Origin of the sequence: Streptomyces sp. NBC_01525 (genome assembly GCF_045040405.1) — a bacterium.
GTDB lineage: Bacteria > Actinomycetota > Actinomycetes > Streptomycetales > Streptomycetaceae > Streptomyces > Streptomyces benahoarensis.
In genome coordinates this window covers 775,202-1,003,004 of the sequence record NZ_CP109397.1, presented here as the reverse complement: position 1 = coordinate 1,003,004, position 227,803 = coordinate 775,202, and the positions used below count along the sequence as shown (strand labels likewise).

Here is a 227,803-nt window from a genome sequence, read left to right as displayed (position 1 = left end):
CCGTGCTCACTCGCGCAGTCGATGACGAGCGCTTCGACTCCGGTGAGTTCCGCGTGGCCGAGGATCGCGACATGGCCGTCCCCGCGGTACTCGCGCAGCATGGTCGCGGCGTGCCACAGCGCGATATGAGGTTCCTCGGGCCGGTCGAGAGCGGCATTGGCCGCGTGGAGAGGGCGTCCGGGAAGCGGGCATCCCGCGGCGGCCACGCCGGCGAGTTCCGCCGCTTCCGCCATCGCGGCCGACCGGATGACATCGGTGCCGAGAAGCCGTTCCAGCGCCGCTCCGGCAGCTGCCTCACGTGCGGCAATGGCGTGTTCGGGCGATACGTGCCGCCAGATCGCGGGTACGCGTTCCGCGACGAAGCCGGGGGCGAACGCGTGGAAGAGCGCGGTCACCACCGGGGCGTCGACGGCGCCGAGCGGCGACGCGCGCCCGGCCATGTAGACGCTGGACTGATCGGTGACACCGAACGGGGCCAGCCGGTCCGCGAGATCGGTCGTGAAGTAGGGAAGGGAGTGCAGTGCGTTGACGGCTTGTGCGCAGCGACGCGCAGCGGAACGAGCGCTGGGTGGCGTGGCGTTCATGGCACCCCTAAAACATGTCGGGGAGAGGAATCGGGCCAAGGCGGAGCACAGTGCCGGACCTTCATGGTCGGGCAGGGAAGTGGGGAAAATGCTGCTCACGTGGGGGCGCGCGAAATGCTGCGGTGAATTCGGTGAGAGCGTTTGCGTTCCCGGCATGCATCACGGGAGCGAATAACCTGTGATGGGCCGCAGGAGAGAGGGCGGCCGCCGCGAGCTTCTGCCACGAAGGGGAGCAGCTCCTGGAAACTGGCATGCGTATGCCGCCAGAGAAGTGTGACAGTGCGCTCGCCCGCTGTCAACGTTTGTTCTTTCCCCAGGTCAGCAACGTTACGTGGGGTTGGGCCCAGTCAAGATATGTGACTGCCGGGTCGGTTTTCGCTCACTCCTCGACCGAGTGCTTCCATGAGGGGTTGGCCGCAGGGCGGTCTGGGTAGTGCCACCTCGCGAATCTCGGCAAACATCACCAAGCCGTGACTCAGGTCACCTGGCCCGCTGTTGACGGGCTGCGTCGTCGTTTCACAGGATGTGATTGCAAATTCTGCCTGGTGATACTGGCGCATCCCGGACTTGCGTCGGCGAATTCTTCAAGGTAAAGCGTCAGTGAAATATGGGGGATAACGTTGGGCGCGACAGGGCGGCTAGATTTCAATTCTCATTGAATTCTCGTTGGGCTTGGTGCTTGGCTTCTCGCGAGCGACCCGGTGAAGGCGTGTGGTCACGCGTACACACCAAGCGATCTCCTCTCCACGTGAAATGGAATGAAAGGGATTGTTGTGTCTCAACTCAAACAACGCCCTTCGGCGCTCGACAGCCACGGCATTGATCTGGGCCGCATGCGCGTCGCGCGGAAGTGCACATCTCCTCAGTGCGTCAAGTCGCGAAGGGCCGGCGGCGCACAGGGCGGGGGAAGGGGGCCTTCGCGGCTGTGCTGCCCCTGCTACGACCGCCTCCGCGCCGATCTGTGCGATGTCGTGGAGGCGTATCGGGAAAGCGACGAGGAACTGACGCGGCCCAAGGGCTGGTTACGGGAGCGGGTCAGCGGCAGCAGGGCGGTCGGTATCGCCCTCGACGACTCCGTGCTGACGCTACGGTCGGAGATCATCGAGCTGCTGGCCTCCTGGGCGCGCCTGGTCGTCGAGGAACGACACCTCCCCGCCCCCGGGGACTGCAGCGTCATGGGGCTGGCCGGTTTCCTCGACAGTCATGTTCCCTGGCTGGCGGAACATCCGGCAGCCCCCGATTTCGACTACGAGATCGCCGCGCTGCTCGATGCCTGCCGCTCGCTGCACGGGCTCGCGCCGGTGGCGCGCAGGATGCCGCTGGGTGGCTGTTCCCACCCCCACTGCACCGGACAGCTGTACGCGGTGATCACGGACGCGGGCCCCGGCGCGGCGCCTTCGGAGGTGGTGTGCGACAGCGGCCATGCCCCGCCTCCTGAGGACTGGCTGCTACTGGCCCTCCGCCGGCGCCCGGCGGTTTCGGGGAAGCAGGGATGAGCGCCGCCGGCGGGGGGCGGCGCACGGTGCCGACCGAACTGGCCGCTCTGGCCTTGGGGGTCTCCCCGGCGACCATCCGCAAATGGGCGAGCCGGGGGAAGATCACCCGCTACGGCAGCCCGCAGCGCGCCGCATACGACCTGGACGAGCTCTACGATCTGGCCGCCATGGCAGTGCGGGCTCGGCGCACGACCGGGCCCTGAACCGTGGACTCCCTCAACGTCGGCGTCGCCGCGGCCGTCGCTTTCCACGCCGTCACGAGGGGCCGCCCCACCGCCTGAAAAAACCGTCGGCCGTACGCCCGGAGCCTGGCCCCGGGCGTACGGCGGTGGTTCAGCGGGGCGCGGCTCAGCTCTCCACACCGCCGGCCGGCCGGCCGGCATCGCCGCCGTCGGCGGACTGCCCCTGCGGTGCCTCCAAGGCGCTGTGCCCGGCCGGTACGGACCGTTCACCGCCCAGCCCGCGGGTCGGCCCCTGGCAGCCCTGCGCCGCCGCGATACCCAGTGCCACCAGCAGCGTCACCGTGACGAACACCAGGATCCGCTGCCGCATCAGCCGCCGGTCGGGCCCCGGCCGACGGCCGCCCGAGGTCGGACGCTGCGAGGTACGCGGGGTCTTGCGGCCCCCGCCGGGACGGGCGGCGGGAATCCGCCCCGCGGGCCGCCCACCGGTCTGCCGACGGCCCGGCGACGAGGCGGGCCCGGCGCCGCGCGTCCCCGCCTCGCGTTGTCGGGCGCGGCGCGGGCGTCCCGGTCGTGCCCCGCTCGGTGCGTTGACGCGCGTAGGCGTCGGCGCGCCGCCCGGTGGGCCGCTCGCCGGGTCGCCGGTCGGCCCGGACGGGACCGGCCGCCGCGCCGCCGAGCGCACCGTCCTGCGGGGCGCCCGACAGGCCGTGCGCCTCACGGGCGGCGATCTCTTTCAGCCGCAGCGACAGCGACAGCGTGCTGGGCCGGTCGGCCGGATCCTTCGCCAGACAGGCCGCGAGCAGTGGCGCCAGCGCGTCCGGCACCCCGGCGAGCTGCGCCTCCTCGTGCACCACGCGGTAGAGCATCACCTCCGAACTACCCTGCCCGAAGGGGGAGTCGGCGGTGCAGGCGTACGCGAGGGTGGCGCCCAGCGCGAAGATGTCCGTCGCCGGGGCCACCGCGGCGCCCCGCACCTGCTCGGGCGCGAGGAAACCGGGGGAGCCGACGGCGGTCCCGACATGCGTGAGGGTGCTGGCGCCGGTCGCCCAGGCGATGCCGAAGTCGATGATCCGCGGTCCCTTGGGGGACAGCAGGATGTTGGACGGCTTGAGGTCGCGGTGGACCACTCCCGCGTCGTGGACGGCCAGCAGCCCCTCGGACAGCGCCGCCCCGATCGAGGCGACCTGCGCGGGATCGAGCGGCCCCTCCTCGTTCACCTTGTCGTGCAGCGACGGGCCCGGTACGTACTGGGTGGCGAACCACGGGCGGTCCGCGTCGAGATCGGCGGCGACCAGCCGCGCCGTGCAGCCCCCGCGGATCCGCCGGGCCGCCGACACCTCCCGCGCGAACCGCGAACGGAACTCCTGGTCCTCCGCGAGATCCGGGCGGATCACCTTCAGCGCCACCCGCTGCCCGCGCTTGTCCGAGCCGAGGTAGACGACGCCCATCCCGCCCGCACCGAGCCGCCGGTGCAGCCGGAACGTCCCGACGACACGCGGGTCCTCGCGCCGGAGCCGCATCATCGCCATGTCCGTCCCCTACCTGCGGTGGGCAAGACCCACTCCGCTGCCAACCGTCTGACGTGGCACAGCTTACGGATTGACGGCCCGGCGCGCTGAGAGGCCGCGCAGGAGCCCGCAGCGGGCACCGCGCGTGGCCGATAACGGGCCCTCCCCCCGGGGCGATTTCCGGCCAGCCGTCCGCCCTTGCCCGCTCCTGGGGCCCAATCCCCCTCACCAGCAGGCACATTGACCCGCCACGGCACCTCCGCACGGTGGTCCGAGCGTATGGCCGTGAGCGGCGCCCCCACGGCCAAGTCGTGGCGGACCGGGCGGAATCGGGGCCGCACCCGGGCCCCGCCGGGCGGCACGCACCGCTCGGGGAGTGAGAGAAGTCACCCGTTGGGGTATCTGTCCGCACACGACCGGGATGCACTCGGCCGCCCCGGCCCGGACAACTCGCCCTCCCCGCCGCCCCGCAGCGGCCTACGTCTCAGGGCCCCCGGGCCCGTTCTGCAACCAGCGGAGTACGCGCCCCGGCCCGCCCTCCTCCTCCTGGAGGCCGTGCACCGGTACGACGGGCTGACGCCCGGATCCGGCCGGATGCCTAGTGTGGAGCCCGAGCGGCGGGCGCCGTACTCGTCCCCCGAGGTTTCACGCCCGCCGCCACCACACGACAGGAGCCGGGATGACGGACCCGCAAGGGCGCACGGCGCTCCGGGCGCGGTGGCGCGAACGCGTCGTTGCGCCCGGCGTCCGCCGCCCTTCGGGCACCCGCCATCCGCTGGTCGCGGTCGCCATGGCGCTGCCGCTCGCGGCCCTGCTCGGTGTGGTCTTCGGCGGCTGGGAAGCCGTCATGACTCAGGCGTCGTCCGTGGCCGTGCTGCTGGGGCGCTGAACGGCGCCCCGGTCCCGGGAGAGCGGCCCGGGACGGGGGAGGCGTGGCCCAGCCCCGTGGGGACGGGGGTGTCACGGACGGCACGCGTGGCCGGGCATCTGGGGAGATGCCCGGCCACCGGGTTTCTCCCGCACGACCGCACCCTCCACGGAACCCATCCGCCAACTCCCCGCCCTCGTACGGCGGATGAACGGACCCCGAAGTGCCCCAAAACGCCGAAGGGCCGGAGCAACCTTCGCTGCTCCGGCCCTTCGGCCTGCGATGTGGACGATACTGGGATTGAACCAGTGACCTCTTCCGTGTCAGGGAAGCGCTCTCCCGCTGAGCTAATCGTCCTCGGGACCACGGGGAACCTGAGCCCTCCATGGGTACTGCGTGCGCGATACTGGGATTGAACCAGTGACCTCTTCCGTGTCAGGGAAGCGCTCTCCCGCTGAGCTAATCGCGCGGGGCCCGTAAATCTTACCGGGCAGTGGACGATACTGGGATTGAACCAGTGACCTCTTCCGTGTCAGGGAAGCGCTCTCCCGCTGAGCTAATCGTCCTTGGAGGTGGAGACGGGATTTGAACCCGTGTAGACGGCTTTGCAGGCCGTTGCCTCGCCTCTCGGCCACTCCACCTGGAGCGTAGGGGTTCGGGATGATCCCCCACATCGAGCGGACGACGAGACTCGAACTCGCGACATCCACCTTGGCAAGGTGGTGCTCTACCAACTGAGCTACGTCCGCAGGTGACTCTCCTGGACCATGTCCGGGAAGTTACCGGGCCTCCGGGGCGCTGTGCTTCCCGGCGACGTGTTGAACTCTAGCGGATTCCTGGGCCAGTACAAAAACGCGTTTGTGCAGGTGCTGCGCTTCTGGCTCGCCCACGGCGCCGGACGGGCCCGAGATCTAGACTCGCTGACGTGCACGACCTCCCTCCTGTGGCCCGCTTCGGCGGCCTCATCGCCACCGATCTTCGCGACGTCACCACCGACCCCGCAGCCCTGGACTCCACAGGCTGGTGGGCGGTGGTGGCCGGATTCGAGGGGGAGGTGATCTGCGCCCGCTTCGCCGACGTCCGGCCCGCCACCCCGGCCGACGCCCCCGACCCCCGCGCCTGGCACGGCCCCGCCCCCGGCGACTGGCGCAGCTCCCTGGACCGCGCCGCGTACATGGATGGGGTGCGCCGCATACGCGCGTACATAGGGACGGGGGACGTCTATCAGGTGAACCTCTGCCGGGTGCTGAGCGCGCCGCTGCCCGACCCGGACCGCAGCGACATCGACGCGCTCACCGCCGTACTGGCCCTCGGCAACCCCGCGCCGTACGCGGGCACGATCCGGCTCCCGGCGCACGGCGTCGAGGTCGCCACCGCCTCGCCCGAGCTGTATCTGCGCCGTGACGGGCGCACCGTCGACTCCGGCCCCATCAAGGGGACCGGGCGCATCGCCGCCGATCTGACGGACAAGGACCGCGCGGAGAACGTGATGATCGTCGACCTGGTCCGCAACGACCTCGGCCGGGTCTGCGCCACCGGCAGCGTCACCGTCCCCGCGCTCTGCGCCGTCGAGGAACACCCCGGCCTCGTCCACCTCGTCTCCACCGTCCGCGGCGAGATCGCCCAGCCCCACGCCAAGAGCGCCTGGGCCGATCTCCTCACCGCCACCTTCCCGCCCGGTTCGGTCACCGGCGCCCCCAAGGGGAGCGCGCTGCGGATCATCGACGAGCTGGAGACGGCGCCCCGCGGGCCGTACTGCGGCGGCATCGGCTGGGTCGACGCCGACCGCGGCACCGGTGAGCTGGCCGTCGGCATCCGTACCTTCTGGATCGACCGCGCCGCGGCGGACGGGCCTGACCTGCGGTTCGGCGCGGGCGCGGGGATCATCTGGGACTCCGATCCGGAGCGCGAGTGGGCGGAGACCGAGCTGAAGGCGCGCCGACTGCTCGCGGTAGCGTCGGGCGAGCACGACGTGAACGGAAGGACTGGGCGATGAGGATCTGGCTGAACGGGGAACTGCGGGAGGCCGGCACCGCCCGGGTGTCCGTCTTCGACCACGGCCTGACGGTCGGCGACGGCGTCTTCGAGACCGTCAAGGCCGAGGGCGGCCGCGCCTTCGCCCTCACCCGCCATCTGGAGCGGCTGGCCCACTCCGCGCGCGGTCTCGGGCTGCCCGAACCGGACCTGGACGAGGTACGCCGCGGCTGCACCGCCGTCCTCGACGCCCACCCGATGCCGCTCGGACGGCTGCGGATCACCTACACCGGCGGCGAATCGCCCCTCGGCTCCGACCGCGGCGACGCCCCCGCGACCCTGGTCATCGCTCTCGGCGAGGCGACCCGCCGCCCCGACACCACCGCCGCGGTCACCGTCCCCTGGGCCCGGAACGAGCGCGGCGCGCTCACCGGGCTGAAGACCACCTCGTACGGCGAGAACGTCGTCGCACTCGCCCGCGCCCGGGAACGCGGCGCCTCCGAGGCGCTGTTCGGCAACACCGTCGGCGCGCTGTGCGAGGGCACCGGCTCCAACGTCTTCGTCGTCCTCGACGGCGAACTGCACACCCCGCCGCCGGCCTCCGGCTGCCTGGCCGGGATCACCCGCGCCCTCACCGTCGCCTGGGCCGGTGCCAAGGAGACCGATCTGCCGCTGGACGTCCTGGAGAGCGCCGAGGAGATCTTCCTGACGTCCACGCTCCGCGACGTCCAGGCGGTGACGCGGATCGACGACCGTGAACTCGGCGACGTGCCGGGCCCGGTGACGCGCGCCGCGATGTGCGCCTTCGACGCGGGCGCCGCCGCCGACTCCGACCCGCGGTGAGGTGAAGGGCCGCGGCGGCGGGTAGAAGGCCCCCGTGACCACCACGCTGCGTCCCGCGGGACCGGAGGACCGAGACGGCGAGGGCCACCGCGCCCGCCGCTACGACATCTGCGTCAACAGCCGCCGGGTGGGCGGCGTCCGGCTCACCACCGACCCGCTCACCGGGCCCGCCACCGGCCGGATCGAGGAGCTGACGGTCGACGCCGCCGACCGCCGCCGTGGCCGGGCCACCGTCGCCGCCCTGGCCGCCGAGGAAATCCTGCGCGGCTGGGGCTGCCGCCGCATCGCGCTGACCGTCCCCGTCGGCGGGGAGGCGGCGCTGCGCCTCGCGGCGGCCCTGGGGTACACCGAACGCGCCCGCGGTCTCGCCAAGGTGATCGTCGGGGCCCCGCCGCTGCCGCCCGGCGCCGAGGACCGTCCGCTGACCGACGCCGGGTACCCGGCCTGGCGCGCCACCGCCCTCGCGGACCGCGCCCGCCTCCTCGCCGCACCTGGCCTGACCTCGCAGGAAGCCGCTCGGGCGGCGGAGGCCGAACACCGCGCACTGCTCCCGGGCGGCGCCGGTACCCCGCACCACGCGGTGCGGCTCCTCGCCGTCCGCGGCACCGGTGTCGGCCATGTCTGGGTCGATCGGCGACCGCCGGACCTGCCCGGCGGCCGTGTCCTTGACGTCCTCGTCGCCCCGGAGCATCGCGGCCACGGCCACGGCCGGGCCCTGCTGGGCATTGCGGAGCGGGAGTGCCTGGCCGCCGGGGCGCCTCTCCTCGGCCTGACCGTCCGCACGGACGATGCCGCCGCACGCGGTCTCTGCGCGGCCCTGGGCTACCGCCCCACCACGCTTCTGCTGGCCAAGCCGATCCTGTGACGCGGCTCAGCCCTCGGGGGCGTCCATGAAGTCCCGTCGTCCGCCCGGAGGGCGTCGCAAGCCGGGCGGGACTTTGCGGACCCGTCCTAGTGTTCTGAGTCGGGAATTCTGTTCAGATATGAGGCGAGGTGTTCGAGGATCTCGTCCGCGGTCTTGGTCCAGACGTAGGGCTTGGGGTCGGTGTTCCAAGCGGCGATCCAGGTCCGGATGTCGTTCTCCAGGGCTTGGACGGTCTTGTGGACGCCTCGCCGTATCTGTTTGTTCGTCAGCTCGGCGAACCACCGCTCCACGAGGTTGGGCCAGGACATGCGCAGTCGAGCCGAGCCGAACCGCCACATCCTTATTCGACATCCCCTCCGCGCAGGCCAGGATGATGCGGCAGCGCAGAGCCCACGCCTGCGGCGTGGAACGGCGCCGCACCCACCCCTCCAGCGCAGCCCGTTCCTCATCCGACAGGATCAACTCGGCCTTCGGCCGCCCAGTACGCACCACAGACCAAGCCTATACATCTGAACAGAATTCCCGACTCAGAACGCTAGGTGAGCAGCCGGTCCGCGATCTCCTCGATCCGGGCGCGCAGCCCCTCCTGGTTCGCGCTGCCGTCCAGCAGTTCCCCGCCGATGACGTACGTGGGGGTGCCACGCACGCCGATCGCCTTGCCCTCGGCCTGGTCGGCGTCGACGATCAGCAGATGGCGGCCGTCGATCAGCGCGGTGTCCAGCTCGTCGGAGTCCAGCCCCACGGCGTCCGCGACCTCCAGCAGCAGCCGTTCACCGGAGCGGCCCAGCTCCTCGGTGCGGGCCAGCACCGCCTCGATGAATTCCTGGCCCTTGCCTTGCTCGGCGGCCTCCTCGGCCGCCTGCGCCGCCGCGTAGGCGTACTTGTGCTTCTCCAGCGGGAAGTGCCGCAGCCGGATGTCCAGCCGGTCACCGTAGCGCTCGCGCAGGGCACGCAGATCGTCCTGGGCGGTGTGGCAGTCAGGGCACTGCAGCTCACACCAGACGTCCAGGACGACAGGCTCGGGGGAAGGGGTGCCGGCGGCGGGGGAGTCGTTCATGGGGCCAGTCTTCCAGCCCGCCGGGCGGCAGGGGCACCTGGACCTCGGGAGAAGTCGACCCGGAGATCTCCCTGACCACCGCGGCCGGGCATGGCCGCAAAGACGCCGGGCAGGGCAGGATGGAGGAAGGGGACGCAGGGTGCGCTCCCTCCCACCTAGGGCAGGAGGACCCGATGCTGACGTCGACCGTATGCGCCGCGGTGTCGGCGGCGGGCCTGGCCGTCGCCGCACTGACGGCCTACCGCAAGCGTTTCCTCGCCGCGACGCGCATCGCGGCGTTCGCCCTCATCCCGATCGGCCTGGCGATGACCGGCATCATCGACTGGATCACCGGGCTCGTCCTCAAGCCGACGGTCTGGGCCGGGTTCGGCCTGCTGGCGCTCTCGGCCGTGCTGTTCGTGATCGGCCGCGCCGTGGAGCGACGCCGGGGCGGGATCGGCGGCCGCAAGGAGCGCCGGGCCGCCGCGGCCGCCCGTGGTGACGCGGTGGCCCCGGGTGCCTCCGCGCCGTCCCTCGGATCGGGGCGTACGGCCTCCGGTCCCGCGGCCGTGGCCAAGGGCGGAGCGGCCGCCCCCAAGGATGACTTCTCGGACATCGAAGCGATCCTCAAAAAACACGGGATCTGATGAACTCCCGCCACTGAGGGGCTAATTGGGCATTCGCGACCGATCGGCTGCGCCATGATCGTCGCGAAATGAACGATGAGTGCGCCCTGGCCCGGGATGAAGCCCCGGCCCCCGAACCGCGCGGATGTCTTTTCGCGCTGTCCCAGCCGCCCCTGATGCTCTTCCTCGCCTTCATCGGCTTGCTGCTGCTGCTGGGCGCCGTCCACGACCTGTACCTCCAGTGAGGGCCGGGACGTGGCCGGTGCGGCTCAGTCCGCGGCCTCCCGCTGCCGTGCCCGGTAGGCGGCGACATGCAGCCGGTTACCGCAGGTCCGGCTGGAGCAGTAGCGCCGGGAGCGGTTCCGGGAGAGATCGACGAACGTGTGGCGGCAGCCCGGCGCCTCGCAGCGCCGCAGCCGCTCCCGCTCACCCGCCACGACCAGGAACGCCAGCGCCATGCCGCAGTCGGCCGCCAGATGGTGGGCGACCGAGGCGCCCGGCGCGAAGTAGTGGACGTGCCAGTCGTAGCCGTCGTGGTCCGTCAGCTGCGGGGTGGTGCCCGCGGAGGCGATCAGCGTGTTCAGCAGCTCGGCGGCGTTGCGGTCGTCGGGGGCGGCGAAAACCTCCGCGAAGCGGGTGCGCAGGGCGCGTACGGCGGCCAGATCGGCGTCGTCGAGGGCGCCGACCCCGCTGATGGCGTGCCGCGCGGTGAACTCCCGCAGCGCGGCCGGATCGGTCAGGGCGTCCGGACTGCCGGGGGCCTCCCCCTCCGGGGCGGTGTTCAGCAGGTCGACGACCGCGTCCAGGGCGCACCGGGTGTCATGCGTGATCATCACGGTTTCGCTCCCAGGCCGGTTGGGGCGGCCCGTTCGCCGCCCCCGAGTCCTTGCGGAATGGTCGCCGACTCTAGCGCGTCGCCCACGCCACGGCGCCGTCGCCGCGGTGGGTCCGCGGCGACGGCGCCGGAGTGTGCCATATGAACTTGTCGGTCCCGCGGCGTCTCCCCGAGTCGGACGCCGCGGACGTGTGCGGGTTGGTTGCGGTGGGTGGCTGTGGTGCGTCTCAGCTCTCCGCGAGGATGTGGGAGAGCTCCGTGTCGAGGTCGAAGTGCCGATGCTCGGTACCGGGAGGTACCGCGGCGTCGGTCCTTTTGAGGAACGATTCGAGGGCCCGTGCGGGGGCCTCCAGGAGGGCCTCGCCTTCCGGGGAACTCAGGGCGATGCAGACCACGCCCTGTCCGTGGCTCCGGGACGGCCAGACGCGGACGTCGCCGGTGCCGGTGGGCCGGTGGAGGCCCTCGGCGAGGAGATCGCGGGCGAAAACCCACTCGACGGTCTCCTCGGCTCCGGTGTGGAAGGTGGCATGCACGGCGTAAGGATCGGCCGTGTCATACCGCAGGCCCGCCGGTACAGGCAGTGAGGACTCGCTCGACACAACGAGGCGCAGGTGCAGCTCGCAGCTGACCGTGGTGTTCATAAGCGCCAGGGCCTTTCGCTCAGTGTGCGCTCGGGGATTCGCACGTCGGCGAAATCGACATGCCACCTACGGTGCCGTTGTAAACCCCTCTGAGCGTTTTGGGTGGCTTCAGGTACCTCTGACGGCGGATTGAAAGATCGTCCCCCACGGTTATTCCGGGAGAGCGGGACAGTCCGGCATGTTGATGGCATGAATACGGAGAGTGAGGGGGGCGTCGGCGGAGTGGCGCGACGTCCGTCGGAGTCCGGCTCGGCTCGCGGGCGCCGTGCCGCGTCCGCCGCTCCCGCCCTCCCTGTGCCGGAGCCGGCAGGCCGTCGGGTCTTCGTCGCCGGCCTCGCGATGTCGCGGTGCTGCGTCCGATGAGGCGGGGGCGGCGGCGGTGACCTGCGCCGGTGGCCGCCCGGCTGGTCACGGAGCCCCTTCGGCGTGGGGTACTGTGTGCCGTGCGCCGGGCGATTAGCTCAGTGGGAGAGCGCTTCGTTCACACCGAAGAGGTCACTGGTTCGAACCCAGTATCGCCCACCCCGGCCGAAGGTCCGGAGGCTTCAAGCCTCCGGACCTTCGCGGTTGTTGGGCTCCGCCGTCCCCGGGGCGGCACACTGAACCCATGCCCTCCTGGTCGCGCGCACTCCACCGCTACCGCTTCCGCAGCGTGTGGCTGCTGCCCGACACCCCGCCCGCGGTCGTCTACGCCGTCCTCGAACGCGTCGAGAGCTATCCGCTGTGGTGGCCCCAGGTGCGCGCCGTCGACCGCGCCGGCGAGTCCGGCGGGACCGCGCGCTTCCGCTCGTTCCTCCCGTACGACCTGGACGTCGTCGCCGGTGAAGCGGCGCGGGACCCGCGCGCCGGGGTGCTGGAGGTGACGCTCCGCGGCGATCTGGAGGGGTGGGTGCGCTGGACGGTCGCGGCGCGCGGCGGCGGGACACGCGTCCTCTTCGAGCAGGAGGTGGAGGTGCGCAAGCCGCTGCTGCGACGGCTGGCGCTGCCCGGGCGGCCACTGTTCGTGCTCAACCACGCGCTGATGATGCGCTCCGGGCGGCGCGGTCTGGCGGTCTGGCTGGCCCGCTGACGGCGCCCGGCGGTCGCGCCCCGTGACCGGCGCGGGGGGTGCCGTACGGGCCGCCGGGAGGAATTTGATGGAAAGCCGCGGCGGACTGTATTGTTCAGGTCGTTCGCGAGGGAAACCCCGCCGACACCCGGGCGATTAGCTCAGTGGGAGAGCGCTTCGTTCACACCGAAGAGGTCACTGGTTCGAACCCAGTATCGCCCACCGGGATCGAGGTCCGGGCCGTCAATTGACGGCCCGGACCTTTTCGTTGTGGCGGCAATTCCCGAACTGCCCGCGCATTTCCGGACGGTGCGGAATCCACCTCACCTTTCCGGGGCCGTGGGCCGCATCGGCCACTGCCCGTCGGCCGCGCCGCCGCGCGGGAACCACGTTTGCCGGTCGTGTACCTGGGCCTCGTACCACCTCGTCTGGAGGGTGTGGAGTTCGTCCGGCCGCAGCCGGGCGAGGCGGGCGGCGAAGCGTCGGCCCAGTGCGCGGACCAGCTCCAGGACGGTGAGCACGTCGTCGGCGGTGCGCCCGGTGCCGTGCCCGCTGTCGGACGGCTTGACGTCGTAGTGCGCGCAGAGGTCGGGGAGGGTGCGGGCGCCCTTGCGGTAGCGGTCCAGGTGGGTGTCGAGGACCAGCGGGTCGAGGACGTGCAGCGGGTGGCTGCCGAGATAGCCGGTCAGGGAGGTGGCGCGGTGGCGCGTCGCCTCGTGGTTCAGGAGCGTCAGGGTGAACGGGGCGTCCAGCACGGCCACCGGGCGGCCGGACGCCGCCTGTGAGCTCAGGGCCCGCGCGATCTCGTCGACCGCGGGCGCCGGCCAGCGGCCGCGGCGCGCGAGATGCCCGGCGGTCAGGCCGTGCGCCGCCGTCGCCGCCTCGGGCATTTCCACACCGGGGCTGATCAGCCAGCGGGTGAGCGCCGGGGAGGCGCCCGGGGTCTCCTGGACCGCCAGCGCCGCCGCGACGATGCGGTCGGTCTCGGAATCGTCTCCGGTCGTCCCGACGCCGAACGCCGCCAACGGACCGTCGTACCAGCACGGCACCATCGCCACTCCTCGCACTCCGACATCACGGCGCGGGCGCCCCGGCGCCGACCGGCCGCTCCCGGCCGACGAGTCGCCGGGAACGACGGGGCGGCCCACGGCCCGAGCAGGTGATACCCGCCTCGTGGTGTCGCCGAACCGCTTTTGTTTGCGGTCCTCTTGACGGGGAGACAAACCAAGAGGACGGGGTGTGGTGCACGTCCGGCCGCGGACTCCCGTCGTACCGAAGCACTCCCGCGAGACCCGCCGGCACCCGGCACGGCCGCGCCCGGCCCGGGGCCGCCGTCCCCGCGCACCGCACCCGCCCCGCCGCTCACCCCGGCGGACCGGCTGCCCCGTACCGCTGCCACTGGACGACCCGGCCGGCCCCCGGTCACCGGCCGCGGCTCTTCGACCACCGCGCCCTGTGTTCCGGCGCGGACCGGGCCGGGAGGGAGACCGTGATGCACCGGCAGACCGACGACCCCGCCGCGCCGGGCCCGCAGCTGCCGGGCGCCGGTATCCCGTTGCCCGACCCGGCGGCCATCGACCCCGCGATCCTCGGCGCGCTGCTGGCCCGGCACGGCTGGCACCGGACGGGCGGCCCGGGCGGGCGGTACGCGCGCTGGACCCCGCCGGGCGGCGGCGCCGGGCTGCTGGTGCCGCAGGATCAGCGCTTCCCCGAGTGCGCCGATCTGCTCGCCGAGGCGCTGGCCACCCTCAGCGTCAGCCCGGCACCGTACGCCCGGGAGGTGCTGCTGGGGATGGCGGCGCTCAGCGACGAGGTGCGCTGGGAGCGGCTGGCGCCGGGGAGCGGGTCGGTGGTGGCGCGCTGGGTGGCGCAGGAGCAGCTGCGCGGTGCGGCGCGCGCGATGCTGTCCGCCGCGGCGCTGGGCAGCTGCGGCCGCGCCGGGTACTACGGGTCCCGCTACCGCGGCCACACGGAACGCTTCCTGGGGGAGGCGCTGCTCGGGCCGGCGCCGGAGGGCCGTCGGCTCGCCGCGTTCCTCCCGGTGTCGGTCGGCCGGGGCCCGGTGATCACCCTGCACCGGGCGCTGCGCGCCGCCCGCGACGCCACCGATCACCGGCGCGACACCGGGGGCGTCGAGGCGTTCGACGCGGCGGTGGCGTTCGGCGTCTGCCATGAGCTGGTGCAGGCGCTGATCGCGCTGGTCCACGAGGGCGGCGGCATCCGGATCACGGTGGACTGGTCGCCCGGCGCGGGCCCGCCGCCCGGCTGCCCAGTCCGCCCCGGGCCCGTGGAGTTCACCCCGGGCGACCTCCCGGCGCTGGCGGACGCCGCCCAGCGCTACGTACGCGGCGAACCGTCGCTCCCGGTACGGGTGACCGGCGCGGTGGTGCGGCTGCACCGGGAGCGGCCCGGCGGGGGAGTGGTGCGGCTGCGGGTGATCTCCGGGGCGGACGTCGAGCAGGTACGGATCGCGCTCGGCGACGACGACTACCGTGTCGCGGGCCAGGCCCATCTGATGAACCTGCCGGTCCGGATCAGCGGCCGCCTGGAGAGCCGCGGCGGCTTCCGGCGCCTCACCGGGGCGCGGGGCGTCGTACCGCTGCCTACGGGGGAGGCGGAGGCGGAGGAGCCGTCGTGAATCCGTCGCCCCAGGGGCGCTCGGCGGAACCGCCGGGTCACAGGGCGCCCCGGGGAATCGTCGTCCCCAAGGGCGCTCGGGCGAACCACCGGGCCGTAGGGCGCCCGGAGGAACCGTCGCCCCTGGGGTACCCCGGAGAACAGTCGCCCCCAAGGCGGCCCGCCGGGCCCGCCCGCCCCGGGGAAGCCGGGCCCCGGTAAACCGTTTCGCGGTCCGGTCCGCGGGATCGGTACGATTTCCCTGCGCAGCAATCGCTGACGCGCAGCAGACATGACAGGAGAGACCGGTGTCAGACGTCCGTGTGACCGTCCAACGCGATTCCGAGCGGGAAGAACGCGTGGTGACCACGGGCACTACGGCCGCCGACCTCTTCCAGGGCGAGCGCGCCGTCGTCGCCGCGCGGGTGGCCGGGGAGCTGAAGGACCTGGCGTACGAGGTGGCCGACGGCGAGACCGTCGAGCCCGTCGAGATCACCTCCGAGGACGGCCTGAACATCCTGCGGCACTCCACCGCACACGTCATGGCCCAGGCCGTGCAGGAGCTGTTCCCGCAGGCCAAGCTCGGCATCGGCCCGCCCATCAAGGACGGCTTCTACTACGACTTCGACGTCGAGACCCCGTTCCATCCGGACGACCTCAAGCGCATCGAGAAGAAGATGCAGGAGATCCAGAAGCGTGGGCAGAAGTTCGCGCGCCGGGTCACCACCGACGAGGACGCCCGCGTCGAGCTGGCCGACGAGCCGTACAAGCTGGAGCTGATCGGCCTCAAGGGCAACGCCGCCGAGGCCGCCGAGGGCGCCGACGCCGAGGTGGGCGGCGGCGAGCTGACCATCTACGACAACCTCGACGCCAAGACCGGCGAGCTGTGCTGGAAGGACCTCTGCCGCGGCCCGCACCTGCCCAGCACCCGCGTCATCCCGGCCTTCAAGCTGATGCGCTCGGCCGCCGCCTACTGGCGCGGCAGCGAGAAGAACAAGCAGCTCCAGCGGATCTACGGCACCGCCTGGCCGACCAAGGACGAGCTCAAGGCCCACCTGGAGTTCCTGGCCGAGGCCGAGAAGCGCGACCACCGCAAGCTCGGCGCCGAGCTGGACCTCTTCTCCTTCCCGGAGGAGCTGGGCCCGGGCCTCGCGGTGTTCCATCCCAAGGGCGGCGTCATCCGCAAGGAGATGGAGACCTACTCCCGCAAGCGCCACGAGGTCTCCGGCTACGAGTTCGTGAACACCCCGCACCTCTCGAAGGAGAAGCTCTTCGAGATCTCGGGGCACCTGCCGCACTACGCGGAGGGCATGTTCCCGGCCATCGAGTTCGACGAGCAGAACTACCGCCTCAAGGCGATGAACTGCCCGATGCACAACCTGATCTTCAAGTCGCGCGGCCGTTCCTACCGTGAACTGCCCCTGCGCCTCTTCGAGTTCGGCACGGTGTACCGCTACGAGAAGTCGGGCGTCGTGCACGGCCTGACCCGCTCCCGCGGCTTCACCCAGGACGACTCGCACATCTACTGCACCAAGGACCAGATGCCCGAGGAGCTGGACACGCTCCTGACCTTCGTGTTGGACCTGCTGCGCGACTACGGCCTGACCGAGTTCGAGCTGGAGCTGTCCACCCGCGACGACTCCGACAAGTTCATCGGCACCGACGAGGACTGGGCCGAGGCCACCGAGGCGCTGCGCCTGGCCGCCGAGAAGCAGGGCCTGCCGCTCGTTCCCGACCCGGGCGGCGCCGCGTACTACGGCCCGAAGATCTCCGTGCAGGCGAAGGACGCCATCGGCCGGTCCTGGCAGATGTCGACGATCCAGGTGGACTTCAACCAGCCCAAGCGGTTCCACCTGGAGTACACCGCGGCGGACGGTTCCAAGCAGCAGCCCGTCATGATCCACCGCGCGCTGTTCGGTTCGATCGAGCGGTTCTTCGGCGTGCTTCTGGAGCACTACGCGGGCGCCTTCCCCGTGTGGCTCGCCCCCGTCCAGGCCACCGGCATCCCGATCGGCGACAGCCACGTCCCGTACCTCCAGGAGTTCGCCGCCGAGGCGCGCGCCCAGGGGCTGCGGATCGACGTCGACGCGTCGTCGGACCGGATGCAGAAGAAGATCCGCAACGCCCAGAAGAGCAAGGTGCCCTTCATGGTCATCGCCGGTGACGAGGACGTCGCCAACGGCGCGGTCTCCTTCCGCTACCGCGACGGCTCGCAGAAGAACGGCATCCCGCGCGCCCAGGCGATCGCCGAGATCGTGGACGCGGTGGAGCGCCGGATCCAGGTGTGAGTCAGCGCTGACCCGTCGCCGGGCCCCGGTGAGCGACCGCTCGCCGGGGCCCGGCCGTTTCCCGTACGCCCCGGGCCCGGCCCCGCCTCATTCCTCGCCCTCCTGCCGGAAGCGCCGCCGGACGGTCGTTCCGGTCCATCGGCCCGGCATCGGGGAGCGCGCGGTGCGGTGCGCCCCGGCGACACGCCGCGGACGGCGGACGCCATATGCTGGCCGGTATGACGAGCGAGCCGGAGCAGCAGATCGGAGTCGGGACACAGGACGCCTTCCAGCGCCTGTGGACGCCCCACCGGATGGCGTACATCCAGGGGGAGAACAAGCCGAGCGGCCCGGGGGCCGACGACGGCTGTCCGTTCTGCGCGATCCCCGCCAAGTCCGACGAGGACGGTCTGGTGATCGCCCGCGGTGAGCACGTCTACGCGGTGCTGAACCTCTACCCGTACAACGGCGGGCATCTGATGGTGGTGCCGTTCCGGCACGTCGCGGACTACACCGAGCTGGACGGCGCGGAGACCGCGGAGCTGGCGGAGCTGACCAAGCACGCGATGACCGCGCTGCGCACCGCGTCCGGGGCGCACGGCTTCAACATCGGCATGAACCAGGGCACGGTGGCCGGTGCGGGCATCGCCGCCCACCTCCACCAGCACGTCGTCCCGCGCTGGGGCGGCGACACCAACTTCATGCCGGTGGTCGGCCACACCAAGGTCCTGCCGCAGCTGCTCGCCGACACCCGGCGGATGCTCGCGGACGCCTGGCCCGCATAGCGACACCGCCGCCCCGGGGGCCCGTGCGCGTCCCCGGGGTCCGTGCGCGCCCCCGGGGCGCGCGCCGCTCCTCCGAAGGGCCGAACAAAAGACCGCCATCCGGTCCGTGCCGCTCTGTAATGGAGTGGTGACTTCACCGGACCGCCGTTCCGTGCTACGCGCTGCCGCCGCGATCGCCGCCGGGGCGGCCGCCACCGCCTGCACCCGGAGCGGCGCGGCCCCCGCGGCCGCCCGCGCCACCGCCCCGGCCACCCCGCGCCCGGCCTCGCCCCGCCCGGCGCACGCCGCCCGGCCGCCCACCCGCGCGCCGGGCCTGCCCGCGCAGATCGCGCACGGCCCCCGGCGGGGCGACGCGGTCGCGCTGACCTTCCACGGCCAGGGCGACCCGAAGACCGCCACCGCGCTGCTCCGTGAGGCCGAGCGGGCCGGTGCCCGCGTCACCGTGCTGGCGGTCGGCACCTGGCTCGACGAACAGCCCGCGATGGCCCGCCGCGTCCTCGACGGCGGCCACGAACTGGGCAACCACACCCTCCACCACCGCACCATCTGCGCCCTGCCCGAGGACGAGGCGTACGCCGAGATCACCGGCTGCGCCGACCGGCTGCGGGCCCTCACCGGCACCATCGGCAGCTGGTTCCGCCCCTCGCGGACGCAGTACGCCACCGACCAGGTGATCCGCCTGGCCCGTCGGGCCGGATACCCGCACGTCCTCTCGTACGACCTCGACTCCCTCGACGCCGACGACCCCGGCGCGCCCGCCGTCCAGCGCACGGTGCTGGACGGTGCCCGGCCCGGCTCGGTCGTCAGCCTCCACCTGGGGCACCCCGGCACCGTTGCCGCGCTGCCCCCGATCCTCGACGGCCTGCACCGGCGCGGTCTGCGCGCGGTGACGACTACGGAGCTGGTGACCTGATGGCTGACCGGACCCCCGCACTCCGCCGCACCCCGGGGAAGGCGGCCCTGCTGGCCGCCGCGTGCGCGCTGCTCGCCGCCGGATGTGGCGCGGACGACACCGCCGCCCGCGCCGGGCACACCCCGCGCCCCGCGAGCCCGTCCCCGGCGGCGGCCGCCCGCCCCGGTCTGCCCGGGATGCCGCCGCTGGTCGACCCGCACGACATCTACGCCGCGGACCGGCCGGGCAAGCTCGTCCCGCAGGTCAAGGACTATCCGTCGATGGTGTACGTCCCCAACACCATCTCCAACACGGTCAGCGTCATCGATCCGCGGACCTACAAGGTCGTGCGGACCATGCCGGTGGGCGTGCAGCCGCAGCACGTCGTACCGTCCTGGGACCTGAAGACGCTGTGGGTCAACAACGACCGCGGCAACAGCCTCACACCGGTCGACCCGCGCACCGGCAAGGCGGGCAGGACCGTCGCGGTGCACGACCCGTACAACCTCTACTTCACGCCCGACGGCAAGTACGCGATCGTGATGGCGTCGATGGACAGACAGCTGGTCTTCCGCGACCCGCACACCATGGAGGTCCGCAAGACCGTGCCGGTGACCTGCGCCGGGGTCAACCACGCCGACTTCTCCGCCGACGGCCGGTACTTCATCGTCTCCTGCGAGTTCTCCGGCGAACTGCTCAAGGTCGACACCGCGAAGATGGCGGTGACCGGCCAGCAGAAGTTGCCGCAGCACGGCGCGATGCCGCAGGACGTCAAGCTCTCCCCGGACGGGAAGACCTGGTACATCGCCGATATGACGTCCGACGGGGTGTGGGTCCTCGACGGCGACCACTTCACCCGGCCGAAGCTGCTCCGCACCGGCAAGGGAGCCCACGGCCTTTACGTCAGCCGCGACTCGAAGCAGATGTACATCTCCAACCGCGGCGAGGGCACCATCTCGCTGCTGGACTTCGCCACCGGCCGTCTCACCGGCAAGTGGCACATCCGTGGCGGCGGCAGCCCCGACATGGGCGGCGTCTCCGCCGACGGCAAGGTCCTTTGGCTCTCCGGCCGCTACAACTCCGAGGTCTACGCACTCGACACCCGTACGGGGAAGACCCTGGCGAAGATCCCCGTCGGGCACGGCCCGCACGGCCTCGCGGTCTATCCGCAGCCCGGCCGCTACTCCCTGGGCCACACCGGCATCTTCCGCTGAGCCCGCACAACGGCCGACTCCCGTACGGGCGGGCCCGTACGGGAGTCGGAAGCGGGGGAGCGGACGGCCGCCGCGGGTCAGGCGCTGTACTCGTCGGCCTTCCGCGGCTCGACGCCTTGGACCAGACCGCTGAGCACCATCGAACGGCCCTCGAAGCGCTCGGTGTCCACGCCGTTCCCCTTGAGCACGCCCACCGCCGCCGTATGGACCGCCCGCAGCACGGGCGTCGCCGCACGCAGCGCGTCATCGGCCATGAAGCGGTGCCGCCAGGGCTTGTCCGCCCAGACGTGCCGCAGCCCGAACGGCTCGGGCAGCGCCAGCTTGCCGCCGAGGAAGTCCAGCAGCGGCGGGAACCATGTCAGCGGGGCGCGGGCGGCGAGGCGGACGACCTCGGACGTGTCGATCAGCGGCAGCGTCTGCTTGCGCGTCTCCCAGAACTTGATGACCTTGGCGACCTCTTTGGTCTTGGGGGACGGCTTGCCGGTGAACAGGGAGTTGACCGGGCCGAGGGCGTGACCGGTGACCTCGATGCGCAGCGTCTCGTGCAGCACCGTGACGGTGATCAGCAGCGTCAGCACCAACTGGCCGTCCCAGAGCACGAACTGCACGCCCAGGTAGTGGCGGTTGCCGCTGCCGAACTGCTGCTCGTTGCAGATCCGCTCGACCTCGTGGCCGCGGATCTGGAAGGCGTCGGTGTCCGTGCCGTCCGGGCGGCTGACCTCCTTGGCCTTCTCCCCGACCGGCGAGACGATCCAGTGGTTGACCTGCGGCGCCTGCTGGAATCCGCCGGTGTGCAGCGAGCTGCGCTCCAGCATCCGCAGCCGGTCGTGGATCGCCCGGATCACGTCCCAGCTGCGGAACGGATGGATCTCCGTGCCCTCCTTCGCCGGCTTCAGCTCCTCGGCCAGATGCCAGCTGCCCCAGCGCGTCCCCATGCCGAGTATCCCGCGCGGACCGGCGTAGAAGACGACGTTGCTGCGCTGCTCGGCGGAGAGTTTGGCGAGATTGTGCCGCAGGGTTTCGGCCGCTATCTCACCGGGATCGCCCGGCACCGCCTCGGGGATCTTCGCGCCGACCCCGCCGCCGTCCAGCAGCCCCTGCCACGCCTCACGCAGCAGTACGGCCGTCCGCTCACAGATCTGCTTGGCGAACCACCAGCCGATCACCGGGACGATGACCATGGCGCGTGCGTACAGCGGCCAGAAGTCCGTCGTCGGCAGCTTGATCAGGAGGACCACCCCGGCCAGCGCGAGCAGGGCGAGGAGGGCCGAGCCGCCGACGGACGTCTTGCCGTCCTTGGCGAGGTACTTCTTCGCCTGGAAGCCGCCCAGCCACAGCAGCACACCGGGCAGGAACGCCACCCCGCACAGCAGCATGATGACCGTCAGCTTGGCGTCCCGTTGCTTGCGGATACGGGTGGCCGCCAGGCAGTGCTCGACGATGACCTGCGGCTCGGTGCCGAAGGACTGGATGAGCGCCTTGCGGCCGCCGCCGAGCATCCGCGTCTGGATCGCCCGGGAGAACGCCTCGCCGAGATTGGGCTCGAACAGCGAGAGCTTGGGCTTCTTGATCTCGGAGGCGCCGGAGTCCGAATCGGCCTTGGAGATATCGGCCAGTGGACTGTCCCGATAGGCGGCGGAGGCCAACGCCTGGGTCGCCGCGGTCTGTCCCGCGCCTCCCAGGAGCGGCACCTGCGCCCCGGGACTGAAGTCGAAGCCGTCTGCTGCCACTGCCCGCCCCCAACGCCGCACCATCACTGCCGCGGCTCTTTACTCGTCCACCGCTCCTGGCACACCTGCGGAGCCGTTCGCTCAGCGTACAGGCGGTGCCGGACCCAAGGGAGTTGACCGGTCAGGCGGTCGGTCAATCGTTGACTATGCGCCGATTTCCGGGCCCCGCCGCACTGCCGCCGCCAGCTGTTGCGGCATCGGTTCGTGCCGCAGATAGGTCCGGGTGAAGCGGCCCGTGCCGTGCGCGAGCGACCGCAGATCGACGGCGTACCGGGCGATCTCCGCCTCCGGCACCTCGGCCCGTACCCAGGTGCGGTCGCCCACCTCCTCCTGCTCGGTGCCGACCACCCGGCCGCGCCGCCCGGACAGATCGCTCATCACCGGCCCGACGAACTCGTCCGGAATCAACACCGCGACCTCCGCGACCGGTTCGAGCAGCTCGATCCGCACCTGTCCGGCCGCGTCCCGCAGCGCCAGCGCCCCGGCCGCCTGGAACGCCGCGTCCGACGAGTCCACCGTGTGCGCCTTGCCGTCCCGCAGCGTGACCCGGACGTCGACGAGCGGATACCCGGCCGCCACCCCCTGCGCCGCCTGGGCGCGTACCCCCTTCTCCACCGACGTGATGAACTGCCGGGGCACCGCGCCGCCCACCACCGTGTCCACGAACTCGACGCCGGAGCCCGCGGGCAGCGGCTCCACCTCGATCTCGCAGATCGCGAACTGGCCGTGCCCGCCGGACTGTTTGACCTGCCGCCCCCGCCCGGCCGCCGCACCGCCGAACGTCTCCCGCAGCGGTACGCGGTACGGAACGGTGTCGACCCGGACGCCGTAACGGGTGCGCAGCCGCTCCAGCGCGACCTCCGTGTGCGCCTCGCCCAGGCACCACAACACCACCTGGCCGGTGTGCGGATGCTGCTCCAGACGCATCGTCGGATCCTCCGCGACCAGCCGCGCCAGCCCGTGCGAGAGCTTGTCCTCGTCCGCCTTGCCGTGCGCCTCGATCGCGACCGGCAGCTGCGGATCGGGCATCGTCCACGGCGCCATCAGCAACGGGTCCCCGCACGACGAGAGCGTGTCGCCGGTCTCCGCGCGGCCGAGCTTCGCCACGCACGCCAACTCCCCGGCCACCGCCTGCGCCAGCGGCCGCTGCTGCTTCCCGGACGGCACGGACAGCGCCCCGACCCGCTCCTGCACATCGTGGTCGGCGTGGCCGCGGTCCTCCAGACCGTGCCCCGAGACGTGCACCGCCTCGTCCGGCCGCAGCGTGCCGGAGAACACCCGCACCAGCGACAGCCGCCCGACGTACGGATCGGAGGTGGTCTTGACGACCTCCGCCGCCAGCGGCCCGGCCGGATCGCAGACCAGCGGGGAGCGGGGCGCGCCGTCGGGTGCGGTGACCTCCGGGGCCGTCCGCTCGCCCGGCGCCGGGAAGCCCCGTACGAGGAGGTCCAGCAGCTCCACGGTGCCCAGGCCCTGCCGGGCGGAGCCGGTGGTGGGGGCCGCGGCGAGCACCGGGTGGAAGGTGCCGCGGGCGACCGCCGTCTCCAGGTCGGTGACGAGCGACGCGACGTCCAGATCCTCACCGCCGAGATAGCGGTCCATCAGCGTCTCGTCCTCGCTCTCCGCGATGATCCCCTCGATCAGGCGGCCGCGCGCCTCGTCCAGCAGCGGCAGTTCCGTGGCGTCCGGGTCCCGCTCGGTGCGTTCGCCCGATGCGTATTCCGCCACCCGCCGCGTCAACAGTCCGAGCAGGCCCGTCACCGGTGCGTGGCCGTCCGCGCCCGCCGCGCCGTACAGCGGGAGATACAGGGGGAGTACGGCGTCCGGGTCACCGTCGCCGAGGGCTTCGCCGCAGCCGCGCAGGACGGTGGTGACATCGGCGCGGGCGGCGTCGAGGTGGGTGAGGACCAGCGCCCGCGGCATGCCGACCGCCGCGCACTCCTCCCACACCGTGCGGGTCGCCCCGGCCACGTCCTCCGCGGCGGAGACGACGAAGAGGGCCGCGTCCGCCGCCCGCAGCCCGGCCCGCAGTTCCCCGACGAAGTCGGCGTACCCGGGGGTGTCCAGCAGATTGATCCGGCAGCCGCGCCACTCCAGGGGGACCAGTGACAGCTGGACCGAGCGCTGTCTGCGCTGCTCGATCGGGTCCTGGTCGGAGAGGGTGTCGCCGTCCTCGACCCGCCCGGCGCGGCCGGTGGCCCCGGCGGCCAGGGCCAGCGTCTCCACGAGGGTGGTCTTGCCCGCGCCGCTGTGGCCGACCAGCGCCACATTGCGGACGGCGGCGGGACCGTCGGCCGCCCCGGCACCCGGCTTCTCGTTCATGCCCTCGCCTCCAGGTCATCACCTTTGCGGTGATTCGAGCTTTCCACCGCGGTGGGGGCCCGTCCACAGGGGGCGGCGGGGGAGTGGCGGTCCCCGCAGGTCGCCGGTCGTCTCCGGGCGGCGCGGTGGGTGCGCGGTGCCCGGGGAGCGCCTGGCTACGATGGGCCAGCCGGTGGCCCCTTGACCGCACGGCCCGTATCGACCTCCGGGAAGGCCATGCTGAACAAGTACGCGCGTGCGTTCTTCACGCGTGTTCTCACGCCGTTCGCCGCCCTGCTCATCCGCCTCGGCGTCAGCCCGGACGCGGTCACCCTCGTCGGTACGGGGGGCGTGGTCGCCGGTGCTCTGGTCTTCTACCCCCGCGGTGAATTCTTCTGGGGCACCGTCGTCATCACCCTCTTCGTCTTCTCCGACCTGGTCGACGGCAACATGGCGCGGCAGCTGGGACGCTCCAGCCGCTGGGGCGCCTTCCTGGACTCCACCCTCGACCGGGTCGCCGACTCCGCGATCTTCGGCGGCCTCGCCCTCTGGTACGCCGGCGGCGGCGACAGCCTGATGCTCTGCGCGATGGCGATCTTCTGCCTCGCCAGCGGCCAGGTCGTCTCGTACACCAAGGCGCGCGGCGAGGCCATCGGGCTGCCGGTGAACGTCAACGGTCTGGTCGAACGCGCCGAGCGGCTGGTCATCACCCTCGTCGCCTGCGGCCTGTCCGGGCTGCACGCCTTCGGGGTGCCCGGTGTGCAGGTCCTGCTGCCGATCGCCCTGTGGATCGTCGGCATCGGCAGCGCCGTCACCCTCGCCCAGCGGGTGGTGACGGTCCGCCGGGAATCCGCCGAGGCGGATGCCGTCGTGCACGGGGGGAACGGCGTATGAGCCGCATCGACACCGACAAGCTCGCCGACGCCCTGTACGGGCTGGGCTGGAGCACCGTCAAGAAGCTGCCGGAAGGCGCGGCGGTGCGCCTCGGCCGCACGATCGCCGACGCCGCCTGGCGCCGCCGCGGCAAGGGCGTGCTGCGCCTGGAGGCCAACCTCGCCCGCGTCGTCCCGGACGCCACCCCGCAGCGGCTGACCGAGCTGTCCCGCGCCGGGATGCGCTCGTACATGCGCTACTGGATGGAGTCCTTCCGGCTGCCCGCCTGGAGTACCGACCGCATAACGGCGGGCTTCGCCGCGCAGGACATCCAGCGCCTCAGGGACGGCCTGGCGAGCGACCGCGGCGTCGTCCTCGCCCTGCCGCACATGGGCAACTACGACCTGGCGGGCGTCTGGGTCACCACCGCGCTCGGCGTCCCCTTCACCACCGTCGCCGAACGCCTCAAGCCCGAATCCCTCTACGACCGCTTCGTCGCCTACCGCGAGGGCCTGGGCATGGAGGTGTTGCCGCACACCGGTGGCGCCGCCTTCGGCACCCTCGCCCGGCGGCTGCGCGACGGTGGCCTGGTCTGTCTCGTCGCCGACCGCGACCTCTCCAGCTCCGGCATCGAGGTCGACTTCTTCGGTCACGCCGCGAAGATGCCCGCCGGGCCCGCGCTGCTCGCCGCCCGCACCGGCGCGATGCTGCTGCCCGTCACCCTCTGGTACGACCGCACGCCGGTCATGCGCGGCCGGATCCACTCCGAGATCGAGGTCCCCGCGGAGGGCACCCGCGCCGAGAAGGCCACCGTCATGACCCAGGCGCTCGCCGATGCCTTCGCCTCCGGCATCGCCGACCACCCCGAGGACTGGCACATGCTGCAACGCCTCTGGCTCGACGACCTGGAGCCGCGCGACGCGGCCCGCGGAACGGAGACGCCGTGAGAATCGGCATCGTCTGCCCCTACGCCTGGGACGTCCCCGGCGGCGTCCAGTTCCACATCCGCGACCTCGCCGAACACCTCCTCTCCCGCGGCCACCACGTCTCCGTGCTCGCCCCCGCCGACGACGGGACGCCGCTGCCGCCGTACGTCGTCTCCGCGGGCCGCGCCGTGCCGGTGCCGTACAACGGCTCGGTCGCCCGGCTGAACTTCGGCTTCCTCTCCGCCGCCCGCGTCCGCCGCTGGCTCCAGCACGGCGCCTTCGACGTCATCCACATCCACGAACCGGCCTCGCCCTCCCTCGGCCTGCTCTCCTGCTGGGCGGCGCGGGGCCCGATCGTGGCGACGTTCCACACCTCCAACCCGCGCTCCCGGGCGATGATCGCCGCGTACCCGATCCTGCAGCCCGCGCTGGAGAAGATCAGCGCGCGCATCGCGGTCAGCGAGTACGCCCGCCGCACCCTCGTCGAGCACCTCGGCGGCGACGCGGTGGTCATCCCCAACGGCGTGGACGTCGACTTCTTCGCCCGCGCCGAGCCCAAGGCCGCCTGGCAGTCGCAGGCGGAGGGCGCCGGGGACGAGGGCGGCGCGCGGCCCGGCGCCACCATCGGCTTCATCGGCCGGATCGACGAACCCCGCAAGGGCCTGCCCGTCCTGATGCGCGCGCTGCCCGCGATCCTCGCGGAGGTCCCCGACGCCCGGCTGCTGGTCGCCGGGCGCGGCGACGAGGAGGAGGCGGTCGCCGCGCTGGCGCCCGAGCTCCGCCGCCACGTCGAATTCCTCGGCATGGTCAGCGACGAGGACAAGGCCCGGCTGCTGCGCAGCGTCGACCTGTACGTCGCCCCGAACACCGGCGGCGAGTCCTTCGGCATCATCCTCGTCGAGGCGATGTCGGCCGGGGCGGCCGTCCTCGCCAGCGATCTCGACGCGTTCGCCCAGGTCCTCGACCAGGGCGAGGCCGGGGAGCTCTTCGCCAACGAGGACGCGGACGCCCTCGCCGCCGCCGCAGTCCGCCTGCTGCGCGACCCCGCGCGCCTGGCCGAACTCCGCGAACGCGGCTCCCGGCACGTCCGGCGGTTCGACTGGTCCACGGTCGGCGCCGACATCCTCGCGGTGTACGAGACGGTCACCGAGGGCGCGGAGCCCGGCCGGTCCGTCGCCGCCGACGAACCCGCCGGGCGGACCGCCCAGGATTACGGCGGGTGACCCCCGGGGCCGCCGGTGCCCCCCGGGGCACGCCGTCCGGGCCGGTAGGGTGACGCCGCGTGACCACCTTCATCTGGATCGCGGCTGTCGTCGTCCTCATCGGCATCTACCTGAGCTGGACCGCGGGCCGCCTCGACCGGCTGCACGCCCGTATCGACGCGGCGCGCGCCGCCCTCGACGCGCAACTGCTGCGGCGTGCCTCGGTCGCCCAGGAGATCGGCACCTCCGGTGTCCTCGACCCCGCCGCCTCGATCGTCCTCTACCAGGCGGCGCACGCCGCCCGGCAGGCACCGGAGGACGGCCGCGAGGTCGCCGAGAGCGAGCTGACGCAGGCGCTCCGCGCCACCCTCGGCGAGCGCGAGCAGGTGGACGCGGTCGGCGCGGCGCCCGGCGGCGAACAGACCCTCGCGGAGCTGACCGCCGCCGTCCGCCGCGTCCCCATGGCCCGCCGCTTCCACAACGACGCGGTACGGGCCGCCCGCGCGGTGCGCCGCCACCGGCTCGTGCGGTACTTCCGCCTCGCCGGGCATGCGCCGTTCCCCCTCGCCTTCGAGATGGACGACGAGCCGCCCGCCGTCCTCGGGGCCCCGCACACGGCCGCCTGACGCGCGGCGGTTGCCCGGGGCGGCACGAGCCACCGGCCACCAATTGGCCCTTTTCGTGGCCCCCTCACCAACGGTTGTGTGGGTGAAGAAGCGCAACCACCCGCACTGAGTGAGGTCAACCGTGTCCAGCACGCCCACCACGCCCCAGCACCCCGAGACCGGAACCGCCCGCGTCAAGCGCGGCATGGCCGAGCAGCTCAAGGGCGGCGTGATCATGGACGTCGTCACGCCCGAAGAGGCGAAGATCGCCGAGGACGCCGGCGCCGTCGCCGTCATGGCGCTGGAGCGGGTGCCCGCCGACATCCGCAAGGACGGCGGCGTCGCCCGGATGTCCGACCCGGACATGATCGACGGCATCATCGACGCCGTCTCCATCCCCGTCATGGCCAAGTCCCGCATCGGCCACTTCGTCGAGGCCCAGGTCCTCCAGGCCCTCGGCGTCGACTACATCGACGAGTCCGAGGTCCTCACCCCCGCCGACGAGGTCAACCACTCCGACAAGTGGGCCTTCACCACCCCCTTCGTCTGCGGCGCCACCAACCTCGGCGAGGCCCTGCGCCGCATCGCCGAGGGTGCGGCCATGATCCGTTCCAAGGGCGAGGCCGGCACCGGCAACGTCGTCGAGGCGGTCCGTCACCTCCGCCAGATCAAGGGCGAGATCGCCAAGCTGCGCGGCTGCGACAACAACGAGCTGTACGCCGCCGCCAAGGAGCTGCGCGCCCCGTTCGAGCTGGTCAAGGAGGTCGCCGAGCTGGGCAAGCTGCCCGTCGTGCTGTTCTCCGCCGGTGGCGTCGCCACCCCCGCCGACGCCGCGCTGATGCGCCAGCTCGGCGCCGAGGGCGTCTTCGTCGGCTCCGGCATCTTCAAGTCCGGCGACCCCGCCAAGCGCGCCGCCGCGATCGTGAAGGCCACCACCTTCTACGACGACCCGAAGGTCGTCGCGGACGTCTCCCGCAACCTGGGCGAGGCCATGGTCGGCATCAACTGCGACACCCTCCCCGAGGCCGAGCGGTACGCCAACCGCGGCTGGTGAGCACGTACATGACCACCCCCACCATCGGAGTCCTGGCCCTCCAGGGCGACGTCCGCGAGCACCTGGTGGCGCTCGCCGCGGCGGACGCCCTGGCCCGGCCGGTGCGCCGCCCCGAGGAGCTGGACGACCTCGACGGGCTCGTCATCCCGGGCGGCGAGTCCACCACGATGTCCAAGCTCGCCGTCGTCTTCGGGATGCTGGAGCCGCTGCGCGACTTCGTCCGCTCCGGCCGCCCGGTCTACGGCACCTGCGCCGGAATGATCATGGTCGCCGACAAGCTCCTGGACGCCCGCGCGGACCAGGAGACGCTCGGCGGCGTCGACATGATCGTGCGCCGTAACGCCTTCGGACGGCAGAACGAGTCCTTCGAGGCGGCCGTCGACATGACGGGCATCCCCGGCGGGCCGGTCCACGGCATCTTCATCCGCGCGCCCTGGGTCGAGTCCACCGGCGCCGCCGCCGAGGTCCTCGCGAGGTACGACGGGCACACGGTGGCCGTCCGGCAAGGTAACGTCCTCGCCACGTCGTTCCACCCGGAGCTGACCGGCGACCACCGTGTGCACGCCTTTTTCGTCGACATGGTGCGTACGGCGGCTTGAGGCGCTCCCGGTAGGATCGCACGCGTTGGTTTCTCAATGGGTTACGCGAAGGAGACAGGCGGATGTCCGGCCACTCTAAATGGGCTACGACGAAGCACAAGAAGGCCGTGATCGATGCCAAGCGCGGCAAGCTCTTCGCGAAGCTGATCAAGAACATCGAGGTTGCGGCCCGGACCGGCGGCGCCGACCCGGAAGGTAACCCGACGCTCTTCGACGCCATCCAGAAGGCGAAGAAGCAGTCGGTTCCCAACAAGAACATCGACTCCGCGCTCAAGCGCGGCGCGGGTCTCGAAGCCGGTGGCGCCGACTACGAGACGATCATGTACGAGGGTTACGGCCCGAACGGTGTCGCGGTGCTCATCGAGTGCCTCACCGACAACCGCAACCGCGCCGCCTCCGACGTCCGCGTCGCGATGACCCGCAACGGCGGCTCGATGGCCGACCCGGGCTCGGTGTCGTACCTCTTCAACCGCAAGGGCGTCGTGATCGTCCCCAAGGGCGAACTGACCGAGGACGACGTCCTGGGCGCGGTCCTGGACGCGGGCGCCGAGGAGGTCAACGACCTCGGTGAGTCCTTCGAGGTCCTCAGCGAGGCGACCGACCTGGTGGCGGTCCGCACCGCCCTCCAGGAGGCCGGTATCGACTACGACTCGGCCGACGCCAACTTCGTCCCGACCATGCAGGTCGAACTGGACGAGGAGGGCGCGCGCAAGATCTTCAAGCTGGTCGACGCGCTGGAGGACAGCGACGACGTGCAGAACGTCTTCGCCAACTTCGACGTCTCCGACGAGACGATGGCCAAGATCGACGCCTGACGGGGAGTTCCTCCCGTACGACCGACAGCGGCCCGCCGGTACGAACCGGCGGGCCGCTTCGGCTGCCCGGCACCGGGCGGGCCCGCGCGCGGCGGCGCCGCGGCCCTGACCCGACGCGTTGTCAGTGGCAGCCGATAGCCTGCACGAACAGGCCGGCGCTCTCGCGCCCGGCCTGACCGGCCGACCGAGGAGAGGGCATCGTGCGCGTACTGGGCGTGGACCCCGGGCTCACCAGGTGCGGCGTCGGCGTCGTGGACGGCGCCGTCGGCCGCCCGCTGACCATGGCGGGCGTCGGCGTGATCCGCACCCCGGCCGACGCCGACATCGCCGACCGCCTCGTCCTCGTCGAGCGCGGCATCGAGCAGTGGCTGGACGAACACCGCCCCCAATACGTCGCCGTGGAGCGGGTGTTCAGCCAGCACAACGTCCGTACGGTCATGGGCACCGCCCAGGCCAGCGCGGTCGCCATGCTCTGCGCCGCCCGCCGTGGACTCCCGGTCGCCCTGCACACCCCCAGCGAGGTCAAGGCCGCGGTCACCGGCTCGGGCCGGGCCGGGAAGGAGCAGGTCGGCGCCATGGTGACGCGGCTGCTGCGGCTCGACGCCCCGCCCAAACCGGCCGACGCCGCCGACGCCCTCGCGCTGGCCATATGCCACATCTGGCGCGCCCCCGCGGCGGGCCGCCTCCAGCAGGCGCACGCCGCGGCCCGCCGCGCCGCGCCTTCCGTCCGTACCCCCGGCGTCCGCCGGGCGGCTCCCCAGAAGGGCATCCGATGATCGCCTTCGTCTCCGGGCCGGTCGCGGCCCTCGGACCGGACACCGCCGTCGTCGAGGTCGGCGGCGTCGGCATGGCCGTCCAGTGCACCCCGGACACCCTCTCCGGCCTGCGCATCGGCAAGCCCGCCCGGCTCGCCACCTCCCTCGTCGTCCGCGAGGACTCCCTGACCCTCTACGGCTTCGCCGACGACGACGAGCGGGCCACCTTCGAGCTGCTGCAGACCGCCAGCGGCGTCGGCCCGCGCCTCGCCCAGGCCATGCTCGCCGTGCATTCCCCCGACGCCCTGCGCCGCGCGGTGGCCACCGGCGACGAGAAGGCGCTCACCGCCGTGCCCGGCATCGGCAAGAAGGGCGCCCAGAAGCTGCTGCTGGAGCTGAAGGACCGCCTCGGCGCGCCGCTCGGCACCGGCGGCGCCCCCGCCCCGGTCACCGCGGGCTGGAGCGATCAGCTGCACGCCGCCCTGATCGGCCTCGGCTACGCCACCCGCGAGGCCGACGAGGCGGTCGCCGCCGTCACCCCGCAGGCCGAGGCCGCCGTCGCCGGGGGCGGCTCCCCGCAGATCCCGCAGCTCCTCAAGGCGGCGCTGCAGACCCTCAACCGCACCCGCTGAGGCGCCCGGCCCGGCGCCCGCCGGACCGCACGCCCGACCCCACGCACCCCCGGCGGCCCCGCCGCCCCGACCCCGCGAGGCAATCCGCAGTGAACTGGGACGACACCGCACCGTCCGCCGCAACCGACCCGGCCCTGGCCGCCGACCGGTTGGTCGGTGCCGCCGCCGACGGCGAGGACACCGCGGTCGAGGCCGCGCTGCGCCCCAAGGACCTCGGGGAGTTCGTCGGCCAGGAGCGGGTGCGCGAACAGCTCGACCTGGTGCTGCGCGCCGCCCGCGCCCGCGGCGCCACCGCCGACCACGTCCTGCTCTCCGGCGCCCCCGGCCTCGGCAAGACCACCCTCTCGATGATCATCGCCGCCGAGATGGGCGCCCCGATCCGCATCACCTCCGGCCCCGCCATCCAGCACGCCGGTGACCTCGCGGCGATCCTCTCCTCCCTCCAGGAGGGCGAGGTCCTCTTCCTCGACGAGATCCACCGGATGTCGCGCCCCGCCGAGGAGATGCTCTACATGGCGATGGAGGACTTCCGCGTCGACGTCATCGTCGGCAAGGGCCCCGGAGCCACCGCCATCCCCCTCGAACTCCCGCCGTTCACCCTGGTCGGCGCCACCACCCGGGCCGGTCTGCTGCCGCCCCCGCTCCGCGACCGCTTCGGCTTCACCGGCCACATGGAGTTCTACGCCCCGTTGGAGCTGGAGCGCGTCATCCACCGCTCCGCCGGGCTCCTCGACGTCGAGATCGACGCCGAGGGCGCCGCCGAGATCGCCGGCCGCTCCCGCGGCACGCCCCGTATCGCCAACCGCCTGCTGCGCCGCGTCCGCGACTACGCCCAGGTCAAGGCGGACGGCGTGATCACCCGCGACACCGCCTCGCGCGCCCTCGACGTCTACGAGGTCGACGCCCGCGGCCTGGACCGCCTCGACCGCGCTGTGCTCACCGCCCTGCTGAAGCTCTTCGGTGGCGGCCCGGTCGGCCTGTCCACCCTCGCGGTCGCGGTGGGGGAGGAGCGCGAGACCGTCGAGGAGGTCGCCGAACCGTTCCTGGTCCGCGAGGGCCTGCTGGCCCGTACGCCCCGTGGCCGGATCGCGACCCCCGCGGCCTGGGCCCACCTCGGCCTGGTCCCGCCCCAGCAGCAACCGGGCGCAACGGGACAGCAGGGCCTGTTCGGGGCGTGACGGCGCGGAGAATCGCCGGGTCAGGAACTGCGGTGCGATGCTGGGCGTTGTTCCACTGGTGCGGACTGACTTAGACTCCGCCGATGCCGTCCCGGTAGGGGCCGGCGTTTCCCACCCCCGCTATACGAGACCGCGGCTCAGCGGTCGTGCGAAGGATTTCTGTCCCGTGAGTACCGTGACTCTCCTCCCCTTCATCGTCCTCATCGGGGCCATGTTCCTGATGACCCGGTCCGCCAAGAAGAAGCAGCAGGCGGCCGCGCAGATGCGCAACGAAATGCAGCCGGGCACCGGTGTCCGGACGATCGGGGGCATGTACGCGACCGTCAAGGAGATCCACGACGAGACGGTCCTCCTTGAGGTCGCCCCCGGCGTGCACGCCGTGTTCGCGAAGAACGCCATCGGCGCGGTCCTTGCCGACGAGGAGTACAACCGCATCATCGACGGCGCCGACCCGGTCGTGCCCGACGACATCTCCTCGCTGACCGGCGATGACGCCACCACCGGTTCGGGTGAGAAGTCCGACAAGATCGACCTGGGCAAGGGTGACGCCGCGGCCGCCGACGAGCCCGAGGCCGACGAGAAGCCCGCCGACGAGGCCCCGGCCGCCACGTCCGAGAAGGACGCGTCCGCCGAGGAGAAGAAGTCCGGTGACGCCGAAGCGAAGAAGTCCGGCGACGCCGACGCGAAGTAGCCCCGTCCCACGGAACCGCGACGCGCCCCGCTGCGGGCGCCGCGGTTCCGTGACCGTCTAGGCTCCGGCGGGGGCACGTCCCCACAACACTTCGTGGCCGCTCGGCAGACACCCCCAGCCGAGCGGTTGGACAGGGAGAAACGAGAAGGTGGCAGCACCGAAGAAGGGCCGCAGGACGCCGGCCGGCCAGGGCAAGCCGGGGCGCACCCTGGTCCTCATCCTGATCGCCATGGTGGCGCTGGTCGGAGGCATGTTCTACTCCGGCACGCTGACGCCCCGGCTGGGAATCGACCTGGCGGGCGGCACCAGCTTCACGCTCCAGGCCCAGAACCAGCCGGGCAAGCCCAACGCGATCAACGAGACCAACATGAAGACCGCCGCGGGCATCATGGAGCGGCGCGTCAACGGTCTGGGCGTGACCGAGTCCGAGGTCCAGACCCAGGGCACCGACCACATCATCGTGAACATCCCCAAGGGGTCGGACGCGAAGCAGTCCCGCCAGCAGGTCGGCACCACCGCCCAGCTCGGCTTCCGCCCGGTGCTCACCACCACCGCGGGCGGCAGGACCCCCGAGCAGCCGTCCGGCACCCCCTCCGCGGGCGGCAAGACGGGTGGCAAGGACACCAGCGGCAAGGACGCGACCCCCGGCGGCAAGGCCACGGACGGCAAGCAGGGCGACGCTCCCAAGCCCACCGCGAGCGCCACCACCCAGGGCCGCGCCGTCACGGACGCCCTGAAGAAGGACCCCACGCCCGGCGGCTCCGCCACGCAGAAGCCCCAGACGCCCGCGACGCCGCCCGCCCAGGGCGAGGCGGGCATCCCGGCGGCGCTCCAGAAGCAGCTCGCCGCCCTGGACTGCTCCACCAAGCAGAGCCGCGCACTCGCCGGTGAGAAGGCGGCCGGCGCCAAGCCCGGCGACCCCATCGTGGCCTGCAAGGACGACGGCTCGCAGAAGTACGTGCTCGGCCCGGTCGGCGTCGAGGGCACCGACGTCAAGGACGCCAAGGCCGTCTTCGACAGCCAGACCGGCCAGGGCTGGATCGTCCAGATGGACTTCACCTCCGATGGCGGCAAGAAGTTCGCGGACATCACCGGCCGGCTGGCCGCCAAGGCCCAGCCGCAGAACCAGTTCGCGATCGTCCTGGACGGCGCGGTCGTCTCCGACCCGCGCGTCAGCCAGCGGCTCAACGGCGGCAGCGCCACCATCTCGGGCGGCTTCACCCAGCAGACGGCCGAGGACCTCGGCAACATGCTGTCGTACGGCGCCCTGCCGCTCTCCTTCAAGATCGCTGACGAGACGACGGTCACCGCGGCGCTCGGCGGTGAGCAGCTGCACGCCGGTCTGATCGCCGGTGCGATCGGGCTCGCCCTGGTCATCGTCTACCTCGTCGCCTACTACCGCGGCCTGGCGCTGGTCGCCCTGGCCAGCCTCGCGGTCTCGGCGGTCCTGACGTACACGATCATGACGCTGCTCGGCCCCACCATCGGGTTCGCGCTGAACCTCCCGGCGGTCTGCGGCGCCATCGTCGCCATCGGTATCACCGCCGACTCGTTCATCGTCTACTTCGAACGCATCCGGGACGAGATCCGTGAGGGCCGTTCCCTGCGACCGGCCGTCGAACGCGGCTGGCCGCGCGCCCGCCGTACGATCCTGGTCTCCGACTTCGTGTCGTTCCTGGCCGCCGCGGTGCTCTTCATCGTCACCGTCGGCAAGGTCCAGGGCTTCGCGTTCACCCTCGGTCTGACCACGCTCCTCGACGTGGTCGTGGTGTTCTTCTTCACCAAGCCGCTGATGACGCTGCTGGCCCGCCGCAAGTTCTTCGCCAACGGCCACCCCTGGTCCGGCCTCGACCCGCAGCGTCTGGGCGCCAGGCCCCCGCTGCGCCGCCGTAGCACCGCCGCCCCCACCCAGACGAAGGAGGCGTGAGATGTCCAAGCTCGGCAACCTCGGCGCCCGGCTCTACCGCGGTGAGGTCGGCTACGACTTCATCGGTAAGCGGAAGATCTGGTACGGCATCTCGATCCTCATCACCATCACGGCCCTCGTCGGCCTGGCGGTGCGCGGCCTGAACATGGGCATCGAGTTCTCCGGCGGCGCGGTCCTCACCACGCCGAAGACCGCCGTCTCCTCCTCCGAGGCCCAGCACCTGGCCGAATCCGCCTCCGGCGGCCACCAAGCCGTGGTGCAGAAGCTCGGCGGCGGCGCTCTGCGCATCCAGATCAGCGGTCTGGACACCAAGCAGGCCGTCCCGGTCCAGGAGAAGCTGGCCCAGGACCTGAAGGTCCCGGTCAAGGAGATCAACACCCAGCTCGTCGGCCCGAGCTGGGGCGAGGAGATCGCCAACAAGGCATGGCTGGGCCTGGGGATCTTCATGGTCCTCGTGGTCATCTATCTCGCCATTGCCTTCGAGTGGCGGATGGCGCTCGCCGCCCTGATCGCGCTGATCCACGACCTGACGATCACCGTCGGCGTCTACGCCCTGGTCGGCTTCGAGGTCACCCCGGGCACGGTGATCGGTCTGCTCACGATCCTCGGATACTCCCTCTACGACACGGTCGTCGTCTTCGACAGCCTCAAGGAAGCGTCCAAGGACATCACCAAGCAGACCCGCTTCACCTACAGCGAGGTCGCCAACCGCTCCATCAACGGCACGCTGGTCCGCTCCATCAACACCACGGTTGTCGCGCTGCTGCCGGTCGCCGGTCTGCTCTTCGTCGGAGGCGGTGTGCTGGGGGCCGGGATGCTCAACGACATCTCGCTGGCCCTCTTCGTCGGCCTCGCCGCCGGTGCGTACTCCTCGATCTTCATCGCGACCCCGCTGGTCGCCGACCTGAAGAACAGCGAGCCGCAGATGAAGGCGCTGGCCAAGCGGGTCAAGGCCAAGCGTGCCGCGGCCGCCGCCAAGGAGGCGGAGCACCCGGACGCCCAGGACGGCGGCGCCTCGGCCGACCCCGGGCGGGACGGCGACGAGACGGCCGCGGCCGGTCTCGTCGCCCCCCGTACACAGCCCGCCGCCCGTAACCGCGGTCGCGGTCGCCCGTCGGGCAAGCGCCGATGACCGCCCCGGCGGCCCTGCGTGAGCTGCTGCTCAGCCGGATCACGGATGTGCCCGACTATCCGCAGCCGGGCGTGGTGTTCAAGGACATCACCCCGCTGCTGGCGGACGCGGCCGCGTTCGGGGCGCTGACCGACGCCCTCGCCGAGCTGTGCGTACGCCACCGCGCGGACAAGATCGCCGGTCTGGAGGCGCGCGGCTTCATACTGGCCGCCCCCGCCGCCATCCGCGCCGGTGTCGGCTTCGTCCCGGTCCGCAAGGCCGGGAAGCTGCCCGGCGCCACCCTCGGCCAGACGTACGACCTGGAGTACGGCAGGGCCGAGATCGAGATCCACGCCGATGCACTGGAGCCGGGCGACCGGGTCCTGGTCATCGACGACGTGCTCGCCACCGGCGGCACCGCCGACGCGTCGCTCCAGCTGGTGCGGCGCGCGGGTGCCGAGGTCGCGGGCCTGGCGGTCCTGCTGGAGCTGGGTTTCCTGGAGGGCCGCAAACGGCTGGAGTCCGGGTTGAAGGGCGCTCCGCTGGAGGCCCTGGTCACGGTCTGAGTCCGGTCCGGCACCACCACGGCGCCGGGGCGTTCGGGGAGCACATCCCCGGGTGCCCCGGCGCCGCTGTCATGCCCGCGGTCACGGTCGCAGGAGAGGACCGGCGGTGAGGCCGATACGATGGCATCCCGGCCCGGTCGTGGCGCGATCGTGGCCTTGTGGTCCGGAACCGCTTGAGGAGTGCTCTTGCCAGACGAGGCCCAGCCGCTCTCCCCCCGGCCGCGTCCGGCGGGATCCCCCGACGCGCCGGGGAACGAGCCGAAGCCGCGGGCCGCGGGCCCCGCGGGCGCGCAGCCCGAACGCGGGGACGCCCCCCGCGACGCAGCCGCGCCCCGGCCCGGTACGTCCCCCGCCGGTGGCGGAGCACGGCCGGACGCCCCCGGGCCGCAGCCGTCCGACGGGTCCGCCGCCCGGCCGCAAGGCCCCGAACCGGCCACGCCGAAGCCCCCGGCCGTCCGGCCCGACCGGCCGTCGCCGACCTCGGTCGCCAAACCGGCGCCGCCCGCGGCCGCCGGACGCTCCGGCTCCTCCAGCCGCGTCCGCGCCCGCCTCGCCCGGCTCGGCGTGCAGCGCTCCAGCCCGTACAACCCGGTCCTGGAGCCGCTGCTGCGGGTCGTACGGAGCAACGACCCCAAGATCGAGGCGGCCACGCTCCGGCAGATCGAGCGGGCCTACCAGGTCGCCGAGCGCTGGCACCGAGGCCAGAAGCGCAAGAGCGGCGACCCGTACATCACCCACCCGCTCGCGGTGACCACGATCCTCGCCGAGCTGGGCATGGATCCGGCCACCCTCATGGCCGGGCTGCTGCACGACACCGTCGAGGACACCGAGTACGGCCTCGACACCCTGCGCCGCGACTTCGGCGACCAGGTCGCGCTGCTCGTCGACGGCGTCACCAAGCTCGACCGCGTGAAGTTCGGCGAGGCGGCGCAGGCCGAGACCGTCCGCAAGATGGTCGTCGCGATGGCCAAGGACCCGCGCGTCCTCGTCATCAAGCTCGCCGACCGCCTGCACAACATGCGCACCATGCGCTACCTCAAGCGGGAGAAGCAGGAGAAGAAGGCCCGCGAGACGCTGGAGATCTACGCCCCGCTGGCGCACCGGCTGGGCATGAACACCATCAAGTGGGAGCTGGAGGACCTCGCCTTCGCGATCCTCTACCCCAAGATGTACGACGAGATCGTCCGCCTCGTCGCCGAGCGGGCCCCCAAGCGCGACGAATACCTGGCCATAGTGACCGACGAGGTCCAGGCGGATCTGCGCGCCGCCCGCATCAAGGCCACCGTCACCGGCCGCCCCAAGCACTACTACAGCGTCTACCAGAAGATGATCGTCCGCGGCCGGGACTTCGCGGAGATCTACGACCTGGTGGGCATCCGCGTCCTCGTGGACACCGTCCGCGACTGCTACGCGGCGCTCGGCACCGTCCACGCGCGATGGAATCCGGTCCCCGGCCGGTTCAAGGACTACATCGCGATGCCGAAGTTCAACATGTACCAGTCGCTGCACACGACGGTCATCGGCCCGGCGGGCAAGCCCGTCGAGCTCCAGATCCGCACCTTCGACATGCACCGCCGCGCCGAGTACGGCATCGCCGCGCACTGGAAGTACAAGCAGGAGGCCGTCGCCGGTGCCTCCAAGGTGCGCACCGACGTCCCCAAGGGCGCGGGGGGCAAGGGCGACACCGTCAACGACATGGCCTGGCTGCGGCAGCTGCTCGACTGGCAGAAGGAGACCGAGGACCCGGGCGAGTTCCTGGAATCGCTCCGCTTCGACCTCTCCCGCAACGAGGTCTTCGTCTTCACCCCGAAGGGCGACGTGATAGCGCTGCCTGCCGGTGCCACACCCGTCGACTTCGCGTACGCCGTCCACACCGAGGTCGGCCACCGCACGATAGGGGCCCGCGTCAACGGGCGGCTCGTGCCGCTCGAGTCGACGCTGGACAACGGCGATCTGGTGGAGGTCTTCACCTCCAAGGCAACCGGTGCGGGGCCGTCGCGGGACTGGCTGGGCTTCGTCAAGTCACCGCGCGCCCGCAACAAGATCCGCGCGTGGTTCTCCAAGGAGCGCCGTGACGAGGCGATCGAGCAGGGCAAGGACGCCATCGCCCGCGCCATGCGCAAGCAGAACCTCCCGATCCAGCGCATCCTGACCGGCGACTCCCTGGTCACCCTTGCGCACGAGATGCGCTACCCGGACATCTCGTCGCTGTACGCGGCGATCGGCGAAGGCCATGTCGCCGCCCAGGGCGTCGTCCAGAAGCTGGTGCAGGCGCTCGGCGGGCAGGACGAGGCGACCGAGGACATCGCCGAGTCCACCCCGATCCGGCGCTCCAAGCGGCGTTCCAGCGCTGACCCCGGTGTGGTGGTCAAGGGCGTCGACGACGTCTGGGTGAAGCTGGCGCGCTGCTGTACCCCGGTGCCGGGCGACCCGATCATCGGGTTCGTCACGCGCGGCAGTGGCGTATCGGTTCACCGCGCCGACTGCGTCAACGTCGACTCCCTCTCCCGCGAGCCGGAACGGATCCTGGAGGTCGAGTGGGCGCCCACCCAGTCCTCCGTCTTCCTCGTCGCCATCCAGGTGGAGGCGCTGGACCGCTCCCGGCTGCTGTCGGACGTCACTCGGGTCCTGTCCGACCAGCACGTCAACATCCTCTCCGCGGCCGTGCAGACCTCCCGCGACCGCGTCGCCACCTCCCGCTTCACCTTCGAGATGGGCGACCCCAAGCATCTGGGCCACGTCCTGAAGGCGGTCCGCGGCGTGGAGGGCGTCTACGACGTGTACCGGGTGACGTCGGCGCGACGGCCCTGAGCGATGCATCGGGCCGCGCCTCACGGGGCGCGGCCCGGCCCTGACACGTCAAACCCCCGCCCGGTCCCGAAGGTCCGAGCGGGGGTTTTCCGTGGTCGGGGCTCAGCCGCCGAACTCCTCCAGGCCCTTCAGTGCCTGGTCGAGCAGCGCCTTGCGGCCCGCCAGCTCCCGGCCGAGCTTGTCGGCCTTGGCGGTGTTACCGGCCGCGCGCGCGGTCTCGATCTGCTTCTCCAGCTTGTCGACGGCGTCCTGCAGCTGACCGGTCAGGCCCGCGGCCCGGGCCCGCGCCTCCGGGTTCGTCCGCCGCCACTCGGCCTCCTCGGCGCCCTGGATGGCGCGTTCGACGGCGTGCATCCGGCCTTCGATCTTCGGGCGGGCGTCCCGGGGGACGTGCCCGATGGCCTCCCACCGCTCGTTGACCGAGCGGAACGCGGCCCGCGCCGCTTTGAGGTCGGTGACCGGCAGCAGCTTCTCCGCCTCGGCGGCCAGCTCCTCCTTGCGGGTCAGGTTCTCCTGCTGCTCGGCGTCCCGCTCGGCGAACACCTCACCGCGCGCCTGGAAGAAGACGTCCTGCGCCCCGCGGAAGCGGTTCCACAGCTCGTCCTCGTGCTCGCGCTGGGCGCGGCCCGCGGCCTTCCAGTCCGTCATCAGCTCGCGGTACCGGGCGGCGGTCGCCCCCCAGTCCGTCGAGTTCGACAGCGCCTGCGCCTCGGCGACCAGCTTCTCCTTGACCTTGCGGGCCTCCTCGCGCTGCGCGTCCAGCGACGCGAAGTGCGCCTTGCGCCGCTTGGAGAACGCCGAGCGGGCATGCGAGAAGCGGTGCCACAGCTCGTCGTCCGTCTTGCGGTCCAGGCGCGGCAGGCCCTTCCAGGTGTCCACCAGGGCGCGCAGCCGCTCGCCCGCCGCCCGCCACTGCTCGCTGACGGCCAGCTCCTCGGCCTCGGCGACCAGCTTCTCCTTCGCCTGGCGAGCCTCGTCGCTCTGCTTCGCCTTCTGTGCCTTGCGCTCCTCGCGCCGCGCGTCGACGGTGGCGACCAGCGCGTCGAGCCGCTTCCTCAGCGTTTCCAGGTCACCCACCGCGTGGTGCTCGTCGACCTGCTGGCGCAGATGGTCGATCGCGGCCGTCGCGTCCTTCGCCGACAGGTCGGTGGTCTTGACCCGGCGCTCCAGGAGGCCGATCTCGACGACCAGGCCCTCGTACTTGCGCTCGAAGTAGGCGAGAGCCTCCTCGGGGGTTCCCGCCTGCCACGATCCGACGACCTGCTCGCCATCGGCGGTACGCACGTACACGGTCCCCGTCTCATCGACGCGGCCCCATGGGTCGCTGCTCACAGCGCCTCCTCCACATGACACCGACGAGGGCGTGCGGCCCCCCGGCATCGTCCACAGTTTCTGTCCGCCGGGGCTGCGCCCCGGCCGGTCCGACGGGCTGTCTTGCGGGAGAGGGGCCGGCCGTCGGGGCAGGCACCCTCCACATACGCCAATCTAGGCGACCCGGCGGCCGGCTGTCCGCATCCAGCACGACCGAATTCCCTCGGCCCGCAGCTCTTCTAGGAGGTGGTGACCGTCGCCCGGTTGATGACGACGGTGGCGTTGGGCGCGGTGTCGCCGCTCTCCGGATCGGGCGAGGAACCGGCGTCGGTGATCTTCTTCAGCACGTCGGTGCCGCCGGTGATCCGCCCGAACGGTGTGTAGTTGGGCGGCAGTTTGCTGTCCTGGTAGACGAGGAAGAACTGGCTGCCGCCGGTGTTGCGGGTCTTGTCGTTCTTGCCGTCGTAGCGGTTGGCCATCGCGACCGTGCCCGCCGGGTAGACGTCGCCCTTCAGCCGCGGGTCCTTCAGATTCTCGTCCGGGATCGTGTAGCCGGGGGTGCCGCGGCCGGTGCCCGTCGGGTCGCCGCACTGCAGGACGTAGATGCCGGAGTCCACGAGCCGGTGGCAGCGGCTGTGGTCGAAGTAGCCCTGCTTCGCGAGGAAGGCGAAGGAGTTCACCGTGTGCGGCGCCTTCGCGGCGTCCAGCCGCAGATCGATCTCGCCGCAGGTGGTCCGCAGTTTCGCGGTGTACGTCGCGGAGGTGTCCACGGACATCTCCGGCTCCTTCTTCCACGTCTTCCTCGACGGCGCGCCCTTCTCGGGGCGGGCGCACGGGTCGGCCGGCTTCGTGGGGGCGGCGGCCGCCGCGTCGTCGTGGCCGCCGCCGGCCAGCCCGGCGGTGGCGTACGCGGCGGCGCCTGCGGCGACGACCACGGCCAGTACGCCCGCGATGATGACGTTGCGGCGTTTGGCCTTGTGCCGGGCCTCGGCGCGGCGCTGCTGCTGGCGCGCGTACTTCTCCCTGGCGAGCTGCCGCCGTCGCTGATCGCTGCTGACCACCGGTCGTCTCCTGTCCTGCACTACGTGCCGCGCTCGGTCGCTCGGGTGACCAAGGGCTGTCCCGCCAGGGATGACGGGACAGCCCTCAGCTGGGGGCGAAGGTCTCGGAGCCCCAGGTCGTGGGCCGTGGCCGTACCGTATACGGGTTCGCCGCCGCCACAGGTGCGCCGGTAGGCTCTGGAGCTGCCGAGTTGTTCCGGGAGCGGCCGCCTGCGCGAGGCGCCCGACCCCACGACCTTTAAGGACGAACGTGCTGATTGCCGGGTTCCCCGCCGGGGCCTGGGGGACCAACTGCTATCTGGTCGCCCCCGCCGCCGGCGAGGAGTGCGTGATCATCGACCCGGGCCACCGCGCCGCACAGGGCGTCGAGGAGGCGGTCGCCAAGCACCGCCTCAAGCCCGTCGCGGTCGTCCTCACCCACGGTCACATCGACCACGTCGCCTCGGTCGTCCCGGTGTGCGGTGCGCACGACGTACCCGCCTGGATCCACCCCGAGGACCGCTACATGATGAGCGACCCGGAGAAGGCCCTCGGCCGCGCCATCGGTGCCCCGCTCATGGGCGAGCTGACGGTGGGGGAGCCGGACGACGTCAAGGAGCTGACGGACGGCGGCACCCTTCAGCTGGCCGGGATGGAGTTCTCCGTCGCGCACGCACCGGGCCATACCAAGGGGTCGGTGACCTTCCGGATGCCCGAGCAGGCCGACATCCCGCCGGTCTTCTTCTCGGGCGACCTGCTGTTCGCCGGCTCCATCGGACGCACCGATCTGCCGGGCGGCGACCACGCCGAGATCCTGCGGTCGCTGGCACGCGTGTGCCTGCCGCTGGAGGACTCGACCGTCGTCCTGTCCGGCCACGGCCCCCAGACCACCATCGGCCGCGAGCGCGCCGGCAACCCCTATCTGCGGGAGCTGGCCGCCGGCCTCGGAGAGGGCACCACCGCCCCTCCGCGACGAGGAATGTGACGAGACCTTCCGTGAGCACCTTTCAGGCCCCCAAGGGCACGTACGACCTGCTTCCCCCCCATTCCGCGACCTATCTCACGGTCCGTGAGGCGATCTCCGCGCCGCTGCGCAACTCCGGCTACGGCTACATCGAGACGCCCGGCTTCGAGAACGTCGAGCTGTTCGCCCGCGGCGTCGGTGAGTCCACCGACATCGTGACCAAGGAGATGTACGCCTTCGAGACCAAGGGTGGCGACCGGCTGGCGCTGCGCCCCGAGGGCACCGCCTCCGTGCTGCGCGCGGCCCTGGAGGCCAACCTCCACAAGGGCGGCAACCTCCCCGTCAAGCTCTGGTACTCCGGTTCGTACTACCGCTACGAGCGTCCGCAGAAGGGCCGCTACCGTCACTTCTCGCAGGTCGGCGCGGAGGCCATCGGCGCGGAGGACCCGGCGCTCGACGCCGAGCTGATCATCCTCGCCGACCAGGCGTACCGCTCGCTGGGGCTGCGGAACTTCCGCATCCTGCTCAACTCGCTCGGCGACAAGGAGTGCCGCCCGGTCTACCGCGCCGCCCTCCAGGACTTCCTGCGCGGCCTCGACCTGGACGACGACACCCGGCGCCGCGTCGACATCAACCCGCTGCGGGTCCTCGACGACAAGCGGGAGTCCGTCCGCAAGCAGCTGACCGGCGCCCCGGCGCTCGGCGACTACCTCTGCGAGGCGTGCAAGGCGTACCACGAGCAGGTCCGCGAGCTGCTGACCGCGGCGGGCGTCGCCTTCGAGAACGACGCCAACCTGGTGCGCGGGCTGGACTACTACACCCGCACCACCTTCGAGTTCGTCCACGACGGCCTCGGCTCGCAGTCCGCGGTGGGCGGCGGCGGCCGGTACGACGGCCTGTCCGAGATGATCGGCGGCCCGGCGCTGCCGTCCGTCGGCTGGGCGCTCGGCGTCGACCGTACGGTGCTGGCCCTGGAGGCGGAGGGCGTCACGCTCGACATCCCGGCGGCCACCGCGGTCTACGCCGTCCCGCTTGGCGAGGAGGCCCGCCGGGTGCTGTTCGCCCAGGTCACCGTGTTGCGCAAGGCCGGGATCGCGACCGACTTCGCGTTCGGCGGCAAGGGCCTGAAGAACGCCATGAAGTCGGCCAACCGCTCCGGCGCCCGGCTCGCGCTGGTCGCCGGCGAGCGTGATCTGGCCGAGGGCGTCGTCCAGCTGAAGAACCTGGAGAGCGGCGAGCAGACCGCCGTACCGCTGGACGCGGTGGTCGACGAGGTCCGGCGCACACTGGGCTGACCACCCGGGACGAGACGGCCGACGGGGGCCGGGGCGGGCGCCTTCGGGCGGCTCGTTCCCGGCCCCCGTCCTGCTCCCTGGGACGGGCGCCCGCGTCAAGGCGGCGCCCGGCCGTTCACCCTCCCGGTTGGTTCGTGCGGCGCCCGCGGAGGGAAGGCGCGGCGCGGAAAGCGGCGACGGCGCTGTTCACGGCGGTGGTGCGGGCGGTGCCGGGGCCCGCACGGACCGGTCGGCCCGGCACCGGAGACGTTCCTCTTTATGTCCTTCGAACGGTGGCACGCACGGCGGGTGGGGCAGAATGTGGGCGCGGCCGCTGCCCGCGGGCCCGCTTGTCCACCCCACCCCACAAGGGATCGACGGAACCGCGATATGACGACGACAGCGCTTGACGACGTGTCCACCGAGGACGACCGCGACGGTGACCGCGGCACCATCGGCGCGGGCCGCGGATTCTCCTGGCTGCTGGTGATCACCGGTGCGCTGGGCATCCTGGCCTCGTGGGTCATCACGATCGACAAGATCGAGCTGCTGAAGGATCCCAACTTCAAGCCCGCGTGCAGCTTCAACCCGATCATCTCCTGCGGCAGCGTGATGCAGAGCGGTCAGGCCGAGGTCTTCGGATTCCCGAACCCGATGGCCGGGATGATCGCCTTCCCCGTGGTCGTCGCGATCGGCGTCGGCCTCCTGGCGGGCGCCCGCTACCGCCGCTTCTACTGGATCGGCCTCAACATCGGCACCCTGCTGGGCACGGTGTTCTGCATGTGGCTGATGACGCAGTCGCTGTACGAGATCAACGCCCTGTGCCTGTGGTGCACGCTCACCTGGTGCGCCACGCTCCTGATGTTCTGGTACACCACCGTCCACAACATCAAGCACCGCATCATCCCGGCGCCCGCCGGACTGCGCGACGCGGTGCTGGAGTTCCACTGGGTCGTCCCGGTGCTCTGGTACGGCTCCATCGCGCTGCTGATCCTCACCCGCTGGTGGTCGTACTGGTCGTCGCTGCTCTGACGCCCCCGCGCCCGGGTCCGCCCGGCCGTCGGCCTCGCACGGGCCGGCGGCCGGGCGGCGTTGTCAGTGGGGTGACATAAGGTCGTGAGCGTGGAGCCCGACCTGTTCACCGCCGCCGCCGAAGACCGTCAGGAGAAGGACCCCGCCGGGTCCCCGCTCGCCGTACGGATGCGTCCGCGCACCCTCGACGAGGTCGTGGGGCAGCAGCATCTGCTCAAGCCGGGGTCACCGCTGCGGCGGCTGGTGGGAGAGGGCAGCGGCGGCCCGGCCGGACCCTCGTCGGTCTTCCTGTGGGGCCCGCCCGGCATCGGCAAGACCACCCTTGCGTACGTCGTCAGTCAGGCGACCCACAAGCGTTTCGTGGAGCTGTCGGCGATCACCGCGGGCGTCAAGGAAGTGCGGGCGGTCATCGACGGCGCGCGCCGCGCCTCGGGCGGCTTCGGCAAGGAGACCGTCCTCTTCCTCGATGAGATCCACCGCTTCAGCAAGGCCCAGCAGGACTCCCTGCTGCCCGCGGTGGAGAACCGCTGGGTCACCCTGATCGCCGCCACCACCGAGAACCCGTACTTCTCGGTGATCTCCCCGTTGCTCTCCCGCTCATTGCTGCTCACCCTGGAGCCGCTCACCGACGACGACCTGCGGGGGCTGCTGCGCCGGGCGCTCACCGCGGAGCGTGGTCTGGACGGTGCGGTGACGCTGCCCGAGGACACCGAGGCGCATCTGCTGCGGATCGCCGGTGGGGACGCCCGGCGCGCGCTGACGGCGCTGGAGGCGGGCGCGGGCTCGGCGCTGGCCAAGGGCGAGCAGGAGATCAGCCTGCAGACCCTGGAGGAGTCCGTCGACCGCGCCGCGGTGAAGTACGACCGGGACGGCGATCAGCACTACGACGTCGCCAGTGCGCTGATCAAGTCCATCCGGGGCTCCGACGTCGACGCCGCGCTGCACTATCTGGCGCGCATGATCGAGGCGGGGGAGGACCCCCGGTTCATCGCGCGGCGGCTGATGATCTCGGCGAGTGAGGACATCGGGCTGGCCGATCCTTCCGCGCTGCAGACCGCGGTCGCCGCGGCCCAGGCCGTCGCCATGATCGGCTTCCCGGAGGCCCGGATCACGCTGAGCCAGGCCACCATCGCGCTCGCCCTGGCCCCCAAGTCCAACGCCGCGTACATGGCGATAGATGCGGCGCTCGCCGACGTCCGCGCGGGCCAGGCCGGACCCGTCCCGCCGTATTTGCGCGACAGCCACTACAAGGGCGCCGAGAAGCTGGGCCACGGCCAGGGCTATCAGTACCCGCATGATCTGCCCGGCGGGATCGCGGCCCAGCAGTACGCCCCGGACGCGGTGCACGGCAAGCGGTACTACACCCCGACCCGGCACGGCGCCGAGGCCCGTTACGCCGACGTCGCCGACCGGGTCCGGGCGCGGCTGCGGGGCGGCGGGACGGACGGCTGAGGCCGGGCGCGAGCCGTCCGTCGGGCCCGTACGCCGGTACGCGAAGGACGCGCGGGCCCGGTGGGCGAGGCCCGCGCGGGCCTCGTACAGCTGGTGGTGCCGCGACGAGCCCCGGTACCCGGAGCCCCCGCCGTCACCCCTCCGCGGCCTCGAAGAGCGCATGCATCGCGCGCCGCAGTTCGGCCACGTCGCGGACGGGCTCGGGGAAGTCGAAGCGCGCATCGAACGGCGGCCGTCCGTCGCCGGTGAAGCGCACCCGCAGCCCGAAGCGGTCCAGAGCGACCGGCGTGGCCTCGTCGCGGGCGCCGCACACGGTGGCGCTCCGGTCCCCGAGCAGCCCGCACAACCCGCGGACCTGCGGGCCGTGGGCGGAGTGCAGATGCTGGAGCAGCTCGGCCTCGTGGGCGACGAGCGGATCGGGCGCGGCGGCGGCGAACTCCTCGGGCTCGGCGGTCTCGGCGCCCCACAGGTCGTCCACCGCGCATTCGCCGACCTCCAGGCGGAGCATCAGCCAGGCGGCCCGCCCGGGGATACCGGGCGCGGGCTGCGGCTGGACGGCCTCGCCGATCCCGAGGAGTCCGCCGACGGGGTGCCGCTCGGCGAGCAGCGCCGCGCAGTGGGCCCGGTCGTCGTTGCGTACGGGGGTGAGCCAGCCCGCCACCCAGGCGCGGCCGCGGACGCGATGGGGCACGGAAACGGGCGCGACATCGGTGATCTCCATCACGGCTGCCAGGTCGTCGTCCTGGGCGTATGCGGCGGCCCGGGCGGCCGCGGAGTCGCGGGGAGCCAGCAACAGCACGTCTCCCTGGGGTGTCACGGTCCGGCAGACCGGTGCCGAGAGCCCGCTCGGGTCGGGGTCCTCGACTCCGGGAATGCTCAGCGACCCCATAGCATTGGACTCGACGAGGGTGCGTACGCGCTCGGCGGCCGACGGGCGCCGGGCGTCTTCCACGGGACGCGGCTGACCCGCCTCGGTGCCCTGAGTGGCATCGGGCAGGGGGATCCCAGGTCGAAACATGCGTTCTCCTCGCGCTAAGGTAAGCCTCACCTAATTTACACGGAGGTCCGTTCCACGTGAACCAGTCGCGTCCCAAGGTCAAGAAGTCCCGCGCGCTCGGCATCGCCCTGACGCCGAAGGCCGTCAAGTACTTCGAGGCCCGCCCCTACCCGCCCGGCGAGCACGGCCGTGGCCGCAAGCAGAGCAGTGACTACAAGGTCCGGCTGCTCGAGAAGCAGCGTCTGCGTGCGCAGTACGACATCAGCGAGCGCCAGATGGCGCGTGCCTACGACCGCGCTCGGAAGGTCGAAGGCAAGACGGGCGAAGCCCTCATCATCGAGCTTGAGCGCCGTCTGGACGCGCTCGTCCTGCGTTCGGGCATCGCCCGCACGATCTACCAGGCGCGCCAGATGGTCGTCCACGGCCACATCGCCGTGAACGACCGCAAGGTCGACAAGCCCTCCTTCCGCGTCCGTCCCGGCGACGTCGTGATGGTCCGCGAGCGCAGCCGCGAGAAGCACCCCTTCCAGGTGGCGCGCGAGGGCGGCTACGCCCCCGACGGCGAGATCCCCCGCTACCTGGAGGTCAACCTCCAGGCGCTGGCGTTCCGCCTCGACCGGGACCCCAACCGCAAGGAGATCCCGGTGATCTGCGACGAGCAGCTCGTCGTCGAGTACTACGCCCGCTGATCCAGGCGTAGCCACCGGCACCTTCCGGCCCGCCGCCCCTCCCCGCCGCTCGCGGGGACGGTGCGGCGGGCCGCTGCCGTTCCCGGAGACGGGGGCCGGTGCGCCGCCGCCCGGACCGCGCGCGGGGCGGGCGCCGCCCGACCGTACAATCGGCCGGCCGCCTTCCCTCCGGCCCTGCCCGCCGACCGTAAATCCGGTCGGACGCGCCGTCACGGCGCGATAGGGTCAAGGGTGCCGTTCGAGCAGGACGGGACCGGAGCGGGACAGCGCGGATGCCCCGTCGGAGAGTGTCGGAGAGTGGTGCCAGCGTGACCGGTGGAGAGGTGGCGGGGATCCTGGTCGCCGTCTTCTGGGCGATCCTCGTGTCGTTCCTCGCCCTCGTACTGGTGAGGCTCGCGCAGACGCTCAAGGCGACGACGAAGATGGTGGCCGAGGTCTCGGACCAGGCCGTTCCGCTGCTCGCCGACGCGTCCGCGACGGTCCGCTCGGCGCACACCCAGCTCGCCCGCGTCGACGCCATCGCCTCCGACGTGCAGGAGGTCACCGCCAACGCCTCCGCGCTCTCCTCGACCGTCTCCTCCGCCTTCGGCGGACCGCTGGTCAAGGTCGCCGCCTTCGGCTACGGCGTACGCCGCGCGATCGGGAAGAAGGGCGCACCGGAGCCCGAGCGCACCGTCGTCGTCGGCCGTACCCTTCCCGGCGCCCGCCGCGGCGGGCGCCGCAACCGTCGCTCCAAGGACTGATCACCGCGATGTTCCGCCGCGCATTCTGGTTCACCACCGGCGCCGCCGCCGGCGTCTGGGCCACCACCAAGGTCCACCGCAAGCTGCGGCGGCTGCAGCCCGACAGCCTCGCCGCGCAGGCCGCGGACAAGGCCGTCGAGACCGGCCACCGGCTGCGCCGCTTCGCGCTGGACGTCCGCACGGGAATGGCGGACCGTGAGGAACAGTTGCACGAAGCGCTGGGTCTGACCGCGCCCGGTGACGTCCGCGAACTGCCCGCATCGCGCACCCGCGCGGTGCTCGATACGCCCCACCCCACCACGAGGGCGACCGGACCGTCCGGGATCGCCGGACCGACTGGAAATGAGGACCACTGATGGAGTCGGCTGAAATCCGCCGCCGCTGGCTGCGCTTCTTCGAGGAGCGCGGGCACACCGCCGTGCCGTCGGCGTCGCTCATCGCGGACGACCCGACGCTGCTGCTGGTCCCCGCGGGCATGGTGCCCTTCAAGCCGTACTTCCTCGGCGAGGTCAAGCCGCCGTGGCCGCGCGCCACCAGCGTGCAGAAGTGTGTGCGCACGCCCGACATCGAAGAGGTCGGCAAGACCACCCGGCACGGCACGTTCTTCCAGATGTGCGGCAACTTCTCCTTCGGCGACTACTTCAAGGAAGGCGCCATCAAGCACGCCTGGGAGCTGCTGACCGGCTCCCAGGAGGACGGCGGCTACGGTCTCGACCCGGAGAAGCTCTGGATCACCGTCTACCTCGACGACGACGAGGCCGAGCGCATCTGGCACGAGGTCGTCGGCGTGCCCAAGGAGCGCATCCAGCGCCTGGGCAAGAAGGAGAACTACTGGTCCATGGGCGTCCCCGGCCCCTGTGGACCGTGCTCCGAGATCAACTACGACCGCGGCCCGGAGTTCGGCGTCGAGGGCGGCCCGGCCGTCAACGACGAGCGGTACGTCGAGATCTGGAACCTCGTCTTCATGCAGTACGAGCGGGGCGCGGGCATCGGCAAGGAGGACTTCGAGATCCTCGGCGAGCTGCCCAGCAAGAACATCGACACCGGCCTCGGCCTGGAACGCCTGGCGATGATCCTCCAGGGCGTCCGCAACATGTACGAGACCGACACCCTGCGCGTCGTCATCGACAAGGCCACCGAGCTGACCGGCGTCCGCTACGGCGCCACCACCGACACCGATGTCTCGCTCCGCGTCGTCGCCGACCACATGCGCACCTCCACGATGCTCATCGGCGACGGCGTCACCCCGGGCAACGAGGGCCGCGGCTACGTGCTGCGCCGCATCATGCGCCGCGCCATCCGCAACATGCGGCTGCTCGGCGCCACCGGCCCGGTCGTCGCCGAGCTGCTGGACACCGTCATCAAGACGATGGGCCAGCAGTACCCGGAGCTGCTGGAGGACCGCCGCCGCATCGAGACCGTCGCCCTCGCCGAGGAGGCCGCCTTCCTCAAGACGCTGAAGGCCGGCACCAACATCCTTGACACCGCCGTCACCGACACCAAGGCCACCGGTGGCACGGTCCTCCCCGGCGACAAGGCGTTCCTGCTCCACGACACCTGGGGCTTCCCGATCGACCTCACCCTGGAAATGGCCGCCGAGCAGGGCCTTTCCGTGGACGAGGACGGCTTCCGCCGCCTGATGAAGGAGCAGCGGGAGCGCGCCAAGGCCGACGCCCAGGCCAAGAAGCACGGCCACGCCGACCTCTCCGCCTACCGCGCCGTCGCCGACGCCTCCGGCGCCACCGAGTTCACCGGCTACCGCGCCACCGAGGGTGAGTCCACCGTCGTCGGTCTCCTGGTCAACGGCGTCTCGGCGCCCGCCGCCCACGAGGGTGACGAGGTCGAGATCGTCCTGGACCGCACCCCCTTCTACGCCGAGGGCGGCGGTCAGCTCGCCGACACCGGCCGGATCAAGCTGGACTCCGGCGCCGTCGTCGAGGTCCGCGACGTCCAGAAGCCGGTCCCCGGCGTCACCGTCCACAAGGGCGTCGTCCAGGTCGGCGAGGTCGTGGTCGGCTCCGCTGCGTACGTCGCGATCGATGTGACCCGCCGCCGGGCCATCGCCCGCGCCCACAGCGCCACCCACCTCACCCACCAGGCGCTGCGCGACGCGCTCGGCCCGACCGCCGCCCAGGCCGGTTCGGAGAACTCCCCGGGCCGCTTCCGCTTCGACTTCGGGTCCCCGGCCGCGGTGCCCGGCGCCGTCCTCACCGACGTCGAGCAGAAGATCAACGAAGTGCTCTCGCGTGAGCTGGACGTGCACGCCGAGGTCATGAGCATGGAGGACGCCAAGAAGCAGGGCGCCATCGCGGAGTTCGGCGAGAAGTACGGCGACCGCGTGCGCGTCGTCACCATCGGCGACTTCTCCAAGGAGCTGTGCGGCGGTACGCACGTCCACAACACCGCCCAGCTGGGCCTGGTGAAGCTGCTGGGCGAGTCGTCGATCGGCTCCGGCGTCCGCCGGGTCGAGGCCCTCGTCGGCGTCGACGCCTACAAGTTCCTCGCCCGGGAGCACACGGTCGTCTCGCAGCTGACGGAGCTGGTCAAGGGCCGTCCCGACGAGCTGCCCGACAAGATCTCCGGCGTTCTCGCCAAGCTGAAGGACGCCGAGAAGGAGATCGAGAAGTACCGCGCGGAGAAGGTCCTCCAGGCCGCCGCCGGTCTCGCCGCGGACACCAAGGACGTCCGTGGGGTGGCGCTCGCCGCCGCCCAGGTCCCCGACGGCACCTCCGCCGACGATCTGCGCAAGCTCGTCCTGGACGTCCGGGGCCGGATCCCCGGCGACCGCGCCGCCGTCGTGGCGCTGTTCTCGGTCGCCAACGGCCGCCCGGTCACGGTCATCGCCACCAACGAGGCCGCCCGCGAGCGCGGCGTCAAGGCCGGTGACCTGGTCCGTACGGCCGCCAAGACCCTCGGTGGCGGCGGTGGCGGCAAGCCGGACATCGCCCAGGGCGGTGGCCAGAACGCCGCGGCCGTGCCCGAGGCGCTGGAAGCCGTCGAGCGGCTCGTTGCCGAGGTGGCCTGAGCAGGTGAGTGAGATTCGACGCGGTCGGCGCATCGCCGTGGACGTCGGGGACGCCCGCATCGGGGTCGCCTCGTGCGACCCCGACGGGGTCCTCGCCACCCCGGTCGAGACGGTCCCCGGACGGGACGTCCCGGCGGCGCACCGCCGTCTCAAGGCGATCGTCGAGGAGTACGAGCCGCTGGAGGTCGTCGTCGGGCTCCCGCGTTCCCTGAATGGGGGAGAGGGGCCCGCCGCGGCCAAGGTCCGGGCGTTCGCCCAGGTACTGGCCGGAAACATCGCCCCGATCGAGGTACGGCTGGTAGACGAGCGGATGTCGACGGTGACCGCCGCACAAGGGCTGCGGGCCTCCGGGGTGCGCAGCAAGAAGGGCCGCTCGGTCGTCGATCAGGCGGCCGCGGTGGTGATCCTGCAGAGCGCGCTGGAGACGGAACGGACCTCGGGCCGGGCTCCGGGAGAATGCATCCGAGTGGTCATCTGATGGCAGTACGGTAACGTTCCGCGATGCGAAGCGGTTTCGACAAGCCGCGCAGGTAGAGGCGGGTCGGTACAGCATCCGCGCGCCGGACAGGAGCGCGCCCGCCTCTCGGCTCAAGGGGATCGATGACCGAGTATGGCCGGGGCTACCGCTCCGAACCGTGGCATCCCGAGGACCCGCTCTATGGAGATCAGGGGTCCTACGGGGGGCACGCGCAGCACTCCCCGTGGGGCGGCCGGGGCGCCGCCCCGGCCCCTCCGCGGTACGACGGCGGCTGGGACGGCGCCGCACCCGGCGGTGCGCCGTACGACCCGTACGGCACCCAGCAGCCGCACGACCCGCTGACCGGCCCCTATGTCGATCCGTACGCCGCCCCCGCCGGCTACCCGTCTCCGCAGGCGCCGCAGGGGTACGTCCAGAACCCGGGTCAGCCGTACGACCAGGGGTCGTACGAGCAGCAGTACCCCCATGACCAGCGGTATCCGCAGGATCGGGGGTACCCGCAGGACCAGGGGTACGCCGGGCAGCCGGGGTACCCGCAGGAGCAGCAGTACCCGTACGACCCGCAGTACCCGCACGACCCGGCGTACGGTGAGCGGCCGCAGCAGCCGTATCCGCCGCACGACCAGGGCCCGGTCCCGCAGGCGGCGCCCCGTACGGACGAGCCGGAGGACGACTGGCGGCCGGACGGCGGGCGGGAGCCCGACCCCGACCACGCGTTCTTCGCCGACGATCCGGCGGACGACCGGCCGGACGCGGACGACGAGGACGAGCGCGCGGCCGACGTCCGCTCCGGCCACGAGGGCCGCGGCAAGAAGACCAAGCGCCGGGGCGGCTGCGCCCGCTTTCTCATCGCCGTGGTGATCGCCGCCGGTGTCGGCGGGGCCGGATACGTCGGCTACCGGTTCTACGAAAGCCATATCGCCAGCCCCCCGGACTTCGCGGGCGAGGGCTCCGGCGCGCTCCAGGTCGAGATTCCGGACGGCGCACCGATCCAGCAAATGGGGCAGATCCTCAAAAAGGAAGGCGTCGTCAAGAGCGTCGACGCCTTCACTGCCGCGGCGAAGGAGAACCCGAAGGGTTCGGGGCTCCAGCCCGGCAGTTATTCGATGCGCCTCCACATGTCGGCGGCGTCCGCCGTGGACCTGATGATGGACCCGAAGAGCCGTAACGGCCTGACGGTTCAGGAGGGGCTGCGGGCCGGTGCGGTGTACGACCTCATAGACAAGAAACTCCGGGTGAAGTCCGGCACCACGAAGGCTGCGGCCGAGAAGAATCTCAAAACCCTCGGACTGCCGGCCTGGGCCAAGGGCTCCACGGAGATCAAGGATCCGCTGGAAGGATTCCTCTACCCCTCGACGTACAACGTGGGCGGCCAGGCCACCCCCACCGACGTGCTGAAACAAATGGTGGCACGGGCCGATCAGGAGTACGCGCGCTACGACCTGGCGGCGAATGCGAAGAAGTACCACCTCGATTCCCCGCTCCAGTTGCTGAGCGTCGCCAGCCTGACGCAGGCGGAGGGCATAACCCACGAGGACTTCCGCAAGATGGCCGCGGTCATCTACAACCGGCTCGATCCGGGTAACGTGGCCACCAACCACAAGATCGAATTCGACTCGACGTACAACTACGTGAAGAACCAGAGCAAGATCAATATTGGGATCGACGAGATCAGGCGTTACGACGATCCCTACAACACCTACGTCTACCAAGGTCTCCCGCCGGGACCGATCGGTAATCCGGGCGCCGATGCGCTGAAGGCGGCGGTCGATCCGGACAACTCCCAGAAGTGGCTCTTCTTCATCTCCGTCGACGGAAAGAAGACCGACTTCACCACGAATCTCACGGACCACAACAAGCTCGTGCAGCAGTTCAACGAGCGGCAACAGGCACAGAAGCAGAATGGCTGAGGGCAGGGCAGTGTCGGACAGCAAGCAGGCGGCGGTTCTGGGATCGCCGATCGCCCACTCCCTCTCGCCGGTCCTGCACCGCGCCGCCTACCGCGAACTGGGCCTGGACGACTGGGAGTACGGCCGCTTCGACATCGACGAGGCGTCGCTGCCCGTCTTCATGGAGAAGCTGGACGCGAGCTGGGCCGGGCTCTCGCTGACCATGCCGCTCAAGCGCGCGGTCATCCCGCTGCTGGACGAGATCAGCGCCACCGCCGCTTGCGTCGAGGCCGTCAACACGGTCGTCCTCACCGACGACGGGCGCCGCACCGGCGACAACACCGACATCCCCGGCATGGTCGCGGCGCTGCGCGAACGCGGGGTGACCCGGGTCGAGCGGGCCGCCGTCCTCGGCGCCGGCGCCACCGCCTCCTCGGCGCTCGCCGCGCTCGCGCAGATCTGCACCGGCGAGGTCACCGCGTACGTCCGCAGCGCCCCGCGCGCCGCCGAGATGCGCGGCTGGGGCGAACGCCTGGGCGTCGCGGTCGCCACCGCGCCCTGGGATGCCGCCGCCGAGGCGTTCCACGCGCCGCTGGTCGTCGCCACCACCCCGGCAGGCACCACCGACGCCCTCGCCACCGCCGTCCCCGAGGCGCCCGGCACCCTCTTCGACGTGCTGTACGAGCCCTGGCCCACCGCGCTGGCGGCCGCCTGGTCGGCCCGCGGCGGCGCGGTCGTCGGCGGCCTCGATCTGCTGGTGCACCAGGCGGTCCTCCAGGTCGAGTCGATGACCGGGCGGGCCCCCGCTCCGCTGGCCGCGATGCGCGCGGCGGGCGAGCGGGCCCTCGCCGCCCGCTGACCGGCCGCGCCCGCCCGGTCCGCTCCCTGGACGCGGCGCGGTCCGCCCGCCGCGACGTGGGAGGATCGGGGGAGTAGACGTAGGCGCAGGAGCAGGACAAAAGGAGCACCGTTGAGCAGGTTGCGCTGGCTGACGGCGGGGGAGTCGCACGGCCCCGCACTGGTGGCGACGTTGGAGGGCCTCCCGGCCGGCGTCCCGATCACCACCGATCTGGTGGCGGACGCGCTGGCCAGGCGTCGGCTCGGCTATGGCCGCGGTGCCCGGATGAAGTTCGAACGGGACGAGGTCACCTTCCTCGGCGGCGTCCGCCACGGCCTCTCGCTCGGCTCGCCCGTCGCCGTCATGGTCGGCAACACCGAGTGGCCCAAGTGGGAGCAGGTCATGGCCGCCGACCCGGTGGACGAGGCGGAGCTGGCCGAGCTGGCCCGCAACGCCCCGCTGACCCGGCCGCGCCCCGGCCACGCCGACCTTGCCGGGATGCAGAAGTACGGCTTCGACGAGGCCCGCCCGATCCTGGAGCGCGCTTCGGCGCGGGAGACCGCCGCCCGGGTCGCGCTCGGCGCGGTGGCCCGCTCCTTCCTCAAGGAGGCCGCCGGGATCGAGATCGTCTCGCACGTCGTCGAACTGGCCGCCGCGAAGGCCCCGTACGGCACCGTCCCCACCCCCGCCGACGTCGAGAAGCTGGACGCGGACCCGGTGCGCTGCCTGGACGCGGACGCGAGCAAGGCGATGGTCGCGGAGATCGACCAGGCCCACAAGGACGGCGACACCCTCGGTGGCGTCGTCGAGGTCCTGGCGTACGGCGTGCCCGTCGGCCTCGGCTCGCACGTCCACTGGGACCGGCGGCTGGACGCCCGGCTGGCCGGGGCGCTCATGGGCATCCAGGCGATCAAGGGCGTCGAGGTCGGCGACGGCTTCGACCTGGCGCGGGTGCCGGGCTCCAAGGCGCACGACGAGATCGTCGCCACCCCGGACGGCATCCGCCGCTCCTCCGGCCGCTCCGGCGGCACCGAGGGCGGTCTGACCACCGGCGAACTGCTGCGGGTGCGGGCCGCGATGAAGCCCATCGCGACGGTCCCGCGGGCGCTGGCGACGGTCGATGTCACCACCGGCGAGGCCACCAAGGCGCACCACCAGCGCTCGGACGTCTGCGCCGTCCCGGCCGCCGGTATCGTCGCCGAGGCGATGGTGGCGCTGGTCCTGGCAGACGCGGTGGTCGAGAAGTTCGGCGGCGACAGCGTGCCGGAGACCCGCCGCAACGTCCGCGGTTACCTCGACAACCTGGCGATCAAGTGACGCCGCGCGCCGTCCTCGTCGGCCCGCCCGGCGCGGGCAAGTCGACCGTGGGCGCGCTCCTCGCCGAACGGCTCGGGGTCGGCTACCGCGACACCGACGCCGACATCGTCAAGGTGGCCGGGAAGCCGATCGCGGAGATCTTCATCGACGAGGGCGAACCGCACTTCCGCGAGCTGGAGCGGCAGGCGGTCCGCGCCGCCGTCGCCGAGCACGCCGGGGTGCTCTCCCTCGGCGGCGGCGCGATCATGGACGATTCGACGCGTGCGCTGCTGCGTGGGCTGCCGGTCGTCTTCCTGGACGTCGCGCTGGCCGACGCGGTCAAGCGGGTCGGCCTGGACGCCCCGCGGCCGCTGCTCGCGGTCAACCCGCGGCAGCGCTGGCGCGAGCTGATGGCGGCCCGCCGCCCCCTGTACACCGAGGTCGCGTCCGCCGTGGTCAGCACCGGCGGCCGCACCCCCGAGGACGTCGCCGAGGCGGTCCTCGACGCACTGGAGCCGGGGCGGGCCGCGGGCGAGGACCCGCGCGCCGCCCGCAGGAAGGAAGAGGCATGACGGAGCAGGCCACCCGTATCCACGTCGGCGGTACGGCGGGCAGCGATCCGTATGACGTGCTCGTCGGGCGGCAGCTGCTTGAGGAGCTGCCCGGTCTGATCGGCGCCGGGGTCAAGCGCGTCGCCGTGCTGCACCCGGAGGCGCTGGCCGCCACCGGTGAGGCGCTGCGCGAGGACCTGGCGGGCCAGGGCTTCGAGGCCATCGCGATCCAGCTGCCGAACGCCGAGGAGTCCAAGACCGTCGAGGTCGCCGCGTACTGCTGGAAGGCGCTCGGCCAGACCGGCTTCACCCGCAGCGACGTCATCGTCGGCGTCGGCGGCGGCGCCACCACGGACCTGGCGGGCTTCGTCGCGGCCACCTGGCTGCGCGGGGTGCGCTGGATCGCCGTGCCGACCACCGTCCTGGGCATGGTCGACGCGGCGGTCGGCGGCAAGACCGGCATCAACACCGCCGAGGGCAAGAACCTCGTCGGCGCGTTCCACCCGCCGGCCGGGGTGCTCTGCGACCTCGCGGCGCTCGACTCGCTGCCGGTGCACGACTACGTCTCCGGGCTCGCCGAGGTCATCAAGGCCGGGTTCATCGCGGACCCGGGCATCCTCGACCTGATCGAGGCCGACCCGGAGGCCGCCAAGCGTCCCGACGGGCCGCACACCCAGGAGCTGATCGAGCGGGCGATCCGGGTCAAGGCCGAGGTGGTCTCCGCGGACCTCAAGGAGTCCGGGCTGCGGGAGATCCTCAACTACGGTCACACCCTGGCGCACGCCATCGAGAAGAACGAGCGGTACAACTGGCGCCACGGCGCGGCCGTCTCCGTCGGCATGGTCTTCGCCGCCGAACTCGGCCGGATCGCCGGGCGGTTGGACGACGCGACCGCCGACCGGCACCGCGCGGTCCTCGGCGCCGTCGGCCTGCCGCTGACCTACCGCGGCGACCAGTGGCCCAAGCTGCTGGAGACCATGAAGGTCGACAAGAAGTCCCGCGGCGACCGGCTGCGCTTCATCGTCCTGGACGGTCTGGCCCGCCCCACCGTCCTGGAGGGCCCGGACCCGGCCATGCTGCTCGCCGCGCACGCGGAGATCGCCGAGTGAACGAGCGAAGCGAGAGAACCATCAAGAGGTGCGCCCCTGGCGAATGCCAGGCCGAGCGAAGCGAGGGATGGGCATGAGCCGCCGGGTGCTGGTCCTCAACGGTCCCAACCTCGGCCGCCTGGGCTCCCGCGAGCCGGACGTCTACGGTGCCACCTCCTACGCGGGCCTGGTCGAGGAGTGCGCCCGGCTCGGCAAGGAGCTGGGGCTGGACGCCGAGGTGCGGGAGACCAACGACGAGGGCGAGATGGTCCGCTGGCTGCACGAGGCCGCGGACGGCGCGATCCCGGTGGTCATCAACCCCGGCGCGTTCACGCACTACTCGTACGCCCTGCGGGACGCGGCGGCGCAGCGCACCGCTCCGCTGGTCGAGGTGCACATCTCGAACCCGTACGCCCGCGAGGAGTTCCGCCACAACTCGGTCATCGCGGCGGTGGCCAGCGGTACGGTCGCCGGTTTCGGCATCGGCTCCTACCGCCTGGCGCTGCGCGCGGTGGCCGAGGAACTGGCCGACTGACCGCCGCCCGGGCCGGGTCCACGCCGTCGCGGACCCGGCCCGGGACCAGGGCGTGTCCGGAAAATCCCGCCTGGCGAGATTTTCCGGACACGCCCTGGCGAGGCGCCTTCCGCCGCCCCCGGCCGTTCACACCGTGAGCGCCGGGGGCGGTACCGTTCGTCAGCAGTACCGCACGGACCCGCGGCCTCGGCGCCGCACCGGCCCGCCCGGCGGGCGCCCGGTGTGCCGGACGGCCGCCCGGCATCCGCGCACCGCACCCAGTCGATCCCACGAGACGGAGACCACCGGATGCAGTACGCAGTGGGGGCTCCGCTGCCGCCCCGCCACCAGACGCAGGAGCAGGGGGCGACCCTGAGCTGGACCCCCGGCCCCGGTCACCCCGTGCCGCCGGGCCCGCCGCCGTCGCCGTCCGTGCCGCCGGGCCCGCCGCCGTCCCCGTCCGTGCCGCCGAGCGGCCCGCATCCGGGCGCCGTACCTCCCGGGGCCGGACATCCGGGCGCCGGGCATCCGGGCGCCGCGCCCCCCGGGGCCGGGCAGCCGGGCGCCGCACAGCCGGGGTGGAGCGCCCCGGCGCCGCAGTCCGCGCCGCCCGTCGTGGACACCACGGGCACCGCCGGGTCCACCGGCCACATCCAGCTGCCGCCCGGCGCCCCCGTCGCGCTGCCCAGCCCCCCGGCCGGGACCGCCGCCCCCGACGCCGCGCACACCGCCGTCGCCGTGCTGCTCATAGGCCCGGCCGGGGCGGGCAAGACGAGCGTGGCCCGCCACTGGGCCGACTGCCGCCGGGTGCCCACCGCGCACATCAGCCTCGACGACGTCCGCGAATGGGTGCGCTCCGGCTTCGCCGACCCGCAGCAGGGGTGGAACGACCACTCCGAGGCGCAGTATCGTCTCGCCCGCCGCACCTGCGGCTTCGCCGCCCGCAACTTCCTCGCCAACGGCGTCTCCTGCATCCTCGACGACGCCGTCTTCCCCGACCGCCCGGTCGTCGGCCTCGGCGGCTGGAAGCGCCATGTGGGCCCGGGGCTGCTGCCGATCGTGCTGCTGCCCGGCCTGGAGATCGTTCTGGAGCGCAACGCCCGCCGCAGCGGCAACCGTCGCCTCTCCGACGAGGAAGTGGCCCGGATACACGGCCGGATGGCGGGCTGGTACGGCTCCGGCCTGCCGATCATCGACAACTCCCAGCACGACGTCGCGACCACCGCGCGGATGCTCGACGACGTCCTCGCCCGCAGCCTCGCCTCGCCGCCCAGCTGGTGACCGGCCGGTGGGCGGAGGTGGCGGGTCCGGGCCGGGTACCCCGCCCGGCCGCTCTCGACCGGCCCGCGGGGTGATTCGCCCGTAAGCTCGGGATATGTCCGAGCTGTACGCGGCCCGGCGCACGCGGCTGCGGGACCGCTGCGCGGCGACCGGAAGCACCGCCGCCCTGATCTCGCGCCCCGCCAACGTCCGCTATCTCACCGGTTCCGCGCCCGCCGGCGCCGCACTCCTGCTGGGCCCGGCCGCGGACGTGCTGCTCTGCGGCGCCCCGCTGACCGGCGACCCGTCCGAGGGGCGCCCCGCCGACGACATCCGCGTCACCGTGCTGCCCGCCCGCGACGGCGATCCCGTGGTGGCCGGCGCCGATCTGGCGGCGCAGGCCGGGGCCACCACCCTCGCCGTCGAGGAACACCATCTGACCGTCGCCCGGCACCGGGCGCTCGGCCGGGTCGTGCCGCGGCTGCGCCTGGCCGATGTGGCCTGTGCCGTCGAGGCGCAGCGGCTGATCAAGGACGACGACGAGATCTCCTGTCTGCGCATCGCCGCGGAGATCACCGATCAGGCGCTCGGCGAACTCCTGGAGTCGATCCTGGTCGGCCGCACCGAGCGGCATCTCGCCCTGGAGCTGGAGCGCCGCCTCGTCGACCACGGCGCGGACGGCCCGGCGTTCGCGACCTCGGTGGCGACCGGCCCGCACTCCGGCCGTCCGGGGCATCTGCCCACCGACCGCCGGGTCGAGGAAGGGGACTTCCTCAGCGTCGGCCTCGGCGCGAACTACCGCGGCTACCGCTGCGAGATCGGCCGGACCTTCGTCATCGGCACCACCCCCGCGGACTGGCAGATCGAGCTGTACGACCTGGTTTTCGCAGCCCAGCGGGCCGGTCGGGAGGCCCTGGCGCCGGGTGTGGAGTGCCGTGAAGTGGACCGGGTGACCCGTCATCTGCTGGAATCCGCCGGGCACGGGGAACGGCTCGGACCGTGGACCGGACACGGCGTGGGGCTCGAAATCGATGAGGACCCTCAGCTGTCGCCTGCGGCCATGGGTAAACTGGACGCTTGCGTGCCGGTCACCGTCGAGCCAGGGGTCCACATCCCGGGCCGTGGGGGTGTCCGGATCGACGACACCCTCGTCGTCCGCCCCGAGGCGGACGGCGGACCCGAGCTACTCACGATCACTACCAAGGAGCTGCTCGCCCTGTGAGCCACCGGGCTCGCTACGGGCGGTTTCTCGGTACCCACCACCTGCAGTCCAGGAGATTCCGCAACCGTGGCTTCCACGAACGACCTCAAGAACGGCCTGGTGCTCAAGCTCGAAGGGGGCCAGCTCTGGTCCGTCGTCGAGTTCCAGCACGTCAAGCCCGGTAAGGGCCCGGCCTTCGTCCGCACCAAGCTCAAGAACGTGCTCTCCGGCAAGGTCGTGGACAAGACCTTCAACGCCGGCGTCAAGGTCGAGACGGCCACCGTCGACAAGCGCGGCATGCAGTTCTCGTACATGGACGGCGAGTACTTCGTCTTCATGGACATGGACACCTACGACCAGCTCATGGTCGACCGCAAGGCCGTCGGTGACGCCGCGAACTTCCTCCTTGAGGGCTTCGAGGCCGTCGTCGCGCAGCACGAGGGCTCGGTGCTCTACGTCGAGCTGCCGGCCGCCGTCGAGCTGGTCATCCAGCACACCGAGCCCGGCGTCCAGGGCGACCGCTCCACCGGCGGCTCCAAGCCCGCCACCCTGGAGACCGGCTACGAGATCCAGGTCCCGCTCTTCATCACCGAGGGCGAGAAGATCAAGGTCGACACCCGCTCCGGTGAGTACCTCGGCCGGGTGAACAGCTAACCGTGGCCGCCCGTAACAAGGCCCGTAAGCGCGCCTTCCAGATCCTCTTCGAGGCCGATCAGCGCGGGGCCGACGTGCAGTCCGTGCTCGCGGACTGGATGCGGCACGCCCGGACCGACCCGAGGCAGCCGCCGGTCAACGAGTTCACCCTGGAGCTTGTCGAGGGGTATGCGGACCACATCGCCCGCATCGACGAACTGCTCGACACCTACTCCGTCGACTGGCCGCTGGACCGGATGCCGGTCGTCGACCGCAACATCCTCCGGCTCGCCGCGTACGAGCTGATCTGGGTGGACGCGACGCCCGACGCGGTGGCGATCGACGAAGCGGTGCAGCTGGCCAAGGAGTTCTCCACGGACGACTCCCCGGCCTTCGTCAACGGGCTGCTGGCCCGGCTGAAGGACCTGAAGCCGACCCTGCGGCGCGAGACGCGATAGCAGCACACCCGGGGCTCACCCGGTGGCACCCGTGAAAGGGCCCGGAGCGCGCAGCACAGGCGCTCCGGGCCCTTCGCGCTGCCGGGGGACGGTGAGAGCCCGTGAGGGGCCGGCCCTGGCCGCCTGGTCACGCTCTCGCCCGTACGAACGACGAACCGCCGCCCCGGTACTCCGGGACGGCGGGTTCGTCGGTTTACTGCTGCGGGACGGCTCAGAGGTCGTCGTGGGCGACCGCGCGGCGCGCGTCGGCGTCCAGCACACCCCAGCTGATCAGCTGCTCGGTCAGCACCGAGGGGGACTGGTCGTAGATCACCGCGAGGGTGCGCAGGTCGTCCTGGCGGATCGAGAGGACCTTGCCGTTGTAGTCGCCGCGCTGGCTCTGGATCGTGGCGGCGTAGCGCTGCAGCGGACCGGCCTTCTCCTGCGGGACGTGGGCGAGGCGCTCCAGGTCCAGCACCAGCTTCGGCGGGGGCTCGGCGGCGCCGCCGGGCGTGGTGCCGGGCAGCAGCTCCTGCACCGGCACGCCGTAGAAGTCCGCCAGCTCGGCGAGGCGCTGCACCGTCACGGCACGGTCACCGCGCTCGTACGAGCCGACGACCACGGCCTTCCAGCGGCCCTGCGACTTCTCCTCGACACCGTGGAGCGAGAGGCCCTGCTGGGTGCGGATGGCGCGGAGCTTGGCCCCGAGCTGTTTGGCGTATTCGCTGGACATAAAGCTCCCCAGACACCTGAATCGAATCGATATGCGGCACGGCCGCGCGGCTGGTAACTCACTGTGAGGTTACGCAGCGTAATCCTCGTTCGTCAAGCCGGGGGAGTCCGCGGGGGCCTCCTGGGGTCGCACGGGCGTTCCTGCGCGGCCCTGCTAGCCTGTACGGCGGTACATCCGACGTCCTTTAAGGTCCGTCCCGTGAGGCGGAGAAGGAGGTCCGTTTCACATGGACGCAAGCAGTTCCGACGTACGCGTATCCGACCACGCATCCGACGTCGACCCGCAGGTGCCCGCGCGCCCGGTGCTCGAAGGCCCGGACGTCGCGCGGATGCTGACCCGTATCGCCCACGAGATCGTCGAGCGCGCCAAGGGCGCCGACGACGTGGTGCTCCTGGGCATCCCGACCCGCGGTGTCTTCCTCGCCCGGCGGCTCGCCGCCAAGCTGGAGGAGATCACCGGCCGCACCATCCCGGTCGGCTCGCTCGACATCACCATGTACCGCGACGACCTGCGCCTGGGCCCCGCCCGTGCGCTCGCCCGCACCGAGATCCCCGGTGACGGCATCGAGGGCCGCGTCGTCCTCCTCGTCGACGACGTGCTCTTCTCCGGCCGCACCATCCGCGCCGCCCTGGACGCCCTGAACGACATCGGCCGGCCCCGCGCCGTCCAGCTCGCCGTTCTCGTCGACCGCGGCCACCGCGAGCTGCCGATCCGCGCCGACTACGTCGGCAAGAACCTCCCCACGTCGCTGCGGGAGACCGTCAAGGTCCAGCTCACCGAGGAGGACGGCCGCGACGCCGTGCTGCTCGGCACGCGGCCCGCCGACGACGCCGCGGCGACCGGGCGGCCCACCCGGACCGGCGAGCGCTAGCGCAGCCGCCCCACGGACCCGGCATGCCCGGGGCCGTACCGCTGCCTGCCCTCCCGACGGACATACCCGTACGCCTTTCTCACCCACGGAGAAACCGGATGAAGCGTGACCTCATCTCGGCCGCCGACCTCACGCGCGACGACGCCGTCCTGATCCTCGACACCGCCGAGGAGATGGCCCGGGTCGCCGACCGGCCGATCAAGAAACTTCCCACCCTGCGCGGCCGCACCGTCGTCAACCTCTTCTTCGAGGACTCGACCCGGACGCGGATCTCCTTCGAAGCCGCGGCCAAGCGCCTCTCCGCGGACGTCATCAACTTCTCCGCCAAGGGCTCGTCGGTCTCCAAGGGCGAATCCCTCAAGGACACCGCCCTCACCCTGGAGGCGATGGGCGCCGACGCCGTCGTCATCCGCCACCACGACTCCGGCGCCCCGCACCGCCTGGCCACCTCCGGCTGGATCGGCGGCTCCGTCGTCAACGCCGGTGACGGCACCCACGAGCACCCCACCCAGGCGCTGCTGGACGCGTTCACCATGCGCCGCCGCCTCGTCGGCGTGGACGCCGGGCTCGGCAAGGACCTCGCCGGCTGCCGCATCACGATCGTCGGCGACATCCTGCACAGCCGCGTCGCCCGCTCCAACGTCCATCTGCTCACCACGCTCGGCGCCGAGGTCACCCTCGTCGCGCCGCCCACCCTGGTGCCGATCGGCGTGGAAAGCTGGCCCTGCGAGGTCTCGTACGACCTCGACGCCGTCCTCGCGACCTCCGACGCCGTGATGATGCTCCGTGTGCAGCGCGAGCGGATGAACGCCGCCTTCTTCCCGACCGAGCGCGAGTACGCCCGCCGCTACGGGCTGGACGGCGAGCGCATGGCCCGGATGCCGCAGGACGCCATCGTGATGCACCCCGGCCCGATGAACCGCGGCATGGAGATCACCGCAGAGGTCGCCGACTCGCCGCGCTGCACCGCCGTGGAGCAGGTCACCAACGGTGTCAGCATCCGGATGGCCGTCCTCTACCTGCTCCTGGGCGGCAACGAACCCGCCCTCACCACCCCCGCCCGCACCGAGGAGAGCAAGTAACCATGAGCAAGACCCTGATCCGCGGGGCGAAGGTCCTCGGTGGCGAGCCGCAGGACGTGCTGATCGACGGCGAGACCATCGCCGAGGTCGGCACGGACCTCAGCGTCGAGGGCGCCCGCGTCATCGAGGCCGACGGCCAGATCCTGCTGCCGGGCCTCGTCGACCTCCACACCCATCTGCGCGAGCCGGGCCGCGAGGACTCCGAGACCGTGCTGACCGGCACCAAGGCGGCCGCCGCCGGTGGCTTCACCGCCGTCCACGCCATGGCCAACACCTTCCCCGTCGCCGACACCGCGGGCGTCGTCGAGCAGGTCTGGCGCCTCGGCCAGGAGTCCGGCTACTGCGACGTCCAGCCGGTCGGCGCCGTCACCGTCGGCCTGGAGGGCAAGAAGCTCGCCGAGCTGGGCGCGATGCACGAGTCCCGCGCCGGGGTGCGGGTCTTCTCCGACGACGGCAAGTGCGTCGACGACGCGGTCATCATGCGCCGTGCCCTGGAGTACGTGAAGGCGTTCGACGGTGTCGTCGCCCAGCACGCCCAGGAGCCCCGGCTCACCGAGGGCGCCCAGATGAACGAGGGCCGGGTCTCCGCCGAGCTGGGCCTGGGTGGCTGGCCGGCCGTCGCAGAGGAGTCGATCATCGCCCGCGATGTGCTGCTCGCCGCGCACGTCGGCTCCCGCGTCCACATCTGCCACCTCTCCACCGCCGGTTCCGTCGAGATCGTCCGCTGGGCCAAGTCCAAGGGCTGGAACGTCACCGCCGAGGTCACCCCGCACCACCTCCTCCTCACCGACGAGCTGGTCCGCAGCTACGACCCGGTCTACAAGGTCAACCCGCCGCTGCGCACCGAGGCCGATGTGCTGGCGCTGCGCGAGGCGCTGGCCGACGGCACCATCGACTGCGTCGCCACCGACCACGCCCCGCACCCGCACGAGGACAAGGACTGCGAGTGGTCCGCGGCCGCCATGGGCATGGTCGGCCTGGAGACCGCGCTCTCCGTCGTCCAGCACACGATGGTCGACAACGGGCTGCTGGACTGGGCGGGCGTCGCCGACCGGATGTCGTTCCGCCCGGCGCGCATCGGCCGCCTGGAGAGCCACGGCCGCCCCGTCTCGGCCGGCGAGCCCGCCAACCTCACGCTGCACGATTCCGCTTACCGTGGAGTGGTGGACCCCGCGGGCTTCGCCTCCCGCAGCCGCAACACCCCCTACGAGGGCCGTGAGCTGCCGGGGCGCGTCACCCACACCTTCCTGCGGGGCCGGGCAACGGTCGTCGACGGGAAGCTGGCGTGACTCCTTACCTCCTCACCTCCGCAGCGGCACAGAAGTCCGCCGAGGTCACCGACTGGGCCGCGCGGATCGGCTGGGTCGTCGGACTCCTGCTGTTCATCGCGCTCCTCTACTGGCTGATGCGCCAGGGCTGGAAGTGGCGCGGCACGCTCCAGAATGGCCTGCCTACACTTCCGACCAGCCCCGATGAGCTGGGCGAGGCCCTCCTCACGGCCACCGGTCGCTACCACGGCTCGACCACCGCCGGGCAGTGGCTCGACCGGATCGTCGCGCGGGACCTCGGCACCCGCAGCCGGGTCGAGCTGACCTTGACCGACCGGGGGCTGGACGTCGTCCGGCCCGGCGCCACCGACTTCTTCGTCCCGGCGGACGCCCTGCGCGGCGCCCGCCTCGACAAGGGCATCGCCGGGAAGGTCCTCCCCGAGGGCGGTCTGCTGATCGTCACCTGGACGCACGGCGGCACGGAGATCGATTCCGGTTTCCGCTCCGACCGGGCCGCCGACCACCCCGCCTGGGTCGAAGCGGTCAACCGCCTCAGCCCCCCACACACCACCAGCACCACCGAGCACACCGAAACGGAAGGCGCACGATGACGACCTCCACCAGGGGGACCAAAATCCCCGCCGTTCTCGTCCTGGAGGACGGCCGCAGCTTCCGTGGGCGCGCCTACGGGGCCGTGGGGGAGACCTTCGGCGAAGCGGTGTTCTCCACCGGCATGACCGGCTACCAGGAGACGCTGACCGATCCCTCGTACCACCGCCAGGTCGTCGTCATGACCGCCCCGCACGTCGGCAACACCGGCGTGAATGACGAGGACGACGAGTCGCAGCGCATCTGGGTGGCGGGCTACGTCGTCCGCGACCCCGCCCGTACCCCGTCCAACTGGCGCGCCAAGCGCTCCCTGGACGAGCAGCTGGTCGCGCAGGGCGTTGTCGGCATCAGCGGCATCGACACCCGCGCTCTCACCCGTCACCTGCGTGAACGCGGTGCGATGCGGGTCGGCATCTTCTCCGGCGACGCGCTGCCCTACGAGGGCACCATGCTCGCCAAGGTCCGTCAGGTCCCCGAGATGGCGGGCGCCGACCTCAGCGCCCAGGTCGCCACCAAGGAGACGTACGTCGTCCCGGCGATAGGGGAGAAGCGCTTCACGGTCGCCGCCGTCGACCTCGGCATCAAGGGCATGACCCCGCAGCGGATGGCCGAGCGCGGCATCGAGGTGCACGTCCTGCCCGCCACCGCCACCGCCGAGGACGTCTACGCCGTAGGCCCCGACGGCGTGTTCTTCTCCAACGGCCCGGGCGACCCGGCCACCGCCGACGGCCCCGTCGCGGTCATGCAGGAGGTCCTGCAGCGGAAGACGCCGCTGTTCGGCATCTGCTTCGGCAACCAGATCCTCGGCCGCGCCCTCGGCTTCGGCACCTTCAAGCTGAAGTACGGCCACCGTGGCATCAACCAGCCCGTCCAGGACCGTACGACGGGCAAGGTCGAGGTCACCGCGCACAACCACGGCTTCGCCGTCGACGCGCCGCTCGACAAGGTCTCCGACACGCCCTACGGACGCGCCGAGGTCACCCACGTCTGCCTGAACGACAACGTCGTGGAGGGCCTGCACCTCCTCGACCAGCCGGCGTTCTCCGTCCAGTACCACCCCGAAGCCGCCGCGGGCCCGCACGACGCGGCGTACCTGTTCGACCGCTTCGTCCAGCTCATGGAGGGCCAGCGTGCCTAAGCGCACCGATATCCAGTCCGTCCTGGTCATCGGCTCCGGCCCGATCGTGATCGGTCAGGCCGCCGAGTTCGACTACTCCGGCACCCAGGCGTGCCGGGTCCTCAAGTCCGAGGGCCTGCGCGTCATCCTCGTCAACTCCAACCCCGCCACGATCATGACGGACCCGGAGATCGCCGACGCCACCTACGTCGAGCCGATCACCCCGGATTTCGTCGAGAAGATCATCGCGAAGGAGCGCCCGGACGCGCTGCTGCCGACCCTCGGCGGCCAGACGGCCCTCAACACGGCGATCTCCCTCCACGAGGCCGGGACGCTCGACAGGTACGACGTCGAGCTGATCGGCGCCAACGTCGAGGCGATCAACAAGGGCGAGGACCGCGACCTCTTCAAGGGCGTCGTCGAGGCCGTCAACCGCAAGATCGGTCACGGCGAGTCGGCCCGCTCGTACATCTGCCACTCCATGGACGACGTCCTCAAGGGCGTCGACGAGCTGGGCGGCTACCCCGTCGTCGTCCGTCCCTCCTTCACCATGGGCGGCGCCGGCTCCGGCTTCGCGCACAACGAGGAGGAGCTGCGCCGCATCGCCGGTCAGGGCCTCACGCTCTCCCCGACCACCGAGGTGCTCCTGGAGGAGTCCATCCTCGGCTGGAAGGAGTACGAGCTGGAGCTGATGCGCGACCGGAACGACAATGTCGTGGTCGTCTGCTCCATCGAGAACTTCGACCCGATGGGCGTGCACACCGGCGACTCGATCACCGTCGCCCCGGCGATGACGCTGACCGACCGCGAGTACCAGATCCTGCGGGACATCGGCATCGCCGTGATCCGCGAGGTCGGCGTGGACACCGGCGGCTGCAACATCCAGTTCGCGGTCAACCCCGAGGACGGCCGGGTCATCGTCATCGAGATGAACCCGCGCGTCTCGCGCTCCTCGGCCCTGGCCTCGAAGGCCACCGGCTTCCCCATCGCGAAGATCGCCGCGCGGCTGGCCGTCGGCTACACGCTGGACGAGATCCCCAACGACATCACCGAGGAGACCCCGGCGTCCTTCGAGCCCACGCTCGACTACGTCGTCGTCAAGGTCCCCCGCTTCGCGTTCGAGAAGTTCCCCGCCGCGGACGCCACCCTCACCACCACCATGAAGTCGGTGGGCGAGGCGATGGCGCTGGGCCGCAACTTCACCGAGGCGCTGCAGAAGGCGCTGCGGTCGCTGGAGAAGAAGGGCAGCCAGTTCACCTTCACCGGTGAGCCCGGTGACAAGGGCGAGCTGCTGGTCAAGGCGCAGGTCCCCACCGACGGCCGGATCAACACCGTCATGCAGGCGATCCGCGCGGGCGCCACGCCGCAGGAGGTCTTCGACGCCACGAAGATCGACCCGTGGTTCGTCGACCAGCTCTTCCTCCTCAAGGAGGTCGCGGACGAGATCGCCGAAGCCGACCAGCTGGACGCCGGAATACTGGCCGAGGCGAAGCGGCACGGCTTCTCCGACGCCCAGATCGCCGGGATCCGCGATCTGCGCGAGGACGTCGTCCGCGAGGTCCGCCACGCCCTCGGCATCCGCCCGGTCTACAAGACGGTCGACACCTGCGCCGCCGAGTTCGCCGCGAAGACGCCGTACTTCTACTCCTCCTACGACGAGGAGAGCGAGGTCGCCCCGCGCGAGAAGCCCGCGGTGATCATCCTGGGCTCCGGCCCCAACCGCATCGGCCAGGGCATCGAGTTCGACTACTCCTGCGTCCATGCCTCCTTCGCGCTCAGCGACGCGGGCTACGAGACCGTGATGGTCAACTGCAACCCGGAGACCGTCTCCACCGACTACGACACCTCCGACCGGCTCTACTTCGAGCCGCTGACGCTGGAGGACGTGCTGGAGATCGTCCACGCCGAGCAGCAGGCCGGACCGGTCGCCGGTGTCATCGTGCAGCTCGGCGGCCAGACGCCGCTGGGCCTGGCGCAGGCGCTCAAGGACAACGGCGTACCGATCGTCGGCACCTCCCCGGAGGCCATCGACCTGGCGGAGGAGCGCGGCGCGTTCGGCCGGGTCCTCTCCGAGGCGGGGCTGCCCGCCCCCAAGTACGGCACCGCGTTCTCCTTCGACGAGGCCAAGGCCATCGCCACGGAGATCGGCTATCCGGTCATGGTCCGCCCCTCCTACGTGCTGGGCGGCCGCGGCATGGAGATCGTCTACGACGAGCCGTCGCTGGGCGAGTACCTGACCCGCCACGCCGGTCTCATCGACCGGCACCCGGTTCTCATCGACCGGTTCCTGGACGACGCCATCGAGATCGACGTCGACGCCCTCTACGACGGCACCGAGCTGTACCTCGGCGGCGTCATGGAGCACATCGAGGAGGCCGGTATCCACTCCGGCGACTCCGCCTGCGCCCTGCCGCCCATCACCCTCGGCGGCCATGACATCAAGCGGCTGCGCGCCTCCACCGAGGCCATCGCCAAGGGCGTCGGGGTGCGCGGACTGATCAACATCCAGTTCGCGATGGCCGGGGACATCCTCTACGTCCTGGAGGCCAACCCCCGTGCCTCCCGCACCGTGCCGTTCACCTCGAAGGCCACCGCGGTGCCGCTGGCGAAGGCCGCCGCCCGGATCTCCCTCGGCGCCACCGTCGCCGAGCTGCGGGCCGAGGGCATGCTGCCGAAGACCGGCGACGGCGGCACGCTGCCGCTCGACTCGCCGATCTCCGTCAAGGAAGCCGTCATGCCCTGGTCCCGCTTCCGGGACGCCTCCGGGCGCGGCGTGGACACCATCCTCGGCCCGGAGATGCGCTCCACCGGCGAGGTCATGGGCATCGACTCGGTCTTCGGCACCGCCTACGCCAAGTCCCAGTCCGGTGCGTACGGCGCGCTGCCCACCAAGGGCCGGGCGTTCGTCTCCGTCGCCAACCGGGACAAGCGGTCGATGATCTTCCCCGCCCGGGAGCTCGTCGCCCACGGCTTCGAACTGCTTGCCACCTCCGGCACCGCCGAGGTGCTGCGCCGCAACGGCATCAGCGCCACCGTGGTCCGCAAGCACTCCGAGGGCGAGGGCCCGAACGGTGAGAAGACGATCGTCCAGCTGATCCACGACGGCGGCGTCGACCTCATCGTCAACACCCCCTACGGGACCGGCGGCCGTCTCGACGGCTACGACATCCGCACCGCGGCGGTCTCCCGGGGCGTCCCCTGCCTGACCACCGTCCAGGCGCTCGCCGCCGCCGTCCAGGGCATCGAGGCGATGTCCCGCGGCGACGTCGGGGTCCGCTCCCTCCAGGAGCACGCGGAGCATCTGACCGCCGCCCGCGACTGACGACAGGCCCACGAGGGGGACACCGCGCGCGGTGTCCCCCTCGTCATGAGTACCGCCGCTCCGGAGCCCCACGAGGACACCACCATGTACAAGACGTTCTTCCACCTGATCTTCCAGCGGATGGACCCCGAGAAGGCCCACCACCTGGCCTTCGGCTGGATTCGGCTGGCCGCCCGCACACCCGTCCTGCGGACCTTCGTCGCGGCGGCGCTCGCGCCCCGCTTCAAGGAGCTGCGCACCGAGGCGCTCGGCCGCCGGATGCACGGGCCGTTCGGCCTCGCCGCCGGTTTCGACAAGAACGCCACCGCCATCGACGGCATGGCGATGCTCGGCTTCGACCATGTCGAGATCGGCACCGTCACCGCCCAGCCGCAGCCCGGCAACCCCAAGAAGCGCCTCTTCCGGCTCGTCCCGGACCGTGCGCTGATCAACCGCATGGGCTTCAACAACGACGGTTCCGCCGCCGTCGCGGACCGCCTCGCCGCCCGCACCCCGGTGTTCCGCACCACCCTCGGCGTCAACATCGGCAAGACCAAGGTGGTCCCCGAGGAGGAGGCGGTCGGCGACTACGTCACCTCCACCGAACGCCTCGCCGCCCACGCCGACTACCTCGTCGTCAACGTCTCGTCCCCGAACACCCCGGGACTGCGCAACCTCCAGGCGGTCGACCACCTCCGCCCGCTGCTGACCGCCGTCCGCGAGGCCGCCGACCGTACGGTCACCGACCGCCGCGTCCCGCTGCTGGTCAAGATCGCCCCGGACCTCACCGACGCGGACATCGACGCCGTCGCCGACCTCGCCCTCGAACTCGGCCTGGACGGCATCATCGCCACCAACACCACCATCGCCCGTGACCTGGGCCTGACGTCCGACCCGGCGCTGATCAACGAGGCCGGCGGGCTGTCCGGCGAGCCCGTCAAGGACCGCTCCCTGGAGGTGCTGCGCCGCCTCTACGCCCGCGTCGGCGACCGGATCACCCTCGTCGGCGTCGGCGGCATCACCACCGCCGAGGACGCCTGGCAGCGCATCCTCGCCGGTGCCACCCTGATCCAGGGCTACAGCGCCTTCATCTATGAGGGTCCCTTCTGGTGCCGCGCGCTCCACAAGGGCCTCGCCGCCCGGCTGCGCAACAGCCCGTACGCCACCCTCGCCGACGCGGTCGGCGCCGAGCACCAGCAGGTGACCGCATGATGATCCAGGAAACCGCCCCGGCACCCTTCGGCGCGCGCCTGCGCCGCGCCATGGACGAGCGCGGCCCGCTCTGCGTCGGCATCGACCCGCACGCCTCCCTCCTCGCCGACTGGGGCCTGAACGACGACGTCGCCGGGCTGGCGCGGTTCACCCGTACCGTCGTCGAGGCGCTCGCCGACCGGGTCGCCGTCCTCAAGCCGCAGTCCGCGTTCTTCGAGCGCTTCGGCTCCCGCGGCCTCGCCGTCCTGGAGACCGCCGTCGTCGAGGCGCGCGAACGCGGCGCGCTCGTCCTGATGGACGCCAAGCGCGGCGACATCGGTTCCACCATGGCCGCCTACGCCGCCACCTACCTCGACCCGGCCTCGCCGCTCTTCTCGGACGCGGTCACGGTCAGCCCGTACCTCGGCTACGGCTCGCTGCGCCCGGCCCTGGACCTGGCCGCCGCCCAGGGCTGCGGCGTCTTCGCGCTGGCGCTGACCTCCAACCCGGAGGGCGCGGAGTTCCAGCGGGCGATGCGCGAGGACGGCCGGACCGTCGCGGCCACCGTGCTGGGCCACCTCGCCGCGGAGAACGCCGCGGCCGAGGGGCTGGGCTCGTACGGCGCGGTGGTCGGCGCGACCCTCGGCGATCTCTCCGCCTTCGATCTGGCGATCAACGGCCCGCTGCTGGCCCCCGGCATCGGCGCCCAGGGTGCGACCCCCGCCGACCTGCCCACCGTCTTCGGGGACGCGGTCCGCAACGTGCTGCCGAGCGTCAGCCGGGGGGTGCTGCGGCACGGTCCGGACACCGGTGCGCTGCGGGACGCGGCGGCCCGGTGTGCCGACGAGGTGCGGGCGGCAATCGATCAGCAGGAGGCCCGGCAGTAGGTTTAGTCCCGATTTGTCCTGGTCAGCAGAGTCTGACCAGGACTTTTCGTCTGTTCTCGCTGACTCGGGCGCCGTCGGCCGCTAGTCTCCGACGAGAGCACCGCACGTAAGAGCGTTGCTCGTTGCTCCGCCCGTGCGGGGCGACTAGGTTCCACACCGGTCCGTATCCGACAGTTCTACATCCGAGGTGACGTAGGCGTGGCTCTTCCGCCCCTTACCCCTGAACAGCGCGCAGCTGCGCTTGAGAAGGCCGCCGCGGCTCGCCGGGAGCGCGCAGAGGTCAAGAATCGGCTCAAAAACTCCGGCGTCACCCTCCACGAGGTCATCGAGGCGGGCCAGGGCAACGAGGTCATCGGCAAGATGAAGGTCTCCGCGCTCCTCGAGTCGCTGCCCGGCGTGGGCAAGGTCCGCGCCAAGCAGCTCATGGAGCGCCTGGGCATCTCCGAGAGTCGCCGGGTGCGCGGTCTGGGATCCAACCAGATCGCCGCCCTGGAGCGGGAGTTCAGCAGCTCGGCTTCCTGAGTTTTCCGGCACAGCCCGGAAGCTGGAATAATCGCTGCATGGCTGCAACATCCCGGGGGACGACCCCCGTGCCCCCGGACGCTCGTCCGCGACTGACCGTGCTCTCCGGCCCCTCGGGGGTCGGCAAGAGCACGGTCGTCGCCCATCTGCGCAAGGTGCACCCCGAGGTCTGGCTCTCGGTTTCGGCGACGACCCGTAAGCCCCGTCCCGGAGAACAGCACGGCGTTCAGTACTTCTTCGTCGACGACGAGGAATTCGACAAGATGATCGCCAACGGTGAACTCCTGGAATGGGCGGAATTCGCGGGTAATCGCTACGGCACCCCGCGCCGCGCGGTGCTCGACCGGCTGGAGTCGGGCGAGCCCGTCCTGCTGGAAATCGATCTCCAGGGCGCCCGCCAGGTGCGCGAATCGATGGCGGAGGCACAGCTCGTCTTCCTCGCCCCGCCGAGCTGGGACGAGCTGGTCCGCCGCCTCACCGGCCGCGGCACCGAGGCTCCCGACGTGATCGAACGCCGCCTGGAGGCCGCGCGTATCGAGCTCGCCGCGGAGAAGGAATTCGATAAGACGCTCGTCAACACCTCCGTCGAGGGCGTCAGCCGTGAGCTGCTAGCCTTGATGCTGCGGCGTAATGGGGACGGAAAGACCGCAGGCTGACACCGCGGATCTCCCCGGCCCCCGCCAGAGTTTTTGCTTCACCACCGGCTTCACACCCCTTCGGAAGGCAGAGAGTGTCCTCTTCCATCACCGCGCCCGAGGGCATCATCAACCCGCCGATTGATGAGCTCCTTGAGGCCACCGACTCGAAGTACAGCCTCGTGATCTACGCGGCGAAGCGTGCGCGCCAGATCAACGCGTACTACTCGCAGCTCGGCGAGGGCCTGCTCGAATACGTCGGCCCGCTCGTCGACACCCACGTCCACGAGAAGCCCCTGTCGATCGCGCTCCGCGAGATCAACGCGGGCCTGCTGACCTCCGAGGCCATCGAGGGCCCCGCGCAGTAAGCACCGCATCACCACCGAGGGCCCGGCAGCGCGACTGCCGGGCCCTTGGTGTGTCATAGGGGCACACCCGCCGCGGGCGTACGGCATCCGGCCGCCGCCACGGGGCGATCCGGAACTGGCTCGGGGAGCAGCGAAGCGATGGACAAGCAGGAGCGTGTGACGACGCCCAAGGTCGTGCTGGGGGTCAGCGGTGGCATCGCCGCGTACAAAGCCTGTGAGCTGCTGCGGCGGCTGACCGAGTCGGGGCACGACGTCCGGGTCGTGCCGACCGCCGCCAGCCTGCACTTCGTCGGCGAGGCCACCTGGTCGGCGCTGTCCGGCAACCCGGCCACCACCGAGGTCTGGGAGTCCGTCCACGAGGTTCCGCACGTCCGTATCGGGCAGGAGGCCGACCTCGTCGTGGTGGCGCCCGCCACCGCCGACATGCTGGCCAAGGCGGCCCACGGCATCGCCGACGACCTGCTGACCAACACCCTGCTCACCGCGCGCTGCCCGGTGGTCTTCGCGCCCGCGATGCACACCGAGATGTGGGAGAACCCCGCGACCCGGGAGAACGTCGCCACGCTGCGCCGCCGCGGCGCGCTCGTCATCGAGCCGGCGGTCGGCCGCCTCACCGGCGTCGACACCGGCAAGGGCCGCTTCCCCGACCCCGTCGAGATCTTCGAGCTGTGCCGCCGGGTGCTGGCCCGCGGCCCGCGCGCCCTCACCGCGGATCTGGCCGGGCGGCATGTCGTCGTCACCGCGGGCGGCACCCGCGAGCCGCTGGACCCGGTCCGCTATCTGGGCAACCGCTCCTCGGGGCGGCAGGGCTACGCGCTCGCGGCGACGGCTGCCGCGCGTGGTGCGCGGGTCACCCTCGTCGCGGGCAACACCGAGCTGCCGGACCCGGCGGGCGTGGACGTCGTCCGTGTCGGCACCGCCGTGCAGCTCCGGGAGGCGGCGCTGGCGGCGGCGGAGGACGCCGATGCGGTGGTAATGGCCGCGGCAGTGGCCGATTTCCGGCCAGCCGCCTACGCCACCGGCAAGATCAAGAAGGAGGACGGGCAGGAGCCGGAACCGGTCACGCTGGTCCGCAATCCGGACATCCTCGCCGAGCTGTCCGCCGACCGGCCGAAGCCCGGGCAGATCGTTGTCGGGTTCGCCGCCGAGACCGACGACGTCCTCGCCAACGGCCGCGCCAAACTCGCCCGCAAGGGCTGTGACCTGCTGGTTGTCAACGAGGTGGGGGAGCACAAGACCTTCGGTTCGGCGGAGAACGAAGCCGTGATCCTCGCCACGGACGGTTCCGAGACACCGGTGCCGCACGGACCGAAGGAAGCGCTGGCCGACATGGTGTGGGACCTCGTCGCGGGCCGGTTCGCGGGCGCCCCCGACGGCTCCTGAGACGGCCGCCGCACCCGCCCCGGGGGCCCGCGCCACAGCGGCGGGTCCCCTTGACCAGCGGGGCCGCACGGCTGATCGTCCCTCTGTGGGCCGTGGTGTGCCAGGCCGCGACGGATCCATAAATCGAGACTGAGTGTCCGAACCTCGCACATGACCGATAAACTGGCCAGCGGATCGGGCCGAGCGCAGCTCTCGAGCCCCTCCAACAAATGATCAGCCAGCAGCCGCTGCAACCCCAGGGAGCGATGTGTCCCGCCGCCTCTTCACCTCGGAGTCCGTCACCGAGGGCCACCCCGACAAGATCGCTGACCAGATCAGCGACACGATCCTCGACGCCCTCCTCAAGGAGGACCCCACCTCCCGGGTCGCCGTCGAGACGTTGATCACCACCGGCCTGGTTCATGTGGCCGGCGAGGTGACGACGAAGGCGTACGCCGACATCCCCAGCCTTGTGCGTAACAAGATCCTCGACATCGGCTACGACTCGTCGAAGAAGGGCTTCGACGGCGCCTCCTGCGGCGTCTCGGTCTCCATCGGCGCGCAGTCCCCGGACATCGCGCAGGGTGTCGACACGGCGTACGAGAACCGTGTCGAGGGCGATGAGGACGAGCTGGACAAGCAGGGCGCGGGCGACCAGGGCCTGATGTTCGGCTACGCGTGCGACGAGACGCCGGAGCTGCTGCCGCTGCCGATCTTCCTCGCGCACCGGCTCTCCCGGCGCCTGTCCGAGGTCCGCAAGAACGGCACCATCCCCTACCTCCGCCCCGACGGGAAGACCCAGGTCACCATCGAGTACGACGGTCACAAGGCCGTCCGCCTCGACACCGTCGTGGTCTCCTCGCAGCACGCCAGCGACATCGACCTCGACTCGCTGCTCGCGCCCGACATCCGCGAGTTCGTCGTCGAGCACGTCCTCAAGGAGCTGGTCGAGGACGGCATCAAGCTGGACACCGACGGCTACCGCCTGCTGGTGAACCCGACCGGCCGCTTCGAGATCGGCGGCCCGATGGGCGACGCCGGTCTGACCGGCCGCAAGATCATCATCGACACCTACGGCGGCATGGCCCGGCACGGTGGCGGCGCGTTCTCCGGCAAGGACCCGTCGAAGGTCGACCGCTCCGCCGCGTACGCCATGCGCTGGGTCGCCAAGAACGTCGTCGCGGCCGGTCTCGCGGCCCGCTGCGAGGTCCAGGTGGCGTACGCCATCGGCAAGGCCGAGCCGGTCGGTCTCTTCGTCGAGACCTTCGGCACCGCCACCGTCGACCCCGACAAGATCGAGCAGGCCATCGGCGAGGTCTTCGACCTCCGCCCGGCCGCGATCATCCGGGACCTCGACCTGCTCCGCCCGATCTACGCGGAGACCGCCGCGTACGGCCACTTCGGCCGCGGGGACGCCGACTTCACCTGGGAGCGCACCGACCGCGTCGACGCGCTCCGCAAGGCGGCGGGTCTCTAGGACCTCTCGTCCGGGGGCGTCGCGGACGCCCCCGGACGCCGAACGGCCCCGCACCGGATGTTCCCGGTGCGGGGCCGTTCGGCGACTGCGCCGCCTCTCAGGTCGCGGCGGCGACCAGCTCGTGTGCGATCAGCTCCGCCCGGACGTTGATCATGTACATGGAGCCGGCGTAGAAGAGGTCGCCGGAGGTGAGGTCGCCGAGCGCGTACAGCCGTCCCGGGGCCTGTCCCCGGTCCGGGCGCAGCGCGTTCGTCGCCGGGTCGATCAGCAGCCCGCCGTGCGGATTGCCGACCACCAGACCCGCGTCCGCCAAGGAGCGCAGCAGCGGCGCGGACCGCGGGCCGGTGGTGGCCAGCCCGGTGCGGGTGGCGTCCACCACGACGTCGGCGCGTCCGGCCCGCCCCTCGTGCACCACCTCGAAGCCGCCGCCCGCCCGGGCCCGGACCCCGGCCGTTCCGGCGCGTACCGTCAGCTGGCCGCTGTCCATCGCCGCCAGCAGCCGCCGGGCGGTCGGCGGCGGCATCGGGTTGTACAGCGGTTTGGCGAGCGGGTGGAAGCGCCGCAGGAACACCCGCTTCTCGTGGTCACCCCACGCCGTCCACACGCTCTCGCGGACGTCGCGCAGCGCCGTCGTGGCGATCGTCTGGTACGGGTTGCCGTCCAGCCGGGCCAGTTCGGAGCGGAGCCGGTCGTGCGCCGGGCGGGGCGCGGTCTCGTCGGCGAGGTCCGTGCCCGCCGCGGCCAGTTCGGCCCCGAGCAGCGCGAAGGTGTCGCGCAGCCCGAGGGAGCCGGAGCGTTCCAGATGACGGGCTATCGCCTCCGGCGTCAGATGCGTGAGGGTGAACGGGCGGTGCCGGGCGCGGACACCGGGCAGCAGACCGTGCCGCGACGTCATCGTGATCCGGCCGCGGTGCCCCCGGTGCAGCAACCCCAGCGCGACGTCCACCCCGGACAGCCCGGTGCCGAGGACCATGACGTGCGCGTCCTCGGCGATCCGGGGCAGTACCGCGGTGAGCGGATACGGGTCGGGGTGGAAGCCGGGGGCACCGGCCAGCCCGTAGGGGTCGGCCGGTGGCCCGCTGCCCGGGCAGAGCACCACCCGGTCGGCGTGGGTGAGGGAGGCGGCGCCGCGGATCATGACCTCCCCGGCGGACGCCTTGGCGACGGTGGCGAACTCCGGGACCACCGTCACCGTCCAGCCCCGCCGCCGGGCGCCCTGCAGACACGCCTCCCAGTGGTCCACCAGATACTCGCCGTAGACCCGCCGCGGAACGTACGCGTCGGGCGGCAGGGTCGCCAACGGCGTTGCCGTGTACCGGGGTTGGCGGTGCAGCCAGCGCAGGAAGTGATCGCGCTCGGCGCTCCGCACCGACATGAATCCGGCCTCGCGGTTGACCAGTGCGCAGTCCAGGTCGGGGCGGTAGGCGCGGCCGGTGGCCAGCTGCCGCGCCCCTTCGTGGACCGTGATGTCGAACGCGGCGTCGTTCCCGGCGTGGCGCAGCATGCTGTCGAGCAGGCTGACCGCCGCGGCGCCGCCGCCTATGACCGCCAGGCGCATGAGCGGGCTCCTCCTGGGGCCGTGCTATCCGGCCGTGTCGGGTGCGATGACGGGCAGGCCCAGCGTGGTGTCGAGCCGCCGGGTGAGCGCGGTGGGGTACGCGGTGACGAACACCTCCAGGGCCGGGTGGGCGACGGCCTGTTGGAGGTGGCCGCCGACCGTCGTGCCGTCGCGGCGGCCCAGCACGACATGGGCGTGGACGTGCGGCCTCCCGTCCTTGAGCGCGATGTTGCCGGTCAGGCCCAGCACCTCGGTGTGTTCGGTCACCGGGATCGGGACATGGGCCTTGGCGACCGGGTCGAAGAGGGACAGCGCGGCGGAGCCGAAGGCGCCGATTCCGGTGAGGGAGCCCGCGGTCACCTGCTGTTCGGCGGCGAACTTCTCCAGTGCGGGCACCACCTCGTCGCCCGCTTCCAGAACGACGGCGAACTGGCGGGGCGCCATGGCGTCGTCGTGCAGCAGCCGGATGTGCATCGGTGTCAACTCGCTTTCGTGGCATCGGCGGGCTTCTCGCCGCCGGGGACTTCGCTCGGCACGGGCCCGGGGTGCCGCAGGGCCCACCGGGCGCGCACCTTGCCGATCACATCGAACTGGTTGAGGACCAGCCCGAGGATCACCAGTGTGATGGCCGTGGCCTTCATGACACCCAGGGGCTCACCGAGGAGCAGCATCGACGACGCCATGCCGAAGATCGGCACCAGCAGCGTCAGCGGCGCGACCCGGGAGGTGCGGTAGGTGCGCAGCAGATGGCCCCAGAGCGCGAAGCCGAAGAGGATCGTCGGGTAGACCATGTAGAGCAGCGAGCCGAGGCCGGTCCAGCCCATGGTGGTGAAGGAGTGCTCGACGGTGCCCCAGCCGCCGAGGCCCAGCGACAGCAGGAACATCGGGACCGGCGGCACCAGGCTCGCCCAGACCGTGAACGCCAGCGCGTTCTCCGGCTGGGCCTTCTTGATGATCAGGTTGGCGACGGCCCAGGACAGCGACGCACCGACGACCATGACCGTACCGGCCGCGGTGACCGAACCGTCGGTGACCGCGGCGACCAGACCCATGCCGACGCCCGCCACCACGAACCCCACCAGGAAGCGGGGGCTGACGCGTTCGCCCATCAGCCCCGCCGCCAGGCCGATCGTCCAGAACGCCTGGAGCTGCATGACGACCGAGGCCAGGCCCGCCGAGAAGCCCAGGTCCATCCCGGCGAAGAGCAGCCCGAACTGGCCGATGCCGAAGAACAGCCCGTACAGCAGGAGATAACGCCACGGTACGTTCGGCCGCTTGAAGAAGAAGACCGCGGGGACGGCCGCGAGCAGGAAGCGGAGCGACGCCAGGAGGTAGGGGTCGAACGAGCGCAGCCCGATGTCGATGATGGCGAAGTTCACTCCCCAGATGACCATCACCAGGACGGCACCCAGGAATTTGGACAGTGGCAAGAACGCTCCTCTTTCAGGGGTGTGAGGGGGCCGCGGGGGCGGCCGCGTCGGTCCGGATGACCTGGAACGCCTCGGCGAGGCGGCCGGGGGCGAGCCCGCCGAGGGCCGCCTGCCCGGCCAGCTTGGCGCGCACGTCCTCGCGGAGCCGGTCGCGGTGGGCGGTCTGCGAGACATGGGCGCGCAGCGCGGTGAGCTTCTGCTCGAACGTCTCCGACACATCGACCCGGGTGTCCGGGCGCGGCCCGGTCGTCACCCAGATCTCCGGGACGCTCCAGGGGGCCAGGCCCTCCTCCAGCAGCAGCTCGGGGAAGGCCCGCGGATTGCGCGCGTCCGGGTAGAGCGCCGCCAGCGACGCCTCCCCGGCCGCGCGGTGATCGGGGTGGAGATCGGGCAGGAACGCCCAGTTGATCTCCGGGCTCTGGATCACCGCGCGGTGCGGCCGGGTCTGCCGGATCACCCGGACGATCTGCCGCCGCAGCGCCACATCGGGCCGCAGCATCCCGTCCTGGTGGCCGAGGAACCGTACGTCCTTGACCCCGAGGACGGCGGCGGCGTCGCGCTGCTCCCGCTCCCGCCGCGCCGCGAGATCGGCGCGCGGCACGGTCGGGTCCTCGCCGCCACCCGAACCGTCCGTCAGGACCAGATACGTCACCTCGGCGCCCGCGCCCGTCCAGGACGCGATGGTGCCGCCGGCGGTGAAGTCCGTGTCGTCGGGGTGGGCGGCGACGGCCAGCACCCGCAGCGCGCCGTCCGGGGAATCCGTACCGCTCACGCCGCGAGCACCTCGGCGGTGAAGAGGAACGACCGGGGCACGCCGGTCATGGTGCGGGGCGGCACCGGGTGCGGCCAGCGCCCGAAGTCGGCGCCGTCCTCGCCCGGTTGCTTGAGGTCCGTCACGGACCAGCCGCAGTCGGGCAGGAACTCCTCGGGGGAGTCGGTGCCGAAGAGCCAGGGGTTGCCGTCCTCGGCCAGGATCTTGAGGAAGCCGCGGGCGAGCGGGTTGGTGAGGGTGGTGCGGCTCGTCATGTCGCCGAGGAGCACGGAGCCGGGCGCGGACAGCTCCCGCAGCGTGCCCAGCAGCCGCCGTACGACGTCCTCGGGGAGGAAGAAGAACAGCCCCTCGGCCACCCACAGGGTGGGCTGCTCCGGGTCGAACCCGGCGGCGTGCAGATCGTCCTGCCACTGCTCGGCGAGGTCGACCGCGACGGCGTGGCGGCGCGGCCCGCCGACGGTGTCGACGCGGTGCCGGGCGAGAAGTTCGGCCTTGGCGTCGAGCAGCGCCGGGCGGTCGAGTTCGTAGAGCGTGACGCCGTCGGGCCAGGTCAGCCGGGCGGCGCGCATGTCCATCCCGGCGGCGACGGAGACCACCTGACGCAGCCCGCGGTCGCGGACGGCGCGGACGAGGGCGTCGTCGAGGTAGCGGGTGCGGACCAGGACGAAGGGGGCGACGGCGGAGCCGCGGTACCGCTCCAGCAGCGCGAAGCCGGTGTCCCCGGCGACGGCGCGGGCCAGCGGGTCGTCGAAGATACGGTCCGGGCGCTCGGACTCCAGGGCGCGCGCGGCGGCCGTCCACTGTGCCGTCCGGGACACCGGCTCCATCTGCATTTCCGCGCTCGTCATGAGCGGTTACTCCTCTCGGGGCGACGGCTGACCGGCGCGGGGTGTCCGCCGGTGCCGGAGGTCCGGTTCATGTGTCCTGCCCGGCGGGTCTGCGGCGGAAGATGCTGTGCAGCACCATGCTGAAGACCACCGTGCCCTCCTCGTCGAGGAGTTCGCACCGCGGGCGCAGTATTCCGGATTGCTTGCTGTGCAGTACGGGAGCCACGCCCAGCACCGTCAGGCGCGCCCGCAGCACATCGCCGGGGCGCACCGGCCGGTGGAAGCGCATCTCGTCCACGCCCGGTGAGCCGTCACCGGCCGAGTCGGCGAGGATCTCCTCGACGTAGCGGCGCATGAAGAGCGAGGCGGTCAGCCAGCCGCTGGCGACGAGACCGCCGAAGTGCGACTCGCGGGCGCGCTCGGGGTCGGTGTGGAACACCTGCGGGTCATAGGCGCGCCCGAAGGACAGCACCTCTTCCTGTGTCACCTTCACCTCGCCGAGGTCGTAGACCTCACCGACGGGAAAGTCCTCCAAGTACCGGATGCTCACGGCCGCCTCACCATTCCGCGCTGACGAGTTCTTCGGGCGTGGCGCCGGACAGCTGGTAGCGGTCCGGAGCCACCGGGCGCCCGGTGTAGAGCCGCAGCACGTCCGGGACGTCCGCGGTCAGCCGGGCCGTGGGCCGTCCGGGCAGGGCGGAGCCCAGGGTGAGCCGCCGGGTGGGCAGCTGGATCTCCACCAGGGGGGTGCGCACCACGCGTTCACAGCGGCTGAGCAGCGTGAGGGCCGCCTGGTGGCCACGGCTGTGGTACGGATCGTCCAGGCCGATCGCCTCGCGGACGTCGCCGCCGTGGATCCAGGTGCCGAGCGCCGCCAGGTCCTTGGCGCCGCCCGCCGCCCGGATCGCCGGGCCCGCGTCCGCGAGGCCCTGGTCGAACTCGTCGATGACCTGCTTGAGCGGCCAGGAGCGGCGCTCCTCGACGTCCCGTTGGTTCTGCTCGTGGCTGGCGCGGTACGCGGGGCCCGCGGCGAGGCCGGTGAGTGCGGCGCCGCAGTGCGCGACGATGTCGCGGACCGTCCAGGCGGAGCAGACCGTGGGCCGCTTCAGATCGGCCTCGGGCAGGGTGCGCAACCGCGGCACGAGGGTGTCGCGTTCGGCGCGGAGCACCACATCGGTGGCGGCGGGTATCTGCGGGCCCGTCATCGCACCCCCGCCCCGAAGTAGCGCGCCTCGATGCGGCGCAGGGTGCGGAAGTCGTCGATGTCGATGCTCTCCATGTCGATGTCCTCACCGCTGAGGCGGGAGACCAGCACCATGAACTCGACGAACGCGAGGGAGTCGATCAGACGGCTCTCCAGCAGGTCGAAGTCCGGCTCGATGTCGCTGACTTCGGCGTGCCGGTCGAGGATCCACTGTTTGATCTGGTCGGTGGCGGACTGCATGGCGGACTCCTTCGAGAGGGTGGGGCGGGGAGGTACGGGCAGACGCGGCGGGCGGCTGCCCGCGCGGCGGATCAGGCCACGGCGGCCTTGTCGAGGGCCGTGGCGACGGCCGCCCAGTCGCCGTGCCGCTCGTGCAGCACGGCGAGCCAGCGCTCCAGGCCGAAGGCGACACAGCTGGTGAACACCGGGCGGCCGGTGCCGGCGATGCGGATGTCGCAGCGCTCGCCGAAGAAGTTGCGGTGCTTGTTCACGGACCCGATGGCGAGGTCGCCGACGAGGAACTCGTACTTCACCGGCGACAGCATCTGGAGCTTGGCGCGCGGACCCTCGCCGTCGAAGAACGGGTCGGACGCGGGCTCCTTGCGCATCTCCAGGCCCAGCGCCTCGGCGAACGCGAGGATGCGCTGCGAGGAGCGTTCCAGATGGTCCTCGACGAACTCCTGGCTGCCCAGCGCGACGATCTCGCGCATATGGAAGCCGAGCAGGCGGCGCAGCCCCTTGTAGTGCTCCTCGCGGCGGAAGCACCGTCCGACGAGGGTGACCAGGGTGTCCCGCTCCAGCGCCGTGCCCTCCAGGCCGAGGTAGACGGCGTAGCAGGTGGCGGGCGGCGGGGCGACCTCGGCGCCTTGGAGCTGGTCGGGCGGGAAGGCGGTGGTCGCCGTCGCCGCCTCGCCCTGCGGGCGCCGCTCCAGGTCCAGGCCGCTGACGGTCAGCGCCTGGTGCGGGAAGTTCTGGTAGTAGTCGAGCTTGGCCAGACCGGCGACGGGGAGCAGGGCCGGTCCGACGACGGGCTCGGCGCCGCGGGCGGTGCCCCATTCGGCGAAGGTGCGGTCCAGGCGGTGGAGCGCGGCGGCTTCGTCGGCGCGCAGGAACAGCAGACCGTTGGGTTCCACGAATCGGCCTCCCGCCCGCTCAGATGCCGGGCAGGACGTCGTCGGCGAAGATGCCGGTCCGGCACATGAATGCCAGCGGCTTGCGCACGGCGCGGCGCTCGGCCTCCCGGCGCGAGGGCTCGGCGAGCAGCCGTTCCCGGAATCCGAGCGGGTCGGGAATTCCGGCGTCGCGGTAGATCTGCGGGTTGTAGAAGGCCCGCAGGCTGAAGGCGATGTACCGCTTGAGGTACTGCTCGATCTCCTCGCGCTGCCCGGGGGTGAGGTCCCCGACGAGGTCGGCGTGGAGCAGCGAGACCAGCTCCCGGCCGAAGGCGATGTGCCGGGACTCGTCCTCGTGGTGCACGCGGTTGACCTGGCGGATGGTGTCGTGGAGCGAGGCGTCGCCCGCCATGCGCATGTTGTAGTGGTCGACGATTTCCTCGAAGAGGAGCACCCGGCAGAACACCAGAAGGTTCTCGACCCGGGGGTCCTCATGGGCGATGGAGTTCAGTTTCGGCCCGGAGTAAATCTTCCCGCCGTAGCGCAGGCAGAATTCGGCGAAGAACCACATGTGTTCGTTCTCTTCGCCGACGAAGTGGTGGAAGAAGTCCGACGGAATCTCAAACCCGCGGGTGTGGATGCGGCGCACCACCTCCACTAGGAGTTCCCGAATGCCTTCGACGTTCAGGCTGTAGAAATTGATGCTCTCCCAGCGCGAGAGTTGCTGCCGCTGCGCCTCGGTGAGTTCTTTCACGATTTCCGTGCCGTACGTGGAGGTGAGATCCTCACTCATCCACATCATCTCGGACGGCAGCGTCTCGGGCCAGTCGAACTCGCGGTACGGGTTGTAGTAGTCGTCAACCGACTTGTCGACGAGCCGCTGGAGTATCTCGACGAAACGCTGTTCCCGCTCCGGTCTGGGCGTGGTGGTCGACAGCATTCATTTCCCTTTCGGCGATCGGTGAAAGCGGGACCGCGGCGGACAGGGGACCGCGCGGTGTGATCGGTCGGCGTCATGCCGGTACGGGGAAGTGGGGGTGGGAATGCGTACGGGAAAACGGGGGCGGTCGGGCGGTGGTGAGTCAGTGGCGTCGAATGCCCGCCGGTGACTTTAGCGCTCCGCCTCGCTATTGGGCCAGATCTCCCGGTGAAAAGAAGGGGAAGAGAGTCTTCCGTTTGTGTCGGTGGTGCTGAGGGAGTTACCTCCTTACAAGCCGGGCCGACTATTGCAGCAGTATTTCGGCAGTATGAAGCGGCTGTCTGTGCGGTAAGACCCCCCGCGGGTGCGTTGCGTCGTTTCCGGCCGACTTCGCGGAGGTGCCGCACGCTCCCGGCCTGGTCATTTCGGCGCGCGGGGGGTGGCCAGCTCGCGTTTCCGGCGCCGGGGGAACGACTCGAATTCGCTCCTGTGTGTGAACCGGTGTCGCGCCCGCCCGGGCGGGGGCCCGCGCGCGAGGCCGCGGCAGGGGCGCGGAACCGGCGGCGCCCCGGCCCGCCGCCCGGCCCCGGGGTGCGGGGCTCGCGCACCCGCCGTTGTCGGTGCCGTCTGCTAAGACTGGATGCCGTGAGCAGGGACGACGGGCGCCAGGAGGCCGGGGCGGATGCGGGCGAGCAGTTGGCCCTCATCCGGGCGAGCGTGCGGGAAACCAAGGCGACCCGCGCCAAGCCGCGGACCTGGCGCGGCGCCGAGCCCGCCGCCGAGCTGCCCGTCGCCCGCGTCCTTGTGGACAAGGGCCTCGTCCACCTCGACCGCTACTTCGACTACGTCGTCCCCGCCGCCATGGACGCAGAGGCCCGCCCCGGCGTGCGGGTGCGCGTCCGCTTCGGGGCGGGCGAGAAGGGCGGGCGACGCGAGGGCGGCAAGCTGGTCAGCGGCTTCATCGTCGACCGCGTCGCGGAGAGCGACTTCCGCGGCGTCCTCGCCCCGCTCGCCCAGGTCCTCTCCCCGGAGCCGGTGCTCACCCCCGGGCTGCTCGCCCTGTGCCGCGCCGTCGCCGACCGCTACGCAGGCAGCCTCGCCGACGTCGTCCAGCTCGCCGTCCCGCCCCGCCGCGCCCGCGCCGAGGCCAAGGAGTCCCCGCCCCCGCTGCCGCCCAACGCCTCGCCCGAGCCCGGTGGTTGGCAGCGGTACGGGGCCGGGCCCGGCTTCCTCGCCGCGCTGGCGCGGGGGGACGCGCCGCGCGCGGTGTGGACGGCGCTGCCCGGCGCCACCTGGCCCGACGAGCTGGCCCGCGCCGCCGGCGCCGCGCTCGCCTCGGGCCGCGGTGCGCTGATCGTGGTGCCCGACGGCCGGGCCGCCGCCCGGGTCGACGCCGCGCTCACCGCCCTCGTCGGCTCCGGCCGTCACGTCCTGCTGACCGCCGATGCCGGGCCGGAGGAGCGCTACCGCCGCTGGCTCGCGGTCAGCCGCGGCTCCGTGCGCGCCGTGATCGGCACCCGCGCCGCGATGTTCGCGCCGGTCGACCGCCTCGGCCTGGTCGCCCTGTGGGACGACGGCGACGCCGCGCTCAGCGACCCGCACGCCCCGCAGCCGCACGCCCGCGAGGTGCTGATCCAGCGCGCGGTGGGGGAGCGGGCCGGGTTCCTGCTCGGCGGGGTGAGCTGCACGGTCGAGGCGGCGCAGCTCGTCGAGACGGGCTGGGCGCGCCCGCTGGCCGCCGACCGTGAGCGGGTGCGCGCCGCCGCCCCCCGCATCCGTACGGTCGGCGACGGCGACGAGGCGCGCGACGAGGCGGCCCGCGCGGCCCGGCTGCCGACGATGGCCTGGCAGGTGGTCCGCGAGGGGCTCAAGCACGGCCCGGTCCTCGTCCAGGTCCCCCGGCGCGGCTACGCCCCCCGGCTGGCCTGCGCCCGCTGCCGGACCCCGGCCCGGTGCCGCGCCTGCGCGGGCCCGCTGGAGTCCCCGCGCGCCGACGACCTGGTGTGCGCCTGGTGCGCACGGGCGGAGGCGGACTGGCACTGCGCGGAGTGCGGCGGCGCCCGGCTGCGCGCCCAGGTGGTGGGGGCCCGGCGGACGGCCGAGGAGCTGGGCCGGGCGTTCCCCGCCGTACCGGTGCGCACCTCGGGCCGCGACCATGTGCTGGCGACGGTGCCGGACGCCCCCGCGCTGGTGGTGTCCACCCCGGGTGCCGAGCCGGTCGCGGAGGGCCCCGGGTACGCCGCCGGGCTGCTGCTGGACGGCTGGGCGCTGCTCGGCCGCCCCGATCTGCGGGCCGGGGAGGAGGCGCTGCGCCGCTGGCTGACGGCGGCCTCGCTGGTCCGCGGCCAGGAGGCGGGCGGCACGGTCGCGGTGATCGCGGAGCCGACGCTGCGGCCGGTCCAGGCGCTGGTGCGCTGGGATCCGGTGGGCCACGCCGTCCGCGAGCTGGCGGAGCGGGCCGAGCTGGGCTTCCCGCCGGTCTCCCGGATGGCGGCGGTCGCCGGCCGCTCCGATGACGTCGCCGCGCTGCTGGGGTCCGCCGAACTCCCGCCGGGCGCCGAGGTGTTGGGCCCGGTGCCGCTCCCGGTCGCCGACCCCGGGCGGCCGCGCCGTCCCGGTGATCCGCCGCCGGGCGAGAGCTGGGAGCGGGCGCTGGTCCGCGTCCGGCCCGGTCAGGGCGCGGCGCTGGCGGCGGCCCTGAAGGCGGCCCACGCGGCCCGTTTGGTCAAGAGGGAGGGGGAGGCGGTCCGGGTCCGGATCGACCCGCCCGACCTGGGGTGACCGCGGCCCGGCGGCCCGGCCCCGGTCGTCGTTCCCGGTCCGCCGCGGCCCCGGCCCGCGGGCGCGTGGCGCTCCGGAGCCGCACCCGGCGCCCGTCGGCCGGAAGAGCGCGGCGTCAGCCGTTGCGCGGTGCGGGGAACGCGCCGGTCCGGGGCTCCTCGCGGGGGCCGGGGGCGGGCTGCGCCGGCATCTGGCGGGCCGCGGGCACCGACGGCGTACCGGACGGGCCCGCCGCGACGGCCACCGCGCGGGAGGTGGTCGCCTCGGGGGAGTGGTGTGTGGCGTCGGCGCCCTCGGCGGTGTGCTGGGCGGCCCGGCGGCCGCCGTAACGGCGGTGCACCGCCTGCTTGGTGACGCCGAGTGCGGAGCCCACCGCGTCCCAGGAGAAGCCCAGCGAACGGTCGAAGTCGACGGCGGCCGTGACGAGCGTTTCGACGCTGTCGCGCAGCTCCTGGGCGAGGCGGACCGTGGGGGCAGGCGCGCGCCCGTAGACGACGAATCCGGCGGAGGGGCCGGTGCGGCGCGGCCGGTAGACGTTGCCGAGCTGGGCGGTCAGGGTGCGCAACGCGTCCACCTGTCGGCGTACCCGCTCGATGTCGCGTACCAGGAGATGCAGGCTGGCGCGCGCCTGGGCGTCGTGGGTTGCGTGGTCGGCCATGTGAAAGCCTCTCGAACCGGCGTGGAAAGGGAAAATGACGACGGTGGGCCGCACCTGCGACCCGGGGGATGGTCAATGCTGTTTGACCAACGCGGCAGCGGCGCCTCTGGTCACGGTGTGGGGGCGTAACGGCTCGTCAGCCCGGCCGGGGGCGTGCCCCGCACGCCCCCGGCCGGACGCGCGCGGCACCGGTTCGCCGCCGGGCGACGCGGGTACGGGGACGCCCGGCGCCGGTCCGGGCCCCGCGCACCCGGCGGACGGGGCGCCCGGCCGTAGACTGGTGCGCCGTTCCGCAGCGTGTGAGAGGTAGTGCGCCACCCATGAGGCTCGTCTTCGCCGGTACCCCCGAGGTCGCCGTACCTGCACTGGATGCCCTGATCGCCTCGGACCAGCATGAGGTGGTGGCCGTGGTGACCCGGCCGGACGCCCCGGCCGGCCGGGGCCGGCGGCTGGTCGCGAGCCCGGTCGCCGAGCGGGCCGAGGAGGCGGGCATCGAGGTGCTCAAGCCCGCGAAGCCCGGCGACGCCGAGTTCCTCGCCCGGCTGCGGGAGATCGCCCCCGACTGCTGCCCGGTCGTCGCCTACGGCGCGCTGCTGCCGCAGTCGGCGCTCGACGTCCCCGCCAAGGGCTGGGTCAACCTCCACTTCTCGCTGCTCCCGGCCTGGCGGGGCGCCGCTCCCGTGCAGCATGCGGTGCTCGCCGGGGACGAGGTCACCGGCGCCTCCACCTTCCAGATCGAGCGAGGTCTGGACTCCGGCCCGGTCTTCGGGGTGCTCACCGAGGAGATCCGCCCCACGGACACCGCCGGTGACCTGCTGACCCGGCTCGCCTTCGCCGGTTCCGGGCTGCTCGCCGCGACGATGGACGGCATCCAGGACGGCACCCTGCACGCGGTCCCGCAGCCCGCCGAGGGCGTCTCGCTCGCCCCGAAGATCGAGGTCGAGGACGCCAGGGTGGACTGGTCGGCGCCCGCGCTGCGGGTGGAGCGGGTGGTGCGCGGCTGTGCGCCGTCCCCCGGCGCCTGGACGCTGTTCCGGGGCGAGCGCCTGAAGCTGATGGCCACCGTGTCCGCCGGCCCGGACGCCGGTCTGCACCTCGCCCCCGGCGAACTCGCCGTCACCAAGAAGGCCGTGTACGTCGGCACCGGCAGCCACGCCGTCGAGCTGCTGTGGGTCCAGCCGCAGGGCAAGAAGCCGATGAAGGGCGCCGACTGGGCGCGCGGCGTCCGCATCGAGGCGGGCGAAGTGATCGGGGAGTAGCACGGCCCAGGGGGCGGCGGCCGGTGGCCCGCCGCCGGCCGCCGGCCGCCGCCGCCCGGGCTCCCCACACCGCGCGTACGCTGGTCACACACCCTTTTCCGCTCGCCTCTTCCTTCCCGTATCCGGAGCACCTTTCGTGAGCCAGCAGCCGCGTCGCCGTCCCAGCAAGCCCTACCGCCGTCCGCAGAAGGACCCGGTCCGGATCCTCGCGTTCGAGGCGCTGCGGGCCGTCGACGAGCGGGACGCCTACGCCAACCTCGTTCTGCCGCCGCTGCTGCGCAAGGCGCGCGAGACGCCGGACTTCGACAGCCGGGACGCGGCGCTCGCCACGGAGCTGGTCTACGGCACGCTGCGCCGCCAGGGCACCTACGACGCGATCGTCGCGCAGTGCGTGGACCGCCCGCTGCGCGAGGTCGACCCGCCGGTCCTTGACGTCCTCACCCTCGGCGCCCACCAGCTGCTCGGCACCCGTATCCCCACGCACGCGGCGGTCAGCGCCAGCGTCGAACTGGCCCGGGTGGTGCTCGGCGACGGCCGCGCGAAGTTCGTCAACGCGGTGCTGCGCAAGGTCGCGGCGCACGACATGGACACCTGGCTGGAGCGGATCGCCCCCGCCTACGACGAGAACGCCGAGGAACACCTCGGTCTGGTCCACGCCCACCCCCGCTGGATCGTCTCCGCCCTGTGGGACGCGCTCGGCGGCGGCCGCGCGGGCATCGAGGACCTGCTGGAGGCCGACAACGAACGGCCCGAGGTGACGCTGGTCGCCCGCCCCGGCCGGTCCACCGCCGAGGAGCTGCTGACCGCCGTGGGCGAGGACCGTGGGCTGCCCGGCCGCTGGTCGCCGTACGCGGTCCGGCTGGCCGAGGGCGGCGAGCCGGGGGCGCTGGACGCGGTGCGCGAGGGCCGCGCCGGGGTGCAGGACGAGGGCAGTCAGTTGGTCGCGCTGGCCCTGGCCAACGCGCCCGTCGAGGGCGATGACCGGCGCTGGCTGGACGGCTGCGCGGGCCCCGGCGGCAAGGCCGCGCTGCTGGCGGCGCTGGCGGCGGAGCGCGGGGCGGCGTTGCTCGCCTCCGAGAAGCAGCCGCACCGCGCCGGTCTGGTGGCCCGCGCCCTGGACGGCAACCCGGGCCCGTACGCGGTGATCGCCGCCGACGGCACCCGCCCCGCGTGGCGGCCCGGCTCCTTCGACCGGGTGCTGGTCGACGTGCCGTGCACCGGTCTGGGTGCGCTGCGCCGCCGCCCCGAGGCCCGCTGGCGCCGCCGCCCGGAGGACCTGGACGGCTTCGCGCCGCTCCAGCGGGAACTGCTCCGTCAGGCGCTGGCCGCCGTCCGGATCGGCGGCGTCGTCGGCTACGCGACCTGCTCCCCGCACCTCGCCGAGACCCGCGCCGTCGTCGACGACGTCCTCAAGGGCCGCGGCGGCGTCCCCGCCGACGCCGAGTGGATCGACGCCCGCCCGCTGATGTCCGGGGTCCCGGCGCTGGGCGAGGGCCCCGACGTCCAGCTGTGGCCGCATCTGCACGGCACGGACGCGATGTACCTGGCGCTGCTGCGGCGTACCGCCTGAGCGGGGCGCCGCCCGGAAAACGCCCGCGGCCGGCGGCTGCCGTGGGCGGTACCCGGACCCCTACGGGTTCGGGTACCGCCCACGGCAGCCGCCGGCCGCTTCGCCGTTCGCGGGTGCCGCGTGCTCAGACCGCCGGGGCCGGGTACGTCGGGTACTCCACGCCGGAGACGTACTGCACGACGCGGATGACCTGGCAGGAGTAGCCGAACTCGTTGTCGTACCAGAGGTAGAGGATCGCGTTGTCACCCTCGACCTTGGTGGCACCGGCGTCGACGATCGAGGCGTGGCGCGAGCCGATGAAGTCGTTGGAGACGGCGTCGGGGGCGCTGGTGAAGTCGATCTGACGCTTCAGCGGGGAGGTCAGCGACACCTCGCGGAGGTGGTCGAGGACCTCCTCGCGGGTGGTCTCGCGGGCCAACTGGAGGTTGAGGATCGCGATGGAGACGTCCGGCACGGGCACCCGGATCGAGCTGCCGGTGATCTTCGCCTTCAGGTCGGGCAGCGCCTTGGCGACGGCGGAGGCGGCGCCCGTCTCCGTGATCACCATGTTGAGCGGCGCCGAACGGCCGCGCCGCTCCGACTTGTGGTAGTTGTCCAGCAGGTTCTGGTCGTTGGTGAACGAGTGGACGGTCTCGACGTGGCCGCGCACGACGCCGTACTCGTCCTCCATCGCCTTCAGCGGCGGGACGATCGCGTTGGTGGTGCAGGAGGCGCAGGACAGGATCTGCTCGTCCGGCTTGATCATGTCGTGGTTGACGCCGTGGACGATGTTCGGGACGTCGCCCTTGCCCGGGGCGGTCAGGACGACCTTGTCGACACCGGGGCGCAGGTGGTTCGACAGCCCCTCGCGGTCGCGCCACTTGCCGGTGTTGTCGATGAGGATGGCGTCCTTGATGCCGTACGCGGTGTAGTCGATCTCGGACGGGTCGTTCGCGTAGATCACCTTGATCTCGTTGCCGTTGGCGACGATGGTGCTGTTCGCCTCGTCAACGGTGATCGTGCCCTGGAACTGACCGTGGATGGAGTCGCGCCGCAGCAGCGAGGCGCGCTTGACCAGGTCGTCGGCGCCGCCGCCGCGCACGACGATGGCGCGCAGCCGCAGACCGTTGCCGGAACCGGCCTTCTCGATGAGCAGCCGGGCGACGAGGCGGCCGATGCGGCCGAAGCCGTACAGGACGACGTCCCGGCCCTGGCGGCACTCGATCTTGTTGGCGCCGGTGGCGCCGGCGACGGCCTCGGCGGTGAACTCCTCGACGCTCAGGCCGCGTTCGTCGGCCTTGTACGTCGCGGCGAGCATGCCGAGGTCGATCTGCGAGGGGCCGAGGTCGAGCGTGGTGAGCGCCTGGAGGAACGGCAGGGTGTCGGTGACCGACAGCTCCTCACCGGCGATCTGCCGGGCGAAGCGGTGGGTCTTGAGGATGCTGACCACCGACTTGTTCACCAAGGAGCGGCTGTGCAGCAGGACGGTCACGTCCCGCTCACGGTGCAGCTTCCCGATGATCGGGATCATCGACTCCGCGATCTCCTCGCGGTTCTTCCAGTTGGTGAACGAGTCGTCGTTGACAGTCACAGGCTTATCTCTCGATCGAGCTAGGCGGTGCTCATATGCTAACCCGACGCAATGTCGATACTCCGGCCGGTGTCCGCGGGGGAGAGCGGGAAGCGGGCTCGGCTTCCGGGGGCGCGCCCCACGCCCGCGGCCCTTCCCGGGCGGCCCCCGGGGCCACCCCGCGAACGCCCCGGGACGGGCACGCCATACTGGTCACATGGCCTTGATCAACCCCAGCATCCTGTCCGCGGACTTCTCCCGGCTCGCCGAGGAGGCGCGTGCCGTCGAGGGCGCCGACTGGCTCCATGTCGACGTGATGGACAACCACTTCGTGCCCAATCTCACGCTCGGAGTGCCGGTCGTCGAGTCGCTGAGCAAGGCGACGGACACCCCGCTCGACCTCCATCTGATGATCGAGGACCCGGACCGGTGGGCACCGCAGTACGTCGAGGCGGGCGCGGGCTCGGTGACGTTCCACGCGGAGGCGGCGGCGGCCCCTGTACGGCTGGCGCGGGAGATCCGGGCGCAGGGCGCGCGGGCGTCCATGGCCCTCAAGCCGGCCACGCCGATCGAGCCGTACGAGGACCTGCTGCCCGAGCTGGACATGGTGCTGATCATGACCGTGGAGCCCGGCTTCGGCGGGCAGGCGTTCCTCGACATCATGCTGCCGAAGATCCGCCGCACCCGTGAGCTGATCTCCCGGCACGGGCTCCAGATGTGGCTCCAGGTGGACGGCGGGGTGTCGGCGTCCACCATCGAACGGTGCGCCGAGGCCGGCGCCGACGTCTTCGTCGCCGGATCGGCCGTCTACGGTGCCGACGACCCTGCCAAGGCCGTCCGTGAGCTGCGGGAGCAGGCCGCGGCCGCGACCCCGGCGGGCTGGGGCTGCGCCCACTGATCCCGGGCGGCGGGGCGAACTCCGGCCTGCCGCCGCTCCTTTCACCCTCGCCCCGCCCCCGGTTGTCCGCGCCGCCATCGGCCGTTCACGGCCCCGGGGTGGTGGCGGTCCCCGTCCGCCCCGGGTTTCTGCAAGGATGAGCAGAGACTCGATCAGATGCGCACAGGGGAGATTTTCGTGGTAGCCAGCCGCCCGCAGTCCGGTATGGGCCCCGCCGAGCTGGTGCAGGCCGCGGCCATGGCCCGCCGTTTCTATCTGGAGAGCAAGTCCAAAATCCAGATCGCCGAGGAGTTCGGCGTCAGCCGCTTCAAGGTCGCCCGGGTGCTGGAGACGGCGCTGGAACGTGATCTCGTACGGATCGAGATCCGGGTGCCGTCCGAGCTGGACGCCGAACGCTCCGACGCGCTGCGCGCCCGCTACGGCCTGCGGCACGCCGTCGTCGTCGAGTCCCCGGCCGACGCCTCCGAGGAGGCCGCCGACCCGGAGAACCTCGGCGAGGTCGCCGCCGACCTCCTCGGCGAGCTGGTCACCGAGGGCGATGTACTCGGCCTCGCCTGGGGCCGCTCCACCATCCACATGGCGGCGGCGCTGCACCGCCTCCCGCCGTGCACCGTCGTCCAGCTCACCGGGGTCTACGACGCGGGGACCGCCGACCGCGGCTCCGTCGAGGCCGTCCGCCGGGCCGCCGACGTCTCCGGCGGCGAGGCGCACCCGATCTACGCGCCGATGCTGCTGCCGGACCCGGCGACCGCCGCCGCGCTGCGCGGCCAGACCGGCATCGCCCGCGCCTTCGACTACTTCGACAAGGTCACCGTCGCCTGCGTCTCCATCGGCTCCTGGGAGCCCGGCGTCTCCACCGTCTACGACATGCTGAGCGACGACGAGCGCGCGCACTACGCCTCGCTGGGCGCCGCCGCCGAGATGTCCGCGCACCTCTTCGACGCCGAGGGCCGCCGCATCGGCCGGGATCTGGGCGAGCGGTGCATCACCGTCGAGGCGGACCGGCTGCGCCGCATCCCCGAGGTCGTCGCCATCGCGGGCGGCCGCCGCAAGGCCGCCGCGATCGGCGCGGTCCTCCGCTCCGGCCTGGTCACCAGTCTGGTCACGGACACCGCCGCCGCCGACCACCTGCTGCTGGAGACGGGCCCGGGCCCGCGCCCGGCGCTGGAGCGCACGGATCCGGACGGGGCCTGAGGGCCGCGCGGGGCCGCGGTAGCGGGCCCCGCACCGTGCCGGGGGCCGGGCCCGGTCGGGTCCCGCGCACCGGGCCGTAGCCGCGCGGCCCGGCGGCCTTGCGCACCGGGCCGGGCCTGGACCGGCGCGCACCGGCGCGCACTCGCCCGGACCACCCGTCCCGCCGCACCCCGCACCGCAGCGGCGGAACCGGCACGGCGGCCCGGCGCCCGCTGTGACAGCATCGGCGCCATGAAGATCCGCTTCTCTCTCCGCCCGGCCGCCACCGCCCTCGCGGCGCTGCTCTCCGGGCTGCTGCTGGTCCTCACCGGATGCGGTCCGGGCCACGGCTCCGCCGCCTCCCCGGGCCCGTCCGCCACCCGCACCGCCGCCTCCGCCTCCCGTCCGGCCGGTGCGCCCGGCTGGGCGCACGGGATGGCGACGGTTTCGGAGCGGGAGCTGCCGCGGGAGGCGCGCGAGACGCTGCGGCTGATCGATGCCGGAGGCCCGTACCCGTACCGCAAGGACGGGACCGTCTTCGGCAACTACGAGAAGCGGCTGCCGGGGCAGGCCCGCGGCTACTACCACGAGTTCACCGTCCCCACCCCGGGTGTCCGGGACCGCGGTGCCCGCCGTCTGATCCACGGTGACCACCACGAGACCTACTACACCGCCGACCACTACCGGACCTTCCGGGCGGTGCTGCGATGACCACCCCCGTGCCCCGGCCGCTGGCGGCGGTCCTCGGCGGGAGCACACCGCCCGGCGTGCTGTCCTGGCCCGCCGGGCGCCCGGCGGCCGATGCGCTCGCCGCGGCCACCGCCGCCGGTTGGCAGGGCGCCGACCTCGATCTTTCCGCCGTCCGGGACAAGGCGGCCTTCCTCGACCGCTGCGCCCGTGCGCTGAGCTTTCCCGACTGGTTCGGGCACAACTGGGACGCGCTCGCCGACTGCCTGACCGATCTGTCGTGGTGCCCGGCCGCCCGCGGACGGCTGCTGGTGATCACCGGCTGGCAGCAGTTCGCCGCGGCCGCGCCCGAGGACTGGCATGTCGTCGAGAACGTCATCGCCGACGCGGTGGCCTACTGGCGCGACACCGACACCGGCCTCGCCGTGATCCTCGCGCGGGGCCCGGCCCGGCCCGCCGCCGACTGACCCGGGCCGCCGTTCGTCGCTTCGCACAGCCCGGCCCGGCGACTCGTCGGATGATCGCATCACCGCAGGTGGCGGCCCGTATCCTGGCGGTATGCGATTCCTGAACCCGAAGAACGGCGCCCTCGAAGAGTGTTCTTCGGTGCCGTACGACCTGACGTACGACGATGTGTTCATGGTGCCCGGCCGGTCGGCCGTCGGCTCCCGGCAGGGCGTGGACCTCGCCTCGCCGGACGGCAGCGGCACCACGATCCCGCTGGTGGTCGCCAACATGACCGCCATCGCCGGCCGCCGGATGGCCGAGACCGTGGCCCGCCGCGGCGGCCTCGTCGTCATCCCGCAGGACATCCCGATCGAGGTCGTCACCGACGTCGTCACCTGGATAAAGCGCCGCCACCTCGTCCTGGACACCCCGATCGTGCTGTCGCCCGTCGCGACCGTCGCCGACGCGCTGGCGCTGCTGCCCAAGCGGGCACACGGCGCGGGCATCGTCGTCGAGGGCGGCCGCCCGCTCGGCGTGGTGACCGAGCACGACCTCGCCGGGGTCGACCGCTTCACGCAGGTCGCCGAGGTCATGTCGAGGGATCTGCTGGTCCTGGACGCCGACATCGACCCGCGCGAGGCGTTCAACCGCCTGGACGCCGCCAACCGCAAGCTGGCGCCCGCGGTCGACGAGGACGGCATGGTGGTCGGCATCCTCACCCGCAAGGGCGCGCTCCGCGCCACCCTCTACACCCCCGCCACCGACGACGAGGGGCGGCTGCGGATCGCCGCCGCCGTCGGCATCAACGGCGATGTGGCCGGTAAGGCGAAGGCGCTGCTCGACGCCGGGGTGGACACCCTCGTCGTGGACACCGCGCACGGCCACCAGGAGTCCATGATCAGCGCGGTCAAGGCGGTCCGGGCGCTGGACCCCCAGGTCCCGATCGTGGCGGGGAACATCGTCGCCGCCGCGGGCGTCCGCGATCTGGTCGAGGCCGGGGCGGACATCATCAAGGTCGGCGTCGGACCGGGCGCGATGTGCACCACCCGGATGATGACCGGCGTGGGCCGCCCGCAGTTCTCCGCGGTGCTGGAGTGCGCCGCCGAGGCGAAGAAGTACGGCAAGCACGTCTGGGCCGACGGCGGTGTGCGCCACCCGCGCGATGTGGCGATGGCGCTGGCCGCCGGTGCCTCCAACGTCATGGTCGGCTCGTGGTTCGCCGGGACCCTGGAGTCGCCCGGCGACCTCCAGCACACCGCCGACGGCCGTCCGTACAAGGAGAGCTTCGGCATGGCCTCGGCCCGCGCGGTGCGCAACCGCACCAGCGAGGAGTCGGCGTACGACCGGGCCCGTAAGGCGCTCTTCGAGGAGGGCATCTCCACCTCGCGGATGTTCGTCGACCCGGCGCGCCCCGGCGTCGAGGACCTCATCGACTCGATCATCGCGGGCGTCCGTAGTTCCTGCACCTACGCGGGCGCCGCCTCGCTCGCCGAGTTCGCCGAGAAGGCCGTGGTCGGTGTGCAGAGCGCCGCCGGTTACGCCGAGGGCAAGCCGCTCCACGACAGCTGGAGCTGATCCCGTACGACCCGCAGGGGCCGCCCGCCGAAACGCTTCGGTGCGCGGCCCCTGCGGCGTTCCCGCAGCTCCCGCCGGAGCGCGGGGCGGTGTGGGGCACCCGTACGATCGGGTGGTGGGCGCGCAACGAACCACCGGGGCCCGCCACGGCGCGCAACGTTCCGCCGTGGTTGCGCAAGGAACCTGCATTACGGCAGGTCAGGGCCGGGCCGTAAGGTCAAGCGCTGTACGTGGAGTGGCGGGGACCGCCTGCTCGGCGGTCTCCTGCTGCGGGTGCGTTCCGCCTGCCCGCACACCGACCGCCGCCGGTCACCGTCCCCCGTTCCCCGACCGGCAGCGATGAAGGAGCCACCCCAGTGTTGGAGCACGGCGCAGCCCCGCCCCCCGGGGGCAGCGGCCCCCGGCCCCCGTTCGCGGGGGGCCTCGGCACCCGGTTGATGCGGCGCAAGCCCGTCGAACGGCTCATCGCCGAGGGCGGCCGGGGCGAGGGCGGCTCCCTGCGCCGCTCGATGGGCATGTGGCAGCTGACGATGATCAGCATCGGTGCCACCCTCGGCACCGGCATCTTCGTCGTCCTCGGCGAGGCGGTGCCCGACGCCGGACCGGCCGTGATCCTCTCCTTCGTCATCGCGGGCATCACCGCTCTCTTCTCGGCGCTCTCCTACGCGGAGCTGGCCGGGACCATCCCGGTCTCCGGCTCGTCCTACTCGTACGCCTACGCCACCCTCGGCGAGCTGGTCGCCTGGGTCTGCGGCTGGTGTCTGATCCTGGAGTACGGCGTCTCCGTCGCGGCGGTCGCGGTGGGCTGGGGGCAGTACCTCAACGAGCTGCTGTCCGGGACGATCGGCGTCACCATCCCCGCCGCGCTCTCCCAGCCGCCCGGCAGCGGCGGCATCTTCAACCTCCCGGCGCTGCTCGTCGTGATGCTCGCCATGGTCTTCCTGCTGGGCGGCGCCAAGGAGAGCGCCCGCGCCAACACGATCATGGTCTCCGTCAAGATCGTCGCGCTGCTGCTCTTCTGCGGGGTCGCGCTCCAGGGCGTGAAGTCCGGCAACTACCAGAACTTCATGCCGATGGGCATGGCGGGAGTCAGCGCCGCCGGAGCCACCCTCTTCTTCTCCTACATCGGCTTCGATGCCGCCTCCACCGCAGGTGAGGAGGCCCGCAACCCGCAGCGCGACCTGCCGCGCGCGATCATGCTGTCGCTGCTCATCGTCACCACGCTGTACTGCCTGGTCGCCGCCGTCGCGGTGGGCGCACTGCCCTGGCAGCGGTTCAAGGGGTCGGAGGCGGCGCTCGCCGGGATCCTCAAGGAGGTCACCGGCCAGGACATCTGGGCCGTGCTGCTGGCCGCTGGCGCCGTCGTCGCCATCGCCAGCGTCGTGCTGACCGTGCTCTACGGCCAGACCCGCATCCTCTTCGCGATGTCCCGCGACGGGCTGATGCCCCGGGTGTTCTCCAAGGTGCACCCGAAGTCCGGCGCGCCGCGCGCCAACACCGTCATCGTCGCGCTGTTCTGCGGGGTGCTCGCCGCCGCCGTGCCGCTCGGCCAGCTCGCGGACGCCACCAGCATCGGTACGCTCTTCGCCTTCGCCCTCGTCAACATCGCGGTGATCGTGCTGCGCCGGACCCGCCCCGATATGCACCGCTCGTTCCGCACCCCCCTCTCGCCGCTCTTCCCGGCGATCGGCTTCGTCCTGTGCGTCTACATGATGGGCAGCCTGTCCCCGGTGACCTGGGCGGTTTTCGGAATCTGGATGGCCGTCGGCCTTGTGGTCTACTTCGGGTACGGCATGCGCCGCTCCCGGCTGGCCCCGTCAGAGAAGTGATCCACCCGCAGTGCGACTGAACGACCTCGACGAACGCATCGTCCACGCCCTCGCCGAGGACGCCCGGCGCAGCTACGCCGACATCGGCCAGCAGGTCGGGCTCTCCGCCCCGGCCGTCAAACGCCGGGTGGACCGGCTGCGCGCCGAGGGGGCCATCACCGGCTTCACGGTGCGCGTCGACCCGGCGGCGCTGGGCTGGGAGACCGAGGGCTACATCGAGCTGTACTGCAGCCGCAACACCTCGCCCGAGGCGATCCACCGCGGCCTGTCGCGCTACCCGGAAGTGGCGTCCGCCTCCACCGTCACCGGTGAGGCGGACGCCCTCGTCCAGGTCTTCGCCGCCGATATGCGCCACTTCGAACGGGTTCTGGAACGCATCGCGGGCGAACCGTTCGTGGAACGCACCAAGTCCGTCCTCGTCCTCTCGCCGCTGCTGCGACGCTTCAGTTCGGGGTCACCGGGCTGAGCAGGCGGCCCGGCGCGCACCGGCCTGGGGGTGCCGCCCGGCGCGCCGCGCGGATCCGGGGTACGCCGCCCGGGGAGCGCCACTTCGGCCCGGCCGCCGGGCCCGGCACGTGACGTCCTTCCGCGTGGCCCGGCGCCCCTCAAGCGGCCCGGGTCCCCGGCGGCGCCCGTCGCGGAAGGCCCGGCGCCCGCCATCCCTCCGCGCGCCCCTCCCCGCAGTCCCCGCCGGGCCCCGCGAACCCCCTGAAACCGTCCCCGCAACGAATCGCCGCCACGCCCCCGATACGCGCAACAAATCGCTCGCCGGGACGCAACGGAGGCGCCTTGTCGCAGGTCAGCGCGGGCCCGTACGGTCATTGCGTCCCACCACGAACCGTCCGCCGAGGGGTCCCATGTCGTCGCTGCGCACCGCCCTGTTCCAGAGTTCGGGCAGGCCCGGCGACCCGGCGCACAACCTGGCGCTCCTCGATGCGGCCGCCCGTGACGCGGCCGCCTCCGGCGCCGGACTGCTGGTCACCTCCGAGCTGTTCCTCACCGGCTACGCCATCGGCGACGACGTCCGCCGCCTCGCCGAGACCGCCGACGGGCCCGCCGCCCGCCGGGTCTGCGAGATCGCCGCGGAACACCGCATCGCCCTCGCGCACGGCTACCCGGAGCGCGCCCCCGAGGGCCCCGAGGTCTACAACTCCGTGCAGCTCACCGGCCCCGACGGCACCCGGCTCGCCACCTACCGCAAGACCCACCTCTTCGGCGACTTCGAGCGTGCGCACTTCACGCCGGGCACCGAACCGGTCGTCCAGGCGGAGCTGGACGGCCTCCGGATCGGCCTGCTGATCTGCTACGACGTGGAGTTCCCGGAAAACGTCCGGGGACACGCGCTGGCCGGTACCGATCTGCTGCTGGTGCCCACCGCCCAGATGCACCCCTTCCAGTTCGTCGCCGAATCCGTCATCCCGGTGCGCGCCTTCGAGAGCCAGCTGTATGTCGCGTACGTCAACCGCACCGGCCCCGAGGGCGCGTTCGAGTTCGTCGGTCTGAGCGCTCTGGCCGGGCCCGACGGCATCGTCCGTGCCCGCGCCGGACGCGGTGAACAGCTGGTCACCGCCGAGGTGGACCCCGCCTTCCTGCGGGCGTCCCGGGACGGCAACCCCTACCTCGCCGACCGGCGCCCCGGGCTCTACGGCGCCCTCGGCTGACGCCGCCCCACCCTCACCGGGCGCCCGCGCCCGTCCCTCCGCACCCCGTTCCGCCCCGCCCTGCAAGGAGCCGTACCCGATGACGTCCACGGTGCCCACCGCCGCCCACCACGCGGACGCCCAGCCGCCGATCACCATGTTCGGCCCGGACTTCCCGTACGCGTACGACGACTTCCTCGCGCACCCGGCGGGCCTCGGCCAGGTCCCGGCGACCGAGCACGGCAAGGAGGTCGCCGTCATCGGCGGCGGTCTCTCCGGCATCGTCACCGCCTACGAGCTGATGAAGATGGGCCTCAAGCCCGTCGTCTACGAGGCGGACGAGATCGGCGGACGGCTGCGGACCGTCGGCTTCGAGGGCTGCGACTCCTCGCTGACCGCCGAGATGGGCGCGATGCGCTTCCCGCCGTCGTCCACCGCGCTCCAGCACTACATCGACCTGGCGGGCCTGACGACCACGCCGTTCCCCAACCCGCTGGCGCCGGACACCCCCTCCACCGTCGTCGACCTCAAGGGCGAGTCGCACTACGCCCGTACCGTCGAGGACCTGCCCGAGGTCTACCACCGGGTCATGGATGCCTGGAACGCCTGCCTGGAGGAGGGCGCCGACTTCTCCGGCATGAACCGCGCCCTCCGCGAGCGGGACGTGCCGCGGATCCGGGAGATCTGGTCCCGCCTCGTCGAGAAGCTCGACAACCAGACGTTCTACGGCTTCCTCTGCGACTCCGAGGCGTTCCGGTCCTTCCGCCACCGGGAGATCTTCGGCCAGGTCGGCTTCGGCACCGGCGGCTGGGACACCGACTTTCCCAACTCCATCCTGGAGATCCTGCGGGTCGTCTACACCGAGGCCGACGACCACCACCGCGGCATCGTCGGCGGCAGCCAGCAGCTCCCGCTGCGCCTGTGGGAGCGCGAGCCGGGCAAGATCCTCCACTGGGCGCCGGGCACCTCCCTCGCCTCGCTGCACGGCGGCGCGCCCCGCCCGGCCGTGACCCGGCTGCACCGCACCGCCGGGAACCGCATCACCGTCACCGACGCCACCGGCGACATCCGCACGTACGAGGCGGCGGTCTTCACCGCGCAGTCCTGGATGCTGCTGTCGAAGATCGACTGCGACGACGCGCTGCTGCCCATAGACCACTGGACGGCGGTGGAGCGCACCCACTACATGGAGTCGTCCAAGCTGTTCGTCCCCGTGGACCGGCCGTTCTGGCGGGACAAGGACGAGGAGACGGGCCGGGACGTCATGTCGATGACGCTCACCGACCGGATGACCCGCGGCACCTACCTCCTCGACAACGGCCCGGACGAGCCCGCCGTCATCTGCCTCTCGTACACCTGGTGCGACGACAGCCTGAAGTGGCTGCCGCTGGACGCCCACGAGCGGATGGAGGTCATGCTGAAGTCGCTGGCCGAGATCTATCCGAAGGTCGACATCCGCAAGCACATCATCGGCAACCCGGTCACCGTCTCCTGGGAGAACGAGCCCTACTTCATGGGCGCGTTCAAGGCCAACCTGCCCGGCCACTACCGCTACCAGCGGCGCCTGTTCACCCACTTCATGCAGGACCGCCTGCCCGAGGACAAGCGGGGACTCTTCCTCGCGGGCGACGACATCTCCTGGACGGCGGGCTGGGCCGAGGGCGCCGTGCAGACCGCGCTGAACGCGGTGTGGGGCGTCATGCACCACTTCGGCGGTGCCACCGACGCCACCAACCCCGGCCCCGGCGACGTCTACGACGCCATCGCGCCGGTGGAACTCCCGGAGGACTGACGACCTCGCCCGCGAGTGTCAGCGGCGTCGTCACACTCTCAGGAACCCACCCTGATCCGCCCCGCCCGGACCGTCTGCCCAGCGGTCCCGGCGGTGGCGTCAGCAGACAGCGGCCCACCAGACCGGTGCCCGCGTCCAGCCGCTCGGCGCATTCCCGCGCGAACTCCGGCGCCCGCCGCGCGCCCCACAGCATCCGCGCCGCGGCCCACGCCCCCTCCCGTGCCCGCTCCAGACTCCACACCCCGGCCAGATGCGCCAGCGGATCGGTGACGTCCAGCGTCTCGGGACCGGGCGCGAGATGCTCGCGGATGTGCTCCTCCAGACCGGTCAGTGCCGCGCCCAGCCGGTCGAAGTCGCTCTCCAGCCGGGCCGGTTCGCACCCCAGCGCCTGGCAGGCGTCGACCACCGCGAGCACCAGATCGTGCCCGACCTGCGCATTGAGCCCGGCCAGCGCGAACTGCAGCGGCCGCACGCCCGGATGGTGCCGTAGCTGGAACAGCGGCCGCCAGCAGGCCGGTACCGGCAGCCCGACGGCCGCCGCGTCCACCGCCGCCGCGTACCGCCGCGCCAGCCGCAGCTCCAACTCGCCCGCGCCCGCCACCCCCGGGAACAGCCCCGCGTGGCCCGCCGCGTCCGTCTGTCGCGTCGCCGCAAGGCAGGCGCGGGTGAAGACGGCCACGCCGTCACCGTCCGGCAGTGCGCCCGCCGCGGCCCGCAGCCGGGACCGGACGGCCGCCGGACCGCGGGTCCCGCGCGCGGACGGGACGGCCGTGGCGCGTTGCTGAGTGGTCGTCATCGGCTCAGCGTGGCACCGTCCGGGGGAACTATGTGCAATCCTGTGTGGCTTTGACCGGAACGGGGTAATTACCGGCGCGCCCTCTTGTGACCGCAGCCGCTGCGGCGGGGAGGGTAACGGCCCTTGAGAACCGCATACTTCCGGCGCGCGTGGCTGCATCCCGCGCCAACGCGGCGCCGGACACCGGAGGTTGGCATGTTCCGACGGCGCACCGCCGCCCTGACCGCCCCGCTTCTGGCCCTGTCCGCGACGCTCGTCGCGGCGGCCCCCGCACAGGCCGTACCGGCCGACAAACCGCAGGTACTGACGCGCTGGACGCAGACCGGACCGACGAGCTACACACAGTGGGCGACCGCCCGCGTGCACCGGGCGAAGTGGTCCGCGTACGGCTTCGACTGGTCCACCGACTACTGCTCCTCCTCGCCCGACAACCCGTTCGGCTTCCCGTTCCGGATGTCCTGCGCCCACCACGACTTCGGCTACCGCAACCACAAGGCGGCCGGAACCTTCGCCGCGAACAAGCCCCGGCTCGACACCATGCTCCACGCGGACCTCCGCCGGGTGTGCACGCGCTACACCGGTGCCAAGAAGAAGTCCTGCTCCGCGCTGGCGTGGACGTACTACGAGGCCGTGAAGCGGTTCGGTCACTGATCCGCCACGAGCGGTCCGGGAGCGTTCCGGGCCGTCCGCGGCGCGCCGTACCGGCCGGGGGACACCCGGGCTCTTCCTGCGGTCAGTTTGTCCAGAAGCGATCGTTCGACTATGAATCACCTCGGCTCTGTGACGTGCAGGGCGGCGCAGATGTGGAGAGTGATCATGGCTGGTTTCGGGTGGAAGCTGCACGGAGACGGGCGTCACCTGGAGCCGGGGGAGGTGGTCAAACCCGGGGAGCGCCTCACCTGGGGGCGGACGATCGGGCTCGGCGCGCAGCACGTCGTGTCGATGATCGGGGCGTGCTTCGTCGCGCCGGTGCTCATGGGGCTGGACCCGGGTCTCGCCCTCATGGCGTCCGGCGTGGCCACCATGCTCTTCATGCTCATGACGCGCGGCCGGATCCCCAGCTACCTCGGCTCCTCCCTCTCCTTCGTCGGCGTCTCCGCGGTCATCGCGGGCCAGGGCGGTGACGCGGGCACCCTCACCGGCGCGATGCTGGTGGTCGGCGCGTGCCTGGCCGGGTGCGGTATCGCCATCCACATCCTGGGCGCCCGCGTCATCCACGCGGTGCTGCCGCCGCCGGTGACCGGCGCGGTCGTCATGCTCATCGGCTTCAACCTCGCGCCCGTCACCGCCTCGACGTACTGGCCGCAGGACCAGTGGACGGCGCTAGCGACGATGCTCTTCACCGGTCTCGCGCTGGTCGTGCTCCGCGGGTTCTGGTCGCGGATCGCGATCTTCCTCGGGCTGCTCTTCGGCTATGCGCTGTCCTGGGTCCTGGACCGCACCGCCGGGCAGATTCACTCCGCCGGCGGCTCCGGCAAGATCACCGACCACTGGCGCATCGACTTCTCCGGCGTCGCCAAGGCCGACTGGATCGGCCTGCCGACCTTCCACGCCCCGAACTTCTCCGCGTCCGCGATCCTCGTCGCGCTGCCCGTCCTGGTGGCGCTGGTCGCCGAGAATGCCGGGCACGTCAAGGCGGTCGGGGAGATGACCGGCGATTCGCTGGACGACAAGATGGGCATGGCGATCGTCGCCGACGGCACGGCCACCGTCCTCTCCACGGCGGTCGGCGGCCCGGCCACCACCACCTACGCGGAGAACATCGGCGTGATGGCCGCGACCCGCGTCTACTCGACCGCCGCGTACACGGCGGCGGCGGTGTTCGCCCTGCTCTTCGGCCTGTGCCCGAAGTTCGGCGCCGTGGTCGCGGCGATCCCCGGCGGCGTCCTCGGCGGTATCACCGTCATCCTCTACGGCATGATCGGCCTGCTCGGCGCGCAGATCTGGATCCGTAACAAGGTCGACTTCACGGTGCCGCTGAACCTCATCCCGGCGGCGGCGGGCATCGTCATCGCCATCGGCGGCGTCTCCCTGAAGATCAGCGACAACTTCGAGCTGGGCGGCATCGCCCTGGGCACGCTCATCGTCCTCACCGGCTACCACAGTCTGCGCTGGCTCTCCCGCACGGCGGGCCGGCGCGGCGCGCCGCTCCTCGACGCGGGGACCACGGAGTACGACGGGTCGACGGGGAAGGACGACTGAGGCGGCGGCGCCACCCGACGGGCGGGGCGGGCACGGGCGGGAGCCCGGTGTCCGCCCCGCCCGCATGTGCGTCCGGGCCCGCGGCTTTCCCGTCCGGGCCCGCGTCCCGCCTCGCCCGGTCCCGTCCCGGCCTGCGTCCCGCCCCGCGCGAGCCCGCCCGCGCCGTACAGCCGGAGCCCCACATCCAGAACCGTTCAGATGTTTACGCCGCCCTAACCCGCACCGCACCGGGCCCTGGCCCGCCGCTCCGTAGCATCGGCAGCGTCAAGGGATTCCGGACCGGGTCCGGGGCCCCGGGCCCGGTGGGCGGGTCCGCGGGCGGGGCCCGGTGTGCCCGGAAGTCGTCTCCGAGGAAAAGGGAACCTCATGTCGGTGTCCACCGCGCACGGCGCCTCTTCCGCGACGGGCACACCGCACCGCATCCCGGCACGGACCGGGGGAACCGCACCACCGGACGCCGGCGGCCCGGCACCGCCCGACGCCGGCGGACCGGCCGACTTCTTCGCCCTCTCCTGCGACCGCGACCCCTCGCACCTCGCCGTCGAATGCGGCGCCGACAGCCTGACCTACCGCGAACTCGACCGGCGCGCCAACCGCCTCGCCCACCTGCTGCGCGACCGCGGCGCCGGACCCGGCCGCCGCGTCGGCATCCTGCTGGAACGCTCCCCGGCCACCTACGTCACGCTGCTCGCCGTCCTCAAGAGCGGCGCCTCCTACGTCCCGCTCGATGTGTCGTTCCCCGCCGACCGCCTGGCCTTCATCGCCACCGACTGCGGACTGCACGACCTGGTCACCACCGCGTCGCTGGACGACCGCACCCGGGAGCTGCCCTGCCCCGTGCTGGCACTGGACCGCGCCGCCGACACCCTCGCCCGCGCCCCGGACACCCGGCCCGAGACCCCCGAGGACCCGTCCGACGAGTGCTACGTCATCTACACCTCCGGCACCACCGGCCGCCCCAAGGGCGTCGCCGTCTCCCGGGCGAACATCGTCGCCTTCCTGCGCGCCGCCGCCCCGCTCTACGGCGTCACCGACCACGACCGCGTCCACCAGGGCCTCTCCCTCGCCTTCGACTTCGCGCTGGAGGAGATCTGGCCCGCCTGGATGGCCGGGGCCACCCTCGTCGCCGGACCGGAGGAGGCCCGCCGCGCCGGACCGGAACTCACTGCCTTCCTCACCGAGCGCGCGATCACCGTGCTCTGCTGCGTCCCCACGCTGCTCACCACCCTCGACCCGCAGCTCCCGGCGCTGCGCACCCTCCTCGTCAGCGGGGAAGCCTGCCCGCCCGGACTCGTCCGCAGCTGGTCGCGGCCCGGCCGCCGCATCCTCAACGCGTACGGCCCCACGGAGACGACGGTGACGGCCACCTGCGCCGAACTCACCCCGGACCGGCCGGTCACCATCGGCACCCCGTTGCCCGGCTACCGCGTCTACCTCCTCGACGAGGCGCTGCGGCCCGTCGCGCGCGGCGAGAGCGGTGAGATCTGCATCGGCGGGCCGGGCGTCGCCCTCGGCTACGTCCGCCGCGCCGACCTCACCGCGGACCGCTTCCGGACCAACCCGGTGACCCGCGACCGCGCCGAGGCACCGCGCATCTACCGCACCGGCGACCGCGGCCGCGTCACCCCGTCCGGGGAGATCGCGTACCTGGGCCGGATCGACAACCAGGTCAAGATCCGCGGCTACCGCGTCGAACTGGGCGAGATCGAGGAGGTGCTGCGGGAGGACGCCGCCGTCGAGAACGCCGTGGTCGTCCCGCGCGCCCGCGACGGCACCGCCCAGGACCTGACGGGTTATGTCACCCGGAGGCCCCCGGCGGGCACCGAGGACGACGACGCGCTGCGCGAGCGGCTGCACGGGGCGCTCCGCCGCAAGCTGCCCGCGTACATGATCCCCACCTTCGTCGAGGTGCTGTCCGCGTTCCCGCTGCTCACCGCCGACAAGGTCGACCGCGCCGCCCTCCCGCCGCCCGTCTCCCCGCCGCTGGGCCGCCGCGCCCGGCCGCCCACCGCGCCCCGCACACCCCTGGAACGCCGGATGGCCGCGCTCTGGCAGGACGCCCTGGGCGGCGGCGCGATCTCCACCGACGACGACTTCTTCGGCGATCTGGGCGGCCACTCCATGACCGCCGCCCGACTGATCTCCCGGATGCGGCAGGACCCGGACCTGCGCGGCCTCGCCATGGGCGACCTCTACGCCCACCCCACCGTGCGCGACCTCGCGGCGTACGCCACCGCGACGGCCACCGCACCCGAGGAACCCCAGGCACCGGGCGCCCCGCCGCCCCCCGCCCCGCTGCGCCACTCCACCCTCCGGGTGCTGGCCTGCGGCCTCGCGCAGGCGGCCGGGCTCTACGTCTGGCTGCTGCTGCCCGCGCTCGCCGCGCTCGTCGCGCTGTACCGGCTCTGCGACATCTGGGACCTGCCGGTCCGCGCGCCCCTGGCGGGCAGCGCCCTGGACACCGTCGCGGGGCTGCCGCTGGACACCCTGATCGCCATGGAAGCCGGGTGGCTGGTGCTGAGCCTGCTGGTGGTGCCGATGGCCCTCAGTCGTCTGCTGATGGCGGGCGTCCGGCCGGGCCGGTATCCGCTGTGGGGCGTGGTCTATCTACGGTTCTGGCTGGCCCACAAGCTGCTCGTCCTCTCGCCGCTGATCCTGCTGACCGGGTCGCCGCTGCTGCCGCCGATGCTGCGGCTGCTCGGCGCCCGCATCGGCCGCCACTGCCATCTGGGGACCGTCATCGCGCCGCCGTCGCTGGTGACGATCGGCGCGGGCACCACCCTCGGCTACGGCGCCCGTGTCGAGGTGCACACCGTCGAGGGCGGGTGGCTGCGGCTCGCCCCCGTCCGGATCGGCGCCGGATGCGGCATCGGCACCAACAGCGTGGTGCTGCCCGGCGCGGTCCTCGGCGACGGCGCCACGGTGGGGGAGCAGTCCCTCGTGCCCGAGGACACCGAGATCCCGGCCGGGGAACACCGGTCGGGTTCCCCGGCCACCCGCCAGGCCGCCCCGCCGCCCCTGCTGGCGGACCTCGGCGCCCGCCCGGACGACCGCCGCTGGCCCCTCCCGGTGGTGGCCGGGTTCGCGCTCGGCGCGGTGTTCCTGCTGTTCCTGCCGCTGCTGATCATCGAGTGCGGCGGCTGGTTCGTCATCGCCACGGCCCATGGCGACGGCGTCGGTTGGGGCTGCCTCGCCGCCGCGGGGGCCGCGCCGCTGATGGTCCTCACCAGCTGCGCCGCCGTCCTCGCCGTCAAGCGGGCCGTCATGCCCGTCGCCCGCCCCGGCGTCCACCCCGAGCGCAGCGGCTTCGGGCTCCGTAAGTGGCTGGGCGACGGCATGATGATGATGAGCCTGACCTTCACCCAGGCGCTGTACTCCACCCTCTACGTCATCCCGTTCCTGCGCGGTCTCGGGGCCCGCACCGGGCACCGGGCGGAGGTCGCCACGGTCACCTTCGTCGACCCCGACATGCTCCGGGTCGGTCCGGAGAGCTTCGTCGCCGACGTCAGCGTGGTGGGCCCGGCCGTCTTCCACCGCGGGCACCTCGCGCTGGCCCCCGCGCGGGTGGGCCGCCGCAGTTTCGTCGGCAACGGCGCCCTGCTGCCCGGCTCGGGCCGGATGGGCGACAACAGCCTCCTCGGCGTCCACTCCGTGGCCCCCGCCGAACCGATCGCCCCCGAGACGACCTGGCTGGGCTCGCCCGCGATCTTCCTGCCGCGCCGCGAGGCCAGCCCCGGCTTCCCCGAGCGGCTGACCTACGCCCCGACCCGCGGCCGGGTGCTCGCCCGCCTCGCCGTCGAGTACTTCCGGGTGACGCTGCCGCCGGCCCTCGGCCTCCTCTCCGTCCTCGGCGGGTACTACGTCTCCCTCGCCCTCGCCGCGGCCCTCCCGCCGGTGGTGCTCTTCCTCGTCATGCCCGTGGTGCTGATGGCCACCTCGCTGTCCGGCGTCCTCGCCGCGGTGGCCGTCAAATGGCTGGTCGTCGGCGGGTACCGGCCTCGCGTCGAGCCGCTGTGGAGCATGTGGGTACGCCGCACCGAACTGGTCACCGGCCTCTACGAGAACCTGGTCGTGCCGACCGCGGTGAACTTCCTGCTCGGCACGCCCTGGGCGCCGCTGCTGCTGCGCCTCTTCGGCGCCCGGATGGGCCGCCGGGTGTGGCTGTCCACCACCTTCCTCACCGAATTCGACCTGGTGAATGTGGCGGACGACGCGTCCGTCGGCCAGTTCACCTCCCTGCAGACCCACCTCTTCGAGGACCGGGTGATGAAGATGTCCCGGGTCACCGTCGACCGCGGCGCGTCCGTGGGCATCCGCTCCGTCGTCCTCTACGACGCCTGCGTCGCCCGGGGCGCGTCCCTGGACGCCCTGTCGCTGGTGATGAAGGGCGAGGCGCTGCCCGAGGAGACCCGGTGGCGGGGCATCCCGGCCACCCTCCGCCCCGGCGTCCGGCCCGCCGATCCGCCCCGCACTCCCCGTGGAGCACGTCCATGAGCACCCTCGCCACGCCCCCCTTGATCACGTTCTCGCCGTCCGGCGCGGTGACCGGCCCGCACGTCGCCGGTGACCTCCCCGGCCCGCGCTCCGCCGAACTCCTCGCCCGCCAGGAGCGCTGGGAGTCCGCGGCCCGCGTCTACCCGCGCCATCTGCCGATCGCGCTCGCCGACGGCGACGGCCCCTACGTACGGGACGTCGACGGCAACGTCTTCATCGACTTCCTCGACGGCGCCGGGGTGCTCCCGCTCGGCCACAACCACCCCGAACTCCTGCGCGCCGCCGCCCGGCAACTCGGCGTCCTCACCCACGGCCTGGACTTCCCCACGCCCGTCAAGGACGCCTTCACCCAGGCCCAGCTGTCCATGCTGGCGCCCGGGCTGCGCCACCGTACGAAGCTGCACTTCTGCGGTCCGACCGGCGCCAACGCCGTCGAGGCGGCCGTCAAACTCTGCCAGATCGCCACCGGCCGGTCCGACGTCGTCGCCTTCCAGGGCGCCTTCCACGGCACCACCTACGCCACGACGGCACTCAGCGGCCCGGTGGCCCGGAAGGACGCCGTGCGCGGGGGCATGTCCGGCGTCCACTTCTTCCCGTACTGCGGCCCCGGCCGCTGCCCGGAGGGCCCGGGCCCCGACGGCTGCTCCCGGCGCTGCGCCGACCAGCTGGAGCGCGCCCTGACCGACAGCACCAGCGGCGTTCCGCTGCCCGCGGCTGTCCTGATCGAACTGGTCCAGGGCGAGGGCGGCAGCGTCCCGGCCCGCACCGCGTTCGTCCGCCGGGTACGGGAGCTGACCCGCGCCCTGGGGATCCCGCTGATCGCCGACGAGGTGCAGACCGGCTGCGGCCGTACCGGCACCTGGTTCGCGTTCGAGCAGTACGGCATCGAACCCGACGTCATCGTGGCGTCGAAGGCCCTCAGCGGCGTCGGCCTGCCGGTCGCCCTGATCCTCTATGACGCCGCGCTCGACGTCTGGGAGCCGGGCGCGCACATCGGCACCTTCCGCGGCGACCAGCCGGCGTTCGCCGCGGGCGTGGAGACGGTCCGGATCATGCGGCGCGACGACGTGCTCGGCAACGTCCGGGCGCGGGGCCGTCAGTGCGCGGACCGGCTGGCGCCGCTCGCCGACCACCCCTGGGTCCGCGACGTCCGCGGCCGCGGCCTGATCCGCGGCATCGAACTGGCCGACCCGGCCGACGGACGGCCCGCGACCGAGGCCGCGGCCGCCGTCCAGGCCCTCGCGCTGCGGCACGGCCTGATCGTCGAACTCGGCGGCCGCGACGACGCCGTCGTCCGTCTGCTGCCACCGCTCAACGTCACCGCCGAGGTCGTGGACACCGCGTGCGCGATCGTCCGCGACGCCGTCACCGTCGCCTGCCGCCCCCGCGCGGGCGCGGCATTCTGAACCGCCCTGGAAGGAGCCACCATGGCGCTCATCGTCCAGAAGTACGGCGGGACCTCGGTGGGGAGCCCGGAGCGGATCCGCCACGTCGCCGCCCGCGTCGTCGCGGCGCACGACGCGGGCCACGACGTCGTCGTGGTGGTCTCCGCCATGGGCGCCACCACCGAGGAACTGCTCCACCTGGCGGGCGAGGTGAGCCCCGACCCCGTCCCCCGCGAACTCGACATGGTGTTGACGGCGGGCGAGCAGATCGCGAACGCGCTGACCGCGATGGCCACCGCCGCGCTCGGCATCCCGGCCCGCTCGTTCACCGGCCCGCAGGCCGGTGTCCTGACGACCACCATCCACGGTGACGCCCGCATCGTCGCGGTCGAACCGCGCCGGGTGCGGCTGGCGCTCGACCGCGGGGAGATCCCGTTCGTCGCCGGATTCCAGGGGCGCTGCCGCGAGACCGGCGAGGTCACCACGCTGGGCCGCGGCGGCTCCGACACCACGGCCATCGCCCTCGCCGCGGCCCTCAAGGCCGACGTCTGCGAGATCTGCACCGACGTCGACGGCGTCTACACCGCCGACCCGCGCACCGACCCGTCGGCCCGGCTGCTGCGCCATGTCACGTACGCGGCGATGCGGCGGCTGGCCGCCGACGGCGCCGAGGTGCTGGCGCTGCGCAGCGTGGAGTACGCGGCCCGGTACGGGGTGACCGTGCACGTCAGGTCGTCCTTCCACGACCGGCCCGGCACGGTGATGTCCGCGTTGCCGGTCCCCGTGGCGGCGGGCGCGTCCGGCCGGATCGGCCGGCGGACCGTGGTGGGCCGGGCGCCCGCCCGGGCCCATGGCGGCGCGGAGCCGCTGCCGGGTGTCCCGGCAGCCAGCGGAGGCCGACGGTCCCCGGCCACCCGGCCCCTGGCACCCGCGCACCCCAGCGGCGGCCGGGAGGCGGCCGGATGAACCGGACCCCGGCGGTCCGCGTCGTCGGCCGCGACCCGCTTCCCGGTACCGCGCCGCGCCCGGGCACCCCGGAGGTGTGGCTGCTGCCGGACGCCGCCGGATATCTCCGCGCCCGCGGCCCGGACACGGCCCACGCGGTCCTCGCCGCCGACGAACGCCGCCGCGCCGCCGCGCTCCGTCCGGCCCGGGCCCGGACCCGCTACACCGCCGCCCACCTGCTGCTCCACGAGCTGCTCGGCGCGTACCTGGGGCGCGACCCCGCCTCGATGACCTTCGTACGGGAGCGGTGTCCGCACTGCGGCGCCCCGCACGGCAGGCCCCTGGTGGCGGACGCGCCGCTGCACTTCTCGCTCTCCCGGGGCGGCGGGCCCGTCCTCCTCGCCTTCGGGGACGTGCCGGTGGGAGTCGATGCGGAGGCGGTGCCGTCCGCGTCCGGCGCCGAGGAGGTCGCCCGGCTGCTGCACCCCGGCGAGCGTGCCGAGCTGGCGGCCCTGCCCGCGGCGGACCGTCCCGCTGCGTGCGCCCGCTGCTGGACCCGTAAGGAGGCGTACCTCAAGGGCGTCGGCGTCGGTTTCGCCTCCGGGCCCGCCGAGGTGCGCATCGGCGCGGGCCCGTGGCCGGTACGGAACGGCCCGTGGTGGGTGGTGGACCTGCCGCTCGCGGTGTGGGTCGACGGACCGGCGGCCGTCGCGGCCTGCGCGTACCGGGAGCGGGCGGCCGGGGTGGTCAGGTGGTGGCGGCGCCGAGGTCGCGGTGGATGACGCGGGACGCCGCCTCGATGGTGGCGATGCCGTAGTCCATGGTGGGGTTCCCACGGGAGAGGACGGCCAGACCGTAGTCGTGGCCGCCGCCCGTGAAGGCGGCGACGCTGTGCACCCGCCAGCCGTCGGTGGTACGCGGCAGCCAGCCGTTCTTGACCTGCGCGGTGGCGTCGGCCGGGTGTCCGGCGGGGGCGCCCCACCGCTGGTCGGGGGCGACGTGCCCCATCAGCCTGAGGGCGTAGGAACGGGCGCCGGGCCCGAGGACCTCGTTGTCGTGGGTCAGCAGGCGCATCAGGGTGAGCTGGTCGTCGGCGGTGATCTGGGTCAGGCCCCAGGACGGTCCGTCGCCCGGCACGGTGTGTGTCATCCCGGCCAGGGTGAGGAAGTGCCGGATGCCGTCGGGTCCGACCTGCCGCCACAGCTTGCTGGTGGCGGCGTTGTCCGACCGGGTGATCATCGCGGTGGCCAGCTGCCCCTCCCGGTCCGTGAGCGGCCGGTGCGCCTCCTGGGCCTGCCGCAGCAGTGCGCCGAGCACGGTCACCTTCACCACGCTCGCCGAGTCGTAGGCGGCATCGGCCCGGAACCGGCAGCTGGTCTGCGTGGACGCGTCGTAGAGGGCCAGTGCCGGGGTGTCCTTGCGCCCCTGGAACGCATCGGCGATGTCCCGGGACAGCGTGGGCGCGAGGCCCGGCGTACCGGAGGTGCACACGACCCGCTCGCCGCCCACGGCGGCGGAACCGTGCCGCCCGCCGCCGGACGGGTAGGTCCCGGTGACGGCGAGGGCCGGGGCGGCGGCGCCGAGCGCGGTGAGCAGTACGCCGACGGCCACGGCGGCGGCCCGGGCGCGACGGGTGGGACGGGAGCGGGGCATGGATGAGTCCTGTTCGCTGAGAAGCCGGGCGCCACCGCGATCCGTGCGGGAGCCAGGAACCGGCGGCCGCACCGGCCGGACCGGCCCTGCGGACGGGGTTGCCCGGGGAAGACGCCTGCCCGGAACATGCCGGGAGACGGCGGATGCCGGCGGTGCGGACGGAGGAAGGTACGGAGGGATGTACGGACGGACGTACGGACGGACGTACGCGACCGGCCATGCCGACGATAAGGGGCATATGGGGCGATCAGTGCAGATCGGAGGGGTGATGTGCGACACCCGCCCGGTCGAGTGGGGTGTGACGTTCGCGAGAACGGGGGGCGGGGCGGGGGCCGTCGGCGTACGGGCGAGACGCGCCCCAGAGGGAGGCCCGGCGGCGCGCCACAGGCGAGGCCCGGCGGCGCGCCGCACGGAGTGCGCACGGCGGCGCGCCCCGCCGTGCGCACTCCCCGGGAGCCGCCCCGTTCACTCCCCGGTGTCCGCACCCCCACGGGCGATCAGCCACGTGAAACGGGCGTACGGGCTCCGCCGGGTGACCATCAGGCGGCCGCCCTCCGCCTCGACCAGGGAGTGGGCGAGGGCGAGGCCGATGCCGTGGCCGGTGCCCGAGTCGTTCTCCTGGCGCCGGGCGAACACGTCCAGCCCCTCGGGCAGGCCGGGGCCCTCGTCCGCCACGTCCACCGCGACGACCCCGGAGGCGTCCCGCGCGGTCACCGTCACCGCGCCCGTACCGTGCGCCACCGCGTTGGCCAGCAGGACGTCGAGCACCTGCCGCCCGGCGCGCGCCGAACCGACCGCCTCCGGCAGATCTTCCTCGGCCGTCACCCGCAGCGGGCGGTCCGCAGCCGTCAGCTCGTCCCGCCAGCGCCGCTCCGCGTCGGCCAGCAGCGCACCCACGTCGAGCGACACCCGCTCGGGCACGTCCCGCGCCAGGTCCAGCAGCGCGCCGAGCGTCGCCTCCATATCGCTCAGCGCGGCCAGCGCGGCGTCCGTCGCCGCCCGCGCCACCGCGGGCGGCGCATCGGCCGGTACGGACTCCAGCTCCAGCTGGACCCGGGTCAGCGCGGTCCGCAGCTGGTGGGAGGCGTCGGCGCTGAACGACCGCTCCCGGCGCAGCAGCTCCGCCACGCGCTGCGCGGCGCGGTTGAGCGCCCGGGCCACATCGTCCGCCTCGGGCAGCCCGGTGACGGTGGCGCGCGCGGTCAGATCGCCGTCCTCCAGGCGCCCGGCCGTCGTCGCCAGCTCCTCCAGCGGCCGGGCCAGGCTGCGGCTGGAGCGGAACGACAGCGCGACGGCGACGCCGACCGCCACCGCCGCGAGCGCCAGCATCCCGGCCCAGGTCACGGCCGCCCGGCGCAGCGGACCGTCGGCCGGGGAGCTGACCCGCACCACGGCCCGTACCCGCTCCGAGGTGCCCACGGGGACCGCGGCGACCAGCCGGCTCCCGACGCGGTGCGAGGAGACCGAGCCCTCCAGGGCCTTGTGCACCGGCAGATCGCCGTTGGGCGGCCCGGCGGTACGCAGCGGGCCGGACGCCCGGACGAGATGGGCATCGGAGTCGTAGACACCGACGTGCGTACCGGGCCGCAGCGGCGGCAGCTCCAGCGGGTCCCAGTGTCCCCGTACATCGGCCGGGACGTTCACCGCCACCCGGGCGGCCACCTGCTGCAGGTGCTGCACCTCGTCCTGCTGGTACAGCCGCAGGATCGCCACCCCCAGCGGCACCGAGAACAGCAGGATCGCGCAGACCACCGCGATGACACTCGCCTGGAGGATGCGGCGGCGCACGGTCAGCCCGTCGGGGGTTCGAGGCGGTAGCCGTAGTGCCGCAGCGTCGTGATCCGGATCATCCCGCCGAGCTTGCGGCGGAGCGCGGCGACATGGACGTCGAGCGTCTTGGTGGGGCCGAACCAGTTCTCGTCCCACACGTCGCTCATCAGCTCCTCCCGGCTCACGGCCTGCCCGCTGGACGCGACGAGCCGGACCAGCAGGTCGAACTCCTTGGGCCGCAGCTCCGTCTCGCCCTCCGGGGTGAGACATCGCCGGGCCGCCCGGTCGATCTCCAGCTTCCCGTGGCGCAGGGGCCGGGCCGCCCCGGCCGAACCGTCGGGCCCGGCGCGCCGCAGATGCGCGGCGAGCCGCGCCTGCAACTCGGCCAGGCGGAACGGTTTGGTGAGGTAGTCGTCCGCGCCCGACTCCAGCGCCTGGATGACGTCCATCTCGCCGGTACGGGCGCTCAGCACCACGAGGACCGCGCCCGGCAGGCGCTCGCGCAGCTCCCGGCAGAGCTCGAAACCGTCGGCGTCCGGCAGTCCCAGGTCCAGCAGCACCAGATCGGCCGGTCCACGGGCCGCCCGGGCCCGCGCGGAGGCCGCGTCGGGACACCAGGTGCTGTCGTGCCCCAGACCCCGCAGTGTCCTGGCGAGGCGGTCACCGATGGTCTCGTCGTCCTCCACAAGCACGATGCGTGCCACAGGTTCATGGTACTGACGTGCCTTGGCCCCGCATCCGCGAAGGGGGGCGGGGCGCGGCATACGAGTGGCGCACCCCGGCCGGGTCGGGGAGGTCAGCTTTCAGGGAGGGTTCCTGAAGCGGGCGGGCGTATCGGGGGGCGGGGTGGTTCGGGCGGGGCGACTTTCAGGGAGGGTTCCTGAAGCGGCTGGGCGTACCGGGCCGGTTCGAGAGGCGCGCGGCTTTCAGGAAGGGTTCCTGAACCGGGCGGGCGCATCGGTCTGGCTCGGGATGGCCCGGTTTCAGGAAGGCTTCCTGAAACCGGGCGGGCATGTCGGCCCGATTCAGGACGGTCAGCTTTCAGGAAGCCTCCCTGAACCCGCCAGGCGCACCCGTCATTCCCCCTGGGACCACGCCGCGACCGGGAGTGAGAGATGGACGCCGACCTCGCGGAGCCCCGTCGAGGCCGTGACGCCCTCGTACAGCTGGTCCGCCCGCTCCTGACGGTTGGCGGCCCGGCTCTCGAACCACTTCGACCGCACCTCGATCACGACGTCCAGACCGCTGCGGTCGAACGGCCCGAGCGGCCGGAACCGCAGCTCCACATCGCCGGGCCGCAGGTCCCCGTCGTGCAGCCGCTCCACCAGCCAGTCGGCCGGACGCGTGTCGGGAAACCGGCGCAGCTCCCCGGGGCCGTCGTGGACGGTGGATGTACGGGGTGGGGGCGCGTCAGGTTCGTGCACCGTGACCTCTCCTGCCGGTGGGCGAGCGGTTCCGCCGGGCGAGCGGCCGCCCCGGACCGCCGCCGTCCGGGCTTCCGGCACGGGGCCCGCACGGCGGTACACGGAGGGACGCGTTCCCCTCGCGTCCGGTTCTCCCCGGGGGCGCCGCGCCTGTACGGGGCCCGGTGTACGCGTACGAGGGGGTACCCGGTGGTCCGGCGGGGGCAATGATCGGGAGGTTCGGCCCGACAACTCAGTTGCGCACGGTCCTGGACGGCGCGTTCGTCGGCGTCACCAACCCGAAAGGCATCGTCTTCTTCGCCGCCGTGCTCCCGCAGTTCGTCCACCACGCGACGGCGCACGTCCCCGTCCAGATGATGGTGCTGGGCCTCATCCCGGTCACCATCGCGCTGGTCACGGACACCCTGTGGGGTCTGTGCGCCTCCGCGGCCCGCACCTGGCTCACCCGCTCGGACCGCCGCCTGTCACTGGTCGGCGGCGCGGGCGGCCTGGCGATGATCGGTTTGGGCGTCACGGTGGCGGCTACGGGGCGGGCGGATCGAGGTGAGGAACGGTCGTGCCGACCGACGCGGCGAGCGGCCCGCCCGGCGTGCGTACGGCACGGGACCGCGCACGGCACGGATGCGGCGGACGGCGCCCGGCCCCGGGCCCGCCTCGTCCAGGGCCCCGGCCCGAGCCTTCCGGGAGAGGCCAGATCTCGCCACCCCCTTGGTGCAGAGAGGTGGGAACGGGAACGGTCGTACGAGCCGAGGCCACGTCTCGGCGCCGCGGACCGGCAAGGCGCTCCAGCCCAGTGTTCCCGGGCACCGTGGCGCGCGCGGCTACCTGCCTCCGGGGGGCGGACGTCCCCGCCGGACCAGGCACCGTAAGCAGCCGCTTACGATGGTTTCCTGCCAATTTGCACAGCACCACCCAGGAGCATCACCCGTGAGCGTCGAACCCCTCCAGCCCGCCCGCCCCGTCCCGTTCGGGCAACTGGTCCCCGTCACCGTCCACTTCGACGACCTCGACGCCCTGGGCATGCTGCACAACTCCCGCTACCCGGTCCTGGCCGAACGCGCCTGGGCCGACCACTGGCACCGCCACGGCTTCACCTTCGAGGGCGACTGGGCGGCCGCGAGCGACATGTGCAACGTGATCAAGGAGATGAAGGTCTCCTACGAGCGCCCGATCACCCGCCCCGGTGGCTACGCCGCCCACCTCTGGATCGAACGCCTCGGCCGGACCGGCATGACCTACGGCTTCCGCATCTGTTCCGCCGACGGCACCGAGACCTACGCCCAGGGCCACCGCGTGATCGTCCGCGTCGACCCGCAGGCCCTCCGCCCCGCCCCGTGGTCGGACCGCGCCCGCACCCTCGCCACGGAACTGCTCCGGCCTGCGGCGGATGAGGCCATGGCGGAGGGCGAGGCGGCCTGACCGGTTGGGGGCTGGCGGCCGGGCCCTGATCCCGACCTCGACCGATCCGGCCGGGCTTGCCCCCGGCCCCGGTTCGCTCCGAGCCCCTGAGCCCCTGAGTCTCGGAGCCCCCGAGTCTCGGAGCCGCGGTGCCCGGTGCCGGAGCTCGCGCCCGGCCGGATCCTTCGACGGGCCGGGCTTGTGGACCGGGTCCGGTCTCCGGTGGGCCCGGGCCCACCGCTATGGCTGAGGCGGCGCCGGAGCTTCCGCCGCGGCCGGGACTTCCGCTCCGGACCGGCCTCCCGCTGCGGCTGCCGATACCGCGTGCTTCGGGAGGCGCAAGACCCGGGCACCCACGATCAGGCCCGCGGCCAAGGCCGTCACCAGCGCGAACGAAATCGTCAGGGAGGTTGCCTGAGCGATGCCGCCGATGGTGGACGGCGCGATCAGGCCCGACGCGTAGGTGATCGTCGCGACACCGGCGATGGCCTGGCTGGGGGCGGGCCCGCTGCGGCCCGCGGCCGCGAAGGCCAGCGGCACCACCACCGCGATCCCCAGCCCGACCAGCGCGAAGCCCGCCATCGCCGCCACCGGATGGCGGGCGGCCACCACGAGCAGACCGCCCGCCGTCGCGAGGATGCCCCCGCACCGTACGGTCCGCACCGCACCGAAGCGGGCCACCACCCGGTCGCCCGCCAGCCGCGCCGCGGCCATCGTGCAGGCGAACGCCGTGGTGGAGGCGGCCGCCGGGCCCGCGCCCGTCCCCAGGACGTCCCGTAGGTAGACCGCGGACCAGTCCAGGCTGGCGCCCTCGGCGAACACCGCGCAGAACCCGACGGCCCCGATGACCAGCGCAGACTTCGGCGGACGCGCGAAGCGGGGCGGCGCGGGCCCGTCCGCCGTGCCGCGCGGATCCAGCACCCCGCCGCACGCCCACGCGCCCGCGGCGGTCAGGACGAGGGCGGTGCCGCCCAGGTGCAGCCGGGCGTCCGTACCGGCGTGTGCGGCCACCGTGCCCGCCGCCGAGCCGAGCAGCGCGCCGACGCTCCACATGCCGTGCAGCCCCGACATGATCGGCCGCCCGAGCCGGTCCTCCGTCTCCACACCCAGCGCGTTCATCGCCACATCCGACGTGCCCGCGCTCGCGCCGTACAACAGCAGCGCCGGGCAGAGCGCGTACAGACCGGGGGAGAGGGCCGGGAGGATCAGCGACAGGGTCCACAGGGCGAGCAGGCCGCGCAGCGCCGTGCGGGTGCCGAAGCGGTGGCTGATCCGTCCGGCGAGCGGCATCGCCAGCGAGGCGCCGATCGCGGGGAAGGCCAGCGCGACGCCGAGATGCCCCGCGCCGATACCGGTGTGCTCCTGGATCCAGGGGACCCGGGTGGCGAAGCTGCCGGTCACCGCGCCGTGCACGAGGAAGACCAGGGCGATGGCCCAGCGGGCGCGGCGCAGTGCCGCGGCCGGGGGAGAGGCGTCGTTACGGGCACCGTTGCCGACCATGGCGCGCAAACTATCAGGAACCCTGCCTATTAATAAGAGTGCCGCGAGCGTTGACCGTGGAGCGGATACAGGGGCACCGGCGAAGGCGCCCGCGGGTCGCCGGGACCGCACCCGCGGCGGACACTCCGCACCCGCCCGTGCGACGGACCGCAAGAGCGACTGCCGGACAACTCCCAGTTGTCCACAGGCCGTTCGGCGAGGTGGCGGTGTCTGGGAGGATCCCCGCCATGCACGCACCGCACAGCGAGGCCGCCGGCCGTACCGCCTCACCCACCACCGCACGACGGATCAACGACCGCCTCGCCCTGCAACTCCTCCAGGACGAGGGGCCGTTGACGGCGGGCCGGATCAAGGACCTGACCGGGCTGTCCCGCCCGACGGTCGCCGACCTCGTCGAACGGCTTCAGGCGGCCGGTCTGATCACCGTCGTCGGGGAGAGCGGCGCCCAGCGGCGCGGCCCCAACGCCCGGCTGTACGGCATCGTCGCCGACCGCGCCCATCTCGTCGCCCTCGATCTGCGCGGCCACGGCGTCACCGTCGCCGTGGCGGACCTGCTCGGCCGCATCCGCGCCGAACGCACCGTGCCCATCGCGGACCGCACACCACCGTGGCACGCCGTCCGGGCCACGCGCCGCGCGGTGGACGAGGCGCTGGCCGCCGCCGGCGCCGCCGCGCCGCACACCATCGCCATCGGCGCCCCCGGCCTGATCGACCCGGAGAGCGGCCGCATCGGCGGGACGGACTGGATCCCCGGCTGGCACCGTGCGGTGGTGACCGCGCTCGAACGGTCCGGGCCGCCGGTGCTGCTGGAGAACGAGGTCAACCTCGCCGCGGTGGCCGAGGCCCGCGACGGCGCGGCCCGGGACCGGGACACCTTCGTGCTGCTGTGGCTGGGCCACGGCACGGGCGCCGCCGTGGTTCTCGACGGCAGACTCCGCCGCGGCGCCTCCGGAGGCACCGGCGAGATCGGCTTCCTCCCCGTCCCCGGCGCCAGCGGACTGCCGTCACCACACGGCTGCATCGGCGGCTTCCACTCCCTCGCCGGTTCGGCAGCGGTCACCCGCCTGGCGACGGAGTACGGGTTCGCCCGGCCCGGGCCAGGATCGGCCCGAACGTCCGGCGCCGGGACGCCGACTCCCGCCACCGGGCTCCCGACCCCTGCCCCCGAGCCCCCGGGGCCCGAGGGCGGCGCCCCCGGGGAAGCCCGCCCTGACTTCACGGACCTCGCCCCCGAAGCCGCCCTCAACCGGGTTCACGACCCCGACCCCGACCCCGACCCACCCGCCGAGGCCCTGGTGCGAGCCGCCCTCGGACGGCACGACGGTGCCGCCTTCCTCGACGAGCTCGCCGCCCGGGTCGCCCTTGGAGTGGCCGCGGTCAGCGCTGTCCTCGACCCCGGCTGCGTGGTGCTGGGTGGCGAGGTCGGACGGGCCGGGGGCCCGGAATTCGCCGAGCGGGTCGCCGCGCAGCTCGCCCGTATCTCCCCGCTCGCCACCGAGGTGCGGGCCGGAACGGTGGGCGGCCGCGGCGTACTGCGCGGCGCCGTCCTCACGGCGATGGACGCGGCCCAGAACGACCTGTTCCCGGGCCCCACCGAACCACCTCACTGACCGATGGGACCGGCACAGCAGGTCAGAGCCCCAGCGGCCCACCCCCTACGGCCGGAGCCGCCGGGCCCGGCGGGAGCGAGGCCGCACCAGAACCGGAGGACGATCACGACACCCGACATGGCCACCCAGTGCGCGGAGACCTCGGAGAGCAGGCCCCCGCCGCCGCGCCCCCGACACCCCTCACCCCCGCCACCCCGCCCTCTCCTTCAGGAACTCCTCATACGTCCGCTCCCCGACCGCATGCCCCGGGGCCAGATGCTCGCCCGCGCGGAAGCCCGCCATCGTGCGGCCGGGGAGCCAGAGGGGGACCGTCAGGCGGCGGCGGCCGCCGTAGCGGAGGGTGAGGCGGATCAGGTCCCGGACGTCGAGGACCTGCGGGCCGCCCATGTCCGGGACCCGGCCGGCGGGGGCGCCGAGGGCCAACTCGGCCATGCGCGCGGCCACCTCGCGTACCTCGATCGGCTGGAAGCGCAACCCCGTCGGGTACGGCAGCAGCGGTGAGCGGGCGCCCGTCTTCACCACCCGGAGCAGCAGGTCGTGGAATTGCGTCGTCCGCAGGATCGTCCAGCCGATGCCGGAGTGTTCGACCATCCGTTCCACCGCCCGCTTGGTGCGGTAGTAGCCGAGCGGGATGCCTCCCACGCCGACGATCGAGATGTAGACGAGGTGCTTCACCCCGGCGACCCGCGCCGCGTCCAGGAGGTGGCCCGCCGCCTCCTCGTCGCCACCCGAGGGGGTGGACGCGCAGTGCACCACCGTGTCCACGCCCGCCACCGCCTCTTCCAGCCCGGTGCCGTCGCGCAGGTCCACCGCGTACGGGTGCAGCCCCGGGGCGGGCGGTCCGGCGGGGAGCCGTCGGCTCAGCGAGCGGACGTCGTGGCCGTCGTCGAGCAGCCGGCCGACGACGGCCCGTCCGAGCGTGCCCGTACCGCCGGTCACCAGAAGAGTCGCCATCGCGGATCATTCCTTGAGGTCGTAAGGGTGAGGAGCGCCGTACCGACGGAGGGTCCGCCGTAGGTGTGAGATCCATTCCAGATCTCGCACGCGCCGGAAACCGGTGGTCGCGGAAGCTTGTGAGGCACCCCACAGGGTTCGCCCGCATGGCCGACGATCAACCGTGGCAAACTGGTCGTGTACTGAAACAAGCAGCAGCGCACTCCGGGGTCGGTGTAATTCCGAACCGGCGGTAACAGTCCGCGACCCGTCCGCAGCCAGCGGCCGGTTGAGCAGGTGAAATTCCTGCACCGACGGTGAAAGTCCGGATGGGAGGCAGTGCGCGGCGGGCGAGCTTCGGTGACCGCCGCAGGTGGTGCGTCCGGTGCGTTTGCCGGGCGGGCTCCCCTTTTCGCGGCGCGTACGCCGTGGCTTGTTTCCGCTTCTGTCGTCCAGGCAGCCCCGGAGTCCGTGCCCGAAGAGGCAGGAGGACCCGGTGGCCACTCAAGCCCCCGCCGAGACCGCGGCGATGCGCCGCGCCATCGCACTCGCCGCCCGCGGGCTCGGGCACACCAGCCCCAATCCCGTCGTCGGCTGCGTCATCCTCGACGCCGAGGGCCGCACCGTCGGCGAAGGCTGGCACCGGCGCGCCGGTGGCCCGCACGCCGAGGTCCACGCACTGGAGGAGGCGGGCGAGCGGGCCCGTGGCGGCACCGCACTCGTCACGTTGGAGCCCTGCAACCACTCCGGCCGCACCGGACCCTGCGCCCGCGCCCTCATCGACGCCGGGGTGTCCCGCGTCGTCTACGCCGTCTCCGACCCCAACCCCACCGCGACCGGCGGCGCCGCCACCCTCGCGGACGCCGGTGTCGACGTCGAGGGCGGACTCCTCGCCGACGAGGCCGCCGCCGTCAACGAAGCCTGGCTCACCTCCGTCCTGCGCCGCCGCCCCTTCGTCCTGTGGAAGTACGCGGCCACTCTCGACGGCCGGATCGCCGCCGCCGACGGCACCAGCCGCTGGATCTCCTCGGCCGAATCCCGCGCCGACGTCCACCGGCTGCGCGCCCAGGCCGACGCCGTCGTCGTCGGCTCCGGCACCGCCCGCGCCGACGACCCGCAGCTCGGCGCCCGCGTCACCGGACTCACCGACGACGAGGTCACCCAGCCGCTGCGGGTCGTCGTCGACTCCGGCGCCTCGGCCGTCAAGCCCGGCGCCCGCGTCCTGGACGGCACCGCGCCCACCCTGATCGCCGTCGCCGAGGACACCGACGCCGCCCACCTCGAAGGGCTCGCGCCTCTGGTGCGGCTCCCGCGCGCCGCCACCGGCCGCGGCCTGCGCATCACCGCCCTGCTCCACGAGCTGTACGCCCGCGATGTCCGCTCCGTCCTCCTGGAGGGCGGGCCGACGCTCGCCGGGGCATTCCTCGCCGCGGGCGCCGTCGACAAGGTCGTCGCCTACCTCGCGCCGGTCCTGCTCGGCGCCGGGCCCGCCGCCGTCGGCGACGCCGGAATCACCACTCTCGCCGACGCGTTGCGACTCGATGTGACCGAGACCGCGCGCCTCGGCCCCGATCTGCGGATCACCGCCACCCCCGTCCGCCACACCCCGCACGAGGAGATCTGACGTGTTCACCGGAATCGTCGAAGAACTGGGTGAGGTCACCGCCGTCGAGATCCTCGGCGACTCGCCCCCAGCTGGCACTGAGGGTGCCCCCGGTCGCTCCGCTCGCTTCCGGCTGCGCGGCCCCGTCGTCACCGATGGCGCCGGGCACGGCGACTCGATCGCCGTCAACGGCGTCTGTCTGACGGTCGTGGACACCGCGGACGGCGAGTTCACCGCGGATGTGATGGCCGAGACGCTGCACCGCTCCAGCCTCGGCGCGCTGACCGTCGGCTCGCGGGTCAACCTGGAGCGCCCGATGGCGCTCGGCGGACGCCTCGGCGGCCACCTCGTCCAGGGCCACGTCGACGGCACCGGCACGATCACCGAGCGCGTCCCCGGCGAACACTGGGAGATCGTCACGATCGCGCTGCCGCAGCAGCTGGCCCGCTACGTCGTCGAGAAGGGCTCGATCACCGTCGACGGCGTCAGCCTCACCGTCGTCGACGCCACCGACGACCACTTCACCATCAGCCTCATCCCCACCACCCTCGCCCTCACCACCCTCGGCATCAAACAGGTCGGCGACCCGGTGAACCTGGAGGTCGACGTCCTCGCCAAGTACGTCGAGCGGCTGCTCGGCCCGGGCGGCGCCACCGGCACCGCGTCCGAGGGAGCCGTCCGGTGACCGCGGTGACCTGGCTCAACGGCGAGGCGTTCACGCTCTTCGGACAGCACGTCATCTGGTCCGACATGATCGGCAACACCATCGGCCTCGCCGCCCTCGCCCTCGGCTGGCGCCGCTCCATCTGGACCTGGCCCGCGCAGTTCCTCTCCGGCGTCGTCCTCGTCGCCGCCTACGCCTCCGCCCACCTCAGCGGCGGCGTCGGCAAGCAGCTGCTGGTCATCGTTGTCGCGCTGTGGGGCTGGCGGTCCTGGCGCCGCGGCCGCCGGCAGGCGCAGGACGGCTCCCTCGCCGTCCGCTTCGCCAGCTGGCGCGAGCGCGGACTGCTGCTCGCCGGGACCGCCGCCGGAACCGCCGCCGTCGGTGGCCTCTTCACCCTCGTCCCGCAGCTGTCCTGGAACCCCTGGCCGGATGCGTACATCTTCGTCGGCACGCTCGCCGCGATGGTCGCCCAGGCCCGAGGGCTCGTCGAGTTCTGGTTCGCCTGGCTCCTCGTCGACCTGGTGGGCGTCCCGCTCGCCTTCGGCAGCGGCCTCGCCTTCTCCGGCCTTGTCTACGTCGTCTACTTCGCGCTCGTCATGTGGGGCCTGCGCGACTGGTGGATGCGCTCGCGCACCGGCGCCGCCACCGTCCTGGAAGGAGCCGCGGCATGACCGCACTGCAGAGCTGGTACGAGCCCGGGTCCGCCGACGACGCCGCGGGCCTGGCCCTCGACCCCGTCGAGCGGGCGATCGCCGACATCGCCGCCGGACGCCCCGTCGTGGTCGTCGACGACGAGGACCGCGAGAACGAGGGCGATCTCGTCCTCGCCGCGGAGAAGGCCACCCCCGAGATCGTCGCGTTCATGATGAGCGAGTGCCGCGGCCTGATCTGCGCCCCCATGGAGGGCACCGAACTCGACCGCCTCGCGCTGCCGCAGATGGTCGAGCACAACACCGAGTCGATGCGGACCGCGTTCACCGTCTCCGTCGACGCCACCGACGCGCACGGCGTGACCACCGGCATCTCCGCCGCCGACCGCGCCACCACGCTGCGGCTGCTCGCCTCCGGCGACTCGGCGCCCGGCGACTTCGTCCGCCCCGGCCACATCTTCCCGCTGCGCGCCCGCCCCGGCGGCGTCCTCGTCCGCGGCGGCCACACCGAGGCCGGGGTCGACCTCGCCCGCCTCGCCGGACTCCGCCCGGCCGCCGCGATCGTGGAGATCGCCGGGGAGGACGGCACCATGCTGCGCCTGCCCGAGCTGGTGCCGTTCGCCCGTAAGCACGGCCTGGCGATCATCTCCATCGAGGACCTGATCGCCTACCGCCGTCGCTCCACCCCCACCGTCCGCCGCGAGGCCACCACCCGGCTGCCCACCGCGCACGGTGAGTTCACCGCGTACGGCTACCGCTCCACCGTCGACGGCGTCGAGCACATCGCGCTGGTCGCCGGCGAGCTCGGCGACGGCGAGGACGTCCTCGTCCGCGTCCACTCCGAGTGCCTGACCGGCGATGTCTTCCACTCGCTGCGCTGCGACTGCGGCCCGCAGCTCCAGGCGTCGCTGGAGCGGATCAGCGCGGCCGGGCGCGGTGTGGTCATCTACCTCCGCGGCCACGAGGGACGCGGCATCGGCCTGCTCTCCAAGCTGCGCGCCTACGAACTCCAGGAGCGCGGCCGCGACACCCTCGACGCCAACCTCGAACTGGGCCTGCCCGCCGACTCCCGCGACTACGCCGCCGGAGCCCAGATGCTCCAGGACCTCGGCATCCGCTCGGTCCGCCTGCTGACCAACAACCCCGACAAGACCACGGCCCTGGCGCGCCACGGCCTCACCGTCTCCGGACGCGAGCCGATGCCGGTCCAGGCCGGGGAGCACAACCTCCGTTATCTGCGTACCAAGCGCGACCGCATGGGCCACGACCTGCCCTGGCTCGACCACCACGAGCAGCGGTAACACACCTCCCGACCGTCCCGACGACACCACCATCACCCTCCGAGGAGAACCGTGAGCGGCAAGGGCGCACCCGAACTGACCGTGAAGAACTGCCGGGACCTGCGGGTCGCCGTGATCGCCGCGCAGTGGCATGCGCAGGTGATGGACGGCCTGGTGAGCGGCGCCCTGCGCGCCCTGACCGACCTGGGCATCGACGAGCCGACCCTGCTGCGGGTCCCCGGCACCTTCGAACTGCCCGTCGTCGCGAAGGTCCTCGCCGGACGCGGTTACGACGCGGTCGTCGCGCTCGGCGTCGTCATCCGCGGCGGCACCCCGCACTTCGACTACGTCTGCCAGGGCGTCACCCAGGGCCTGACCCAGGTCGCCGTCGACACCGGCGTTCCCATCGGCTTCGGCGTACTGACCTGCGACACCGAGCAGCAGGCCCTGGACCGCGCCGGTCTCGACGGCTCCACCGAGGACAAGGGCCACGAAGCGGTCACCGCGGCCGTTGCCACCGCCGCCACGCTCCGGACCGTGTCGGAACCCTGGCGCTGACGGGACGGGACGGGCCTGGCGCGGCGGCGGCCGTGGCGCCGGGCCCGCCACCCTTCACCCGAGGCGCTGCGCCCCCGCCCGTCGCCCGCCACCACCCTTCACCCGAGGCGCTGCGCGCCACAGTGACATTGCCCGCTAGGGTAGGAGCACCATGTCCAAGAAGACGTTCGAGGAGCTCTTCGCCGAGCTCCAGCAGAAGGCCGCCACCGGCGACCCCACCACCTCCCGTACCGCCGAGCTGGTGCAGGCCGGTGTCCATACGATCGGCAAGAAGGTCGTCGAAGAGGCCGCCGAGGTGTGGATGGCCGCGGAGCACGAATCCGACGCCGCCGCCGCCGAGGAGATCTCCCAGCTCCTCTACCACCTCCAGGTCATGATGATCGCCAAGGGCATCTCCCTCGACGACGTCTACGCCCACCTCTGAGCCTCGCTCGCCCCGTCACACCTCACCCACCGAAGGAAGAAGAGCACCTCATGCTGCGCATCGCTGTCCCCAACAAGGGTTCACTGTCCGAGCCTGCGTCGGCGATGCTCCATGAGGCCGGGTACCGCCAGCGCAAGGACCGCCGGGAACTGGTCCTCGTCGACGCGCAGAACGAGGTCGAGTTCTTCTTCCTGCGCCCCCGCGACATCGCCGTCTACGTCGGCTCCGGCAAGCTCGACATCGGCATCACCGGCCGCGACCTGCTGCTGGACTCCGGCTCGCAGGCCGAGGAGATCCTCCAGCTCGGCTTCGCCGGTTCCACCTTCCGGTACGCGACCCGTCCGGGCACCGCCACCGACGTCAAGGAGTTCGGCGGCATGACCGTCGCCACCTCCTTCTCCGGACTCGTCAAGAAGCACCTCGCCGACAACGGCGTCGACGCCGACGTCGTCCACCTCGACGGCGCCGTCGAGACCGCCATCCAGCTCGGCGTCGCCCAGATCATCGCCGACGTCGTCGAGACCGGCACCACGCTGCGCAACGCCGGGCTGGAGATCATCGGCGAGCCGATCCTCACCTCCGAGGCGGTCGTCATCCGCCGCACCGGCGCCCCCGCCGACGACCCGAAGGTCCGTCAGTTCCTCCGCCGGATGCAGGGCGTCCTCGTCGCCCGCCGCTACGTGATGATGGACTACGACATCCGCGTCGAGCACGTCGAGAAGGCCGTCTCCCTCACCCCGGGCCTGGAATCGCCGACCGTCTCCCCGCTGCACCACGAGGGCTGGGTCGCGGTCCGCTCGATGGTCCCGTCCAAGGACGCCCAGCGCATCATGGACGAGCTGTACGACCTCGGCGCCCGCGCCATCCTCACCACCGGCATCCACGCCTGCCGCCTCTGACGGCCCCGCCGCACCGCCCCCACCACCCCCGACGGAAGACCCACGACGTGTCCGCGCCCCTGCCCAGCCTGCCGGTGACCTTCCGGCCGACCCGCACCCGGGTCGTCCTGTACCTCGTCGGACTCGTCCAGTTCGCGGCCCTCACCGCCATCGCGCTGGCGCTGCCCAAGCTGACCGGCGGGGAGCGGATCAGCTTTGTCTTCGTCGGTCTGCTGGTGCTCGCCGTCCTCCTGCTGCTCGCCCGCCCCAAGGTGGTCGCCCGGCAGGAGGGCGTCACCGTCGTCAACCTCACCACCCGCCGCGAACTGGCCTGGGCCCAGGTGCTGCGCGTCAACCTCCGGGCCGGTGACGCCTGGGTCCACCTCGACCTCGCCGACGGCACCAGCCTCCCCGCGATGGGCATCCAGCCCGGCATCGCCCGCCAGCAGGCCATCCGCGACGCCCGCGCGCTGCGCGACCTCGCCGAACTCCACGGCACCGGCCGCCCCGCCACGGCCTGACCCGCCGTCCGGGCGACCGCCCGGTGGCCCTGCCGCAACCGGCGCCCCGCTGTTTACCCTGTTGTCCACGGCGCCCTTCCGCGCCCGCCCCTTGCCCGGGGCCACTGCGACCTGAGGAGTGACTCCCTCCGGCAATGGACGGATCGTCCTGTAGTACCTGCGCCGCCCCCTCCGACCCCCCGGATACGACGGAGGCGGCGGCATGACCGGCCCCCTCCTGTTGCTCACCACAGCGCTCGTCCTCATCCTGGCCAACGGCTTCTTCGTGGCCGCCGAGTTCGGGCTCGTCACCGTCGAGAAGGCCGACGCGGAACGGGCCGCCGCCGACGGCGACCGCCGCGCCGCCACCGTCGTCGCCGCCCTGCGCGAGCTGTCCTTCCAGCTCTCCGGCACCCAACTGGGCATCACCATCACCTCCCTGGTCGTCGGCATGCTCGCCGAACCGGCGCTCGCCGCCGTCCTCGACGGGCCGCTGACCGCGACCGGGCTGCCCCGCGGCGCCGTGTCCGGCATCTCCGTGGTGACGGGCATGCTCGTCGCCTCCGCCGTGCAGATGGTCGTCGGCGAACTGGTGCCGAAGAACTGGGCGGTCTCCAAGCCGCTCCAGGTGGCCCGCTTCGTCGCCGGTCCGCAGAACGCCTTCTCGCGCTTCTTCCGCCCGGTGATCACCCTGCTGAACACTGTCGCCAACCGCCTCGTCCGGGCCCTCGGCGTGGAGCCCACCGATGAACTGGCCTCCGCCCGTACCCCCGGCGAACTGGTCTCCCTCGCCCGGCACTCCGCGCAGGCCGGAGCCATCGAGCAGGACACCGCCGACCTCTTCGTCCGCACCCTCGCGCTCGGCGATCTGACGGCGGAGAACGTCATGACGCCCCGGGTGCGGGTCAGCGCCCTCCAGGCGTCCGCGACCGCCGAGGACGTCGTCAACCTCACCCGCGCCACCGGTCTGTCCCGCTTCCCCGTCTACCGTGCCCGCCTCGACGAGGTCGTCGGCATGGTGCACCTCAAGGACGCGCTGGCCGTCCCGGCGCCCGACCGGCTGCGCACGCCCGCTGCGCGGATCGCCGTGCCGCCGCTCCAGGTGCCCGCGACGCTGCCCGTCGCCCCGCTGCTGGAGCGGCTGCGCAGCGAGGCGCCGATAGCCGTCGTCGTCGACGAGTACGGCGGCACCGCCGGTGTCGTCACCCTGGAGGACATCATCGAGGAACTGGTCGGCGAGGTCCGCGACGAGCACGACCGGGTGGACCTGCCCGAGCTGGGCCAGGCGCCCGCCGAGGACGGCCGCCCCGCCTGGGACGCCGACGGCGGCTGCCGCGTCGACACGCTGCGGCGGATCGGCCTGACGGCCCCCGACGGCCCGTACGAGACCGTCGCCGGGCTGGTCGCCCACATACTCGGCCGGATTCCGGCCCCCGGTGACACCGCCGAACTCGACGGCTGGCGGCTGCGGGTGCGGCTGGTCGCGCACCACCGCGCCGAGCGGATAAGGATCGTCCGCACGGCTCCCGCGGGCGTCGCCCGGGAGACCGTCGGCGCCGGGGCGGAGGCCGCCCGGTGACCTTCGCGCAACTTCTCCTCGCCGTCCTCCTCGTCCTCGCCAACGGCTTCTTCGTCGGCGCCGAGTTCGCCCTCGTCTCCGTACGCCGCAGCCAGATCGAGCCGCTGGCCACCGAGGGCTCCAAGCGGGCCCGTCAGGTGCTGCACGGGCTGGAGAACCTCCCGCAGATGATGGCCGCCGCGCAGTTCGGCATCACCGTCTGCTCCCTGACGCTGGGCGCCGTCGCCGAGCCGACCGTCGCCCGGCTGCTGGAACCGCTCTTCGCCGCGGTCCGTCTGCCCGCCCCGCTGATCCACCCGCTCGGCTACGCCATCGCCCTGGCCGTGGTGGTCTTCCTCCACCTCGTCATCGGCGAGATGGTGCCGAAGAACCTCGCGATGGCGGCGCCCGAGAGGACCGCGCTGTGGTTCAGCCCGGGCCTCGTCGCCTTCGCCCGGCTCTGCCGCCCGGTCACCGCGCTGCTCGGCGCCTGCGCCAGGGGAGTGCTGCGGCTCTTCGGCGTCGAGCCCAAGGACGAGGTCGAGGCGGTCTTCACCAGCGAGCAGCTCACCCACCTCGTCGAGGACGCCGGACAGGCCGGGCTGCTCGCCCCGGCCGAACAGGAGCGGCTGGCCGACGCGCTGGAGCTGGGCAGCCGCCCCGTCACCGACGTCCTGCTCGGCCCGGCCCGGCTGGTCACCATCGACGCGACGGTCACCCCGCGCCAGGTGGAGGAGCTGACCGTCGCCACCGGCTACTCCCGCTTCCCGGTCTGCGCGCCGGGCGGTGCGTACATGGGCTATCTGCACGTCAAGGACGTCCTCGACCTGGAGGAGCGGGACCGCGCGGTGCCGCAGCGCGTCTGGCACCCGATGACGACGCTCCGCGCCGAACTCCCCCTGGACGATGCGCTGACCGCGATGCGCCGGGCCGCCTCCCATCTCGCCGCGGTCGCGGGCCCGACCGGCCGGGTGCTCGGCCTCGTCGCGCTGGAGGACGTCCTGGAGATGCTGGTCGGAGAGGTGCACGACCCGGCGCACCGCACGGAGTCGCTCTCGCACGGCGCCCGCGACGCGGTCGCGCCCGTCCCGGCTCCCGCACCGGACGGCACCGGCGCCGAGGTGGCCGGGGGCGCCGGACGCCCCGACGGGGACCGCGCGCTGACCGGCTGACCGGCTGAGGCCCAGGGGCCCGTCCCGCCGCCGCGCACCGCGCGGTTCAGAGCGGGGCGGGCCCCGCCGTGTCCGGGCCGCGCCCTGAACGCACCTCGCCGTACGCCTGGATCAGATCGGGCAGCCGGAGCGTGGCGAGGTCGTCGCGGCCCGGGGTGCCGCGCCAGGTGGAGAGCCGCAGATCGCGGTAGGCGCAGCTCTTCTCGTACAGGGTGCGCAGGAAGCGGCCGTTGCCCAGTTCGTCGATCCAGCCCTGGTCGACGACGTGACCGCTGATGCTGCGCAGCTCGTCGCGGGCCTCGTCGTCCCAGCGGTCGCCGTTCTCCTCGGCCAGCACCTCGCCGATCGCGGTCAGCTCGCCCGGCCGGTAGCTGGGGAAGTCGACCCGGCTGGTGAACCGCGACGACAGCCCCGGGTTGGCGGCCAGCAGCCGGTCCATGCCCTCCGGGTAGCCCGCCAGGATGACGACGAGCCGGTCGCGGTTGTCCTCGGCACGCTTGAGCAGCACCTGCAGTGCCTCGTCGCCGTACGCGTCGCCCTTGCTGTAGCCGGTGTTGGAGAGGCTGTACGCCTCGTCGACGAAGAGGACGCCGCCGAGCGCCGAGTCGATCAGATCGTTGGCCTTGACGGCGGTCTGGCCGAGGAACTCGCCGACCAGATCGGCGCGTTGGGCCTCCACCAGATGGTCGCCGCCGAGCAGTCCCAGGGCGTAGAAGACCCGGCCGAGGATGCGCGCCACCGTTGTCTTCCCGGTGCCGGACGGGCCGGAGAAGACGAAGTGCCGCTTGGGCGGCTGCACCGGCAGGCCCTGACCGGCCCGCAGCCCGGCCATCCGCAGCTGCGCGGAGAGCGCCCGCACCTGCCGCTTGACCGGCTCCATGCCGACCATCCGCTCCAGCTCCGTCAGCGCCCGCTCCAGCAGGACGGGATCGGCGGGCCCGGCCACCCGCCCGGCGGCCCGCTGCCCGGGCACCGCCGCCTTGTGCCGCGCAGGGGACGCCGCGTCGGGCACCGCGCCCGCCGCCTCCGGGAAACCCGCCTCACCGGCCGGCGCCTCCCACCCGTCGACGGCGTCGAGCGGCGCGAGCGGATCGGGGTCGCGCCCGGCCTCCTGACCCGCGGCGGACACGGTCGCGAGGTCGCCGCCCTCCTCCAGCCCATCGGCCTGGGTGATGGTGGCCAGCCGCGCCGCGGTGTCCATGAACTGCCGGTCGACGCGGTGCACCGCGCGGTAGAGGGGGAGGGCGGCGGCGCTGCGGCCGGTGCCCTCGTGGGCGCGGGCGAGCCAGTACCGCAGCTCCTTGCGCTGCGGCTGTTCGCTGCGGCACCGCATCAGCGCGGCCGACAGCAGCGGCGCGGCCTGCCCGTACATCTCCAGCCGCACCCGCGCCATCCCCCCGAACAACCCGGCCTCGATGCCCAGCACCGGGTCGTCCAGCAGCGGTTCGGTGTGGCGTACGAGCTGTTCCCAGTCCTTGACGAGGTAGGCGCGGCAGGCGTGCAGAAAACGGACCTGCGGGTCGGCGTCGACCGGCGGGCAGCCCGCCAGCGCCTGGTCCAGCTCCGCGACGTGGCGGCCGTCGAGCCAGTGGGAGGCGTGCGCGAGCAGCAGATCGCGGCGGCTCTCCAGCACCGGCTGCACCCACCATCCCAACCAGTACCAGGAGTTGAGGGGGCGTCCGTGGCGGGTGCGCTGTTCGCCGAAGCGGTCGCGGTGGCGGTGCATCCGCAGCAGGGCGGTCGAGGTGTCGGCGCGCAGCGCGTGGAGCCCGAGCCAGGCGTCGGCCATCGTCGGATCCATCCGTACCGCGGCCCGGAACTCCTCCTCGGCCTGCGGGTACGCGCCGACGGTGTAGGCGTCGACCGCGCGCAGCCAGGCGAGTTCGGCCGGGGCGGGCGGCGCGCCCGGTGTACCCAAGTCCATCGCATCCCCCACAGAACGTGCCCCGGTGTCCCGCCGACCGGCTGCCACGCCACCGCCCGAAGCGCCGTACGCCGTACGGGAGTTGCCGCCGCCCCCGCAGTCGTCACCGGCCCCTCGCACGCCCCTGTCGTGGCACCGACTGGCATGGTACCCGGGGTGTCGCCGCAGGCCGTAGGGGGCGACAGGGGATGCGCGGAAGGGGGCAGAAGGGGGCGCACACGGCGCGAACGGGGCGGTGACCCACGGTGAGGGGAAGAGGGGGCCGAGAGCGGCGAAAAGGGATGTCAGGGCAGAACGAAGCCCCCGATCACGGGGGAACAACCGGGGGCTTCGCGTCTGCGGGCGGCTCTGTGAGCCGCACAATGAGAACGTAAGTCCTGTACGCCCCCCAGGTCAAGCCGAGTTGGGCAGTCGGCGGGTCCTCGCCACCCGGCGCCCGCACCCCTCCAACTCCGGTGACACAGGGTGAAGGTGACGTTCCTTCAGGTTGCGGAACGGGGACCCTCGGACACCTCGTACCCCACCGCTCCCTGCCGCACCAGAAGATCGGCGTACGGACGCGACGGATCCGCCGCGAAGTGCGTGCGCTCCGCCGGAATCCAGCCATCCCAGAACTCCGTGAGCCCCGCCCCGTCCCGTAGCCGCCCCCGCTCCCAGGACGGCTCGTCCGCCAGCTCCATCCACAACAGACAGGCCAGCTGCGGACGCAGCGCCCGGCGCCCGACGCCCACGCCCTCCACCAGCACCACCGGCTCCGGCGCCACCTCCCGCACCTCGCCGTACTCCCGGCGCACCCAGTCGTACATCTCGTACTGCGCCCGCTCGCCCCGGGACAGCGGCGCCAGCACCTGATCCCGGAACCGCTCCGCCCAGCCGAACAGCCACGCATGGCAGGCCAGGTCGTCGGTGCGGATGACCGGTGCGCCGCCGAGCGCCGCGGCCAGCCGCCGGGCGAAGGTGCTCTTCCCCGACCCTGCGTGCCCGTCGACCCCGATCAGCCGCACCGGGCCGCAGGACGGTGGGAGCGCGGCGAGGCGGGCGGCGAGCGGGGCCAGGGCGTCGTTCATCGCGCCAGCGTACGTATCCGGTGCCCACCGCTCACATCGGCTCGACGACGCGCGTCCGACCGCTGGCCGAAATATGGCGGCACCGGCGATAGTTGATCCCTGCCGCCCAACGGGCGCCGCGGCCGCACGGCCCGGCGTCCCGTCCGTCCGTGGTGCCCGGTGCCGTCGTCCCGCCCGGGGCCACCCGACCGTGTTCCGCCCGCTGCCTGCACCGTCCGCGTCCCGTACGCCGCACCCGACTGGGGGAATCCCGATGACACGTTCCGCGCCCCGCCGCACCGTCCTCGCCGCCGCACTCGCCGCGGCCGCGGCCGCCGCGGCCCCCGTCGCGGCCGCCACGCCGCGCCCCACGGGCTCCGGGCCCGCGCCGCGGGCGGCCCGCCCGAGGAGAACCGTGGACTACCACGCCTGGACCACTGCCGCCGACTGGGCGCGCGGCACCCACGCCGGGACCGGCCCGGCGCCGTCCGCCCGCGCCGGGATCTGCCTGCTGACCCCCGCCGGAACCGCCGACTACCGCGACCCGCACACCGGCCGCACCGCCGCCTGGGAGTACGCCACCTGGACCGGCCCCCGCCACACCCTCGCCGTCCCGGCCTCCGAACTCGTCGCCTCCTGGAACGCCCACACCCCGCCCGGCACCTGGATCACCGTCGAGGCCCGCGCCGCCTACTCCGACGGCGGCCACACGCCCTGGTACGTCATGGGCCGCTGGACCTCCGGCGACGGCGACGCGGACATCCGCCGCACCTCCGTCGACGACCAGAAGGACGGCCGCAGCAGCGTCTCCACCGACACCCTCGCGCTCGACGACGCGGCGGGCGGCACCCGCTTCACCGCGTACGCGCTGCGCGTCACCCTGCACCGCACCCCGGGCACCACCGCCACACCCACCGTCCACCGGCTCGGCGCGATGGGCTCGGACATCCCCGCCCGCTTCGAGGTCCCGGCCTCCGCCCCCGGCCCGGCCGCCGGCCGCGAACTCCCCGTCCCGCGCTACTCCCAGGAGATCCACAAGGGGCAGTACCCCGAGTACGACAACGGCGGCGAGGCGTGGTGCAGCCCCACCTCCTCCCAGATGATCACCGAGTACTGGGGGCACCGCCCCGCCCCCGGGGACCTCGCCTGGGTCGACCCCTCGTACGCCGACCCCCAGGTCTGCCTCGCCGCCCGCCGCACCTACGACAGCCAATACCAGGGCTGCGGCAACTGGCCCTTCAACGCCGCCTACGCCGCCACCTACCCCGGCCTCCAGTCCGTGGTGACCCGCCTCTCCTCCCTCACCGACGCCGAACACCTCATCGCCGCCGGTATCCCCGTCATCACCTCCCAGTCCTTCCTCGCCACCGAACTCGACGGCGCGGGCTACGGCACCGCCGGCCACCTCATGACCGTCATCGGCTTCACCCTCGACGGCGACGTCATCGCCAACGACCCGGCTTCTCCGGATGACCAGGCCGTGCGGCGGGTTTACCCTCGCCGGGAGTTCGAGAACATCTGGCTGCGGACCAAGCGGTACGACGCAAAGGGCCAGGTCAAGAGTGGTTCGGGCGGGGTGTGTTACCTCTACTTCCCCGTGAACTCAGCACCAACTCAGCACCGTGTCCTGCGAGACCTCGGGATCGTGTAGCGGTCATGCCGCCAGGTGGACCGACAGCTCCTCCGGGAGGTGGTCCCGGAAGGTCGTCGTCACCACCTGGCGGCAGCGCGCCCGCCCGTCCTGTGGGTGAGGTGCCCCGGGGAAGACGCCAAGTGATTCACCCCTGCGGAGGCCGTCGCCGACTGGTCGGCGCTCTCACCGACGTCACGAAGCGATGGACCGCTGGCCGTTGGTGTACCACCGGTTCGTCATCCATGCCCCGAAAGAGATTGACCGAGCTGCCTCCGGCTGCAGCCTCGTCTCGACCTGCTGACTCGCCCGGATCAGCGGCATCTGCTGCGGTTTTGCTTCTGGACCCCTATATAGGGCGGGGGCAGCGACTGCGCACTCTCCGGCTCGCATTCACCTGATCGTGTACGCGATCTGTGCCGTGGCCTTCTCGATGACTTCTCCCCCCTGATGATCAAGGAGCGCCTGGCGTCGTCCGGGGACGTCTTTCGTTCTCTTTGGCATGTCCGGCCGCATGCACTGTCCGCTCAAGAGAAACGGCTCATCGTGCATTTGACTCCGCATGAGCAGGAGCGCCTGCTGATCCATGTGGCGGCCGACGTGGCGCAGCGGCGCCGTGACAGTGGGCTGCTCCTCAACTATCCCGAGGTGATGGCCCTGCTGACGGTGCACGTCTTCGAGCAGGCGCGCGCCGGCAAGACGGTCAGCGACATCATGGACTCGGGTCGGCAGTTGTTCAGTCGGGACGAGGTGATGGACGGCGTTCCGGAAATGATCAAGAGCGTGCAGGTGGAGGCCACGTTCCCGGACGGCACCAAGCTGGTCACCCTTCACGACCCCTTCCCGGAGGCCACAGCGGAACCCGAGGTCCACCCGGGCAAGGTCGAGCACCCCGAGCCACCGCGCAAGCCGGACTGCCCGGTCGGCTGCGATGGCGGCAGTGGCAACGGCTCGCCCTCGTGCTGTGACAAGTGCCGAGAACAGGAGGCGGCGTCTTGGTACAAGGCGATTGAGTTCAATGCGGACCTACAGGAAGACGCCACCATGCTGCCGGGTGCGGGCAGGACGAGGATCAGGGTGAAGAACGTGTCGGACCGTCCCATCCAGGTCGGTTCCCACTACCACTTCGCCGAGGTCAACCCGGGGCTGAAGGTCCTCAAGGTCGAGGTTCCTTCCGGTCCGGAGTCGGAGGCGCTCCAGGATCTCAAGGACTGCGAGGCGGCGTGGCTGCGGCGGCTGAACATCGCCGCGGGTACATCCGTGCGCTTCGAGCCGGGCGACGAGTGCTGCGTCGAGCTGGTGGAGATCCAGGGCGACCGACAGGTCAAGGGGCTGCGCGAGGTGACGCACCGGTGAGCACCAACTCAAGCACCCCGTCGAGCAGCAGGCCGGCGAGCTCACCGGAGAACTCGGCGTCGAGCAATGTGCTGAAGCGGGCCGATTACGCCGCTCGGTACGGTCCCACCACCAAGGACCGCGTCCGCCTGGCCGACACCGCCCTGACCGTCGAGATCGAGGCCGACTGGAGCGGCGGTCCGAAGCACAGCGGCAACGAGATGATCTTCGGCGGCGGAAAGGTGATCCGCACGTCGATGGGCATGTCCCACATCCCCAGAAACGGGGATGCCCAAGGCAAACATAAGCCTGTGGACACGGTCATCACCGGTGCGCTGATCCTCGACTGGTGGGGTGTGGTCAAGGCAGACGTCGGGCTCCGCGATGGTGAGATCGCCGCCATCGGCAAGGCGTACAACCCCGAGACGATGGACCCGATCCCGCCCAACGAGTTCGAGATGCCGGACCGTACGGCCCCGAGCGACACGCTGCCGGTGCAGCCGGCGAACTTCGTGGTCGGTCCGAGCACCGAGGTCATCTCCGGCAACGGGCGGATCCTCACCGCGGGTGGCGTGGATACCCACGTCCATTTCATCTGCCCGGAGCAGATCCACGAGGCCCTCACCTCGGGTGTGACCACGCTCATCGGCGGCGGCACCGGCCCCGCCGAGGGCAGCACCGCCACCACGGTGACCCCGGGCGAGTGGCACATCACCCGGGTCTTCGAGAGCCTGGACGCCTACCCGGTCAACATCGGCCTGCTCGGCAAGGGCAGCACGGTGAACCCGGACGCCCTCAACGAACAGGTCGACGCCGGCGTCATCGGCTTCAAGGTCCACGAGGACTGGGGAGCCACGCCCGCCGTGATCGACGCGGCACTGGAGGTGTGCGAGAGCCGCCGGGTCCAACTTGCCCTGCATGCCGACTCGCTGAACGAGTCCGGTTTCCTGGACAGCACCCGCGACGCCTTCACGAAGGACGGTAAGAAGCGTTCGGTCCACATCTTCCACGTCGAGGGCGCCGGCGGTGGTCACGCCCCGGACATGATCGAGCTGGTCAAAGAGACGAACGTCCTGCCCGCCTCGACCAACCCGACCCGCCCCCTGACGGTGAACACCGTGGCGGAGCACATCGACATGATGGTGGTCTGCCACCACCTCAACCCGGACATCCCGGCGGACATGGCTTTCGCCGACTCCCGCATCCGGCCGTCCACCATGGCCGCGGAGGACCTCCTCCACGACATGGGCGCCATTTCGATGATGTCCTCCGACGCCCAGGCGATGGGACGCATCGGCGAGATGGTCATGCGTACCTGGCAGACCGCGCACGTCATGAAATCGCGCTATGGCCCTTTGAAGGAGGACCTCGACAACGCGAAGGTCCGCCCGATCGCTGATGACAACGGCCACTCGCACCATGCAGAGAAGCTGATCCCGAACGACAACTACCGGGCGCGCCGATACGTTGCCAAGTACACGATCAACCCGGCGATCACGCACGGCATCGACGGTCACGTCGGTTCGGTGGAGACCGGGAAGCTCGCCGACCTGGTGCTCTGGGAGCCTAAGTTCTTCGGCGTCAAGATGCACATGGTCCTCAAGGGCGGGCAGCTCGCGTACGCGCAGGTGGGCGACGCCAACGCGTCGATCACGACGCCGCAGCCTTTCCTGCCGCGGGCGGTCTGGGGCTCCACCGGCCGCTCCCCACAGCGCAACTCGTACAACTTCGTGGCCCCGGGCGTGGCCGACAAGTTGAACTCGCGAGTCGTCACCGTCCGGGACAGCAGCGGGAACGTCACGGAGGTGAAGACCGGGGGGCTTGGCCTCGTCAAGAAGTTCATGGACATCTCGACGGGCATCCGAGAGGTCACCAAGGCCGACATGAAGCTGAACGACATGGTGCCGGAGAGCCTCGACGTCGATCACAACAGTTTCGAGGTCACCATCGGCGGTGCGACCACAGGGGACGCCCGCACGGAAATCAACGGAGCGACCGTACCGCGCGCCTACGTGAGTGAAGTCCCCATGGCACAGAGGTACTTCCTCTTCTGACCGGACCTTGCCCCGCCGATGACGCCGTCACCGCGGCCGTGGCCCAGGCAGGACCTGCGCCCGTCTGGACCACGGCACCATCCAACCCTGCGAAAGGCAGCCGCTCGCCCATGAGCCGTGCCGCACTGCTCCTGCTGGCCGACGGCCGCTTCCCCGCCGGCGGGCACGCCCACTCCGGCGGCGTCGAGGCCGCAGTCGCCCACAAAGCCGTACACGACATCTACAGCCTCGAAGCCTTCTGCCGGGGGCGCCTTCACACCACGGGTCTGACCACGGCCGGTCTGGCTGCCGCGGCCGCCGCCGGATGCGACCCGCTGCTGCTGGACGATGCCGCCGACGCACGCACCCCGGTCCCCGCGCTGCGCGCCGTGGCCCGCAGGCTCGGGCGGCAGATGATGCGCGCGGCACGCGCCACTTTCCCGTCCGCCGAACTCGACCGCTTGGCCGCCGAGCGCCCCCAGGGTGCCCATCAGCCCATCGTCCAGGGCCTCGCCGTCCGAGCCGCCGGGCTCACCCCGAAGGACGCAGCCTGTGCCGCAGCGTACGAGAGCACCGGCGGCCCGGCCACCGCAGCGGTGCGCCTGCTCAGCCTCAACCCGCTCGACGCCTCGCGGCTGCTGGCACGCCTCAGCGCGGAGACCGACACCGTCGCCGCGGCCGCCGCCGACGCGGCGGCCCGCGTGACGACCGAGGGCCTTGACGTCCTGCCATCGGCGTCCTCCCCGCTGCTGGACATCACCGGAGAGCAGCACGCCGCCTGGACCATGCGGCTCTTCGCCTCCTGAACCCACCCTGCCCGTCTGGAGTTTCCATGCACCTCGATCACCCCGTGACCATGCCCCATCGCCACGCCTACAGCCCCGAGCCGCTGCGCGCGGACCGTGGTCTCCGTGCCTTCCGCGTCGGCCTGGGCGGTCCCGTCGGCTCCGGCAAGACCGCCAGTGTCGCCGCGCTCTGCCGCACCCTGCGCGACGAATTCTCCCTCGCCGTCGTCACCAACGACATCTACACCCGCGAGGACGCCGAGTTCCTGCTGCGCGAGGCCGTGCTGTCCCCCGAGCGGATCACGGCGGTGGAGACCGGCGCATGCCCGCACACCGCGATCCGGGACGACATCTCCGCCAACCTGGAGGCCGTCGAACGCTTCGACGAGACCCTCCACCCCCTCGACCTCGTGCTCGTCGAGTCCGGTGGCGACAACCTCACCGCCACCTTCTCCAAGGGCCTCGTCGACGTGCAGATCTTCGTCATCGATGTCTCCAGCGGTGACGACATCCCCCGCAAGGGAGGTCCCGGCATCACCACCTCCGACCTCCTCGTCGTCAACAAGACCGACCTCGCCCCGCACGTCGGCGCCGACCTCGCCACCATGGCCGCCGACGCCGAACGGCAACGCGGCGACCTTCCCGTCGTCTTCACCAGCCTCACCTCCGACGACGGCATCCGTGAGATCGCCGACTGGGTAACAGGGCACCTCACCCGGTGGCGCGCGAAGGCGGCGGCATGAGCGCTGGCACCCAACTCGACCGGCCCAAGGCCGCGTTCGACCCCGCCAACCCCTCCACCGGCACCGAGGAGACCTGCGGACACCCGGACGGCGTGCGTGCTACCGCCCGCATCCGCGCCGCGTACAACGGGCGCGTCACCACCCTGCCGGAACTGCGCAGCGACGGCCCGTTCCACCTACGGCGCATGCGCACAGGCGGCCGGGCCGCCACGGTGGGCGTCATCGGCGCGATGAGCGCCCCGCTCGGCGGCGACCGGCTCGCCCTCGACATCACCGCCGAAGACCGGGCCGAACTGGATGTCACCACAGCCGCCGCCACGCTCGCCCTCCGCGGTCCCACCACCGCGCCGGCCACCTACGACGTACGGCTGAGCGTGGGGGAGCACGCCTGCCTACGCTGGCTGCCGAAGCCGCTGATCAGCGCCGCCGACAGCAATCTGCATCAGACCTGCACGGTCAACCTCGCCGCGACCTCGCAACTGGTGCTGCGCGAGGAGCAAATCCTGGGCAGAGCCAACGAGAAGCCGGGCCACCTCGTCAGCCGCATCCGGGTCCACCGCGCCGGCCGCCTGCTGCTCGACCAGCACACCGCCTACGGGGACCCCGAGCCCGGATGGGACGGCCCCGCAGTCCTGGACGGACACCGCGCCGTCGGCCAACTCCTCGTCGTGGACCCGGAGCTGGACCTCCAGCGTGCCCCCGTCCTGCTCCGCAAAGGAACCAAGGACGGCTGCGCGGTCCTCGCACCGCTGGCCGGCGGCCCGGCACTGCTTGCCACCGCCGTCGCACGGACCTCCTCAGCCCTGCGGGAGCTACTCAACGAAGCACTCGGACACGCCTTCGGCGAGTAGCGCAGACGGCCCGCAGCCCCTCGGCGTGCAGTGGACCACACCGCCGGGCCGGCCCCTGCGGCCCCACGCTGTGAGAGCGCCGTCCAGTTCCGCGTACAGGTCTCGCGGGCAGTCCGGGACGAGGCCGGGGCCCGCCGACGCGGAAACCACCGGAGCCACCGGCACGCTGTCGGCCGCCGTGTCCCGCTCGCTGTTCCGCCGAGGCGAAGCAGCGCTGACGGCTACCGCCCCCGATGAACGTGAATTCGATGGATAACAGGATTCGGCAACACCTACTTCCGGTGTGGAAATCGGAAGGATCCTCGAAGGGATACCGGAGGCTCCGGCTGGGCTCTGAAAGTGGAGGCATCGCTCTCCTTGAATTAGCCATGCATCATATCGACCCGGAGAAATTCACTTTTGGCGTCATGTGCTGGATGTGGGCCATTCGTTGTCCGGCGGTGGCGCGGGTGATGGATATTCCGTGAAGGGGCCCCTGGGGTCAAATTCGATCATGGCTTGAAAGCGGCCAGGATGATATTTCTTTCGAGGGTGAGGGGCATTCTTGTTTGAATCGCCCGGGTGGTTCCGATACGGTCGGGATTCCCTAACCGGGCGGATGTCATGTGGGGACAACGACGGGGTATTCATGGACGAATCATCGCCACGCCACGCCGGCAGCGAGGCCACGAGGCTACTCTGCGCCGGAAGCTATCTGAGCCCCGACTTCCGTCGGCAGGTCGTCGACGAACTCGTCGCTCACGAGGAACGAACCGTCGCCCCCTCCCTGGGGGTTGACGTCCTGTCCGTTCTCGGTCATGCGTTGCGCGCTCGGCGCCAGGAGGCCATGGCGGCAGTAGCGTTGCTGGCGGCTTGGTCCGTCTTCTTCGCCGCGGACAGAGCGTCGGCCCCTCCCTTCCTGAGAAACCTCGGTTGGCCGATGCTGAACAGCGCACTGAACCACGTAAGCCCGTGGGCCTGCTGGTACGCGCTGGTGTGCCTGGGCATGTTGCTGGCCCGCTACGTCTCCGGCCTCCCGCTCACCAGTTACATGGGCGCGCCGCTGTTTTTGGGCCTCCGGAAGCTGAGCGTCCCGCGCAGGGTGAGCGGCATCCTCCTCACGCTCGTGTTCTGGACACTCAACGCCCTTTACTGGGTAGCCGCCCTGCTTTGGCCAGGCGATACCGTTGCCGTGGTGTGCCCGCTGCTGATCGCGTGTGTCGTGTGGGCGCACCGGGCGCGGGTGACCCGGATCCTGCGCGCCGAGCTCGGCAGGGAGACGTTCCGTCGCCGGAACCAGGGTGGCCGTGGAGTCCGACTGCCGAATTCCGGGCGGTACCGCCGGCTACAGCGGTTCATCGAGCGTGAACAGTACGCACCGGGGGCGGTCTACCACCCTCAGCTCCCCTTCATCGGTGCGGGTACGCCGCACCAGCCCTGGTCGCTGGCTCTGGAGCTGCAACGCATGGGCGAAGAGGGCGCCGACCGGAGGGGCGAGGCGACGATTCCGGCGCAGGGCACGGACGGCGAACCACCCCTCACGCCGCGGAACGTTATCGATCTCATTACGCCGCGCCTCGAATCGCTCCGCGATTCGGTGGCCCGGACCGGCAGGGACAGGCTCAAGGACCTGGAGATCGAGGAATTCGTCTACCTGCCTCCCGGCGCCGCCCGGAGCAGTGACGCCGTCTTCGGACGCGAGCAGATGCGGCAGCACATCGGCGCTTCGGTGAACGAGGCGGCGGAGGCCCGCCGTCACTTCCTGCGGATCAGGATCGGCGCATGGGACGAGCAGATCGTGGTCACCATCTTCGTGCGGGTGCACACGCAGGGGCGGATGCTCGTTCTGGAGGTCGCACCGCATGTGCTCGGCCCGATCAGGGAGGATTTCGCGGAGGTCGACGCGGTCGCCGCTCGTTCCGGGCGGGTGCGGGACGTGCCGCGCACCGTTTTGCGGGCGCTCCTTCTCGGACCGAGCACATCCATGGCCGCACGGGACTGGCCGAGCGAGGTCGTCAGGTCCTTCTTCGCCGCCCCGAGTGTGTCCACGGCCACTGGGATCTCAGCCCTGCGCACCCTCCTCATGGTGTTCCGGACCTGGCTTTCGGAGCCGGAGCACGCGATACCGGGCGCACCCGTCAAATCCGTACGGGAGATGGGGAGCGCGCCGGTGTCCTCCCTCTTCCAGGAGATGGACGTGAGCCGGTACGTCAAGACGGTTCAGGACCGGATCGCTTCGGGGGTCCGGGACGCCCTGGAGCAGAGCGGATACCGGACGGACCGTTTCGAGCAGCAGATCGTCAACGTGGGAGAAGGCGGGCTCTTCATCGGATACATGAGGGGCGGAACGGCACTCGGCCAGGTCTCCGGGGGCGCGGTCGCCACCGGTGAGAGGGGCCGGGCACGCAACACCGACGCGGGCACCGCCAACGACGGGAGGGGCGCACGGTGAACCAGGACGAACAGTCGGACCACGCCCGGAATGAACCGGCCCCCAGCAGCGGGGACGTGCACATCGGGACGATGACCGGGGGAGCCATCGCGACGGGTGCGCACGGCAAGGCCGTGCACCAGGCGGCGCCCGGCAATTCCGCCACCGACGAGGCCACACGTGAACTGGTGGCGGCCATGACGGCCCTGCGTGAGCATCTGCAACTGCTGACGCCCACGGAGGAGACGGCCGGAGTCCGCTCCGAAATCGCGTCCATCACCGCTGATATCGCACAGTCGGGAAGCCCGTCCCCTGGTCGCCTGGAGAGGCTCCGCGCTTACCTGGAAGTGGGAACGACAGCGGTTTCGGGGCTGGCTTCGGCCCTACCGGTGGTCCAGGCCATCGGGCGAATGCTGGGCTGAGGAACACGGTGTGAGATACGACGCGGAGAGTCAGCGTTGGGTGGACGACGACGCCCTGCCCCCGGTCCTGGCTCCGGCCCCGGGGCCGGAACCCCGTGGCCGCTGGACGGCCGACTGGCCACCCGGCCCACGCAGTTGGCCCAGGGCGGCAAGAATGGCGGGGGTGGTGGCAGTCGTGCTCTGCTGGGGAGCCGCGGTCGGGCTGTGGGCCGTGCTGCCCCGTGAATCCGGCGGCGTACAAGTCCGGCCCGCCGCGACGAAGAGTAGTCCCCCGACGCCGAAGGCAACGGAATCTCTCCCCCCTTTCGACACAGATGACATGCCCTCGGAAGGGTTCGAAACCCAGGAAATCGAGGGTCCTAACGGCACCTTTTTCGAGGTTCCACGAAACTGGAATCGCTTCGACGAGTCCCGAGAACCGGACGTGGTCAGTTACGAATCGGAGGACAGCAGGGCGAGCCGACTGATCATTTTCACGGTGGCGGAAGCCACTCCCTCCGAATCGATAAAAGCGGCTTCGGATTCCGACAGGATAACCAAGGGCGGATACGATGAACCGTTTCGTGGAGTAGTTGGTGGTATTGCTCGGCGGGAGTTCACCTACTCCGACGAAGAGCTGGGTGAACAGTTCGCTGTCGACTGCCGGTTCGAAGCGGAGACGGACGGTAATCTGTACGCGATCGTCGCCTTTGGGCCGGTCGGCCAGGAGGGGGAAACCAGGCAAGTGGTGGAGCGAGCGAAAGCGAGCTTCAGAACGGCAGAATAAAGTGCCCTCAGCATCCATGCGGAAGTGGAGCGCTAATTCTGCCAGGAACTACCAACGCCGCGCGTCATGGGTCGTGCTGAGGAACGGGAGCTTGCTTCTGACGTGGTGCTTCGGTGAGGCTGCCCCGATTCGGTCGCCGTATGAGTGGGCTCACCGGCCGTTGCCGGTGCGGGCGCGGCGCCAGGCGCCATCGGCCAGCAGGCGCAGGCCGTTGAGGCCGACGATCACGGTGGAGCCCTCGTGCCCGGCCACGCCGAGGGGGAGTGGCAGGGTTCCTACCAGATCCCAGATGACCAGGGCGGTGATGAACACCGCGGCGATGACGAGGTTCTGCGCGACCAGGCGGCGGGCCCGGCGGGAGAGGGCGACGACGGTGGGGACGGTGGCGAGTTCGTCGCGGACGACGACGGCGTCGGCGGTCTCCAGAGCGAGGTCGGATCCGGCCCGGCCCATGGCGATGCCGGTGTGGGCGGCGGCCAGGGCGGGGGCGTCGTTGACGCCGTCGCCGACCACGAGCACCTTGCGCCCGGCCTGCTCCAGCTCCCTGACCGCGGCGACCTTGTCCTGCGGGAGGAGGCCCGCGCGGACGTCGGTGATGCCGACCTCGTGTGCCAGGCGGGCGGCGGCGCGCGGGTTGTCGCCGGTGACCAGCGCCGGCGCGGCCCCGGTCAGATCGGTGAGGGCGGCGACGGTGGCGGCGGCCTCCTCGCGCAGCCGGTCGGCGATGCCCAGCACCCCGAGAGGGGCGCCGTCGACCTCGACCAGGACGGCGGTACGGCCCTCGTCCTCCAGCCGGGCGGCGGCCGCGGCGGCCGCGGCGGCCGGATGGTCCGTACGCCCGTTCAGTAGCCGGGCGGGGCTGCCGACCGCCACGCGGTGGCCGCCGACGGTGGCCGTCACCCCGGTGCCGGGAGCGGAGGCGAAGTCCTCCGCCACGGGGAGGTCCAGGTCGCGGGCGCGGGCGGCGTCGACGACGGCGCGGGCCAGCGGGTGTTCGCTGGGGTGCTCGGCCGCCGCCGCGAGCCGCAGCAGCTCCTCCTCGCTCACGCCGGAGCCGGCCAGCGGGCGGAGGTCGGTGACGTACGGGATGCCCTCGGTCAGGGTGCCGGTCTTGTCCAGCGCCACCGCGTCGATCTGACCGAGTTGTTCCATCACCACAGCCGACTTGACCAGGACGCCGTGCCGTCCGGCGTTGGCGATCGCTGACAGCAGCGGCGGCATCGTGGCCAGCACCACCGCACACGGGGAGGCGACGATCATGAAGGTCATGGCTCGCAGCAGCGTCGGCTGCAGTGCCGCGCCGAACAGCAACGGCACCGTGAACAGCGCGAGCGTGGCGGCCACCATGCCGAGGCTGTACCGCTGTTCGACCTTCTCGATGAACAGCTGGGTGGGCGCCTTGGTCCCGGAGGCTTCCTCGACCATGGCCACGATCCGGGCGATCACCGAATCCGACGGGTCGCGCGCGACCTTCACCCGCAGGGCGCCGGTGCCGTTGAGGGTGCCGGCGAACACCTCGTCGCCCTCCTGCTTGGCCACGGGCAGCGGCTCGCCGGTGATGGTGGCCTGGTCCACCTCGCTCGCCCCGTCCAGGACGCGGCCGTCGGCGCCGACCCGCTCACCGGGCCGCACCAGGACGACGTCCTCCACCCGCAGCTGCTGCGCGGGGACCGTCTCCTCGGTGCCGTCGTCGGCCAGGCGGGTCGCCGTCGAGGGCGCGAGGTCGAGCAGACCACGTACGGAGTCGGCGGTGCGCGCGGTGGCGACCGCCTCCAGCGCGCCGGACGTGGCGAAGATGACGATCAACAGCGCCCCGTCCAGAACCTGTCCGATCGCGGCAGCGCCGATCGCAGCCACCACCATCAGCAGGTCCACGTCCAGCGTCTTCTCCCGCAGAGCCTGCAACCCCGCCCAGCCGGGCTCCCAGCCGCCGGTGGCGTACGTGAGGGCGAACAGCGGGCCCCACGTCCACCCCGGCGCGCCGGTCAGATACAGCGGTAGTGCGATCAGGAACAGCACCAGAGCGGCGGCTGCCCAGCGGGCCTCGGGCAGGGCGAAGATCCGGGTGCGCCGCCGGGGCGCCACTGCCTCGCGGGCATCCGTGCCCGAGGCCGCCGGGCGGGTGAGGGTGGAAGACATCGGCACGGGGCCCTTCACGCAGGGGAGAGCGGGACCCTGCCACCGTAGCAGGAATACATGAAGAGACATTCATTTATTCATGGGCGGGGCCCGTAGTATGGAGCGCATGGGTCATGGAGCCGCACCGCCTGCCGACAGCGTCCCGCGCACACGCCTGGACGCAGCCCATGCCGCCCGGGTGGCCACCACCCTGCAGGCGCTGGCCACCCCCTCCCGGCTGCTGATCCTCGCCCGGCTGCGGGAGGGCCCGCTGCCCGCCACGGAGCTGGCCGCCGAGGTCGGCATGGAGCAGTCCGCCTGCTCCCACCAGCTCCGCCTGCTCCGCAACCTCGGCCTGGTCACGGGCACCCGCCAGGGCCGTTCGATCGTGTACGCGCTGTACGACAACCACGTCGCCGCGCTGCTGGATCAGGCCGTTTACCACATCGAGCATCTGCAACTCGGCCTCGCCGACCCGCCCCGCCCGGCCGACGGCGACGAGGAAGCCGCCGCCGCACGACGCTGAGCAGAGGGTCGGCGCGGAGCGCGGTGCACCCTCATCGCCGGCGCCGCAGTACCCCCAGATGCAAGCTTGGCTGCGCCATGCCGGCAAGTCCCGGTCGGGTTGTTCGGCGATGACCATGCACCGGCGAGCGGTCTCAGTCTGCGAGTTCGACCTGGAGTTCGATCTCGACGGGGGCGTCCAGCGGGAGGACTGCGACGCCGACAGCGCTGCGGGCGTGGCTGCCTTTGTCGCCGAGGAGGTTGCCGAGCAGTTCGCTGGCACCGTTGATGACGCCGGGTTGGCCGGTGAAGTCCGGTGCGGAGGCCACGAATCCCACGACCTTGACGACACGCTTGATGCGGTCCAGATCGCCCGCGACCGATTTCACGGCCGCGAGGGCGTTCAGCGTGCAGGTGTGGGCCAGGTCCTTGGCCTGCTCGGGAGTGACTTCGGCACCGACCTTGCCGGTGAGGGGTAGCGTGCCGTCGATCAGGGGGAGTTGCCCGGCGGTGTGGACGTACGGGCCGGACTGGACGGCCGGTACGTATGCGGCGAGTGGTGCGGCGACCACGGGCAGGGTCAGCCCCATTGCCTCGATCTTCTTCTCGATGATGCTCATGTCCGTACCTTTCTTGATGATCATGCTTGCCATGGCGGCAGTAGCCGGTGACCTTCTTGGGACGCCGGGGCCAGGTCTGTCACTGTGATCCGTGGAATTGCGGGTGCCACACCTCACGTGCGCGGCCTTGGTCGTCGACCACGGTGATGTCGGGCCAGCGGTCGAAGGCGGAGCAGGGGTGGGAGATCCCGAGGTCGACCTCGTCGCCTACGTGCAGACCGTATGCCTCTGTGAGGACCAGGTGGTGGTCGTAGATCTGGGTCGCGGTCGCCGTGGTGGCCGGTCGCGGCAGCCCTTGCGCGTCGTGCGCGCTGACGAGCACCGGCAGGCCCGCGTCGTAGGGCAGTTCACGTTTCCCGGCACCGACGACGGCATGCCCCGGTTCCGGCGTGGAGAGCACAACCGCCCGGACCGTCAACGCCGCGCTCAGGCCCGGCAGGGGCGAGACGTGTTCGTATGTGCCATGGTCGTGGGTGACGTAGCAGCCCGACCGAAGAACGGGCACCATCGGCAGATCACCCCGGTGCTGCGTGGCTTCCGCAAGGACGTGGACGACTCGGTCGGGAAAGGCGGAGCCGCCCATGCTGAAGACCGGATGCGCGGTCTCGAACAGCGGAGTGAGGTGGTGGAACACCGCGAGCGCCTTCCGGCAGTGCTCGTCGACATCCGTGAGTGTGGCGGCGTCCCGAAGGTTGGGCCGCACACCCTCATAGCCCGCAACACCGGCAAGAAGGAGTCCGGGTGACGCCTGGACAGCCGTGGCCAGGTCAACCGCCGCGGCAGGCTCCCGCACACCCGTCCGGCATCCGTCCGCTCCGATATCGATGAGGACACGCAGGGAATGGGGTGCACCGTCCATGGCCGACCGGGCGAGGCCGACCCCGCTGAGGGAGTCGACGAAGCAGTAGACCTCCAGCCCCGGCATCTCGTCGAGCCGCCGCCGGATGAGGGCGAGGTCGGCGCGGTGGATTACCTGATTGGCGATGATCACACGCCGTACCCCCCACTCCAGGGCGCTGTCGGCCTGTGTCACGGTGGCAACCGTGACGCCCCACGCTCCCGCGGCCATCTGCCGTTCGACGATGGGGCGCGTCATGGTGGTCTTGATGTGCGGAGCCAGCTCGACGTCCTGATCGCGGCACCAGGCCGCCATGAGCTGGACATTGTGATCCAGCGCGCGCAGGTTGAGGCGGAGCTCCGGCACCCTTCGGGGCCGGCACCCGCCAAGTGGCGTGTCGTGATCCATGGGTTCTCCTGACTTCGGGGCCGTAGGTTTCACGCTCTATGACGCGGCAGTGTGATCAGGATGAGCTGACTGATCGCTGGGCGTCGGTCGGCAGCCGGTTGGCGTAGATCGTGAGGCTGCCGACCAGCAGCAGGGCCACCACCGAGAGCAGGCCCACCTCCGTGCTGCCGGTGGCGTCCTTGACGAAACCGATCAGGGTCGGGCTGATGAAGCCGCCGAGCAGGCCGATGCTGTTGATCAGGGCGATCCCGCCGGCCGCTGCCGTGCCCCTCAGGTAGGTCGAGGGCAACGCCCAGAACACCGAGTAGGACGCCCACATGCAGGCCGTCGCGACGATGATGGCGATGAGCGAGACCGCGAAGCTGCTCGCGGTGAACGCGGCGACCGCGAGCGCGACGGCGCTGATCAGCGCGGTGATCGAACTGTGCAGGCGGCGCTCACCGGTGCGGTCCGAGCGCCGTCCCAGCACCACCATCAGTACGATCGCGAACGCGTACGGAAGCGCCGAGTAGAGGCCGATCGAGCCGATGTCGGTGAGCCCGTTCTCCTTGAGGATGGTCGGCAGCCAGAAGCTCACCGCGTACAGGCCGCTGATCAGGCAGAAGAGGCCGAGGGCCAGGGCGTAGACGCGGGGATCGCGCAGCACCTTCCGGAAGTCGTGCTTGCCCTTGTCGCCGTCCACCACGAGATCGCGGCGCAGCAGTTCCTTCTCCTCCGCGCTGAGCCAGGTCGCCTGCTCCGGCGTGTCGGCCAGCTTCGTCCAGACGGCCAGCGCGAGCACCAGGCACGGCAGGCCTTCCAGCAGGAACATCCACTGCCAGCCGTGCAGTCCGGCGACTCCCTCGAAGTGCGTGATCAGCCACGAGGACACCGGACCGCCGATCATCGAGCCGATCGGGCCGGGCAGCAGAAGCAGCCCCAGCGGGGCCGCCATCCGCGCCGGCGGGTACCAGTAGGTGAGGTAGAAGATGATGCCGGGAGCGAAACCGGCCTCGAACACGCCGAGCAGGAAGCGCAGCACGTAGAAGCTCGTCGGGTCGCTGACGAACATCATCGCCGCCGCGGTGAGCCCCCAGAGGAGCAGGATGCGGCAGAGCGTTCTGCGGGTGCCGATCTTGGCCAGCAGCAGGTTGCTGGGCACCTCGAAGATCACGTAGCCGAGGAAGAAGATCCCGGCGGCCAGCCCGTAGACCGACTCGCTGATCCCGATGTCCTGCTGCATGGCCAGCTTGGCGAACCCGATGTTGACCCGGTCCAGGAAGGCGAAGGTGTAGCAGAGGATGAGCAGCGGCAGGATCCGCCGGCCCACCCGCCGGTACAGCGCATCCCGCGCCGCTGCGGCATTTGTTGTGGCCATGTTTGCTCCTTCAGGTGCGGTGGCGACCGAAGATCGGTTCTCCGGGCAGGTGGTCGAGTTGGATGTGCTCGTCGCGGACCACGAAGGTGCCGCCCACGAGCACGTGGTCGATGCCGGTGGAGGGGCGTACTCGGGTGGCGGTGGCCCCGCTGGCGATCGCGTCGGGGTCGAAGACCACGATGTCGGCGTCGGCCCCGACCTGGATGCGGCCCTTGCGCTTCATCGCGGGCGCGGCCGCTTCCAAGATCTGCGCCGGCAACAGGGTGCAGCGCCGGACCGCTTCGGCCAGCGGCAGTACACCCAGCTCGCGGACCAGCCAGCCGAAGGTGCGCGCGTAGCAGCCGACGCTGCGCGGGTGGGTGAAGACGTCGTCGGCGATCGGCCAGGTTTCGCCGGTTCGTCCCACCAGCGGAACGGCATCCGAGGCGATCGCGGTGTCGGCGAACAGCAACGAGTGCTGCAACGTTTCCAGGTCCGCAGGGTTCGACTCGTCGAGCCAGTCGAACTGGATCAGCGCGCCGGGATCCTCCTGGCGCAGCTGCGCCAGCCGCGCCGCGTCCGCGACACGTTCCCCCGTGGACAGGCAGAGGATGTTCTTCGGCATCATGCCGAGCCGGTGCAGCAGCTCGGGTGCGAGGAACGCCGCCCCGATCACGGTCGACGCCGAGCCGTACGGATATGCCTCGGTGGTGATGCGCAGGCCGTATCCCCGGGCCCGGTCCACCGCCGCCGCGACGTCGTCGATCATCCGGTTGGAGGAGCTGTTGATGTGGCACATGTGCATGTGCGCGCCGGTGCCGGCCGCCGCCGCGATCACCTCCAGCGCGCCCTCCAACGAGGTCCCGGGCTCCTCGGTGGACATGAAGCGGGTGTGGGTGAACGTCGGCACGCCGAGCCTCGCGGCCAGCGAGGCGACCGCGTAATACTCGCCGCGGCCCGAGTCGGGCGCGTACCCGACCAGCATCCCGATGCCGAGCGCTCCGTCGTGGATCTGCTCCTCAAGCAGGTCCAGCACCCGCGCCATGTCGCGGGCGCCCACGGGGTGGCGCCAGTTCGGTGCGCCCTGGTACTTGGAGAACATGTCGAACGCCGACGCATCCAGGGCCACGCCGTCGAGCAGGCGCATCCGCGCCAGCGCCCACCCCGCGGAGTAGCCGAAGTTGATCGGCCGCCCTTCCGCGGCCGCCTCGGCGTAGGCCGCTCGGACCGGCAGTGCGCCCGCTTCGAGCTCCAGCGCCGTCGTGACGCCGTCGAGGGCCTGCAGCCGAAGCCCGGTGACCGTCTGAGCGTGGCTGTGAAGGTCGATGAAACCCGGTGTCAGCACGCGGTTCGACACGTCGACGACCACGTCCCCGGCCAGTCGATCCGATGTCACCGCCGCGATCCGACCACCGCTGACAGCGACGTTGCGCACCTCGTCGAGACCCGTTTCCGGATCGATCACCCGCGCGCCCGCCAGGACCAGGTCGATCTGCTGCTCACTGCTCATCATGCGGAGCAGCATGGAGAAGCTTCGCCGCATGAGCCGCAGAATGATGAATATCTCCATCAGGCCCGGCTAGAATGTGGGAAAACGACGGCATGGCCATTCGACTGTCACGTACGAGGGGGCCACTGGTGCTGGAGGAAGTCGATCTCGCGTTGGTGGACGCCCTGCAGATCAACCCGCGGGCCAGCTGGACCACGTTGGCCGAGGTGCTGGAGCTGGCGCCGATCACGCTGGCCCGCCGCTGGCAGCGGCTCACCGACGACGGCGCCGCCTGGATCACCGTGGCACTGGGCAACAGCTTGTCGAAGGGCGCGATCGTCGAATTCTCCTGCGCGCCGGGCACCGCCACGCAGGTCGCCGAGCGGCTCGCCGAACTACCGCACGTGATCACGGTCGGCGTGACCACCGGCGAGTACGAGGTCTTCGCCCTCATCATGGCGCCGTCCCTGGCGGCGATCTCGACCGTGCTCCTCAAGACGCTGCCGCTACCGGAGCAGGTCACCAAGGTCCGCAGCCACGTGTTCGGCAGCACCTTCGGCGGCATCATCTGGCGCCTTGGGGTGATGAACCGCAGTCAGGCCGACCAGGTCCGCGAGGCGATCGGCCCGCTGCCACGCAAGATCCGGCCGTTCGGCGCCGCCGACCGAGCCCTGTTCCTGGCGCTCGGGCACGACGGCCGGCGCCGCTACGCGAGCCTGGCCGACGAGCTCAACACCACTCCGCCGGCGGTCAAGCGCCGCCTGGAGCGGCTCCGTCGGCACGGCGACATCACGTTCCGCTGCGACGTCGCCCGGCCGCTCGCCGGCTGGCCCACCATGGCGCTGCTGTGGCTGACTGTGCCCGACGTCGAGGTGCAGCGCATCGGTAATGCGCTCGGCAGTTGGCCGGAGACCCGGCACTGCGCGGCCGTGACCAGCCCGGCGAACCTGGGCCTGATCGTGGGCTTGCGCTCCCTGAACCACCTGGACGAACTGCTGATCAAGATCGCCCGCGAGCACCCCGACGCCAGGGTGGTGGACCGCAGGCTCGTCCTGCAGATGACCAAGGTCTACGGCCGCATCCTCGACGAACAGGGCCGCAGCACCCGAGTGGTCCCGGTCGACCCCTGGACGGCCCTGTCGACCTGACTGCGGTGTGGGGAGGTGCGCTCTCTCGTGGAACGTCACATCAGCACCCTCCCTGCTGCGACCGCTACTCATGCGACCGATACCTCCGAACCACCCCCTCGCCCACGCCACCCCCCTGCTCGGCCGGACCAGGCACCCCCGGCCCCATCCCATGCGCCGCACGCGCCATCCCCGCGATGAATGCCTGTACGGCAGGGGTCTGCGACCGGGGCGCGGTCGCCACGCAGATGGTGCGGGTGACGGCCGGGCGGCAGGGAATGAGGCGTACGCCCGGGTGGTGGGCGGGGACGGCCATGCGGGGGACCAGGGCGGCGGTGAGGCCGGCGGCCACCAGTTGGAGCTGGGTGCTGTAGTCGGCCACGCAGTAGCGGACCTGGACGTCGGTGACCGCTTGGCGGCGTAGCAGTTCGACGAGGGCCTGGTGGGTGTCGCTGCCGGCGGGGCAGCTTGCCCAGACGAGGCCGTGCAGGCTGTTGAGGGGGACTTCCGTCAGATGGGCGAGCGGGTGGCGGTCGTGGACGGCCAGCAGCGCGTTCTCGCGTACCAGGGGGTGGGTGAGCACGCCCGGGGGGACGCGGGCCGGGGCGTGGGTCCAGCTCTCCATCACCACCGCGTCCAGCCAGCCGGCTTCCAGATCCGGCAGCAGGTCCGACGCCTCGCCGTCCTGGACCTCGGGCTCCAGACGCGGATGGGCGTCCGTGAGGGCCAGCAGGGTTTGCGGAAGCAGTGAACGTAACGCCGAGGCGACCGCGCCCACCCGTAACGGCCCCGCGACCAGGCCGCTGATCGCCGCGAGGTCCGCGTCGGCCTGCGCCGCCGTCTCGGCCATCCGGTTGGCGGACGCGGCCAGGACCCTCCCGGCGTGGGTGAGGCGGATGCCCCGGCCATCGCGTTCGACGAGGGCGCAGCCGACCTCGCGTTCCAGACGGCGCAGATGTTGCGAGACGGCGGGCCCCGTCACGTGCAGGGCCTCGGCTGCCGCGCGGACCGACCCCAGTCGCGCCACCGCGTCGAAGACGCGCATTCGCTCCCAACTCACCATGTGCGAAGGCTAATGAATACAGCGAACAAACAGTAAGTAGTGGTGTCGCGTCGAGGGTGGAAGGCTGCCTGACGTGGAAGCCGCACCGAAGCCCCGAACCCCCGCCCCCGCGCGTGCCCCGGAGACGTCGGGCACCCAGCCGAAGGCAGCCGCTCTGATCATCGGAGGGGCGGCCTGCCTGTCGATGTCGGCGGTTTTCGTCAAACTCGCCGACGTCAACGCGGGCACCGCGGCCTTCCTGCGCTGCGCCATCGCGCTGCTCGTCCTCGTACCGATGTTCGTGTACGAGACCCGTCGGCGCGGCGGCATGCCCGCCGCGCTGCACCGGAACGCGATCCTCGCGGGCGTGTTCCTCGGCGCCGACTACGTGATGTGGACCCTCAGCATCCTGGACATCGGCGCCGCGGTGTCCACCGTGCTCATCAATGTGCAGGTGATCGTCTTCCCGCTGCTGGCACGGGTCTGGGACGGCACGCGGGTGACGCGCCGCTTCCTGCTGGCCTGTCCGTTGATGCTGGTGGGCATCGCCCTGGCGGGCGGCGTCGTCGACTCCGGCGCGCAGGCCGTGCACCCCGTACGGGGGGCGCTCCTGGGCATCGGTGCGGGCAGCGCCTATGCGGTGTATCTGTACCTGATCCGCCGCTGCGGCCAGCGTTCGTCCCGGCATGTGGTGACCCCGGTCTGCGTCTCGACGGCCGCGGCCACCGTCAGTTCCGGTGCCATCAGCCTGCTCACGACCGGGCTGCCGCTGGCGGTCCCGGCCGCCTCGTGGGGCTGGATCGTGGCGCTGGCGCTCCTCGGCCAGGTCGCGGCCTGGCTGCTGATCAGCAAGGGAGGACCGCTGCTCCCGCCCAACACCGCGGCGGCGCTGCTGCTCCTCCAGCCGGTCATGGCGATCGCGTTCGCCCTCCTCATCCTCCACGAGACGCCCACGCCGACCCAGTTGGGCGGCTGTGCCCTGGTGATCGCGGCGGTGTGGACCAGTAACCGCACACCCCGGACGAAGCCCGCGGCGCGTCCCGCGTAGCGACCGCGACGGCATGGGCCGGTAACCCCCTCGAATGAAGCCTGTGGTGCGCCCCCGCGCGTAGCGGCGCGGGCCACGCGTGCCCGCCCCGGAAAGGGAAACGAGATGGAACACTTATCGGCCGACGACCACGGCCTCATCGCCCCGGTGAGCCTGCCCCGTGACGGCACGGCTCCCGGGAAGCTCAGCGGCCCGGACGAGTACGACGCCTTCTTCCGTATCCACTACGACGACGTCTCCGATGCCGCCTGGGCGCAGCAGGCCCTCGCGGTCACCCGTAAGGTCGCCGACGACCTGCGGGACTCCAGCCTGGGCGAGGCGGAACGAGCCGATCTGCTGGACGGGATGAATCTCCTCCTCCAGCATGCCCTGGCCCTCACCGCCGGCCGGTGACGAATTTCCCCGGCGCGGCCCGCTCGAAAGTTCACCGTGACCTCCGCAATTCAGTGGTGCCCGGCCCCGGGTACCGAGATCAAAGGATGTCGGCATGAAACTGACCAGCGACCAGGAAATAGCCATCCGCAGGTGGAAACTCGGCCATCACATCTTCCACCTCCACTTAACGATGATGAACTCCCATCTCCTCGCGTTAAGCGCCGCGCTCGACAGCGAGGAATGGCCCACCTGCCGACGGCTGCTGGACACCCTCACCCGCCTCTACCGCGCCTCCACGGCGTCGATGCAGTACGCGTCGGACTTCCCCGCCGACGCCTACCACGGCCTGCTGCGACCTGCGATGGAGCCGCCGTGGGTCAGCCCCGGATTCTCCGGTAAGTTCAACGCCGATCACGAGCGGATGCTCGATCTGCTGAAATCCGTCCGCACCCCGCTGAAAAAGGCCGCACGCGGCGGCCGGGCGCCGGACGACGTGAACGAGGCGGCCCGTGAACTGTGGCGGGAGCAGTCGCGTAACCGCGCAAACCACAAGCTCATCTGCGAGAAATTCGTTCCCGGCGGCACATCCCTGCTGCAGGAATACTTCGCCACCAGCGGAAAGTAAAGGAGAGGGCCATGTCCTTCACCATCGTGGAAACCTGGTACCTGACCGACGAGGCCGCGGCGCAGGCCACCCGCACCATGCAGCTCATCGACGACGCGCTGGGCGACAACGCCCACCACCACCCGGGCTGGAACGGCCACGCCACCTTCCTCCAGGACCGGGACGACCCGCGCGTTGTCACCTGGGTCTATCCCTGGCGCAGCGCGGAGGACCACGCCGATCTGCTGAAGTCCGAAGAGGCCCTGGTCAAACCGCTGATAGCCGAGTACTGCACCCGCCCCCGCGAGGTCCGCTACGCCGTGGAGCTGCCCGTGGAGGTCGACCATGACCACCACTGACCACCTCACCGCGCCCTCCGCGCCGCCCGCCGGTCCGCCCCCGGCCGCGGTCGGGGACTGGACGCCGGAGGAGCTGGAGAGCAACGGGCGTCTGCTGTTGAAGCGGCTCAGCGAGCACTTCGCCTCCTTACGGACGCAGCCGGTGACCACCGACCGGTCGGCGAAGGACATCCACCAGCTGTTCGACGAGCCGCTGCCGAGGGACCCGCAGGACTTCGCCGCCGTACTGGACCAGACGTGGCGGGATGTGCGGCCGCACCTCACGCAGTGGAACCACCCCCGCTTCCACGCCTACTTCTCCAACAGTTCCAGCGGCCCGGCCATCCTCGCCGAGACCGCCGCGGCCGCCCTGAACGTCAATGTGATGCTGTGGGACGCGGCACCGGCGGCCGCCGCGGTGGAGTCCACCGTGCTGCGCTGGCTCTGCGAGATGCTGGCCTATCCGGCCGACGGCGACGCCGTACTCGTCGACGGCGCCTCCCTGGCCACCCTGTACGCCCTCGCGGCGGCCCGCGAACACCTCACCGGTCTCGACGTCCGCCGCACCGGCCTCGCGGGCGGGCCGGTCCTGCGGGTGTACGCCTCCGACCAGACCCACAGCAGCATCGACAAGGCGGCCCTCACCCTGGGCATCGGGCTGGACAACGTGGTGCGCCTGCCCGCCCGGCCCGACGGCAGCATGGACCCGGCCGACCTCGACGCCCGCCTGCGCGAGGACGTGACGAACGGCTACCGCCCGCTCGCCGTCGTCGCCAACGTCGGCACCACCTCCACCGGCGGCATCGACCCGCTCGACGACATTGCCGAACTCTGCACGCGGCACGGCGTCTGGCTGCACGTCGACGCGGCGTACGGCGGGTTCTGGCGGCTGGCCGGGCCCGTCCGGCCGCACCTGCCCGACCTGGCGGTGGCCGACTCGCTGGTGGCCAATCCGCACAAGGTGCTGCTCTGCCCGATGGAGGCCAGCGCCCTGCTGTCCCGCCACCGCGACGTGCTGACCAACACCTTCCGGCTGGTCCCCGAGTACCTGACGACGCGTCATGAGGACGGCAGCGTCGACTTCATGAACTACTCCCTGCAACTGGGGCGGCAGTTCCGCGCGCTGAAGCTGTGGTGGATCCTCAAGACGTTCGGCACCGACGGGATCGCCGCCCGCCTCACCGCGTCCACGACCCTCGCTGACCGGCTGCGTTCCGTCGCCGCGGCCGCCCCGCACTGGCAGGTCACCAACGCGCACACGCCGTTCCCGCTGGTCTGCCTGCGGTACGCGCCGGACGGCCTCGACCGCACGGCGACCGACGACCTCAACCGCCGCATCCACCACCGCGTCAACGCCGGGCACCGCTCGTACGTCTCCCACACCGTCACCGACGACGGCTATGTCATCCGCGTCTCGATCGGCAACATCCACACCCGCGCCGAGGACATCGACGCCCTCTGGGACGAACTCACCGCCGCGGCGCGGCAGGAAGGCGGCCACCTGTGACGACCTCGCCGCCCGCGACCGCGGACCCCGACACCTTCACGGAACGCCTCGGCGCCTTCTACGCCGTGGGCCGCTGGTCGGCCGTCAACGACGATCTGCCGTGGACCCCGGCCCCCAAGTCCCTGCCCTGCATGTGGCGGTATGCGAACCTGCGGCCGTTCGTGCAGGAGGCCGCCGAGTTCGTCAAGGGCGACGCGGCCGCGCTCCGGGTCCTCACCCATCTCAACCCCGGACACCGGGAGTACGAGGCGGCCTGCGGGCACCTCTACTCGGGTCTGCAGGCCCTCAAACCGCAGGAGTCGATGACCTGCCACCGGCACGCGGCGTCGGCCGTCCGCTTCGTCCACGAGGGGCACGGCGGCTGGACGGCCGTCGACGGGGACCGTATCGACGTCGGTACCGGGGACGTCGTCATCACCCCGAGCCGACGCTGGCACGAGCACGGCAACGACGCCGACGAGGGCCTGGTCATCTGGCAGGACCTCACCAACGACCCGCTGGTCAACACACTCGGCGCCAACTTCTTCGAGCTCCACCCCGACGGCACCCACCTGCCGACGACCCCGCGCCGTGACACCCACGCCATCTGGGGCGGCCTGCTGCTGCCCGACACCCGGCGTCGGCACGAGGGCTCCCCGCTGTACGCCTACCCGTGGGAGAAGTGCCGGGAAGCTCTGGAGAACGCGGCCCGGGCCGGTCACCACGACCCCCACGATGGAGTGGTGCTGGAGTACGCCAACCCGGCGACGGGCGGCCCGGTCACCCCGACCACCGGCTGCCGTCTCCAGCTCCTGCGGGCCGGGGAGCGGACGCGAACGCACCGCCGTACGGGCGCCGTGGTGTACGTCGTCGCGGAGGGCACCGGTACGACCACCATCGAGGGCACCGACTTCGAGTGGTCGGCGGGCGACACCTTCTGCGTGCCGTCCTGGGCACGGCACCACCACACCAACCTCAGCGGCACCGGCGAAGCCGTGCTGTTCTCCGCCGACGAGTCCCCCCTCCTCCAGGCCCTCGGCCTGTACGCCGAGGACACCGGTCCGTTCGACGGGTCCTGACCGCCCGCACCGCCCGGGGCCTTCGGGCCCCGGGCCCCGCAAGAGAGGAAGACTCATGCTTCGCATTCTCGTGATGCTGTCCGCCGCCACCCGGATGCCGCTGACGGATGGCAGGACCCGGACCGTCGGCTTCTGGCCCGAGGAGGTCACCGAACCGCTGGCGGTCTTCGACAAGGCCGGGGTGCACGTCACCACGGCGACCCCCGACGGACGGCCCGCCGAGGCGGACCCGGCGGGCTTCACCCCGGAGGGCACCGGCCTCTCACCGGACGGGTGTCAGGCGCTCCGCGACGCCGTGGAGGGACACCGGGAACGGCTGGCCGACCCCGTGTCGTTGCAGGAGATCCGTGGCGAAGCCTTCGACGCCGTCTTCGTTCCCGGCGGCTACGCCCCGATGATCGACCTCTGGTGCGACCCGCACTGCGGACGCATCCTGGCCGACGCCCATCGGGCGGGGCGCCCGGTCGCGGCGGTCTGCCACGGCCCCGCCGCGCTGCTGTCCTGTACCGACGCGCAGGGGAACTGGCTCTTCACCGGCTACCGGATGACGTCGTTCACCGACGCCGAGGAGAAGGACGTGGCCCTGCTCGACGTCCTGCCGTGGACCTCGCAGCAGTCGTTGGTCCGTCAGGGCGCCCACTTCTCGTCCGGACCGGAGCCCTGGGCCGAGCACCTCGTGGAGGACCGCGGGCTGCTCACCGGCCAGAACCCGGCGTCGGCCCGCCCGCTCGCCGAGCGGCTGCTGGCCCGGCTGGACGGCGGCCAACCGCCCGCCGCCTGAGCGCTGCTGACCAGGTACCCGCGGCGGTGACTGCGACGGACCCGCGCCCCGGTCATCGGGACGCCCCGTCCGTCGAGGTCACCGCCGTCCTCGTCCGGTCGCCCACACCGCCAGGGCGGACGCACCGGTCCACGCCGCCGCGTAGCCGAAGCCCACCGCCGGGCCGAAGGCCGTCCAGAGGAGGCCGACGGCGGCCGAGGAGGCGAAGTCGCCGAGGGACTGGACGAGGCCGAGCAGGCCGAAGCCGCTGCCGCGCAGGGCGTCCGGGAGCATCCCCGCGACCAGGGTCGACTCGGCGGTCTCGACCAGCCCGATGCCGCTGCCCGCCAGCACGAAGGCGGCAAGCAGCGGTGGCCAGCCGTGCCAGGGGACGGCGAACATGCCGTACGCCGCCAGATAGAGGACACCGCCGGTGGCGAAGGCGGCGCGGGGGCCCGCCCGGTCGATCCAGTGGCCGCCGAGATAGGCCACGGCGGCGGCGAGGGCGTTGTGCGCCGCGTAGATCAGGACGGCCAGCGAGGTGGCGGCGGCGAGGTCGCGGGCGCCGTGGTGCAGGAGTTGGGTGGCGCGCAGGATGAGGAGGGTGACGGCGATGTTGCCGACCTCGAACATCGCGACGGGCAGCAGCGCACGGGCCATCCCGGCGCGCCGCAGTGCGCCCAGGCGGAGCCGGATACGACGCCGGGCGAACGGTTCCGCGAGGGTGCGGCGGGCCTCGCGACCGGCGAAGGTGATGGCCACCGCCGCGAGCAGCCCCGGCAGGGCCGCGCAGTAGAGCGTGGTGCGGATGCCGACGAGGGAGACCAGCAGCGCCGCGAGGAGGGGGCCGACGACGGCGCCGAGGTTGTCCCCGGCCCGCTCCAGGCCGAAGGCGCGCCCGTAGGCGTGGCGCGGGGCGAGGGAGGCCAGGAGCGCGTCCCGGGCCGGTGACCGGATCCCTCGCGAGGCCCACGCCGTGGCGCGCGCCACGCCCACCTGCCATACGGAGGTGGCGAGGCCGAGGGCGCCGGTGGCCAGGGCCGTGCCGAGGTAGCCGCCGGTGGCGATCCGGGCCCGGCGCGCCGGGGAGTTGGCCAGCGGGCCGCCCGCCAGTTTGGCGATCCCCGTCAGCGCGTCGCTGACGCCCTCGACCACACCGAGCGCGCCCGGGGACGCGTGCAGGGTGGACGTGAGGAAGCCGGGCAGCACCGCGGTCGCGATCTCGTGCCCGGAGTCGCTGAAGAAACTCGCCGCACCGACGCCGCCCACTCCGGCGCTGTACCAGCCGCTCCGCTCGCCCCGCTGCGGCTTCTGCCCGGTGTGGTCGTCCATGGGGAAGTGTCCTACCGGGTGGCGTCGGTGGTGCCGTCACGCCACGCCGGGCGGCGGGGCGCTCCGTCACGGCCGTCCGGCGAGCGACGGCGCGGCCGAGGCCGGCGGCGGGCCCGACGCCGTACGCCCCGGATCACTGGGCAGGCAGCCGTACCGAGTACAGCGAAGGCGTGTCGAGCCGGCGGGAGAGGAGCACGGCGCCGGTGACCGCGAAGAGCAGGGGGACCATCAGCGCGTCGAGGGTGCGGGTGAGTTCCAGGGCCAGGACGACGGCGGCGACGGGTGCCTGCATGGCGGCGGCGAGGACCGCGGCGGCGCCGATGATCGCGAAGCCCGCGGCCGGGCCCGGCCAGGCGAGCGCCCAGCCCTGCCCGGCGAGGGAACCGAGCAGCGCACCGGTGGCGAGGGTCGGCGTGAAGAGCCCGCCGCTGGCGCCGCTGCCCAGGCTGCCCGCGGTGGCGAGCGGTTTGAGGAGGAACAGCGCCACCAGCGTGGCGACGCCGAACTGCGCGCCGAAGGTGAGCTGGACGATGTCCTTGCCGTTGCCGAGGAGCTGGGGGTACGGCACGGCCAGCGCGCCGACCGCGGTGAACACCAGCGGTGGCGCGACCAGCAGCCCCCACCCCGTCGGCCGGTGCCCGTGCGCGATGCGGATCAGCCGCACCCAGCCGACCGCGACCAGCCCGGCGAACGGGCCGATCACCAGGGCGAACACGAGCAGCGACGCGGACAGCGGCACCTCGGGCAGCCGGTAGGTCGGCCCGGTCGGGAGCACGGTCCAGGAGACCGCGGTGGCCAGGCACGAGGCGGTCAGCGCGGGCAGTGCCAGCCGCAGCGACAGGCCGCCGAGCATCACCTCCAGGGTGAGCAGCGCCCCGCCCAGCGGCACGTTGTACACACACGCCATGCCCGCCCCGGCGCCGCAGGCGGCCAGCAGTCTGCGGTGCGCGGTGCCGAGGCGGGCCCAGTCGGACAGCCGGGACGCGAGCACCGCACCGGCCAGCCGCGGCGCGGCCTCCCGGCCCAGCGACGCGCCCATGCCCACGATCACCATGGACAGCACCGCGGTACCCAGACTGCGCCGCAGCGGCAGCCGCCCCTCGTCCCGCCACAGCGCCGTGCTCACCTCCGAACCGCCGGGCCCCGTCCACCGCCGCAACAGCCACCAGCCGGCCCCAGCCACCACCCCGGCAACGGCCAGGGCCACCACCCGGCGGTCCGCGCCCGCCCGTTCGACCGCGGCCAGGAAACTCCCCGACCGGTAGGAGTACGTGAGGTGGGCCACCGCGTACAGCAGCGTCATCAGGGCGGCGCCCGCGAGCCCCGCCAGCACGCCCGTGGCCACCACCAGCACCCAGAACCGCGCGGACAGCGAGGGGACATCCGCCGGGGCGACGAGGTTCGGCTGCTCCACCGCCCCGCCGCCCCGGGCCCCGGCCCGTCCGCGCCCGCCGTTTCGCCCTGTGCCCATCGTTCGCCTTCCCGGCAGTTCCCGGCGCCGCTGCCGGACCCTGCCGGGCATCGTCTCCCGGCCCGCCGGGCCCGGGGCGGCGCCCGGCGCGCGTGTCGGGCCCCGTACGCCGGAGGGCGCGGCCACGTGGCGTGCGTCGCAGGCGCGGGAAAACCGGGGAAACGGGGACACGGGCGGGTGGCCGCTGGCACCGTCGGGGGCACGCGTCCCTCGGGGCGCGGTTCCTCATACGCGGTATCGGCGACGGAATCGGATGGGCAAACGACCATGGCGGATCACGGGCTCGCGGGATTCGAGCGCACCACCTTCACGCACGACGGCGTCACCCGGAAGGTGCTGCGCCGCGGCACCGGACCCGCCGTCGTCGTGATGTCCGAGATGCCGGGCATCACCCCCAAGGTTCTGGAGTTCGCGGAGCGGGTGGCCGCCATCGGCTGCACCGCCGTCCTGCCCGTCCTGTTCGGCACCCCCGGACGCGATCCCCACCCGTCGGCGCACGGCCGGTGGGGGGCCCGTGCGTACGTGGGGTCGACCTTCCTGAAGCTCTGTGTGAGCCGGGAGTTCACGCTGTTCGCCACCGGCCGCAGCTCCCCGGTCGTCGGCTGGCTGCGGGCGCTGGCCGCCCAGGAGCACGAGCGGTGCGGCGGCCCCGGTGTGGGGGCGATAGGCATGTGTGCCACCGGTGGTTTCGCGCTCGCGATGGCCACCGACGAGCGGCTGCTCGCCCCCGTCCTCTCCCAGCCCTCGCTGCCGCTGCCGGTCACCGCCTCGCGCCGCCACACCATCGACATATCCCCGGCGGAGCTCGCCGTCGTCAAGGACCGCTGCGCGCGCGGCGATCTGCGCGTGCTCGGCATGCGGTTCCGTGGGGACCGCTTCGTGCCGGGGGAGCGGTTCGCCGCGCTGCGCCGCGAGTTGGGGGACGCGTTCATCGCCGTCGAACTGGACGACGCGGACGGCAACCCCGAGGCCATCGCCGCGCCGCACTCCGTCGTGACGGAGCATCTGATCGACGAACCGGGTCAGCCGACCCGCACCGCCCTCGACGAGGTCCTCGATCTGTTCCGTACGCGGCTGCTGACCGAGAAGCCGGACGCGCCGGGGAACGAGAGCGGCAACTGAGGCGCCGCAACCGGCCGGGCCGTCGGGCTCACGACTGCCGTCGTCGGTCCCATTCGGCCATCAGGCCGAACAGGGTGAGCCTGTCGGCCACGGGCTGGTCGGGGTGGATCTCGCGGTAGCGCCGGTAGATGTTGACCACGACCCGTTCGGCGTCCAGCCGGTCGGCGTACCCGGCCAGATCGACGCCGAACGCCGCCTCCTGGAAGCCGCGTCCCTCGGCGTACGCGGTGTCGGCCTGCTCGACGACATGGCGGAAGTAGTCCCGGACCGCGCGGATCCCGTCGGCGTCCGTCACCGGGCCGTGGCCCGGCACCACGGTCGGCGCTCCCAGCCCGATCACCGTGTCGCAGGCGTCGATCCAGCCGGCGAGGGGGCCACTCCACACGATCGGCGTGCACCCGATGAACAACAGGTCGCCCGCGAAGAGCACCCCCGCGTCGGAACGTGCACCACCGTGTCGGCCTCGGTGTGGGCGGGCCCGAGAGTGAGCAGCTGCACCTTGCGACCGCCCACGTCGACGGTGAGGCGCCGGTCGAAGGTCCGGTCGGGCGTGCGCTGGCGGATGCCGCCGAAGTCGAACCCCCGGAAGCGCTCGCGCAGGTACGGCGTGAGCGTGCACGCCCTTCCCCCAGCTTCGCCCCGGCGCCGCGGGACCGCCCGCCGACGACCCGGCGGGCAGCGCCCCTCACGCCGCCGACCCCTCCTCGGGGACCACCGCCACCGGGCAGGGCGCATGGTGCATCGCGGCGTGCGCGACGGGCCCCACGCGCGGGGCGAGGGCGCGGTGTCGTCGGCGGCCGACCGCCAGCAGGACGGCCCCGGGCACGCTGCGTACCAGGGCCCGGGTGGGGCTCTCCGGCCGCACCGTCAGCCCCAGCTCCACCCCCGGGTAGCGCTCCCGCCAGGGCCGTACCGCCTCCCGCAGCGCGTCCTCGCCCTCCTTGACGATCTCCCCGGCGGCCTCGGGGTCGACGCCCCAGGGCGCGTAGGCGGTGACCGGCAGGGCCCGCCCGTGCACGGCCCGCAGCGGCAGGCCCCGGCGCGCGGCGGCGTCGAAGGCGAAGGAGAGCAGGGCGTCACAGGGCCCCTTCAGGCTCATTCCGACGACGACGTGCGGCGCGGGCGACGGTATCTCCTCGCCTTCCGCCCCTGCTCCGGGGAGCGGCTGCCGCCCGGACCAGCCCTCCCGGACCAGGACGACGGGGCGCTCGGCCCGGCCGACCACCTCCAGGCTGATGTCGCCGAGAACGTAGCTCTCCCATGCCGTGAGGGCCCGGGAGCCGAGGGCGAGCAGCCGCGACTCCTCGGCCGCACGCAGCAGCGCCGGTACGGCCTCGGCGGCCACCAGGTCCTCGATGACCCGCAGTTCCCGGTGGTCGGCGCGTACCTCGTCCAGGGCCTGCTCGACGACGCGCCGGGCGCCGGCGTTCCGGTCGCGTTGCGGGGGCGTTTCGGGGCCCTGGGCCAGCAGGATCCAGGCGTGCAACAGGCGCAGCACGGCGTGCCGCCGGTCGGCCTCACCGGCTGCCCACCGCGCCGCCGCCAGGCTCTCGCGGGTACCGTCCAGCCCGACGGTGATCACTTCCGGTTCCATGGCTCCTCCTCGGACGGGGCGGACGGTTCCCTCCGTGGCGCCTGCGCCCGACGCTGCCGGGTCAGGGCGTGATCGTCAGCACCTGGTCCACGGGGCGCCGCGGCGTCGCGGGGCCCTCTGGGCCGTAGCCCAGGCGCAGGATCATCTGGACGTGGCCCGCGCCGGACACCGGATCGCGCAGGATCCAGCGCAGGTCCGGCCATTCGACGGGCTGGGTCGCGAAGGAGCTGACGAGTCCCTGGCGGGTGGCCCGCAGCAGGACGCGTTGCAGCGCCTGCCCTCCGCGCAGCCAGTCGGCCGGGGCGTCGCCGGGCGTGCTCAACGTCGCGAGCTGGGGATGCCGCTCGAACGTGGCGTAGGCGCGGCCGGGCTGGGCGCGCCGCCCGGCGAAGTCCCGGACGGGCGCCGTCGCGTCCGGCGAGCGGGGGCCGAAGGCGTAGTCGGGGATGCCGTCGTCGGCCGGTGACGCGGCCGTGGTCTCGTGGGTCCAACGGCGCTGTTCGGCGTCGCGGGCCTCGTCCAGCCGGTTGTAGCCCTCGGCCTGGGTGATCAGGTCGAGGACGGTCTCGCGGTGCGGGCCGGTCAGGAAGGTCAGGCACGCCCCCTCGACCGCGGCGGCCGCGAGGAGCGCGGTGCGGACCGGCGGCGGGATCTCCCGGTCGGTGTACGGCAGACGGCTGGTGTGCCGGGCGCGGATCGCCTCGTGGAGGCCGACGAGGTCCGGGTCGACGGGTTCGCCGGAGGCGTCGAGGCGTACGGCGGCGAGGGCGGCGGGCCGTCGCGGGTCGGGCAGGAGCGCGGGCGCCGCATGCAGCCCGGCGTGGGCCGCGGAGACCCGCAGGTTCAACAGCGCGGCCCCGCAGCCCAGGTGGAGGCCGCGGCCGGTGGGGTCGGCCTGCGGCAGGGCGTGGTCGGGGTCGGCGTCGAGGGTCAGCGTGCGGTCGGCCCGGGCGTAGCGGAACCGCCAGGGCTGGGCGTTGTGCTGGGACGGCGCGGTGACGGCGTCGGCGACGAGGGCCCTGACCAGCGTGTCGTCGAGAGTGGGAGCGGACACCGGCACCTCCCGGACGGAGCGGACGGCGAACGGCCGGTTTCCTCCAGGGTCGCCGGTGCGGCCCGCCCGTACCAGGGCCGCTGGTCCCTGCCTCGGTCCCGGTCGGAGGGCCGACCGGCTCATGCCGCGGCGGCGCCTGCCCGGCCATGCTGAAGAGGTGGAGCGACGTGGGTCGCCGGTCAGCGGGCCGCGCCGGGCGCCACGGAGGAAAGGAGCCGGTCATGGAGCACCGCACGGTGGGTGAACTCATGACGCGGAAGGTCGTGAGCGTGCGGCTGGAGACGCCCTTCAAGGAGATCGCGCGGATCCTGGCCGACAACGCGGTGAGCGCGGTCCCCGTCCTCGACGGCCTCGGCCGTCCCGCCGGGATGGTCTCGGAGGCCGATCTGCTGCGGAAGGTGGCCGACCGTTCCGATCTGACGGGCCGGACACCGCTGCCGCACCTGGAGGCATGGGAACGGGAACGGGCCGAGGGCCGCACCGCCGGAGAGTTCATGTCCGCCCCCGCGGTGTGCGCACACCCGGAGTGGACGGTCGTGGAGGCCGCGCGGCTGATGCAGGTGCAGAACGTCAAGCGGCTGCCCGTGGTCGACGAGACGGACCGGCTGCTGGGCGTCGTCAGCCGCAGCGACCTGCTACGGGTCTTCCTCCGGCGGGACCAGGCGATCCAGGAGGAGATCTCCCGGGAGGTCGTCGGGCGCCTCGCCCGCCTCGGCGCGGCGGGCGTCACCGCCGAGGTCGCAGAGGGACAGGTCACCCTGCACGGCTCGGTGGACGATGCGCTGCTGATCCCCGTCCTCACGCGGATGTGCGCCGGGATCGACGGTGTGGTGTCGGTTGCTGAGGAGGTGACGGCCAAGGCGAGGGCGTGAGGGGAGGGCGACGGCGTGAGGGCGATGGCGTGAGGGGGCGAGCGGTACAGGCGGGGGCCGGGGCGCATGCCCGTACCGCCACCTGGCTCCCTGCGCCAGCCGTCCGCCGCCTCGCACCCGTGGCCGCCGCCCTACGCCCGTGGCCTGTCGCCTGCCGTCAGGAGGTGGCGGGCGCAAGGAACCCCGTGGCGCGGATCCGGCGGCCGGTGATGCGCTCCGGGTCGAGGACCATCCAGAGCGGGCGGGCGCCCACCCAGGGGCCGGAGCGGGCGGCCGCCGTCAGCCGGTGGGCCTCGGCGGTGTCGGTGACCATCCGGGCCGGGCCCACGACCAGGACGCTCCAGCCCTCGCCGAACGCGTTGTCGAGGTGGTCGACCTCCAGCGCGGCCCGGTGTCCGGCGGCTGCGGCCGGTCCGGACTCCGCGGCGGTGCGGAAGGCGATCTTCCCGTCGGCGACGGTGTAGTTCACCGGGAAGATCGCCGGGGCGTCGTCGACGGTGACCGCGAGTCGGCCGACGCCGTGCGTCGAGAGGTGTGCCCAGCAGGTGGCGGTGTCGAGCACCAGTACCTCGGGGCGGGCCGCGGCCCCGGCGAGCCCCGGGGGAAACTCGACGGTCCCGCCTACCAGCTCCGCCATCGTGGTGTCCAGCGCATCGGCGAGCCGCAGCAGGAAGGCGGCGCCTGGCTGCGCGGGTTCCTCCTCCACATGGCGGAGGTATCCGGGCGAGGCCGCCGCGCGGGCCGCGACCTCCTCCCGGGTCAGCCCGAGGTGCTGACGGCGGAACTTCACCCGCCGCCCGAGATCGCTGCCCGTCGGGGGCGGAACCGGGTTGGGAGCGCGTTCCTGATCGGTCATGGTGCGCCTCCTTTGCGCGTACCGGCGGGTACCGGCGGGTGTCGGCCCGGGGCAGGGTGCGGTGCGCTTCCCCTCGCGGCTTCCGTGTGTGGGGTGGGTGGTTTCGTTCAGGGAGGGTTCCTGTTCGCCGGGCCGGCGTCTGCTGTGTGTGGGGTGGGTGGTTTTGTTCAGGGAGGGTTCCTGCCCACTCGCCCGGCGTCTGCTGTGTGCGGGGCGGACGCCTTCGTTCAGGAAGGGTTCCTGCCCACTCGCCCAGCGTCCGCCGGGCCGCCCGTACCGCGCATGGGCCGGTCGGCCCCCACCCGCGGTACGACGGCCCCACACCGCGTACCGCCGAAGGGCTCACCCCGACGCCGGTTCCGATCCGATCCCGGAACGGGAGATGGCGGACAATACGGGTAGGTCCGCACCGTTCGCAGGGGGCGCCATGTCCGATACGCCGACCGCCGATACGGCCATCCGCGTCTTCCTCGTGGACGACCATGAGGTCGTCCGCCGGGGGCTGCGCGATCTCATCGATGACGAGCCCGGCCTGGAGGTGGCCGGGGAGGCGGCGACCGCGGACCAGGCGCTGGCCCGGGGGCCCGCGCTGCGGCCGGATGTCGCCGTGCTGGACGTCCGCCTCCCCGACGGCGACGGGATCACCGTTTGCCGGGAGCTGCGCTCGCGGATGCCCGGGCTGGCGTGCCTGATGCTGACCTCGTTCGACGACGAGGACGCCCTGCTCGACGCGATCATGGCAGGGGCCGCGGGCTATGTGCTCAAGCAGATCCAGGGCGCCGATCTCGTCGCGGCGGTACGGACCGTGGCCACCGGGCAGTCGATGCTGGACCCGGCCACCACCGCGCGGCTGATGCGCTCGCTACGGGGCCCCGGAGCGGCGACGGCGCCGGAGGAGGAGCGGCTGGCCGTGTTGTCGGAGCGGGAGCGGGCCGTACTGGAGCTGATCGGTGAAGGGCTCACCAACCGGCAGATCGCCACCCGGCTCCATCTGTCGGAGAAGACGGTCAAGAACCACATCTCCCGGCTGCTGGGCAAACTGGGCGTCGAACGCCGCGTCCAGGCCGCGGTCCTCGCCACCCAGGCCCATGAGCACGCACAGCCCCACGGGAACGCGCAGTCCCACGGGCACGGCCCCGCGCAGTCCCCGGGGCGCCACCCGCTGCACTCCCCAACGGGGGAGCCCTCACCAGTCCGCGGGCACGACCCCGCCCACGGCCACTGCCCCGGCCACGGATAGCGCCACCTTGAGTCGCCCTCAGTCGTCTTCAGTCGTCCTCACCTGTACTCGGGCGCCAGCGGAACGCGCCAGGTGAGCGCCGTGCCACCGGTGGGCGCGGGCCGGGCGCGGACGGTGAGGGAGCCGCCCAGGCGGTCGGCCCGTTCGGCGAGGTTGCGCAGGCCGCTGCGGGCGACGTCCGGCGGGATGCCGGTGCCGTCGTCGCCCACGGTCACCGTCAGCACACCGCCGCCGACCACGACGGACACCTCCGCCCGGCTCGCCCGCGCGTGGCGGGCCACATTGCTGAGCGCTTCGCCGAGGACCGCGATGACCTCCTCGGCGACCCCGGGCGGTACGTCCGTGTCGAGCAGGCCCTCCATCCGCAGGGCGGGCGCGAACCCGAGGGCCGGCACGGCCGCGTCCACCGCCTTGACCACCCGGTTGCGGAGCTTGGGGGCGGCGTCGGGGCGGTCGTGTTCCCGGAGGCCGAAGATGGTCGAGCGGATGATCTTGATGGTGGCGTCCAGATCATCGATCGCCCGGGCCAGCCGGTCCGCCGCCTCCGGATGCTCCACGAACCGGCGGGCGCTCTGCAGCGTCATCCCGGTCGCGAAGAGCCGCTGGATCGCCAGGTCGTGCAGGTCGCGGGCGATCCGGTCGCGGTCCTCCCACAGGCTCACCTGCTCCGCGTCGCGGCGCCGGCCGGCCAGTTCGAGGGCGAGCGCCGCCTGCTCGGCGAAGCCCGGGAGCGGGGTGACCTCGGCGCGGGTGAAGGGCGGGCGCCCGCGCCGCCGGGCGAGCATCAGCACCCCGCTCAGCCGCTCCTTCGTCCCGACCGCGACGGCCACCGCCGGACCGGAGCCCGGCCAGCGGTCCGGCTGCGCCGTGACCCGCTCGTCGCGCTCCGCGTCCGCCACCGTGACCAGACCGTCGCGGCAGAGCGCGGCCGCCAGCAGCGTCCCCTCGCCGCCGGTGAACGTCACGTCCCGGTGGCCCGCCGCCCGCTCGCCCCGGGCCAGCGAACCGCGCACCTCGCCGCCGGGCCCGACGAGGTAGAAGACTCCGGTGTCGGCGTCCGCGATGCCCACGGCCTGTTCCAGCATGCCGTCGAAGACCTCGGCCTCCTCCGCCCCGGACAGCAGGGCGCGGGTCAGATCGGAACCGGCGGCCAGCCACCGCTGCCGGAGTCTGCCCTGTTCGTAGAGGCGGGCGTTGTCGATCGCGAAACCGGCGGCGACGGCGAGCGTCGTCACCACGGCCTCGTCCTCCTCGTCGAAGCCGGACCCGCCGCGTTTCTCGGTGAGGTACAGATTGCCGAAGACCTCGTCGCGGACGCGGATGGGCACCCCGAGGAACGAGCGCATCCGCGGATGGTGCGGCGGGATGCCGTACGAGGCGGGGTGCCCGGAGAGTTCGGGCAGGCGCAGTGGCCGCGGATTGCGGATCAGTTCGCCGAGCAGCCCGTGGCCCAAGGGCAGGTCCCCGATGCGGGCCCGCAGGTCGTCGTCGATGCCGACCGTGACGAACTCCGCGAGCTTCCGGTCGTCGCCGATGACGCCGAGCGCGCCGTACCGGGCGTCCACCAGGGTCACCGCCGCCTCCACGATGCCGCGCAGCACCTCGGGCAGCTGCAACTCCTCCCCGACGGCGATGACCGCGTCGAGGAGTCCGTCGAGCCGGTCCCGGGTGCCGCGGACCTCGTCGATGCGTACCCGCAGTTCGTCCAGCAGGTCGTCGAGCCGTAGCCGCGGGATCCTGCTCGTCCGCTGCGGGTCCCCAGGCCCCATCGCCACCTCCGTATGCGCGCGGCCCACCTTCACCGTAGTCCGAGCCCGCGCGGCCTTCCTGTCGATCTCGCCCGGGCCGCTCTCACAGCCGGAACCAGCGCTCCTCACCCGGCGCGACGGTGCGCCGCCGGTCACCGGGGAGGACGACGGGCAGCGGGTCCCGGGACGAGGCCGGTACCCGGACGGCCAGCCGCCCCGGCAGCACCCGTAGCCGCACCCCCCGGTGACCGCCGACGCAGCAGGTGAAGGCGAACCGGGGGATCTCCCGCAGCGCCACCGGCGCCACCCGCAGCCCCTCCGAGCCCGCCTCCAGACCGGTGAGCCCGCGCTCGACCAGATCGACCGTGCCCGCCATGGCACCGAGGTGAATGCCCTCGCCCGTCGTCCCGCCTTGCAGATCGGCGATGTCGCCGAGCAGCGCCTCCCGGCAGTACTCCCAGGCATCCGGCCCCGTCCCGCGGGTGAGCAGCCAGCCGTGGACGAGGCTGCTGAGCGTCGAGCCGTGGCTGCTGCGCCGCAGGTAGTGGTCGACGGTTGCGCGCCACACCGCGTCGTCCAGCCGGTACCCGAGCCGGGCGAACAGCGCGGACAGCTCCGACGGCCGGAAGAGATGGCCGAGCATCAGGGCGTCGGCCTGTTTCGACGCCTGGTAGCGGTTGACGGTGTCGCCCTCGGCCTCCAGGATCCGGTCCAGCCGGCGGATGTCGCCGTAACGGTCCCGGTAGCGCGCCCAGTCCAGCTCGGCCAGGTCCCCGTAGCCCGCGAACTGGCTGATCACGCCCTGGTGGAAGGGGAGATACAGACGGCGGGAGAGTTCGTCCCAGCGGGACAGTTCCTCGTCGTCCAGGTGCAGGGACCCTGACAGTTCCGCGCGCCGGGCGGCGGGCAGTTCACCGAGCAGATCGAGGCCGCGGGCGAGCACCCAGGCGGCGGTCGCGTTGGTGTAGGCGTTGTCGTCGATGCCCGGGGCGGCGGCGTCCGGGTAGGCGTCGTGGTACTCGTCCGGCCCGACGACGCCGGTGAGCCGGTAGCGGCCGAGCGCCGGGTCGAAGGTGGCCGCCCCCGACCAGTAGCGGGCGATCTCCAGCAGCATCTCCGCCCCGGCGGAGTACAGGAACCCGCGGTCGCCGGTGGTCTCCGCGTACCGCCAGACGTTGTGGGCGATGGCCGAACCCACATGGCCCTGGAGATGCGAATGGTCGGGCAGCCAGCGCCCGGAGCGCGGGTTGAGGTGCAGCGTCTGCGTCTCCTCCCGGCCCGAACTCGCGCTCTGCCACGGGTATCTGGCGCCCCGGCGGCCCTCGCGGCGCGCCGCCGCCCGCGCGGCCGGGAGCCGCCGGTACCGGTACATCAGCAGGGACCGCGCCACCTCCGGGAAGTGGAGGCCGAGATAGGGCAGGACGAAGAGCTCGTCCCAGAAGATGTGCCCCCGGTACGCCTCGCCGTGCAGCCCACGCGCGGGGACGCCCGTGTCGAGGTCGGCGGTGTGCGGCGAGAGGGTCTGGAGCAGATGGAACAGGTGCAGCCGCAGGATCCGGCCCGCTTCCCCCGGCACCGCCAGTTCACCCTGCTCCCACAGACGCGCCCAGGCCGCCTCGTGGGTGGCGAGCAGCCGCGGCAGCCCCGGTGCCCCGGCGGCCTCGTCACAGGCGGCGGCGACGGGGTCGGCGATGGGCCGGTCCAGCGAGGAGCGCAACGCCAGGGTCTTCACCACCGTCGCCGTGCGGCGGGGCCTCACGGGCAGCCGGTACGTCTGGACGGTCCCGGTGTCCGTGACGGTCTCCCGGGCGGGGCGCTCCGGGACGGTTTTGGTGCGGACGGCCAACGCGATTCGGATCCCCGGGTCGGCCGTACGGCAGGCGAGCCAGGCGACGCCATCAGGCCGGAACCCTGCCTGATGTTCCGTGAGATGACGCCCTTCGAGGTGCCGGTAGCGCGCCACGCCACTGTTGGTGACGGCACCGTCGAGTACGGACTCGACCTCGACGGCACCGCGCCAGCCGTAGGCGCGGAACAGTGTGCGCTGGGCCGCCAGGTCCGGGTCTCCCATGTGGACGAGCCGCAGATGGCAGACGCGCAGCCCGCGTCCCTGGGCGTCCTCGAAGAACAGGTACCGGGTGAGGACGCCGGTCCGCGGGTCGAGGCGGACGGTGCAGTGACGCGCGGAACCGGGCGTCAGCCACGGGCCGGGCGGGGCGTCGACGGGCAGGCAGCGGTAGCGCAGCAACGTCCAGTTCGGCAGGTTGACCAGGTCCTCGTTCTCGATCCGCTCGCCCGCGATGTCCGAGGTGCGCCGGTCGTAGCAGCCCGCCAGATAGGTGCCCGGATAGTGGGTGGCCCCGGCCGGGCACTCGGGGGCGGAGCCGCGGGTGGCGAACCGGCCGTTGCCGAGCGTGCAGAGCGCCTCGACCAGCGGCTCACGCGCGGGGTCGTAGCGGTCGTACCGCCAATCGGGGCCTGTCATCCGCGCTCCCTCCGTACGCTCCGGACCAGCGCCGTCAGCGCGGTGACCGTCTCATCGGCGCCCGCCTCGCGCAGCGCGGCGGATGCGGAGCGGTCCGCGGACCGGTCGATGCCGACGACGAGACCGAAGCCGCCCCGCCGCGCCGCCCGCACTCCGGCGAGCGCGTCCTCGACCACCGCGGTCTTCGCCGGGCGGGCGCCGAGGAGGCCGGCGGCGTGCAGGAAGAGCGCCGGGTCGGGCTTCCCGGCGAGACCGAGCCGGGCGGCGTCCGCGCCGTCCACGACCACGGTGAGGAGCCGGTCGAGCGCCGTGGCCCCGAGCAGGTCCCGGGCGTGCCGGGAGGCCGACACCGCGGCACACGGCACCCCGTCGGCGCGCAGGTCCCGCAGGGCCGGTCCGGCGTCCGGGAACGCCGTGACCCCCTCGGTCCGGACCAGCCCGACGAACGCCTGCTCTTTGGCCGCGGCGACCGCCCACACCGTGCCGAACCCGGGCGGGTCGCCCCGGGTGCCCGGAGGAAGCTCGACGCCCCGGGCGGCGAGGAAGGCGGCCGCGCCGTCGTAGCGCGATGTCCCGTCGACGAACCGGCGGTAGTCGGCGTCGCGGTCGAAGGGCGGCTGTGCGTCGTCGGCCACGGCCCGGAGGCAGGCGTCCAGGGCGGTCTTCCACGCCGCGGCGTGCAGCCGGGCCGAGTCGAGGAGGACGCCGTCGGTGTCCAGGACGAGGGCGCGCACGGGGACGGGTGCCCGACCGCCTCCCGTGCCGGGGGAGTTCACCTGGAGCCTCCTCACGCACGGTGTACGAGCCGGTCGCGGGGGCGCGCAGCCGGCCGTGGGGGCGCGCCGCGCCGAGGGCCGGGCGGTTGGCGTCCGCCCGTCGCCCGCCCTCGCCCGGACCCTGGTCGGTGCCCCGATCCCGGTCGGCCGTGGTCCCTTCCAGGGTTCCGCGAACCCACGCCGCCGCAACCGGGAGCGGCCGCCCCTCGGCACGGGGCGTTCGGGCCCCGCGAGGTGACCTGCGCGGCCCTACCGGACCCGGCATGCGCGGACGAGCTTGGAGGGAGACGGTGGGAGCACACCGGGAGCGTGCCGCGGAGGCCGGGCCCGGTGGAGTCGGCCCCGCCCGTCGCCCTGCCGGGAGACGGCCGGCCGGGCAGGGTCCCGCCGCCTCACCGCTCCGCTTCCCCTCGGCGGCCCCGCCCCTTCGCACGGTGAGGAAAGCCCATGACCCCCCAACCGTTCACCGTCTCCGACGTGATGACGCGGCAGGTCGTCGCCGTCCGCCGCGGCGCCGATTTCAAGGAGATCGTCGCGGCGATGGCCCGCTGGAAGGTGACCGCCGTGCCCGTCGTGGAGGAAGAGGGCCGGGTCGTCGGCGTGGTGTCCGAGGCCGATCTGCTGGCGAAGGAGGAGTTCCACGACCACCGCCCCGGGCTGGTCGAGCAGATGCGGCGCCTCGACGCCACCGCGAAGGCGGGCTCCCGCCGGGCCGAGGACCTCATGGCCGCGCCCGCCGTCACCGTCGGCGCCGGGGCGTCCCTGCCCCAGGCCGCCCGCCTGATGGCCACCCACCAGGTCAAGCGGCTGCCGGTCGTCGACGAGCACGGGGCCCTCCGGGGCATCGTCAGCCGGGCCGACCTGCTCAAGGTGTTCCTCCGCCCGGACCGGGACCTCGCGGCCGAGGTGCGCCGCGACGTCGTCGAGCGCCTGTTCCCGCGCGCGCACCACCGGATCGGCGTCGCCGTCGACGCCGGGGTCGTGACCCTCTCCGGCGAGGTCACCGACAGCGCGATCGTCCCCCTCGCCGCCCGCCTGACCCGCGCCGTGGAAGGCGTGGTGGACGTCCGGTGCGAGCTGACCACCGGGCCGGGCCCATGAGGCTCACAGGCTCACGCCTCCGGGGGAGGAACCACCACCACCGGACAGGCCGCACGGTGCAACACCCCATGAACCGTGGACCCGAGCCGCCCCCCGCACCGCCCGCCGTGGCTCCCGCGGCCGACGACCACCGCGACGGCGGCATACGAGACCCGGCTCAGCTCCTCGACCGGACGGCCGCGTACGACCTGCTGTTCGATGGGGACCTCCGGGTAGCGCTCGGCCCAGCCCGCGACCGCCTCGGCCAGTGAGCGGCGGCGGTCGGCCAGGGCCTCGGCGGCGTCCTCGTGGGAGGGGAGCGGTCCGGGCCACACCCAGACCGCCCGGAGCCGGGCCTCGTGCAGGGCCGCCTCGGCCACCGCGAAGCCGATGGCCGCCCGGCAGTCCGGGCCGCCGTCCACGCCGACGACGACCAGCGGCGGATGGACGGCCGGGCGCTCGGGATTGCGGACCACCACGACCGGGCAGTGGGCGCCCGCGGCCAGCGGGACCGCCACCGACGCCTCGCCGAGGACTTCGGCGACCCGGCCGAGGCGCCGCGACCCCATCACGGCGAGCGCGGCGCCCGCCGTCCGCTCCCGCAGCACCACGACCGGCGCCCCGTCGACGAACTCCGTCGCGGTCCACAGCCCGGCGTGCAGCTCCCGAACCAGGTCCTCCGCCGTCGCCAGGGCCGACTGCGCACGGATCAGCAGGGCGCTCCGGCGGGCGAACGCGCCGTACTTGAGCGGCGGCGCGACGGTGACCAGCCGCAGTCGCACCGTGCGGTGCGCGGCCTCGTCGGCGGCCCACACCAGGGCCGGGACCGACAGCTCATGGGGGTCGACGCCGACCAGGACGTCGTTCATGTCCCGCTCCCCGCCACCGCCCGGCCGCCCGGGCCCGTCCCCGGGACGCGGTCGGCGGTCCTCACGGCTCTTCCTCGGCGGCGGCCGGGCGCCGTTGCGGGACGACGGCCACCGGGCACGCCGCGTGGTGCAGCGCCCGGTGGACGACCCCGCCGAACTCCCGCCCGAAGACGCCGCCGCTGCGCCGCGCCCCGAGAACCAGCAGATCGGCGGCGGCCGACCGCGCGGTCATCGTCCGGCGCGCGGTCCCTTCGACGGTGCTTTTGCGCAGCCGTACCCCGGGGTGGTCGCGGACCGCGGCCGCCAGGGCCTCGTCGAGCAGTTCCGCGGCGCGCTGCGCGTGGTACGCGCCGGGCTCACCGGCCAGCAGCGGGTGGTCGGCCGGTTCGTGGAGCGGCCGCCGCCAGGCGCGGACGACATCGAGTTCCGCGTCGCGGACCGCCGCCTCGTGGAACGCGAACCGCACGGCCGGTGAGCCCACGTCGTGGTCGCCGACGCCCAGCAGGACCCGCCCGTGGCGTCCCTCCAGGGCGTGGGGGTCCCCTCGTACGACGACGACCGGGCAGTGGGCGCGGGCGGCGACGACGAGGCTGACGGAGCCGAGCAGCAGACCGGCCACCGCGCCCCGCCCGTGGGATCCGACGACCAGGACCGTGGCCTCCTGCCCCGCGTGGAGCAGCGCGCCCGCCGCGTCCGCGGCGGCCACGTCCGCCGTGACGGCCAGGCCGGGCGCGCGGCGCCCGGCGCGTTCGGCCGCATCGGCGACGATCGTCTCGGCGAGCACCTGCTCCGAGGGCCGGTCGGCGGCCGGGTCCGGCTCCACGCCCTCGTACCGTTCCCACAGTGAGGCGTGGACGAGGCGTAGCGGAAGGCCGTGCCGTACGGCTTCGTCGACGGCCCAGTCCACGGCCGTGAGGCTCGCGTCGGAACCGTCGACGCCCACCACCACGGGAAGTTCCATCGTCCCCACCGCCTTCCGGCTCCGGGGTGGCCTGCTGCCACGCTCGCGCCGCGACCGGTGTCCGGCTAGGGCCGGACGGCCCCGGGGGCCGGCCCGCCCGGACCTCTTCGACTGCCGCGCCCCGCGCCCCGCGGCGGCCCTTGGCACCCTCCTGACCTGCCCCGTCGCGGATCGGCCCCCTCACCGCACCGGGCGGCCGGAGGACGTTTCGCCCCTGCATACTTCGGCCATGATCATGACCCTTCTCCTCTTCGCGCTCCTCTGCCTCGGCGTGCGCAAGGACCGCCGCCGCTTCCGTAACGCGGTCCTGCTCGGGCTGACGCTCCTCAGCCTGTCCGGCTGGCTCCTCGGCAAGGCGAGCCACCTGCCCCCCGGCGCGGCCATCGCGGTCTACCTGCTGGTCTTCCTCGTCCCCGCCGTCGGCGTGGTGGTGCTCGGCGGCTTCCTGATCGCCAACGGCATCACCATGGCCCGCAAGGAAGGGCTCCGCCCGGCCAACCTCCTCTCCGGGCTGCTGGGTGTGGCCGTCTTCGGCCTGCTCGTCCTGCTGGTGTCGCTGGGACACCTGCAGGGCTCGCCGGCCTTCCCCGTCGGCATCGCCGTGCTCCTCCTCTCCGCCTACGTCTCCTTCCTCTTCCTCTGCTTCCTCGCCTACGCCTTCCTCTACGGGCGGATCGCGGTGCGCGGCGACGTCGACTACGTGGTCGTGCTGGGCTCCGGGCTGATCGGCGGCGAGCGGGTGCCGCCGCTGCTCGCCTCCCGGCTGCGCAAGGGCCTGGAGATCCACGACGCGCAGATCGCCCGCGGCGGCCCGGTGCCGGTCCTCCTCACCTCCGGTGGCCAGGGCCCGGACGAGAAGCTGCCCGAGGCCGAGGCGATGGGGCGCTGGCTCGTCGACCAGGGCGCCCCGGCCGGCCACGTCCAGGAGGAGAACCGCTCCCGGACCACCGACGAGAACCTGCGCTTCAGCCACGAGATCATGACCGCCGGGAAGAGCGGCTACCGCTGTGTCGTCGTCACCAACAACTTCCACGCCTTCCGCGCCGCCATGACGGCCCGCCAGGCCGGTGTCGAGGGCCAGGTGCTCGGATCGCCGACCGCGAAGTACTTCTGGCCGAGCGCCACCCTCCGCGAGTTCGTCGCGGTGTTCTGGGAGCACAAGGCGGTCAACCTGAGCGTCTGCGCCGCACTGATCGCCCTGGTGGCCTTCGTCTCGGCCAGAGGCTGAGGCGGCCGCCGTCCGGGCCGGTGGCGGGCCCGTTCCGGAGGCGCCGGCCGGCAGCCCCGGGGGACGCGCGACAATGGACCGCAGATACCCGTTGGGGTGGATATCGGGAGGGACGAAAACACGATGAGGCACCGCAGTGTCGCCGATCTGATGACGCCCGGCGCCGTCGCCGTGCAAACCGGCACCGCGTTCGGGGAGATCGCGCGGCTGCTCGACGAGTACGACATCAGCGCCGTGCCGGTGGTGGACGAGGCGGGACGGACGCTCGGCGTCGTCTCCGAGGCCGATCTGCTGCGGCGGCACATCGACCGGAGCCCGTCGAACACCGCCGCCTCGCTCATGACCAGCCCCGCCGTCGTGGCCCGCCCGCGGTGGAGCGCGATCCGCGCGGCGCGGCTGATGGACGAGAAGGGCGTCAAGCGGCTGCCGGTGGTCGACGAGGACGGGCTGCTCATCGGCGTGCTCAGCCGCGGCGACCTCGTCCAGCTCTTCCTGCGGCGCGACCGGGCGATCCAGGAGGAGATTCTGGAGGACGTGCTGACCCGCACGCTGAACGTCCCGCCGTCCGCCGTCACCGTGGGGGTCTCCGACGGCACGGTGACGCTCAGCGGCACCCTGGCGCGCCGGAGTCTGATGGTCGTGGCGGTGCGGCTGTGCGAGAGCGTCGACGGCGTGGTGGAGGTGGTGAACCGCCTCACCTACGAGGTGGACGACCGGGCCCTGAGGGGCCGGGAGGCGGCGGAGGGCGCCCCCTGACCGCGGCCGACGGGGCGTGGGCCCGCCGCTGACGGGTGGCGGCCGCGCCGTCCGGAGCCCGCGCCGTCCCGGGCCGCGCCCGCCGGAGGGTGCGGCCCCGGCCGGGTCAACCGGCCTGTGAGCTGTCCTTCAGGTTCCCCCAGCCGTGCCAGCGGTCGATCTCGATCCAGGCGGTGACGCGGGCCCGGTCCCGCCGGGGGTACGGGGTGCCGAGGTAGTGGTGGGCCAGCCGGTCGATGTCCGTCAGATTCTCGTCCGGGTGCAGCTGGGCGACGCGGCCGATGAGGCTGAGATGGGTGTACCAGTTGCCCTCGTCGAGGACGGTGAGCGTCACCCGGGGGTCGTCGCGGACATGCGCCAGCCGTCGGCGGCCCTCGTCCATGTTGACCATGACGCGGCCGTCGTCCCAGAGGTACCAGGTGGCCGTGGAGACGGGCTGGCCGTCCGGCCGCAGGGTCGTGATGACGGCGGGGTTGGCCTTCGCCAGCATGGCGGTCGCTGCTTCGGGCAGCGGAGGCTTCGACATGGAGCACACCTCACGGTCGGGACCGACGGACAGGAAAGCGGACGGGCGGCGGACGCCATCGCGGGCGCCGGGCCCCGCGCCCGTGGTACGACGCCGGGGCCGGCGGGACGCCACGGGACATGCTGTCCTGCCCCCGGCGTGGCCGCCATCCTGTGGGGGCCGCTCCCGTGAACGGGCCGGGAACCCGGCCTCGCCACCGCACGTATCCGCCCACCGCGCGCCGGGACCCCCACCGTCGTACCGTTGACGCGGAAATCTCCGCTCCTGACCCCGCCCGCCGCCGGTGCGCGGCCGTGAGCCGCCCGGTGTGTGCGGCGGTATCCCCGGGCCGGAAGGTGAGCCATGACCAGAGCCCGCGACGCGCTGACCGCCGCGCCGGACATCGGCGGTCTCACCGCCGTCGTCACCGGCGGCTCCCGGGGGCTGGGCCTTCTCCTCGGCCGCCGGTTCGCGCAGCACGGCTGCCGGGTGGTGCTGCTCGCCCGGGACGCCGCAGAACTCGACCGGGCGGTCCGCCTCGCCGGGCGGAGCGCCCGGGGCCCGGTGCGCGGGGTGGTCTGCGACGTACGCGACGGGGCGGCGGTACGTGACCGGTTCGCGGAGATCGCCGCCGACGAGGGCGGTATCGACATCGTCGTCGCCAACGCGGGCATCATCCAGGTCGGCCCGGCCGTGGCGCTCGGCCCCGACGGCTTCCGGGAGGCGCTGGACTCCGTGTTCACCGGCGCGCTGCACACCTCCCTCGCCGCCCTGCCCCACCTGCGGCGCAGCCCCGTCGGAGGCCGCCTCGGGCTGATCGGGTCGGTGGGCGCGCTGGTGCCCGTACCGCATCTGGTGCCGTACTCGTGCGCCAAGTCCGCCGTCGGCGCCCTCGCGGCGGGGCTGCGCGCCGAGGAGGCGGCGCACGGCGTCACCGTCACCGCCGTCCACCCGGGGCTGATGCGGACCGGCTCGCATCTCCAGGCGTACTTCGGCGGCGACCGGCGGCGGGAGTACGCATGGTTCTCGGCGCTGGCCGGGCTGCCGCTGCTGTCCATGGGCGCCGAACGGGCCGCCGACCGGATCGTCGCCGGGATGCGGCGGCGCCGCCCGCGCATCGTCCTCACCCCGGCCGCCCGGCTCGGCGCCGTGGCGGGCGGCGTCGCCCCGGTGACCACCGGCCGCCTGATGGCCGCCGTGGCCCGCGCGCTGCCCCGGGGCGACGCCCCGGCGACGGTGACCGGCGCCGAGGTCGCGGCGGATGACCAGCCGCCCGCGCCACGGCTGCGCGCCGTCCTCGGCACCCTCAACGAACGTGCCGCCGACCGCTTCAACGAACGCACCCGCAAGGACGGGTGACGCGGACGCCCGCGGCGCGATCCGGCCGCAGACCGACGTGTTCCGCGCCCCGGAAACGGCCGAGCGCGCCGCCCGGCGTGGTGCCGGGGGCGCGCTCGGCCGCGGGGCGCGTGGGCCCCATCGGTGGTGCGGGTGTGGCTAGGCGACGACGCCGGAGTTGTCGATGGTGACCTTGGAGCGGGGGGCGCCGCTCTGCGAGCCGAGGGACTCGATGCGGGTCACCAGGTCCTGGCCCTCGACGACCTCGCCGAAGACGACGTGCTTGCCGTCGAGCCAGGAGGTGACGACGGTGGTGATGAAGAACTGCGAGCCGTTGGTGTTCCGGCCGGCGTTGGCCATCGACAGCAGGAACGGCCGGTCGTGCTTGAGCTGGAAGTTCTCATCGGCGAACTTCTCGCCGTAGATGCTCTTGCCGCCCGTGCCGTTGTGGTTGGTGAAGTCGCCACCCTGGAGCATGAACTCCGGGATGACGCGGTGGAAGCCGGAACCGGCGTAGCCGAAGCCGTGCTGGCCGGTGGCCAGCTCACGGAAGTTGGCGGCGGTCTTCGGCACGACGTCGTCGTACAGCTTGAAGACGATGCGGCCCGCGGCCTGGCCGTCAATGGCGATGTCGAAAAATACGTTGGTGCTCATGGAGGCATTGTGGCACCCGGTGCGCGCCGCCTCGTCCGCACCCTCCGACCGGCCCCGTTACGGCTTCGGTGCCCCGTCCGTGGTCGCCCGCAGGTCGGCGAGGAGCTCGGCCTGTCCGGCGAGGACGCCCGTCAGGATCGTCCGCGCGACCTTGAGCAGCTCCGCGACCTGCGGGTTGGCCAGGGAGTAGTGGACGGTCGAACCCTCTTTGCGGGTGGTGACCAGATTCGCCCGCCGCAGGACCGCGAGCTGCTGCGACAGATGCGCCGGTTCCAGGCCGACCTCGGGCAGCAGCTCCGCCACCGCGTGCTCCCGCCGGCTCAGCAGCTCCAGGACACGGATGCGCGCCGGATGCCCCAGTGTCTTGAAGAACTCGGCCTTGAGCTGGTACAGCGGCGTACTCATCGCGCCCCCACCTCCCCGGCGCGGCGGGACGGCCCGGCCGGGCCGTCCGCGGCGTACCGCGTCCGTCCGCTCGTCGACGACATCGGCTCTCCTCCTCCCGCGCGGTGACGGGCGGCCGACGTGCGCGGGATCCGAAGCCACCGGAGGCCGACGGTGGTGACCTCGGCGATCGCCAAGATTATCAACCCCGCGGGTCACCGGAGGCGGGCCCGGGCCGGGCGTACGACGCCCCGCGGCGCCGCCCGGTTCACAGCGGCAGGCAGACCCGGACGGTCTTGCCGCGGCCGTCCGCGTCCGGCAGCACCCCGGCGGTGCCGCCCAGACCGAGGGTGAGTTCCATGACGGTGGCCAGCCCGCCGTCGCCGCTGCCGACCGTCGCGCCGTACAGCGTCGGCAGATAGGGGTGCCGGTCGTGGACCGCGAGGGTGAGACCGTCCCGGCGGGCCGCGTAGACGACGGTGAGCTGCGGGGAGAGCGGCGCGGCGTGCCGGACGCCGTTGGTGACGAGCTCGGCGAGGATCAGCAGCGCCGGGCCGACGGACGGGTGGTGCGGGCCGATGTGCCACTCCGCGAGGACCTGCTCGGCGGTCTCCCGCGCCACCCGGACCGCGGCCGGGACGGTGGGCAGGGTCAGCACGTGCCGCTGCCGCAGCGATTCGAGCCCCGCGGTCATCGCTCCTCCCGGGGCCGCGGCCGCGGTGTCCGGACGGGGCGGCGGGGCCGGGCGGGCGCGGCCCCGGCCTGGAACAGCGGATCGGCCTGGAACAGCGGAACGGACACGACCCTGGGCCTTCCCGGTGGCGCCCCACGGGGCGGCGGAATCGAAGGCTGTGCCCGCGGCTCCCTGTGGACACAGCAAATGTAGCGAACACAGCATCTAATCAATTGCGAACTTTCGCAATTCCGCAGACCGCGGCGGCGGTACGGACCCTCCGCGGCCGGACCCGCCGTCAGCGGGCCGCGGGCTGCGCCGGAACGGCGACCGGGACCGGAAGCGGCGGGGACGTCAGGGCGCCGGGGTCGCGCCGGGCGAGGCGGAGGACGGCGGCGGACACCCGGGCGACGGCGTCCGGGACCTGACGGAAGCTGGGGAAGTCATTGATGTCGACGACCACCGGGCCGTCGGGCCCGTGCAGGACGTCGACACCGTAGAGGTCGAGGCCGAAGGCGGCGCCCGTCTCGGCGGTGATGCGGGCGACCTCGGCGGAGAGCGGGACGTGCCGCTCGCGGACCGCGTGCCCGGGGTGGAGCGGGGAGCGGCGTTCGGTGGCGTACAGCTCCCCGGCGACGCTGTAGACCTTGAGGTCGGTACCGGAGTTGGGGACGTAGGGCTGGGCGATCAGCAGTCCGGTGAGGGGTTCGTGGTCCGGGCCGGGGGCGGTCAGCTCGCCCGGGTCGCGGACCAGCCGGACGGCGCGGCCGGAGCTGCCGTCGGCGGGCTTGACGACGAGCGGGAACTCCGCCTCGGGTATCCGCGCGAACTCCTCGGCGCGGGCGGCCGCGTACGTCACCGGGACGGGCAGGCCGTGGGTGCGGGCGATGACCGCGGCGAGCGCCTTGTCGCGGACGCCGCGGATGGCCCGGACGTCGTTGACCGTCGTCAGGCCGGTGTGGGCGGCGGCCTCCAGCAGGGTGAGGCCGGGGCCGCCGGAGACGGTCTTGAGGACCCATGCGTCGTGATCGCCGGCGGTGAGGGCGGAGGTCAGCGGCAGCAGGGCGCGGCCGGGCCGGATGACGTCCACCGTGTGTCCCCAGGCGCCGAGTTGGGCGATCACCTCCCGGGGCATCCCGTCATGGCGGTACTGCTCCTCCACCAGGAAGCAGAGCCTCATCGATGACACCCCGATCGCCGCACGTCCACCGTCCGTCCGGCAGATCCTTGACCTTGACATGCGGATCCTACGTGGGCGCCCGCCGCCGGTCCGCCGAGGTCACGGGCGGGGGCGCGGGCGGGCGCACGGAATCGGACCGGTGCCCGGCCGGGGGGTGAGGGCCGGGCGCCGACGCCGCGTCAGGACGGGGTGACGGCCACGCACTTCGGGGCGGTACGCGACCGCCGTCGGCGTGGCCGTTCCGTCGCGCGGCGGGCTCAGTCCTCGTAGTAGTTGTTGACGATCACGTCGGGCTCGTCGTCGTCGAACGCCTCGTTGAGCAGCGCGCCGCCGACCAGACCGGCCGCACCGGCGCCGATGAGCGCGCCGGTGCCGAACCGGCGGCCCTGCTGCGGCTGTTCGGGCTGCGCGTACCCCGGCTGTGCGTACCCCGGCTGTGCGGGCGCCGCCTGCGGGTAGCCCGACTGCGGGGGCTGCTGCGGGTAGCCGGGCTGGGGGTAGCCCTGCTGCGGTGCGGTGTAGTACGGCGGCGGGGTGGTCTGGACACGCTGGGCGCAGCCGGGGCACGAGGTGATCTGACGCGGGACGCCCCACTGCGGCGACCACATGATCGGCGTCGTGCCGGGGCCGTGCGAGGGGTCGAAGAAGCAGGTCATGTCGGTGTCTCCGATCGGTGCGGGGTGGGGTGCGGGGGCCGGGACGGTGGCGTGACCGGCCGGGGCGAAGGCGGCGGGCTCCGGGGGGAGCGGGGGCGCCGGAGGCATCGCGGGCGCGGGCGGTGCCGGGGCGGCCGGTTCCGGGCGCAGCACGTCGACGCCGTAGTCCTGGGCGATACCGGCGAGCCCGGAGGCGTAACCCTGGCCGATGGCGCGGAACTTCCATTCCGCGCCGTGGCGGTACAGCTCGCCGAAGACCATGGCGGTCTCGGCGCCGCCCGCGCCGTGCAGGTCGTAGCGGGCGAGGTCGGCGCCGCCGTCCCCGGCGGTCACCCGGATGTGGGCGGCGGTGACCTGCGCGAAGCTCTGGTGGCGGTCCTCCGCCTCGTAGAGCGAGACCGGGAAGGCGATCTTGGTGACGGCGGCGGGCACGGCGCCGAGGTCGATGTCGATCCGCGCGTCGTCGCCGCTGCCGTCGGCCGGGGCGTCCGGAGAGAGGGTCACCGCGCCCTCGGGGCTGCGGAGGTTGTTGAAGAAGACGAAGTGCGCCTCGGACAGCACCTTTCCGGAGTCGTCGCACAGCAGCGCGCTCGCGTCCAGATCGCAGCCGGTCCCTCCGGTGGCTTCGGTCCGCCAGCCCAGCCCCACCCGCACGGTGGTCAGGCCGGGGGCCTGTTTGCTGAGCGACACATTGCCGCCCTTGGTCAGGGCCACCGTCATCTCTTCCCTCCACAACTGCCGTACCGCACGGCGTCCTTCGGTTTCCCGCGATCCCATGGTTCCCGGATTGCGCAATGACTGAAGTATGCCTGGTCCGCAGGGGTGATACGGCGCTGACCGGCGCTCTTCGGCCAAGCGGCGCGGACGAGTCGGTCCGGCGTCCGGGCGGCGGCGCCCCGCCGGTGGACGCCGGGCGGCCGTGACATCGACCTCATCCGCTGGGCGCGCGGGCGGATCTCGCGTTTGGTATCCCATCGAGGGCAGGCGTCGTTCTGTGGCGCCTCCGTCGTCGCACCGTTCATGACGTACCCCACCTGCGTTTTCCGCACCTGCGCCCCGCCGCGCCCGAAGAGCTTCCGGGCCTGACCCCCGGCCGCGGGCGGGCGTGGCTGAGCCGCCCCGGGCGCGATACGAAGACCTTCCGGGTGCGGCACGACGCTAAGAAGAAAAGCCGCAAATAGGGACATAAAGTCTCTGGTGGGCCGCGGTGATCGCGGCGCACCATCCCGCCGCACCGCGAAGGGGACCTCATGCCCGTCCCGGAGCTGACCGTCACCGCCCTCGACCGGGCCGCCGCCCGTCTGGTGGACTCCGGGACGGGCCCGGGCGCCGCCCCGGAACCCGTACGCCCGGACCCCGCGGAACGGGTCGCCTGGGACGGCATCGCCGCGGGCTGGGCGCGCACCGCGCCCGCCGATCCGGTGGCCCGGCGGCTGGTCGGCGCCACCGTCGACGAACTGGTCGCGGAGGCGCTGCGCGCGGTGCCCCGCCACGGCACCCGCCCGGATGTCGAGGTGCGGCTGCCCGGCCGGTTCGCCCGCGCGCTGCCCGACTGGGCACACCGCCGCCGCCCCGGCCTCTCCCACTGGCCCAGCACCCAACTCGCCGTCACCGCCGAGATCCTCCGGACCTGGGGCTGGCAGCAGCGCCCCCACCGGCTGCGGGACCGCCGCGGCCGCCGGTGCGTCTGCGGGGCGCTCCTCGGCGCGGTGGCGCTCGGCGTCGGCTCCGAGGACGCCGCCGAACGCGCCGCCGCCCACATCCTCGGCGAACTGCGGCACCGCGGCTGGCAGGCCCTGATCGGCGACTGGAACGCGGTGCCGGGCCGCACCCGGGAACAGGCCGTCGAGCTGGTCACGGCCGCGCGGGGGCGGGCCTTGGCGGCGAGGGAGTGAGGGTGGGTGCGGGCGTGCGTCGGGCCGGGAGGGTATCGGCCTACGGGTGAGGCGGGTGGCCCACGGCCGCTCGTGCCCCGGTAGGCGCCCGGCCTCGGCGTGGCCCGTGGCTGCGTCCGCGCCAGGCAGGTCCGTTCGGAGACGGCCTACGGCAGGGTGCGGAAGCGCCGGGGCCGCCCGCCCTACCTCGTCAGGCTGCCGCCACCAACGGCCGCAGCCGCGTGGTCCGCAACCGCTCCACCAGGTGCGCGGCGCGGCCCGCCGGGACGGTCACCGCGCAGGCGACGGCCGCGCCGACCACGAGCCCGACCGCGACATCGTGCGGATAGTGCGCGCCCACCCACACCCGGGACGCGGCCATCAGCAGCGCCAGCACCGCCGCGAGCGCGCCGATGCGCCGGTCCACCAGGAGCAGCGCCACGGCGGCGGCCCCGGCGATGGCGGCATGGTTGCTGGGGAACGACCAGTCGCCCGGCGGCGGGCACGCCTGGACGGTGACGGTGTGCAGCACCTGGCACGGCCGCCGCTCGTCGAAGACCGCCTTGACCAGGTCGTTGACGACGTACGCGGCGACGATCACCACCGGCACGGCCAGTACCCGCGCCATCCGGACCGCGTCCCCGTCGGCGCGCGCCCGCCACCAGGCGACGGCCAGGCACAGGGCGAACGCGGCGAGACCGAAATCCGTCCACACCGACACCACGGTGTTCCACGGCGCCGGGGTGTGTGCGGCGAGATCGGTCACCCAGAGGTAGAGCCCCCCGTCGAGGGAGGCTCCACCGGAGGCGAGCGGAAGGGTCACGGCAGCTCCTTGTGAGCGGAAGGGGGCGCGCGGGCGGGCGCCGTGCGCGGGGCCTCTCCGGTGTGCCGTCCGCCCCGGAGGGAGGCCCGGACCGGACGGCACGGACGTCTACATCGCTGTAGACCGACTACGTCACTGTAGACGACGATATGGGAGGCTGGGCGCCATGAACGGTGCGGAGACGGTGCGATGAACGGTGCGGACAAGGAGCGGCGGCCCGCCGGTGAGCTGGAATCCGGTGTGCTCGCCGTGTTGTGGGCGATGGACGGTCCGCTCACCCCCGGTCAGGTCCAGCAGGCGCTCGGCGGGTCGCTGGCGCGCACCACGGTCACCACGATCCTCACCCGCCTCCACGACAAGGGCACCGTCGTCCGCGCCCGCTCCGGCCGCGGCTACGCCTACGCGCCCGCCCAGGACGCCCCCGGGCTGACCGCCCGCCGGATGCACTCGGAGCTGGCGAAGGACGAGGACCACGGGGCCGTGCTCGCCCGGTTCGTCTCCCAGCTCTCCGACGCGGACGAACGGTTGCTGCGCTCCCTGCTCGACGAGGGCCCCGCCGGAGGCCGCCCGTGATGTCCCTGGTGTGGGTCCCGCTGCTCGCGCCGTTCCTCGCCGTCCCGGCGGCCCGGCGGCTGGCCGACGCCCTCGCGCCGCGCCGCGCCGCCGCGCTGCTGGTCTGCGTCGCGGTGGGGCTCGCCGGCTGCGCGGCGGCGGCGCTGGCGCTGCTGGTGATCCCCGGCGCGTCGTATCTGCCGTGGGTGGCCGCCGCCGGCGAACTGCTCACCCCGCTCACCGACGGGCCGCCCGCCGTGACCGTCGGCGTCTCGGTGGCGGCCGCCGGTCTGCTGGGCGCGAGCGCCGCCGCGGTGACGGTGCGCCTCCTAGGCCACCGCGCGGACCTGCGGGACGCCCGCGCACAGGCCGGGGCGGTCCACGGTGAGCTGGCGGTGGTGCCCGATGCGCGGCCGGACGCCTTCGCACTGCCCGGCCGCCCCGGCCGGATCGTGGTGACCACCGCGATGCTGCGCGCCCTGGAACCGGGCGAACGCACGGCCCTCTTCGCCCATGAACGCGCCCATCTGCGCGGCCGTCACCATCTGCTGCTCGCCGCCGTGGACCTCGCCGCCCGCTGCCATCCGGCGCTGCGCGGCCTCCGCGCGCCCCTCGGGTACGCGCTGGAGCGGATCGCCGACGAGGCCGCCGCGGACGCCGTCGGCGACCGGACGCTGGCCGCTCGCGCGGTGGGCCGGGCGGCGCTCGCGGGCGGCCCCGCGCCCCGGCCCCGTACCGTCCTGGCGGCCACCGCCGGGCCGGTGCCCCGCCGGGTGGCGGCGCTGCTCGGCCGTGAGATGGGCGCCCGTCCGGCGCCCCGGCTGCGCCGCGCCGTCGCCGCCGGGCTGCTGCTCTGCCTGGTCACCACGGGCGCGGCGGAACTGAGCGCCGCCGACACCCTGCACGCCCATATCGAGGTGGCCCAGGGCGAACGGCCGTGAGCCGCGGCCCGGGTGGTGCGGGGCGGGCGGGGCGTCCGGGGCGGTGAGGGCCGGGGCCGCACGCCTGGGCACCGGCGGACCGCCCGGGCCCAGGCACCGGGACCGGCCGCGGGCCTCGGCACCGGCGGACCGTCCGGGCTCCGGCACCAGGCGGTCCGCCGGTGCCCGGCGGCGTACCCGGTCAGGCCCCTTCCTCGGCCCCGTCTTCCGGTACCGAGATCACCCAGTGGGTGTCCTGGCGCGGCCGCAGGTAGCAGGCCCAGTACAGGGCCGCCGCCGCGACGATCGCGCCGGTGATCGCCAGGCTCTCGACGCTCTGCTGGCACAGCACCCACACCAGGACCAGTACGAGCAGCGCCGGGATCGCCGGCCACAGCGGCATCCGCCAGGCCGCGCGGTGCCGGTGCGCGCCCCGCCGGGAGACCAGCGCGCCCAGCGCCACGAACACGTACATCGCCGCGACGGCGACGCCGGTGACCTCGCTCAGCGTGTCCAGATTGACGAAGCACAGGGCCGCCCCGGGGACGCCCACCGCCAGCGTCGCCGCCCAGGGGGAGCCGAAGCGCTGCCCGAGGTGGGACAGGGCCCGGCTGACGCCGCTCGGCCAGGCCGCGTCGCGCGCCGAGGCGAAGACCACCCGGGAGTTCTGGATCACCATCACGATCGCCGCGTTGATGATCGCCAGCGCGATGCAGAGGCTGACGAACGTACCGACCGCCGAATTGCTCCAGGACTCCACCATGCCCGCGACATCACCGGAGGTCAGCGTCGCCAGGTCCGGCGCGCCCAGCGTGATCGCGACGACCGGTACGAGGACGACCGCCGCGCCGATGCCCAGCGTCCACAGGACCGTACGGGAGACGTTGCGCCGCGGGTTCTCCATCTCCTCGGCGAGGTACACCGCCGTCGAGAAGCCCTGGAGGATGAAGAGCGCGGTGGCCAGGCCGGTCACCACCAGGCCCGCGGTCAGCGCGGTGCTGTGCCCGTCGGGCGTGGCGATCACCGGGTGGACCAGGACGGACGCGGAACGGCTGGTGTGGCTGAAGCCGAGGAAGGCGACGACCCCGGCGGCCACCACCTCCAGGACCAGGAAGATACCGGTGATCCAGGCGTTGGCCCGCAGATCGAGCAGGCCCATGGCGGTGGCGAGGAGCATCACCCCGGCGGCGGTCCACTGCGGATCGAGCGGGGTCAGCGGCGCCAGATAGTCGGCGGTGCCCAGCGCGATGATCGGCGGCACGATCATGACGACGATCAGCGACAGGACGAAGACCAGCCACCCGGCCAGCCGCCCCATCAACGTGCCGACCATGGCGTACTCGCCGCCGGAGCTGGGGATCAGCGTGCCCAGCTCGGAGTAGGTGAACGCGACGCCGATACAGAGCACGGCGGCGATGGCGATGGTGAGCGCGGCGCCGGTGCCCAGCGTCGCGAAGGAGTCCGGCACGATCACGAAGAGCGAGGAGGCCGGGGTCAGGCAGGAGAGGGTGAGCAGGGTGCCGCCCACCACGCCGATCGAGCGGTTGAGCTTGGGGGCTCCGCCGGTCGCGGCGTCCGTGTCCGCCCTGGCCGTCGGTGCCGGATGCGGATCCGCCGCGGGGGTCGCGGAGGCAACGGGTGGGGAGGGCGTAGTGGTCATCCGTGTCCCATCGTGCGAGCGGCTGAGGAGCGTGCCGAAGAGGTGGTGCCACGAAGCGGTGCGACCCAGGAAGCGCGACAGGGGCGCGGTCGCCGTTTCGGTGACCGAATGAAACCCCCGTCCCAGGGGCGCGTCAAGGTTTCATATGAAATTCACTGGACGACGGAATCCGTTGCGTGACGGGGGTGATGAGGAGGTATTGGTGCTGTGTTTGTGATGGAAAAACGGAATCAGTGGTGCCGTCGCCCGTGAGGCCGCGGGGTCGGCGGGAGTCTCCCGTGGGCGGCGGGGACGGTGCCGCAAGCGGGCTGCGGGCTCCGGTGCGGACGGGTGGCGGCCCTCGCCCGCCCCGCCGCGGCGCGCCGGATCCGCGCGTCTTCCGCCGCCTGTGGAATCCGTCGCGCGGGCCCTGCGGCACCGGAAGCGAGGCCCGGAAACGCCGTTGACCTGGTACGGGAAGCAGTCCGCCCGGTCCGCCGCGGTCCGCCCTCCCGCACCGGACACCCGCGTCGCCCCCGCCCGTCCGCGCCGGACCCACCGGCGTTCACCCGTACGGAACGTCCCGTACGCGCTGCGGATACCGCTCCCGCCACCAGGGGTCGTTTTCGGCCATCCCCGGTACAGGTGCCCGGCGGCCCGGAGGTACCGTGGAGCCACGCAGCGCCTCCGGGCGCTGCGCGGCGGTGGGGCCCGCCGTACCCCACTGCGGCACGTACGCCGCCAACGGTCCCTACTTGCGACGATGTGCGCCCCGCGACGGTGTGCCGCGAGTAGGAGAGACGCATGGTGAAGGCCCAGGAACCGGTGTGTGACGAACCCGTGGATCCCGAGATCGGCGCCCGCCCGCCCGCGCGGCGCCGTACCCCGCTGAGCGGCCAGGGCGCCGTCGTCGGCATGGTCGCCCTCGGCGGCGTCCTCGGCGCCTGCGCCCGCTACGGCGCCTCGCTGCTGTGGCCCACCCCGCGTGGCGGCTTCCCCTGGACCACGCTCGCGGTCAACAGCCTCGGCTGCGCCGTCATCGGCGTCTTCATGGTGCTGATCACCGAGGTCTGGGCCGCCCACCGCCTGGTGCGGCCCTTCTTCGGCACCGGCGTGCTCGGCGGCTTCACCACGTTCTCCACCTACGCCGTGGAGATCCAGCGCCTGGTGGCCGACGGCCGGGCCCGCACCGGGCTCGCCTATCTGGCGCTGACCCTCGTGGCGGCGCTGGTGTCCGTGACCCTCGCGGCGACGGTCACCCGCCGCCTCGTCGTAGGGAGGCAGAAGTGAGGATCACCGGTTCCGCGCTGCGGGCGACCGTCTACGTCGGGGAGCACGACACCTGGCACCACAAGCCGGTCTTCGCCGAGATCGTCCACCGCGCCCGCGCCGCCGGGCTCGCCGGTGCCTCCGTCTTCCACGGCATCGAGGGCTTCGGCTCCTCGTCCGTCATCCACACCAGCCGCCTGCTGTCGCTGAGCGAGGACCTGCCGGTCGCCGTCGTCCTCATCGACACCGAGGAACGCATCCGAGGCTTCCTGCCGCAGCTGGACGAGGTGGTGGGCGACGGCCTGGTCACCCTGGACGTCTGCGAAACCCTCCGGTACGCGCGGAACGAGGTACGCCGGTGAACTGGCTGCTCGTCATCGCCGGAGCCGCGGTCGGCGCCCCGCTGCGCTACCTCACCGACCGCGCCGTCCAGGCCCGCCACGACTCGGTGTTCCCCTGGGGCACGTTCATCGTCAACGTCTCGGCGTGCGTGATCCTCGGCCTGATCACCGGCGCGGTCTCCTCCCAGGTGCAGCTGACCTTGGGCACGGGGCTGTGCGGGGCGCTGTCGACGTACTCGACGTTCTCGTACGAGACGCTGCGGCTGGCCGAGGACGGCGCGCGGTTCCTCGCGGTGGCCAATGTCGTCGCGCAGCTCGTCGCGGGGCTCGGCGCCGCCTTCCTGGGCGCGGCGCTCGCCGGGGCGTTCTAGGACCTGTCGTCACACTCCCGGTCCCGCCCTCCGGGTGGACGACGGGACTTTGACGACAGGCCCTGGGGGACGTGACGGCGCCGCACCCGGCGTACCGGGTGCGGCGCACGCGTCACAGATGCGAGGCGATGGACGGCATCAGGTCCTGGAAGGTGCGGCCGTTCGCGGGGGAGCCGAGGGCGGCCATCTGCCAGCCCTGGTCCGAGCGGTACACCTTGGCCATGACCTGCGCGGTGTGCGCGCCGCCGCCGTCGAGGGTGTAGCGGGCCAGCTCCTGACCGGTGGTCTCGTCGACCAGACGGCAGAAGGCGTTCTGCACCTCCTGGAACGTCTGCCCGGTGAAGGAGTTGACGGTGAAGACGATCTGGTCGACGTTGCCGGGCACCTTCCCCAGGTCCACCAGGATCGACTCGTCGTCACCGCCCTCACCGGCGCCGCCCACGCGGTTGTCGCCGGTGTGCCGCACCGAACCGTCGTCACTGACCAGATGCTGGAAGAAGACGACATCGACGGGCTGCTGCCCGGCGAAGAGCACCGCCGAGGCATCCAGATCGATCTCCTTGGCGGTGAGCTTGGCCCAGAACCCCTTGCGGCCCGCGGCCTGCCAGCCCAGGCCCATCCGCACGAGGGTGAGCGCGCCGCCGTCGGACTTGCTCAGGCTGATCTTCTGGCCCTTGCTCAGGTTTACGGACATCAGATTCCTCTGTCGTGACGGTGAACCGGGCGGTGCCCACCGGACGACGGGCGTGCCGCGGGCGCGCCCGCCCGGCTGCGGAAACGCAAAATCTACAGCACTGTAGAGAAGGTGGGGGCGACGCGCACGGGCCCGGCGCAGGGCGGGTCCGGCGGGGCGCCGCACGGGGCCCCGCCCGCTCCCGGACGGACCCCGCGCGCCGCCGTCACCCCTGGCTGTGCGACGGGCCGAAGAACTCGACCGCGGCGATGGCCACCTGCTTGTCCGGGCCCGTCCCGTACGCCGAGTCCACGGTGAGCCGCACCTTGACCACATCGCCGTACCGGAACGACTGGTGCTGGAAACCGCTGCCCTGGTCGAGGTTGAGGACGCGGTTCTCGACGTGCCCGTTGTCCATGGTGATCTGCGCCGAGATCCGGTGCGGCTGCGCCGACTTGGTGAGGGCCTCGGCGTGGGACGACTCACCGGGCGTGATGCCGATGTCCAGCAGCCGCACCGGATCCGAGAACCGCGCCTCCAGCCAGTTCCCCGTCCCCGGCGAAACCCCGGGCCCCCACCAGGTGTTGCTGAACGGGTCGAACGCCTGGTCCGGCCCGTGCTTCGCGAACGAGGCGGACGCGGTGGTCGACTCCGGGCTCACCAGCGCCCGCTTGGCGAAGTGGTCACGGATCGCCTGGATCGCCGTATCGGTCTGGAACAGCCCGATCACGACGAGGGTGAGCACCGCGGCGATGGCCAGCCACCGCAGGACGCGCCCGATCTGCCAGCGCAGCCGCGGCCGGTCTCCGGCCCACGGCTGCTCCCGGTTGCGGCGGTCGAACAGCCGCCGCCACCACGGCAGTCGCGCCGGACCCTCGGGGGACGACGCCATCCGCATCGCACAGCGGCAGCAGAAGTGCCGGTCCGGCCGGTTGGGGGTACCGCACCAGGGGCAGGCCACCCCGTCCACGGTCCGGTACTCGCCCGGCGCCCGGACCTGCGGCCGCGCCGCGACCGGCTGCCCCGGCAGCACGGGCGCCACGGACGGCCGCTCCTGCTCCCCCTGCGGATCGTCGACCGGCACGAGCAACGCCCGGGCACGGGCCCGCTCGTCCTCGGCCGGATCGGTGGCACCGGCCGACGGCGCGGAGCCGGACGAGGTGGACGCGGTGCCCGACGCGGGCGCGGGCAGCGGACCGGGGCCCTCCGCCGCACCGGCGCCGGAACCCGCGGTGTCACCCGTGGCGCCGGACCCCGCCGTGCCACCGGTCCCGGCGGTCCCCGCCGTCCGCTCCCGCCCGGTGCCCGCGGTGTCGGACATACGGTCCGACGCGGCCGGGCGGCCCGTGGCGGGCGGCAGATCGGCGGTGTCCGCGTCCGGACCGGCCGTCGACCGGCCCGCGGCGGCGTGCGGTGCCGGGCGGGTGGTGCCGCCGGGCGTCCAGCGCAGGACGGCGCCGCAGGTGTCGCAGAACGGCTGTCCTGCCTCGTGCGGCGTACCGCACTGTTCGCAGGCCGCAGGGCGCGCGTCCTCGCCGGAGGCTCCGGGGGACGGGCTGTTGCTCATGTCGGTCAGGTCCTTTCCGCCGTCAACACCTCGACGGTGTACGGCATATGGGCGGGGCGGGCGGCAGCCACGAGGGCGTCCAGCCGGTGGAGGTCCGCGGCGGTCGGCGCCGGCAGCCGGAGCGCGACGTGCAGCCGGGGGCGGCGCTCGCCGGGGGCCGGGCCGCGCGGGCGGGCGCTCCACGCCGCCCCGCCGCTCTCGGTGATCTCCGGTTCGACACCGAACGCCAGCCGCACCGTCTCCGCCAGCCCGCGGCGGGTACCGCGCACCCGGTGCAGATGGGCCGCCGCGGCCACCGCGGCCCGCAGCCGCGCCTCCCCGGCGGCATCACCGTCGTCGATCCCGTCGGTGTCGGCCCCCACCCACCAGCCCAGCCAGCGGGTGAAGTCGACCGGCGCCAGCGACGGCCGGAAGTACGAATCCAGGCAGTCCAGGACGTTGAGGAGCGGCGCCAGCACCTCGTCCAGACCCGCCACGAAGTCCTGCGCCAGCGCATCGTCCGCGAAGATCGCCGGGAGCGTCGGGCCCAGCGGCGCCGACGACGCCAGCCCGTCCACCGACCCCCTCACGACGCGTCCCCGATGACCCGGACCCGGTGGTCGAAGGAGAACACCAGCGACGACGGATCGAGATCGATACGGTCCGACTGGTCGCCGCGCCTGCCGGTCAGCGGGTCGGCCGGGTGCAGCAGCACCTCGTCCACCAGCTCGACCCCCGGCACCCGCTGGAGCACCGCGAACACCTCACCGGCCTGCACCGGACGGCCGAACGGCCAGCCGGTGCCGTCCGCGCCGCCGGTCAGCGGATCGAGGTGCCGGTAGAGCGCGTCGTGCGCCTCCCGCCGCACCCGGTCCACGTCCACGCCCCGGAACGCGTGCAGCGTCGACACGACCGTGACGCCCTGGTAGAACGGCGGGCCCACCGCGAGCCGGGTGCCGATCAGCCGCCGCTCGTCCAGATACCGCGTCACCCGCTCCAACAGCGAGTCCGCGGGCACCAGTTGCTCGAACCGCAGCCGCCCGCCCGGGTCCGGCACCGCCTGTGGCACCACCAGCACCCGCACCGCGTACGCCCCGTGCTCCTCCTCGGCGCCCGCCAGGCAGGTGATCCGGGCCGTCTCCGGCGCCGCCCGCCGGGCCAGCTCCTCGTAGTCCCGCAGCGTCACCGCACGGTCCTGCGCCCGCAGCGTGATCGGGGCGCGGGCCCGCGCCTCCTCGACGGTCTCGCCGTCCACCCCGCCGCGTGCCGCCTCCCGGTTGATCACCTCGGCGACGTACGGCACGGAGTCCCGCAGCGCGCGCACCGAGCCCCGGGCGACGTTGCCGGTGCGGCCGCCGCCGGTGCGGTAGCGGCGGGCGCGGATCACGGAGCCCTTCGGCGGCATCGCGCCGTAGCGGCGCAGCGTCCCGTCGGGCTCGCGCACCGACGGGCCGAACGCGATCTCCCCGGTGGTGGCGTCCAGCGTTACATGCCGGTCGTCGGGCCCGGACCCCGCGAAGTGCGGCACCACCTCCCAGTCCGTCCAGCCGTCGTACTCGGCGACCTGGAGGTGGAGCGGCGGGGCATCGCCGACGACGGGCGTACGGGCCAGCCGCAGCCGCTGGCCGGGCAGCCCGCCGGACTCGCCGAGCGTCTCGTCGTACACCGTTTCGGCGTGCACGGCCGGGACGGTGCCGCCCACCGTGAACGCCTCCGCCGACCGCACCGTGGGCGACGTGGTGTAGAAGGGCTGGCCGGACGCCGCCTCGGTGACGCGGCAGCGGATCCAGCCCGCCTCGTTCCGCCCCGACCGGGACAGCACATGGCCGCCGGGCACGTGCAGCACGACGTCACCGGGCCGGTTGAGACCACCGGTGGTGTCCTGGTCGACCTCGCACGCCGCCCACCCGTCGGCGGTCCACGCCTCCCACACCAGCGGCGGCTGCCGCGGGTCGACACCGACACCGTCGACCCTGCTGTCGAGCCGCAGCGCCACCGCGCAGTGCGGCACCGCGGCGCTCAGCCCCAGCAGCATGCAGTCGCCCGGCCGCGGCGCCTCGGCGAAGCAGAGCAGGTCCTCGCCCTCTTCGAGGTCGGCGGTCCGGTCGGTGACCGGCTGCCCCTCGTTCTGCACCGCGAGATGCGCGAGCGTGCACGGCACCACCGTCAGGTCCCGCTCGGTGGCGAAGACCACCGCCTCCTCGCTGTCCGCCCGCACCGTCGCGGTCTCGGTGCCCAGCGGCACCTGCACCGGCTCGTCCTGCGCGGCGGACAGCCAGAACGTCACATCCGTCCGCGCCGCCGACGGCGGGAAGAGCGTGATGCCGACGAGGTCGAGGAAGGCGAGGTGGTTCTTCTCCGGGACGCGGTTGAGCCGGTAGACGATCTGGTCGGCCATGTGCGCGACGGTCTCCACGAGCGTCACCCCGGGGTCGGACACGTTGTGGTCGGTCCACTCCGGGGCGCGCTGCTGGATGTAGCGCTTGGCGTCGTCGACGAACTGCTGGAAGCGCCGGTCGTCGAGGTTCGGGGAAGGCAGGGCCATCAGCGGTCGCTTTCGGTGGACGGGCCGCCGGAGTCGGGGCCGTCGTGGGCGGGAATGACGTAGAAGGGGAAGACGAGGTTGCGGGGGTTGTTGGTGCCGCGGATCGTGTAGCGCACATCGATGAAGAGGACGCCCGGCTCGTCGCCGGCGGACACCTCCACGTCGTGCACCTCGATGCGCGGCTCCCACCGGTCGAGGCTGGTGTGCACCTCGTGCTGGATGCGGCCGGCGGTGGCCTCGTTGACCGGCGCGAAGACCATGTCGTGGATGGCGCAGCCGAACTCCGGCCGCATCGGCCGCTCACCGGGCGCCGTCGCCAGCACCAGATGGATGGCCTCCTCCACCTCCCGCTCCCCGCTGACCAGGGCGATCCCCCCGGTCGGACTGATGCGGAGCGGGAACGACCAACCGGACCCGACAAACTGTTCAGGCATCAGATCACCGGGACCCCGTCGACGGTGACATAGCCCGCGAACGCGACCTCCGCGGCCACGACCGCCACATTGCCGGTCGCCAGGATCTGCATGGCCGCACCGGCGATCAGGTTCACATCGGCCCCGCCGGCCATGTGCAGCATCGCCCCGGCGTCGATCGTGCCCGCGGCGCCCGCGGACAGGTTGAACATGGCACCGGCCTGGAGGGCCAGATCGAGGCCGCCCTTGACCGACATCGCCCCGCCCGCCGTGAGGCTCATCGCCCCGCCCGCGAACATGTTCATCGCCCCGCCGGCCCGCAGGGACAGATCGCCCTTGGCCTCCACGGACACCGTCGTGTTGCCCTTGATGCTCACGCTCCCGGAACTGTCGACGGTGATCTGCGTCTTGGTGCGGTCGAGTTCGACGGTCAGCCGGTCGTCCCCGGTCCGCAGCCGCACCCCGCGTTTGCGCCGCCCGCTCTTCTGGCTGAGCAGATCGACGCGGTTGTTCTCCCGGTCGGCGAGGGTGTGGCGGCTCGCCTTCCCGCTGAGCCGGTCGTGCAGCGGCACATCGCCGTTCTCCGGTTTGTCCTTGCCGTTGTACAGCCCGCCGATGACGTACGGATGGTCCAGCGCCCCGCGGTCGAACGCCACCAGCACCTCGTCCTTGACGTCCAGCGGCACGATGCTGCCGCCGTCCACTCCGCCCAGCTGCACGGTGCGCGTCCAGTCGCTGACGTACGTGTCGTCCAGCCACGGGAACCGCAGCTTGACCCGGCCCTGCTTCAGCGGGTCCTTCACATCCGTGACGATCGCGTTGGCGACGGACGGCAGCCGCGAGGAGACCGCGGCGCCGCCGGACGCCACGCCGAACAGCGACCGCCACTGGCGCCCGGTGACGGTCACCCACGTCTCGTAGTGCCGCCCGGAGGCGAAGACGTGCCGTACGCCCGTCGCCGTGTACTTGCCCTCGAAGGGCTCGCCGACGTCGGTGAGCGTCACCGGGGTGTCCGGCCGCAGCTTCGGCGCGCCGCGCACGGTGACCTCCAGCTCCGCGAAGGACGCCGTGACGTCGTCGGCCAGCGCGTCCGCCGCCCGCTTGACCTGCGCCTGCTGGTCGTAGGGCGTGCCGGTCTCGACGAGGGGGGAGGTCGGGAACGCCGCGGCGGCCTTGCCCGGTGTGGTGCCGATGGAGAAGCCGGGGTTGTCCTTCGCGGTCGACCGCTCCCGCAGCGCCTTCTTGCTCTGCACGTCCCAGCCGCGCGCCTCCGCCCGCGGCACCTGGTCGGCGGCGGCGACGGCGGAGCGGCAGCGCAGGATGTCGACGCCCGCCTGGAGGACGTACGGGCTCTTGTCGCCCGGGGTGCTCTCCGGCGGGGCGCCCGACGCCCGGTCGGGGGTGACGAACTGGAAGCGCCCGCGCGGGTCGAGGAACATCACCTTCTCGTTCTCGTCCGCGAGCCGGGAGAGGAAGTCCCAGTCGGTGACGTTGTCCTGCGTGAGGAAGTCGTACGTCCCCTTCGTGGACTCGATCCGGCCGAGGGAGATGCCGCTCTTGGCGACCAGCTTCCGGGCGATGGCCGCCGCCGTCATCCGCGTGTAGCCCGCGACCCGGCGCTGGCGCAGCATCCGGTGACCGAGGTCGTAGCCGCGGACGAGGGTGAAGGTGCCGGTGCCGTCGTACTCCGTCTCCAGGGTGGTGACCTCGCCCGTGAGCAGCGGGTCCTGGGCGCCCTTGCCGTCGGCGACGGGCGCCAGCACGATCTTGGTGCCGATCTTGATCCCGGCGGCGCCCAGCAGCTTGCGGTGCGGGTCGCGGAAGGTCAGCTGGAAGGCGCCGGGCACTCCGGAGCCGAGGTCCACCCAGGCGTCCGACAGATACGGCAGCAGCTTCCTCGGCAGGGGGGACCCACCGATCTTGACGTGGATGACGCTGGAATAGGCGAGCTTGGTCATGATCCGGTCACCTCCTCGACCGCGGGCAGCATCAGTTCGGTACCGGGCGACAGCCGGGACGGGTCGTCGATGCCGTTGGCCGTGGCGATGGCCCGCCACGCCCCGGCGTCGCCGTACTCCCGCCAGGCCAGCGACGGCAGCGAGTCCCCGGCCACCAGCCGGTGCACCCGCCGCGCGGTCAGCGCCCCGGAGGTCGGGTTCTGCCCCTTGGTGTCGGTGGGGATCTCGCCCAGCCGCACCTGACAGGTGGCCCGGATCGGCATTCCGGTGGTGCCGAACAGCGTGTACGAGACGTCGACGGAGGCCACGTACGCGGTGAAGTGCGCGGTGGAGAACCCGCCCCACTGGAACACCACCCACGGCGTCGACGGCTGCTTCGCGGCGATGCTCGCGGCCGTCACCTCACAGCAGTCGAGCAGCGCCTCGACCTTTTTCAGGACCTCGTTGCTGTCCGGCTTGTCCGAGCAGTCCAGGAAGATCTCCAGGCTCAGCTCCCGGGCGTACGCGCCGATGAACTCGGGGAGCGAGCCGTCGCGTATGGCGGGCGCCGGCGTCACCTTCCAGTCGGAGCGCTGGCTGAGCGCCAGCTGCGAGGGGTTGAAGTCGAAGCCGAACGTACGCTTCAGCGCACCGGGCGTGGTGCTCTCGCCGACCGGCGGTTCATGAATCGCGAGCGAGGCGCGGACCAGGCTCTTGCCCGCACCCTTGCCGCCGGAACCCGGTGCCATCACGCACCCCCCGCATCCGTGAAGCCGTGATGGGTGATCTCCAGGACCTCGGTGGCCACGCCCGGGCTCGCCGGGTCGAGGGACGGCCCCTGCCAGCGGACCGGCAGCACGTCGATGAGACCCCAGCGGGCGACGATCGACCCGTCCGCCCGCAGCGCCGCGATCTGCGCGGTGGGGCGACGCACCCCGGTGGTCACCGACGAGATCCAGGCCGCGACCTTCGAGGTGTCCGGGGTCAGCGGCCGGGTCAGCCGGATGCTGGAGAAGGTGACGCGGGAGGGCAGCTGCCAGACGAAGCCGTTGTTGCCGCCCTCCTGGTGGTGCTCGACCTCCACCTCGGAGGCGAGCCCTTCACAGCCGTTGAAGTACCCCAGACTCTCGCCGTCGATGGTCAGGGTGAAGAAGATGGTGGATCCCGGATCGAGATCGCTGGGCATCGCGGCGGCCTTTCTGGTACGGACGTAAGGGCAAAGCGGGGGTGCGCCGCGTCAGCGGCGCGGGTCGCGGAGTCTGCCGATGCGCTCCCGGTCGTGCCGGAACTCGGCCTTCAGCCGGGGGATCAGCAGCCCGGTCAGCCGGTGCACCAGCTCATCGACCTGCCCGTCGGTCAGGGTCCGGGCATCGAACTCGGCGCCCTCCCGACCGGCGGACCGCTTTCCGGAACTTTCCTTCGGGGTGTGGCGGTTGCGGGCGGATGTGCGCTTGGGGGGCTGCTCACGGGGCTGATTCCGCTCCGGCGCCGGGTTGTTCCTTCCGATGACGAGGGACGGGACGGGGGCGGTGTCCTGCGTGCCGGGGGTGTTCTTCTCCAGCAGGGGCCGCCGCTCCGACTCGCCCTGCTCCGGGGTGCGTTGGACGATGGCGAGGGGCGGGAGGTTCGGCAGGGCCGGTGCGGCGGCGCTCTGCGTCTGTGCCTGCGCCTGTGCTTGCGGCACCGGGGCCGGGGGCCCGGCGGGCACGCCCGTCGGACGGGGTGTCAGCGGTGCGGCCTTTCGCTGGACGGCGGGCTGCTGGGCACCGGGCGTGGTCGGGAGCGGGACCGGCGGGCGCCGGGGCGCGTCGTGGGGACCGTCCGGCGCCGGGGCCGCGCGGAGGGGGACGGCCTGTCGGGCGGGTCCGGATCGCGGTGCGGCGGCGCGTGGGGCCGAGGGGCCGTTGAGCGCTGTGGTGACGGATGGGGCGTGTGGTGCCGGGCTGTTCGGGAGCTGCCGCAGCGGTACGGGGGCGCCGGGCGCGCTCTGCGGGAGCGGGGCAGCGGGCGTGCGCTGCGTGGCCGGGCCGCCCGGCTGCCGCGCCGGGCCCGTCGGCGGGTGCGGGAGCGGGACGGAGGGCGCGCCCGGAGCCGGGGCGGGGCGCAGCGGTGCGGCCGACGGGGCGGTGCGGCGCTGAACGGGGCCGGTGGCCGGGGCGGTGGGCGCCATGGCCGAGGTCAACGGGCGCGAGGAGGCCAGCGGCAGGGCTGCCGCCGGACGCAGCGGCGCGGTGGACGGGCCGGAGGCGGGCGGGGTGTTCGGCCGCACCAGGGGCGTGACCGGTTCCGAGGGGGTGGGCTTCGGTGCCACGGGCCCCGGTGCCACGGACTTGGCGGCTACGGGCTGGACGGTGCGGGGGTTGGCCTCCGGCGGTGTGGCGTGGGGCACCGTGCGGGCGATCGGTGTGGGCAGCGGGAGCTGCGGTGCGTCGCCCGTCCGCTGCCCGGCGCCTGCGGGGCCCGTAGTGGACGGCTGCGTCGTCTCGGACCGGCGTACGGGGACGGCGCGCTGTACGGGTGCGGGGCCGCTGCCCTGGTTGGCCGAGGAGCCCGAGGGCCCGGCGGGGTGGTGCGGCGCGACGGGGGCGCCGGTCGCCGGACCGGGGCGCGACGGCTCGGCCTGCGGCGGGGTGACCAACGGGGCGCCCAGCAGGGGGCGGCGCCGGGCCGGTTCCTCGGACCCGGAGGCGGGCGGTGCGCTACGGCGGGAGACGGGGAGGCTCGGGGCCGGGGCAGCGGTGGACGGTGCCGGGACGGCCGATGCGCCCGACGAAGCGGACGGCGAGGGGGAGTTGGCCGGGGCGGTGCGGGGCGTCGCCGACGGGGCCGAGGAGGCCGACGGGGTCGGGGCGGCCGGGGGCACCGGCGCGGCAGGACGCGCCGCCGGGTTCGAGGCCGCCCGGGTGGCCGGGGCCGACTGGGCCGCCGGAACCGTGGACGGCGCGGCGGCCACGGAGGACGAGGCGGACGGCGCGGACGCGGACGGCGCGCTCGGCGCGGACGTGGACGGCGCCGGGGCGACCGACGACGCCGAGGCAGCCGAAGGCACCGCCCCCGTAGGCGGGTTGAGCCGGGTCGGCCCCTTCTGCACCGGTGTGCCGGACGGCGTCGCCGGAGCGGGCGCGCCGGAGGCGGACGGCGACTGCGCGGCACGCGGCGTGCCCAGCCCCCTGTGCGCGGTGCCGCCCTTGGCGCTGCGCTGCACCGGGCGGGCGCCGGGACCGGAGGAAGCCGGTCCGGCGGGGGCCGGGGACGCGCCGGGACCCGTACGGCCGGAAGCGGCGCCAGGACCCGCAGCCGCAGCCGGGGCGGCCGAGGGTGAGGACGCCGACGGGTTGGTGGACGGTGCCGCCGGGCTGCCGGGTGCGCGGGACGCCGTGCCCGCACCGGATCCGTCCGCCGGACGCGGCGTTCCCGTAGCGGCCGGAGTCCCCGTCGTACGTGCCGAGTCGGGCGTAGCCGTGGCACGCGACACGGTGACGGCACCGGACGCACCGGTGCCCTGCGGGGCGACGGAACTCTTCGGCGCCCCGAGGCCCTTCGGCACACCGGCATCCGGAGCCGACGACGGGCCGGAAACCGGCGAAGAGGGCGTACGCGAGGCGGAGGGCGCCCCCGGTGCGATGCCCGAGCCAGGGCCGGGCGCCGACGACGAGCCGGACGGCGGCGTGCCCGTACGCGCGGACGCACCGGTACGCGGCGCACCGTCCGGCGTACCGGTCGTGCCATTCGTACGGGGCGCACCGCTCGCGCCGGTCGTTCCAGGTCGCGAGGGCGCGCCGACGGCCCCAGCGGCACGGGCAGGACGCGGCTCCCCGGTGCCGGGAGGCGTGACCGGGGCACCCGTGGCCTTCTGCACCACGGGAAGCGGACGGGCGAGCCCGGGACCCGGGGCGCCACCCGGCCGATGGCCGCCGGGGCGCGCCGTATCCGGGGAGTTCCCGCGCCGGTACATGGCATCCGAAGTACGCGAACTACCCGTCGTAGCAGGGGAGTTCGTGGCCCGGTCAGGGGCAGGGGCAGGGGAAGCCAAGGGCGGCACCGCACCGGTCGCCGCATCAGGCATCGTCCCGTCGGCCCGCGGCGACCGCTGCACGGCCACCGGCGGCACCGCGGCATCGGACACCGAAGCGGCACCGTCGGCGGACGGCAATGCGGCGCCGACACCGGACGGGGAAGCGGCACCGGCGGCAGGCGGCGACGGAAGGTCCGCCCCACCTGCCGGGGAGCCGCCATGCCCCGCACCGGACCCGGCGATCGGGCCGGGCCCAGGGCCGGAACCGGCGGCCGGGCCGGAACCCGTACCGGAGCGAGGCCCGGCTCCCGCGCCGGTCACCGGCGTGGCGGGCGCGGGCCGCGGCGCCGGGGCAGTAGCCGCACCAGGCCGCGCCACCGGCAACTCCCGCCGCTGCACCGCCGCACGCACCGCACCGCCGGAGCCCCCCGCCTGCCCACGAGGCGCCGACGTCAACGTCGCCGGACGGGCGGCGGCGGCCGACGCCAGCGGCCGAACCTCCGGACCGGTCGCCCGCGCCACCACGACCGGCGCGCCCGGACCGTCGTCCGGCTCCGCGCCATGGGACGGCGCATCGCCGGTCACCGGACGCGGCCCCGCAACGGGCAACTCCGGTATGCCGGGCTCCGGTTCACCCGCACCACGCCCCGGCGCCGCGGACAACTGCGTGATCCGCCCCCCGGGCCCGCTGTCGAGCACCGCATGGGTGAGGGTGCCGGTGAAGGACGGGTTCTGCCATGTCGTCAGCGACGCGCCGAACCCGCGGTCGGCGACGGTGTCCGCCCGGTCGGCGAAGGCACGCTGGATCGGCGGCAGCGCCGACCAGCCGGCCGTGGCACGGTGCCCGGCGTCCACGGTCGCGTCCACCGGGGTGGCTTCCGCCGCGGCGGGCCCGGTGGCGGGTACGGCCGCACCGCCGTCCGTCGCGTCCGGACGACGGCCGCGCAGTCTGTCGAGGAGTCCCATCAGCCCACCGCCGCCGCGCGGTTGACCAGGGTGGCGATCTCGTCGGCGTACCGGCGGCGGTCACCGTGTTCGAGGTCCAGGATGTCCTCCAGGCTCCAGTGGAAGTGATAGGCGACGTACGCGATCTCCGCGTGGATACGGTCGGCCGCGTACGTCACGATTCCCCCAGGCGGCTCCCGCCCAGCTCCACCTCGAACGGCTGCTCGCAGTGCGGGCAGGTCACCCCGGCCCGGGTGTGGCCCTCCGCGTTGACCTGCCGGTAGAAGTCCTGCAGGAACGCCAGGTCGGAGGCGAACATGTTCTCCACGATGCCGTCGTGCACCTGATGCAGCGTGCCGAGCCGGGTGATGACGCGGCCCAGCAGCACCACCGACAGATACGCCGGGTTCTCCTGGACCCTGATGTCCCGCAGCGGCACCAGCTCATCGCGGGCCGTCGCCAGCCGCATCGAGCCGGTGCGGTGCACCACGCCCGCGTCGTCGACGTAGCCGCGCGGCAGCTCGAACGCGAACTCGGTGCGCAGCGGCGCCTGTTCGGCGGCGGGCGCGGGCGCCGCGGGCCGGGCGGGCGCTGCGGGGGCCCCGCCCGGGGCCGCGGGCGCGGCGACCGGGTCGGGGACGGCCGCGGGCCGGGAGGCCGTACGGCGCATTATTCGATGACCAGTTCTTCGAAGGTGATGGTCACGGTCTCGGTCAGCGCGGACGCCTCACCGGCCTTGACGGTGGAGGTGTCGACCTTGCTGCACCAGGCGTTGCGCATGTTGTAGCGCTTCACCGGGGTGTTCATGTAGTCCATCACCATGATCGTGGCGTTCTTCCGCGCCGTCGACATCTGGCCGTTGACGGACTGGGTGATCCACTGGTTGAACGCCGCGGACTGCGTCATACCGCGCACGACGGTGCAGGTACCGGCCTTCTTCACGCCCGGCAGCTTCTTCGTGACGGGCTTGCCCTGGCTGGAGACCTGCTGGTACTCGATCACGTCCTGCTCGATGCTCAGGCCGCTGACCTCCTGGAGGTACTCGACCATCACGCCGTCGATCTGGAGGCCGAAATTGTGTGAGGTGAGGGAATCACCGGGCTGCAGACTCATGGGTCGCTCTCTGTGCGGGGACGGGGGCTACCGGCGCGGATGCCGGACCCCCGGGAACGGGACGGGACAGGTACGGGCGGGGCGGGGGGGGGCACGGCTCGGGGCCGCGCCCCACCCCCGGCGGCACTACTCCTCCAGCTCGCCGCTGCCGCTGGAGAACTGCGCCAGCCGGAAGATCACGAACTCGGCGGGCTTGACCGGCGCGATACCGATCTCGCAGATGACCCGGCCGAGGTCGACCGACTCCGGGGTGTTGGTCTCGGCGTCGCACTTCACGTAGAAGGCGTCCTCCGGGCGGGAGCCGAACAGGGCGCCGTTGCGCCATTCGTTGACGAGGAACGCGGACACGTTCCGCCGGATCCGGGCCCACAGCGCCTCGTCGTTGGGCTCGAACACCACCCACTGGGTGCCGATCAGGATCGACTCCTCCAGGTAGTTGAAGTACCGGCGGATGTTGATGTAGCGCCAGGCCGGGTCGGAGGAGAGGGTGCGGGCACCCCACACGCGGATACCGCGGCCGGGGAACGCCCGGATGCAGTTGACGCCGACCGGGTTGAGCAGGTCCTGCTCACCGCGGGTGATCTGGGTCTCCAGGTCGACGGCGCCGCGCACCACCTCGTTGGCCGGGGCCTTGTGCACACCCCGCTCGAAGTCGTTGCGCGCCCAGATACCGGAGACGTGACCGCTCGGCGGGATCATCTTCGTCTGGCCGGACGCCGGGTCGAAGACCTTGACCCACGGGTAGTACACCGCGGCGTACTTCGAGTCGTAGCCCGCCGTGTCCTGGCGCCACACCCGGATGTCCCGGGCGTTGAGGCCGGGCGGCGGGTCGATGACGGCGACGCGGTCACCCATCAGCTCGCAGTGGGCGATCAGACCGAGCTGGACGGCCTTGACCTCCTCCAGGCCGATGGCGCCCCGCTGGTAGGCGGCCATCAGGTCGGGGACGGCGACCATCGAGATCTCGTCGACCGCCTCCAGGCCACCGAAACCGGTGCGGTCGGCGGAGTCACCGAGGTACTCGGCGGGGCCGGGGTGGACGGCCGGGGCCGCACCCGGCACGGCGGGCGCCGGGGCCGCGGGCGTCCGGACGGGCCGGGCCAGCTCCACCGTCTGGTTGTCGGGGCGCGCCAACTGGGCCGCGGGCGCCGCCTCCAGGACGGTGATCAGCTTGGAGCGTTCCTTGACCTGCGTGACGACGTAGCTGCGGTTGCCCTTCTTGGCGCTGACGTCGAAGGTCTCGGCGACCTTGTCGCCGTCCTTGACCAGCAGCCGGAACCGCTCGGCCGGGCCCTCGCCCTCCGGGTCGGCGACCTCGACGCTGAGCGCGCCGCCGCCGGTGCCGGACGTCAGCGCCCGGACCGCGAAGGTGCCCAGGGCGGCGGGCTCACCCGGCGTCAGCTCGGCGGGCGCGGCGGCGGCCGGGACCGCGGCCGGTGCCGCGTTCTCCTGCGCGGCGTCCGCGCCGGCGCCGCCGACCCGCACCACGTAGGCGGCCGAACCGCCGTTGTTGAAGAACCCGTAGACGGAGTGGGCGAGGTAGTAGCCGTCGGTGAACTCGCCGAAGGCGGCCACGTACTGGGACCAGTTGGTCACCAGTGTCGGCTGGTTCAGCGGCCCCGTGGGCGCCAGGCCCACGAAGGCCGCCACGGACGTGCCGACCCCCTCGATCGGGCGGGAGCCACTGGCGACCTCCTCGACGTAGACGCCGGGCGACAGATACGACGGCATGCGCTGGTTCTCCTCGGGGTACGACAACCGTATGACGGTGGAGTACGCCACTGTTGTCGCCGCCCCCTGGCGTCCGGAAGGTCCGTCGGGGCCGTAGCGGGGGCAGCGCCGATGCCCCAACGGGCAGCCGGGGCCCGGGCATCGGGTCGCCGGACGCCGCGTGAGGCCCCCGTTGACCTGCGGTGGGCCGGGTTCCGGAGTGCCCCGGGGGCCCGGGTGCAGCCCGTGCAGGCCCCGAGGGCAGCCGGTTGCGTCCCTAGGGGCAGTCGACCCTGCCCCCAGTCCTGCGACACGCCCCCCGGCCTCGCCATACGGTCGCCGTATGAGCTTGTGGACCTCTCTCGAACCCGCCTCGACCACTGTGGACCCGGGCGGCAGCACCACCGTGCGGCTACGGCTGCGCAACACCGGCGACGTCGTCGACGAATACCGCTGCGTCCCGGTGGGCGATCTGGCACCTTGGACGACCGTCGAGCCCGGGACCCTCCGGCTCTACCCGGGCACCACGGGCACGGTGGAGCTGACGTTCGCTCCGCCCCGCACCCCCGACGCCGCCGCGGGCCCCCACCCGTACGGTGTGCAGATCATTCCGACGGAGTTCCCCGAGGCCACCACCGTCCCCGAGGGCAACGTCACCGTCACCCCGTTCAGCGAGGTCCGCGCCGAACTCGTCCCGACGAACGTCACCGGCCGGTTCCGCGGCCGTCCCAGGCTCGCCATCGACAACCTCGGCAACGTCAAGCTCACCGCGTCCGTCAGCGGCCACGACAACAGCGATCAGCTGTCGTACGACATCAACCCGGCGAATGTGCAGATCGAGCCGGGGCGGGCGGCGTTCCTGAAGACCACCCTCAAGCCGCGGCAGATCATCTGGGCGGGCGCCAAGCAGTCCCGGCCCTACACGCTGTCGGTACAGCGCTCCGGCGCCGAACCGCTGCCGGTGCGCGGTACGTACGTCCAGCCGGGGCTGCTGCCGCGCTGGCTCGGGGTGCTGTTCAGCCTGCTGTTGGGGCTGGCCATCGCGTTCGTGATGATCTGGCTGACGTACAAGCCGGACGTCAGCACCAAGGCGACGGACAAGGCGCCCGGCCAGACGGCGCACACGATCCAGCCGTCGGCGCCCGCCCAGCAGCCGTCACCGCAGCAGACCACGCAGGGACCGAAGAACGACGGCGGCGGCGGGGGCGGCGGGAACAAGCCGAAGCCGGACCCGAACGCGCATCTCCACAACGTCCTGCTGCGCAACGGCACCACGCAGAAGTGCGTCGACCTGCCCGGCAACGACCGGGGCAGCGCGGGCGGCCCGGTCTGGCAGTACGCCTGCAACGAGAATCCGTCCGAGGACAACCAGGTCTGGACCTTCGAGGTGCTGCAGCAGGGCAAGGGCGCGGGCCCCGGCGGGCGCGACCTGTTCCAGGTCAAGAACGTGCGGGACGGCTACTGCCTGGACCTGCCGAGCCGTGACCCGCAGGGGAAGGGCACGCACATCATCGAGTCCGGCTGCCGCGGCCAGCGGGACGGCAACCAGGGCTGGTGGGTGGAGAAGATCCCGGCCAGCGGCATGTACTGGATCCACAACTACAACAGCGCCGGCCTCTGCCTGGACGTCGAGGGCTACCACAGCCGCAACGAGGACATGGCCGACCGGCTGCCGCTCACCCTCTTCGACTGCACCACCGACGACGACCAGGGCTGGTCCATCGTCAAGCCGTGAGCGGGCACGCCCGATGCATGGGGGAAGGGCCCGCCGTCCCCGGGACGGCGGACCCTTCCACGTGGCCGGTGGCCGGCCACGTCACCAGCCGGTGTCGTCCAGCACCAGCCGTCCGCCCTTGCGGTACTCGCGGCGGGCGCCGGTGAGCAGATCCGCCCCGGTCACCGGCCCGCCGCGGCCGGCGGCGGCGTACGCGGCGGTGACCACCGCGCTGCGGATCGAACCGCCCGACAGCTCGAACTCCCGGGCGCACGGCCCCGGATCGATCCCCTCCGCGCACGGCACATGCGCCAGGCTGTGCCGCCACAGCGCCAGCCGCTGCCCGGCATCGGGGAACGGGAAGTCGACGACCAGGTCGAGGCGCCGGGTGAACGCGTCGTCGATGTTGGCCCGCAGATTGGTGGTCAGCACGGCGATGCCGTCGAACGCCTCCAGTCGCTGGAGCAGATAGGCGCTCTCCATGTTGGCGTACCGGTCGTGCGCGTCCTTCACCTCGGACCGCTTGCCGAAGACGGCGTCGGCCTCGTCGAAGAGCAGCACCGCGTCCGTGCGGTCCGCCTCGGTGAAGATCCGCTCCAGGTTCTTCTCGGTCTCGCCGACGAACTTGTCGACGACGGAGGAGAGTTGGACGACGTAGAGGTCGAGGCCGAGGTCGGCGGCGACCACCTCCGCCGACAGCGTCTTGCCGGTCCCGGAGTCCCCGGCGAACAGCGCCAGTACGCCCCGGCCCCGCCCGCCGCCGGCGCTGAGCCGCCAGTCGCCGAGGACCCGGTCGCGGTGGCGGGCGCGCAACGCCAGCTCCCGCAGCTGTCCGAGCGGCCCGTCCGGCAGCACCAGATCGGCCCAGCCGACGTCCGGGCGGATCCGCCGGGCGTGCCGCTCCAGACCGGACGCCGACTGCTGCCGGGCGGCGTGCCGCAGATGTGCGGAGGTCAGCGCGGTGCCCTCCAGCGCCGCCAGGGCCCGCGCGGAGCGGGCGGCCCGCCGGATCCGTTCCCCGTCGAGACGGTACGGGGCGACCGCCGCCGCCAGGTCGAGGTCCGCCGCCGCGGCGTCCGCGCCGAGCGCCGCCTCCCAGGTGTCCACCGCGCCCGCCCGGCTCCGCGGCACCTGAAGGACCAGCGGATCGCGGGCGCACCACAGCGGGTCGTACGGCCGCGTCCCGCACAGCAGCACCGGCACATCCGGCACCGCCAACTCCCGTATCAGCGCGCCCGGTTCGTCCGGCAGCGGGGCGACGACCACCGCGCAGTCGCGCAGCCGGGCCTCGCGCAGCAGGGCCGCCACCGGGCCCCGCTCGTCCGGCGCCGCCTCGGCCGTCCCGCCGTCGGGCCGCCGCGGCGCGGCCGGCGGCGTGAAGTGCAGCGCCGCACGGCCCGCGGCGCGCAGCGCGGCCGCGGCGCGGGCCAGCCCGTCGCCGTCGCGGTGCTCGCGCAGATAGACGGTGGCCGGGCCCGCCGCGAGCAGCGCACCGAGCCGGTCGTCCGGTGCGGTCGGCTCGTCCGCCGGGTCGCCGGGCAGCTCCGTGACATACCCGGCGAGCGCGGCGTCGGGGGTGCCGTCGCCCAGGAGATGGGCGGCGACGCGGTCCGGGACGCGGAGCGACCGGCCGAGGAACGGGCGGTCGGTCTCCTCGACGGACAGCAGCCCGTACGCGGACAGCGGCGCCGACGGATGGAAACGGGCCCGCGCCGCGGCGCCCGCGCCGTCCGGGGCGAGCAGCCCGCACAGGTCGAGGGCGAGCCCCGTGGTGGCACGGCGTCGGCTGACGTCGTCGTTGAGATAGCCGTACAGCGGCTCGAAGCCCCGGTCGAGGTCGGGGGCGAGGGCGATGAGCAGGACGGTGGTGTCCAGCGGGGTCAGTCCCAGCCGCCGGGCGAGCAGGCCCAGCCGGTCGCCGGGCTCCGAGGCACCGTCCGGCGGCTCCGGATCCGCCCACCCCTCGGGCGGCGGGCCCCCGGCCTCGGCCTCGCCGCGCAGCCGGTGGCGTACGGCGTCGTCGGAGAGGTACAGGCCGCGCAGCGGATCGCCGGCCGTCGGGTCGTCCGCGCCACGCCGGGCGACCAGCGCGGCGACCCGCTCGCGCAGCGCGGCCAGCCGGTCGGCCAGCGGCTGCGCCGGGTCGGTGGCGGGGCCGGGGGCGGGCGCCTCACCGCTCACCGGGCGCCTCCGCGGTGTCGGCGGCGGACGCGGGCCGTGCCACATCCTTGAGGTGCCGTTCCTGGTGGGCGCGGGGCGCGTCCGCGAGGGGGCCGTCCAGCTCCCGGGCGGAGACCACCGCGCCCTCGGTGACCGGCGGCCCCGCGTCGTACTCCGGGAAGCCCGGGAACGGCACGGTCAGTATCAGGTCGACGGAGGGCTTGAGTTCACCGCCGAGCGCGGAGAAGAGTTCGGCGCGCGAGCGGGCGTCGCCCGGCGTGGCGCCGACGACGAGCGGCACGCTCAGCCCGAGCGCCCCCAGCGCCCCCGGCAGTTGCGCGGGCGCCAGCAGTTCGTGGGGGAGCAGTGAGGCGAGGGCCGCGGAGAGCAGCCGGTGTTCGTCCTGCGGCCGCTTCGTCCAGGCGGTGACCAGGTACGACAGCCGGAACCAGCGTGGCGGACGGCGCCTGCGCACCACGGCGCCCTGCTCGTCGCGCACCGGCACGGTGCCGCCCTCACGCCGTGCGGTGTCCTCGCGGATGTCGTACAGGTAGGCGTTGAGGGTGGGGGAGTTGCGCCGGGACGCCCAGGTGCGGGTCGGCGCGTCGAAGGCGATCTCGATGCCGGTGCCGGCGAGCACCCCGCCGGTCAGCAGTCCCTCGATGACCTCGTCCACTTCGTGGATCATTCAGTGTCGCTCCAGTCGGCCGCGTACGGCCCTCACGAGATGTAGCCCTCGCGCAGCGCATAGGCCACGGCGTGCGCGCGGTTGCGCAGGTTCAGACGGGTCGTCAGCCCCTGCATGATGTTCTTGACGGTGCGTTCGGAGTACGCCAGCTTCCGGGCGATCTCATTGGTGTCCATGCCCTCCGCGACCAGCCGCAGCGCGTCGACCTCGCGTTGGGAGAGCCCCGAGGGGCGGACACCGGGGATGCCGAGGGTGCCCGGGCGGAGCGAGCCGACCTGGCTGAGCAGCCGTCCGAGCAGATCGGCGGGGAGGTCGCCGTCGCCCCGGGAGGCGGCGATGACCGCCTGGAGGAGGCGGTTGCCGGTGGCCTCGCGGCGCCAGACGATGGCGCCGACCCCGCATTCGATGATGTCCAGCAGCTCCGCTTCGCGGATCAGGCTCACGACGAGGACGGCGTGCATGCCGTCGCTGCGCACCAGCCTCCGCAGCCAGCCGAGCATGGTTTCGTCGAGGGACTCGGTGAGCAGCACCGCGACGCCGCCCGACTGCTGGGCGGTCGCCTCGTCGACGAGGTCGATCACGGCATGGCCACGCAGCTGACTGATGGTCCCTTCCCGGGAAATGGGATCCGGTGCGTGCACCACGACGGGAATGCGCTGTGCAGGTTCCTCCACGGCCGTCCTGAATGAGCCGCGCAATGGTGTCCTCCCGTGCCGATCGCCGCGCCGGCGCGGAGGTATTTCCGCATCGGGCGTCTCTTGATGTGGTCTCAGATGGACGGGAAGACGGGGATGGTTGCGTGCGCGATCCAGCTGTGACGCAATTGTCGATGAAGAGTGCGGAAAAGCAGTGAACCGATCGCGTTTCCGCAGGTGTTGGCGGTGCAAAAGGGGTGGCAGTGGCCGTGGCCTCATGGGTTGAAATCGGCCATCTGGCGAATTGTGGACGTGGCGCGAATGGGCTGCCCGGAGGTTGGCGGTGAGAGGTGTGGTAGTGACTTCGCTCCTGGAGTGGAAAAGTAATTCCCGGAGAATAGCGACCATGATCCCGGAGATGTGTTCGACGTTACTCTTTGCCTGAACTTTACGAAGATTCGATGAACCGGCGGGGAATTGCGACCTCGTCGCGTTCCGCGTCCCGGCGACGAGGTGACGGCGGACGGACGAGGCCACGGCGGACGGATACGTGGAGCGCTCGCGTCCGCGCGGCCGGGGGAGGAGCATCGGACGGGTGGCCGACCCGCGTCCGATCCTCTTCCTCGACGTCGACGGCCCGCTCAACCCGTGGCGGGCCCCCGCCGGACGGGCCCCGGCCGGATACACCACCCTGCCGATGCGCCCCACGGGCTGGGAGGAGCCGCATCCGCCGCTGCCGGTACGCCTCGACCCCCGGCACGGCCCGCTGCTGCTGGCGCTCGGCTACCGCCTCGTGTGGGCCAGCACCTGGGGCCCCGAGGCCAACACCTGGATCGCCCCCGTCCTGGGCCTCCCCGCCCTCCCGTACGTGGACTGGCCCCGGCCCCCGCACCGAGCCCTCGACGGCGTGCACTGGAAGACCCGCCGCCTGGTCGCCGTCGCCGACAGCCGCCCGTTCGCCTGGGTCGACGACGAGATCGGCGAACCGGACCGGAGCTGGATCGCCGGACACCATGTGGGGCAGGTTCTGCTGCGGTGCATCGACGCGGCGGTGGGATTGGCGGGGGATGACTTCGCGGTGCTGCGGGGGTGGGGGAGGGGGCGGTGAGGGGCCCGGGGCGGGCCGGTGGGGTGCCGGGTGGCCCGGCCTTGGGCTCGGATCGGGTCGCTGCGTGAGGCGGGGCGCCGGCCGCGCGGGGCGTCGGGTGGCCGGGCCCCGGGCCAGGCCCTGGTGCCCGTCCGCCGGGCGCCCGCCCGTGATGCGCACCGCCCGCCCGCCTGAACCGGGGCCCGCTCACTCAGCCCAGCAGGTCCAGCACCGCCCGCAGCTCGTCCGGGCGTTGGTCCACCGGCAGCGGTGCGACCGGCAGGTAGCGGCAGCCCACGGCCGTCGCGCCGCCGTCCGCCCGACGGTCGTCGCCGACCATCAGCACCTCGCCCGGTGGGAGCCCCAACTCCCGGCAGGCGCCGGCGAAGAGCCGCGGGTCCGGCTTCTGCATCCGGTGCTCGAACGACAGGACGGTGCAGTCCAGATACGGCGCCAGACCGTGCGCGCGCAGTACCGGCCGCAGATCCCAGCCGATGTTGCTGAGCAGCCCCAACCGCAGCCCGCGCCCGCGCAGTTCGGCCAGCACCTCGACCGCGTCGGGGTACGGCCGCCACGCCTCGGGGCGCATATGGCGCGCGTACAGCGCCTCCGGCAGCGCGGGGGAGGGCAGCGGCACCCGACGGGCCAGCGCGGTGTAGACCTCGCGGTGATGGCGGGGTTCGCGGTTCCGCTCCGCCCAGATTCCGGCCAGCTCCGGCGGGAGCACCTCGGGCACGGCGCCACCGGGCAGCGCCCCGGCCCGCTCCAGCGCCGCGGCCGTGTCGCGGAGCGCGCCGTCGTCCATGACGGTCCCGGTCGCCGCCAGCGCGCCGCGCAGCCAACTCTCCGCCGGTTCGATCCGCAGCAACGTCCCGGAGAAGTCGAACAACACCCCTTTGAGCATGGTCATGCGGCCATGGTCAGGGGCCCGCTCGCCGTACGCCATGACCCTGGTCGCGCGCGTACGTCGTGATCCCGGTCACGTCCGCACGCCATCGTCCGTCGGCCGCCGCCGCGGCCACCCGACGACCGGGGGAGACGGGAGCGGTGGCCGGCGGCACGGGACTCCGGTACGGCGCTCGCGGCCACGCACCTCGCGCACCCGCCCCGCCCCAGAGCCCGGGGCCGCTCACCCGCGCCGCCCGGCCCCGCCCCACCGTTCGTACACCCCGTAAGCCGTCACCGACGCCGCGACCACCGTGGCGCCGAGCAGCCAGCCGCCGACGACGTCCGACAGCCAGTGCACGCCCAGGAACACCCGGGTGAAGCCGACACCGGCCATCGACACCGCCGCCACCGCGACGGCCGCCCGCCACAGGGCCGGGCGGGGCGCGTGCCGCCGCAGCAGCCAGAGGAGCAGCCCGGCCGCGACCGTGACCGACAGCGCGTGCCCGGACGGGAACGCCTGGTAGTGCGCGGAGTCGACGGGGTCGGGCCACACCGGACGGTCCCGGTCCACCGCTGCCTTCAGCCCCTGCTGGAGGCCGGTGCCCAGCAGCGACGTGGCGGCCACCCAGACGCCGAGCAGCCACGCACCGCGGCGGACGAGCAGTCCGACCGCCACCGCCAGCACGGCCCGCATCGTCCAGGGGTCCCACACCCAGTCGGTGAGGATCCGGTTGACGTGGGTCCAGCCGGGCGCGCCGACGGCCGCGGTGTGCAGGGTGTCCGCGACGGTCCGGTCGAGTCCGATGAGCGGCGCCCAGCCCGCCGTGACCAGCACGGTCAGGACGACGGCGGGCACGGCACAACCGACGAGCACGGCCAGCGGCGCGCGCACGGACGGGTACCGGGAAGGGGCGCCGAGGGGGCGCGGTGCCGGCGTCGCGCGCCGTTCTGACGAGGCCATGCGCCGATCTTCGCGGACGAGGCGCCCCGGCGCCATGCCCCACACCCGACGCCCGCACCCGCACCGCTGTTCCCCGGACTCCGCCCGACGCGGATGGCGGGCCACGCCCCGTCACCTCTCCTCCGGGTAAGTCACGGTGGCGCCTGCCGCCCGGTCACGTCAGGGCGCGCAGCCCCGGGACGAACGTGATCAGCAGCGGTACGGCCGGGAGCAGCGCGGCGTACGCGGTGACCCGCAGCCGGCGGGCGGGCGAGAAGCGGACGCCCGGCGCCAGCAGCCGGTCCACCCGCTGCGGCACCTGCCCCAACTGCTCGGGGCACGGCCCGAAGATCCCGCGGTCCTCGTTCATCCCGACCAGCGCCAGTGCGGTCGTCAGCCGCCCGAAGCGGCGCGACGCCACATCGTCCGCGGCCAGTTCGACCAGCCGGTGCACCTGATCCCGGAACGCGGCGAACACCGGGACCTGCGGAAATCCGGCCGCGAGCGCCGAGGCGCAGTGCAGCAGCAGATCGTGCCGGGCCCGGGCGTGGCCCTGCTCGTGGGCGAGCAGCGCATCGAGCTGATGATCCTTCAGCCTCCGCAACGCGGCCGTGGTGACGACGAGTTGGGGCGCGCTGCGCTGTAGCCACCACGCCTCGGGGCGGTCGCTCTCCAGGACGACGAGGCGGTCGCCGGAGCGTTCCTCACCCGGCAGCAGCGGCACCCGGCGCAGCAGATCCGCACGGCGCTGCCGACGGCGGGCCCGTGCGGCGCGCACCTCACGGGTCAGCGCCACCGCCGTCCACACCGCGCCCCCGGCCAGCAGCGCCGCCAGCGAACCGGCCCACGGCCCGTAGGCGTTGAGCGCGTACGCCTCGACGACGACCCGCGGCGCGAAGCCGAACACCGGGCCCCGGACGGCTTCCCAGGCGGCGGCCGCGCTCAGCGCCATCGCCAGCCCGCAGCAGAGCAACACACCGGCGACCACGCACTGCCAGACCCACAGGGCGAGCACCGGTTCCCGGTCGGGCCAGTCCGAACGGGCCATCAGCCGCGGCGCCGTGGACGCGGCCAGCACGCCGAGGATCATCAGCGTGAGGGGGACCATCATGCCGCCAGCCTATGAGCGCCCCACTTCCGGGAGGTACGGCCGCGTTCCGGAAGTGACGTATGCCACCTCGCCGGAGGGGTGACGCATACCGCCCCCGGACGCCGCCCCGGGCGGCCTTCGCGGGCCGGACCGACATCAGACCGACAGCAGCATCACGAACATCCCGAGGCTCATCGCCAGCCGACAGGCCCCGAATGCCTCGGCGCGCCGGAGGACCGGATCCGCGACGGCGGAACGGGCCGCGGCAGCACCCTCCGGGAGCCGGGCCGTGGCACCCTCCGGCGGACCGGCCGGGGAGCCCTCCGGGAGGCCGACTGCGGCGCCCCCCGGGAGCGGCACGTCGTCGACCGGGCCCGCGCCCGCAACCGCCGGCACCGCGACCGGCTCGCCCGAAGGCATCACCCTCACATCCGCCGACACCGCCCCCCGCTCGCCCGCCCCCGGCATCAACCGGCTCCCGGCGAGGAGCACCACCCCCGCGTAGTAGACCAACAAGGCACCCGTCACCAGAGACGGGCCACCCATGCCGACGTGCCCCGCATGGCCGGCCATCGCGCCACCGTGCCCGCCCGGCATCGTCATCGGCGCCATGCCGCTCATCGCCGGGTCCGCCGCCAGGAGCGGGGTCATCGCCAGTGCCATGTAGACCATCGCCAGCGAGTCGACGGTGTGGTGCGCGTGCCGGAGCCACAGGGCCCGTAGCGCCGCGGCGGTGAAGACCGCGGCGTACACCCACGGCAGCCACGGCGCTGGCGCGAACACCGTGGCGGGCAGCGCCATCACCGCCATCGCCAGCCCCATCAGCGCCTGACCGCGCGCCTGGGACCGCTGCGCCGCCGTGCCGTGGCGCGCCCGCGACAGGCAGTACCCGCCCGCCGCGGCGCACACCACCACCAGCAGCCAACTCGTCAGCGACGGCCCGTGCACTCCGACCTCCCCACCCTGGTCCGGGACGGCGGCGGACACCCCGCAGCCCGGCCGGACACCGATCCGTACGACCGCAGAATGCCCAGGTCACGGGGGGCGCAAGGGAGCGCACGGGGGCAGGCGGGGAGCGCAGGACCGGCCGCCCCGGGGAGGCCCGGTACGGCGGCGCCACCCGGTGGCCCGGATTCGGGCCCGGTCCCCGGAGCCGCAGGTCAGGGCCGGTAGCGCAGGGGATGGTCGGCGGGCACCTCGACGAGGACGAGGCGATGGCCGTCCGGATCGGCGATCCACATCTCGATCAGGCCCCACGGTTCCCGGACCGGCGGCCGCAGGATCTCCACACCGCGCGCCGCCAGCGCGTCGTGTGCCGCGGCCACGTCCGCCACCTGGAGCCACAGCTGAAGCGTCGGCCCGGGCGCCCCGTCCGACCGGCCGGACACCTCCAGGAAGCCACCGCCCAGGAAGTACACCGTGCCCCGCTCGGGGCCCGTGCCGAACTCCCGGTAGATCTCCAGCCCCAGCGCCTCGCCGTAGAAGGCCCGCGACCGCTCGGGGTCCGCGGGCCGCACCAGCACCCTGCTGCTCAGTACCTGCACCATGCGCCGGACCCTACGCGCCCGGGGGCGCGCGGCCGGGCGCCGCGCGCGGGTTCCGGCGGCGGGGGAGTCCAGGGACACGTGTCCGGCCCGGCATCGGGACGAAAGGCCCTGATCAACCGGCGTGTCGCCTTGCTAGCCTCGCGGTGTGCCCGGCCCGGCCGCCGCACGCCCACCGCCCGCCCGAGAGGAACCCACGCACCATGCCCACCGGTGAACTCGTCTTCCGTACCGCCACCGACGCCGACATACCCGCGCTCGTCGCGCTGATCGAGTCGGCCTACCGGGGCGACGCGAGCCGGGCGGGCTGGACCACCGAGGCGGATCTGCTGAAGGGGCAGCGCACGGACCCCGAGGGCGTCGCCGCCGTGGTGCACCAGAAGGAAAGCCGGCTGCTGGTGGCCGAGCGCGACGGTGAGCCGGTCGCCTGCTGCCAGCTCGAACACCGCGGTGACCACGCCTACTTCGGCATGTTCGCGGTCCGCCCCACGCTCCAGGGCGGCGGCCTCGGCAAGGTGATCATCGCCGAGGCGGAGCGCGCCGCCCACGCCGAGTGGGGCGCCGCGGAAATGCGGATGACCGTCATCCGGCAGCGCCCTGAGCTGATCGCCTGGTACGAGCGGCGCGGCTACCGCCGCACCGGCGAGCGGAGCCCGTTCCCCTACGGCGACGAGCGGTTCGGCGTCCCGCAGCGCGACGATCTCGCCTTCGAACTGCTGGTCAAGCCCCTCGGCTGAGCCCACCGGGCGAACGGGCCGACCCGAGGACGAGCCGCGCCGGAAAGCGGCGGGCGGCGCCCCGCGGGTCGGCCCGTTCGCTACCGACGCCCCGCGGGTCGCCGCCCGCTACCAACGCCCCGCCCCCCGTGGTTCTACCAACGCCCCGCTCCCACAACCCGCTCCAGGAACTGCCGGGTCCGGGCCTCCCGCGGCGCCCCGAACAGCTCCTCGGGGGTGCCACGCTCCCGGATCACCCCGGCGTCCAGGAAACACACCTGGTCGGCGACGTCCCGGGCGAACCCCATCTCATGGGTGGCGAGCACCATCGTCATGCCCTCCTCCTTCAGCTCGCGCACCACGCCCAGCACCTCGCCCACCAGCTCCGGGTCGAGCGCCGCGGTGATCTCGTCGAGCAGCAGCAGCCGGGGGCGGCAGGCCAGCGCCCGGACGAGGGCGACGCGCTGCTGCTGCCCGCCGCTGAGCCGGTCCGGATAGGCGTCCGCCCGCCCGCCGAGCCCCAGCCGCTCCAGCAGCGCGTGCGCCCGCGCCTCCGCCTCGTCCCGCGCCACCCCGTGGACCCGGCGCGGCGCCAGCGTGATGTTGTCCAGCACCGTCATGTGCGGGAAGAGGTTGTACGCCTGGAAGACCACACCGATGCGGCGGCGCACCGCGTCCGCGTCGGCGCGCGGATCGGTGATCTCCTCGCCGTCCAGGAAGATTGCCCCGTCGTCGATCTCCTCCAGCAGATTCGCGCACCGCAGCAGCGTCGACTTGCCGGAACCGGACGCCCCGATCAGCGCCGTGACGGTGTGCGGCGCGACCTCCAGATCGACATCCCGCAGCACGACCGTGCCCCGCCCGTACGTCTTGCGGACGGCCTCCAGCCGCAGCACCGGCGCGGCATCGCCCGCCGCCGGCTCCGGCTCCACCGGCCGCGCGGCCGCTTCGCTCATACGATCCCTCCCTGGGCGCGGCGCCGGTCCATCCGGGCGGTCACCCAGTCCGTCAGGCGCGTCATCGGGATCGTCAGGGCGACGAAGACCAGCCCGGCGACCACGTACGGCGTGTAGTTGAAGTACTTGCCCGCGATGATCTGCGCCGCGTACACCGCGTCGACCGCCCCGGCGATCGACACCAGACCGGTGTCCTTCTGGAGCGAGACCAGATCGTTCAGCAGCGGCGGCACCACTCGCCGCACCGCCTGCGGCAGCACCACGAACCGCAGCGCCTGCCCACTCGACAGCCCCAGCGACCGCGCCGCGGCCCGCTGCGAGGGGTGCACCGATTCGATCCCGGCCCGGAAGACCTCCGCCACATACGCCGAGTACGTCAGGACCAGCGCCGTCCCGCCGAGCAGCACCGGATCGGTGGTGACGCCCTGGAGTCGCAGCGCCGGGACGCCGAAGACCACCATCAACAGGCAGATGATCAGCGGCAGTCCGCGGAAGAAGTCGGTGTATGCGGTGGCCAGCGCCCGCAGCGGGAAGAACACCGGACCGCGCAACGTCCGCGCCACCGCCAGTGCCATCCCGCACACCAGCACCGCGGCGCCGCACACCACCAGCAGTTCCAGGTTGAGCAGCAGTCCCTCCAGCACCTTGGGCAGCGCCATGCGCGCGTACGCGGCGCTGAAGAAGGTCTCGCGGGTGCGCTGCCAGCCGGGCGACCCGGTGATCACGACGTACAGCACGGCGCCGGTCACCAGCGTGCTCACCGTGGCGACGGTGGTGGCGCGGCGGGCCCGGGTACGCCGGTACCGTTCCCGCGCCAGCCGCCGCGCGGACGGGACGTAGCCGTCGTCCTCGGTGACCACGGGGGAGGTGCCCGACGGGCCCTTGGCGAGCCTCATTTGAGCACCGGCGCATGGGCGGTGTCGGCCAGCCACTTCTTCTCCAGGGCGGCGAGCGTGCCGTCCTTCCGTAGCGCGTCGACGGCCGCCCGGACGCACCCGGTGATCCGGCTCTGCTTGTCGAGCACCAGGCCGAACTGCTCGCCGTCTGCGCCGGTGTCCGCGAACTGCCCGACGACCTTCGCATCCTTCACCTCCGTGGAGGTGATGAAGAACGCCGTCGGCAGATCGATGAGGATCGCGTCGACCTGATGGTTCTTCAGCGCGGACTTGGCGAAGTCGTTCTTCTGGTAGACGGCGGGCCGCTGGTGGGGGCGGATCGTGTCGTTGATGACGTCGAGGCTGGTGGTACCGACCTGGGCGCCGAGCCGTACGCCCTTGAGGTCGGCGATGCTCTTGGCCTTCGCCGCCTTCGAGCCCTTGAGTGCCACGACCGCCTGCCGTACGGCGTAGTAGCCGGAGGAGAAGGCGACGGCCTGCTTGCGCGGGGCGCTGATCGAGGTCTGGTTGATGTCGAAGTCGAACTTCTTCTCACCCGGCGCGAACGCGTTGTTGAACGGCACGGTCTGCCAGGTGACCGCGGACCGCGGGTAGCCGAGCCGGTCGGCGACCGCGTAGGCGACGGCCGACTCGAAGCCCTTGCCGTTCGCCGGGTCGTCGTCCTGGAACCACGGGGCGTACGCGGGCTTGTCGGTGCCGACGGTCACCTTCCCGGCCGTCACCGTGTCCAGCTTGCCGCGCGCACAACTCGCCTTGCCCGCCCCGGCCGCACCCTCGGACGACGCGTCCTGCGGCGCACAGCCGACTGCGGCGCACCCCAACACGGCGGCACACACGGCGAACAGGGCGGGGCGGTAGGCGAGGCGCATGGCGGGAGAGTGGCAGGGCCGGAGGCCATTTGTCGAGATCACCGCGGAAATCGTCCGGATGCCGGAACGAGATTGCACCCCTATAAACTGCGGGTTTCGTACGGGGGGAAGGAAGGACGGGGCTGACGCCTCCTCACGGACGCGCGCCCCGCCCCGGCCCCGAACTCGGGCTCCAGCCCGGGCACGAGCCCCGCCCGCGACTGCCGCGGCGAACTCGTCCCAGGGTGGCCCGTCTCTCAAGCCGTGAACCGCACCGCCCGGCGGATCTCCGGCTGGTCGGTCACCACGCCGTCCAGCCCCAGGCCGCGGGCCAGCCGCAGCTGGTCGTGGGTGTTGACGGTCCACGCCACCACCCGCAGCCCCTCGGCGTGGGCCCGTTCCACCAACTCCAGGGTCAGACGGCGGATGTTGAGCGAGAGCATCGGCGCGCCCACCGCCAGCGCCCGGTCCACCACATCGGTGCCGTACCGGCTGGCGACCAGCGCGGTGCGGGTGCCCGGGACCAGGGTCCGGATGGCGGCCAGCGCCTCGTCGTGGAAGGAGATCACCTCGACCCGGCCGGTCAGATCGCGGGCCCGCAGCACCTCGGCGAGCGCCCGCGCCGCCGCCACATCCTTGATCTCGGCCTGCAGCGGCGCCCGGACCGCGTCCACGACCTCCTCGAACACCGGGATCCGCTCACCCCGCCCGGCGTCCAGCTCGCGCAGCTCCGCGAGGGTGTGTTCGGCGATCGGCCCGCTGCCGTCGGTGGTCCGGGACACGTCCGCGTCGTGCATCACCACGAGCGCGCCGTCCTTGCTCAGATGCAGATCCAGCTCGACGATGTCGAGCCCTTCGCGCTCGGCTCGGACGAACGACCGGAGCGTGTTCTCCGGCTCCACGCCCATCATTCCGCGGTGCCCGATGGTGAGAAAGGACAAGGCTGCCTCGCTTCTGTCGGCTCGGTACTGCTCTGATGTCGCCACTCGCCGTGCGGCGGTGCCATGGCCCCGTACCCCGGAACGCCCCGGACGCCCGGCCCCGGCGACGGCCCGCACCGCCCCGGCGCTCCGCACACCACGACCTCGGGCACAAAGCCGTACGAAATGGCGCACAGCCTAACGGCTCCACCGGGCCCCGGAAGCGGCGCGGACCAGCCACCGCACGCCCCTCGGCGCGCCCGTGCGACCCTCCCGTCGGGCCGCCCGTTGGGCCGTTCGTCGTGCCCCGTACCGGACGGGCGCCCTCGGCCCGCCGGCCCGGAGCACCCGCTCAGGGGTATCTGTCCGCCCCGGCCGTCCGCGAACCCGCTCACCCGCGCGTGGGCGCGTCCCCACCGGGCTGACGACGGCCCCCGTCGCGGGGTGGAGGGCGGCGGATACGGTGAGAACGTGTGGCTCCACCCCGCACCGACAGGAAAAATCCTCGTGATATGGGGGTGCCGACAGAATAATTTTCGACGGCTCCTCTTGAGCGAAAGAACCTTGGCTGGTTACGGTGGGTGCACCAGACGATCTACCGCCGGAGGGCAGTCATGACGGAAATCCTTTCGCCTGTGGGTGCTCGGGCGGGCACCGCGACCACGGAGCCGGTGACCGCGCACCCGGCCTGGCCCGCCCTGAAGGACGCAGTCGAGACCATCCGGCCGTGGCAGTCCAAGGACGGCTCGATCGACCTGACCGCCGACGGCGCCCCCACTGCGGAAACGGTTCGCCACGAGGTCGACCGGATCATCACCGTCCTCGGCGAGCTGGCCCCGCTGCTGCCGCACAACGCGGCGTACCACGACGCGCTCGCCACCGACCTGCGCCGCTGGGCGGACGACGGTTTCGGTGCGCCGGACTTCCTCGACTCGCTGCTGGCCTTCCAGCCCGCGCAGCAGCGCGCCGACGGCCTCCAGCACCTCGTGCTCTTCCCGATGTACACGCAGAACGGCAACCCGGACCGCAACTTCGAGGCCGTCGTCCTGCGCATGGTCTGGCCCGAATGGCTCGCCGAGCTGGAGCGCACCCGCTACGACAACCCGCTCTTCTGCGGCATCACCTTCGAGGACTTCACCGCCGGGTACGACACCAACTCCGCGGTCCTCTTCCCGGAGACCATCGCCGTGCGCGAGGCCCCCGAACGGTTCAGCTGGGGCGGCATCTTCTGCGACCGCGAGGCCGCGCGCTTCCGCCGCGTCAGCGAGGCGGCCGTCGACACGCTCGGCATCGACCTGCCCGACGACATCCGCGCCCTCCTCGCCGACCAGGACCGCTGCCAGCAGGCGTTCGTCCTGTGGGACATGGTCCACGACCGCACCCACAGCCACGGCGACCTGCCGTTCGACCCGTTCATGATCAAGCAGCGCCAGCCGTTCTGGATGTACGGCCTCGAAGAGCTGCGCTGCGACCTCACCGCCTTCCGCGAGGCCGTGAAGCTGGAGGCCGAGGGGTACCCGCAGGCCCGCGACGTGCAGTACGCGGTGATCTTCGACCGGATGTTCCGCTTCCCGGTCACCGGCGACCGCAACCGCAACTACGACGGCCTCGGCGGCCAGCTGCTCTTCGCCTACCTCCACCAGCACTCCGTCGTACGCTGGACGGACAACACTCTCCACATCGACTGGGAGCGGGCGCCGAAGGTCACCAACCAGCTCTGCGGTGAGATCGAGAAGCTCTACCGCGACGGCATCGACCGGCCCAAGCTGGTCCACTGGTTCGCCGCCTACGACCTCGTCTCGACATACCTCGCCCCGCACCCGGGATCGGTCTGGGCGAAGGGCCCCGACGCCCTCGACCTCGACCAGCCGCCGCGCAAGCTCGTGGACGACGTGCTGCCCGACGAGTTCCCGCTCAGCATGTTCTACGAGGCCCTTGCCAAGAAGCTGCGTACGGTGATCGCTTCCACCAAGGGCATCACGGCCGGCCGCGAGATGCCGGCGGCGGCGTGACCACCGGCCGCGCCACCACCGAAACCGCAGGTCAGTCAGGTGTCCAGAAGGATGAGGAGGCGACGGAGATGAGTACTTCGACGGGCGGCCAGGGGCCGCTGGAGGGCGCTGTCATCGCGGTGGCGGGCGCCGCCGGGCCCGCCGGGCGGGCCACCCTGCTGCGGTTGGCCGAGGCGGGCGCCACCGTCGTCGGCTGTGACGCGGATGCCGAGCGGCTGGCCGAAGCGGTCGACGCCGCCCGCTACGCCCACGGCGGTGCCAAGGTCATCGGCGACACGGTCGATCTGCTCGACCCGGAGCAGACCCGGGAGTGGGCGGGCCGTACGGAGAAGGAGTTCGGCCGGATCGACGGGCTGGTCCACCTCGTCGGCGGCTGGCGCGGCTCGAAGACCTTCGCCGAGACCGACCTGCGCGACTGGGACCTGCTGCACAACCTCCTCGTCCGTACCGTCCAGCACACCTCCCTCGCCTTCCACGAAGGGCTCCAGCGCTCCGGGAACGGCCGGTTCCTGCTGATCAGCGCCGCCGGGGCGAGCAAGCCCACGGCCGGGAACGCCGCGTATGCCGCGTCCAAGGCGGCGGCCGAGGCGTGGACGCTGGCGCTGGCCGACGCGTTCCGCAAGGCGGGGGGCGAGGAGGGCCCGCGGGCCGCGGCTGCGATCCTGGTCGTCAAGGCGCTCGTCAACGAACAGATGCGCGCCGAGCGACCGAACGCCAAGTTCGCGGGCTTCACCGACGTCGCGGAGCTGGCCGAGGCCATCGCCGGGGTCTGGGGCCGGCCCGCCCGGGAAGTGAATGGAA

General features: G+C 72.8%; 209 protein-coding genes, 7 tRNA genes, 5 pseudogenes and 1 riboswitch (2 of these 222 cut by a window edge). Of the genes and pseudogenes, 132 read left to right on the top strand and 89 right to left on the bottom strand.

What is annotated here, in order from left to right:
* A protein-coding gene (locus tag OG422_RS04535; RefSeq protein ID WP_143941326.1) for an SCO6745 family protein crosses the window boundary here: on the bottom strand, window positions 1–584 show its 5' portion. The gene continues 319 nt to the left of window position 1, outside the view; only the first 584 of its 903 coding nucleotides appear in the window; its start codon is at window positions 582–584; its stop codon lies off the left edge, out of view.
* A 971-nt stretch (window positions 585–1,555) separates the two neighbouring features.
* Here OG422_RS04535 and OG422_RS04530 point away from each other — a divergent pair.
* Together OG422_RS04530 and OG422_RS04525 are read left to right on the top strand one after the other, a co-directional pair.
* Window positions 1,556–2,080, top strand: coding sequence for a hypothetical protein (locus OG422_RS04530; protein ID WP_143941325.1), 525 nt, complete (start codon window positions 1,556–1,558; stop codon window positions 2,078–2,080).
* Entirely contained in the window at window positions 2,077–2,283 is a 207-nt protein-coding gene (locus OG422_RS04525) for a helix-turn-helix domain-containing protein (protein WP_143941324.1), read from the top strand. The genes OG422_RS04530 and OG422_RS04525 overlap by 4 nt, the downstream gene beginning before the upstream one ends.
* 145 nt (window positions 2,284–2,428) lie before the next feature.
* On the opposite strand, the pseudogene OG422_RS04520 reads toward OG422_RS04525, so the two are convergent.
* A pseudogene (locus OG422_RS04520) lies at window positions 2,429–3,794 on the bottom strand (protein kinase domain-containing protein).
* A gap of 658 nt (window positions 3,795–4,452) precedes the next feature.
* Between OG422_RS04520 and OG422_RS04515 the strand changes: the two are divergent.
* On the top strand, window positions 4,453–4,662 hold the full coding sequence (locus tag OG422_RS04515) for a hypothetical protein (protein ID WP_405739925.1): 210 nt from the start codon (window positions 4,453–4,455) through the stop codon (window positions 4,660–4,662).
* Window positions 4,663–4,926: 264 nt separating this feature from the next.
* On the opposite strand, the gene OG422_RS04510 is transcribed toward OG422_RS04515, so the two are convergent.
* The 5 genes from OG422_RS04510 to OG422_RS04490 form a co-directional block, all read right to left on the bottom strand.
* Window positions 4,927–4,998: transfer RNA gene (locus OG422_RS04510), tRNA-Val, on the bottom strand.
* 40 nt (window positions 4,999–5,038) lie between these two features.
* Window positions 5,039–5,110, bottom strand: a tRNA-Val gene (locus OG422_RS04505).
* 25 nt (window positions 5,111–5,135) lie between these two features.
* Window positions 5,136–5,207: transfer RNA gene (locus OG422_RS04500), tRNA-Val, on the bottom strand.
* 1 nt (window position 5,208) lies between these two features.
* Window positions 5,209–5,282: transfer RNA gene (locus tag OG422_RS04495), tRNA-Cys, on the bottom strand.
* A 35-nt stretch (window positions 5,283–5,317) separates the two neighbouring features.
* Window positions 5,318–5,390, bottom strand: a tRNA-Gly gene (locus OG422_RS04490).
* Between the two features lie 176 nt (window positions 5,391–5,566).
* Between OG422_RS04490 and OG422_RS04485 the strand changes: the two genes are divergently transcribed.
* Genes OG422_RS04485 through OG422_RS04475 form a run of 3 tightly spaced genes read left to right on the top strand, consistent with a single transcriptional unit; the run spans window position 5,567 to window position 8,323 of the window.
* Window positions 5,567–6,637, top strand: a complete 1,071-nt coding sequence (locus OG422_RS04485; RefSeq protein ID WP_405739922.1) for a chorismate-binding protein — start codon at window positions 5,567–5,569, stop codon at window positions 6,635–6,637.
* The gene (locus OG422_RS04480; protein WP_405739919.1) at window positions 6,634–7,458 is read left to right on the top strand and encodes an aminotransferase class IV; all 825 of its coding nucleotides are present in this window, start codon (window positions 6,634–6,636) and stop codon (window positions 7,456–7,458) included. Before OG422_RS04485 ends, OG422_RS04480 begins: the two co-directional genes overlap by 4 nt.
* 34 nt (window positions 7,459–7,492) lie before the next feature.
* Entirely contained in the window at window positions 7,493–8,323 is an 831-nt protein-coding gene (locus tag OG422_RS04475; protein WP_405739916.1) for a GNAT family N-acetyltransferase, read from the top strand.
* Window positions 8,324–8,409: 86 nt separating this feature from the next.
* Here OG422_RS04475 and OG422_RS04470 read toward each other — a convergent pair.
* Together OG422_RS04470 and OG422_RS04465 are read right to left on the bottom strand one after the other, a co-directional pair.
* A pseudogene (locus OG422_RS04470) lies at window positions 8,410–8,628 on the bottom strand (IS630 family transposase); the annotation flags it as partial.
* 230 nt (window positions 8,629–8,858) lie between these two features.
* On the bottom strand, window positions 8,859–9,380 hold the full coding sequence (locus OG422_RS04465) for a DsbA family protein (protein ID WP_405739913.1): 522 nt from the start codon (window positions 9,378–9,380) through the stop codon (window positions 8,859–8,861).
* A 173-nt stretch (window positions 9,381–9,553) separates the two neighbouring features.
* Between OG422_RS04465 and OG422_RS04460 the strand changes: the two genes are divergently transcribed.
* Together OG422_RS04460 and OG422_RS04455 are read left to right on the top strand one after the other, a co-directional pair.
* Window positions 9,554–10,006 (top strand): hypothetical protein, encoded by a 453-nt coding sequence (locus tag OG422_RS04460; protein ID WP_405739910.1) that lies wholly within the window; start codon window positions 9,554–9,556, stop codon window positions 10,004–10,006.
* 68 nt (window positions 10,007–10,074) lie between these two features.
* Window positions 10,075–10,230, top strand: a complete 156-nt coding sequence (locus OG422_RS04455; RefSeq protein ID WP_169749979.1) for a hypothetical protein — start codon at window positions 10,075–10,077, stop codon at window positions 10,228–10,230.
* A gap of 24 nt (window positions 10,231–10,254) precedes the next feature.
* Here OG422_RS04455 and OG422_RS04450 read toward each other — a convergent pair whose 3' ends face one another.
* Together OG422_RS04450 and OG422_RS04445 are read right to left on the bottom strand one after the other, a co-directional pair.
* The gene (locus OG422_RS04450; RefSeq protein ID WP_405739907.1) at window positions 10,255–10,821 is read right to left on the bottom strand and encodes a CGNR zinc finger domain-containing protein; all 567 of its coding nucleotides are present in this window, start codon (window positions 10,819–10,821) and stop codon (window positions 10,255–10,257) included.
* 226 nt (window positions 10,822–11,047) lie between these two features.
* Window positions 11,048–11,461, bottom strand: coding sequence for an SsgA family sporulation/cell division regulator (locus OG422_RS04445; RefSeq protein ID WP_003959770.1), 414 nt, complete (start codon window positions 11,459–11,461; stop codon window positions 11,048–11,050).
* Window positions 11,462–11,911: 450 nt separating this feature from the next.
* Between OG422_RS04445 and OG422_RS04440 the strand changes: the two genes are divergently transcribed.
* The 3 genes from OG422_RS04440 to OG422_RS04430 all read left to right on the top strand — a co-directional run bounded on the left by OG422_RS04440 (window position 11,912) and on the right by OG422_RS04430 (window position 12,731).
* Window positions 11,912–11,983: transfer RNA gene (locus OG422_RS04440), tRNA-Val, on the top strand.
* Between the two features lie 85 nt (window positions 11,984–12,068).
* Window positions 12,069–12,530: an SRPBCC family protein gene (locus tag OG422_RS04435; RefSeq protein WP_143942439.1), complete on the top strand. Its 462-nt coding sequence runs from the start codon at window positions 12,069–12,071 to the stop codon at window positions 12,528–12,530.
* Between the two features lie 129 nt (window positions 12,531–12,659).
* Window positions 12,660–12,731, top strand: a tRNA-Val gene (locus OG422_RS04430).
* A gap of 101 nt (window positions 12,732–12,832) precedes the next feature.
* Here OG422_RS04430 and OG422_RS04425 read toward each other — a convergent pair.
* Entirely contained in the window at window positions 12,833–13,558 is a 726-nt protein-coding gene (locus OG422_RS04425; RefSeq protein ID WP_405747644.1) for a 3'-5' exonuclease, read from the bottom strand.
* 443 nt (window positions 13,559–14,001) lie between these two features.
* Here OG422_RS04425 and OG422_RS04420 point away from each other — a divergent pair, with 443 nt between their 5' ends.
* The 5 genes from OG422_RS04420 to OG422_RS04400 all read left to right on the top strand — a co-directional run bounded on the left by OG422_RS04420 (window position 14,002) and on the right by OG422_RS04400 (window position 20,283).
* Complete coding sequence (locus tag OG422_RS04420; protein WP_405739903.1) at window positions 14,002–15,147, top strand: hypothetical protein; 1,146 nt, start codon at window positions 14,002–14,004, stop codon at window positions 15,145–15,147.
* Between the two features lie 286 nt (window positions 15,148–15,433).
* A complete protein-coding gene (gene thrS / locus OG422_RS04415; protein WP_143942440.1) occupies window positions 15,434–17,413 on the top strand; it encodes a threonine--tRNA ligase in 1,980 nt (659 codons plus the stop codon).
* Between the two features lie 206 nt (window positions 17,414–17,619).
* Window positions 17,620–18,177 carry an HIT domain-containing protein gene (locus tag OG422_RS04410; RefSeq protein ID WP_143942441.1) on the top strand — a complete coding sequence of 186 codons (558 nt, stop codon included), beginning with the start codon at window positions 17,620–17,622 and terminating at the stop codon, window positions 18,175–18,177.
* Between the two features lie 127 nt (window positions 18,178–18,304).
* The gene (locus OG422_RS04405; protein WP_405739899.1) at window positions 18,305–19,090 is read left to right on the top strand and encodes a polysaccharide deacetylase family protein; all 786 of its coding nucleotides are present in this window, start codon (window positions 18,305–18,307) and stop codon (window positions 19,088–19,090) included.
* Window positions 19,090–20,283, top strand: a complete 1,194-nt coding sequence (locus OG422_RS04400; RefSeq protein WP_143942442.1) for a YncE family protein — start codon at window positions 19,090–19,092, stop codon at window positions 20,281–20,283. The genes OG422_RS04405 and OG422_RS04400 overlap by 1 nt, the downstream gene beginning before the upstream one ends.
* Window positions 20,284–20,360: 77 nt before the next feature.
* On the opposite strand, the gene OG422_RS04395 is transcribed toward OG422_RS04400, so the two are convergent.
* Together OG422_RS04395 and OG422_RS04390 are read right to left on the bottom strand one after the other, a co-directional pair.
* The gene (locus tag OG422_RS04395) at window positions 20,361–22,037 is read right to left on the bottom strand and encodes a hypothetical protein (protein WP_405739896.1); all 1,677 of its coding nucleotides are present in this window, start codon (window positions 22,035–22,037) and stop codon (window positions 20,361–20,363) included.
* Window positions 22,038–22,157: 120 nt separating this feature from the next.
* Window positions 22,158–24,335: an elongation factor G-like protein EF-G2 gene (locus OG422_RS04390; RefSeq protein ID WP_405739893.1), complete on the bottom strand. Its 2,178-nt coding sequence runs from the start codon at window positions 24,333–24,335 to the stop codon at window positions 22,158–22,160.
* Window positions 24,336–24,551: 216 nt separating this feature from the next.
* Between OG422_RS04390 and pgsA the strand changes: the two genes are divergently transcribed.
* The 15 genes from pgsA to OG422_RS04315 all read left to right on the top strand — a co-directional run bounded on the left by pgsA (window position 24,552) and on the right by OG422_RS04315 (window position 40,059).
* A complete protein-coding gene (gene pgsA / locus OG422_RS04385; RefSeq protein ID WP_143943690.1) occupies window positions 24,552–25,208 on the top strand; it encodes a phosphatidylinositol phosphate synthase in 657 nt (218 codons plus the stop codon).
* Complete coding sequence (locus tag OG422_RS04380) at window positions 25,205–26,134, top strand: phosphatidylinositol mannoside acyltransferase (RefSeq protein ID WP_405739890.1); 930 nt, start codon at window positions 25,205–25,207, stop codon at window positions 26,132–26,134. Before pgsA ends, OG422_RS04380 begins: the two co-directional genes overlap by 4 nt.
* Window positions 26,131–27,336, top strand: a complete 1,206-nt coding sequence (locus OG422_RS04375) for a glycosyltransferase family 4 protein (RefSeq protein WP_143943688.1) — start codon at window positions 26,131–26,133, stop codon at window positions 27,334–27,336. The genes OG422_RS04380 and OG422_RS04375 overlap by 4 nt, the downstream gene beginning before the upstream one ends.
* 59 nt (window positions 27,337–27,395) lie before the next feature.
* A complete protein-coding gene (locus OG422_RS04370; protein WP_143943687.1) occupies window positions 27,396–27,941 on the top strand; it encodes a LemA family protein in 546 nt (181 codons plus the stop codon).
* Window positions 27,942–28,062: 121 nt separating this feature from the next.
* Window positions 28,063–28,974, top strand: a complete 912-nt coding sequence (pdxS, locus tag OG422_RS04365; RefSeq protein ID WP_143943686.1) for a pyridoxal 5'-phosphate synthase lyase subunit PdxS — start codon at window positions 28,063–28,065, stop codon at window positions 28,972–28,974.
* Between the two features lie 8 nt (window positions 28,975–28,982).
* Entirely contained in the window at window positions 28,983–29,573 is a 591-nt protein-coding gene (gene pdxT / locus OG422_RS04360; RefSeq protein WP_143943685.1) for a pyridoxal 5'-phosphate synthase glutaminase subunit PdxT, read from the top strand.
* A 62-nt stretch (window positions 29,574–29,635) separates the two neighbouring features.
* The gene (locus OG422_RS04355; protein WP_143943684.1) at window positions 29,636–30,388 is read left to right on the top strand and encodes a YebC/PmpR family DNA-binding transcriptional regulator; all 753 of its coding nucleotides are present in this window, start codon (window positions 29,636–29,638) and stop codon (window positions 30,386–30,388) included.
* Window positions 30,389–30,588: 200 nt separating this feature from the next.
* On the top strand, window positions 30,589–31,164 hold the full coding sequence (gene ruvC, locus OG422_RS04350) for a crossover junction endodeoxyribonuclease RuvC (protein ID WP_143943683.1): 576 nt from the start codon (window positions 30,589–30,591) through the stop codon (window positions 31,162–31,164).
* Window positions 31,161–31,775 carry a Holliday junction branch migration protein RuvA gene (gene ruvA / locus OG422_RS04345; RefSeq protein WP_405739884.1) on the top strand — a complete coding sequence of 205 codons (615 nt, stop codon included), beginning with the start codon at window positions 31,161–31,163 and terminating at the stop codon, window positions 31,773–31,775. The genes ruvC and ruvA overlap by 4 nt, the downstream gene beginning before the upstream one ends.
* An 89-nt stretch (window positions 31,776–31,864) precedes the next feature.
* On the top strand, window positions 31,865–32,953 hold the full coding sequence (gene ruvB, locus OG422_RS04340) for a Holliday junction branch migration DNA helicase RuvB (protein ID WP_405739881.1): 1,089 nt from the start codon (window positions 31,865–31,867) through the stop codon (window positions 32,951–32,953).
* Window positions 32,954–33,119: 166 nt separating this feature from the next.
* A complete protein-coding gene (gene yajC, locus OG422_RS04335; protein WP_143939890.1) occupies window positions 33,120–33,644 on the top strand; it encodes a preprotein translocase subunit YajC in 525 nt (174 codons plus the stop codon).
* Between the two features lie 148 nt (window positions 33,645–33,792).
* Window positions 33,793–35,571, top strand: a complete 1,779-nt coding sequence (secD, locus tag OG422_RS04330) for a protein translocase subunit SecD (protein ID WP_405739878.1) — start codon at window positions 33,793–33,795, stop codon at window positions 35,569–35,571.
* Between the two features lies 1 nt (window position 35,572).
* Entirely contained in the window at window positions 35,573–36,703 is a 1,131-nt protein-coding gene (gene secF, locus OG422_RS04325) for a protein translocase subunit SecF (protein ID WP_405739875.1), read from the top strand.
* Window positions 36,700–37,248, top strand: a complete 549-nt coding sequence (locus OG422_RS04320) for an adenine phosphoribosyltransferase (RefSeq protein WP_405739873.1) — start codon at window positions 36,700–36,702, stop codon at window positions 37,246–37,248. Before secF ends, OG422_RS04320 begins: the two co-directional genes overlap by 4 nt.
* 186 nt (window positions 37,249–37,434) lie before the next feature.
* On the top strand, window positions 37,435–40,059 hold the full coding sequence (locus tag OG422_RS04315; RefSeq protein ID WP_405739870.1) for a RelA/SpoT family protein: 2,625 nt from the start codon (window positions 37,435–37,437) through the stop codon (window positions 40,057–40,059).
* Window positions 40,060–40,161: 102 nt separating this feature from the next.
* Here the strand turns inward: OG422_RS04315 and OG422_RS04310 are convergent, their stop codons facing one another.
* Both OG422_RS04310 and OG422_RS04305 read right to left on the bottom strand, forming a co-directional pair.
* Window positions 40,162–41,391 (bottom strand): DUF349 domain-containing protein, encoded by a 1,230-nt coding sequence (locus OG422_RS04310; protein WP_405739867.1) that lies wholly within the window; start codon window positions 41,389–41,391, stop codon window positions 40,162–40,164.
* A 218-nt stretch (window positions 41,392–41,609) separates the two neighbouring features.
* The gene (locus OG422_RS04305; RefSeq protein ID WP_405739865.1) at window positions 41,610–42,431 is read right to left on the bottom strand and encodes a peptidylprolyl isomerase; all 822 of its coding nucleotides are present in this window, start codon (window positions 42,429–42,431) and stop codon (window positions 41,610–41,612) included.
* A 250-nt stretch (window positions 42,432–42,681) separates the two neighbouring features.
* Between OG422_RS04305 and OG422_RS04300 the strand changes: the two genes are divergently transcribed.
* The 4 genes from OG422_RS04300 to OG422_RS04285 all read left to right on the top strand — a co-directional run bounded on the left by OG422_RS04300 (window position 42,682) and on the right by OG422_RS04285 (window position 47,132).
* Window positions 42,682–43,395 carry an MBL fold metallo-hydrolase gene (locus tag OG422_RS04300; RefSeq protein WP_405739862.1) on the top strand — a complete coding sequence of 238 codons (714 nt, stop codon included), beginning with the start codon at window positions 42,682–42,684 and terminating at the stop codon, window positions 43,393–43,395.
* Between the two features lie 11 nt (window positions 43,396–43,406).
* Entirely contained in the window at window positions 43,407–44,669 is a 1,263-nt protein-coding gene (gene hisS / locus OG422_RS04295; protein ID WP_405739859.1) for a histidine--tRNA ligase, read from the top strand.
* A gap of 369 nt (window positions 44,670–45,038) precedes the next feature.
* Complete coding sequence (locus OG422_RS04290) at window positions 45,039–45,680, top strand: vitamin K epoxide reductase family protein (protein ID WP_405739856.1); 642 nt, start codon at window positions 45,039–45,041, stop codon at window positions 45,678–45,680.
* A 90-nt stretch (window positions 45,681–45,770) separates the two neighbouring features.
* Complete coding sequence (locus tag OG422_RS04285) at window positions 45,771–47,132, top strand: replication-associated recombination protein A (RefSeq protein ID WP_405747642.1); 1,362 nt, start codon at window positions 45,771–45,773, stop codon at window positions 47,130–47,132.
* A gap of 133 nt (window positions 47,133–47,265) precedes the next feature.
* Here the strand turns inward: OG422_RS04285 and OG422_RS04280 are convergent, their stop codons facing one another.
* Window positions 47,266–48,021 carry a DUF2470 domain-containing protein gene (locus OG422_RS04280; protein WP_405747640.1) on the bottom strand — a complete coding sequence of 252 codons (756 nt, stop codon included), beginning with the start codon at window positions 48,019–48,021 and terminating at the stop codon, window positions 47,266–47,268.
* A gap of 185 nt (window positions 48,022–48,206) precedes the next feature.
* On the opposite strand from OG422_RS04280, the gene rpsD reads away from it, so the two are divergent.
* From rpsD to nusB, 15 genes are all read left to right on the top strand, one after another.
* Entirely contained in the window at window positions 48,207–48,818 is a 612-nt protein-coding gene (gene rpsD, locus OG422_RS04275) for a 30S ribosomal protein S4 (protein ID WP_143939900.1), read from the top strand.
* A 308-nt stretch (window positions 48,819–49,126) separates the two neighbouring features.
* Window positions 49,127–49,561 (top strand): DUF948 domain-containing protein, encoded by a 435-nt coding sequence (locus tag OG422_RS04270; RefSeq protein ID WP_405739852.1) that lies wholly within the window; start codon window positions 49,127–49,129, stop codon window positions 49,559–49,561.
* Window positions 49,562–49,569: 8 nt separating this feature from the next.
* Window positions 49,570–49,917 (top strand): DUF6167 family protein, encoded by a 348-nt coding sequence (locus OG422_RS04265; protein ID WP_143939901.1) that lies wholly within the window; start codon window positions 49,570–49,572, stop codon window positions 49,915–49,917.
* Entirely contained in the window at window positions 49,917–52,586 is a 2,670-nt protein-coding gene (alaS, locus tag OG422_RS04260; protein WP_405739849.1) for an alanine--tRNA ligase, read from the top strand. Before OG422_RS04265 ends, alaS begins: the two co-directional genes overlap by 1 nt.
* A gap of 13 nt (window positions 52,587–52,599) precedes the next feature.
* Entirely contained in the window at window positions 52,600–53,064 is a 465-nt protein-coding gene (gene ruvX / locus OG422_RS04255; RefSeq protein ID WP_030278556.1) for a Holliday junction resolvase RuvX, read from the top strand.
* 122 nt (window positions 53,065–53,186) lie between these two features.
* A complete protein-coding gene (mltG, locus tag OG422_RS04250) occupies window positions 53,187–54,974 on the top strand; it encodes an endolytic transglycosylase MltG (protein WP_405739846.1) in 1,788 nt (595 codons plus the stop codon).
* The gene (locus tag OG422_RS04245; RefSeq protein WP_143939904.1) at window positions 54,967–55,812 is read left to right on the top strand and encodes a shikimate dehydrogenase; all 846 of its coding nucleotides are present in this window, start codon (window positions 54,967–54,969) and stop codon (window positions 55,810–55,812) included. The genes mltG and OG422_RS04245 overlap by 8 nt, the downstream gene beginning before the upstream one ends.
* 111 nt (window positions 55,813–55,923) lie before the next feature.
* A complete protein-coding gene (gene aroC, locus OG422_RS04240; protein ID WP_143939905.1) occupies window positions 55,924–57,108 on the top strand; it encodes a chorismate synthase in 1,185 nt (394 codons plus the stop codon).
* A complete protein-coding gene (locus OG422_RS04235) occupies window positions 57,105–57,659 on the top strand; it encodes a shikimate kinase (protein WP_405739841.1) in 555 nt (184 codons plus the stop codon). The genes aroC and OG422_RS04235 overlap by 4 nt, the downstream gene beginning before the upstream one ends.
* Window positions 57,656–58,747, top strand: coding sequence for a 3-dehydroquinate synthase (aroB, locus tag OG422_RS04230; protein ID WP_405739838.1), 1,092 nt, complete (start codon window positions 57,656–57,658; stop codon window positions 58,745–58,747). Before OG422_RS04235 ends, aroB begins: the two co-directional genes overlap by 4 nt.
* Before the next feature lie 73 nt (window positions 58,748–58,820).
* On the top strand, window positions 58,821–59,261 hold the full coding sequence (gene aroQ / locus OG422_RS04225; protein ID WP_405739835.1) for a type II 3-dehydroquinate dehydratase: 441 nt from the start codon (window positions 58,821–58,823) through the stop codon (window positions 59,259–59,261).
* A gap of 288 nt (window positions 59,262–59,549) precedes the next feature.
* On the top strand, window positions 59,550–60,521 hold the full coding sequence (locus OG422_RS04220) for an AAA family ATPase (protein WP_405739832.1): 972 nt from the start codon (window positions 59,550–59,552) through the stop codon (window positions 60,519–60,521).
* 94 nt (window positions 60,522–60,615) lie between these two features.
* Window positions 60,616–61,722 carry an aminopeptidase P family protein gene (locus OG422_RS04215; RefSeq protein WP_143939910.1) on the top strand — a complete coding sequence of 369 codons (1,107 nt, stop codon included), beginning with the start codon at window positions 60,616–60,618 and terminating at the stop codon, window positions 61,720–61,722.
* A gap of 66 nt (window positions 61,723–61,788) precedes the next feature.
* A complete protein-coding gene (gene efp / locus OG422_RS04210; protein WP_143939911.1) occupies window positions 61,789–62,355 on the top strand; it encodes an elongation factor P in 567 nt (188 codons plus the stop codon).
* A 2-nt stretch (window positions 62,356–62,357) separates the two neighbouring features.
* Window positions 62,358–62,792, top strand: a complete 435-nt coding sequence (gene nusB / locus OG422_RS04205) for a transcription antitermination factor NusB (protein ID WP_143939912.1) — start codon at window positions 62,358–62,360, stop codon at window positions 62,790–62,792.
* Between the two features lie 211 nt (window positions 62,793–63,003).
* Here the strand turns inward: nusB and bldD are convergent, their stop codons facing one another.
* A complete protein-coding gene (gene bldD / locus OG422_RS04200) occupies window positions 63,004–63,504 on the bottom strand; it encodes a transcriptional regulator BldD (protein WP_030278578.1) in 501 nt (166 codons plus the stop codon).
* 226 nt (window positions 63,505–63,730) lie between these two features.
* On the opposite strand from bldD, the gene pyrR reads away from it, so the two are divergent.
* The 13 genes from pyrR to metK all read left to right on the top strand — a co-directional run bounded on the left by pyrR (window position 63,731) and on the right by metK (window position 78,194).
* Window positions 63,731–64,375, top strand: coding sequence for a bifunctional pyr operon transcriptional regulator/uracil phosphoribosyltransferase PyrR (gene pyrR, locus OG422_RS04195; protein ID WP_405739826.1), 645 nt, complete (start codon window positions 63,731–63,733; stop codon window positions 64,373–64,375).
* 98 nt (window positions 64,376–64,473) lie between these two features.
* Window positions 64,474–65,457, top strand: a complete 984-nt coding sequence (locus tag OG422_RS04190) for an aspartate carbamoyltransferase catalytic subunit (RefSeq protein WP_405739823.1) — start codon at window positions 64,474–64,476, stop codon at window positions 65,455–65,457.
* Between the two features lie 2 nt (window positions 65,458–65,459).
* Window positions 65,460–66,746 (top strand): dihydroorotase, encoded by a 1,287-nt coding sequence (locus OG422_RS04185; RefSeq protein WP_405739821.1) that lies wholly within the window; start codon window positions 65,460–65,462, stop codon window positions 66,744–66,746.
* On the top strand, window positions 66,743–67,336 hold the full coding sequence (locus tag OG422_RS04180) for a hypothetical protein (protein ID WP_405739818.1): 594 nt from the start codon (window positions 66,743–66,745) through the stop codon (window positions 67,334–67,336). The genes OG422_RS04185 and OG422_RS04180 overlap by 4 nt, the downstream gene beginning before the upstream one ends.
* The gene (gene carA, locus OG422_RS04175; protein ID WP_405739815.1) at window positions 67,333–68,472 is read left to right on the top strand and encodes a glutamine-hydrolyzing carbamoyl-phosphate synthase small subunit; all 1,140 of its coding nucleotides are present in this window, start codon (window positions 67,333–67,335) and stop codon (window positions 68,470–68,472) included. Before OG422_RS04180 ends, carA begins: the two co-directional genes overlap by 4 nt.
* Complete coding sequence (gene carB / locus OG422_RS04170) at window positions 68,465–71,773, top strand: carbamoyl-phosphate synthase large subunit (protein ID WP_405739812.1); 3,309 nt, start codon at window positions 68,465–68,467, stop codon at window positions 71,771–71,773. Before carA ends, carB begins: the two co-directional genes overlap by 8 nt.
* Window positions 71,774–71,857: 84 nt before the next feature.
* Window positions 71,858–72,964, top strand: coding sequence for a quinone-dependent dihydroorotate dehydrogenase (locus OG422_RS04165; RefSeq protein ID WP_405747639.1), 1,107 nt, complete (start codon window positions 71,858–71,860; stop codon window positions 72,962–72,964).
* The gene (pyrF, locus tag OG422_RS04160) at window positions 72,961–73,830 is read left to right on the top strand and encodes an orotidine-5'-phosphate decarboxylase (protein ID WP_405739809.1); all 870 of its coding nucleotides are present in this window, start codon (window positions 72,961–72,963) and stop codon (window positions 73,828–73,830) included. The genes OG422_RS04165 and pyrF overlap by 4 nt, the downstream gene beginning before the upstream one ends.
* A gap of 198 nt (window positions 73,831–74,028) precedes the next feature.
* Entirely contained in the window at window positions 74,029–74,352 is a 324-nt protein-coding gene (gene mihF / locus OG422_RS04155) for an integration host factor, actinobacterial type (RefSeq protein WP_143939918.1), read from the top strand.
* Window positions 74,353–74,390: 38 nt separating this feature from the next.
* Window positions 74,391–75,008 carry a guanylate kinase gene (gene gmk / locus OG422_RS04150; protein WP_143939919.1) on the top strand — a complete coding sequence of 206 codons (618 nt, stop codon included), beginning with the start codon at window positions 74,391–74,393 and terminating at the stop codon, window positions 75,006–75,008.
* Between the two features lie 74 nt (window positions 75,009–75,082).
* Window positions 75,083–75,355, top strand: coding sequence for a DNA-directed RNA polymerase subunit omega (gene rpoZ / locus OG422_RS04145; RefSeq protein ID WP_005319902.1), 273 nt, complete (start codon window positions 75,083–75,085; stop codon window positions 75,353–75,355).
* 138 nt (window positions 75,356–75,493) lie between these two features.
* Entirely contained in the window at window positions 75,494–76,738 is a 1,245-nt protein-coding gene (coaBC, locus tag OG422_RS04140) for a bifunctional phosphopantothenoylcysteine decarboxylase/phosphopantothenate--cysteine ligase CoaBC (protein ID WP_405739804.1), read from the top strand.
* 247 nt (window positions 76,739–76,985) lie between these two features.
* Window positions 76,986–78,194, top strand: coding sequence for a methionine adenosyltransferase (gene metK / locus OG422_RS04135; protein WP_143939921.1), 1,209 nt, complete (start codon window positions 76,986–76,988; stop codon window positions 78,192–78,194).
* A gap of 97 nt (window positions 78,195–78,291) precedes the next feature.
* Here the strand turns inward: metK and OG422_RS04130 are convergent, their stop codons facing one another.
* The 10 genes from OG422_RS04130 to OG422_RS04085 form a co-directional block, all read right to left on the bottom strand.
* Window positions 78,292–79,752: an FAD/NAD(P)-binding protein gene (locus OG422_RS04130; RefSeq protein ID WP_405739800.1), complete on the bottom strand. Its 1,461-nt coding sequence runs from the start codon at window positions 79,750–79,752 to the stop codon at window positions 78,292–78,294.
* Between the two features lie 24 nt (window positions 79,753–79,776).
* Entirely contained in the window at window positions 79,777–80,226 is a 450-nt protein-coding gene (locus OG422_RS04125) for a PPC domain-containing DNA-binding protein (protein ID WP_251076408.1), read from the bottom strand.
* A 5-nt stretch (window positions 80,227–80,231) separates the two neighbouring features.
* On the bottom strand, window positions 80,232–81,182 hold the full coding sequence (locus OG422_RS04120) for an EamA family transporter (RefSeq protein WP_221938091.1): 951 nt from the start codon (window positions 81,180–81,182) through the stop codon (window positions 80,232–80,234).
* Between the two features lie 13 nt (window positions 81,183–81,195).
* The gene (locus OG422_RS04115; RefSeq protein ID WP_405739796.1) at window positions 81,196–81,954 is read right to left on the bottom strand and encodes a PIG-L deacetylase family protein; all 759 of its coding nucleotides are present in this window, start codon (window positions 81,952–81,954) and stop codon (window positions 81,196–81,198) included.
* Window positions 81,951–82,802 carry an SAM-dependent methyltransferase gene (locus OG422_RS04110; RefSeq protein WP_251076405.1) on the bottom strand — a complete coding sequence of 284 codons (852 nt, stop codon included), beginning with the start codon at window positions 82,800–82,802 and terminating at the stop codon, window positions 81,951–81,953. Before OG422_RS04110 ends, OG422_RS04115 begins: the two co-directional genes overlap by 4 nt.
* Window positions 82,803–82,869: 67 nt before the next feature.
* Window positions 82,870–83,331, bottom strand: a complete 462-nt coding sequence (locus tag OG422_RS04105; RefSeq protein ID WP_251076406.1) for a MaoC family dehydratase — start codon at window positions 83,329–83,331, stop codon at window positions 82,870–82,872.
* 7 nt (window positions 83,332–83,338) lie between these two features.
* Window positions 83,339–83,986, bottom strand: coding sequence for a maleylpyruvate isomerase family mycothiol-dependent enzyme (locus OG422_RS04100; protein WP_405739792.1), 648 nt, complete (start codon window positions 83,984–83,986; stop codon window positions 83,339–83,341).
* Complete coding sequence (locus OG422_RS04095) at window positions 83,983–84,225, bottom strand: hypothetical protein (RefSeq protein ID WP_030278607.1); 243 nt, start codon at window positions 84,223–84,225, stop codon at window positions 83,983–83,985. The genes OG422_RS04100 and OG422_RS04095 overlap by 4 nt, the downstream gene beginning before the upstream one ends.
* Before the next feature lie 71 nt (window positions 84,226–84,296).
* Complete coding sequence (locus OG422_RS04090) at window positions 84,297–85,118, bottom strand: aminoacyl--tRNA ligase-related protein (protein ID WP_143939926.1); 822 nt, start codon at window positions 85,116–85,118, stop codon at window positions 84,297–84,299.
* A gap of 19 nt (window positions 85,119–85,137) precedes the next feature.
* The gene (locus tag OG422_RS04085; RefSeq protein WP_143945065.1) at window positions 85,138–86,037 is read right to left on the bottom strand and encodes a diiron oxygenase; all 900 of its coding nucleotides are present in this window, start codon (window positions 86,035–86,037) and stop codon (window positions 85,138–85,140) included.
* A 624-nt stretch (window positions 86,038–86,661) separates the two neighbouring features.
* Here OG422_RS04085 and OG422_RS04080 point away from each other — a divergent pair.
* Window positions 86,662–88,797: a primosomal protein N' gene (locus OG422_RS04080; protein ID WP_405739786.1), complete on the top strand. Its 2,136-nt coding sequence runs from the start codon at window positions 86,662–86,664 to the stop codon at window positions 88,795–88,797.
* A gap of 115 nt (window positions 88,798–88,912) precedes the next feature.
* On the opposite strand, the gene OG422_RS04075 is transcribed toward OG422_RS04080, so the two are convergent.
* Window positions 88,913–89,455, bottom strand: coding sequence for a hypothetical protein (locus tag OG422_RS04075; RefSeq protein WP_405739783.1), 543 nt, complete (start codon window positions 89,453–89,455; stop codon window positions 88,913–88,915).
* A 320-nt stretch (window positions 89,456–89,775) separates the two neighbouring features.
* On the opposite strand from OG422_RS04075, the gene fmt reads away from it, so the two are divergent.
* On the top strand, window positions 89,776–90,714 hold the full coding sequence (fmt, locus tag OG422_RS04070; protein ID WP_143942962.1) for a methionyl-tRNA formyltransferase: 939 nt from the start codon (window positions 89,776–89,778) through the stop codon (window positions 90,712–90,714).
* A gap of 136 nt (window positions 90,715–90,850) precedes the next feature.
* On the top strand, window positions 90,851–92,284 hold the full coding sequence (locus OG422_RS04065; protein ID WP_405739780.1) for an RsmB/NOP family class I SAM-dependent RNA methyltransferase: 1,434 nt from the start codon (window positions 90,851–90,853) through the stop codon (window positions 92,282–92,284).
* A gap of 124 nt (window positions 92,285–92,408) precedes the next feature.
* On the opposite strand, the gene OG422_RS04060 is transcribed toward OG422_RS04065, so the two are convergent.
* Complete coding sequence (locus tag OG422_RS04060; RefSeq protein ID WP_143942960.1) at window positions 92,409–93,854, bottom strand: glyceraldehyde-3-phosphate dehydrogenase; 1,446 nt, start codon at window positions 93,852–93,854, stop codon at window positions 92,409–92,411.
* Between the two features lie 196 nt (window positions 93,855–94,050).
* Between OG422_RS04060 and rpe the strand changes: the two genes are divergently transcribed.
* From rpe to OG422_RS04015, 9 genes are all read left to right on the top strand, one after another.
* Complete coding sequence (rpe, locus tag OG422_RS04055) at window positions 94,051–94,731, top strand: ribulose-phosphate 3-epimerase (protein WP_405739775.1); 681 nt, start codon at window positions 94,051–94,053, stop codon at window positions 94,729–94,731.
* Window positions 94,732–94,935: 204 nt separating this feature from the next.
* The gene (locus tag OG422_RS04050) at window positions 94,936–95,925 is read left to right on the top strand and encodes a sugar-binding transcriptional regulator (protein ID WP_143942965.1); all 990 of its coding nucleotides are present in this window, start codon (window positions 94,936–94,938) and stop codon (window positions 95,923–95,925) included.
* A gap of 231 nt (window positions 95,926–96,156) precedes the next feature.
* On the top strand, window positions 96,157–96,615 hold the full coding sequence (locus tag OG422_RS04045) for a ribonuclease domain-containing protein (protein WP_143942958.1): 459 nt from the start codon (window positions 96,157–96,159) through the stop codon (window positions 96,613–96,615).
* Window positions 96,612–97,058 (top strand): barstar family protein, encoded by a 447-nt coding sequence (locus OG422_RS04040; RefSeq protein ID WP_405739772.1) that lies wholly within the window; start codon window positions 96,612–96,614, stop codon window positions 97,056–97,058. Before OG422_RS04045 ends, OG422_RS04040 begins: the two co-directional genes overlap by 4 nt.
* Window positions 97,059–97,149: 91 nt before the next feature.
* The gene (locus OG422_RS04035; RefSeq protein ID WP_405739769.1) at window positions 97,150–98,613 is read left to right on the top strand and encodes a GuaB1 family IMP dehydrogenase-related protein; all 1,464 of its coding nucleotides are present in this window, start codon (window positions 97,150–97,152) and stop codon (window positions 98,611–98,613) included.
* A gap of 356 nt (window positions 98,614–98,969) precedes the next feature.
* The gene (locus OG422_RS04030; protein ID WP_405739766.1) at window positions 98,970–100,442 is read left to right on the top strand and encodes an amino acid permease; all 1,473 of its coding nucleotides are present in this window, start codon (window positions 98,970–98,972) and stop codon (window positions 100,440–100,442) included.
* 10 nt (window positions 100,443–100,452) lie between these two features.
* Window positions 100,453–100,908, top strand: a complete 456-nt coding sequence (locus tag OG422_RS04025; protein WP_143944836.1) for an Lrp/AsnC family transcriptional regulator — start codon at window positions 100,453–100,455, stop codon at window positions 100,906–100,908.
* Between the two features lie 391 nt (window positions 100,909–101,299).
* On the top strand, window positions 101,300–102,103 hold the full coding sequence (locus OG422_RS04020; protein ID WP_185994212.1) for a carbon-nitrogen hydrolase family protein: 804 nt from the start codon (window positions 101,300–101,302) through the stop codon (window positions 102,101–102,103).
* 79 nt (window positions 102,104–102,182) lie between these two features.
* Window positions 102,183–103,874, top strand: a complete 1,692-nt coding sequence (locus tag OG422_RS04015) for a flavin monoamine oxidase family protein (RefSeq protein ID WP_405739762.1) — start codon at window positions 102,183–102,185, stop codon at window positions 103,872–103,874.
* Here the strand turns inward: OG422_RS04015 and OG422_RS04010 are convergent.
* Window positions 103,780–104,670 (bottom strand): DUF5995 family protein, encoded by an 891-nt coding sequence (locus tag OG422_RS04010; RefSeq protein WP_405739759.1) that lies wholly within the window; start codon window positions 104,668–104,670, stop codon window positions 103,780–103,782. The genes OG422_RS04015 and OG422_RS04010 overlap by 95 nt on opposite strands.
* A gap of 195 nt (window positions 104,671–104,865) precedes the next feature.
* Here OG422_RS04010 and OG422_RS04005 point away from each other — a divergent pair, with 195 nt between their 5' ends.
* The 6 genes from OG422_RS04005 to OG422_RS03980 all read left to right on the top strand — a co-directional run bounded on the left by OG422_RS04005 (window position 104,866) and on the right by OG422_RS03980 (window position 114,478).
* Window positions 104,866–105,321, top strand: a complete 456-nt coding sequence (locus tag OG422_RS04005) for a phospholipase (protein ID WP_405739756.1) — start codon at window positions 104,866–104,868, stop codon at window positions 105,319–105,321.
* Window positions 105,322–105,486: 165 nt separating this feature from the next.
* Entirely contained in the window at window positions 105,487–106,872 is a 1,386-nt protein-coding gene (locus OG422_RS04000) for a uracil-xanthine permease family protein (protein WP_405739753.1), read from the top strand.
* Window positions 106,873–107,238: 366 nt separating this feature from the next.
* Complete coding sequence (locus OG422_RS03995) at window positions 107,239–111,366, top strand: Pls/PosA family non-ribosomal peptide synthetase (RefSeq protein ID WP_405739750.1); 4,128 nt, start codon at window positions 107,239–107,241, stop codon at window positions 111,364–111,366.
* Complete coding sequence (locus OG422_RS03990; protein WP_405739747.1) at window positions 111,363–112,772, top strand: aspartate aminotransferase family protein; 1,410 nt, start codon at window positions 111,363–111,365, stop codon at window positions 112,770–112,772. The genes OG422_RS03995 and OG422_RS03990 overlap by 4 nt, the downstream gene beginning before the upstream one ends.
* Window positions 112,773–112,793: 21 nt before the next feature.
* Entirely contained in the window at window positions 112,794–113,717 is a 924-nt protein-coding gene (locus OG422_RS03985) for an aspartate kinase (RefSeq protein WP_405739744.1), read from the top strand.
* Window positions 113,714–114,478 carry a 4'-phosphopantetheinyl transferase family protein gene (locus tag OG422_RS03980; protein ID WP_405739741.1) on the top strand — a complete coding sequence of 255 codons (765 nt, stop codon included), beginning with the start codon at window positions 113,714–113,716 and terminating at the stop codon, window positions 114,476–114,478. The genes OG422_RS03985 and OG422_RS03980 overlap by 4 nt, the downstream gene beginning before the upstream one ends.
* On the opposite strand, the gene OG422_RS03975 is transcribed toward OG422_RS03980, so the two are convergent.
* From OG422_RS03975 to OG422_RS03960, 4 genes are all read right to left on the bottom strand, one after another.
* Window positions 114,444–115,349, bottom strand: coding sequence for a serine hydrolase (locus OG422_RS03975; protein WP_405739739.1), 906 nt, complete (start codon window positions 115,347–115,349; stop codon window positions 114,444–114,446). The genes OG422_RS03980 and OG422_RS03975 overlap by 35 nt on opposite strands.
* A gap of 465 nt (window positions 115,350–115,814) precedes the next feature.
* A complete protein-coding gene (locus OG422_RS03970) occupies window positions 115,815–117,137 on the bottom strand; it encodes an ATP-binding protein (protein ID WP_405739736.1) in 1,323 nt (440 codons plus the stop codon).
* Between the two features lie 2 nt (window positions 117,138–117,139).
* Window positions 117,140–117,823, bottom strand: coding sequence for a response regulator transcription factor (locus tag OG422_RS03965; RefSeq protein WP_143944820.1), 684 nt, complete (start codon window positions 117,821–117,823; stop codon window positions 117,140–117,142).
* A 372-nt stretch (window positions 117,824–118,195) separates the two neighbouring features.
* On the bottom strand, window positions 118,196–118,543 hold the full coding sequence (locus OG422_RS03960) for a hypothetical protein (protein ID WP_405739732.1): 348 nt from the start codon (window positions 118,541–118,543) through the stop codon (window positions 118,196–118,198).
* Between the two features lie 233 nt (window positions 118,544–118,776).
* On the opposite strand from OG422_RS03960, the pseudogene OG422_RS03955 reads away from it, so the two are divergent.
* Window positions 118,777–119,082 (top strand): annotated as a pseudogene (locus tag OG422_RS03955) (LysE family translocator); the annotation flags it as partial.
* A 388-nt stretch (window positions 119,083–119,470) separates the two neighbouring features.
* A complete protein-coding gene (locus OG422_RS03950; protein ID WP_405739729.1) occupies window positions 119,471–119,962 on the top strand; it encodes an acyl-CoA thioesterase in 492 nt (163 codons plus the stop codon).
* A gap of 219 nt (window positions 119,963–120,181) precedes the next feature.
* Here OG422_RS03950 and OG422_RS03945 read toward each other — a convergent pair whose 3' ends face one another.
* On the bottom strand, window positions 120,182–121,441 hold the full coding sequence (locus OG422_RS03945; protein ID WP_405739726.1) for an MFS transporter: 1,260 nt from the start codon (window positions 121,439–121,441) through the stop codon (window positions 120,182–120,184).
* Between the two features lie 227 nt (window positions 121,442–121,668).
* Between OG422_RS03945 and OG422_RS03940 the strand changes: the two genes are divergently transcribed.
* The gene (locus OG422_RS03940; RefSeq protein ID WP_405739723.1) at window positions 121,669–123,051 is read left to right on the top strand and encodes an ROK family transcriptional regulator; all 1,383 of its coding nucleotides are present in this window, start codon (window positions 121,669–121,671) and stop codon (window positions 123,049–123,051) included.
* 180 nt (window positions 123,052–123,231) lie between these two features.
* Here OG422_RS03940 and OG422_RS03935 read toward each other — a convergent pair whose 3' ends face one another.
* Window positions 123,232–124,005, bottom strand: coding sequence for an SDR family oxidoreductase (locus tag OG422_RS03935; RefSeq protein ID WP_405739721.1), 774 nt, complete (start codon window positions 124,003–124,005; stop codon window positions 123,232–123,234).
* Window positions 124,006–124,200: 195 nt separating this feature from the next.
* Window positions 124,201–124,331: riboswitch (FMN riboswitch) on the top strand.
* A gap of 182 nt (window positions 124,332–124,513) precedes the next feature.
* On the opposite strand from OG422_RS03935, the gene ribD reads away from it, so the two are divergent.
* The 10 genes from ribD to OG422_RS03885 all read left to right on the top strand — a co-directional run bounded on the left by ribD (window position 124,514) and on the right by OG422_RS03885 (window position 133,271).
* Entirely contained in the window at window positions 124,514–125,608 is a 1,095-nt protein-coding gene (gene ribD, locus OG422_RS03930; protein ID WP_405747637.1) for a bifunctional diaminohydroxyphosphoribosylaminopyrimidine deaminase/5-amino-6-(5-phosphoribosylamino)uracil reductase RibD, read from the top strand.
* A gap of 1 nt (window position 125,609) precedes the next feature.
* Entirely contained in the window at window positions 125,610–126,272 is a 663-nt protein-coding gene (locus tag OG422_RS03925; protein WP_405739718.1) for a riboflavin synthase, read from the top strand.
* Complete coding sequence (locus OG422_RS03920; RefSeq protein WP_405739715.1) at window positions 126,269–126,922, top strand: nicotinamide riboside transporter PnuC; 654 nt, start codon at window positions 126,269–126,271, stop codon at window positions 126,920–126,922. The genes OG422_RS03925 and OG422_RS03920 overlap by 4 nt, the downstream gene beginning before the upstream one ends.
* Window positions 126,919–128,202: a bifunctional 3,4-dihydroxy-2-butanone-4-phosphate synthase/GTP cyclohydrolase II gene (locus OG422_RS03915; RefSeq protein WP_405739712.1), complete on the top strand. Its 1,284-nt coding sequence runs from the start codon at window positions 126,919–126,921 to the stop codon at window positions 128,200–128,202. Before OG422_RS03920 ends, OG422_RS03915 begins: the two co-directional genes overlap by 4 nt.
* Before the next feature lie 51 nt (window positions 128,203–128,253).
* A complete protein-coding gene (gene ribH / locus OG422_RS03910; protein WP_143943899.1) occupies window positions 128,254–128,739 on the top strand; it encodes a 6,7-dimethyl-8-ribityllumazine synthase in 486 nt (161 codons plus the stop codon).
* A 151-nt stretch (window positions 128,740–128,890) separates the two neighbouring features.
* Window positions 128,891–129,163 (top strand): phosphoribosyl-ATP diphosphatase, encoded by a 273-nt coding sequence (locus OG422_RS03905; protein WP_405739709.1) that lies wholly within the window; start codon window positions 128,891–128,893, stop codon window positions 129,161–129,163.
* A gap of 50 nt (window positions 129,164–129,213) precedes the next feature.
* On the top strand, window positions 129,214–130,062 hold the full coding sequence (hisG, locus tag OG422_RS03900; RefSeq protein ID WP_143943901.1) for an ATP phosphoribosyltransferase: 849 nt from the start codon (window positions 129,214–129,216) through the stop codon (window positions 130,060–130,062).
* A gap of 47 nt (window positions 130,063–130,109) precedes the next feature.
* On the top strand, window positions 130,110–130,562 hold the full coding sequence (locus tag OG422_RS03895; RefSeq protein WP_143945076.1) for a PH domain-containing protein: 453 nt from the start codon (window positions 130,110–130,112) through the stop codon (window positions 130,560–130,562).
* A 202-nt stretch (window positions 130,563–130,764) separates the two neighbouring features.
* Window positions 130,765–132,120 (top strand): hemolysin family protein, encoded by a 1,356-nt coding sequence (locus OG422_RS03890; RefSeq protein ID WP_143941241.1) that lies wholly within the window; start codon window positions 130,765–130,767, stop codon window positions 132,118–132,120.
* Window positions 132,117–133,271, top strand: a complete 1,155-nt coding sequence (locus OG422_RS03885; RefSeq protein WP_143941242.1) for a hemolysin family protein — start codon at window positions 132,117–132,119, stop codon at window positions 133,269–133,271. The genes OG422_RS03890 and OG422_RS03885 overlap by 4 nt, the downstream gene beginning before the upstream one ends.
* Window positions 133,272–133,317: 46 nt before the next feature.
* Here the strand turns inward: OG422_RS03885 and OG422_RS03880 are convergent, their stop codons facing one another.
* Together OG422_RS03880 and OG422_RS03875 are read right to left on the bottom strand one after the other, a co-directional pair.
* Window positions 133,318–135,195: an AAA family ATPase gene (locus tag OG422_RS03880; RefSeq protein WP_405739702.1), complete on the bottom strand. Its 1,878-nt coding sequence runs from the start codon at window positions 135,193–135,195 to the stop codon at window positions 133,318–133,320.
* 482 nt (window positions 135,196–135,677) lie between these two features.
* A complete protein-coding gene (locus OG422_RS03875) occupies window positions 135,678–136,262 on the bottom strand; it encodes a hypothetical protein (protein WP_405739700.1) in 585 nt (194 codons plus the stop codon).
* A 253-nt stretch (window positions 136,263–136,515) separates the two neighbouring features.
* Here OG422_RS03875 and OG422_RS03870 point away from each other — a divergent pair, with 253 nt between their 5' ends.
* The 10 genes and pseudogenes from OG422_RS03870 (at window position 136,516) to OG422_RS03825 (ending at window position 147,216) form a co-directional block, all read left to right on the top strand.
* Window positions 136,516–137,892, top strand: coding sequence for a peptidase C39 family protein (locus tag OG422_RS03870; RefSeq protein WP_405739697.1), 1,377 nt, complete (start codon window positions 136,516–136,518; stop codon window positions 137,890–137,892).
* Window positions 137,893–138,417: 525 nt separating this feature from the next.
* Window positions 138,418–138,711, top strand: a pseudogene (locus OG422_RS03865) (urease subunit gamma); the annotation flags it as partial.
* 204 nt (window positions 138,712–138,915) lie between these two features.
* Window positions 138,916–139,227 carry an urease subunit beta gene (locus OG422_RS03860; RefSeq protein WP_405747635.1) on the top strand — a complete coding sequence of 104 codons (312 nt, stop codon included), beginning with the start codon at window positions 138,916–138,918 and terminating at the stop codon, window positions 139,225–139,227.
* Between the two features lie 68 nt (window positions 139,228–139,295).
* Window positions 139,296–141,260 carry an urease subunit alpha gene (gene ureC, locus OG422_RS03855; RefSeq protein ID WP_405747633.1) on the top strand — a complete coding sequence of 655 codons (1,965 nt, stop codon included), beginning with the start codon at window positions 139,296–139,298 and terminating at the stop codon, window positions 141,258–141,260.
* 110 nt (window positions 141,261–141,370) lie between these two features.
* Entirely contained in the window at window positions 141,371–142,045 is a 675-nt protein-coding gene (locus OG422_RS03850; RefSeq protein WP_143941246.1) for an urease accessory protein UreF, read from the top strand.
* Window positions 142,046–142,071: 26 nt separating this feature from the next.
* Window positions 142,072–142,767 (top strand): urease accessory protein UreG, encoded by a 696-nt coding sequence (gene ureG, locus OG422_RS03845; RefSeq protein ID WP_405739693.1) that lies wholly within the window; start codon window positions 142,072–142,074, stop codon window positions 142,765–142,767.
* Entirely contained in the window at window positions 142,764–143,618 is an 855-nt protein-coding gene (locus tag OG422_RS03840; RefSeq protein WP_405739690.1) for an urease accessory protein UreD, read from the top strand. The genes ureG and OG422_RS03840 overlap by 4 nt, the downstream gene beginning before the upstream one ends.
* 628 nt (window positions 143,619–144,246) lie before the next feature.
* Window positions 144,247–146,049, top strand: a complete 1,803-nt coding sequence (locus OG422_RS03835) for a hypothetical protein (RefSeq protein WP_405739687.1) — start codon at window positions 144,247–144,249, stop codon at window positions 146,047–146,049.
* Entirely contained in the window at window positions 146,046–146,450 is a 405-nt protein-coding gene (locus OG422_RS03830) for a hypothetical protein (RefSeq protein ID WP_405739684.1), read from the top strand. Before OG422_RS03835 ends, OG422_RS03830 begins: the two co-directional genes overlap by 4 nt.
* Before the next feature lie 166 nt (window positions 146,451–146,616).
* Entirely contained in the window at window positions 146,617–147,216 is a 600-nt protein-coding gene (locus OG422_RS03825) for a hypothetical protein (protein ID WP_405739681.1), read from the top strand.
* Between the two features lie 150 nt (window positions 147,217–147,366).
* Here OG422_RS03825 and OG422_RS03820 read toward each other — a convergent pair whose 3' ends face one another.
* Entirely contained in the window at window positions 147,367–149,355 is a 1,989-nt protein-coding gene (locus OG422_RS03820) for a heavy metal translocating P-type ATPase (protein WP_405739678.1), read from the bottom strand.
* A gap of 106 nt (window positions 149,356–149,461) precedes the next feature.
* Here OG422_RS03820 and OG422_RS03815 point away from each other — a divergent pair, with 106 nt between their 5' ends.
* Window positions 149,462–149,860 (top strand): metalloregulator ArsR/SmtB family transcription factor, encoded by a 399-nt coding sequence (locus tag OG422_RS03815; protein ID WP_143941252.1) that lies wholly within the window; start codon window positions 149,462–149,464, stop codon window positions 149,858–149,860.
* A 133-nt stretch (window positions 149,861–149,993) separates the two neighbouring features.
* On the opposite strand, the gene OG422_RS03810 is transcribed toward OG422_RS03815, so the two are convergent.
* From OG422_RS03810 to OG422_RS03795, 4 genes are all read right to left on the bottom strand, one after another.
* Window positions 149,994–150,458 (bottom strand): RidA family protein, encoded by a 465-nt coding sequence (locus tag OG422_RS03810; RefSeq protein WP_405747631.1) that lies wholly within the window; start codon window positions 150,456–150,458, stop codon window positions 149,994–149,996.
* A 79-nt stretch (window positions 150,459–150,537) separates the two neighbouring features.
* Window positions 150,538–151,704 carry an alanine racemase gene (locus OG422_RS03805; RefSeq protein ID WP_405739673.1) on the bottom strand — a complete coding sequence of 389 codons (1,167 nt, stop codon included), beginning with the start codon at window positions 151,702–151,704 and terminating at the stop codon, window positions 150,538–150,540.
* Between the two features lie 55 nt (window positions 151,705–151,759).
* Window positions 151,760–153,061, bottom strand: a complete 1,302-nt coding sequence (locus tag OG422_RS03800) for an MFS transporter (protein WP_405739670.1) — start codon at window positions 153,059–153,061, stop codon at window positions 151,760–151,762.
* Between the two features lie 10 nt (window positions 153,062–153,071).
* Window positions 153,072–154,610 carry an amidohydrolase family protein gene (locus OG422_RS03795; RefSeq protein WP_405739667.1) on the bottom strand — a complete coding sequence of 513 codons (1,539 nt, stop codon included), beginning with the start codon at window positions 154,608–154,610 and terminating at the stop codon, window positions 153,072–153,074.
* A 68-nt stretch (window positions 154,611–154,678) separates the two neighbouring features.
* On the opposite strand from OG422_RS03795, the gene OG422_RS03790 reads away from it, so the two are divergent.
* On the top strand, window positions 154,679–155,677 hold the full coding sequence (locus OG422_RS03790) for an Lrp/AsnC family transcriptional regulator (protein ID WP_143941255.1): 999 nt from the start codon (window positions 154,679–154,681) through the stop codon (window positions 155,675–155,677).
* A 64-nt stretch (window positions 155,678–155,741) separates the two neighbouring features.
* Here the strand turns inward: OG422_RS03790 and OG422_RS03785 are convergent, their stop codons facing one another.
* The gene (locus OG422_RS03785) at window positions 155,742–156,719 is read right to left on the bottom strand and encodes a LysR family transcriptional regulator (protein ID WP_405739663.1); all 978 of its coding nucleotides are present in this window, start codon (window positions 156,717–156,719) and stop codon (window positions 155,742–155,744) included.
* A gap of 73 nt (window positions 156,720–156,792) precedes the next feature.
* Between OG422_RS03785 and OG422_RS03780 the strand changes: the two genes are divergently transcribed.
* The 7 genes from OG422_RS03780 to OG422_RS03750 all read left to right on the top strand — a co-directional run bounded on the left by OG422_RS03780 (window position 156,793) and on the right by OG422_RS03750 (window position 162,409).
* A complete protein-coding gene (locus tag OG422_RS03780) occupies window positions 156,793–157,746 on the top strand; it encodes a DMT family transporter (protein ID WP_405739660.1) in 954 nt (317 codons plus the stop codon).
* Between the two features lie 105 nt (window positions 157,747–157,851).
* Window positions 157,852–158,139 (top strand): hypothetical protein, encoded by a 288-nt coding sequence (locus OG422_RS03775; RefSeq protein ID WP_143940711.1) that lies wholly within the window; start codon window positions 157,852–157,854, stop codon window positions 158,137–158,139.
* 94 nt (window positions 158,140–158,233) lie between these two features.
* Window positions 158,234–158,746, top strand: coding sequence for a hypothetical protein (locus OG422_RS03770; RefSeq protein WP_143940710.1), 513 nt, complete (start codon window positions 158,234–158,236; stop codon window positions 158,744–158,746).
* An 11-nt stretch (window positions 158,747–158,757) separates the two neighbouring features.
* Window positions 158,758–159,084 (top strand): hypothetical protein, encoded by a 327-nt coding sequence (locus OG422_RS03765; RefSeq protein WP_143940709.1) that lies wholly within the window; start codon window positions 158,758–158,760, stop codon window positions 159,082–159,084.
* On the top strand, window positions 159,071–160,570 hold the full coding sequence (locus OG422_RS03760; RefSeq protein WP_405739655.1) for a pyridoxal phosphate-dependent decarboxylase family protein: 1,500 nt from the start codon (window positions 159,071–159,073) through the stop codon (window positions 160,568–160,570). Before OG422_RS03765 ends, OG422_RS03760 begins: the two co-directional genes overlap by 14 nt.
* Complete coding sequence (locus tag OG422_RS03755) at window positions 160,567–161,628, top strand: cupin domain-containing protein (protein WP_405739652.1); 1,062 nt, start codon at window positions 160,567–160,569, stop codon at window positions 161,626–161,628. The genes OG422_RS03760 and OG422_RS03755 overlap by 4 nt, the downstream gene beginning before the upstream one ends.
* Window positions 161,629–161,683: 55 nt before the next feature.
* Window positions 161,684–162,409 (top strand): type 1 glutamine amidotransferase domain-containing protein, encoded by a 726-nt coding sequence (locus tag OG422_RS03750; RefSeq protein ID WP_143940706.1) that lies wholly within the window; start codon window positions 161,684–161,686, stop codon window positions 162,407–162,409.
* Between the two features lie 78 nt (window positions 162,410–162,487).
* On the opposite strand, the gene OG422_RS03745 is transcribed toward OG422_RS03750, so the two are convergent.
* Complete coding sequence (locus OG422_RS03745) at window positions 162,488–163,720, bottom strand: MFS transporter (protein ID WP_143940705.1); 1,233 nt, start codon at window positions 163,718–163,720, stop codon at window positions 162,488–162,490.
* 133 nt (window positions 163,721–163,853) lie between these two features.
* Window positions 163,854–165,191 (bottom strand): chloride channel protein, encoded by a 1,338-nt coding sequence (locus OG422_RS03740; protein WP_405739648.1) that lies wholly within the window; start codon window positions 165,189–165,191, stop codon window positions 163,854–163,856.
* 267 nt (window positions 165,192–165,458) lie between these two features.
* Between OG422_RS03740 and OG422_RS03735 the strand changes: the two genes are divergently transcribed.
* Window positions 165,459–166,313: a dienelactone hydrolase family protein gene (locus OG422_RS03735; RefSeq protein WP_405739645.1), complete on the top strand. Its 855-nt coding sequence runs from the start codon at window positions 165,459–165,461 to the stop codon at window positions 166,311–166,313.
* A 28-nt stretch (window positions 166,314–166,341) separates the two neighbouring features.
* Here the strand turns inward: OG422_RS03735 and OG422_RS03730 are convergent, their stop codons facing one another.
* The 3 genes from OG422_RS03730 to OG422_RS03720 form a co-directional block, all read right to left on the bottom strand.
* On the bottom strand, window positions 166,342–166,743 hold the full coding sequence (locus OG422_RS03730) for a hypothetical protein (RefSeq protein WP_405739642.1): 402 nt from the start codon (window positions 166,741–166,743) through the stop codon (window positions 166,342–166,344).
* Window positions 166,744–166,998: 255 nt separating this feature from the next.
* Window positions 166,999–167,907: a universal stress protein gene (locus OG422_RS03725; protein WP_405739639.1), complete on the bottom strand. Its 909-nt coding sequence runs from the start codon at window positions 167,905–167,907 to the stop codon at window positions 166,999–167,001.
* Window positions 167,908–167,968: 61 nt separating this feature from the next.
* On the bottom strand, window positions 167,969–168,961 hold the full coding sequence (locus OG422_RS03720) for an Acg family FMN-binding oxidoreductase (protein WP_405739636.1): 993 nt from the start codon (window positions 168,959–168,961) through the stop codon (window positions 167,969–167,971).
* A gap of 221 nt (window positions 168,962–169,182) precedes the next feature.
* On the opposite strand from OG422_RS03720, the gene OG422_RS03715 reads away from it, so the two are divergent.
* Entirely contained in the window at window positions 169,183–169,833 is a 651-nt protein-coding gene (locus OG422_RS03715) for a CBS domain-containing protein (RefSeq protein WP_143940700.1), read from the top strand.
* Window positions 169,834–169,990: 157 nt separating this feature from the next.
* On the opposite strand, the gene OG422_RS03710 is transcribed toward OG422_RS03715, so the two are convergent.
* The gene (locus tag OG422_RS03710) at window positions 169,991–170,689 is read right to left on the bottom strand and encodes a helix-turn-helix domain-containing protein (RefSeq protein ID WP_405739631.1); all 699 of its coding nucleotides are present in this window, start codon (window positions 170,687–170,689) and stop codon (window positions 169,991–169,993) included.
* A gap of 427 nt (window positions 170,690–171,116) precedes the next feature.
* Between OG422_RS03710 and OG422_RS03705 the strand changes: the two are divergent.
* Window positions 171,117–171,800, top strand: a pseudogene (locus tag OG422_RS03705) (response regulator); the annotation flags it as partial.
* A gap of 167 nt (window positions 171,801–171,967) precedes the next feature.
* On the opposite strand, the gene OG422_RS03700 reads toward OG422_RS03705, so the two are convergent.
* The 3 genes from OG422_RS03700 to OG422_RS03690 all read right to left on the bottom strand — a co-directional run bounded on the left by OG422_RS03700 (window position 171,968) and on the right by OG422_RS03690 (window position 176,938).
* Window positions 171,968–173,698, bottom strand: coding sequence for a GAF domain-containing protein (locus OG422_RS03700; protein WP_405739628.1), 1,731 nt, complete (start codon window positions 173,696–173,698; stop codon window positions 171,968–171,970).
* Between the two features lie 82 nt (window positions 173,699–173,780).
* Window positions 173,781–176,162 carry a glycoside hydrolase family 65 protein gene (locus tag OG422_RS03695; protein ID WP_405739625.1) on the bottom strand — a complete coding sequence of 794 codons (2,382 nt, stop codon included), beginning with the start codon at window positions 176,160–176,162 and terminating at the stop codon, window positions 173,781–173,783.
* A complete protein-coding gene (locus OG422_RS03690; protein WP_405739622.1) occupies window positions 176,159–176,938 on the bottom strand; it encodes an HAD family hydrolase in 780 nt (259 codons plus the stop codon). Before OG422_RS03690 ends, OG422_RS03695 begins: the two co-directional genes overlap by 4 nt.
* A gap of 447 nt (window positions 176,939–177,385) precedes the next feature.
* On the opposite strand from OG422_RS03690, the gene OG422_RS03685 reads away from it, so the two are divergent.
* A complete protein-coding gene (locus OG422_RS03685; protein WP_405739619.1) occupies window positions 177,386–178,039 on the top strand; it encodes a CBS domain-containing protein in 654 nt (217 codons plus the stop codon).
* Between the two features lie 11 nt (window positions 178,040–178,050).
* On the opposite strand, the gene OG422_RS03680 is transcribed toward OG422_RS03685, so the two are convergent.
* Window positions 178,051–178,887: a universal stress protein gene (locus OG422_RS03680; RefSeq protein WP_405739616.1), complete on the bottom strand. Its 837-nt coding sequence runs from the start codon at window positions 178,885–178,887 to the stop codon at window positions 178,051–178,053.
* Between the two features lie 61 nt (window positions 178,888–178,948).
* A complete protein-coding gene (locus OG422_RS03675) occupies window positions 178,949–179,848 on the bottom strand; it encodes a universal stress protein (RefSeq protein WP_405739613.1) in 900 nt (299 codons plus the stop codon).
* 229 nt (window positions 179,849–180,077) lie between these two features.
* Between OG422_RS03675 and OG422_RS03670 the strand changes: the two genes are divergently transcribed.
* Together OG422_RS03670 and OG422_RS03665 are read left to right on the top strand one after the other, a co-directional pair.
* Window positions 180,078–181,076 carry a YdcF family protein gene (locus tag OG422_RS03670; protein WP_405739606.1) on the top strand — a complete coding sequence of 333 codons (999 nt, stop codon included), beginning with the start codon at window positions 180,078–180,080 and terminating at the stop codon, window positions 181,074–181,076.
* Between the two features lie 123 nt (window positions 181,077–181,199).
* The gene (locus OG422_RS03665; protein ID WP_143940690.1) at window positions 181,200–181,832 is read left to right on the top strand and encodes a CBS domain-containing protein; all 633 of its coding nucleotides are present in this window, start codon (window positions 181,200–181,202) and stop codon (window positions 181,830–181,832) included.
* Window positions 181,833–181,938: 106 nt separating this feature from the next.
* Here the strand turns inward: OG422_RS03665 and OG422_RS03660 are convergent, their stop codons facing one another.
* Window positions 181,939–182,358, bottom strand: coding sequence for a PPOX class F420-dependent oxidoreductase (locus OG422_RS03660; RefSeq protein ID WP_143940689.1), 420 nt, complete (start codon window positions 182,356–182,358; stop codon window positions 181,939–181,941).
* Between the two features lie 342 nt (window positions 182,359–182,700).
* Between OG422_RS03660 and OG422_RS03655 the strand changes: the two genes are divergently transcribed.
* Window positions 182,701–183,696, top strand: a complete 996-nt coding sequence (locus OG422_RS03655) for an SDR family NAD(P)-dependent oxidoreductase (protein ID WP_405739601.1) — start codon at window positions 182,701–182,703, stop codon at window positions 183,694–183,696.
* Window positions 183,697–183,834: 138 nt separating this feature from the next.
* Here OG422_RS03655 and OG422_RS03650 read toward each other — a convergent pair whose 3' ends face one another.
* From OG422_RS03650 to OG422_RS03630, 5 genes are all read right to left on the bottom strand, one after another.
* Complete coding sequence (locus OG422_RS03650; RefSeq protein ID WP_405739599.1) at window positions 183,835–184,329, bottom strand: peptidylprolyl isomerase; 495 nt, start codon at window positions 184,327–184,329, stop codon at window positions 183,835–183,837.
* Between the two features lie 57 nt (window positions 184,330–184,386).
* Window positions 184,387–184,734 carry an ArsR/SmtB family transcription factor gene (locus OG422_RS03645; protein WP_405739596.1) on the bottom strand — a complete coding sequence of 116 codons (348 nt, stop codon included), beginning with the start codon at window positions 184,732–184,734 and terminating at the stop codon, window positions 184,387–184,389.
* A 247-nt stretch (window positions 184,735–184,981) separates the two neighbouring features.
* Complete coding sequence (locus OG422_RS03640) at window positions 184,982–185,407, bottom strand: ATP-binding protein (protein ID WP_143940685.1); 426 nt, start codon at window positions 185,405–185,407, stop codon at window positions 184,982–184,984.
* Between the two features lie 277 nt (window positions 185,408–185,684).
* Window positions 185,685–186,566: a RimK family alpha-L-glutamate ligase gene (locus OG422_RS03635; protein ID WP_405739593.1), complete on the bottom strand. Its 882-nt coding sequence runs from the start codon at window positions 186,564–186,566 to the stop codon at window positions 185,685–185,687.
* Window positions 186,567–186,823: 257 nt separating this feature from the next.
* On the bottom strand, window positions 186,824–187,942 hold the full coding sequence (locus tag OG422_RS03630; protein WP_405739590.1) for a TerD family protein: 1,119 nt from the start codon (window positions 187,940–187,942) through the stop codon (window positions 186,824–186,826).
* Window positions 187,943–188,472: 530 nt separating this feature from the next.
* On the opposite strand from OG422_RS03630, the gene OG422_RS03625 reads away from it, so the two are divergent.
* Window positions 188,473–189,117: a hypothetical protein gene (locus tag OG422_RS03625; protein WP_405739587.1), complete on the top strand. Its 645-nt coding sequence runs from the start codon at window positions 188,473–188,475 to the stop codon at window positions 189,115–189,117.
* A 190-nt stretch (window positions 189,118–189,307) separates the two neighbouring features.
* Here the strand turns inward: OG422_RS03625 and OG422_RS03620 are convergent, their stop codons facing one another.
* Window positions 189,308–189,919, bottom strand: coding sequence for a phosphatase PAP2 family protein (locus OG422_RS03620; RefSeq protein ID WP_405739584.1), 612 nt, complete (start codon window positions 189,917–189,919; stop codon window positions 189,308–189,310).
* A 189-nt stretch (window positions 189,920–190,108) separates the two neighbouring features.
* Here OG422_RS03620 and OG422_RS03615 point away from each other — a divergent pair, with 189 nt between their 5' ends.
* Together OG422_RS03615 and OG422_RS03610 are read left to right on the top strand one after the other, a co-directional pair.
* On the top strand, window positions 190,109–190,492 hold the full coding sequence (locus tag OG422_RS03615) for a BlaI/MecI/CopY family transcriptional regulator (protein ID WP_405739581.1): 384 nt from the start codon (window positions 190,109–190,111) through the stop codon (window positions 190,490–190,492).
* Window positions 190,492–191,412 (top strand): M56 family metallopeptidase, encoded by a 921-nt coding sequence (locus OG422_RS03610; RefSeq protein WP_251076655.1) that lies wholly within the window; start codon window positions 190,492–190,494, stop codon window positions 191,410–191,412. Before OG422_RS03615 ends, OG422_RS03610 begins: the two co-directional genes overlap by 1 nt.
* Window positions 191,413–191,593: 181 nt before the next feature.
* Here OG422_RS03610 and OG422_RS03605 read toward each other — a convergent pair whose 3' ends face one another.
* Entirely contained in the window at window positions 191,594–193,051 is a 1,458-nt protein-coding gene (locus OG422_RS03605) for an APC family permease (protein ID WP_405739578.1), read from the bottom strand.
* 783 nt (window positions 193,052–193,834) lie between these two features.
* Here OG422_RS03605 and crcB point away from each other — a divergent pair.
* From crcB to OG422_RS03590, 3 genes are read left to right on the top strand one after another with little or no spacing between them, the layout of a single operon-like run.
* Complete coding sequence (crcB, locus tag OG422_RS03600) at window positions 193,835–194,320, top strand: fluoride efflux transporter CrcB (RefSeq protein ID WP_405739575.1); 486 nt, start codon at window positions 193,835–193,837, stop codon at window positions 194,318–194,320.
* Window positions 194,317–194,661, top strand: coding sequence for a DUF190 domain-containing protein (locus OG422_RS03595; protein ID WP_143942106.1), 345 nt, complete (start codon window positions 194,317–194,319; stop codon window positions 194,659–194,661). The genes crcB and OG422_RS03595 overlap by 4 nt, the downstream gene beginning before the upstream one ends.
* On the top strand, window positions 194,658–195,011 hold the full coding sequence (locus OG422_RS03590; protein ID WP_143942105.1) for a CrcB family protein: 354 nt from the start codon (window positions 194,658–194,660) through the stop codon (window positions 195,009–195,011). Before OG422_RS03595 ends, OG422_RS03590 begins: the two co-directional genes overlap by 4 nt.
* A 112-nt stretch (window positions 195,012–195,123) precedes the next feature.
* Here the strand turns inward: OG422_RS03590 and OG422_RS03585 are convergent, their stop codons facing one another.
* From OG422_RS03585 to OG422_RS03545, 9 genes are all read right to left on the bottom strand, one after another.
* The gene (locus tag OG422_RS03585) at window positions 195,124–195,705 is read right to left on the bottom strand and encodes a TerD family protein (protein WP_405739571.1); all 582 of its coding nucleotides are present in this window, start codon (window positions 195,703–195,705) and stop codon (window positions 195,124–195,126) included.
* A gap of 205 nt (window positions 195,706–195,910) precedes the next feature.
* Window positions 195,911–197,251 carry an NADase-type glycan-binding domain-containing protein gene (locus tag OG422_RS03580; RefSeq protein ID WP_405739568.1) on the bottom strand — a complete coding sequence of 447 codons (1,341 nt, stop codon included), beginning with the start codon at window positions 197,249–197,251 and terminating at the stop codon, window positions 195,911–195,913.
* A 5-nt stretch (window positions 197,252–197,256) separates the two neighbouring features.
* Complete coding sequence (locus OG422_RS03575; RefSeq protein ID WP_143942102.1) at window positions 197,257–197,820, bottom strand: phage tail protein; 564 nt, start codon at window positions 197,818–197,820, stop codon at window positions 197,257–197,259.
* A complete protein-coding gene (locus tag OG422_RS03570) occupies window positions 197,817–199,775 on the bottom strand; it encodes a putative baseplate assembly protein (protein WP_405739565.1) in 1,959 nt (652 codons plus the stop codon). Before OG422_RS03570 ends, OG422_RS03575 begins: the two co-directional genes overlap by 4 nt.
* Entirely contained in the window at window positions 199,775–200,209 is a 435-nt protein-coding gene (locus OG422_RS03565) for a GPW/gp25 family protein (RefSeq protein WP_405739562.1), read from the bottom strand. The genes OG422_RS03570 and OG422_RS03565 overlap by 1 nt, the downstream gene beginning before the upstream one ends.
* Window positions 200,209–202,146: a VgrG-related protein gene (locus OG422_RS03560; RefSeq protein WP_143942099.1), complete on the bottom strand. Its 1,938-nt coding sequence runs from the start codon at window positions 202,144–202,146 to the stop codon at window positions 200,209–200,211. Before OG422_RS03560 ends, OG422_RS03565 begins: the two co-directional genes overlap by 1 nt.
* Window positions 202,143–202,874: a LysM peptidoglycan-binding domain-containing protein gene (locus OG422_RS03555; protein ID WP_143942098.1), complete on the bottom strand. Its 732-nt coding sequence runs from the start codon at window positions 202,872–202,874 to the stop codon at window positions 202,143–202,145. The genes OG422_RS03560 and OG422_RS03555 overlap by 4 nt, the downstream gene beginning before the upstream one ends.
* The gene (locus OG422_RS03550; protein WP_143942097.1) at window positions 202,874–203,311 is read right to left on the bottom strand and encodes a phage tail protein; all 438 of its coding nucleotides are present in this window, start codon (window positions 203,309–203,311) and stop codon (window positions 202,874–202,876) included. Before OG422_RS03550 ends, OG422_RS03555 begins: the two co-directional genes overlap by 1 nt.
* A gap of 51 nt (window positions 203,312–203,362) precedes the next feature.
* The gene (locus OG422_RS03545) at window positions 203,363–204,763 is read right to left on the bottom strand and encodes a hypothetical protein (protein WP_405739557.1); all 1,401 of its coding nucleotides are present in this window, start codon (window positions 204,761–204,763) and stop codon (window positions 203,363–203,365) included.
* 100 nt (window positions 204,764–204,863) lie between these two features.
* Here OG422_RS03545 and OG422_RS03540 point away from each other — a divergent pair, with 100 nt between their 5' ends.
* Entirely contained in the window at window positions 204,864–207,131 is a 2,268-nt protein-coding gene (locus OG422_RS03540; RefSeq protein ID WP_405739555.1) for a hypothetical protein, read from the top strand.
* Here OG422_RS03540 and OG422_RS03535 read toward each other — a convergent pair.
* From OG422_RS03535 to OG422_RS03520, 4 genes are all read right to left on the bottom strand, one after another.
* Entirely contained in the window at window positions 207,106–207,264 is a 159-nt protein-coding gene (locus tag OG422_RS03535; RefSeq protein WP_405739552.1) for a DUF6760 family protein, read from the bottom strand. The genes OG422_RS03540 and OG422_RS03535 overlap by 26 nt on opposite strands.
* Entirely contained in the window at window positions 207,261–207,755 is a 495-nt protein-coding gene (locus OG422_RS03530; protein ID WP_143944642.1) for a hypothetical protein, read from the bottom strand. Before OG422_RS03530 ends, OG422_RS03535 begins: the two co-directional genes overlap by 4 nt.
* Complete coding sequence (locus OG422_RS03525) at window positions 207,755–208,198, bottom strand: phage tail protein (protein WP_143944641.1); 444 nt, start codon at window positions 208,196–208,198, stop codon at window positions 207,755–207,757. The genes OG422_RS03530 and OG422_RS03525 overlap by 1 nt, the downstream gene beginning before the upstream one ends.
* A 126-nt stretch (window positions 208,199–208,324) precedes the next feature.
* Complete coding sequence (locus OG422_RS03520) at window positions 208,325–209,929, bottom strand: phage tail sheath subtilisin-like domain-containing protein (protein ID WP_143943620.1); 1,605 nt, start codon at window positions 209,927–209,929, stop codon at window positions 208,325–208,327.
* 322 nt (window positions 209,930–210,251) lie between these two features.
* Here OG422_RS03520 and OG422_RS03515 point away from each other — a divergent pair, with 322 nt between their 5' ends.
* Complete coding sequence (locus OG422_RS03515; RefSeq protein ID WP_405739548.1) at window positions 210,252–211,643, top strand: RICIN domain-containing protein; 1,392 nt, start codon at window positions 210,252–210,254, stop codon at window positions 211,641–211,643.
* Window positions 211,644–211,724: 81 nt separating this feature from the next.
* On the opposite strand, the gene OG422_RS03510 is transcribed toward OG422_RS03515, so the two are convergent.
* From OG422_RS03510 to OG422_RS03500, 3 genes are read right to left on the bottom strand one after another with little or no spacing between them, the layout of a single operon-like run.
* A complete protein-coding gene (locus OG422_RS03510) occupies window positions 211,725–213,848 on the bottom strand; it encodes an ATP-binding protein (RefSeq protein ID WP_405739545.1) in 2,124 nt (707 codons plus the stop codon).
* Window positions 213,793–214,470, bottom strand: coding sequence for a DUF4255 domain-containing protein (locus tag OG422_RS03505; RefSeq protein ID WP_405739542.1), 678 nt, complete (start codon window positions 214,468–214,470; stop codon window positions 213,793–213,795). Before OG422_RS03505 ends, OG422_RS03510 begins: the two co-directional genes overlap by 56 nt.
* A gap of 32 nt (window positions 214,471–214,502) precedes the next feature.
* A complete protein-coding gene (locus OG422_RS03500) occupies window positions 214,503–215,168 on the bottom strand; it encodes a response regulator transcription factor (RefSeq protein ID WP_405739539.1) in 666 nt (221 codons plus the stop codon).
* A 532-nt stretch (window positions 215,169–215,700) separates the two neighbouring features.
* Here OG422_RS03500 and OG422_RS03495 point away from each other — a divergent pair.
* The gene (locus OG422_RS03495; RefSeq protein ID WP_405739535.1) at window positions 215,701–216,213 is read left to right on the top strand and encodes a hypothetical protein; all 513 of its coding nucleotides are present in this window, start codon (window positions 215,701–215,703) and stop codon (window positions 216,211–216,213) included.
* A 190-nt stretch (window positions 216,214–216,403) separates the two neighbouring features.
* On the opposite strand, the gene OG422_RS03490 is transcribed toward OG422_RS03495, so the two are convergent.
* From OG422_RS03490 to OG422_RS03470, 5 genes are all read right to left on the bottom strand, one after another.
* Complete coding sequence (locus OG422_RS03490; RefSeq protein WP_405739533.1) at window positions 216,404–217,102, bottom strand: HAD family hydrolase; 699 nt, start codon at window positions 217,100–217,102, stop codon at window positions 216,404–216,406.
* Between the two features lie 219 nt (window positions 217,103–217,321).
* On the bottom strand, window positions 217,322–218,041 hold the full coding sequence (locus OG422_RS03485) for a phosphatase PAP2 family protein (RefSeq protein ID WP_405739530.1): 720 nt from the start codon (window positions 218,039–218,041) through the stop codon (window positions 217,322–217,324).
* A 154-nt stretch (window positions 218,042–218,195) separates the two neighbouring features.
* Window positions 218,196–219,131, bottom strand: coding sequence for a M56 family metallopeptidase (locus tag OG422_RS03480; RefSeq protein ID WP_405739527.1), 936 nt, complete (start codon window positions 219,129–219,131; stop codon window positions 218,196–218,198).
* A 135-nt stretch (window positions 219,132–219,266) separates the two neighbouring features.
* Complete coding sequence (locus tag OG422_RS03475) at window positions 219,267–220,058, bottom strand: DUF5134 domain-containing protein (RefSeq protein ID WP_405739525.1); 792 nt, start codon at window positions 220,056–220,058, stop codon at window positions 219,267–219,269.
* A 212-nt stretch (window positions 220,059–220,270) separates the two neighbouring features.
* Window positions 220,271–220,657 (bottom strand): VOC family protein, encoded by a 387-nt coding sequence (locus OG422_RS03470; RefSeq protein WP_405739522.1) that lies wholly within the window; start codon window positions 220,655–220,657, stop codon window positions 220,271–220,273.
* A 200-nt stretch (window positions 220,658–220,857) separates the two neighbouring features.
* On the opposite strand from OG422_RS03470, the gene OG422_RS03465 reads away from it, so the two are divergent.
* Window positions 220,858–221,391, top strand: a complete 534-nt coding sequence (locus OG422_RS03465) for a GNAT family N-acetyltransferase (protein WP_405739519.1) — start codon at window positions 220,858–220,860, stop codon at window positions 221,389–221,391.
* Window positions 221,392–221,525: 134 nt separating this feature from the next.
* Here the strand turns inward: OG422_RS03465 and OG422_RS03460 are convergent, their stop codons facing one another.
* From OG422_RS03460 to OG422_RS03445, 4 genes are all read right to left on the bottom strand, one after another.
* On the bottom strand, window positions 221,526–222,326 hold the full coding sequence (locus tag OG422_RS03460) for an amino acid ABC transporter ATP-binding protein (protein ID WP_405739516.1): 801 nt from the start codon (window positions 222,324–222,326) through the stop codon (window positions 221,526–221,528).
* On the bottom strand, window positions 222,323–223,222 hold the full coding sequence (locus OG422_RS03455; protein WP_405739513.1) for an amino acid ABC transporter permease: 900 nt from the start codon (window positions 223,220–223,222) through the stop codon (window positions 222,323–222,325). Before OG422_RS03455 ends, OG422_RS03460 begins: the two co-directional genes overlap by 4 nt.
* Entirely contained in the window at window positions 223,219–224,091 is an 873-nt protein-coding gene (locus tag OG422_RS03450; RefSeq protein WP_405739510.1) for an ABC transporter substrate-binding protein, read from the bottom strand. The genes OG422_RS03455 and OG422_RS03450 overlap by 4 nt, the downstream gene beginning before the upstream one ends.
* Window positions 224,092–224,327: 236 nt before the next feature.
* Entirely contained in the window at window positions 224,328–225,011 is a 684-nt protein-coding gene (locus tag OG422_RS03445) for a glycerophosphodiester phosphodiesterase (RefSeq protein WP_405739507.1), read from the bottom strand.
* A 593-nt stretch (window positions 225,012–225,604) separates the two neighbouring features.
* On the opposite strand from OG422_RS03445, the gene OG422_RS03440 reads away from it, so the two are divergent.
* Window positions 225,605–227,002: a DUF6421 family protein gene (locus OG422_RS03440; protein ID WP_405739504.1), complete on the top strand. Its 1,398-nt coding sequence runs from the start codon at window positions 225,605–225,607 to the stop codon at window positions 227,000–227,002.
* Window positions 227,003–227,070: 68 nt separating this feature from the next.
* Window positions 227,071–227,803, top strand: partial view of an SDR family NAD(P)-dependent oxidoreductase gene (locus tag OG422_RS03435; RefSeq protein ID WP_185993927.1) — the 5' portion only. 29 nt of this gene lie beyond the right edge of the window; only the first 733 of its 762 coding nucleotides appear in the window; it begins with the start codon at window positions 227,071–227,073; its stop codon lies beyond the right edge, outside the window.

Excerpts from the sequence above, each read along its gene's own strand:
- OG422_RS03750 (WP_143940706.1), top strand. The coding sequence starts at position 161,684 with ATGCTTCGCATTCTCGTGATGCTGTCCGCCGCCACCCGGATGCCGCTG.
- OG422_RS04445 (WP_003959770.1), bottom strand. The coding sequence starts at position 11,461 with ATGAACACCACGGTCAGCTGCGAGCTGCACCTGCGCCTCGTTGTGTCG.
- OG422_RS03505 (WP_405739542.1), bottom strand. The coding sequence starts at position 214,470 with ATGATCCACGAAGTGGACGAGGTCATCGAGGGACTGCTGACCGGCGGG.
- OG422_RS04400 (WP_143942442.1), top strand. The coding sequence starts at position 19,090 with ATGGCTGACCGGACCCCCGCACTCCGCCGCACCCCGGGGAAGGCGGCC.
- OG422_RS03585 (WP_405739571.1), bottom strand. The coding sequence starts at position 195,705 with ATGTCCGTAAACCTGAGCAAGGGCCAGAAGATCAGCCTGAGCAAGTCC.
- OG422_RS03440 (WP_405739504.1), top strand. The coding sequence starts at position 225,605 with ATGACGGAAATCCTTTCGCCTGTGGGTGCTCGGGCGGGCACCGCGACC.
- OG422_RS03650 (WP_405739599.1), bottom strand. The coding sequence starts at position 184,329 with ATGAGCACCAACGTATTTTTCGACATCGCCATTGACGGCCAGGCCGCG.
- pdxT (WP_143943685.1), top strand. The coding sequence starts at position 28,983 with ATGACCACCCCCACCATCGGAGTCCTGGCCCTCCAGGGCGACGTCCGC.
- OG422_RS03860 (WP_405747635.1), top strand. The coding sequence starts at position 138,916 with ATGCTGCCGGGTGCGGGCAGGACGAGGATCAGGGTGAAGAACGTGTCG.
- OG422_RS03880 (WP_405739702.1), bottom strand. The coding sequence starts at position 135,195 with ATGGACTTGGGTACACCGGGCGCGCCGCCCGCCCCGGCCGAACTCGCC.
- OG422_RS03820 (WP_405739678.1), bottom strand. The coding sequence starts at position 149,355 with ATGTCTTCCACCCTCACCCGCCCGGCGGCCTCGGGCACGGATGCCCGC.
- OG422_RS03810 (WP_405747631.1), bottom strand. The coding sequence starts at position 150,458 with ATGAGCATCATCGAGAAGAAGATCGAGGCAATGGGGCTGACCCTGCCC.
- fmt (WP_143942962.1), top strand. The coding sequence starts at position 89,776 with ATGAGGCTCGTCTTCGCCGGTACCCCCGAGGTCGCCGTACCTGCACTG.
- OG422_RS03680 (WP_405739616.1), bottom strand. The coding sequence starts at position 178,887 with ATGAACGACGTCCTGGTCGGCGTCGACCCCCATGAGCTGTCGGTCCCG.
- OG422_RS03560 (WP_143942099.1), bottom strand. The coding sequence starts at position 202,146 with ATGACCAAGCTCGCCTATTCCAGCGTCATCCACGTCAAGATCGGTGGG.
- OG422_RS03765 (WP_143940709.1), top strand. The coding sequence starts at position 158,758 with ATGTCCTTCACCATCGTGGAAACCTGGTACCTGACCGACGAGGCCGCG.
- OG422_RS04015 (WP_405739762.1), top strand. The coding sequence starts at position 102,183 with ATGACGTCCACGGTGCCCACCGCCGCCCACCACGCGGACGCCCAGCCG.
- OG422_RS03530 (WP_143944642.1), bottom strand. The coding sequence starts at position 207,755 with ATGCGCCGTACGGCCTCCCGGCCCGCGGCCGTCCCCGACCCGGTCGCC.
- OG422_RS03465 (WP_405739519.1), top strand. The coding sequence starts at position 220,858 with ATGCCCACCGGTGAACTCGTCTTCCGTACCGCCACCGACGCCGACATA.
- OG422_RS03675 (WP_405739613.1), bottom strand. The coding sequence starts at position 179,848 with ATGGAACTTCCCGTGGTGGTGGGCGTCGACGGTTCCGACGCGAGCCTC.
- OG422_RS03520 (WP_143943620.1), bottom strand. The coding sequence starts at position 209,929 with ATGCCGTCGTATCTGTCGCCCGGCGTCTACGTCGAGGAGGTCGCCAGT.
- OG422_RS03515 (WP_405739548.1), top strand. The coding sequence starts at position 210,252 with ATGAGCTTGTGGACCTCTCTCGAACCCGCCTCGACCACTGTGGACCCG.
- OG422_RS04525 (WP_143941324.1), top strand. The coding sequence starts at position 2,077 with ATGAGCGCCGCCGGCGGGGGGCGGCGCACGGTGCCGACCGAACTGGCC.
- OG422_RS03745 (WP_143940705.1), bottom strand. The coding sequence starts at position 163,720 with ATGGACGACCACACCGGGCAGAAGCCGCAGCGGGGCGAGCGGAGCGGC.
- OG422_RS04075 (WP_405739783.1), bottom strand. The coding sequence starts at position 89,455 with ATGGCCGACCACGCAACCCACGACGCCCAGGCGCGCGCCAGCCTGCAT.
- crcB (WP_405739575.1), top strand. The coding sequence starts at position 193,835 with ATGGTGAAGGCCCAGGAACCGGTGTGTGACGAACCCGTGGATCCCGAG.
- OG422_RS03565 (WP_405739562.1), bottom strand. The coding sequence starts at position 200,209 with ATGCCTGAACAGTTTGTCGGGTCCGGTTGGTCGTTCCCGCTCCGCATC.
- rpe (WP_405739775.1), top strand. The coding sequence starts at position 94,051 with ATGGCCTTGATCAACCCCAGCATCCTGTCCGCGGACTTCTCCCGGCTC.
- OG422_RS04395 (WP_405739896.1), bottom strand. The coding sequence starts at position 22,037 with ATGGTGCGGCGTTGGGGGCGGGCAGTGGCAGCAGACGGCTTCGACTTC.
- OG422_RS03490 (WP_405739533.1), bottom strand. The coding sequence starts at position 217,102 with ATGACCATGCTCAAAGGGGTGTTGTTCGACTTCTCCGGGACGTTGCTG.
- OG422_RS04185 (WP_405739821.1), top strand. The coding sequence starts at position 65,460 with ATGAGCAAGACCCTGATCCGCGGGGCGAAGGTCCTCGGTGGCGAGCCG.
- OG422_RS03660 (WP_143940689.1), bottom strand. The coding sequence starts at position 182,358 with ATGTCGAAGCCTCCGCTGCCCGAAGCAGCGACCGCCATGCTGGCGAAG.
- OG422_RS03945 (WP_405739726.1), bottom strand. The coding sequence starts at position 121,441 with ATGGTCGGCAACGGTGCCCGTAACGACGCCTCTCCCCCGGCCGCGGCA.
- OG422_RS03725 (WP_405739639.1), bottom strand. The coding sequence starts at position 167,907 with ATGGAACCGGAAGTGATCACCGTCGGGCTGGACGGTACCCGCGAGAGC.
- pyrF (WP_405739809.1), top strand. The coding sequence starts at position 72,961 with ATGATGATCCAGGAAACCGCCCCGGCACCCTTCGGCGCGCGCCTGCGC.
- OG422_RS04460 (WP_405739910.1), top strand. The coding sequence starts at position 9,554 with ATGCTGACGTCGACCGTATGCGCCGCGGTGTCGGCGGCGGGCCTGGCC.
- OG422_RS04085 (WP_143945065.1), bottom strand. The coding sequence starts at position 86,037 with ATGCTGTCGACCACCACGCCCAGACCGGAGCGGGAACAGCGTTTCGTC.
- OG422_RS03775 (WP_143940711.1), top strand. The coding sequence starts at position 157,852 with ATGGAACACTTATCGGCCGACGACCACGGCCTCATCGCCCCGGTGAGC.
- OG422_RS03815 (WP_143941252.1), top strand. The coding sequence starts at position 149,462 with ATGGGTCATGGAGCCGCACCGCCTGCCGACAGCGTCCCGCGCACACGC.
- OG422_RS03850 (WP_143941246.1), top strand. The coding sequence starts at position 141,371 with ATGAGCCGTGCCGCACTGCTCCTGCTGGCCGACGGCCGCTTCCCCGCC.
- OG422_RS04125 (WP_251076408.1), bottom strand. The coding sequence starts at position 80,226 with ATGCACATCCGGCTGCTGCACGACGACGCCATGGCGCCCCGCCAGTTC.
- hisG (WP_143943901.1), top strand. The coding sequence starts at position 129,214 with ATGCTGCGCATCGCTGTCCCCAACAAGGGTTCACTGTCCGAGCCTGCG.
- OG422_RS03805 (WP_405739673.1), bottom strand. The coding sequence starts at position 151,704 with ATGGATCACGACACGCCACTTGGCGGGTGCCGGCCCCGAAGGGTGCCG.
- OG422_RS03695 (WP_405739625.1), bottom strand. The coding sequence starts at position 176,162 with ATGACAGGCCCCGATTGGCGGTACGACCGCTACGACCCCGCGCGTGAG.
- aroB (WP_405739838.1), top strand. The coding sequence starts at position 57,656 with ATGACGGAGCAGGCCACCCGTATCCACGTCGGCGGTACGGCGGGCAGC.
- OG422_RS03890 (WP_143941241.1), top strand. The coding sequence starts at position 130,765 with ATGACCGGCCCCCTCCTGTTGCTCACCACAGCGCTCGTCCTCATCCTG.
- OG422_RS04020 (WP_185994212.1), top strand. The coding sequence starts at position 101,300 with ATGTCGTCGCTGCGCACCGCCCTGTTCCAGAGTTCGGGCAGGCCCGGC.
- OG422_RS04130 (WP_405739800.1), bottom strand. The coding sequence starts at position 79,752 with ATGCGCCTGGCGGTCATAGGCGGCGGCGCCGCGGCGGTCAGCCTGCTC.
- OG422_RS03550 (WP_143942097.1), bottom strand. The coding sequence starts at position 203,311 with ATGCCCAGCGATCTCGATCCGGGATCCACCATCTTCTTCACCCTGACC.
- OG422_RS04420 (WP_405739903.1), top strand. The coding sequence starts at position 14,002 with ATGCACCGGCAGACCGACGACCCCGCCGCGCCGGGCCCGCAGCTGCCG.
- OG422_RS04005 (WP_405739756.1), top strand. The coding sequence starts at position 104,866 with ATGTTCCGACGGCGCACCGCCGCCCTGACCGCCCCGCTTCTGGCCCTG.
- OG422_RS03635 (WP_405739593.1), bottom strand. The coding sequence starts at position 186,566 with ATGAGGCTCTGCTTCCTGGTGGAGGAGCAGTACCGCCATGACGGGATG.
- pyrR (WP_405739826.1), top strand. The coding sequence starts at position 63,731 with ATGGACGCAAGCAGTTCCGACGTACGCGTATCCGACCACGCATCCGAC.
- OG422_RS03480 (WP_405739527.1), bottom strand. The coding sequence starts at position 219,131 with ATGATGGTCCCCCTCACGCTGATGATCCTCGGCGTGCTGGCCGCGTCC.
- OG422_RS03455 (WP_405739513.1), bottom strand. The coding sequence starts at position 223,222 with ATGAGGCTCGCCAAGGGCCCGTCGGGCACCTCCCCCGTGGTCACCGAG.
- OG422_RS03770 (WP_143940710.1), top strand. The coding sequence starts at position 158,234 with ATGAAACTGACCAGCGACCAGGAAATAGCCATCCGCAGGTGGAAACTC.
- OG422_RS03670 (WP_405739606.1), top strand. The coding sequence starts at position 180,078 with ATGATCATGACCCTTCTCCTCTTCGCGCTCCTCTGCCTCGGCGTGCGC.
- OG422_RS03870 (WP_405739697.1), top strand. The coding sequence starts at position 136,516 with ATGACACGTTCCGCGCCCCGCCGCACCGTCCTCGCCGCCGCACTCGCC.
- OG422_RS03795 (WP_405739667.1), bottom strand. The coding sequence starts at position 154,610 with ATGGAGATATTCATCATTCTGCGGCTCATGCGGCGAAGCTTCTCCATG.
- OG422_RS04390 (WP_405739893.1), bottom strand. The coding sequence starts at position 24,335 with ATGAACGAGAAGCCGGGTGCCGGGGCGGCCGACGGTCCCGCCGCCGTC.
- OG422_RS04355 (WP_143943684.1), top strand. The coding sequence starts at position 29,636 with ATGTCCGGCCACTCTAAATGGGCTACGACGAAGCACAAGAAGGCCGTG.
- OG422_RS04035 (WP_405739769.1), top strand. The coding sequence starts at position 97,150 with ATGCGATTCCTGAACCCGAAGAACGGCGCCCTCGAAGAGTGTTCTTCG.
- OG422_RS03605 (WP_405739578.1), bottom strand. The coding sequence starts at position 193,051 with ATGACCACTACGCCCTCCCCACCCGTTGCCTCCGCGACCCCCGCGGCG.
- ruvA (WP_405739884.1), top strand. The coding sequence starts at position 31,161 with ATGATCGCCTTCGTCTCCGGGCCGGTCGCGGCCCTCGGACCGGACACC.
- OG422_RS04045 (WP_143942958.1), top strand. The coding sequence starts at position 96,157 with ATGAAGATCCGCTTCTCTCTCCGCCCGGCCGCCACCGCCCTCGCGGCG.
- OG422_RS03685 (WP_405739619.1), top strand. The coding sequence starts at position 177,386 with ATGACCCCCCAACCGTTCACCGTCTCCGACGTGATGACGCGGCAGGTC.
- OG422_RS04110 (WP_251076405.1), bottom strand. The coding sequence starts at position 82,802 with ATGACGAGCGCGGAAATGCAGATGGAGCCGGTGTCCCGGACGGCACAG.
- OG422_RS03630 (WP_405739590.1), bottom strand. The coding sequence starts at position 187,942 with ATGACGGTGGCCCTGACCAAGGGCGGCAATGTGTCGCTCAGCAAACAG.
- OG422_RS03450 (WP_405739510.1), bottom strand. The coding sequence starts at position 224,091 with ATGCGCCTCGCCTACCGCCCCGCCCTGTTCGCCGTGTGTGCCGCCGTG.
- OG422_RS03800 (WP_405739670.1), bottom strand. The coding sequence starts at position 153,061 with ATGGCCACAACAAATGCCGCAGCGGCGCGGGATGCGCTGTACCGGCGG.
- OG422_RS03995 (WP_405739750.1), top strand. The coding sequence starts at position 107,239 with ATGTCGGTGTCCACCGCGCACGGCGCCTCTTCCGCGACGGGCACACCG.
- OG422_RS04380 (WP_405739890.1), top strand. The coding sequence starts at position 25,205 with ATGAGCCGCATCGACACCGACAAGCTCGCCGACGCCCTGTACGGGCTG.
- OG422_RS04410 (WP_143942441.1), top strand. The coding sequence starts at position 17,620 with ATGCTGGCCGGTATGACGAGCGAGCCGGAGCAGCAGATCGGAGTCGGG.
- OG422_RS03935 (WP_405739721.1), bottom strand. The coding sequence starts at position 124,005 with ATGGCGACTCTTCTGGTGACCGGCGGTACGGGCACGCTCGGACGGGCC.
- OG422_RS04515 (WP_405739925.1), top strand. The coding sequence starts at position 4,453 with ATGACGGACCCGCAAGGGCGCACGGCGCTCCGGGCGCGGTGGCGCGAA.
- OG422_RS03460 (WP_405739516.1), bottom strand. The coding sequence starts at position 222,326 with ATGAGCGAAGCGGCCGCGCGGCCGGTGGAGCCGGAGCCGGCGGCGGGC.
- OG422_RS04290 (WP_405739856.1), top strand. The coding sequence starts at position 45,039 with ATGACGACGACAGCGCTTGACGACGTGTCCACCGAGGACGACCGCGAC.
- OG422_RS03990 (WP_405739747.1), top strand. The coding sequence starts at position 111,363 with ATGAGCACCCTCGCCACGCCCCCCTTGATCACGTTCTCGCCGTCCGGC.
- OG422_RS03875 (WP_405739700.1), bottom strand. The coding sequence starts at position 136,262 with ATGAACGACGCCCTGGCCCCGCTCGCCGCCCGCCTCGCCGCGCTCCCA.
- OG422_RS03580 (WP_405739568.1), bottom strand. The coding sequence starts at position 197,251 with ATGAGCAACAGCCCGTCCCCCGGAGCCTCCGGCGAGGACGCGCGCCCT.
- OG422_RS03980 (WP_405739741.1), top strand. The coding sequence starts at position 113,714 with ATGAACCGGACCCCGGCGGTCCGCGTCGTCGGCCGCGACCCGCTTCCC.
- OG422_RS04245 (WP_143939904.1), top strand. The coding sequence starts at position 54,967 with ATGGCTGAGGGCAGGGCAGTGTCGGACAGCAAGCAGGCGGCGGTTCTG.
- ribD (WP_405747637.1), top strand. The coding sequence starts at position 124,514 with ATGCGCCGCGCCATCGCACTCGCCGCCCGCGGGCTCGGGCACACCAGC.
- OG422_RS04040 (WP_405739772.1), top strand. The coding sequence starts at position 96,612 with ATGACCACCCCCGTGCCCCGGCCGCTGGCGGCGGTCCTCGGCGGGAGC.
- OG422_RS03570 (WP_405739565.1), bottom strand. The coding sequence starts at position 199,775 with ATGGCCCTGCCTTCCCCGAACCTCGACGACCGGCGCTTCCAGCAGTTC.
- OG422_RS03760 (WP_405739655.1), top strand. The coding sequence starts at position 159,071 with ATGACCACCACTGACCACCTCACCGCGCCCTCCGCGCCGCCCGCCGGT.
- OG422_RS04220 (WP_405739832.1), top strand. The coding sequence starts at position 59,550 with ATGCAGTACGCAGTGGGGGCTCCGCTGCCGCCCCGCCACCAGACGCAG.
- OG422_RS04435 (WP_143942439.1), top strand. The coding sequence starts at position 12,069 with ATGCCCTCCTGGTCGCGCGCACTCCACCGCTACCGCTTCCGCAGCGTG.
- OG422_RS03510 (WP_405739545.1), bottom strand. The coding sequence starts at position 213,848 with ATGTGGCACGGCCCGCGTCCGCCGCCGACACCGCGGAGGCGCCCGGTG.
- OG422_RS03740 (WP_405739648.1), bottom strand. The coding sequence starts at position 165,191 with ATGGGCACAGGGCGAAACGGCGGGCGCGGACGGGCCGGGGCCCGGGGC.
- OG422_RS03665 (WP_143940690.1), top strand. The coding sequence starts at position 181,200 with ATGAGGCACCGCAGTGTCGCCGATCTGATGACGCCCGGCGCCGTCGCC.
- alaS (WP_405739849.1), top strand. The coding sequence starts at position 49,917 with ATGGAGTCGGCTGAAATCCGCCGCCGCTGGCTGCGCTTCTTCGAGGAG.
- OG422_RS04100 (WP_405739792.1), bottom strand. The coding sequence starts at position 83,986 with ATGACGGGCCCGCAGATACCCGCCGCCACCGATGTGGTGCTCCGCGCC.
- OG422_RS04190 (WP_405739823.1), top strand. The coding sequence starts at position 64,474 with ATGAAGCGTGACCTCATCTCGGCCGCCGACCTCACGCGCGACGACGCC.
- OG422_RS04455 (WP_169749979.1), top strand. The coding sequence starts at position 10,075 with ATGAACGATGAGTGCGCCCTGGCCCGGGATGAAGCCCCGGCCCCCGAA.
- OG422_RS03975 (WP_405739739.1), bottom strand. The coding sequence starts at position 115,349 with ATGCCCCGCTCCCGTCCCACCCGTCGCGCCCGGGCCGCCGCCGTGGCC.
- OG422_RS03470 (WP_405739522.1), bottom strand. The coding sequence starts at position 220,657 with ATGGTGCAGGTACTGAGCAGCAGGGTGCTGGTGCGGCCCGCGGACCCC.
- OG422_RS03710 (WP_405739631.1), bottom strand. The coding sequence starts at position 170,689 with ATGACCGATCAGGAACGCGCTCCCAACCCGGTTCCGCCCCCGACGGGC.
- OG422_RS04095 (WP_030278607.1), bottom strand. The coding sequence starts at position 84,225 with ATGCAGTCCGCCACCGACCAGATCAAACAGTGGATCCTCGACCGGCAC.
- gmk (WP_143939919.1), top strand. The coding sequence starts at position 74,391 with ATGGCTGCAACATCCCGGGGGACGACCCCCGTGCCCCCGGACGCTCGT.
- OG422_RS03785 (WP_405739663.1), bottom strand. The coding sequence starts at position 156,719 with ATGGTGAGTTGGGAGCGAATGCGCGTCTTCGACGCGGTGGCGCGACTG.
- OG422_RS04215 (WP_143939910.1), top strand. The coding sequence starts at position 60,616 with ATGTCCGAGCTGTACGCGGCCCGGCGCACGCGGCTGCGGGACCGCTGC.
- OG422_RS03840 (WP_405739690.1), top strand. The coding sequence starts at position 142,764 with ATGAGCGCTGGCACCCAACTCGACCGGCCCAAGGCCGCGTTCGACCCC.
- OG422_RS03525 (WP_143944641.1), bottom strand. The coding sequence starts at position 208,198 with ATGAGTCTGCAGCCCGGTGATTCCCTCACCTCACACAATTTCGGCCTC.
- OG422_RS04000 (WP_405739753.1), top strand. The coding sequence starts at position 105,487 with ATGGCTGGTTTCGGGTGGAAGCTGCACGGAGACGGGCGTCACCTGGAG.
- carA (WP_405739815.1), top strand. The coding sequence starts at position 67,333 with ATGACGACCTCCACCAGGGGGACCAAAATCCCCGCCGTTCTCGTCCTG.
- OG422_RS04480 (WP_405739919.1), top strand. The coding sequence starts at position 6,634 with ATGAGGATCTGGCTGAACGGGGAACTGCGGGAGGCCGGCACCGCCCGG.
- OG422_RS04265 (WP_143939901.1), top strand. The coding sequence starts at position 49,570 with ATGTTCCGCCGCGCATTCTGGTTCACCACCGGCGCCGCCGCCGGCGTC.
- bldD (WP_030278578.1), bottom strand. The coding sequence starts at position 63,504 with ATGTCCAGCGAATACGCCAAACAGCTCGGGGCCAAGCTCCGCGCCATC.
- mltG (WP_405739846.1), top strand. The coding sequence starts at position 53,187 with ATGACCGAGTATGGCCGGGGCTACCGCTCCGAACCGTGGCATCCCGAG.
- OG422_RS03655 (WP_405739601.1), top strand. The coding sequence starts at position 182,701 with ATGACCAGAGCCCGCGACGCGCTGACCGCCGCGCCGGACATCGGCGGT.
- OG422_RS03915 (WP_405739712.1), top strand. The coding sequence starts at position 126,919 with ATGACCGCACTGCAGAGCTGGTACGAGCCCGGGTCCGCCGACGACGCC.
- OG422_RS03735 (WP_405739645.1), top strand. The coding sequence starts at position 165,459 with ATGGCGGATCACGGGCTCGCGGGATTCGAGCGCACCACCTTCACGCAC.
- pgsA (WP_143943690.1), top strand. The coding sequence starts at position 24,552 with ATGCTGAACAAGTACGCGCGTGCGTTCTTCACGCGTGTTCTCACGCCG.
- OG422_RS03615 (WP_405739581.1), top strand. The coding sequence starts at position 190,109 with ATGAACGGTGCGGACAAGGAGCGGCGGCCCGCCGGTGAGCTGGAATCC.
- OG422_RS04010 (WP_405739759.1), bottom strand. The coding sequence starts at position 104,670 with ATGACGACCACTCAGCAACGCGCCACGGCCGTCCCGTCCGCGCGCGGG.
- OG422_RS04320 (WP_405739873.1), top strand. The coding sequence starts at position 36,700 with ATGACCGCCCCGGCGGCCCTGCGTGAGCTGCTGCTCAGCCGGATCACG.
- secF (WP_405739875.1), top strand. The coding sequence starts at position 35,573 with ATGTCCAAGCTCGGCAACCTCGGCGCCCGGCTCTACCGCGGTGAGGTC.
- ureG (WP_405739693.1), top strand. The coding sequence starts at position 142,072 with ATGCACCTCGATCACCCCGTGACCATGCCCCATCGCCACGCCTACAGC.
- OG422_RS03715 (WP_143940700.1), top strand. The coding sequence starts at position 169,183 with ATGGAGCACCGCACGGTGGGTGAACTCATGACGCGGAAGGTCGTGAGC.
- OG422_RS03905 (WP_405739709.1), top strand. The coding sequence starts at position 128,891 with ATGTCCAAGAAGACGTTCGAGGAGCTCTTCGCCGAGCTCCAGCAGAAG.
- OG422_RS03985 (WP_405739744.1), top strand. The coding sequence starts at position 112,794 with ATGGCGCTCATCGTCCAGAAGTACGGCGGGACCTCGGTGGGGAGCCCG.
- OG422_RS03555 (WP_143942098.1), bottom strand. The coding sequence starts at position 202,874 with ATGGCACCGGGTTCCGGCGGCAAGGGTGCGGGCAAGAGCCTGGTCCGC.
- OG422_RS03640 (WP_143940685.1), bottom strand. The coding sequence starts at position 185,407 with ATGACCGCGGGGCTCGAATCGCTGCGGCAGCGGCACGTGCTGACCCTG.
- OG422_RS04050 (WP_143942965.1), top strand. The coding sequence starts at position 94,936 with ATGGGCCCCGCCGAGCTGGTGCAGGCCGCGGCCATGGCCCGCCGTTTC.
- coaBC (WP_405739804.1), top strand. The coding sequence starts at position 75,494 with ATGGACAAGCAGGAGCGTGTGACGACGCCCAAGGTCGTGCTGGGGGTC.
- OG422_RS03645 (WP_405739596.1), bottom strand. The coding sequence starts at position 184,734 with ATGAGTACGCCGCTGTACCAGCTCAAGGCCGAGTTCTTCAAGACACTG.
- OG422_RS03485 (WP_405739530.1), bottom strand. The coding sequence starts at position 218,041 with ATGGCCTCGTCAGAACGGCGCGCGACGCCGGCACCGCGCCCCCTCGGC.
- OG422_RS04165 (WP_405747639.1), top strand. The coding sequence starts at position 71,858 with ATGTACAAGACGTTCTTCCACCTGATCTTCCAGCGGATGGACCCCGAG.
- OG422_RS03625 (WP_405739587.1), top strand. The coding sequence starts at position 188,473 with ATGCCCGTCCCGGAGCTGACCGTCACCGCCCTCGACCGGGCCGCCGCC.
- aroQ (WP_405739835.1), top strand. The coding sequence starts at position 58,821 with ATGAGCCGCCGGGTGCTGGTCCTCAACGGTCCCAACCTCGGCCGCCTG.
- OG422_RS03940 (WP_405739723.1), top strand. The coding sequence starts at position 121,669 with ATGCACGCACCGCACAGCGAGGCCGCCGGCCGTACCGCCTCACCCACC.
- OG422_RS04280 (WP_405747640.1), bottom strand. The coding sequence starts at position 48,021 with ATGGGGTCGCTGAGCATTCCCGGAGTCGAGGACCCCGACCCGAGCGGG.
- OG422_RS03700 (WP_405739628.1), bottom strand. The coding sequence starts at position 173,698 with ATGGGGCCTGGGGACCCGCAGCGGACGAGCAGGATCCCGCGGCTACGG.
- OG422_RS04465 (WP_405739913.1), bottom strand. The coding sequence starts at position 9,380 with ATGAACGACTCCCCCGCCGCCGGCACCCCTTCCCCCGAGCCTGTCGTC.
- OG422_RS03835 (WP_405739687.1), top strand. The coding sequence starts at position 144,247 with ATGGACGAATCATCGCCACGCCACGCCGGCAGCGAGGCCACGAGGCTA.
- OG422_RS03610 (WP_251076655.1), top strand. The coding sequence starts at position 190,492 with ATGTCCCTGGTGTGGGTCCCGCTGCTCGCGCCGTTCCTCGCCGTCCCG.